This is a genomic window from Nocardia sp. alder85J, from assembly GCF_020176955.2.
GTDB lineage: Bacteria > Actinomycetota > Actinomycetes > Mycobacteriales > Mycobacteriaceae > Nocardia.
Map to the genome: position 1 here is coordinate 747,164 of NZ_JAIUCZ020000003.1, position 230,686 is coordinate 977,849.

At 68.7% G+C, this 230,686-nt stretch carries 197 protein-coding genes, 1 tRNA gene and 3 pseudogenes (2 of these 201 cut by a window edge); 81 read left to right on the top strand and 120 right to left on the bottom strand.

Features of this window, described 5'->3' with window-relative positions:
- Both LBW94_RS14640 and LBW94_RS14645 read left to right on the top strand, forming a co-directional pair.
- Positions 1 to 970: the final stretch of a helicase-related protein gene (locus LBW94_RS14640; protein ID WP_225062444.1), read on the top strand. Its footprint begins 1,892 nt before the window's first position; the window shows 970 of its 2,862 coding nt (coding positions 1,893-2,862); its start codon lies off the left edge, out of view; its stop codon occupies positions 968 to 970.
- Positions 967 to 5,115 carry an Eco57I restriction-modification methylase domain-containing protein gene (locus tag LBW94_RS14645; RefSeq protein ID WP_225062443.1) on the top strand — a complete coding sequence of 1,383 codons (4,149 nt, stop codon included), beginning with the start codon at positions 967 to 969 and terminating at the stop codon, positions 5,113 to 5,115. Before LBW94_RS14640 ends, LBW94_RS14645 begins: the two co-directional genes overlap by 4 nt.
- Before the next feature lie 29 nt (positions 5,116 to 5,144).
- On the opposite strand, the gene LBW94_RS14650 is transcribed toward LBW94_RS14645, so the two are convergent.
- Positions 5,145 to 5,543, bottom strand: a complete 399-nt coding sequence (locus tag LBW94_RS14650; RefSeq protein WP_225062442.1) for a hypothetical protein — start codon at positions 5,541 to 5,543, stop codon at positions 5,145 to 5,147.
- A gap of 455 nt (positions 5,544 to 5,998) precedes the next feature.
- Between LBW94_RS14650 and LBW94_RS14655 the strand changes: the two are divergent.
- Positions 5,999 to 7,364, top strand: a pseudogene (locus tag LBW94_RS14655) (IS701 family transposase).
- A 128-nt stretch (positions 7,365 to 7,492) separates the two neighbouring features.
- Here the strand turns inward: LBW94_RS14655 and LBW94_RS14660 are convergent.
- A complete protein-coding gene (locus LBW94_RS14660) occupies positions 7,493 to 8,563 on the bottom strand; it encodes an IS630 family transposase (RefSeq protein ID WP_266270995.1) in 1,071 nt (356 codons plus the stop codon).
- Between the two features lie 228 nt (positions 8,564 to 8,791).
- Here LBW94_RS14660 and LBW94_RS14665 point away from each other — a divergent pair, with 228 nt between their 5' ends.
- A complete protein-coding gene (locus LBW94_RS14665; RefSeq protein WP_266270997.1) occupies positions 8,792 to 9,790 on the top strand; it encodes an IS481 family transposase in 999 nt (332 codons plus the stop codon).
- 188 nt (positions 9,791 to 9,978) lie between these two features.
- On the opposite strand, the gene LBW94_RS14670 is transcribed toward LBW94_RS14665, so the two are convergent.
- The 5 genes from LBW94_RS14670 to LBW94_RS14690 all read right to left on the bottom strand — a co-directional run bounded on the left by LBW94_RS14670 (position 9,979) and on the right by LBW94_RS14690 (position 17,669).
- A complete protein-coding gene (locus tag LBW94_RS14670; protein WP_225062694.1) occupies positions 9,979 to 12,600 on the bottom strand; it encodes a DEAD/DEAH box helicase family protein in 2,622 nt (873 codons plus the stop codon).
- Between the two features lie 622 nt (positions 12,601 to 13,222).
- Positions 13,223 to 14,368: a cutinase family protein gene (locus LBW94_RS14675; RefSeq protein ID WP_225062693.1), complete on the bottom strand. Its 1,146-nt coding sequence runs from the start codon at positions 14,366 to 14,368 to the stop codon at positions 13,223 to 13,225.
- Positions 14,365 to 15,078, bottom strand: a complete 714-nt coding sequence (locus LBW94_RS14680; protein WP_225062692.1) for a hypothetical protein — start codon at positions 15,076 to 15,078, stop codon at positions 14,365 to 14,367. Before LBW94_RS14680 ends, LBW94_RS14675 begins: the two co-directional genes overlap by 4 nt.
- Positions 15,079 to 15,096: 18 nt before the next feature.
- A complete protein-coding gene (locus LBW94_RS14685; protein WP_225062691.1) occupies positions 15,097 to 16,191 on the bottom strand; it encodes a hypothetical protein in 1,095 nt (364 codons plus the stop codon).
- Positions 16,192 to 16,583: 392 nt separating this feature from the next.
- The gene (locus LBW94_RS14690; RefSeq protein ID WP_225062690.1) at positions 16,584 to 17,669 is read right to left on the bottom strand and encodes a hypothetical protein; all 1,086 of its coding nucleotides are present in this window, start codon (positions 17,667 to 17,669) and stop codon (positions 16,584 to 16,586) included.
- A gap of 541 nt (positions 17,670 to 18,210) precedes the next feature.
- Here LBW94_RS14690 and LBW94_RS14695 point away from each other — a divergent pair.
- The 6 genes from LBW94_RS14695 to LBW94_RS14720 all read left to right on the top strand — a co-directional run bounded on the left by LBW94_RS14695 (position 18,211) and on the right by LBW94_RS14720 (position 27,079).
- Positions 18,211 to 19,382 (top strand): IS3 family transposase gene (locus tag LBW94_RS14695; RefSeq protein WP_416276885.1). Its coding sequence is split into 2 segments (ribosomal slippage): positions 18,211 to 18,463 and positions 18,463 to 19,382, totalling 1,173 coding nucleotides; the frame shifts between segments, so codons are not numbered across the junction.
- Positions 19,355 to 20,758, top strand: coding sequence for a P-loop NTPase fold protein (locus LBW94_RS14700; RefSeq protein WP_225062718.1), 1,404 nt, complete (start codon positions 19,355 to 19,357; stop codon positions 20,756 to 20,758). Before LBW94_RS14695 ends, LBW94_RS14700 begins: the two co-directional genes overlap by 28 nt.
- Before the next feature lie 236 nt (positions 20,759 to 20,994).
- Complete coding sequence (locus tag LBW94_RS14705; RefSeq protein ID WP_225062719.1) at positions 20,995 to 21,321, top strand: hypothetical protein; 327 nt, start codon at positions 20,995 to 20,997, stop codon at positions 21,319 to 21,321.
- Positions 21,322 to 21,639: 318 nt separating this feature from the next.
- A complete protein-coding gene (locus LBW94_RS14710) occupies positions 21,640 to 22,344 on the top strand; it encodes a hypothetical protein (protein ID WP_225062720.1) in 705 nt (234 codons plus the stop codon).
- Positions 22,345 to 22,483: 139 nt separating this feature from the next.
- On the top strand, positions 22,484 to 24,934 hold the full coding sequence (locus LBW94_RS14715) for a hypothetical protein (RefSeq protein WP_225062721.1): 2,451 nt from the start codon (positions 22,484 to 22,486) through the stop codon (positions 24,932 to 24,934).
- A 979-nt stretch (positions 24,935 to 25,913) separates the two neighbouring features.
- Positions 25,914 to 27,079, top strand: a protein-coding gene (locus tag LBW94_RS14720) for an IS3 family transposase (protein WP_266271045.1) whose coding sequence is annotated in 2 segments (ribosomal slippage) — positions 25,914 to 26,198 and positions 26,201 to 27,079 — 1,164 coding nt in all. Because the reading frame shifts where the segments join, the coding sequence is not laid out codon by codon here.
- A 6-nt stretch (positions 27,080 to 27,085) separates the two neighbouring features.
- On the opposite strand, the gene LBW94_RS14725 is transcribed toward LBW94_RS14720, so the two are convergent.
- The 8 genes from LBW94_RS14725 to LBW94_RS14760 all read right to left on the bottom strand — a co-directional run bounded on the left by LBW94_RS14725 (position 27,086) and on the right by LBW94_RS14760 (position 36,065).
- On the bottom strand, positions 27,086 to 27,295 hold the full coding sequence (locus LBW94_RS14725) for a hypothetical protein (RefSeq protein WP_225061628.1): 210 nt from the start codon (positions 27,293 to 27,295) through the stop codon (positions 27,086 to 27,088).
- 39 nt (positions 27,296 to 27,334) lie between these two features.
- Positions 27,335 to 27,499: a hypothetical protein gene (locus LBW94_RS14730; protein ID WP_225061627.1), complete on the bottom strand. Its 165-nt coding sequence runs from the start codon at positions 27,497 to 27,499 to the stop codon at positions 27,335 to 27,337.
- A 146-nt stretch (positions 27,500 to 27,645) separates the two neighbouring features.
- Complete coding sequence (locus tag LBW94_RS14735) at positions 27,646 to 28,062, bottom strand: hypothetical protein (RefSeq protein ID WP_225061626.1); 417 nt, start codon at positions 28,060 to 28,062, stop codon at positions 27,646 to 27,648.
- Between the two features lie 225 nt (positions 28,063 to 28,287).
- Positions 28,288 to 29,925, bottom strand: a complete 1,638-nt coding sequence (locus tag LBW94_RS14740) for a LacI family DNA-binding transcriptional regulator (RefSeq protein ID WP_225061625.1) — start codon at positions 29,923 to 29,925, stop codon at positions 28,288 to 28,290.
- 689 nt (positions 29,926 to 30,614) lie between these two features.
- Complete coding sequence (locus tag LBW94_RS14745; protein WP_225061624.1) at positions 30,615 to 31,823, bottom strand: DNA polymerase III subunit delta'; 1,209 nt, start codon at positions 31,821 to 31,823, stop codon at positions 30,615 to 30,617.
- A gap of 232 nt (positions 31,824 to 32,055) precedes the next feature.
- Positions 32,056 to 32,565 (bottom strand): DinB family protein, encoded by a 510-nt coding sequence (locus LBW94_RS14750; protein WP_225061623.1) that lies wholly within the window; start codon positions 32,563 to 32,565, stop codon positions 32,056 to 32,058.
- A 102-nt stretch (positions 32,566 to 32,667) separates the two neighbouring features.
- A complete protein-coding gene (gene topA, locus LBW94_RS14755) occupies positions 32,668 to 35,523 on the bottom strand; it encodes a type I DNA topoisomerase (protein ID WP_225061638.1) in 2,856 nt (951 codons plus the stop codon).
- 335 nt (positions 35,524 to 35,858) lie between these two features.
- On the bottom strand, positions 35,859 to 36,065 hold the full coding sequence (locus tag LBW94_RS14760) for a cold-shock protein (protein ID WP_019044597.1): 207 nt from the start codon (positions 36,063 to 36,065) through the stop codon (positions 35,859 to 35,861).
- A 436-nt stretch (positions 36,066 to 36,501) separates the two neighbouring features.
- Here LBW94_RS14760 and LBW94_RS14765 point away from each other — a divergent pair, with 436 nt between their 5' ends.
- A complete protein-coding gene (locus LBW94_RS14765; RefSeq protein ID WP_225061622.1) occupies positions 36,502 to 38,913 on the top strand; it encodes a DEAD/DEAH box helicase in 2,412 nt (803 codons plus the stop codon).
- Between the two features lie 309 nt (positions 38,914 to 39,222).
- Here the strand turns inward: LBW94_RS14765 and LBW94_RS14770 are convergent, their stop codons facing one another.
- The 7 genes from LBW94_RS14770 to ssd form a co-directional block, all read right to left on the bottom strand.
- Complete coding sequence (locus tag LBW94_RS14770) at positions 39,223 to 39,594, bottom strand: Rv3654c family TadE-like protein (protein WP_225061621.1); 372 nt, start codon at positions 39,592 to 39,594, stop codon at positions 39,223 to 39,225.
- On the bottom strand, positions 39,591 to 39,899 hold the full coding sequence (locus tag LBW94_RS14775) for a TadE family type IV pilus minor pilin (protein ID WP_323137863.1): 309 nt from the start codon (positions 39,897 to 39,899) through the stop codon (positions 39,591 to 39,593). The genes LBW94_RS14770 and LBW94_RS14775 overlap by 4 nt, the downstream gene beginning before the upstream one ends.
- Before the next feature lie 230 nt (positions 39,900 to 40,129).
- Positions 40,130 to 40,330 (bottom strand): DUF4244 domain-containing protein, encoded by a 201-nt coding sequence (locus LBW94_RS14780; protein ID WP_225061636.1) that lies wholly within the window; start codon positions 40,328 to 40,330, stop codon positions 40,130 to 40,132.
- A 69-nt stretch (positions 40,331 to 40,399) separates the two neighbouring features.
- The gene (locus LBW94_RS14785; RefSeq protein ID WP_225061620.1) at positions 40,400 to 40,996 is read right to left on the bottom strand and encodes a type II secretion system F family protein; all 597 of its coding nucleotides are present in this window, start codon (positions 40,994 to 40,996) and stop codon (positions 40,400 to 40,402) included.
- Complete coding sequence (locus LBW94_RS14790) at positions 40,993 to 41,901, bottom strand: type II secretion system F family protein (protein WP_225061619.1); 909 nt, start codon at positions 41,899 to 41,901, stop codon at positions 40,993 to 40,995. The genes LBW94_RS14785 and LBW94_RS14790 overlap by 4 nt, the downstream gene beginning before the upstream one ends.
- An 812-nt stretch (positions 41,902 to 42,713) precedes the next feature.
- The gene (locus LBW94_RS14795; RefSeq protein WP_225061618.1) at positions 42,714 to 43,907 is read right to left on the bottom strand and encodes a TadA family conjugal transfer-associated ATPase; all 1,194 of its coding nucleotides are present in this window, start codon (positions 43,905 to 43,907) and stop codon (positions 42,714 to 42,716) included.
- Entirely contained in the window at positions 43,904 to 44,989 is a 1,086-nt protein-coding gene (gene ssd / locus LBW94_RS14800) for a septum site-determining protein Ssd (protein ID WP_225061617.1), read from the bottom strand. Before ssd ends, LBW94_RS14795 begins: the two co-directional genes overlap by 4 nt.
- 1,587 nt (positions 44,990 to 46,576) lie before the next feature.
- On the opposite strand from ssd, the gene LBW94_RS14805 reads away from it, so the two are divergent.
- On the top strand, positions 46,577 to 47,338 hold the full coding sequence (locus LBW94_RS14805; RefSeq protein WP_225061635.1) for an HAD-IB family hydrolase: 762 nt from the start codon (positions 46,577 to 46,579) through the stop codon (positions 47,336 to 47,338).
- A gap of 370 nt (positions 47,339 to 47,708) precedes the next feature.
- Here LBW94_RS14805 and LBW94_RS14810 read toward each other — a convergent pair whose 3' ends face one another.
- From LBW94_RS14810 to LBW94_RS14830, 5 genes are read right to left on the bottom strand one after another with little or no spacing between them, the layout of a single operon-like run.
- Entirely contained in the window at positions 47,709 to 48,452 is a 744-nt protein-coding gene (locus LBW94_RS14810) for an oxidoreductase (protein ID WP_225061616.1), read from the bottom strand.
- A gap of 15 nt (positions 48,453 to 48,467) precedes the next feature.
- Positions 48,468 to 50,108, bottom strand: a complete 1,641-nt coding sequence (locus tag LBW94_RS14815; RefSeq protein ID WP_225061615.1) for an ABC transporter ATP-binding protein — start codon at positions 50,106 to 50,108, stop codon at positions 48,468 to 48,470.
- Positions 50,105 to 51,040: an ABC transporter permease gene (locus LBW94_RS14820; protein ID WP_225061614.1), complete on the bottom strand. Its 936-nt coding sequence runs from the start codon at positions 51,038 to 51,040 to the stop codon at positions 50,105 to 50,107. Before LBW94_RS14820 ends, LBW94_RS14815 begins: the two co-directional genes overlap by 4 nt.
- A complete protein-coding gene (locus LBW94_RS14825) occupies positions 51,033 to 51,959 on the bottom strand; it encodes an ABC transporter permease (RefSeq protein ID WP_225061613.1) in 927 nt (308 codons plus the stop codon). The genes LBW94_RS14820 and LBW94_RS14825 overlap by 8 nt, the downstream gene beginning before the upstream one ends.
- 44 nt (positions 51,960 to 52,003) lie before the next feature.
- Positions 52,004 to 53,638 carry a peptide ABC transporter substrate-binding protein gene (locus LBW94_RS14830; RefSeq protein WP_416276886.1) on the bottom strand — a complete coding sequence of 545 codons (1,635 nt, stop codon included), beginning with the start codon at positions 53,636 to 53,638 and terminating at the stop codon, positions 52,004 to 52,006.
- Between the two features lie 147 nt (positions 53,639 to 53,785).
- Between LBW94_RS14830 and acs the strand changes: the two genes are divergently transcribed.
- The 3 genes from acs (at position 53,786) to LBW94_RS14845 (ending at position 57,495) form a co-directional block, all read left to right on the top strand.
- On the top strand, positions 53,786 to 55,750 hold the full coding sequence (gene acs, locus LBW94_RS14835; RefSeq protein ID WP_225061612.1) for an acetate--CoA ligase: 1,965 nt from the start codon (positions 53,786 to 53,788) through the stop codon (positions 55,748 to 55,750).
- A gap of 213 nt (positions 55,751 to 55,963) precedes the next feature.
- Positions 55,964 to 56,488 (top strand): phage holin family protein, encoded by a 525-nt coding sequence (locus tag LBW94_RS14840; protein WP_225061611.1) that lies wholly within the window; start codon positions 55,964 to 55,966, stop codon positions 56,486 to 56,488.
- Between the two features lie 23 nt (positions 56,489 to 56,511).
- Positions 56,512 to 57,495 carry an alpha/beta fold hydrolase gene (locus LBW94_RS14845; RefSeq protein WP_225061610.1) on the top strand — a complete coding sequence of 328 codons (984 nt, stop codon included), beginning with the start codon at positions 56,512 to 56,514 and terminating at the stop codon, positions 57,493 to 57,495.
- A gap of 139 nt (positions 57,496 to 57,634) precedes the next feature.
- Here the strand turns inward: LBW94_RS14845 and LBW94_RS14850 are convergent, their stop codons facing one another.
- The 4 genes from LBW94_RS14850 to nth form a co-directional block, all read right to left on the bottom strand.
- A complete protein-coding gene (locus LBW94_RS14850) occupies positions 57,635 to 58,828 on the bottom strand; it encodes a MarP family serine protease (RefSeq protein WP_225061609.1) in 1,194 nt (397 codons plus the stop codon).
- Entirely contained in the window at positions 58,825 to 59,529 is a 705-nt protein-coding gene (locus tag LBW94_RS14855) for an NUDIX hydrolase (protein WP_225061633.1), read from the bottom strand. Before LBW94_RS14855 ends, LBW94_RS14850 begins: the two co-directional genes overlap by 4 nt.
- Positions 59,530 to 59,789: 260 nt before the next feature.
- The gene (locus tag LBW94_RS14860) at positions 59,790 to 60,431 is read right to left on the bottom strand and encodes a TlpA family protein disulfide reductase (protein WP_225061608.1); all 642 of its coding nucleotides are present in this window, start codon (positions 60,429 to 60,431) and stop codon (positions 59,790 to 59,792) included.
- Complete coding sequence (gene nth, locus LBW94_RS14865) at positions 60,428 to 61,306, bottom strand: endonuclease III (protein WP_416276887.1); 879 nt, start codon at positions 61,304 to 61,306, stop codon at positions 60,428 to 60,430. Before nth ends, LBW94_RS14860 begins: the two co-directional genes overlap by 4 nt.
- A gap of 128 nt (positions 61,307 to 61,434) precedes the next feature.
- Between nth and LBW94_RS14870 the strand changes: the two genes are divergently transcribed.
- Both LBW94_RS14870 and LBW94_RS14875 read left to right on the top strand, forming a co-directional pair.
- Positions 61,435 to 61,662, top strand: coding sequence for a hypothetical protein (locus tag LBW94_RS14870; protein WP_416276901.1), 228 nt, complete (start codon positions 61,435 to 61,437; stop codon positions 61,660 to 61,662).
- Between the two features lie 210 nt (positions 61,663 to 61,872).
- Positions 61,873 to 62,547, top strand: coding sequence for a Crp/Fnr family transcriptional regulator (locus tag LBW94_RS14875; RefSeq protein ID WP_019931704.1), 675 nt, complete (start codon positions 61,873 to 61,875; stop codon positions 62,545 to 62,547).
- A 25-nt stretch (positions 62,548 to 62,572) separates the two neighbouring features.
- On the opposite strand, the gene LBW94_RS14880 is transcribed toward LBW94_RS14875, so the two are convergent.
- The 3 genes from LBW94_RS14880 to LBW94_RS14890 all read right to left on the bottom strand — a co-directional run bounded on the left by LBW94_RS14880 (position 62,573) and on the right by LBW94_RS14890 (position 64,072).
- The gene (locus LBW94_RS14880) at positions 62,573 to 63,364 is read right to left on the bottom strand and encodes an MBL fold metallo-hydrolase (RefSeq protein WP_225061606.1); all 792 of its coding nucleotides are present in this window, start codon (positions 63,362 to 63,364) and stop codon (positions 62,573 to 62,575) included.
- 70 nt (positions 63,365 to 63,434) lie between these two features.
- Positions 63,435 to 63,908 (bottom strand): RidA family protein, encoded by a 474-nt coding sequence (locus LBW94_RS14885; protein ID WP_225061605.1) that lies wholly within the window; start codon positions 63,906 to 63,908, stop codon positions 63,435 to 63,437.
- Positions 63,908 to 64,072, bottom strand: a complete 165-nt coding sequence (locus LBW94_RS14890) for a DUF4177 domain-containing protein (protein ID WP_153349195.1) — start codon at positions 64,070 to 64,072, stop codon at positions 63,908 to 63,910. The genes LBW94_RS14885 and LBW94_RS14890 overlap by 1 nt, the downstream gene beginning before the upstream one ends.
- Positions 64,073 to 64,266: 194 nt before the next feature.
- On the opposite strand from LBW94_RS14890, the gene LBW94_RS14895 reads away from it, so the two are divergent.
- Positions 64,267 to 65,325, top strand: a complete 1,059-nt coding sequence (locus LBW94_RS14895) for an ArsA-related P-loop ATPase (protein WP_416276888.1) — start codon at positions 64,267 to 64,269, stop codon at positions 65,323 to 65,325.
- Complete coding sequence (locus LBW94_RS14900) at positions 65,325 to 66,476, top strand: ArsA family ATPase (RefSeq protein ID WP_225061604.1); 1,152 nt, start codon at positions 65,325 to 65,327, stop codon at positions 66,474 to 66,476. Before LBW94_RS14895 ends, LBW94_RS14900 begins: the two co-directional genes overlap by 1 nt.
- A gap of 88 nt (positions 66,477 to 66,564) precedes the next feature.
- Here the strand turns inward: LBW94_RS14900 and LBW94_RS14905 are convergent, their stop codons facing one another.
- The gene (locus tag LBW94_RS14905) at positions 66,565 to 66,888 is read right to left on the bottom strand and encodes a WhiB family transcriptional regulator (RefSeq protein WP_067569470.1); all 324 of its coding nucleotides are present in this window, start codon (positions 66,886 to 66,888) and stop codon (positions 66,565 to 66,567) included.
- A 330-nt stretch (positions 66,889 to 67,218) separates the two neighbouring features.
- Here LBW94_RS14905 and LBW94_RS14910 point away from each other — a divergent pair, with 330 nt between their 5' ends.
- A complete protein-coding gene (locus tag LBW94_RS14910; protein ID WP_225061602.1) occupies positions 67,219 to 69,570 on the top strand; it encodes a transglycosylase domain-containing protein in 2,352 nt (783 codons plus the stop codon).
- Between the two features lie 82 nt (positions 69,571 to 69,652).
- On the opposite strand, the gene LBW94_RS14915 is transcribed toward LBW94_RS14910, so the two are convergent.
- Positions 69,653 to 70,117, bottom strand: coding sequence for a GatB/YqeY domain-containing protein (locus LBW94_RS14915; protein WP_225061601.1), 465 nt, complete (start codon positions 70,115 to 70,117; stop codon positions 69,653 to 69,655).
- Positions 70,118 to 70,227: 110 nt separating this feature from the next.
- On the opposite strand from LBW94_RS14915, the gene LBW94_RS14920 reads away from it, so the two are divergent.
- The 3 genes from LBW94_RS14920 (at position 70,228) to LBW94_RS14930 (ending at position 72,720) form a co-directional block, all read left to right on the top strand.
- The gene (locus tag LBW94_RS14920) at positions 70,228 to 71,190 is read left to right on the top strand and encodes a metallophosphoesterase (protein WP_225061600.1); all 963 of its coding nucleotides are present in this window, start codon (positions 70,228 to 70,230) and stop codon (positions 71,188 to 71,190) included.
- Between the two features lie 29 nt (positions 71,191 to 71,219).
- Entirely contained in the window at positions 71,220 to 72,572 is a 1,353-nt protein-coding gene (locus LBW94_RS14925; protein ID WP_266271081.1) for a hypothetical protein, read from the top strand.
- 74 nt (positions 72,573 to 72,646) lie between these two features.
- Positions 72,647 to 72,720, top strand: a tRNA-Pro gene (locus LBW94_RS14930).
- 116 nt (positions 72,721 to 72,836) lie between these two features.
- On the opposite strand, the gene LBW94_RS14935 is transcribed toward LBW94_RS14930, so the two are convergent.
- The 13 genes from LBW94_RS14935 to LBW94_RS14995 all read right to left on the bottom strand — a co-directional run bounded on the left by LBW94_RS14935 (position 72,837) and on the right by LBW94_RS14995 (position 80,666).
- Positions 72,837 to 74,048, bottom strand: a complete 1,212-nt coding sequence (locus LBW94_RS14935) for a tyrosine-type recombinase/integrase (protein ID WP_225061599.1) — start codon at positions 74,046 to 74,048, stop codon at positions 72,837 to 72,839.
- Between the two features lie 4 nt (positions 74,049 to 74,052).
- Positions 74,053 to 74,247 (bottom strand): helix-turn-helix domain-containing protein, encoded by a 195-nt coding sequence (locus tag LBW94_RS14940; protein ID WP_225061598.1) that lies wholly within the window; start codon positions 74,245 to 74,247, stop codon positions 74,053 to 74,055.
- A 15-nt stretch (positions 74,248 to 74,262) separates the two neighbouring features.
- The gene (locus LBW94_RS14945; RefSeq protein ID WP_225061630.1) at positions 74,263 to 75,960 is read right to left on the bottom strand and encodes a helitron helicase-like domain-containing protein; all 1,698 of its coding nucleotides are present in this window, start codon (positions 75,958 to 75,960) and stop codon (positions 74,263 to 74,265) included.
- A gap of 154 nt (positions 75,961 to 76,114) precedes the next feature.
- Positions 76,115 to 76,426 (bottom strand): hypothetical protein, encoded by a 312-nt coding sequence (locus LBW94_RS14950; RefSeq protein ID WP_225061597.1) that lies wholly within the window; start codon positions 76,424 to 76,426, stop codon positions 76,115 to 76,117.
- A gap of 46 nt (positions 76,427 to 76,472) precedes the next feature.
- Complete coding sequence (locus LBW94_RS14955) at positions 76,473 to 76,775, bottom strand: hypothetical protein (protein WP_225061596.1); 303 nt, start codon at positions 76,773 to 76,775, stop codon at positions 76,473 to 76,475.
- 31 nt (positions 76,776 to 76,806) lie between these two features.
- Positions 76,807 to 77,232, bottom strand: coding sequence for a DUF4913 domain-containing protein (locus tag LBW94_RS14960; protein WP_225061595.1), 426 nt, complete (start codon positions 77,230 to 77,232; stop codon positions 76,807 to 76,809).
- Complete coding sequence (locus tag LBW94_RS14965) at positions 77,229 to 77,414, bottom strand: hypothetical protein (protein ID WP_225061594.1); 186 nt, start codon at positions 77,412 to 77,414, stop codon at positions 77,229 to 77,231. Before LBW94_RS14965 ends, LBW94_RS14960 begins: the two co-directional genes overlap by 4 nt.
- A gap of 112 nt (positions 77,415 to 77,526) precedes the next feature.
- A complete protein-coding gene (locus tag LBW94_RS14970; RefSeq protein WP_225061593.1) occupies positions 77,527 to 78,840 on the bottom strand; it encodes an FtsK/SpoIIIE domain-containing protein in 1,314 nt (437 codons plus the stop codon).
- 14 nt (positions 78,841 to 78,854) lie between these two features.
- A complete protein-coding gene (locus LBW94_RS14975) occupies positions 78,855 to 79,184 on the bottom strand; it encodes a hypothetical protein (RefSeq protein WP_266271086.1) in 330 nt (109 codons plus the stop codon).
- A 63-nt stretch (positions 79,185 to 79,247) separates the two neighbouring features.
- On the bottom strand, positions 79,248 to 79,865 hold the full coding sequence (locus LBW94_RS14980) for a DUF2637 domain-containing protein (protein ID WP_225061592.1): 618 nt from the start codon (positions 79,863 to 79,865) through the stop codon (positions 79,248 to 79,250).
- A 5-nt stretch (positions 79,866 to 79,870) separates the two neighbouring features.
- Positions 79,871 to 80,035 (bottom strand): hypothetical protein, encoded by a 165-nt coding sequence (locus LBW94_RS14985; RefSeq protein ID WP_225061591.1) that lies wholly within the window; start codon positions 80,033 to 80,035, stop codon positions 79,871 to 79,873.
- Positions 80,035 to 80,286: a hypothetical protein gene (locus tag LBW94_RS14990; protein WP_225061590.1), complete on the bottom strand. Its 252-nt coding sequence runs from the start codon at positions 80,284 to 80,286 to the stop codon at positions 80,035 to 80,037. The genes LBW94_RS14985 and LBW94_RS14990 overlap by 1 nt, the downstream gene beginning before the upstream one ends.
- Positions 80,283 to 80,666: a hypothetical protein gene (locus LBW94_RS14995; protein ID WP_225061589.1), complete on the bottom strand. Its 384-nt coding sequence runs from the start codon at positions 80,664 to 80,666 to the stop codon at positions 80,283 to 80,285. Before LBW94_RS14995 ends, LBW94_RS14990 begins: the two co-directional genes overlap by 4 nt.
- 204 nt (positions 80,667 to 80,870) lie before the next feature.
- On the opposite strand from LBW94_RS14995, the gene LBW94_RS15000 reads away from it, so the two are divergent.
- Entirely contained in the window at positions 80,871 to 81,614 is a 744-nt protein-coding gene (locus LBW94_RS15000) for a helix-turn-helix domain-containing protein (RefSeq protein ID WP_225061588.1), read from the top strand.
- A gap of 13 nt (positions 81,615 to 81,627) precedes the next feature.
- A complete protein-coding gene (locus LBW94_RS15005) occupies positions 81,628 to 82,098 on the top strand; it encodes an NUDIX hydrolase (protein WP_225061587.1) in 471 nt (156 codons plus the stop codon).
- Here the strand turns inward: LBW94_RS15005 and LBW94_RS15010 are convergent.
- Positions 82,086 to 82,625: an HD domain-containing protein gene (locus tag LBW94_RS15010; RefSeq protein ID WP_225061586.1), complete on the bottom strand. Its 540-nt coding sequence runs from the start codon at positions 82,623 to 82,625 to the stop codon at positions 82,086 to 82,088. The genes LBW94_RS15005 and LBW94_RS15010 overlap by 13 nt on opposite strands.
- Positions 82,626 to 83,795: 1,170 nt before the next feature.
- Between LBW94_RS15010 and istA the strand changes: the two genes are divergently transcribed.
- Positions 83,796 to 85,346 (top strand): IS21 family transposase, encoded by a 1,551-nt coding sequence (gene istA, locus LBW94_RS15015; protein WP_225062762.1) that lies wholly within the window; start codon positions 83,796 to 83,798, stop codon positions 85,344 to 85,346.
- Positions 85,343 to 86,167: an ATP-binding protein gene (locus LBW94_RS15020; RefSeq protein WP_225062761.1), complete on the top strand. Its 825-nt coding sequence runs from the start codon at positions 85,343 to 85,345 to the stop codon at positions 86,165 to 86,167. The genes istA and LBW94_RS15020 overlap by 4 nt, the downstream gene beginning before the upstream one ends.
- A 1,185-nt stretch (positions 86,168 to 87,352) precedes the next feature.
- Here LBW94_RS15020 and LBW94_RS15025 read toward each other — a convergent pair.
- Entirely contained in the window at positions 87,353 to 88,249 is an 897-nt protein-coding gene (locus LBW94_RS15025) for an RNA polymerase sigma-70 factor (RefSeq protein WP_225062255.1), read from the bottom strand.
- Between the two features lie 201 nt (positions 88,250 to 88,450).
- Here LBW94_RS15025 and LBW94_RS15030 point away from each other — a divergent pair, with 201 nt between their 5' ends.
- The gene (locus LBW94_RS15030; protein WP_225062254.1) at positions 88,451 to 89,035 is read left to right on the top strand and encodes an NADPH-dependent FMN reductase; all 585 of its coding nucleotides are present in this window, start codon (positions 88,451 to 88,453) and stop codon (positions 89,033 to 89,035) included.
- Positions 89,032 to 89,742: an NAD(P)-dependent oxidoreductase gene (locus tag LBW94_RS15035; RefSeq protein ID WP_225062253.1), complete on the top strand. Its 711-nt coding sequence runs from the start codon at positions 89,032 to 89,034 to the stop codon at positions 89,740 to 89,742. Before LBW94_RS15030 ends, LBW94_RS15035 begins: the two co-directional genes overlap by 4 nt.
- A 124-nt stretch (positions 89,743 to 89,866) precedes the next feature.
- Here LBW94_RS15035 and LBW94_RS15040 read toward each other — a convergent pair whose 3' ends face one another.
- From LBW94_RS15040 to LBW94_RS15055, 4 genes are all read right to left on the bottom strand, one after another.
- Complete coding sequence (locus tag LBW94_RS15040; protein ID WP_225062252.1) at positions 89,867 to 91,048, bottom strand: acyl-CoA dehydrogenase family protein; 1,182 nt, start codon at positions 91,046 to 91,048, stop codon at positions 89,867 to 89,869.
- A 14-nt stretch (positions 91,049 to 91,062) separates the two neighbouring features.
- Complete coding sequence (locus LBW94_RS15045; protein WP_225062251.1) at positions 91,063 to 92,286, bottom strand: amidohydrolase family protein; 1,224 nt, start codon at positions 92,284 to 92,286, stop codon at positions 91,063 to 91,065.
- 123 nt (positions 92,287 to 92,409) lie between these two features.
- Positions 92,410 to 93,060, bottom strand: a complete 651-nt coding sequence (locus LBW94_RS15050) for an arsenate reductase ArsC (RefSeq protein WP_416276902.1) — start codon at positions 93,058 to 93,060, stop codon at positions 92,410 to 92,412.
- A 167-nt stretch (positions 93,061 to 93,227) separates the two neighbouring features.
- Positions 93,228 to 94,841, bottom strand: coding sequence for a succinic semialdehyde dehydrogenase (locus LBW94_RS15055; RefSeq protein WP_225062249.1), 1,614 nt, complete (start codon positions 94,839 to 94,841; stop codon positions 93,228 to 93,230).
- 136 nt (positions 94,842 to 94,977) lie between these two features.
- Between LBW94_RS15055 and LBW94_RS15060 the strand changes: the two genes are divergently transcribed.
- Positions 94,978 to 95,811: a crotonase/enoyl-CoA hydratase family protein gene (locus LBW94_RS15060; RefSeq protein WP_225062248.1), complete on the top strand. Its 834-nt coding sequence runs from the start codon at positions 94,978 to 94,980 to the stop codon at positions 95,809 to 95,811.
- On the opposite strand, the gene LBW94_RS15065 is transcribed toward LBW94_RS15060, so the two are convergent.
- On the bottom strand, positions 95,812 to 96,441 hold the full coding sequence (locus LBW94_RS15065; protein ID WP_225062247.1) for a TetR/AcrR family transcriptional regulator; helix-turn-helix transcriptional regulator: 630 nt from the start codon (positions 96,439 to 96,441) through the stop codon (positions 95,812 to 95,814).
- Between the two features lie 125 nt (positions 96,442 to 96,566).
- Between LBW94_RS15065 and LBW94_RS15070 the strand changes: the two genes are divergently transcribed.
- Together LBW94_RS15070 and LBW94_RS15075 are read left to right on the top strand one after the other, a co-directional pair.
- Positions 96,567 to 96,998, top strand: coding sequence for a hypothetical protein (locus LBW94_RS15070; RefSeq protein WP_225062246.1), 432 nt, complete (start codon positions 96,567 to 96,569; stop codon positions 96,996 to 96,998).
- A gap of 88 nt (positions 96,999 to 97,086) precedes the next feature.
- Positions 97,087 to 97,689 (top strand): hypothetical protein, encoded by a 603-nt coding sequence (locus LBW94_RS15075; protein WP_225062245.1) that lies wholly within the window; start codon positions 97,087 to 97,089, stop codon positions 97,687 to 97,689.
- 583 nt (positions 97,690 to 98,272) lie between these two features.
- Here the strand turns inward: LBW94_RS15075 and LBW94_RS15080 are convergent.
- Entirely contained in the window at positions 98,273 to 99,124 is an 852-nt protein-coding gene (locus tag LBW94_RS15080) for an SDR family NAD(P)-dependent oxidoreductase (RefSeq protein ID WP_225062244.1), read from the bottom strand.
- A 121-nt stretch (positions 99,125 to 99,245) separates the two neighbouring features.
- Here LBW94_RS15080 and LBW94_RS15085 point away from each other — a divergent pair, with 121 nt between their 5' ends.
- Positions 99,246 to 99,779, top strand: a complete 534-nt coding sequence (locus LBW94_RS15085; RefSeq protein ID WP_225062243.1) for a PadR family transcriptional regulator — start codon at positions 99,246 to 99,248, stop codon at positions 99,777 to 99,779.
- A gap of 9 nt (positions 99,780 to 99,788) precedes the next feature.
- On the opposite strand, the gene LBW94_RS15090 is transcribed toward LBW94_RS15085, so the two are convergent.
- The 3 genes from LBW94_RS15090 to LBW94_RS15100 form a co-directional block, all read right to left on the bottom strand.
- On the bottom strand, positions 99,789 to 101,351 hold the full coding sequence (locus tag LBW94_RS15090) for an acyl-CoA synthetase (protein WP_225062242.1): 1,563 nt from the start codon (positions 101,349 to 101,351) through the stop codon (positions 99,789 to 99,791).
- A 115-nt stretch (positions 101,352 to 101,466) separates the two neighbouring features.
- The gene (locus tag LBW94_RS15095) at positions 101,467 to 101,670 is read right to left on the bottom strand and encodes a ferredoxin (RefSeq protein WP_225062241.1); all 204 of its coding nucleotides are present in this window, start codon (positions 101,668 to 101,670) and stop codon (positions 101,467 to 101,469) included.
- Positions 101,670 to 102,476, bottom strand: a complete 807-nt coding sequence (locus LBW94_RS15100; protein WP_225062240.1) for an SDR family oxidoreductase — start codon at positions 102,474 to 102,476, stop codon at positions 101,670 to 101,672. The genes LBW94_RS15095 and LBW94_RS15100 overlap by 1 nt, the downstream gene beginning before the upstream one ends.
- A 353-nt stretch (positions 102,477 to 102,829) precedes the next feature.
- On the opposite strand from LBW94_RS15100, the gene LBW94_RS15105 reads away from it, so the two are divergent.
- Genes LBW94_RS15105 through LBW94_RS15140 form a run of 8 tightly spaced genes read left to right on the top strand, consistent with a single transcriptional unit; the run spans position 102,830 to position 110,437 of the window.
- A complete protein-coding gene (locus tag LBW94_RS15105) occupies positions 102,830 to 103,582 on the top strand; it encodes an SDR family oxidoreductase (protein ID WP_225062239.1) in 753 nt (250 codons plus the stop codon).
- Positions 103,579 to 104,472 (top strand): NAD(P)-dependent oxidoreductase, encoded by an 894-nt coding sequence (locus LBW94_RS15110; protein ID WP_225062238.1) that lies wholly within the window; start codon positions 103,579 to 103,581, stop codon positions 104,470 to 104,472. The genes LBW94_RS15105 and LBW94_RS15110 overlap by 4 nt, the downstream gene beginning before the upstream one ends.
- On the top strand, positions 104,469 to 104,870 hold the full coding sequence (locus LBW94_RS15115) for a carboxymuconolactone decarboxylase family protein (RefSeq protein ID WP_225062237.1): 402 nt from the start codon (positions 104,469 to 104,471) through the stop codon (positions 104,868 to 104,870). The genes LBW94_RS15110 and LBW94_RS15115 overlap by 4 nt, the downstream gene beginning before the upstream one ends.
- A 10-nt stretch (positions 104,871 to 104,880) precedes the next feature.
- Positions 104,881 to 106,365, top strand: a complete 1,485-nt coding sequence (locus tag LBW94_RS15120; protein ID WP_225062236.1) for an FAD-dependent oxidoreductase — start codon at positions 104,881 to 104,883, stop codon at positions 106,363 to 106,365.
- 35 nt (positions 106,366 to 106,400) lie between these two features.
- Positions 106,401 to 107,261 carry a TIGR03619 family F420-dependent LLM class oxidoreductase gene (locus LBW94_RS15125; RefSeq protein WP_225062257.1) on the top strand — a complete coding sequence of 287 codons (861 nt, stop codon included), beginning with the start codon at positions 106,401 to 106,403 and terminating at the stop codon, positions 107,259 to 107,261.
- Between the two features lie 59 nt (positions 107,262 to 107,320).
- Complete coding sequence (locus LBW94_RS15130; protein ID WP_225062235.1) at positions 107,321 to 108,646, top strand: glycosyltransferase family 4 protein; 1,326 nt, start codon at positions 107,321 to 107,323, stop codon at positions 108,644 to 108,646.
- Positions 108,640 to 109,371: a class I SAM-dependent methyltransferase gene (locus LBW94_RS15135; protein ID WP_225062234.1), complete on the top strand. Its 732-nt coding sequence runs from the start codon at positions 108,640 to 108,642 to the stop codon at positions 109,369 to 109,371. Before LBW94_RS15130 ends, LBW94_RS15135 begins: the two co-directional genes overlap by 7 nt.
- A complete protein-coding gene (locus tag LBW94_RS15140; protein WP_225062233.1) occupies positions 109,358 to 110,437 on the top strand; it encodes a prenyltransferase in 1,080 nt (359 codons plus the stop codon). Before LBW94_RS15135 ends, LBW94_RS15140 begins: the two co-directional genes overlap by 14 nt.
- A 25-nt stretch (positions 110,438 to 110,462) precedes the next feature.
- Here LBW94_RS15140 and LBW94_RS15145 read toward each other — a convergent pair whose 3' ends face one another.
- Together LBW94_RS15145 and LBW94_RS15150 are read right to left on the bottom strand one after the other, a co-directional pair.
- Entirely contained in the window at positions 110,463 to 110,822 is a 360-nt protein-coding gene (locus LBW94_RS15145; RefSeq protein WP_225062232.1) for a DUF1304 domain-containing protein, read from the bottom strand.
- Positions 110,823 to 110,885: 63 nt separating this feature from the next.
- Positions 110,886 to 112,523 carry a GMC family oxidoreductase gene (locus LBW94_RS15150; RefSeq protein ID WP_225062231.1) on the bottom strand — a complete coding sequence of 546 codons (1,638 nt, stop codon included), beginning with the start codon at positions 112,521 to 112,523 and terminating at the stop codon, positions 110,886 to 110,888.
- A gap of 249 nt (positions 112,524 to 112,772) precedes the next feature.
- On the opposite strand from LBW94_RS15150, the gene LBW94_RS15155 reads away from it, so the two are divergent.
- Both LBW94_RS15155 and LBW94_RS15160 read left to right on the top strand, forming a co-directional pair.
- Positions 112,773 to 114,017: a cytochrome P450 gene (locus tag LBW94_RS15155; protein WP_225062230.1), complete on the top strand. Its 1,245-nt coding sequence runs from the start codon at positions 112,773 to 112,775 to the stop codon at positions 114,015 to 114,017.
- An 82-nt stretch (positions 114,018 to 114,099) separates the two neighbouring features.
- The gene (locus LBW94_RS15160) at positions 114,100 to 114,582 is read left to right on the top strand and encodes a glutathione peroxidase (protein ID WP_225062229.1); all 483 of its coding nucleotides are present in this window, start codon (positions 114,100 to 114,102) and stop codon (positions 114,580 to 114,582) included.
- A gap of 13 nt (positions 114,583 to 114,595) precedes the next feature.
- Here the strand turns inward: LBW94_RS15160 and LBW94_RS15165 are convergent, their stop codons facing one another.
- Positions 114,596 to 115,159, bottom strand: a complete 564-nt coding sequence (locus tag LBW94_RS15165; RefSeq protein WP_225062256.1) for a TetR/AcrR family transcriptional regulator — start codon at positions 115,157 to 115,159, stop codon at positions 114,596 to 114,598.
- A 139-nt stretch (positions 115,160 to 115,298) separates the two neighbouring features.
- On the opposite strand from LBW94_RS15165, the gene LBW94_RS15170 reads away from it, so the two are divergent.
- From LBW94_RS15170 to LBW94_RS15180, 3 genes are all read left to right on the top strand, one after another.
- Positions 115,299 to 115,973, top strand: coding sequence for a class I SAM-dependent methyltransferase (locus LBW94_RS15170; protein WP_225062228.1), 675 nt, complete (start codon positions 115,299 to 115,301; stop codon positions 115,971 to 115,973).
- 286 nt (positions 115,974 to 116,259) lie between these two features.
- On the top strand, positions 116,260 to 116,751 hold the full coding sequence (locus LBW94_RS15175) for a Fur family transcriptional regulator (RefSeq protein WP_323137864.1): 492 nt from the start codon (positions 116,260 to 116,262) through the stop codon (positions 116,749 to 116,751).
- A gap of 12 nt (positions 116,752 to 116,763) precedes the next feature.
- Positions 116,764 to 118,251, top strand: a complete 1,488-nt coding sequence (locus LBW94_RS15180; RefSeq protein ID WP_225062226.1) for a catalase — start codon at positions 116,764 to 116,766, stop codon at positions 118,249 to 118,251.
- Between the two features lie 481 nt (positions 118,252 to 118,732).
- Here the strand turns inward: LBW94_RS15180 and LBW94_RS15185 are convergent, their stop codons facing one another.
- The 4 genes from LBW94_RS15185 to LBW94_RS15200 all read right to left on the bottom strand — a co-directional run bounded on the left by LBW94_RS15185 (position 118,733) and on the right by LBW94_RS15200 (position 123,059).
- Positions 118,733 to 119,371 (bottom strand): LutC/YkgG family protein, encoded by a 639-nt coding sequence (locus LBW94_RS15185; protein ID WP_225062225.1) that lies wholly within the window; start codon positions 119,369 to 119,371, stop codon positions 118,733 to 118,735.
- 423 nt (positions 119,372 to 119,794) lie between these two features.
- Positions 119,795 to 120,160: a MerR family transcriptional regulator gene (locus tag LBW94_RS15190; protein ID WP_225062853.1), complete on the bottom strand. Its 366-nt coding sequence runs from the start codon at positions 120,158 to 120,160 to the stop codon at positions 119,795 to 119,797.
- A gap of 666 nt (positions 120,161 to 120,826) precedes the next feature.
- Entirely contained in the window at positions 120,827 to 121,951 is a 1,125-nt protein-coding gene (locus LBW94_RS15195; RefSeq protein WP_225060049.1) for an ice-binding family protein, read from the bottom strand.
- Between the two features lie 694 nt (positions 121,952 to 122,645).
- Complete coding sequence (locus tag LBW94_RS15200; protein ID WP_225060048.1) at positions 122,646 to 123,059, bottom strand: nuclear transport factor 2 family protein; 414 nt, start codon at positions 123,057 to 123,059, stop codon at positions 122,646 to 122,648.
- A gap of 104 nt (positions 123,060 to 123,163) precedes the next feature.
- On the opposite strand from LBW94_RS15200, the gene LBW94_RS15205 reads away from it, so the two are divergent.
- Positions 123,164 to 123,742 (top strand): TetR/AcrR family transcriptional regulator, encoded by a 579-nt coding sequence (locus LBW94_RS15205; protein ID WP_225060047.1) that lies wholly within the window; start codon positions 123,164 to 123,166, stop codon positions 123,740 to 123,742.
- 96 nt (positions 123,743 to 123,838) lie between these two features.
- On the opposite strand, the gene LBW94_RS15210 is transcribed toward LBW94_RS15205, so the two are convergent.
- Positions 123,839 to 124,873 carry an aspartate-semialdehyde dehydrogenase gene (locus tag LBW94_RS15210; RefSeq protein ID WP_225060046.1) on the bottom strand — a complete coding sequence of 345 codons (1,035 nt, stop codon included), beginning with the start codon at positions 124,871 to 124,873 and terminating at the stop codon, positions 123,839 to 123,841.
- 3 nt (positions 124,874 to 124,876) lie between these two features.
- A complete protein-coding gene (locus LBW94_RS15215; RefSeq protein ID WP_225060045.1) occupies positions 124,877 to 126,142 on the bottom strand; it encodes an aspartate kinase in 1,266 nt (421 codons plus the stop codon).
- Positions 126,143 to 126,414: 272 nt separating this feature from the next.
- Between LBW94_RS15215 and LBW94_RS15220 the strand changes: the two genes are divergently transcribed.
- The 3 genes from LBW94_RS15220 (at position 126,415) to LBW94_RS15230 (ending at position 128,509) form a co-directional block, all read left to right on the top strand.
- Positions 126,415 to 126,600, top strand: coding sequence for a DUF1918 domain-containing protein (locus tag LBW94_RS15220; RefSeq protein WP_225060044.1), 186 nt, complete (start codon positions 126,415 to 126,417; stop codon positions 126,598 to 126,600).
- Between the two features lie 199 nt (positions 126,601 to 126,799).
- Positions 126,800 to 127,258 carry an SRPBCC family protein gene (locus LBW94_RS15225; protein WP_225060043.1) on the top strand — a complete coding sequence of 153 codons (459 nt, stop codon included), beginning with the start codon at positions 126,800 to 126,802 and terminating at the stop codon, positions 127,256 to 127,258.
- Positions 127,259 to 127,300: 42 nt separating this feature from the next.
- Positions 127,301 to 128,509, top strand: coding sequence for a low temperature requirement protein A (locus LBW94_RS15230; RefSeq protein WP_225060042.1), 1,209 nt, complete (start codon positions 127,301 to 127,303; stop codon positions 128,507 to 128,509).
- Positions 128,510 to 128,522: 13 nt separating this feature from the next.
- Here the strand turns inward: LBW94_RS15230 and LBW94_RS15235 are convergent, their stop codons facing one another.
- The 7 genes from LBW94_RS15235 to LBW94_RS15265 form a co-directional block, all read right to left on the bottom strand.
- Positions 128,523 to 129,311, bottom strand: a complete 789-nt coding sequence (locus tag LBW94_RS15235) for an ion transporter (RefSeq protein ID WP_225060041.1) — start codon at positions 129,309 to 129,311, stop codon at positions 128,523 to 128,525.
- A 106-nt stretch (positions 129,312 to 129,417) separates the two neighbouring features.
- On the bottom strand, positions 129,418 to 131,034 hold the full coding sequence (locus LBW94_RS15240; RefSeq protein ID WP_225060040.1) for a GMC oxidoreductase: 1,617 nt from the start codon (positions 131,032 to 131,034) through the stop codon (positions 129,418 to 129,420).
- A gap of 357 nt (positions 131,035 to 131,391) precedes the next feature.
- A complete protein-coding gene (locus LBW94_RS15245; protein WP_225060039.1) occupies positions 131,392 to 132,099 on the bottom strand; it encodes a type 1 glutamine amidotransferase in 708 nt (235 codons plus the stop codon).
- Complete coding sequence (locus LBW94_RS15250) at positions 132,096 to 133,334, bottom strand: Mur ligase family protein (RefSeq protein WP_225060038.1); 1,239 nt, start codon at positions 133,332 to 133,334, stop codon at positions 132,096 to 132,098. The genes LBW94_RS15245 and LBW94_RS15250 overlap by 4 nt, the downstream gene beginning before the upstream one ends.
- Positions 133,335 to 133,418: 84 nt before the next feature.
- On the bottom strand, positions 133,419 to 134,042 hold the full coding sequence (locus tag LBW94_RS15255) for a pyridoxamine 5'-phosphate oxidase family protein (RefSeq protein ID WP_225060037.1): 624 nt from the start codon (positions 134,040 to 134,042) through the stop codon (positions 133,419 to 133,421).
- 67 nt (positions 134,043 to 134,109) lie between these two features.
- The gene (locus tag LBW94_RS15260) at positions 134,110 to 135,855 is read right to left on the bottom strand and encodes a hydroxysqualene dehydroxylase (protein WP_323137865.1); all 1,746 of its coding nucleotides are present in this window, start codon (positions 135,853 to 135,855) and stop codon (positions 134,110 to 134,112) included.
- 98 nt (positions 135,856 to 135,953) lie between these two features.
- The gene (locus LBW94_RS15265) at positions 135,954 to 136,904 is read right to left on the bottom strand and encodes an EamA family transporter (RefSeq protein ID WP_225060036.1); all 951 of its coding nucleotides are present in this window, start codon (positions 136,902 to 136,904) and stop codon (positions 135,954 to 135,956) included.
- Positions 136,905 to 136,975: 71 nt separating this feature from the next.
- Here LBW94_RS15265 and LBW94_RS15270 point away from each other — a divergent pair, with 71 nt between their 5' ends.
- Positions 136,976 to 137,932, top strand: coding sequence for a LysR family transcriptional regulator (locus LBW94_RS15270; RefSeq protein ID WP_416276889.1), 957 nt, complete (start codon positions 136,976 to 136,978; stop codon positions 137,930 to 137,932).
- Between the two features lie 147 nt (positions 137,933 to 138,079).
- Here LBW94_RS15270 and LBW94_RS15275 read toward each other — a convergent pair whose 3' ends face one another.
- Positions 138,080 to 139,945: a MinD/ParA family ATP-binding protein gene (locus LBW94_RS15275; RefSeq protein ID WP_225060035.1), complete on the bottom strand. Its 1,866-nt coding sequence runs from the start codon at positions 139,943 to 139,945 to the stop codon at positions 138,080 to 138,082.
- A gap of 174 nt (positions 139,946 to 140,119) precedes the next feature.
- Entirely contained in the window at positions 140,120 to 141,922 is a 1,803-nt protein-coding gene (gene leuA / locus LBW94_RS15280) for a 2-isopropylmalate synthase (protein ID WP_225060034.1), read from the bottom strand.
- A gap of 189 nt (positions 141,923 to 142,111) precedes the next feature.
- On the opposite strand from leuA, the gene LBW94_RS15285 reads away from it, so the two are divergent.
- Complete coding sequence (locus tag LBW94_RS15285) at positions 142,112 to 142,873, top strand: sulfite exporter TauE/SafE family protein (protein WP_225060055.1); 762 nt, start codon at positions 142,112 to 142,114, stop codon at positions 142,871 to 142,873.
- Between the two features lie 89 nt (positions 142,874 to 142,962).
- A complete protein-coding gene (locus LBW94_RS15290) occupies positions 142,963 to 144,090 on the top strand; it encodes a DUF5685 family protein (protein WP_225060033.1) in 1,128 nt (375 codons plus the stop codon).
- A gap of 128 nt (positions 144,091 to 144,218) precedes the next feature.
- Here LBW94_RS15290 and LBW94_RS15295 read toward each other — a convergent pair whose 3' ends face one another.
- From LBW94_RS15295 to LBW94_RS15315, 4 genes are read right to left on the bottom strand one after another with little or no spacing between them, the layout of a single operon-like run.
- Positions 144,219 to 145,349, bottom strand: a complete 1,131-nt coding sequence (locus tag LBW94_RS15295; RefSeq protein WP_225060032.1) for a zinc-binding metallopeptidase family protein — start codon at positions 145,347 to 145,349, stop codon at positions 144,219 to 144,221.
- 7 nt (positions 145,350 to 145,356) lie between these two features.
- Positions 145,357 to 146,262, bottom strand: coding sequence for a transglutaminase family protein (locus LBW94_RS15300; RefSeq protein WP_225060031.1), 906 nt, complete (start codon positions 146,260 to 146,262; stop codon positions 145,357 to 145,359).
- A 1-nt stretch (position 146,263) separates the two neighbouring features.
- Entirely contained in the window at positions 146,264 to 149,749 is a 3,486-nt protein-coding gene (locus LBW94_RS44420; protein ID WP_416276890.1) for a circularly permuted type 2 ATP-grasp protein, read from the bottom strand.
- A gap of 27 nt (positions 149,750 to 149,776) precedes the next feature.
- Positions 149,777 to 153,292 carry a DUF2126 domain-containing protein gene (locus tag LBW94_RS15315; RefSeq protein WP_225060030.1) on the bottom strand — a complete coding sequence of 1,172 codons (3,516 nt, stop codon included), beginning with the start codon at positions 153,290 to 153,292 and terminating at the stop codon, positions 149,777 to 149,779.
- 81 nt (positions 153,293 to 153,373) lie between these two features.
- Here LBW94_RS15315 and LBW94_RS15320 point away from each other — a divergent pair, with 81 nt between their 5' ends.
- Positions 153,374 to 154,018 (top strand): hypothetical protein, encoded by a 645-nt coding sequence (locus LBW94_RS15320; RefSeq protein ID WP_225060029.1) that lies wholly within the window; start codon positions 153,374 to 153,376, stop codon positions 154,016 to 154,018.
- Between the two features lie 9 nt (positions 154,019 to 154,027).
- Here LBW94_RS15320 and recR read toward each other — a convergent pair whose 3' ends face one another.
- The 5 genes from recR to LBW94_RS15345 all read right to left on the bottom strand — a co-directional run bounded on the left by recR (position 154,028) and on the right by LBW94_RS15345 (position 157,989).
- Positions 154,028 to 154,636 (bottom strand): recombination mediator RecR, encoded by a 609-nt coding sequence (gene recR, locus LBW94_RS15325; protein ID WP_225060028.1) that lies wholly within the window; start codon positions 154,634 to 154,636, stop codon positions 154,028 to 154,030.
- 10 nt (positions 154,637 to 154,646) lie between these two features.
- Complete coding sequence (locus tag LBW94_RS15330; RefSeq protein ID WP_225060027.1) at positions 154,647 to 154,970, bottom strand: YbaB/EbfC family nucleoid-associated protein; 324 nt, start codon at positions 154,968 to 154,970, stop codon at positions 154,647 to 154,649.
- Between the two features lie 112 nt (positions 154,971 to 155,082).
- Positions 155,083 to 156,222 (bottom strand): acyl-CoA dehydrogenase family protein, encoded by a 1,140-nt coding sequence (locus tag LBW94_RS15335; protein ID WP_225060026.1) that lies wholly within the window; start codon positions 156,220 to 156,222, stop codon positions 155,083 to 155,085.
- Entirely contained in the window at positions 156,219 to 157,409 is a 1,191-nt protein-coding gene (locus LBW94_RS15340; protein ID WP_225060025.1) for an acyl-CoA dehydrogenase family protein, read from the bottom strand. Before LBW94_RS15340 ends, LBW94_RS15335 begins: the two co-directional genes overlap by 4 nt.
- 142 nt (positions 157,410 to 157,551) lie before the next feature.
- Complete coding sequence (locus LBW94_RS15345; protein ID WP_225060024.1) at positions 157,552 to 157,989, bottom strand: SRPBCC family protein; 438 nt, start codon at positions 157,987 to 157,989, stop codon at positions 157,552 to 157,554.
- A gap of 321 nt (positions 157,990 to 158,310) precedes the next feature.
- On the opposite strand from LBW94_RS15345, the gene LBW94_RS15350 reads away from it, so the two are divergent.
- Together LBW94_RS15350 and LBW94_RS15355 are read left to right on the top strand one after the other, a co-directional pair.
- Positions 158,311 to 159,747, top strand: coding sequence for an FAD-binding oxidoreductase (locus LBW94_RS15350; protein ID WP_225060053.1), 1,437 nt, complete (start codon positions 158,311 to 158,313; stop codon positions 159,745 to 159,747).
- Positions 159,744 to 161,060 (top strand): class I SAM-dependent methyltransferase, encoded by a 1,317-nt coding sequence (locus LBW94_RS15355; RefSeq protein ID WP_225060023.1) that lies wholly within the window; start codon positions 159,744 to 159,746, stop codon positions 161,058 to 161,060. Before LBW94_RS15350 ends, LBW94_RS15355 begins: the two co-directional genes overlap by 4 nt.
- 107 nt (positions 161,061 to 161,167) lie before the next feature.
- Here the strand turns inward: LBW94_RS15355 and LBW94_RS15360 are convergent, their stop codons facing one another.
- The 5 genes and pseudogenes from LBW94_RS15360 to LBW94_RS44425 all read right to left on the bottom strand — a co-directional run.
- Positions 161,168 to 161,299, bottom strand: coding sequence for a hypothetical protein (locus tag LBW94_RS15360; RefSeq protein ID WP_255634732.1), 132 nt, complete (start codon positions 161,297 to 161,299; stop codon positions 161,168 to 161,170).
- A gap of 228 nt (positions 161,300 to 161,527) precedes the next feature.
- On the bottom strand, positions 161,528 to 165,400 hold the full coding sequence (locus LBW94_RS15365) for a protein kinase domain-containing protein (RefSeq protein ID WP_323137866.1): 3,873 nt from the start codon (positions 165,398 to 165,400) through the stop codon (positions 161,528 to 161,530).
- Between the two features lie 215 nt (positions 165,401 to 165,615).
- A complete protein-coding gene (locus tag LBW94_RS15370) occupies positions 165,616 to 167,760 on the bottom strand; it encodes a 3-hydroxyacyl-CoA dehydrogenase NAD-binding domain-containing protein (RefSeq protein ID WP_225060021.1) in 2,145 nt (714 codons plus the stop codon).
- Between the two features lie 45 nt (positions 167,761 to 167,805).
- The gene (locus LBW94_RS15375) at positions 167,806 to 169,017 is read right to left on the bottom strand and encodes an acetyl-CoA C-acetyltransferase (RefSeq protein WP_225060020.1); all 1,212 of its coding nucleotides are present in this window, start codon (positions 169,015 to 169,017) and stop codon (positions 167,806 to 167,808) included.
- 1,882 nt (positions 169,018 to 170,899) lie between these two features.
- Positions 170,900 to 172,405, bottom strand: a pseudogene (locus tag LBW94_RS44425) (DNA polymerase III subunit gamma and tau); the annotation flags it as partial.
- A 473-nt stretch (positions 172,406 to 172,878) separates the two neighbouring features.
- On the opposite strand from LBW94_RS44425, the gene LBW94_RS15385 reads away from it, so the two are divergent.
- The 3 genes from LBW94_RS15385 to LBW94_RS15395 all read left to right on the top strand — a co-directional run bounded on the left by LBW94_RS15385 (position 172,879) and on the right by LBW94_RS15395 (position 177,463).
- Positions 172,879 to 173,703, top strand: a complete 825-nt coding sequence (locus LBW94_RS15385) for a hypothetical protein (protein WP_225060019.1) — start codon at positions 172,879 to 172,881, stop codon at positions 173,701 to 173,703.
- A gap of 83 nt (positions 173,704 to 173,786) precedes the next feature.
- Positions 173,787 to 175,097: an ammonium transporter gene (locus LBW94_RS15390; RefSeq protein ID WP_225060018.1), complete on the top strand. Its 1,311-nt coding sequence runs from the start codon at positions 173,787 to 173,789 to the stop codon at positions 175,095 to 175,097.
- A gap of 92 nt (positions 175,098 to 175,189) precedes the next feature.
- On the top strand, positions 175,190 to 177,463 hold the full coding sequence (locus LBW94_RS15395; protein WP_225060017.1) for an MMPL family transporter: 2,274 nt from the start codon (positions 175,190 to 175,192) through the stop codon (positions 177,461 to 177,463).
- An 8-nt stretch (positions 177,464 to 177,471) separates the two neighbouring features.
- Here LBW94_RS15395 and LBW94_RS15400 read toward each other — a convergent pair whose 3' ends face one another.
- Positions 177,472 to 178,629, bottom strand: coding sequence for a neutral zinc metallopeptidase (locus LBW94_RS15400; RefSeq protein WP_225060016.1), 1,158 nt, complete (start codon positions 178,627 to 178,629; stop codon positions 177,472 to 177,474).
- A gap of 7 nt (positions 178,630 to 178,636) precedes the next feature.
- Positions 178,637 to 179,734, bottom strand: a complete 1,098-nt coding sequence (locus LBW94_RS15405; protein ID WP_225060015.1) for a neutral zinc metallopeptidase — start codon at positions 179,732 to 179,734, stop codon at positions 178,637 to 178,639.
- Positions 179,735 to 179,855: 121 nt separating this feature from the next.
- Between LBW94_RS15405 and LBW94_RS15410 the strand changes: the two genes are divergently transcribed.
- Positions 179,856 to 181,460 (top strand): DUF2207 family protein, encoded by a 1,605-nt coding sequence (locus tag LBW94_RS15410; RefSeq protein WP_225060014.1) that lies wholly within the window; start codon positions 179,856 to 179,858, stop codon positions 181,458 to 181,460.
- A gap of 100 nt (positions 181,461 to 181,560) precedes the next feature.
- Here the strand turns inward: LBW94_RS15410 and LBW94_RS15415 are convergent, their stop codons facing one another.
- Entirely contained in the window at positions 181,561 to 182,124 is a 564-nt protein-coding gene (locus LBW94_RS15415; RefSeq protein WP_225060013.1) for a TetR/AcrR family transcriptional regulator, read from the bottom strand.
- 132 nt (positions 182,125 to 182,256) lie between these two features.
- On the opposite strand from LBW94_RS15415, the gene LBW94_RS15420 reads away from it, so the two are divergent.
- Entirely contained in the window at positions 182,257 to 183,369 is a 1,113-nt protein-coding gene (locus tag LBW94_RS15420; protein WP_225060012.1) for an FAD-dependent monooxygenase, read from the top strand.
- Between the two features lie 2 nt (positions 183,370 to 183,371).
- Here the strand turns inward: LBW94_RS15420 and LBW94_RS15425 are convergent, their stop codons facing one another.
- Entirely contained in the window at positions 183,372 to 184,643 is a 1,272-nt protein-coding gene (locus LBW94_RS15425; RefSeq protein ID WP_225060011.1) for an ROK family transcriptional regulator, read from the bottom strand.
- 772 nt (positions 184,644 to 185,415) lie between these two features.
- On the opposite strand from LBW94_RS15425, the gene LBW94_RS15430 reads away from it, so the two are divergent.
- The 6 genes from LBW94_RS15430 to LBW94_RS15455 all read left to right on the top strand — a co-directional run bounded on the left by LBW94_RS15430 (position 185,416) and on the right by LBW94_RS15455 (position 192,645).
- Complete coding sequence (locus tag LBW94_RS15430; RefSeq protein WP_225060051.1) at positions 185,416 to 186,171, top strand: GntR family transcriptional regulator; 756 nt, start codon at positions 185,416 to 185,418, stop codon at positions 186,169 to 186,171.
- The gene (locus LBW94_RS15435; RefSeq protein WP_215915242.1) at positions 186,168 to 186,395 is read left to right on the top strand and encodes a 4Fe-4S dicluster domain-containing protein; all 228 of its coding nucleotides are present in this window, start codon (positions 186,168 to 186,170) and stop codon (positions 186,393 to 186,395) included. The genes LBW94_RS15430 and LBW94_RS15435 overlap by 4 nt, the downstream gene beginning before the upstream one ends.
- 101 nt (positions 186,396 to 186,496) lie before the next feature.
- The gene (locus LBW94_RS15440; protein WP_225060010.1) at positions 186,497 to 187,927 is read left to right on the top strand and encodes an ABC transporter substrate-binding protein; all 1,431 of its coding nucleotides are present in this window, start codon (positions 186,497 to 186,499) and stop codon (positions 187,925 to 187,927) included.
- A 175-nt stretch (positions 187,928 to 188,102) separates the two neighbouring features.
- Complete coding sequence (locus tag LBW94_RS15445) at positions 188,103 to 188,978, top strand: ABC transporter permease (RefSeq protein WP_225060009.1); 876 nt, start codon at positions 188,103 to 188,105, stop codon at positions 188,976 to 188,978.
- A gap of 179 nt (positions 188,979 to 189,157) precedes the next feature.
- A complete protein-coding gene (locus LBW94_RS15450; RefSeq protein WP_225060008.1) occupies positions 189,158 to 189,901 on the top strand; it encodes an ABC transporter ATP-binding protein in 744 nt (247 codons plus the stop codon).
- Positions 189,902 to 189,918: 17 nt separating this feature from the next.
- Complete coding sequence (locus LBW94_RS15455; RefSeq protein WP_225060007.1) at positions 189,919 to 192,645, top strand: fumarate reductase/succinate dehydrogenase flavoprotein subunit; 2,727 nt, start codon at positions 189,919 to 189,921, stop codon at positions 192,643 to 192,645.
- Positions 192,646 to 192,798: 153 nt separating this feature from the next.
- Here LBW94_RS15455 and LBW94_RS15460 read toward each other — a convergent pair whose 3' ends face one another.
- The gene (locus LBW94_RS15460; RefSeq protein ID WP_225060006.1) at positions 192,799 to 194,649 is read right to left on the bottom strand and encodes an ArnT family glycosyltransferase; all 1,851 of its coding nucleotides are present in this window, start codon (positions 194,647 to 194,649) and stop codon (positions 192,799 to 192,801) included.
- A 135-nt stretch (positions 194,650 to 194,784) separates the two neighbouring features.
- On the opposite strand from LBW94_RS15460, the gene LBW94_RS15465 reads away from it, so the two are divergent.
- Together LBW94_RS15465 and LBW94_RS15470 are read left to right on the top strand one after the other, a co-directional pair.
- Positions 194,785 to 195,150 carry a glyoxalase gene (locus LBW94_RS15465; protein WP_225060005.1) on the top strand — a complete coding sequence of 122 codons (366 nt, stop codon included), beginning with the start codon at positions 194,785 to 194,787 and terminating at the stop codon, positions 195,148 to 195,150.
- A gap of 177 nt (positions 195,151 to 195,327) precedes the next feature.
- Positions 195,328 to 197,220: an ABC transporter ATP-binding protein/permease gene (locus tag LBW94_RS15470; protein WP_225060004.1), complete on the top strand. Its 1,893-nt coding sequence runs from the start codon at positions 195,328 to 195,330 to the stop codon at positions 197,218 to 197,220.
- Here LBW94_RS15470 and LBW94_RS15475 read toward each other — a convergent pair.
- From LBW94_RS15475 to LBW94_RS15525, 11 genes are read right to left on the bottom strand one after another with little or no spacing between them, the layout of a single operon-like run.
- On the bottom strand, positions 197,217 to 198,374 hold the full coding sequence (locus tag LBW94_RS15475; protein WP_225060003.1) for an LLM class flavin-dependent oxidoreductase: 1,158 nt from the start codon (positions 198,372 to 198,374) through the stop codon (positions 197,217 to 197,219). The two genes, LBW94_RS15470 and LBW94_RS15475, sit on opposite strands and share 4 nt — an antisense overlap.
- Positions 198,371 to 199,732, bottom strand: a complete 1,362-nt coding sequence (locus LBW94_RS15480) for an NtaA/DmoA family FMN-dependent monooxygenase (RefSeq protein WP_225060002.1) — start codon at positions 199,730 to 199,732, stop codon at positions 198,371 to 198,373. The genes LBW94_RS15475 and LBW94_RS15480 overlap by 4 nt, the downstream gene beginning before the upstream one ends.
- A gap of 8 nt (positions 199,733 to 199,740) precedes the next feature.
- Positions 199,741 to 200,817 (bottom strand): LLM class flavin-dependent oxidoreductase, encoded by a 1,077-nt coding sequence (locus LBW94_RS15485; RefSeq protein WP_225060001.1) that lies wholly within the window; start codon positions 200,815 to 200,817, stop codon positions 199,741 to 199,743.
- A complete protein-coding gene (locus LBW94_RS15490) occupies positions 200,817 to 202,532 on the bottom strand; it encodes a dipeptide ABC transporter ATP-binding protein (protein ID WP_225060000.1) in 1,716 nt (571 codons plus the stop codon). Before LBW94_RS15490 ends, LBW94_RS15485 begins: the two co-directional genes overlap by 1 nt.
- Positions 202,529 to 203,437 (bottom strand): ABC transporter permease, encoded by a 909-nt coding sequence (locus tag LBW94_RS15495; protein WP_225059999.1) that lies wholly within the window; start codon positions 203,435 to 203,437, stop codon positions 202,529 to 202,531. The genes LBW94_RS15490 and LBW94_RS15495 overlap by 4 nt, the downstream gene beginning before the upstream one ends.
- Positions 203,438 to 203,464: 27 nt before the next feature.
- Positions 203,465 to 204,421: an ABC transporter permease gene (locus tag LBW94_RS15500; protein WP_225059998.1), complete on the bottom strand. Its 957-nt coding sequence runs from the start codon at positions 204,419 to 204,421 to the stop codon at positions 203,465 to 203,467.
- Positions 204,422 to 204,428: 7 nt separating this feature from the next.
- Positions 204,429 to 206,033: an ABC transporter substrate-binding protein gene (locus tag LBW94_RS15505; protein ID WP_225059997.1), complete on the bottom strand. Its 1,605-nt coding sequence runs from the start codon at positions 206,031 to 206,033 to the stop codon at positions 204,429 to 204,431.
- The gene (locus tag LBW94_RS15510; protein ID WP_225059996.1) at positions 206,030 to 207,127 is read right to left on the bottom strand and encodes an LLM class flavin-dependent oxidoreductase; all 1,098 of its coding nucleotides are present in this window, start codon (positions 207,125 to 207,127) and stop codon (positions 206,030 to 206,032) included. The genes LBW94_RS15505 and LBW94_RS15510 overlap by 4 nt, the downstream gene beginning before the upstream one ends.
- 16 nt (positions 207,128 to 207,143) lie before the next feature.
- Positions 207,144 to 208,133, bottom strand: a complete 990-nt coding sequence (locus LBW94_RS15515; protein ID WP_225059995.1) for an ABC transporter substrate-binding protein — start codon at positions 208,131 to 208,133, stop codon at positions 207,144 to 207,146.
- Between the two features lie 37 nt (positions 208,134 to 208,170).
- Positions 208,171 to 208,992: an amino acid ABC transporter ATP-binding protein gene (locus LBW94_RS15520; RefSeq protein WP_225059994.1), complete on the bottom strand. Its 822-nt coding sequence runs from the start codon at positions 208,990 to 208,992 to the stop codon at positions 208,171 to 208,173.
- Entirely contained in the window at positions 208,989 to 209,939 is a 951-nt protein-coding gene (locus LBW94_RS15525) for an amino acid ABC transporter permease (RefSeq protein ID WP_225059993.1), read from the bottom strand. Before LBW94_RS15525 ends, LBW94_RS15520 begins: the two co-directional genes overlap by 4 nt.
- Before the next feature lie 265 nt (positions 209,940 to 210,204).
- On the opposite strand from LBW94_RS15525, the gene LBW94_RS15530 reads away from it, so the two are divergent.
- Complete coding sequence (locus tag LBW94_RS15530; RefSeq protein WP_225059992.1) at positions 210,205 to 211,068, top strand: SDR family oxidoreductase; 864 nt, start codon at positions 210,205 to 210,207, stop codon at positions 211,066 to 211,068.
- A 164-nt stretch (positions 211,069 to 211,232) separates the two neighbouring features.
- On the opposite strand, the gene LBW94_RS15535 is transcribed toward LBW94_RS15530, so the two are convergent.
- From LBW94_RS15535 to LBW94_RS15550, 4 genes are all read right to left on the bottom strand, one after another.
- Complete coding sequence (locus LBW94_RS15535; protein WP_225059991.1) at positions 211,233 to 212,471, bottom strand: RNA polymerase sigma factor; 1,239 nt, start codon at positions 212,469 to 212,471, stop codon at positions 211,233 to 211,235.
- A 14-nt stretch (positions 212,472 to 212,485) separates the two neighbouring features.
- Positions 212,486 to 212,611: a hypothetical protein gene (locus tag LBW94_RS15540; protein WP_255634730.1), complete on the bottom strand. Its 126-nt coding sequence runs from the start codon at positions 212,609 to 212,611 to the stop codon at positions 212,486 to 212,488.
- Between the two features lie 14 nt (positions 212,612 to 212,625).
- Positions 212,626 to 212,973, bottom strand: coding sequence for a YciI family protein (locus tag LBW94_RS15545; protein WP_225059990.1), 348 nt, complete (start codon positions 212,971 to 212,973; stop codon positions 212,626 to 212,628).
- 108 nt (positions 212,974 to 213,081) lie between these two features.
- Complete coding sequence (locus tag LBW94_RS15550) at positions 213,082 to 213,789, bottom strand: hypothetical protein (RefSeq protein WP_225059989.1); 708 nt, start codon at positions 213,787 to 213,789, stop codon at positions 213,082 to 213,084.
- A gap of 311 nt (positions 213,790 to 214,100) precedes the next feature.
- On the opposite strand from LBW94_RS15550, the gene LBW94_RS15555 reads away from it, so the two are divergent.
- Positions 214,101 to 214,721 (top strand): hypothetical protein, encoded by a 621-nt coding sequence (locus LBW94_RS15555; protein ID WP_225059988.1) that lies wholly within the window; start codon positions 214,101 to 214,103, stop codon positions 214,719 to 214,721.
- Between the two features lie 19 nt (positions 214,722 to 214,740).
- On the opposite strand, the gene LBW94_RS15560 is transcribed toward LBW94_RS15555, so the two are convergent.
- Positions 214,741 to 215,235, bottom strand: a complete 495-nt coding sequence (locus LBW94_RS15560; protein WP_225059987.1) for a hypothetical protein — start codon at positions 215,233 to 215,235, stop codon at positions 214,741 to 214,743.
- Positions 215,236 to 215,474: 239 nt separating this feature from the next.
- On the opposite strand from LBW94_RS15560, the gene LBW94_RS15565 reads away from it, so the two are divergent.
- Complete coding sequence (locus LBW94_RS15565) at positions 215,475 to 216,113, top strand: hypothetical protein (RefSeq protein ID WP_225059986.1); 639 nt, start codon at positions 215,475 to 215,477, stop codon at positions 216,111 to 216,113.
- Positions 216,114 to 216,271: 158 nt separating this feature from the next.
- Here the strand turns inward: LBW94_RS15565 and LBW94_RS15570 are convergent, their stop codons facing one another.
- Genes LBW94_RS15570 through LBW94_RS15580 form a run of 3 tightly spaced genes read right to left on the bottom strand, consistent with a single transcriptional unit; the run spans position 216,272 to position 218,557 of the window.
- Complete coding sequence (locus LBW94_RS15570) at positions 216,272 to 216,796, bottom strand: flavin reductase family protein (protein WP_225059985.1); 525 nt, start codon at positions 216,794 to 216,796, stop codon at positions 216,272 to 216,274.
- Positions 216,789 to 217,304: an NADPH-dependent FMN reductase gene (locus tag LBW94_RS15575; RefSeq protein ID WP_225059984.1), complete on the bottom strand. Its 516-nt coding sequence runs from the start codon at positions 217,302 to 217,304 to the stop codon at positions 216,789 to 216,791. The genes LBW94_RS15570 and LBW94_RS15575 overlap by 8 nt, the downstream gene beginning before the upstream one ends.
- A 29-nt stretch (positions 217,305 to 217,333) precedes the next feature.
- Positions 217,334 to 218,557 carry an SfnB family sulfur acquisition oxidoreductase gene (locus tag LBW94_RS15580; RefSeq protein WP_225059983.1) on the bottom strand — a complete coding sequence of 408 codons (1,224 nt, stop codon included), beginning with the start codon at positions 218,555 to 218,557 and terminating at the stop codon, positions 217,334 to 217,336.
- Between the two features lie 376 nt (positions 218,558 to 218,933).
- Here LBW94_RS15580 and LBW94_RS15585 point away from each other — a divergent pair, with 376 nt between their 5' ends.
- The 4 genes from LBW94_RS15585 to LBW94_RS15600 are packed head-to-tail and all read left to right on the top strand — an operon-like array spanning position 218,934 to position 222,712.
- Entirely contained in the window at positions 218,934 to 219,743 is an 810-nt protein-coding gene (locus LBW94_RS15585; RefSeq protein ID WP_416276891.1) for an ABC transporter permease, read from the top strand.
- Complete coding sequence (locus LBW94_RS15590) at positions 219,716 to 220,549, top strand: ABC transporter ATP-binding protein (RefSeq protein WP_225059982.1); 834 nt, start codon at positions 219,716 to 219,718, stop codon at positions 220,547 to 220,549. The genes LBW94_RS15585 and LBW94_RS15590 overlap by 28 nt, the downstream gene beginning before the upstream one ends.
- A complete protein-coding gene (locus tag LBW94_RS15595) occupies positions 220,546 to 221,544 on the top strand; it encodes an ABC transporter substrate-binding protein (RefSeq protein WP_225059981.1) in 999 nt (332 codons plus the stop codon). The genes LBW94_RS15590 and LBW94_RS15595 overlap by 4 nt, the downstream gene beginning before the upstream one ends.
- A 13-nt stretch (positions 221,545 to 221,557) precedes the next feature.
- Positions 221,558 to 222,712 carry an LLM class flavin-dependent oxidoreductase gene (locus LBW94_RS15600; protein WP_225059980.1) on the top strand — a complete coding sequence of 385 codons (1,155 nt, stop codon included), beginning with the start codon at positions 221,558 to 221,560 and terminating at the stop codon, positions 222,710 to 222,712.
- A 72-nt stretch (positions 222,713 to 222,784) separates the two neighbouring features.
- Here the strand turns inward: LBW94_RS15600 and LBW94_RS15605 are convergent, their stop codons facing one another.
- Complete coding sequence (locus LBW94_RS15605) at positions 222,785 to 223,378, bottom strand: hypothetical protein (RefSeq protein ID WP_225059979.1); 594 nt, start codon at positions 223,376 to 223,378, stop codon at positions 222,785 to 222,787.
- 124 nt (positions 223,379 to 223,502) lie between these two features.
- On the opposite strand from LBW94_RS15605, the gene LBW94_RS15610 reads away from it, so the two are divergent.
- Positions 223,503 to 224,030 (top strand): PadR family transcriptional regulator, encoded by a 528-nt coding sequence (locus LBW94_RS15610; protein ID WP_225059978.1) that lies wholly within the window; start codon positions 223,503 to 223,505, stop codon positions 224,028 to 224,030.
- 3 nt (positions 224,031 to 224,033) lie between these two features.
- Here the strand turns inward: LBW94_RS15610 and LBW94_RS15615 are convergent, their stop codons facing one another.
- Positions 224,034 to 224,609, bottom strand: coding sequence for an HhH-GPD-type base excision DNA repair protein (locus LBW94_RS15615; protein WP_225059977.1), 576 nt, complete (start codon positions 224,607 to 224,609; stop codon positions 224,034 to 224,036).
- Between the two features lie 172 nt (positions 224,610 to 224,781).
- Here LBW94_RS15615 and LBW94_RS15620 point away from each other — a divergent pair, with 172 nt between their 5' ends.
- Positions 224,782 to 225,402: a hypothetical protein gene (locus LBW94_RS15620; protein ID WP_225059976.1), complete on the top strand. Its 621-nt coding sequence runs from the start codon at positions 224,782 to 224,784 to the stop codon at positions 225,400 to 225,402.
- A 475-nt stretch (positions 225,403 to 225,877) separates the two neighbouring features.
- Here LBW94_RS15620 and LBW94_RS15625 read toward each other — a convergent pair.
- A pseudogene (locus tag LBW94_RS15625) lies at positions 225,878 to 227,011 on the bottom strand (IS701 family transposase); the annotation flags it as partial.
- 160 nt (positions 227,012 to 227,171) lie between these two features.
- Between LBW94_RS15625 and LBW94_RS15630 the strand changes: the two are divergent.
- From LBW94_RS15630 to LBW94_RS15640, 3 genes are read left to right on the top strand one after another with little or no spacing between them, the layout of a single operon-like run.
- Positions 227,172 to 228,482, top strand: coding sequence for an IS701 family transposase (locus tag LBW94_RS15630; protein WP_225062771.1), 1,311 nt, complete (start codon positions 227,172 to 227,174; stop codon positions 228,480 to 228,482).
- A complete protein-coding gene (locus LBW94_RS15635) occupies positions 228,479 to 229,396 on the top strand; it encodes an SEC-C metal-binding domain-containing protein (RefSeq protein ID WP_225062772.1) in 918 nt (305 codons plus the stop codon). The genes LBW94_RS15630 and LBW94_RS15635 overlap by 4 nt, the downstream gene beginning before the upstream one ends.
- 49 nt (positions 229,397 to 229,445) lie before the next feature.
- Entirely contained in the window at positions 229,446 to 230,300 is an 855-nt protein-coding gene (locus LBW94_RS15640; protein ID WP_225058146.1) for a hypothetical protein, read from the top strand.
- 48 nt (positions 230,301 to 230,348) lie between these two features.
- Here the strand turns inward: LBW94_RS15640 and LBW94_RS15645 are convergent, their stop codons facing one another.
- Positions 230,349 to 230,686, bottom strand: the 3' portion of a protein-coding gene (locus LBW94_RS15645; RefSeq protein ID WP_225058145.1) for a transglutaminase-like domain-containing protein. 463 nt of this gene lie beyond the right edge of the window; 338 of the gene's 801 nt are visible here — the last part of the coding sequence; its start codon lies beyond the right edge, outside the window — the gene reads right to left on this strand; its stop codon occupies positions 230,349 to 230,351.

Here is a 230,686-nt window from a genome sequence, read left to right on the forward strand (position 1 = left end):
TTCGACAACCGTGATGAAGGCGATCTGGGAGTCGCTGCTGCTGCGCGGCACCGACACCGAACAGCTCACTCTCGACTTCGCCGGAGCCACCTCCACCTCACTCGCCGACACCGTGGATGTGCAATGGGTCGACGCCGCGGAGCGAGAGAAGGCCTCCCGGTCGAGGTTCCGGCAGGCCGGGCTGCAGCCCGACGTCGTCGCCGCCGCCCTCGCCCAGGTGCAGCGTTCCCTCGGTGGCCCCGCCGACGCCGAAAACTTCACCCGCGATGCCCTGTCGCTGCTGTCCGCCCAGATTGCCGCCACCGGCGACGGGTTCACCGCCCGCATTGATACCCTGCCCGCCGCAGTCCGCGACCAGCTTCCCCCGGCCAAGGACGAGCGGTTGGTCTTCCACCGCTCCTTCCCGATGCCGGCCGGTCACAGCGTGCTGGCCCGCACCGACGCGACCGTGGAGGCCTTGTCGCGGTATGTGCTGGACTCGGCGCTCGACACGGATCTCGATCCGATGCTGCGACCGGCCCGCCGGGCTGCGGTGGTGCGCACCAGCGGAGTGGACAAGGTCACCACACTGATGGTGGTGCGATTCCGCCTCGAGATCGTCCTGCCCGGCTCGCGGGCCGCTATCACCCAGGTCGCCGAGGACGCACAATTCCTTGCCTATACCGCCGCCGGCGACGAACTCACCTGGTTGCCCACTGACGCCGTGGATGCGCTGCTGACCCTCCCACCGACGGGGAACGTCGCCGACGCGCTGGCCTGCAACCAACTCGACCGGGCCCTCGGCCGCCTCGACGGTGTCCGTGAGTATCTGGCCGACCGCGGCCACCAGGTCGCCGAGGACCTCGTCACCGATCACCGCACCGTTCGAGCCGCCTCCAAGACCGGCGGCCGCGCCGTAAGGGCGCGGCTGCTGCCACCGCCGGACGTGCTGGGCGTCTACGTGTTTCTTCCCGAGAGGAGCGCCTCGTGAGCGGGCTGTCGTCGTTCCGGTCCGTCCGCACTGTCGGCACCGTCCTGCCCAGCGAAGCCCTCACACTGGGCGCCGAACTACGCATGCCCGGGCAGAGCACCGCTGAATACCAACTCCCACCCGGCATGGCGATCAACGCCGCGATCGCCCGGGCGTGGGAAGCCATGCTCGCCACCCACCGCGTATGGCAGCATGCCCTCACCCGACTGCCCGAGCACGACGCCGCCACCAAGATCACCCGCGAGAAGTGGCTGCTGCCGCTGCTCTACGAGCTCGGCTGGGGCCGCCCAGAGATAGTGTCCGGCGGCCTGGACGTCGCACCCGGACTCGGGGAAACCACCGCCCCGCACTTCCCGATCTCGCATCGCCTGTCCTGGCCCGACGCCGCCGCCCCGGCGACGTGGGTACCCATCCACCTGGTGGGCGCCGGCATCGATCTGGACACCAAGACCGCCGGGCACACCGCCCGAGCCCCGCAGTCGATGCTGCAGGACTACCTCAACCGTGAAGAGCGGGCCCTGTGGGCAGTGCTGTCCAACGGTCGCACCCTGCGGCTGCTGCGCGACGCCTCCACCCTCTCCCGCCAGTCCTACGTCGAATTCGATCTCGACGACATCTTCACCAACCAGCGCTACGCCGACTTCCGCCTGCTGTTCCTCACCGTGCACGCCAGCCGGTTCACTCCACGACTCGACCAGACGGTGACCAGGTCCACCCCGGCCACCGAGGAGGAGACCGAGGATGCCGAGGTGCCCACGCTGTCGGCGGAGCAATGCTGGCTCGAACAGTGGCGAACCACCGCGATCGACAATGGCGCCCGCGCCCTGCTGACCCTGCAAAACGGCGTCGCGAAGGCACTGCAACATCTCGGCACCGGATTCCTCGCCCACCGCGGCAACACCGCCCTGCGCGACACCCTCGCCGGCACACCCGATGCCGCCAAAGACCTGCACCGGGCGCTGCTGCGCATCGCCTACCGGCTGATCGTGCTGTTCGTCGCCGAGGACCGGGACCTGCTGCACGCCTCCACCGTCGATCCGCAAGCGCGGCAGCTGTATGCGGAGCACTTCTCCACCGCCCGCCTGCGCCGCATGGCCACCGCCCACGCTGGCAGCCGGCATACCGACCTGTGGGAAGCTCACCAGATCGTCACCGACGCCCTCGCCGGCGACGGCCTGCCCACCCTCGGCCTCAGCGGCCTCGGGGCCACCCTGTACTCACGTCAATACCTGAGCATCCTCGACGAAGCACGCCTGCCCAATCATGCGTTCCTCGCGGCGATCCGCGCCCTGGCACAGATCGACGACCCGGTCACCGGCACCCCACGCCCCGTCGACTATCGCAACCTCGACAGTGAAGAACTCGGCGGTATGTACGAAGGTCTACTCGCCTACACACCCCGCTACGACGCCGACGCCCGAACCTTCACCCTCGAAAACGCCGCAGGCCACGACCGCAAGACGTCCGGTTCCTACTACACGCCCTCCGCGTTGATCGACCTCGTCCTCGACGAAGCACTCGACCCCCTCATCGACGAAGCACTGCGCACTCAGGACCCGGAACAGGCCCTGCTCGACCTGACAGTTGTCGACCCGGCTTGCGGGAGTGGTCACTTCCTTGTCGCCGCAGCCCGCCGTCTGGCCTCCGCTCTGGCCACCGTCCGCACCGGCGACACCGAACCGAACCCGGTCGCGCTGCGTACCGCCACCGCCGATATCATCGAACGCTGCATCTACGGCGTCGACCTCAACGACCTGGCCATCGAAATCACCAAGGTCGCCCTGTGGCTCGAGGCCTTCGACACCGACCGGCCCTTCCCCTTTCTCGACGCCCACCTGCGCGTCGGCAACGCCCTGCTCGGCACCACACCAGAACTGCTGCGCCACAACATCCCCGACGCCGCCTTCGTCCCGCTCGGTGACGACGACAGGGAGTGGACCAGCAAACTCAAGGCACGCAACAAAGCCGAACGCACCGCCGACATCGACCAGCTCACTCTCAGTTTCGGCCCGCAGACCCTCGACGTGGAAACCATCGCGTTCAGCAAAGCCGCCCGCGCCGCCGATGCCAGTCACGCTGGAAGTCTCCGCGAGATGCGTATCCGTGCTGACGCCTGGCGGGCCTTGGAAACCGACCCGGGCCTTGTCGCAGCCAAACTCGTCGCCGATGCGTGGTGCGCTGCCTTCGTCCAGCACAAGACCAAGACGGCCGGACCGCAACCGGTCACCACTGGACAGGGCATCACCCACGACACCCTCCGACGCCTGTCCGAAGACGCTGGATCTTTGCCGGACACGGTCATCGCGCAGATCAACCGCTTGGCCCGCCAATACCGGTTCTTCCACTGGCACCTCGAATTTCCCGGAATCTTCACCGTCACCACCAATGGCAACGCCGACTCCACGACCGGCTGGACTGGCGGCTTCTCATGTGTCCTTGGGAACCCTCCCTGGGAGACTTTGCAGCTCGAAGACAAACAGTTCTTCGGCAACCATGACCGCACCGATATCGAGAACGCGAGCACCGCGGCGGTGCGTAAGAAGATGATCGAAGCATTAGCTGACTCCGATCCGGTTCTGTATGCTGCATACCAGCAGGCACAGAGGACATCTGAAGGTACAAATCACCTCGTCCGCTGTGGACGCTACCCCCTCACGGCTAACGGGAAAATCAACACCTACAGTGTCTTCGCCGAAACCATGCGCACCCTTGTTGGGCGGCGCGGCGCCGCCGGGATCATCACCCCGACCGGATTAGCCACCGACAAGACCACTGCGCCGTTCTTCTCAGACACACTGCGCACTGAGCAGCTGATTGCCTTCTACGACTTCGAGAACGAAGCAAGAATATTTACGGACGTGCACCATTCCTTCCGTTTCGCCATCACCGCCATTGCCGGCAGCCGACGGAAGGTCGACCGGACCCGATTCGCGTTCCTCATCCGGCACATCACCGACGTGTCTCCACGCCGGTTCGAACTCGCCGCCGGTGAGGTCCTGGCCATGAACCCCAACACCGGCACGCTGCCCATGTTCCGCACCCGTACCGACGCCGATATCACCCTCGGCATCTACAAGCAGCATCCCGTCCTCATTCGAGACAACGACCCGGCCGGCAACCCATGGAAGCTGTCCTTCAGCCAAGGGCTGTTCAACATGGCTTCGGATTCGAACCTGTTCATCGCGGCGGACGACCTCGCCGACTTTGAGTTCAATGGCTGGTCCTATGAACTTGATGAACGGGAGTTCGTGCCGCTGTATGAGGCGAAAATGCTCGGCCACTTCGATCACCGCTTCTCCACCTACTCCGGCGCCACCCAAGCCCAACTCAACGTCGGATCCCTTCCACGCCCTACTGCTTCAGAACACGACGATCCCGGATTTGAACCTCTGGCACGCTACTGGGTCGATCGAACGGAAGTCTCCAAGAAGCTCGAAGGCAGGTGGGATCGCAACTGGCTGCTCGGCTGGCGAGACATCGTACGGTCCAGCGATTCACGAACCTTCCTTCCGTCGGTCCTGCCTATGACAGCGTTGGGTGATCCGTTCCTACTTGCCTTTCCAGCGAACCCCAGCCATGGACCTGTCTTGCATGCGATTTGGTCGAGCCTAGTATTCGACTACGTCGCGAGGCAGAAGCTCAGTGGCACACACATGAAATACTTCACCGTCAAGCAACTCGCGTGCCCGCTTCCTAGCCGATTTGATGAGCCCGCTGGTTGGGATTGCGAACAGACCCTTGCCGAGTGGGTACATCCGTACGTCCTGGAACTGTCCTACACCTCCTGGCGATTGAGACCGTACGCAGTCGATCTCGGCGACATTGGTGCTCCCTTCCGGTGGGACCCCGAACGGCGGGCACTGCTCCGCGCCGACCTCGATGCCGCGTTTCTACACGTCTACGGCCTCTCACGTACCGAAGCCGAGCATGTCCTCGACTCATTCCCGGTCGTCCGCAAGTACGAGGAACGAGACCTCGGCGAATACCGCACCCGACAGCTTGTTCTCGCCGCCTACGACCGTATGACCGTAGCCATCGCAGCTGGCGGAAGAGGATGGACTTCCCTGGCTACCCGGCCAGCCGGAGCAGGCGATCGGCACCCTTCTAAAAATGCTCAGTCTAGTAACTTCGCCGATTTACTGTGAGGAGCTGGAAAAATTGCAGCTGAGCAAGATCAGGTGGCATCGGTATCGGGCGCAGTCATGGCCGTCTCGCCCGACACTGCAACGGGAGGCGTGAGCGGCACTCTGGCGGCGGCCTCTGAGGCGGTGTCAGCGCGGGCCCGGCGCGGCTGGCCGATCGTCGTCGTTTTCGGTTTGAGCCCGGCGCGGTCGAGGTCACCGACCTTGGCGCCCGTTTCTTTCGCGGCCTCGTAAGCCGCCCACGCCGCTTCCTCGGCCGCGCGCTCCTCAACGAGCAGCCGCGTTGTCTCCTCCTTCCGAGTGTGCACGCACTTCCGGTGCTCGCCGATGCGTACCGCCAACTCCCGCACAGCTTGCTCGATCTGCGCGCCGATCATCACCCGCTGGTATGCCTCGAGACCGGCAGACGCCGGGTCATCCTTCCGTGCCATCGCCGTTTCCCTTCCCTTGAACCGTTTCCTACCGACTCACCTGCCGGTGGCCGCAAAACCGGTGACACCGGACGGGCGAAAACATCGCATCCCCGATACGCCCGGCGCGGCGGAGCTGCCAGCATGTCGCCTAGTTATTCCAATGATGCCAGAGGGTCGGGACCCTGGCGTGCGATCCGCCGCGCGGCCGTGCCACGCCCAGCAGCGAAATCGGGTGACCGAACACCGGCTCGCTGGGCGCGTTCGACGAGTTGGTGTGCGATCTCGCAGTACTGAAAGGTGATCCGTTGCCAGGTTCAGCCCGGGCGAACACGCACGAATCAGGAGAGCAAGATATCCGAAAAGGGGGGCCTTTTCGTTGCGCCTGGCGGCAGGCGCGGACACACTCGAAGTGATTCGAGTGTGCCTAGCACGACAGTTGTATTTCGTTGTTTTGCAGTCGGACCGATGGTGGGATACCTTGTCGTCTCGTGCTGGGTGATGTTGCCGCAGAGGATGTTTCGGCGTGGCGAGTGAGTTTCGATGAGGTGTTCGCGCGGGTGGCGGGGGTGTTCTATCGGGCGGAGCCGCGGCGGTGGGCGCGGTCGTATCTGACGGGGTTGCTGGCGCCGGTGGAGCGGAAGAATACGTGGCAGTTGTCCGAGGCTGCGGGAGAGGAGGATCCGGGCCGGTTACAACATTTCTTGAATCGGTCGCGGTGGGACGCCGACGAGTTGCGCGATTGCCTGCGGGCGTACGTCGCCGAGGCGCTGGCCTGCCCTGATGGAGTCCTGGTTCCGGACGAGACCGGGTTCTTGAAGAAGGGGGTGAAGTCCGCGGGTGTGCAACGCCAGTACTCCGGGACGGCCGGGCGTGTGGAGAATTCTCAGCTCGGGGTGTTCCTCGCCTACGCCGGGCGCTCGGGCCGGGCGCTGATCGACCGAGAGCTCTACCTGCCCGAGTCGTGGATCGGTGACCGCGATCGCTGTATCGAAGCAGGCATACCCGAAACACGTTGCAGTACAGGTCTTCTGACGAAGCCCAGGCTCGCGGAGATGATGATCGCCCGGACCCTGGACGCCGGAGTGCCCGCAGGATGGGTGGCCGCGGACTCTGCCTACGGCCGCGACGGCCGGTTCCGGGCCTTCTGCGAGACCCGCCGCCTGTCCTACGTCCTCGAGGTGCCGGTCCGGCACACCGTGCCCGACCTCGACGGCCGCCGCCGCGTCGACACCCTCGTCGCCCGAGCACCCGCACAAGCCTGGCACCGCGTCTCGGCAGGACTCGGTGAACGCGGCGAACGCGAATACGACTGGGCCTGGGCCACCCTCCCCAATTTCGGTGACCTCCCCGCCGGATACACCAGAACCCTGCTGGCCCGCCGATCCCTCGACAACCCTGCCGATATCGCCTATTACCTGTGCTTCCACCCCGCCACCATCGAGCGGGAACAGGTCGTGGCCGTGGCCGGCGCCCGATGGGCGGTCGAAGAGTGCTTCCAGGCCGCCAAGGACCAGTGCGGCCTCGACCACTACCAAGTCCGCAAATGGCATCCCTGGTACCGGCACATCACCCTCGCCATGCTCGCCCACGCCTTCCTCGCCGTCACCGCCGCCACCGACCCAAAAGCCCACGCGGGCTGGGCCGAATCACAGTCGCCGACATCCGCCGTCTCCTGGCGATAGTGCTCCACCCCGCCCGCACCCTCACCCACGCACTCGCCACCTGCCACTGGCGCCGCCGCCACCAAGCACACGCCCGACAACTCCGCCACCAACAGAAACGATTACAAAACAACGAAATACAACTGTCGTGCTAGTTGTTCTAGTTGTTCTCCCTTGAGGGAGGAACAACCAGAACAATAGGAAGGTCGGTGGGCGCGTGGACGGTAGAATCCGGCGGTCTCATGCCGCGGCAAAGCGCGACATCCACCGCCGGATCCGCTACTCTCCCGACGAGCTAGTGCCTCGTCAAGCAACCTTCGGTAGGTAATCGGGTTGGCGGATTTTGGAGTTGGCGGCGAACTCGCGTTTGGGTTTGGCGTGCTGGTTGTGCCAGCGGATGTAGGCGGCGATGGCGGAGTCCTGCTCATCGTGGCTGTGGTGATCGGTGCCGTTGAGGGCGAAGTAACGCAGTGCCGCGAACTCGGACTCGATCCAGTTCAGCCACGACGAGTAGGTCGGCAGGAACACCAGCTCCACGTCGTGGGCGGCGGCCCAGTCGCGGACCTCGGCACGCTTGTGCGGGGAGAAGTTGTCGGCGACGATGTAGAGCTTTTCGCCGGCCCAGCGAGCACGCAGCGACTTCAGCAACGCCAGGAACTCGGTCCACCGCTTGCGGTCACGGATCCGATAGTGGATCTTTCCGGTGGCCAGGTCCAGTGCGCCGAGCAAGTGCCGGACACCCTGGGTGCGGTGATAAGTCGCCCGCAACCGCTTCGGTCTTCGTTGCGGAAACCAGCCTCTACCAGCACGGGGTTGCAGATTCAATGGGCCGAACTCGTCGACGCAGATCACCCGCCCGTCAGCGGGCGGGTGGTCGTAGAGGTCCAGGATCCGGTTCATCTTCGCGGTGAAATCCGGGTCGCGACCGGCCTTCCAGGTCTTGACCGCCTGCCACGACACACCCTCGGCCTTGAGGATTGCGCGCAGGGTCTCCCGGCTTATGTCGGCAATAGCGTTGTTCTGCAATGCCTCCCGCAGTTTCGACAGGCTCCATGTCGAGAACGGCCAACCCAGGTCACGGGGACAGCACCGGGCGATACAGGCGATACGTTCACGCGTCGCCCGGTCGACCTTCTTCGGCCTGCCCCCGCTCCATTTTGGGTCCAGCGCCTCGAACCCCCGTTCGTTGAACTCGTGAATCACTTGCCGCACATAGGCTTCCGACACCTGCATCAACCGGGCGATCGCCGGGACCGGCTGACGCTGAGCCGAAGCCATCACCACGATCGCGCGCCGCATCCGGACCGGTTGCCTGCTGGTCTTCGTGATCCGCTGCAACCGGCGCCCTTCCTCCGGGGTCACCGCTCGCACAAACACTTCCGGCCTCCGAGCCACCGGGCACCACCTCCACCGGCAGCTTCGCCGCCGGCGAGCACCCGAGCAAACCGACACCCGGTTACCAGCACAACCTTTCTAGACGAGGCACTAGTTGTTGTGGGTCGTGACGTTGGTGACGTGGGTGTGGGGGTGAGCTGAGGGGCGGTTCTTTCGGCGGCAGGATGTGAAGCGCCAACACCACATCAGCCACGACCGGAAAGAACCGCCGTGTCTCACCGTAATGCCCCGCTCACTGTCGAGGGCCGTCACCGGCTCGTGCAACGCTGCCGTACTCGCCCGATCGCCCACGTCGCCGCGGAGATGGGTATCTCGCGGCAATGCGCGTCGAAGTGGGTCAACAGATTCCGTCGTCACGGTGAACTCGGTCTGCTCGATCGGTCCCCGACGCCACACAGGTCACCGCCGGCGGCCCCGGTCGAGATCGTGACCCGCATCGAGTACGTGCGCCGGTCCCGGAAATGGTCCGCGCGCCGGATCGGGCTCGAGCTGGCGGCCGAGGGCACCCGGATCTCGGTGCGCACGATCGGCCGGCACCTGGTCCGGCTCGGGTTGAACCGCCGCCGGTTCCTGGACCCCGGCGGTGAACCGAACCGGGCACCGCGGCGGATCATCGCCCGCCGGCCGGGCCATATGGTGCACGTCGATATCAAGAAGGTCGGCCGGATTCCTGACGGCGGCGGCTGGCGCGTCCACGGACGGGGATCAGCCCAGGACCTGGCCGCCCGGTCGGCGGGCAAACGCAAGCGGCCCGGCTACGCGTTCGGGCACACCGCGGTCGACGGCTACTCCCGGCTGGCCTACACCGAAGCCCTGGGCGACGAGAAAGCAGTCACCGCAATAGGTTTCATGTTCCGGGCGCGAGCGTTCTTCGCCGCGCACGGCATCGACCGGATCGAGCGGATCGTCACCGACAACGGCGCCTGCTACAAAGCCCGAGACTTCGCGAAAATACTACTCGGGGCCCGCCACCAGCGGATCACCCCCTACACGCCACGCCACAACGGGAAAGTCGAACGCTACAACCGGATCCTGGCCGAAGAATTCCTCTACGCCCGCGAATGGACCTCGGACCTGCAACGCCGACAGGCACTACAGATCTGGAACATTCACTACAACTATCATCGACCCCATTCGGCCACCGGAAACCGGCCACCAGCCACCCGACTCCACACCGGCGTCACCAACGTCCAGGCCTCATACAACTAGTGCTCGGACAGACCGAGCGTCTCGAATCTCTTGGTGATGTCCTCGTGCCCTGTGTCCAGCAGACCCCGCAGGACCGTCACATCAACGAGCCATCCCCGCATTCTGGAAGAACGGCCCGACGACCCCACGACCCTCGAAACTCTCACCATGTCCCGCAATAGGCATAACCTAGACAAGGACACTGCATGTCACATCCGTGCGAACTCGAAATTTCTACAGTAGTCGAAAACATGAAATCTTGTCTTAGGCCGGTTTGGCCCGAATAGATCGGGTGCGGTTCGGGCGCCTATACCTAGCATCTGCCAGAACAGACTTCGTGTGCGCACAGGCCTAAAGAACACAACGTTGACAATAGATGGTATGTCGATACCGGCCTCAAGGATTCCCGCCGATATCGCGATACGCGGATCTTCATCGCGGGAAGCGAACCTAGATATGATACGACGAAAGTCAAGATTTCTAGATGTAATTGGCTGCGCAAATCCATTGTCGAACTGAGTATATTTTATCTTGAACCGTTCGGCTATCAGTTCAGCATGATTTCTATCCTTTGCGAATATTACCGACTTGCCAAGCAGGCTGCCGTCTGCGGTTCGTAGACCATCGTGCATCAGGTTATCAAGCATTGCGTCAATCACATCGGTGTTGAACAGGGTCTGCTTTAAGTCATGCGCACTAGCACGCCGAGTATTGCAGTCTAGAGAATCTTCGGGATCAGGGTCTTCGGGAAATCCTGTATCTTCGATACCACTGTGCGGGGATACAGTTGTCATAGCAAAGAAGGTCGGCGGGATCGCAAATCCCGCTTCAACAGCCTCCCGGAAATCGTATACGTCTGTTGGTGAACCATAAAACTGGTAGACACTGTCGTCCAAGGCATCCACGGGTGCAGACGTAAACGCAACGACCAAAGAATCGAAGTAGTCAACGATCGTCCGATACTGTCGGTATCCTGAACTAGCTTCACCGATAATTATAAGATCGAAGTATCCCGGTCCAAATTTGCGCAGCCCGAACTCGTCGGTTCTGTTCATAATGGCCAGCATCGTTTGATAGGTAGACACATAGATTCGTGCGTCGACGTGCCCTTCTGGAAAACCGCAGATTACTGGGATACCTGGGATATGCTCTTTAAACACGCTGGCAGTTTGTTCCATCGTCAGCACCCGGTCGGTCAGGAAAAGCGTACGATGAATTCTGTTGGCGCGAACGAGAGCATCAACAAGTGCGACCGCTGTGAGAGTTTTTCCTGATCCTTGGGCCATGGCTAGCAGTGCCCTACGGTCTCCGTTGGCAACGAAGGAATCGAGGACACTCCGAATGGCTCGACCCTGGTAGTGGCGCAGCGAGAATGAGTCACTGATTTGGATATCAGTTAGCTTGATATGACTTGAACGGCGCTTAATTAGCCGACGCAGTTGATCGTTAGTGTAGAAACCCTCTACACGCCGAGGCTCACTTTCGATCCCATCCAAGATATATGTTTGGTTACCATCGGTGTAGAAAGCTACGGGGCGCTGATCGAATTCGGCTTCAAGCTGGTCCGCATATATACGCGCCTGATGTTCTGCCGAACTGAGATCATGGCCGGCGATTTTCGTTTCCACGAGCGCTAGCGGCTTACCGTTATCGTCATCCCAGAGTACGTAGTCAACGGTTTGACCAGACTGCGCAGCAGAAGAACTCGGTCGGGCAAGGCGATAGTTGCGTGTTGCTGAACTATTCGCAATCCATCCAGCCTCTTCTAAAAGAACATCTACAATCGTCTCGAGCGTATCTATCTGATAACCATGTCCGAGTTCGATGTTCTCCCGAGCTCGACCAGGCGGATTGCGAAGAACTGCACTATCAGTGGAGGCGCCGGAATTATTACGATATTCCCTGTCAGAGATTTCAGATGCGCCGCCGATCTTGGTTGGCGCGTGCTCGCCAGGACTCTCAAGATAGGTGCGCAGCTCTGACACACGAATCAACGATTTGGACTGAACAGGAATAAGTTTGTGGTTGAATGAAACATTTGAATGAGTTAGATTCGACGAATCGGGAGAATATATCCGCACGATGCCAAGAACGACATCGAACAGGTCGCTCACGGTGCAAACCGCATCGTCTTCGTTCATCTGGCCACGAGTATGCACTGCCGAATTGACTTGCCTACGAATCGAATGCATTTTTTGTGTGATTTCCGGACCTAGTATGCTGGTTAATGCTGGTTCAGCAGTCATCGTTCCCAGACTCGGCCGATCGGGTGGCGTCAGCGAGCCGTCGACTTGATACACCCAGGCGACAGCTATCTCCAAGGCTCGGCGCGCATGCATGCAAGATGCCGATGGATCGGTACGCGCCAGCCGCTCCGCATGAATTGCCTCGGCATATAAATCGGGCCAATCATGGCGGAGAAATTCGAAGTTAGACCCGCCGGAGTCTGATCGCTCTACAACATCTAGATCCTGGCCCATAGTTCCGAGTTCGGCCGGGCGGTCCCTGATGGCCCAGGACCAAACCTCCGACCCATCGGTCTGATATGCAGGAGTCAGCGCCACAAGCGTATCCCGCGGCAGGGAGCGTGGCAGAAGCAGCCAGTTCGGGGAAGCGTCTAACGCCAGGGCCAGGGCGATCAGGTCATCGACGTCAATTCGCCGCTGCCCCTTCTCGACTTTCGCCAATGCGGACATATCGACCGGCCTACCGAGCTCGGCGAGTCGGGTCGCGAGCGCTTGAAGCGTGAGGCCGCGTTCGGCGCGGAGTTCCCGCAAACGCTCCGCAACGCGGGTGCCTGTGGGTCCTAACGCCCCGACTTGCTTTGCCATGCCCCGAAGCTTACCGAATTCTGGCGAAAATCTCCAAGAGTGTCTAACTTGACCAGACTGCCCCTTGAGGAGGAGGCTATCAGCCGATGAGGACGGCCAGCTGACGCCGAAATGGCAACGGCCCCCGAGGACACGGGGGCCGTTCTCGTCACGACCAAGGGCTAGCCGACAGGAAGGACGAGAATGTCAAGGGTAAGTGGTTACGGTAGCCAGCCGCAGGGCGGGCCACCGGAGAGCCGTGATCAAGACGGCTCGATGATCTCCCTTCGGCAGGTAGTAATCATCGGATTGTCAATACTGGTCGGACTGTGTGGAGGTGCAACCGCCGGGATCGCAGCCGGACTGCCTGTCGCCAGCGCCTACAGTGTAGGCGCTGGTGCGACAGTCGGTTTCGTAGCTGCCGTACCGGCGGGACTGCTAGCGGGAATGGCGACTGCTCATTATCTGCATGCGCTGATAGGTCGCGATTCGCGATAGATGCCTGGTGAGGTGCTCGGAAGGCGCGGAACAAAAGCCCGAAGTAGCAAACCCCGGGCCGCGTCGGTCCTGCGATTAATGCATGGCTACACCGCGTCGGAGTCAGCAGCCAGGCCTAGCCGGGGGCGACAACGCCTGTGGTAGTTTAGCCCCCGCTGCGCGGTCGAGGCCGCAGGCTCGGCGAGTCGGTGTGCTGGTTTGCGGCGCAGGCGTGGAAGGGGCCGAGGGGATCGGTGAGTGTGCTGAGGGCCGGGTAGAAGTAGTGCAGGAAGTAACTGAGGTCCGCCAGACCGGTCAGCGCGTCGCGCGCAGATCCCGCCGCCGCTTCGAGTGCAGCCTGATCGGCATGCCCGGTACGGATTGCGTCGATGACAGTGGAGATCGCAGTCGGCAGCCCGGTGAGGTCCGTCGCGGAAAAACCGGAGTCCAGCGAACGGGTCAGCGATCGACTGGCGGTATCCATTGCGCTGGAATGTTTTTCGGTGTCCGTATTCGCCTTGGCTGGAGCGGAAGTGGTGGTCGGCTGGGACAACAGCCGACCGAGCGCGGCCAGGATCGGGTTGCCGGTCGCGGAGGTGGCGCAGAATCGGTCGTCGGTGGCACAGAACTCCGCCGTGACCGCGCCCAGTGCGCAGAACCCCGACGCGCGAACGCCGCGAATTCCATTGCCTTGCAGGGCAGGACCGACGAGATTGCCGCCACTTGTTCCCTGTTTCGGGTCAGCGACCAGCCCGACAGCCAGGACCCTCTCAGGCGTGATCGGCGTCCGATGGCAGCCGATCTCGGCCGCGAGGTCACCTGCGGCATCGGCGCCTTGGGAATATCCGGCGAGCACGAACTTGGTGGCCTTGCAGCGATCGGCGATGCCGGATACCGCCTGTGCCGCGGCGGAAACGGCCAGATTCTCGCTGTCCCCATAGGTCACTCCGTCCATCGCTTTGGCTGGATACGCCGGGAAGACGGCGGTGAATTCGGCACCGAGCTGCTGCTCGAGCGCAGTGGCGACCGGGGCCAGCAGCCCCACTGGCTGGGTCGAGTCCGAGGTAGAGGTGGTTTCCCATGTCCCCGCGAGGAAGATCCCGGCGACCGCCGGGCAGTCGCTGGTGGCACCGCCGACGACCGTTGCGTTCGGATCTTGTTGCGCCGCAACGACAGGACGACCGGCGACCAGTACCACCAGGGCAATCAGCATCGCCGAAGCGAGCCTGCCCCAGGACGGGGCCACCTCCGCGTGCGGCGGTTTTCGGCGGCCGACGCCGGTGACGACACGGGGTTTCACGGCCGGCGTCATCGGGCAGTGATCCCGGTGATCAGGACGTGCCCGTCACGGGCGGTGGTGGTGATCGTCTGCGGGTACTGCACCGGCGCGGTGCCGGGCCGGTGCTCGGTGAGGTCGACCGTCCACCGATCGGCACCGTCCGCGGCGATCACGACGCAATGAGTGGTGCCGACCGGCACCGAGTCGATGCCCCGCTGAATCGCATCGGCCGCCGGCATGGCCGCATCAGCGGTGGTCACCGCACGGGCACCCACGCCGCTGCGGTCAACGTAGTAGGCGGATTCGAACGCGAGGATCGCATCCGGACCGGTACCACTACCGCCCAGGCCGGCACCGGTGACCACCCCATCATGCGTTCCCGCTGTACAGTCATCGCCCGACGACATGGCCGTCGCGGCAGCGGACGCAGCCGGGGTGGTCGCGATCAGACCACGATCACGGGACGCACGGATGGCGCCGGCGGCTACAAGCACGACCCCAGAGATGATGGCGACCACAGCAGCCACCATGCAGAGCCGACGGCGAGACCAGCTGTACCTGGTTGTCTCGGTGGCGATCGCGCCAGCCAGACGCTTGCCAAGGTCATCGGCCCAATCCGACGCGACATCGGGGTGCGAAGGGTGGTGCGCGGCGCTGTGGTCGGAGATCGAGATCAGGCCATAGTCCAGGTCGTCCGGGTCTGACCATGGCTCGACCAGCAGCGGCGTTTCCGAGGTGATCATGTCGTCGCCTCCCGACCATTAGTCCGTCGCGACAGCGTCGGGATCGGCCGGTGCCGCCGGGGGCGGTGGCACCGGCAGGATCTGCTGCACGGACGATACGATCGCGGTCGCCAGATCCGCCGCAACTTGCAGGACACCCTCGACGAGCGCCGTGCAATCCCCGACGATCATGGCGACAGGATCCACAGCAGGGGACGGGCCGGGGACGCTCATGTCTATGGCGTCCGGCGGGTCCTCTGGTGGACCCGCGGGGACAGCGACAGGCGAATCACTCAGGGGCGGGGGCGGCGTGGCCGGTCCAGGGTGGGTTTCGGCGCCGACCACCGCACCAGCAGCAGCACCAACGACCACACCAACAGGCACCGCCGAAACTCCCACCACCGCGGCGCCGACCGGACAACCCACACTCGCTCCGACCAACGCACCAGGAATCGCCCCCGCACCAACGCCGGCCGCACCGATCCCCGCGCCGATGACGGCACCGGCCGCCATACCGCCGACGCACCCCAGAATCCCCGCCGGAATCCCGGTCACCTCAGCCCCGAGCCACCCTCCTGACACCGTCGACAACGTCCGCCGATCGGACTCATCACGCGGAATGCCCGCCGCGTCATATTCGATCGCGATCTCGGTGGAGACCCAGTCCACCCACTCCTGAGCCTTGCCCTGCAACGCAGGATCGACCCAGTCCGGCACCACCACCGACGTATCGCCGACCTGAAGAATCCGCGGAGCAGGCGGTGCTGCATCTCCCGGCATCAAATCGCCTGCGCCGCTATTGGAATCACTGGAAGCACTATCGTCTCCGGACGCAGTGTCCCCAGACGTCGCAGTATCCTGCGGTGCGCTGGGGGCTGCCGGATGCGGTCGAGGCACTGGCCGATCGGGTACTGATGGCGGCGGCGGATCCGGAACAAACCCCGCCAGCCCCACACCTCCCGACGGAACCGGCGCAGGCTGGCTCGGCACCGTCACCCCCGCTTGGCCGGAATCGGTCACCCCGGCCTGCCCCGGATCGGCGGTGCTAATCGACACCATCCCCACCGCCATCGCCACCGGCACAGCACCGGCGACCACCGCCCGGCACAGGCGGCGATACCTCAAGTCGATCATCGGGTTCCCCTCGATACGGTCACATGTCGGATGCCACGACACGAACTCCCCAGCACGACACCGGAATCCGAACAGCGGCCAGAACCGGGGAAAGGGGAATCGTGAACCGCCACCACTTCGCCGAATCGACACGAAGATCCGCAAAGTTGGGAAACGGCGCTACATCCGGCACCGCACAACAGGAACCGGGAAGCCCCGACACGAAGTCGGAGTGCCCCCGTACTCTAGGCCATATTCGTAGCGAAATGCAATGCAACGCACTGCCAGTCCACACACCGACTGCCACATGGCCCTCGGAACCGGTGCAGTGGAATCGAATCCGTCAGCTCCGCAACCCGCGAAGTAGCCGCCAGGTCGCAGGCTCCGTGTTTATCGCACCGTCAAGGGCATCCTCACCAACCAGCACCGGCACCAAGACCCCGATCGGTGCGCCGGCCACAGTCGCAGCGGTGCCGACGTTCCTGCGCGGCCCTGACCAGTCGGCGACCATTCAGGGCCCGACAACGGAGGCGCTGACGAGTGCTCCGGTGAGGTCGGTGAGGTCGTGCAGCACGATGGTGTCGTACTGCCGGGCCAGGCCAAGTTCGTTGATATGGCGAGCCCATTGCCGTTCGGTGACAACGATGTCGCAGTAGGGAACGGCTATCGACAATGCGAGTATGTCGTTGAGGTCGTTCTTCGTCCATGGCTGTTCCGGGGTTGCGCAAACGTACGCGCCGCAATTCGCTGCTCACCCAGCGACTCGGGAGGCTTCGGAGGAGTGCGCGGATGCTCTCCCGGTCGCTGAGAAGTTCGTCGAGATCGACCCCGTGACGCTGACAGCCCTCGATCAGTGGCGGCAGGAAATCGGCGATCTCGCTGGAAGCGGAGACGTCCGTCAGACGGGAGCGCAGCTTGTGCGTCACGATGTCGTCGGCGATCGCGGTTTGCCCATCCACGAACTTTTGGGCACCATCATGCAGCATGCTCACAGTTTCGAGCATGCGTTCGTGGGCGCTGTTCGGCATCGGCGGCGCCGCGAGGAGGACGAACTCCATATTCTTCGCGTAGGCCGCCTTCACTTCGGCGTGCCGCTCAGGCGGGAACATAGCCAGAGTCGCAGCCGGGGCGGTGGTCAGGTCGATGGTTGTGTTGAAGGCGTGCTTCATCCCTACACCGAACAGAGCCACCTGCGCAGTGAGGTTTTGGCCGGTCAGGTATTGCCGGATCTCGGCCGGAACGATCAGATGCGGGGGCGCGATGGAGTGGAACCGCGAAAACCGCGCCATCGTCGCGCCGAGATCCAGACGGCTCTTTGTTTTCGTCCGACGCTGTGTCTCGTAGTAGTGCGCGCAGGACAGCACGAATGACACATGCCCGCGAGACACCGCTTCGGAGGCGATGTCGTATACGTCCTGAAATCGCTTACCTTGGCGGTGTCCCACTCGGCATTTGGTCAGATCGATCCATTTTGCCTGGTCGAGGTAGACACGCAGCACCTTTAAATTATCCCTGCGCCGTCGAGAGGTTTTCGTCCCGCCAGCACACTTGGGGCCGCTGCCGGAGGGGAGGGTGGACATGTACCCGGTTGTGGGTGCCAATCGCACCAATCACCGTGCCAGCCGCGTCCATCTCGAAGTCATCGTCCGGATGTTCGCCCCGGCACCACGACCTGGGATGCGGTCGACTGCTGGACCGCGGGCTTGTTCGGCCGCCGAGATGCTGTGATCCTGCCGCTGGCCACCGTGGGCGAGCAGACCGCGACGGTGACCGGTGGCGGCAACACCACCATCCAGCCGGTCGCGACCTGCACACACCGGGCAACTGGTCGATCACGATCGACACCGGTGGCGGAGCCTTCGGTGGGACCGCGGTCGCCGGTGACCGGTCCCGGGTCATGCACGCCGAAGGCGCGACCATTGGCGCGATCGGCGACCACAACACTTAAATCAACTACTTCCCCGCCCCAGTCAGCTGAGGTGCCCGGAGTTTTTCGGACAGTGGCTCAAAGTAGGATTTGGGTAACTGAACGGAGTTGTTGTGGCACAGAAGAAGTCGCGTCAGTTCAGCCCGGAGTTCCGGGAGACGGCCGCGCGGGAAGTGGTGGAGAAGTCGCGTGCGATCGAGGATGTCGCGCGTGACTGCGGGGTGACCGGGCAGACGATCCGGAATTGGGTGAAAGACTTCCGGAGCGCGCATACCGGCGATTCCGGTTTGTCGGTTTCCGAGCGGGCGCGGTTGAAGGAGTTGGAGCGGCGGGTCCGGGAACTGGAAGAGGAGAACCGCTTCTTGGGAAAATCGGTGGCCTTCTTCGCGAAGAAGCACCGGTGAGCTCGAAGTACGCGTTCATCGCCTCCGAAGAAGGCAATCATTCAGTCGTGGCTATGTGCCGGTGGGCGAAGGTTTCGCGGTCCGGGTATTACGCGTGGCATGGCCGTGGACCGTCGGCCACCGCCCGGAATCGTGAGATCCTCGCCGCGGAGGTCCAGTTCTGTTTCGAGCATTCCGACGGCACCTACGGCTACCGGCGTATCCATGCCCAGCTGGCCCGCTGGGGCACGATCGCGGATTGTGGCACCGTGCGTGTGATCATGCGCGAGCTGGGCCTGATGCCGTGTCAGCCGCGACCGTTCAGGCCGATCACCACCCTTGCCGGCGATGCCGCGCAGCTGCCGGACCTGGTGCACCGCGACTTCACCGCCGAGGCGCCGGCACGCAAACTGGTCGGCGATATCACCTATATCCGCACGTGGGAGGGATGGCTCTATCTGGCAACCGTGCTGGACTGCTATTCGAAGAAGGTGGTCGGATATGCGATGGCCGAGCACATGCGCACCGAACTGGTTGCCGACGCCCTGCGCATGGCGGCCCGGAATCTGCCGTTCATTCCCGGCGAAACCATCTTCCACAGCGACCGGGGAGCGCAATACGTTTCTGCCGAATTCGCTTCGGTAGCCGATGAACTCGGTGCCCGCCGGTCCGTAGGCCGGACAGGATCATGCTACGACAATGCCTGGGCGGAATCGTTCAACGGAACCCTGAAGAACGAGCGCGTGAACCGCACCCAGTATCCCACACGCGAACACGCGAGGAAGGACATCATCAGCTATATCGAATTGCGGTACAATCAGATTCGGATCCATTCCGGGATTGACTACCGAACACCCAACGAAGTAGAGTCCGGATGGTTCGAGCGGAATCGAGCAGCCTGAGAAGTCAAAATCTCACTGTCCGAGAACTTTCCCGCCCCTCAACGTTGCCGTTGGCGATCGGCTTGTTCGGCCAATGGGGCGAAGGGAAAAGCCAATTCCTGGAGTTGGTGCGAGCCCAGGTCCCGGTGGCGGCGCGCAGCCCGCTGGGGTTCCGGTATGTACGGCAGGTCTCCTTCAACGCCTGGCACTACGCCGAGACCGACCTGTGGGCCAGTCTCGTGGCGGTGCTGTTTCATCAGCTGGCCGACCCGATCGACGACAGCGACCCCATCCCGCGGCAGATGGCGCAACTGGACGCGGAGCTGATCGCGCGCCGCAAACTCGACCCCCAGATCACCGCGATCCGCGAGCGCATCACCGACCTCGAACACCGGGCCGACCGGTTGCGCGGGTGGCGCGCCGAACTCGCCACCTGGCGACGGGTCTTGTTCGGCTACACCAAACAGGTCGCCGGCGAGGTCACCGAGCCATTGGCCGAGAAAATCGACGCCGCGGCGCCTCGCACCTGGCGTAACCAGATCCGCGCCATCACCGGACTGCGTGTCCAGGCCGGCTGGCTGCGCGGCACCATCCAACTGCTGGTCGTGGTCGCCGCGGTCGTGGGCGCGCTCCGCGCCCAGGACTGGCTGCACGCCAGCGGCGCACTCGGCGGCGGCGCCGGGGTGATCCTGGTGGTGCAGTGGATATATCTCCACACCCGCGACTACACCGCAGCGATACGGGATCTGCTGGAAGCGGTGAACACCGACCGCGAACGCCGCGCCGACGAACTCGACGACCGGCTCGACCAAAGCCGTGCCCGGTTACAAGAACTGCTGCGGGAGAAACGCGACCTCACCGCCGCGGGCCGGCTCGCGGGGCTGGTCACCGACCGGTCGGCAGACGGCAGCTACCGCCAGAATCTGGGCTTGATGACCCGCATCCGCGAGGACTTCGAAGCCATGTCCGCCCTCCTGCTCGACGCCGCCGCCCGCCGCCCGGATCCTGACCCCGGCGACGAATCCGGCACGACACCTATGGAGGTGGACGAGTTGCCGGCGATCGATTGGATCATCGTCTACATCGACGATCTCGACCGCTGCCCACCCGCCAGGGTGGTCCAGCTGCTAGAAGCTGTCCATCTCATGCTCGCGCTCCCACTGTTCGTGGTCGTCGTCGCCGTCGACCCACGCTGGATGCTGCGCGCGATCGCCGTCCACTACCACGACATGCTCACCACCGGCCCGACACCGCGACCGTCGACGGCGCGGGGGCACCGCTGGTGGACCCCGACGGCGACGGTCACTGGGCTTCCACCCCAGCTCAGTACCTGGACAAGATCTTCCAGATCACCCTCACCCTGCCACCCCTGGACGACACCGGCTACCGCGCCATGATCAACGCCCAGGTCGGCATTCCCGACGATCGGCCCGGCCCACCGCCCGCACCCCCTGGCGCCGCCGTACCAGCCGGTGCCACGTCCCGTGAACCACAACTGCGGCCCATCACGGCACAGGATCCCCCTCCCGTGGCGTCCACCGAGGCATCGGAACCTGTGCGGCCGGGGCAAGCATTGTTCAACCCCGCCCCGGTGCCACTGCCGTCACCACCGGTTGTCCATCACCTTGCGCCGATGACGCTCAGCGACACCGAAATCGCGGTGATGAGCTGGCTCGGCCCGCCGTTGATCCCCACACCGCGCTCGGTCAAACGCCTCACCAACAGCTACGGCCTGTTTTCGGCCATCCAACGCATTCACACCGGCGTCAACACCGACGACACCCGCCTGCCCGCGATGGTCCTGCTTGCCGCACTCACCGGCTTCCCCCACCTCGGCCCCGCCCTGCTGACCGGACTACACGCGCCTCCTGCCGGCTGCACCGCTGGAGCGCCTTCCGCGCGAGCCTGCTTCCCCAGCACACCAACGGATCCTGGTCCAACGCCGCAGACGCCCACCTGACGCACCGCGAAGCGCTGTCCTGGACGACCCTGCTCACCGGACTCGACACCCTCCACGCCCGCGCCACCACCGCCGGTATCGACCTACCGGACCAGCTCGAGGCGTGGCAGTGCTGGATCATCTCGGTCGGACGGCTGTGCTTCCCCGTCGGCCGCATCTCAACCAGTCTGCAGAAAACCCACCACCTCGCCTCGCATCCCGACCTGCCCTCGACAGAAGGCCGATAACGGATTCGGGTCAGGCGATGCCGACCGAACGAGTGACGACCTCATTGAGGTGCCGAGATGAATCGCCGTGAGAATTCAGGAGATTGACGGCATGACCCAGTTCCCGGCCATCTTGAGTGCTGTTGCCGCGTCGATGGCTGCCGTGCTCTCAAGCGCGACCCTTTATCTGTCCGGACGCAGGGATCATCGCCGGTGGCTGCGGGAGGCGCTCATCGAGGCCTACGTCGATTTCCTCGGTGCCAGTTTCGCCACCGGTGGACCGAAAGCACGGTCGCTCAGCACCGACGACACTGATCCGGAAGCGTTGGCGCGCACCAAGAATGACTCCGATGAGGCACATCGCCTGCAGACCGAGCGACTGACCCGCCTTCGACTGATCGCCCGGCCGGGGTCGTCAGCGCGGCAGAAAAGCTACACGCCGCCGACCACGGCGTGGCCCAAGCAGCGTTCGACTCCGCCACCACAGGCCCGGAATCGGATTGGGAGGCACTGCGGTTGCGCCAGAAAGAGAGCCGCCGACACTTCATCGACGAGACACGAAAATCGCTCGGGCTCCCCGCTGGAGCTGCCATCAACCTCTACGGAAATTGAATATCCCTCCGGTGAACCCCTTGTCGGCGGCACGCGGTGTGATGTCCGGGCGAGATCGGGCGCATACGTCAACGGCGGCAGGTTCCGAAAACCTCAACTCACATCGACCACTGGTTCGACCGGCCCCAGCAACCCGCCGCGGCTCAGCAGCGCAACCTCGGGTCGTCGATGCGGCCAGCGCGACGCCAGCCAGATATGTGAATAGATGAGAATATCCAAGTGTAGGAATAGCTTCGAGTGGGTCGACCCGGATGTCGTTCGTCGGTCCGCGGCGTGATGTTCCGGCGTACAGGGTTGTTCGGCTCGCTCGCCGCTCGATGATGGCGGTGTGGTTAGGTAGCTGGATGGGTTCTGAGACAGCCGTCACCTATTCCACCGTGCGGCGGGGGCTTCGCAGTGCGCGCGTCGTGATCGTGTTCGACGGCGGGCAGAACTGGTCGTACTGGGCTCGACGGGCTCTGTACCTGGCGAGCAGGACGTGGGGAGGGAGGGGGTTCGTCCTGGTACCGCACCAGGACGGGCACGTTGCACCGGCATTGCTGCGTGCCTGCCGGACCTACGATCCGGACCATGTCGTGACGTTCCGTCAGGAACTGGTGGACTTCGAATACTTTCTGCCGGACCATTTTCAGATGACAGGGGAGGACGGGCTGCCGCTGGCCGGCCGCGACCGTTGGGAGGCGTTGGCGGGGGACAACATCTGGTGGGATACGCACACCGACAGCGATCGGCAGGCCAGGGATCAGATCGCTGCGGTGTGCTCGCCCTACAAGGGTGCCGGTGACGGTGGCGATATCGTCCGGCACTTCGGTCAGCAGCCTGAAGACTTCCCCGATGTGAACCTCATGCCAGGTCTGGCTGTGGTGAATTGCGCGCAGTGCCCGCCGAATTGGGGTGGCTTGCTGGGTGTCGCGGTGGCGTCTCACGCGGGTCTTGTCGACGCACCGAATCCCGCGGCGGTGGAACCCGAGGTCGACGACGCTACGCGACGCCGGCTGACCCGCTGGATGATGGGTACCGGTTCGCTGCCTCCTGAATCCCTGGCCCGGCTTCCACTCGACGGCGCGAATCTGTCCGATATCGGTCGCGCCTGGGATTACACGACCTCCGGTTTGATCGGTGTCTCGAGGTTCGGTGATTCGTCGCCGGAGATACTGGTGGTGGTGGGTGATTCGGCCGAGGACTTCGCCCTGGCGCGTCTGTGGCAGCACACCTACGGGCAGGGTATCTGGTTGCCGAGCGTACTGGGCGCCGACGAAGACGGTCTTCCCGCGGCCTCGGTGATGCAGAGTGTGGTCACCACCTACAGCACCATCCGCTCCACCGGAGCAACGGTCACCGTCACCTCCACATCCCTGCCGGGCGATGACCTCGCCCGGGTCCTGGAACGCCTCCGGGCAGAGGCCGGTACATGGTTCGGTGACGAGGCCGACGGCGTCGGCAAGGTGCTGCCGGCCGGGGAACTGGTCTGGCCGCGCCGCGCTACCGTGCACCTCGGGATCGGTGAGCAATTCGACGAACCGCTCAGCGTCCCGACGGAAGTCGACCCCACCGGGACCAGGACGATGCTGACACCGCTGCCGTCGCCACTGCTGCACGATCGAGTGCTCGCCAGGCACCTTCACATCACGTGGCATGTCGATATCACCTGGCCCGATGACCGATCGGTGCTCGGTGGCGGGATGACCGGCCGCGAGTTGCTGGCACCCTCGAACGGGCTGGCGGTGACACTGGCCCGCAGCGGCCGATACGGCACGTCGTACCCGTCGAGGCGGCACGACCTCGTCCTCCCAGGTATCCCGGCGGCCGATACCCTGGCGCAGCCCAGACTCCGCGATCTCAGCCTCGCTGCGTGGGTCGACGCGAAGCTGGCGCAGCACGACCTCACCAGCCGACTGAGTTCGGCGGGGCACAAGACAGCGCAGCTGGCACGAATGTTCGGGGATCGGCACGCGGTCATGGATCTGCTCGCTGGCCCGTTGCTGCCTGCGCTGCGCAAAATGGACGCGAGAGGCAAACGTTCGAAGGACTGCTACCCGCAGGACGAAGGAGTGCGGATCAGAGCCGGCTACGGTGTCCTCAACTTCGCCGGTTTCGCGACCTGGTCCACGGCGAGCAGCAAAGAACAGGTCCGGCGCGACCTTGATACAGCGCTGCGTGCGGGGGTCATCCGCCGTGGGCTGGTGCTGGAGTGCCAGGTGTGTACCGAGCTCCAGTTCCAGCCGATCGACCGGCTCGGGCAGCGGTGGACGTGTGAACGGTGTGACGCCGGCAACGATCTCGATCAACCGGCCTGGAACCTGCCTCTACAGGAGCCATGTTGGTTCTACGACCTGCACCCTGTCGGCAGGCAACTGCTCGCCGACCACGGCGAGGTTCCCATCGCCCTCGCTGCCCATCTGGCCCGGACAAGCAACTCGCACTCGGCCTACCAAGACCTCGCCGAAATCGAATTCGTAGGCAACGGCAGAGCCCAGGTTGAGCTGGATCTGATCGCCTACCGCGACGGCATCCTCTCCATCGGTGAAGCCAAGAGTGCCGCTCAACTGAACGGGAAGAACACCAACGAACGAGCCAAAGAGATCCGGAAGAAGTGCCAGGCCGCAGTGTGGTTGGAAGCGGACGAACTCATTTTCGCAACATCGGCGGCGAATTGGACGCCAGGTACTGAAACCAGCATCCGCGAAGTAGCCGCAGCGTTCGGCTGGCCCCCTATCGGGCCGCCGGTAATCCGCATGCTGGCCGGACTGGACATCCCGGGCATGGTCACCGCGAAAGTTCTTTCCTTGCAATAAGGTTCGAGGCGGACGGCAGCTCGGACGGACGTCGCTGATGCACGTGCGTAGGGCCGACATTCATCGACCACCTGTGCTGTCCGGACAGCGTGGTCGGCGAGCAGGTCGGCGGCCTCGGTGACACATTCGGTAGTGACCTGGGTCAACCGCTCAGTGTCGGTGAACGGTGGGGTGAGGATACTGCGCTGCCGGCGCCAATCGGCGCCTTCGGCGACCAGCAGCCCGTTCGCGACCTGGTCCCGGAACCATGCCTTCGGCCCGGTGAGAACACTGACATCCGGTGAGGTCAGCACCTTCCGACGAGGCCGGGGTCGAGCACGAGGACGTTGCGGGGCCGGCGATCCTCGTCACGAACTACCAGCACCTGCTCGCGTGTGGTGAGCGCCGCCGTGATCAACGCCTGGATCGATGGAACCGCTGGGGCCGAATGTGTTGCAGCAACGCCAAAGTCGGTCATGGCCAGCGCTTCCCGAAAGTCCGGACAAAGTGGAGGATGCGCGCGAGCGGGCTGATGGGGTAGCGCCCGACCCGCAGCGGAAAAGGATGGGAGCTGCGGACGATCCAGCCATCCGGGGTGCGAATAATGCGTAGCCGCAACATCATCGGTTGTTCTTTGCCTCGATGGAACGCTGCGAGGCGGTGGGAGCGGGTGCAGCGACCTGCAGGTCGAGCATCGCCTGGGGTGCGTCGCCTGCGGTGAGCCTGGTCCATACCGCGTGAACGACGACCCACGCAGTGCTGGGGAACCGCACTCGGAATTCCGCCTGCGCCTGATTGGCCCCTGCGCGTAGGTGCAGATGGCGGCGGCGAGACCGGGCGCATCGTCAGGATGTATGTCAGGTAGATGGGTTAACCACTGCTGCAACGGTTGTGGACTGGTAGTGACCCACTGGTGGACCAGTCCGGTCCTGAGGGGCTGCTGCACGGATAGGTGACATCGACATGGCTTGCCGGGAGGCTGGCCTGAGAGGATGTCACAGTGCCGAAGCCGTATCCGAAGGAGTTCCGCGACGATGTGGTGCGGGTTGCTCGCAACCGCGACGACGGAGTCACGCTGGAACAGGTAGCCGCGGATTTCGGGGTTCATCCGATGACGCTGTCGAAGTGGATGCGCCAGGCCGGGATCGACGACGGGAACCGGCCCGGGGCCACGTGTAGCGAGTCCGCGGAGTTGCGGGACGCGCGGCGGCGGATCCGGTTGCTGGAGCAGGAGAACGAGGTCCTGCGGCGTGCGGCGGCGTATCTGTCGCAGGCCCAAATACCGGGAAAAGGCTCTACCCGCTCGTGAAAGAGCTTGCCGCCGAAGGGATTCCCGTGGCGGTGACGTGCCGGGTTCTTCAGCTCGCTCGCCGGCCTTACTATCGGTGGCTGGCCGCACCGGTGACCGTAGCCGAGGGGATTGCGGCGTATCGGGCGAACGTGTTGTTCGATGCGCATCGTGACGATCCGGAGTTCGGGTACCGGTTCCTCGCCGGCGAAGCCAGAGCCGCGGGTGTGGCGATGGCCGGCCGGACCGCGTGGCGGATCTGCTCGGGCAACCGGTGGTGGAGTGTGTTCGGGAAACGCCGGCGCGGCAAGAACGGGAAGCCCGGCCCGCCGGTCCACGACGACCCGGTGCGGCGGAACTTCACCGCCGATGCCCCGAATCGCTTGTGGCTCAGCGATATTACCGAACATCACACCAGTGAAGGGAAGCTGTATCTCTGTGCGGTCAAGGACGTGTTCTCCAACCGGATCGTCGGCTATTCCATCGATTCCCGGATGAAGTCGCAGTTGGCGGTGGCCGCGTTGGCCAACGCGGTAGCCCGCCGTGGTGATGTGGCCGGCTGTGTGCTGTACACCGGCCGCGGCAGCCAGTTTCGTTCGAGACGATTTGTGCACGCGCTCAACAGATTTCACATGACCGGATCCATGGGCAGAGTCGGCGCCGCCGGTGACAACGCGGCCATGGAGAGCTTCTTCAGCCTCCTGCAACACAATGTCCTGGACCGGCAGCGCTGGGACACCCGCGAGCAGTTGCGGATCGCGATAGTGACCTGGATCGAACGCACCTACCACCGGCGCCGCCGGCAGGCCCGCCTGGGCCGGTTGACCCCGATCGAATACGAAACCATCATGTCCCCAGCAGCCCGACAGGCTGCCTAACCACTGTCACCCGATCATGCAGCAGCCCCGTTCACCGCCGCTGTCCTGGCCGCGACCGTTGTCGCACTTACCGCCGGACTGCTCACCCACACCGACGGCGCTTCCCTCGCCAGAACCATCTGCGCCGGTGGCATCGGATTCGGCAGCACTCTCACGCTGATCCTGCTCGCCATCACCACCTACAAAGCTTTGTAACCAGCACTGGTCGTTGAGCACGAACGGGGGTCTGGCGATGTACGAGGCTCCGGCCGCGAGTCAGCGGGTCCGCGCGGCCGTCCGGACCCACACAGCGCGGTCCTGCTCCATCATTTTCAGCGCCGCATACGGATCCGTGCTCCGCGCGGTCCCGGTCACCACCAGCAGACCGCCGCGGTCACGCAAATCGCGCTCGACCGCGCAGCGCCACTGCGGACCGGACACCAGCTCGCCTTCGCCAACCTCTCCCAGCCCGGCCGGGCCCGCGATCCGGATCGACGACAGGCCCGCGTCGACGGTGATCCGCCAGCCCGCCGTCGGCGCAGCCTCGAACTCCGCCTACCGCGCGGGTAGTTGCCCGATAACCTTCGTTATCGGGCAATAGCCTTGGCGACGGCCTCGATTGGGGTAGCCCTCGTCTTCCGCCGACGGCGGTAGTAGTGGGCCTTCTGGCGGCAGCTCTTGCTGCAGTACCTCAGGGGACGGCCGCGCCGGTTCTGTTCCAGCTCTTTGAGGCACACCGGGCATCGACCGGGCTGTTCCCCGACTTCATTGCCCAGGTACGGTGCCAGCCGGGCGCGGTGGCGCTCGTCTAACCGCACCCCGCGCAGGATGCTGCCCAGCACTTCGATGTCGCGGCGGCTGGGTTCGAACCGGAGGATGGTTTCGACGAGTTCCCGGTCGCCCCGGGTCAGATCGAGCAGCACGAGCTGGAGATCGGCGGTGAGGAAGTCATCGGCGACCTGATCGGCCAGGTGGTCGTGGACGTAGCGTCGGCGGCGGGTCATTCTGCCTCCTCGGCAGCCGGTAGGCGCGGCCGGCGGCCGAAGGCGGCAGCGAAGGACTCGAAAACTCGTGGTACGTCTGCTTTTGTGGGCGCGTCGCAATGCGACGATGACTGCCGCGATGAGCATCAGCGCGGGCAACTGTGCCCAGAACACCGTCCATGTGGTTGAGTCGGCCCGCAGCGCGGTGCTGGTGTTGCCACCAGCCCGTTTCTGCGGGCCGCTCGCCTACGCGGCCGTCGCTAGATCGTCCTGCCGTAGTCTTTCGGCGCGCTCGAGTAACAGCCCGTTCAGCACCGCCACCGGGGATCTGTGCGACATCGCCAGCCGCCGATCGAGGGCATCAGTCCACACCCTGGTCAGGTCGTCCATCAGCTTGTCGACCATCGTCTTCGTGACGTGCGTGTACCGCGATTGGACCGACGAGTCCTCGTGGCCGATCCGGGCGTTGATCAGCTTTTGCGGCGTCCCCAGCTCCTCCATCAGAGTCCGGTGCGAATGCCGGTTCCCGTGTGGCGTCATACCATTCGCGATCGGCATCCAACACGCGTCGGCCCGGCCGGACGCATTACGCCCACGCACCGGCACGCCGGGAAAATCTTTGGCGCTCACCGGAACTGGGCGTGCCGGCGAATTCTTCCCGCGGGGCGGATACCAGCCCGACACTGCCGGGGTGTACAGCCAGGCGTAGAAGCCCGAACGCCGCCAATGCCCGGCCCCGGCACCCGCACTCGGCTTGGTGTAACCCAACTCCGCCACGGCCCGCAAGACCCGCTGCCGGGTCAAGTCGGATACGTTCGCACAACCACGCAGCACCAGCGATACAGTGCTGAGGGTCACCTCTGCACGGTCGGCTAGCATCCGCTGGGTGACGCCGCTGGCACTGCGTCGGCTACGCCGTTTGGCCTGACCACGGAAGACGTAACTGAGTTGATGGCAGTCACAGGGCGGTCTCGGTGTGCGTTCCATGAATCCGACCAGCAGACGCCACAACGGATCCGGCAGGTGGATATCCCGCCGAGAACCGTTCTTGGGCTCGCACTTGACGAGTTTCCCGGCGATCTCGGTGAGCTGCCACTCGACACGAACGCGATGATCGGTGACGTACCGGGCTTCCAGGCCGACAAGTTCTCCGAGCCGCATGCCGGTGTAGAACTTCAGGATCACCGCTACGAACTCGTCATCCCGGCCTGACAGCAACGCCGCTCTCTCGGCAATCAACAAAGCCCCCAGGGCATCGGTGATCACCTTCTCGGTCGCGCGATTCGATCTTCTTCCCGCACGGCGGCCGCGGTTTCGCCTCCGACGCGCCGTGTTCACCGGAATCTTCCCGGCCTCGACCGCATCCTCCAAGATCACATGCAGCACAGCCCGATAGGAGGTGATGCTGTCCCTCGCGTACCCTGCCGCACGCAACGCCTTCTCCCACTCGGCGACAGCCTTCCGCGTGATGTCCTTCAACGGCATCGGACCGAAGGTCGGCAACAGATGACACTGGATGTAGCTTTCGTAGTTGCAGACCGTGGAATCTGCCAGATCCTGATCGTCCAGCCACCCCTCGGCATACTCCTCGAACCTCTGATCGCCGGGGTCGGGAATCGACGGCATGGTGTACGGCACTACGGACATCGACGGCGCCGCGGAGACGGCAGGCGCCGCGGGAGGCGAGACGGACCGGGCCACGGCCACCGACCCGACCGTGCCGAGGAGCCGATACTCGATCTCAGCCTCCAGGCAGGCGGCCTGAGCCAGTTTCTTGGTCGCGTATCGGACCGGCTTACCATTCTCGTCGTAGATGGTCCGGTAGTCGCCGGGCGCAATCTTGAACCGGGCCTCGTGGTAGTGCCCTCGGCTGATAGCAGGCATTCAGGTGGACTCCTGGCATCGCGCGCCGAAACGGCACGGAAAGGACTGAGACCGACCAGCCGACACCCCTGTTCGGGGCCGGCAAGGTCTGATTCGCGCCGATCAAGCCCTCCGACGCCTGCGGTGAGATACACCAGCAGTACTGCGATAGCCGGGCCAGACTATCTACAGGATCTCCCACTGCGCAACACGCTCCGCATCGAGGCAGGACCCCCTCTCCTCGCGACACGCGGCGCGACACGCCGTTGAATGGCGACGAATTTCACGGTTCTCCGCATCCTGTCGCTGCTCGGTAACCACCAGGACAGCCGATCCGGTTCCGATCCATCGAAATCCGGCACGATTTCGGCAAAAAGTTGCCTACCGAAACCCGCCGAATCCGGCCGAACCCCACCGAACCAGCCTGTAGGGCACGCGAGGATTCGAACAACGAGACCACTTCCGACTACTCGGGAAGACAGCGGGTCCCCGCAGGTAGATGATGGAATACGCTGATAGACAGGACCGCAGTCACTCCGCACAGACCACTGCCGGGACGAAAATGAATCAGATTACCGGGCAACGGTATTCGTAGTTACGAGTGAAGCGCTCTACCGACTGAGCTAAGGCGGCGTGCCTTCCGGCGCTGCGAGTCTATCGTCTCCCGGCCGGTTTGGGAAAACGGGTGGTCGGGTGCGCAGCGGGGATGGTCAGGCGGCACGGGCGGCGATCATGGTGGCGACCATGGCGGCGACGGCGAAGCGAGGCTTGACGTTCTGGTCGAGAGCCTCGCGGCAGGCGAGGACCGCCTCGATCGAGCGCAGCAGGCCCTCGGGGCGGACCTCGGCGGCGAGGTCGCGGATCTGGTCGGGGAGGTCGGGGTGGGTCAGGGCGACACCCGCGGCGGCGGGGGTGGTGGCGCGGAGACGGACCGCCAGAGCGTCGCGGTAGAGACCGGCGACATCGATGAGGGCGCGGTCGAGGGCGTCGCGGCCGGTGCGGGTGGCCCGGGATTTCTGGCGGCGCTCCAGATCCTTCAGGGCGCCCGCCGAACCCCGGGTGGCGGCGGCGGTGCCCTTGCCGGTGCCGCCGGCGCCGAGGGCGGTGGCCAGTTCCTCGCGCTCGCGCTCGTCGCGGACGGCGCTGACCTGTTTGGCCTCCTCCTCGGCGGATTTGACCAGTTCGTCGGCCGCGGCGTAGGCGGCGCCGGGGCGGGCGGTGGCCGTGACCAAGGCCAGGGCGCGTGTGCGCCGGGTGCGGGCCTCCTCGTCGGTGGCGAGCCGGCGGGCCCGGCCGACATGGCCGCCGCTGACCGAGGCCGCCCACGCGGCCGTCTTGCCGTCGAGTCCGTCGCGGTCTCGCAATACCTGCGCTATCGAGGGAACGGACGGGGTCACCAGGTGCACGTGCCGGCACCGAGAGCGCAGCGTCACCGAGATGTCCTCCGGGTCGACCGAGGGCGCGCAGAGCAGGAACACCGTGCGTTCCGGCGGCTCCTCGACCACCTTGAGCAGGACGTTGCCGGCCGCTTCGGTCAGGCGGTCGGCATCTTCGACCAGCACCACCTGCCAGCGGCCGGTGGTGGGCCGCCGGGCGGCGACCTGCACGATCTCGCGCATCTCCTTGGTGCCGATGGACAACCCTTCGGGAACGACCCGCCGCACGTCGCCGTGGGTACCCGCCATGGTGGTGGTGCAGGCATGGCAGTGCCCGCAGCCGGGGATGCCCGGATCGGTGCACTGGAGGGCGGCCGCGAAGCACAGGGCGGCGACGGACCGGCCGGAGCCGGGCGGCCCGGTGAACAGCCAGGAATGCGTCATGGCCGACGACGACTCCCCGCTGCGCGCGGCAACCGCGGCAGCGGCCAGTTCGGACTCGACCGCATCCTGGCCGACCAGCCGATCGAAGACTCCCGCCACGACGTACACCCTAACGTCCGCCACCGACAGCGAACGTTCGCCGTCGGTGTCCGGGCTCGCCCCGCCGGTCGGCGGTGCGGCCGGAATCACACCGGATAGACTCGCAAACTTCGCAAAGCGTCCTGGCGGTGGTGGAAACCGTTGCCGCCGAACGGATTCGAGGCGGCCATCGGTGGCACGCCCGAATCGGCTCGACAACAGCGGGTTCCGCCGCCCTCGGCCGCAATTGCCTTCATTGCGAGGCGCGTTGGTACGTGGTGTTGGCGCCGTCGAGCGACTCGCGGATGATGTCCGCGTGGCCGGAGTGGTGGGCGATCTCGCGGAGGATGTGGAGCAGCGTGAATCGCACGGTCCACCATTGCCTTTCGGGTGCCCAGGGCGCGGTGGGCAGCGGGATGGCGGTGTCGAGGCTGTCCAGATCGCGGATCAGCTTCGTCGTCTCCAGGGCCACCTCCTCCCAACCGGCCAGCAGTTCCGCCACGGTCTGCTCGGGACCGAGGCGATACTCCGAATCCATCCGGGACACATCGAATTTCGCCGTCTCGTCCTGTTCGACGATGACGGTGCACCAGTGCCGTTCGACGTTGACGACGTGATTGAGCAGACCGCCGAGGGTCAACTCACTCACGGTGGTCCGCTGCCGGGCCTGATCATCCTCGATCCCGCGCAACGTGATGCGGAACAGTTCACGCTGACTCGCCAGCATGGTGATCAATTCTTCGCGTTCGGTGTCGACGGCCATCGCGGTCCTTCCGCTCGAGCGGGCTCCGATGGCAGGCACGGTACGGCAGGACACCGACAGAAATCGGACTGCGTCCGATTTCCGCCGATCGAGGCGACGGACCTACTTCTTGGCGGCCGCGGCCTTCTTCGCGACCGCCTTCTTGGCGGCGGTCTTGCGGACGGTGGTGGTCGCCGCCGCCTTGGCCGTCGCGGCAGTCTTCTTCACCGCCGTCTTCGCGGCGGCCTTCTTGGCCACGGTCTTGGTCGCCTTCTTGACGGCCTTCTTCGCCGGCCGCTTCACCGGCGCCTTGGCCCGGCGCTCGGCCAGCAGCTCCGACGCGCGCTCGTCGGTGATGGACTCGACCTCGTCGCCCTTGCGCAGGCTGGCATTGGTCTCACCGTCGGTCACATACGGTCCGAAGCGGCCGTCCTTGATCACCATCGGCTTCCCGGTGGCAGAATCGGCGCCCAGCTCACGCAGCGGGGCCGCACTGGAGGCCTGCCGGCCGCGGCGCTTCGGCTCGGAGTAGATCTGCAACGCCTCGTCCAGCGTGACGGTGAAGATCTGATCCTCGGCGGCCAGCGAGCGGGAGTCGGTGCCCTTCTTCAGATACGGGCCGTACCGGCCGTTCTGCGCGGTGATCTCCTCACCGGAGGCCGGATCCGCGCCGACGACGCGCGGCAAGGACAGCAGTTTCAGGGCGTCGTCGAGGGTGATGGTGGACAGGTCCATGGACTTGAACAGCGATCCGGTACGCGGCTTCGGCGCCTTGGCGGCGGACTTCTTCGCGGTGCTCTTGGCATCCGGATCGGCCACCGGCTCCGGCAGGATCTCGGTGACGTAGGGCCCGAATCGGCCCTCCTTGGCGACGATCTCGTGCCCGGACGCCGGATCCACACCGAGCGAGCGGCCCTCCTGCGGGGTGGCGAACAGCTTCTCCGCGACCTCGGGGGTCAGCTCGTCCGGCGGCAGATCGTCGGGCAGGTTGGCCCGCTGCGACACCGGAGTGCCGTCCGGATCGTCCGGGGAGGTGACCATCCGCTCCAGGTACGGGCCGTAGCGGCCGACCCGCACGACCACATCGCGGTCCTGGTCGTCGGCGAACAGCTTGATGGAGTTGACCTCGCGCGCGTCGATGTCGTCGAGTTGCTGGCCCACCATCTTCTTCAGGCCGCCCGAGCGCGCCACCGAACCCTCGACGCCGTTGTCACCGCCGAAGTAGAAGCCGGACAACCAGTTTCCGCGCTGCTCCCGGCCGCCGGCGATGGCGTCCAGATCGTCTTCCATGGCCGCGGTGAAGTCGAAGTCGACCAGCCGGCCGAAATACTCCTCCAGCAGTCCGACCACGGCGAAGGCGACCCACGACGGCACCAGCGCGTTGCCGCGCTTGTACACGTAACCGCGGTCGAGGATGGTCTTGATGATCGACGCGTAGGTCGACGGACGGCCGATGCCCAGTTCTTCCAGCGACTTGACCAGTGAGGCCTCGTTGTAGCGCGGCGGCGGATTGGTGGTGTGCCCGTCCGGGGTGAGTTCCGAGGCGGTGACGCCCTGCCCCTCCGCGAGGGTGGGCAGCCGCGATTCGGCGTCGTCGGACTGGCCACCGGAATCCTCGTCGACGCTCTCCACGTACGCCTTGAGGAATCCGGCGAACGTGATGGTGCGGCCGGAGACCGAGAACACGCATTCCTCACCGGTACCGGCGTGGCCGGTGATCCGCACGGTGAGGGTGGTGCCACGGGCGTCGGCCATCTGCGAGGCGACCGTACGCTGCCAGATCAGCTCGTAGAGCCGGAACTCGTCCTGATCCAGCCGGGCGTGCAACTGCCCTGGCGTGGCGAAGGTGTCGCCCGCGGGCCGGATGGCCTCGTGCGCCTCCTGCGCGTTCTTGACCTTGCGGTTGTACTGCCGCGGTGTCGGATGCACATGGTCGGCCCCGTACAACTGGGTGGCCTGGGCGCGGGCGGCGGCGATGGCCGACTCCGACAAGGTGGTCGAGTCGGTACGCATGTAGGTGATGTAGCCGTTCTCGTACAACCGCTGCGCGACCCGCATGGTCCGCTCCGAGGTGAAGCGCAGCTTGCGCGCGGCCTCCTGTTGCAGCGTGGATGTCATGAACGGCGCGTAGGGCTTACGGGTGTACGGCTTGGACTCGACCGAGGAGACCCGGAAGTCCGCGCCCGCCAGCGCCTCCGCCAACCGGCGGGCATGCGCCTCATCCAGCACGGTCACACCGGTGGTCTTCAATTTTCCGTCGGCGCCGAAATCACGGCCGCCCGCGACCCGGGCGCCGTCGACGGTGACCAGCCGGGCGCCGAAGCTGCGCGGATTGGCGGCATCGGCCGCACCGCCCTCGGTCTCGAATTTGGCTGCGATGTCCCAGTATTCGGCCGAACGGAACGCCATGCGCTCCCGCTCGCGCTGCACGATGATGCGCGTCGCCACCGACTGCACCCGGCCCGCCGACAACCGCGGCATGACCTTCTTCCACAGCACGGGGCTGACCTCGTAGCCGTACAGCCGGTCCAGGATGCGCCGGGTCTCCTGCGCGTCGACCAGATCGTTGTCCAGCTCACGGGTGTCGGCGGCGGCGGCCCGGATGGCCGGCTCGGTGATCTCGTGAAACACCATGCGCCGTACCGGGACCTTGGGCTTCAGGGTCTCCAGCAGGTGCCACGCGATGGCCTCGCCCTCGCGGTCGGGGTCGGTGGCGAGGTAGAGCTCGTCGGCGTCCTCGAGCAGCCGCTTGAGCTCGGTGACCTTGCTCCTCTTCTCCGGGCTGACGACGTAGATCGGCTCGAAGTCGTTGTCGACGTCGACGCCGAGGCGCGCCCAGGACTGCCCCTTGTATTTGGCGGGCACGTCCGCCGCGCCGCGCGGCAGATCGCGGATGTGCCCGACGGATGCCTCGACGGTGTAGCCGCGGCCGAGATACGGAGCGATCTTCTTGGCCTTGGTAGGCGACTCGACAATCACGAGACGACGCACGTGACGACCCTGATCGGGCCCTGCTGAGGCGTTGCGGTCTCGTGTTGCCACCGGCGAACACACCTTTCCTGTCGACCCGCGCGGCACAGGGGCGTAGCGCGCGGCTGGGGCAAGCGGCGGAGGAAGTTATCCCCGCCAGAGACGTTTATACCGTGTTTCACAGCCGCGCCCCCGACGCAGTGGGTTCGCGGATCGCCGCGCCGGTCGATGGGCGCGAGGCGATGCCCCGTTCGCGATCGAGTGTACTGGGCCCGAAAACGGCTCGTCCCCCACCGCGGTGGGGCGGTGAGGGACGTAACCTTCCGGACCTGTTGGGTTACCGCTCAGCTGAGCGCACGAACTCCGGTGGCCTGCGGGCCCTTGGTGCCCTGGCCGACCTCGAACTCGACCTTCTGGTTCTCCTCGAGGGTGCGGAAGCCCGTCCCCTGGATCTCGGAGTAGTGAACGAAGACGTCAGCGGAGCCGTCCTCGGGCGCGATGAAGCCGAAACCCTTCTCCGCATTGAACCACTTCACAGTTCCCTGTGCCATTCTGTTCCTTCTCTTTCCATACCGGAACGGCAGACTAGTTAGGTTCGTCCACCGGGCCCGTTCCGACCGCTGTACTCTGTTCCCCCTGCAGGAAGCATCAAGCACACCGTTCGCAACATCGATCCTGCTGATGGTGTTGGACTTTGGATCCGTTCCCTCGAACACAGAAGCTTGCGACCAGGAACCAGTGAACCATGTCTCCGAGCAATTCAACAGTCGAGTTACCGACAATTTGCAAAAAAGATGATCTTGCGAATGCGCAGGTGAGGGCTCGAATGCTCAAATCCGTACTCAAGGTAGGTTTGCTTTGCGATAACCGGGTTGGCGTCAGGCAATGGGCGTGTGATACAGATCGCTACTCGGTAGTGAAATAGCAGGTAGGGCACACACCACACACATGGTTCACAGTTCTTCAGCGTGTCGCGATCACGGTCGGATGAACCCGACCGGCCCGGCACCCGCCACGACACCGGACCCGGCCGCCGGTTACGGCCGTTCGTTGCTGGACCGCGTCCTGACCGCGGTGCCCGACGGAGCCGCCCGGTTGACCCATCTCGCCGAGCTTCCGGCACGATCCGCGCAGGTCGTGGACTGGCCGGACTGGGCGCCGCCGGAGGTGATCGCGGCATTCCAGGCGAACGGCGTGGTCACGCCCTGGTCACACCAGGCGCGCACGGCCGAGCTCGCCGTTACCGGCCGGCACGTGGTGGTGTGTTCCGGCACGGCATCCGGCAAATCGCTGGGATACCAGCTGCCGGTACTCACCGATCTGCACCGGGACCCGCAGGCCACGGCGTTGTATCTGGCCCCGACCAAGGCGCTCGGCGCCGATCAGCTGCGCGCCACCGCGGCGCTCACCCACGACGGCGCGCTGCGCGACATCCACCCCGCGACCTACGATGGCGACACGCCCGCCGAGATCCGGCAGTGGGTGCGCGCGAACGCCCGGTGGATCTTCACCAACCCCGACATGCTGCACGCGGGCATCCTGCGATCACATCAGCGCTGGGCCCGGGTGCTGCGCCGGCTGCGCTATGTCGTCGTCGACGAATGCCACGCCTACCGGGGAGTTTTCGGCTCGAACGTGGCGCTGATCCTGCGCCGGTTGCGGCGGCTGGCCGCCCATTACGGCGCCGATCCGGTCTTCGTGCTGTGCTCGGCCACCACCGCCGAACCGGCCGCCGCCGCGACCGAACTGATCGGCGCCCGGTGCGTCGCCGTCACCGAGGACGGCTCCCCGGCCGGGGCGCGCACGGTCGCGCTGTGGGAGCCCCCGCTGCTGCCCGCCCTCAGCGGCGAGAACGGCGCTCCGGTGCGCCGGCCTGCGGCGTCGGAGGCCGCACGGATCATGACCGACCTGGTCGCGGAGGGCGCCCGCACACTGACCTTCGTCCGGTCCCGCCGGGCCGCCGAGACCGTCGCGATCGACGCCCGCCGCCTGCTCGCCGAGATCGACCCGGCACTGGCCGGCCGGGTGGCCGCGTACCGCGCCGGATATCTCGCCGACGACCGGCGTGAGCTCGAGTCGGCGCTCAACGACGGCACGCTGCTGGGGGCCGCCACGACCACCGCGCTGGAGCTGGGCGTGGACATCGCCGGGCTGGACGCGGTGGTGATCGCCGGTTTCCCAGGGACCGTGGCCTCGTTCTGGCAGCAGGCCGGGCGGGCGGGCCGGCGGACCCAGGGCTCGCTGGTGGTGCTGGTGGCCCGGGACGACCCGCTGGACACCTACCTGATCCACCACCCTCAGGCCCTGCTCGGCCGGCCCGTGGAGGCCACGATCACCGACCCGCGCAACCCGTACGTGCTGGGCCCGCACCTGGTCTGCGCTGCGCTGGAGCATCCGCTGACCGACCTCGAGGTGGCCGAACTGGGCGCCGGTGAGCTGGCCGCGGAACTCGCCGCCGACGGCCTGATCCGGCGCCGGGTCACCGGCCGCGGCCCGGGTCGCTGGTATGCCACCACCACCGAGCAGCCGCACGACGCGGTCGACGTGCGCGGCGGCATCGGCACGCCGGTGGCCATCGTCGACGAGGAGACCGGGCGCCTGCTCGGCACCGCCGACGCGGGCCGGGCGCCGGCCACCCTGCACCCCGGTGCGGTGCATCTGCACCAGGGCGAGACCTACGTGGTCGACGAACTCGACCTGGCGGCCGGGGTGGCCTTCGTGCACGCCGACCAGCCCGGCTGGTCGACCAGCCCCCGGACGGTGACCTCGATCGGGATCGTCGACGTGACCACCGAGCGACGATTCGGCGAGGTCACCGCCGCGCTGGCACGCGTCCGGGTCTCCCGGCAGGTGGTCGCCTACCTGCGCACGCTGCCCACCGGCGAGGTACTGGACCTGGTGGATCTCGAACTGCCGGAGCAGACGCTGCCCACCCGTGCGGTGCTGTACACGGTCACCCCGCGCCTGCTGACCCGGGCGGGCCTCGACGCGCGCCGGCTGCCCGGCGCCCTGCACGCCGCCGAACATGCCGCCATCGGCATGTTGCCGCTGGTCGCGAGCTGCGACCGCTGGGACATCGGCGGCGTGTCGACGGCCGAACATCCGGACACCGGCCTGCCCACCGTGTTCGTCTACGACGGCCACGCCGGTGGGGCCGGGTTCGCCGAACGCGGGTTCGCCGCGCTGCGCACCTGGCTGACGGCCACGCTCGAGGCCATCGAATCGTGTGGCTGCCCGAGCGGGTGTCCGTCCTGTGTGCAGTCGCCGAAGTGCGGCAACGGCAACCACCCGCTGGACAAGGCGGGCGCCGCCGCGCTGCTGTCCGCCGTGCTCGCCGAGCTCGGGACCAGCGAAAACCTGGCCACGACGGTGGATAACGCGCCGGTTGTCGAACCGTGACACCCCGGTCGTCGTAGCGTCCGCCGTGTCGTGATCGGGGCACGGCGAGTCGCGCGGACCGGTTTCGGCCGCGTCGTCGTGCCGTACGGATGTCATAAGGGCAGAATAAAAAGGAAATCCATCATGTTAACTACTTCATTGCTCGGGTGAAATTGCAGCGAACCTGAGAGCCTTGGGAATGGCGCCGGAGTCGAGCTGCGCAATTGAGCGGCACACCAATAATGGGGACTTAATTTCGGCAATTTCCACGATACCGCGAAGGTCCGTGTCACCACTCACTTAAAGCCGCCACCACCAACCGTTCGGTATTCATTCAGGTCCGTAAGGACCTGCCGGTCCGGCACGGGCACTGGCTCGAACCCGGCGTGACCCGAATGTCGCAAGTGAGACCTCCGACTCGACGGTCACCGTTACATCCCAATCCACAACCGCACACTCGAGAAGGCGAAATCCCGCGTGCCCGGCGATCGTCCCGGCGCGCGCACAACCCGCCGCGACACCACCGTCCAATGCCCCGGCCGCCGCCAGCGCGCTCAGGTCGGCGGCCGACTGCGCCCGGTGCCGCACCACGATCACCACCCCGATCTGACCGATCGACACGGTGACCGCCAGCAGCGCCACCACCGCGAGGCACCCGGCGACGCTGGCGACGCCGTCCTCACCGCCCGCCCCGCCGCTCATCGCGACACCTCCGGCTCCCGCACCGCGAAGGCCCCGGCACGCAACGACAGTCGCGGCAGCAGCGGCGTACGCGCCGTCACCGTCGCGGTCACCCGATCACCGTCGACCCGCACCGCCACCTCCGCCCCCGGCGGCGCGACCCGCCGCGCCGCCGCCACGGCCTCCCCCTCCGCGCCACGGGCAGCCAGCCGTGCCGCCTCCCGGGCGGCATCCACACACCGCACCTGCGTCACAGCGGCCAGCAGCCCACCCAGGCACATCACCACCACAGCCACCAACGCGGCCAACGCGATCGCCGCCTCCACCGTGACCGCACCCCTTTCCCCGCCACCCGGCGACCGCCGACGGGCCACCGACTGCGCACGGCGGGAACCCGACAGACCCGGAGCAGGGCCGCCGGACCGCCACCTCGAGGATCGGACGACCGACCACACCTCGTCGCGACACCGAACCAGCAGGGCGATACCCCGCCCGATACGACCGAAACGCCGCCGCACAGCCGTATCGGCGGCAGTGCCGAGATCGCGCGAGCGCCTCAGGGCACGGCGTTCAAGGCCCGGTCGATGATCTTGGTCAAGGCGCTGACGATGTTGTCGCCGGTGACCACCGTGTAGAGCACCGCGCCGAAGGCGGCAGCGGCGACGGTGCCGATCGCGTACTCGACCGTGCTCATCCCCGCGTCGTCCACCAGCGCCGTCGCCGACCGAATCCGCAACTCGCGCAGCAGCGCTCCCATCGTCGATCGCATGGATCTCCCCTTCCTCTCCGGTGGGCACGGCCGGTCCGTGCCACGTTCCCGCACCGATCACGGGAGTCCACCACCGAGCACCCGATCGGCCAGTCCGATCACCACCGGCACGATGCCGAGGCAGACGAAGGCGGGCAGGAAGCACAGCCCGAGCGGGCCGGCGACCAGCGTGCCCGCGCGGGCGGCTCGGGCCGTGGCCGCATCGGTCGCCGCCGCACGGCATCCCTGCGCCACCTCCGCCACGGCCTCGGCCAGCGCCGCGCCCGAGCGCGCCGAGCGCCGTATCAACCGTGCCAGCGTTCGCAATTCGTCGGAGCGGGCGTCGGCGGCGGCCCGCTCCCATGCGGCGACCGGGTCGGCGCCGAGTGCCAGTAGATCCGCCGCCCGGCGCAGCGGCGAGGCCAACGGACCGCCCGCCGCTCCCGCGACGGCCCGGGCGGCCGCCGCGACCGGCAGTCCCGATCGCAGACACGCGGCCAGCAGATCGAGTACGGCCGCGGTGGCGAGCGGGTCGGCACGGTCCGGTACGGCCGGATTCCCACTCACGGGAAGGGTTCTCATGAGCAGGAGCCGCAACCGGCCGGCGGCGACACCGCCGCCCGGGAGCAGCAGCACCGTGATGGCCAGCAGGCCCACCGAGACCGCAGCCGTCATCGCGACACCCCGTCGGTGATCGTGTCCGTCCACCACAGCCCCGCACAAGCGAGCGCGGTGCCCAGGGGAAGCAGCACGGCTCCCACACCCGGACCGAACAGCACCCCGAGGGGATCGGCGCCCATCAACTCCCCGAGCGCGAGTCCCAGCAGGGGCAGCGCGGAGAGTACGGCGGCGGTGGCACGGACGCCGGCCAGTTCGGCCGTCGCTCCCTCCCGGAAACGCATCCGGCCGGACAGGTCGGATCGGGCCGCCGACAGCAACTCGACGAGCGCCAGTCCGTGCTGCTCGGCCAGCCGCCACGCCATCGCGATCCGGCCCAGCTCGTCCGCGAGAACCGTTCCGGGAGAGATCAATCCGTCCGCCACGGAGCCGCCGAGCCGCCCGCGCGCGGCCCCGACCGTCAGTGCCCGTCCGGTCACTCCGGAGAGCTCGGCCGCGGCTGTCGCGGCTGCCGCAGCCGGGTGCGTGCCCACCCGAAGCTCGCCGATCACGGCCTCCAGCCCCTCGGACAACACCCGGCACTCGCGATCGTGCAGTCGTACCCGCCGGGCGCGCCGCACTCGTACCCCAGCCATTGCGCCGATCAGGCAGACCGCCATCAAGAGGCCGACACCTCCGGCTCCCGCAGCCACCAACACGACACCGGCGGCGATGCGAAACAGCCACTGATAAGGGACTTTTCGCACCAACTGCCGCTCCCCCAGCAACCGGAACAGCCGTCGCCGCGACCGCGTCCCCGGCCAGGCCAGCAGCGCGGCCGCACACAGGACCATCGCCCACACCTTCGGCCCGGAACCGATCGGCCCGGCAGCCCAGAGCGGAAGGACACCCACCTGCTCCACGAGCACCCGCCGCTCCGAGCTGTACCCGGCGAAACCGGCGGGCCGAGCCGAGCTCGCCATCACCGAACGGACGAACATCCCAGGCTTCGAACCGAATCCGGCCGCATCAGCGCACCGGGCAAACCGCAACAACGGGCCCGAACCCGCAACGGTCCTGCGTTTCGCACCACCACCTTCGGCAGGCCGAGCGGCGACGACGACCGCCGAGCGCACGAACAAGGCCCGGAGCTTCGGGTGCCGGGCGATACCGGCGGCCCGAGTCCGCGACACCGGAGCCATGAGTGCGAACACGGCTGGTACAGAACCACTCTCGGTCGATCGAGCCCATCGAGTGGAAGGCGCCGCCGATACGTGCGCAAACATCCGCCGTTTCGAACCGAATCCACCGGAATCGAGGGCGCGCCGCGAGAGCGCGTCCAGGGAATCCATCGACTTCGGGCGTGTGTCCGTGCCGGGTTCGGAAGATCGACCCGGAGGTGTGAGTGCCGGATATGCGGATGCATACAGCTTCGCTTGGGGTGCAACAACATCGGTGCACGAACTCGAGTCAGCGACCATCGAGGAGGTGAGCCTCCACGACGACGGGCCGCAGCCGGTGGGTCGGCCCGGGACCGTCGGCGTCGCCGATACGAGTGGCCGTGGATTCGGGACCCGATCCAACGGTCCGGCGGCCCTGGGCCGGAGCGTGACCGTGGGAGGCACGAGGGCCTGTTGTGTGCGTTGGCGCACAGCAGGATCGGTAGGCGCGGGCCGGACCGCCGGTGGTGAGGAGGCCGGCGCTGCGACTGCCGGTGGCAGGGTTGCCGACGGTGGGGTGGCCGTCAATCGGCGGAGACCGATGGGCCGGTCCTGTGACGGGGTGGTGAAAGGGGTCATGCCGATGTCCCCAGGCGTTCGTCGAGGAGGTGGTGGAGGGCGGGGGCGGCGGGGGCGGGGGATCGGTCGGCGCGCCAGGCGGCTTCGATGTCTACGCTGCCGTCGGGGGTGCGGGTGACCAGGCCGATCTCGCGGAGGGCGCGGGTGCCGTCGGGGCGGCGGTGCATGTGCAGGATCACGCGGACCGCGGCGGCGAGTTGACTGTGCAGGGCGGCGCGGCCCATACCACCCAGTGCGGCAAGGGCTTCCAGGCGGGCGGGCACCTCGTGAGGGGAATTGGCGTGAACCGTGCCGGCGCCGCCGTCGTGGCCGGTGTTGAGGGCGGTCAGGAGATCGATCACCTCCGGGCCGCGGACCTCGCCGATCACGATGCGATCCGGGCGCATCCGCAGTGCCTGGCGAACCAGGTCGCGGACGGTGACGGCGCCGGCGCCCTCCACGTTCGGAGTGCGGGCGACCAGTCGCACCACGTGTGGATGGGGTGGGGCGAGTTCGGCGGCGTCCTCGACGCAGACGATGCGTTCGGCGGGGTCGACCTCGGCGAGCAGGCCGGCGAGCAGGGTGGTCTTGCCCGCGCCGGTTCCGCCCACCACCAGGAAGGCGAGGCGGGCTCGAATGATGCGCTCCAGCAACGTCTTCGCGGCGGCCGGCAGTGAGCCGCCGGCGGTCAGTGCGCCGAGGTCGTGACCGGCCGGACGCAGGACTCGCAGGGAGATGCAGGTGCCGCCGTGCGCGATCGGCGCGAGGATCGCGTGCAATCGGATGCCGAGCGAATCACCGGGTATGCCTTCGAGTTCGGGCAGGCGGCCGTCGACCCAGGGCTGCGCGTCGTCGAGGCGACGGCCGACGGCCAGCGCCAGTCGTTGGGCCAGGCGCCGCACGGCGGCCTCGTCGGGGAAGGTGACCGAGGTGCGGTGGAGGCCGTGACCGCGATCGACCCACACCGCGTCGGGGGCGGTGACCAGGACGTCGGATACGTGTGGATCGTGGAGCAGCGGTTCGAGGACGCCGGCTCCGGTCATCTCGGTTTGCAGCAGGCGCAGGGCGCGCAGGAGATCGGTGTCGCCGAGTACGCCGCCGGATTCGGCGCGGATCGCGGCGGCCAGCCGGGCCGGGTCCGGCGGCGCGTGCTCACCGGCCAGGCGTTCGCGAACCCGTTCCAGCAGTTCGGGTGTCACCAGGGCGGTCATCGGCCACCGCCGCCGAGCTCGGCGAGCACCGCCTCGGCGGCGGATCGCAGTGGCCCGCGGGCCAGGGTGAGACCACCGCGCTCCAGGCGGGTGTCCAGGCCGGATTCGGCCCGCACCGCGGCCAGTAACGGGAGGCCGAGCGCCTCGGCGACCTCGGCGGCGCGCAGCCCGCCCGGGGCTGGTCCGCGAACGACCAAGCCCTGATTGGTGTTTCGCTGCCCGATGTAGGCGGAGACGGCCTGGGCCGCGGCGACCGCACGCAGTCGCGCGGGCACCACCAGCACGACCAGATCGGCGGCTTCGAGCATCGAATCGGCATGCGGGCCCCGCTCGCCGGAGACGTCGCAGACGACGAGATCGCCGGCGCCGCGGGCCGCCGACAGCACGGCGTGCACCGCGGCGGGACCGAGTTTCTCGGGGACCCGGCCGTCGAGGGCGCGGCCGCAGGCCAGCACGCCCAGACCGGGTGCGGCCGCGGGCAGCGCGGCATGCAGGGCGGCCGCGGCGACCCGGCCGTCCCGGACGACGAGATCCGGCCAGCGCAGCCCGTCTACCGCCTCGACTCCCAGCAGCAGGTCGATGCCGCCGCCCAGGCGGGCACCGTCGACCACCACGGTTTCGGGCCGGAAGCGACAGGCCGCGCCGACCAGGCCGACCGCCGCGGTCAGTACGGAGGCGCCGGCGCCTCCGGTGGCGCCCGCGACGGCGACCACGGTTCCGTCCGTGCTGGTCGACTCGGCCTCGGCGAACACTTCGATGAGCCGATCGGCATCGGCCGGTAGTGCGATCACCCGATCGGCGCCGACGGTGGCTGCGGCCTGCCATTCCGGCAGGCCGGGTTCGCCTTCGGTGACCAGGATGGTGTCGGGGCGGCGGGGATATCGGGCGAGCTCCGCGGCGCAGACCGTCGCGCTGTCGAGTACCACGAGCGCAGCGCCCGACCAGACGTGCCGCCCCGGCGGGACGGACGGTTCGTCGAGCCGTCGGTCGGCGGCCGCCGCGATCCGGCGGACTTCGTCACGCAGCCGATGCTCGGCGATCAGCATCAGCGCGGAAGGTGTTGTCGGCGATACGGAACCCATGCGGTCAGCGTCGCTTCCCGACGTCCGGCCCGACAGTGCCGATCGGCCGAATGTGGACAACTCCGGGGCTGTGAGCAAATTCGCTACTCCCAGTGACAGGCAACGACGCTGCCTCGTCTGCCGGAACCGACCACCGCCGTCCGCACCCGGCCCCGCACGAATGCTGATGCGTCAAGTGACGGTTGCTGCACCATGAATTGCCCACGGCGACCGGCAAGGTGCCACCGACGAGGCGCAGGCGCCGCCAACGCTCCGGAATCGATCCGAAACGGTCCGACCGGACGGCTCACCCGCGCCCGGCCTCGAGGGAGCTCCGCTGGGGTGCGGCCATGTTCGCCGAGGCGCGGCTGAGCATGCCCCGCAACGCGTCGGCCCTCCGACGGGGCGACGCCACTCGTCACCGCGCGACCGCGCAGGAACAGCGAAAACCTGTGTGCGAGCGGCCGCACGAGCCGAGCAGAGGCGAAAAGCGCTGGCGGCGAGGCTGCTCCGAACTCGGCGGGAACACAGCCGACCGCGGGCATATCTCGGCCCACCACGGCGACCCGGATACGAGCGCCGCCCCCGCCCGGTTCTACTCGGACAACTCCGGGATGTCGGCGCGATCGAAATATCTTGCACACCAACGAGTACGGCCCGCACACAGCCGACGTATCGGCGAAGTACCGAGCGCGGAGAGCCACGGGGTAACCTCCGGCAGCCCCGGTCGATACCGAAGCGCCTGCGGGCGTGGTGATATCGAAGCGCCGTCACCCGTGTCCCGACTCGGCCACATTCCGACTTGCGCCTCCCACCCTCCGGTCTCCGGTGGCCCGCATTGCGACACCGGTCCGGAGCACATCGAATTGCTCTCTACCACAACAGTATTCGGCCCAATGAGCACCCCTACAGGGAGGAGAAGGGCACAGTCGCCGACAGAAGCCCCGAAACGGGTGCGGGCACGCAGGACGAGGCGGCCGGACGCGATGGCACGGACGAAATCTCTCGATATGGAGGGGACGGAACTCGGATCCCGGAGTCGGCACCGCGCCGCGAATCACGCGAACGGCCCGGACAACGACCAGGTCGGAAATAGAGGACGGCCCCAGCCGGGGGGGAGGAGGCTGGGGCCGTCGGGTTCAGCCCCGGGGGGTCGGGCTGAACGCACCTGGACTATGTCCAGGTGCCGCCAATAGTACACCCAGGCACCGTGCGAAACGCAAGTCCGCCGGTCGCCGGTATACCGTCCCGCGCATCCCCGCGAACCTGGTCACTCGCTCGGCTATCGGCTTCCCTATCCTTGACCGCGTGACGGAGACCACCGGCGCAGGCGCCGAATCCCACACCGCGGCAGGCGCGAGAGCGCCCGCCGATTCCACCGGTGCCGACACCGGCTCCCGGACGACGGCCGTCCACGAATCCGCCGTCGGCGCACACGCCGAGCACGGCGCGCCGAGCGCCGGGAGCAACGGCTCGGGCGCACCCGCCGAGGTCGCGATCCGCACCGAATCCGGCAACGGTTCGGGCCCCGCGCCCGCCGCGGTCGCACCCGCGGGATCCGGCACCCACCCCGGTAGCCAGAGCGGCCGCGTCGCGGCCTTCTTCGACCTGGACAAGACGGTGATCGCGAAGTCGAGCGCCTTCGCGTTCAGCAAGCCGTTCTTCGCCCAGGGCCTGCTCAACCGGGGCACGGTTCTGAAGGGCAGCTACGCGCACTTCCTGTTCCTGCTCTCCGGTGCGGATCACGACCAGATGGAGCGGATGCGGGAGTACCTGACCAAGATGTGCGCGGGCTGGGACGTCGAGCAGGTGAAGTCCATCGTGGCGGAGACCCTGCACGACATCGTCGATCCGCTGATCTACGCCGAGGCGGCGGATCTGATCGCCGACCACAAGATCCGCGGCCACGACGTGGTGATCGTCTCGGCCTCCGGCGAGGAGATCGTGGGGCCGATCGCGGCCGCGCTGGGCGCCACCCACACCGCCGCGACCCGCATGGTGGTGGAGGACGGCAGGTACACGGGGGTTGTCGAGTTCTACTGCTACGGCGAGGGGAAGGTGCGAGCGCTCCAGCAGCTGGCCGAGGAGCACGGTTACGACCTGACCCGCAGCTACGCGTACTCGGATTCGATCACCGACGTGCCGATGCTGTCGGCCGTCGGCCACCCGACCGCGGTGAATCCGGACCGCGCGCTGCGCCGGGAGGCGACCACCCGAGGCTGGCCGATCCTCACCTTCTCCGATCCGGTGTCGCTGTGGTCACGGATCCAGACCCCGTCCTCCACGACCGTCGCGGCCACCGTGGCGGTCGGACTCAGCGCCCTGGTGGCCGGCGCCATCAGCTACCGATTGCTGCGCCGCAGACAGTGATCTTGTAGATCTCGATTCCCCTTCACCCCTTGCTGTGAGCTGCCTCACAGAGTAACAATGGTGCCACGGAAGGACGGAAGGCCAGGATCGCGCCGGAAGAGAAGGCCCGATCTCCCGACCCACCCTTCCCGGCACGGACGCCGGGCACCCACGCGGAGCGCGCCGCGACAAGGGCATCAGCGTTGTGGGCCTGCGAAATCCGGAGCGGCGGTGGCGAGAGCCTTGCACAGGTTGCGGGGATGAACCACCGGGTACCGGAGAGTCGCCGAGGCCGCAGAACACAACCCGACCAGCACGCCTGGTAACCGGGCTGCCCGTGCCAGCGGGCGGTGAGGTCACGATGACCACACCGCCCGCTTGTGTGTCCGGGTCAGGCGGCGCTGTCGGCGATGGATCGCGCCTCACGGGCGCCGTCCACCAAGGCCTCGCAGCACAGGATGGTCCAGGCGCCCACCCCGGCGGGCCCGCCCACGGCGAACCCGGCGGCCGCCTCCAGATATGCCGGTCGGCGCCGCAGCCAGAACACCTCCGGCACCCCCAGCGCGTGCGGATCCAGGCCACGGGACACCGTGACCAGACGGGCGGCCGCCCGCGCGACCAGGCCGTCGGCGGTGCCGAACGGACGCAACGCCAGCAGTTCCCCGTGCACCACGGCGGCCAGCACCGGCGCCGGCGCGTTCGAGGTCAGCACGGTCTGCGCCAGCAGGTCCAGCCGCTCGGCGACACCGGATTCGGCGCGCGGGCGGCCCAGCGATTCCGGATCTTCCACCAGGTCGGTGGCGGCCAGCAGGTGCAGCCGAGCCAGCGCTTGCAACGGCGCGCGCTGCCACACCCCCACCAGATTCCGCAGTGCGTCGCCGTCGAGGGCCTGACCGACCCGCAAAGAGCCCGCCAGCACCGGATCGGCAACCTGTCCGTCCGGGGGCAGTTCGGTGGCCGCGCCGTCGATCGCCGCCGAGGATCGGGCCGCCCGCACCGCCGCCTCGGCTGCCGTCACGGGCCAGCCGCGCCGGTTCGCTCGATGCATGTGCACCTCGGCGAGCGCGTCCCGCGCCCGGTCGGCGGCCTCGCGCACACCCGGTAGATCGGCCAGGGGCCGCAGCACATCGGTCACGCCCCCACGCTACTGTCAGGCCGGTCGCGGCAGATTCCGGCCCGGGATGGCGTCCAGCAGGCGCCGGGTGTACTCGGTGCGCGGCCGGTCGAACAGCTCGCCGGTGGGCGCGGCCTCGACGATCCGGCCCTGCTGCATCACCAGCACCTCGTCGGCGATCTGCCGGACCACGGCCAGATCGTGGCTGATGAACAGGTACGTCAACCCCAGTTCCGCTTGCAGTTCGGCGAGCAGGGTCAGGATCTGCGCCTGCACCAGCACGTCCAGCGCCGACACCGCCTCGTCGCAGACCACCAGTTCCGGCCCGGATGCCAGGGCCCGCGCGATCGCCACCCGCTGCCGCTGACCGCCGGACAGCTCGTTCGGATACCGCCGCAGGATCGAGGCGGGGAGTGCGACCTTGTCGAGCAGGTCCCGGACGGTCCGCTCGCGCTGTGCCCGGGTCCCGATGCGATGGGTGCGCAATGGTTCCTCGAGGGTGCGGTGGATCGAGTACATCGGGTCGAGCGAACCGTACGGATCCTGGAACACCGGCTGCACCCGCCGCCGGAAATCCAGGAGCGCCTTGCGATCCAGCGTGGCCAGCGGCCGGCCGTCGAAGGTGACGGCGCCCGAGGTGGGCGTCTCCAGTCCGAGAACCAGTTGTGCGACAGTCGATTTCCCGGAGCCGGATTCGCCCACCAGCGCGGTGGTGGCGCCGCGGCGCAGCCGGAACGAGACGTCGTCCACCGCGACGAGTTCGGTGCCGCGCCACGGCGCGTTGCCGCGGATGCGGAATTTCCTGGTCAGACCGTCGGCGACCAGGACATCGTCCCGAGGTTCCGACGGTACGGCGGCCCGTGGCCGTACCGTCGCGGTCAGCGAGGGGGCGGAGGCCACCAGCCGCTGCGTGTAGGGGTGTCCGGGCTCGCGCAGAATCTGTTGTGCCGGACCGGATTCCACCACGCGACCGCGATACATCACGACCAGGTGACCGGCCCGTTCCGCGGCCAGGCCCAGGTCGTGGGTGATCAGCAGCACCGCGGTGCCCAGTTCACCGGTGAGCCGGTCCAGGTGGTCGAGGATCTGCCGCTGCACCGTCACGTCCAGGGCCGAGGTCGGCTCGTCGGCGATGAGCAGTTTCGGCCGGCAGGCCAGACCCATCGCGATCAGCGCGCGTTGCCGCATGCCGCCGGAGAATTCGTGCGGATACTGCCCGATCCGCCGCTCGGCGTCGGGCAGTCCGGCCTCGGCCAGGAGTTCCACCGCCCGCCGCTGGGCCGCCCGGCCCGTCGCGATGCCGTGGGACCGCAACGTTTCCCGCACCTGGAAGCCGACCGTCCACACCGGATTCAGATTCGACATCGGATCCTGCGGGACGAAGCCGATCGCACGCCCCCGGACCGCCGCGAGTTCCCGGCGCGGCGCGGTGACCAGGTCCTGTCCGTCGAATCGGATGGAACCACCGGTGATCCGGCCGGTACCCGGCAGCAGGCCGATGATCGCGTGCGCGGTGGTCGACTTGCCGGAGCCGGACTCACCGACGATCGCCACCGTCTGGCCCGGATACACCGTGAGCCCCGCGCCGCGCACCGCCGGGACCGCGCGACCGCCGGAGGTGAATTCGACTGCCAGGTCCCGGATTTCGAGCAGCGGCGCGGCCGCGTCGGCGCTCACCGCGGCCGCGCCCGGGGATCGAGCGCGTCGCGGACCGCGTCACCCAGCATCAGGAAACCGAGGATGGTGAACGCCAGCGCCGAGGCCGGATAGAACAGGATCGCCGAGGTACGGATCTGACGCTGATCGGCGGCGATGTCCGAACCCCAGGAGACGATCGTGCGGGACAGCCCGACACCGAGATACGACAGCGTCGCCTCGGTGACGACGAACGCCCCGAGCGACAACGTGCTCACCACGATCAGCGGCCCGATCGAGTTCGGCAGCACGTGCCGCAGTAGTACCCGGGGCCGGGACACGCCGAGAGCCTGTGCCGCCGTGACATATTCGCTGTTCTTCGCCTGGATCACCGCCGCGCGGGCGATACGCGCGGCCTGCGGCCAGCTGAACGACGCCAGGGTGAGCATCACCGTCCACACCGTGCGAGCCGCGAGCAACTGCATGATGACGATCGCGGCCAGCATCAGTGGCAGCGCGTAGAAGATCTCCGCGATCCGCGACACGATCCCGTCCAGCAGGCCGCCGTAATACCCGGCCACGGCACCGAGCGCACCACCGATCACCAGGAACAGCACCGTCGCCCCGACCCCGGTGCTGACCGAGGCCCGGGCCCCGTACACGGTGCGGGCGAAGATGTCACAGCCTTGCTGATCGAAGCCGAACGGATGTCCGGACCCGGGTCGCCGCATGCTGACATCGCCGTTGCAGTAGCGCGGATCCAGGTCGGTGAACACTCCGGGCCAGGCCACGGCCAGCAGCACGACGGCGATCACCACCACGGCGATCAGGAAGATCGGATTGCGGCGCAACCGCCGCCACGCGTCACCCCAGACCCCGCTCGGCGCGCCGCTCTCGTCCAGGGCGTCGACGGCGAGCAACTCCACCTCCTCCGGCGGCGCCACCACATGCTCCTGACCGGGTAGTTCAGGCATAGCGAATCCTCGGATCCAGAGCCGCGTACAGCAGATCGACCAGCAGGTTGGCCAGCAGGAAGATCACCACCAGCACCGTCACGAAGGCCACCACCGTGGGTGGTTCGCCGCGGGTGACCGCCTGGAACAGGGTGCCGCCCACCCCGGGAATGTTGAAGATGCCCTCGGTGACCACCGCACCGCCCATCAGCACACCCAGATCGGCGCCGAGAAAGGTCACCACCGGAATCATCGAATTGCGCAGGATGTGCACCACGACCACCCGCCGACGGCTCAGGCCCTTCGCGGTGGCGGTCCGGACATGGTCGGCGATCATGTTCTCCGCCACCGCATTCCGGGTCAGCCGCAACACGTAGGCGAACGACAGCGACCCCAGCACCAGCGCGGGCGCCAGCAGTGCGCCGAGATCCGACCGGCCGCCGACGGTCACCGGCACGATCCCCCAGCGCACCCCGAACAGGAACTGCACCAGGAAACCCACCACGAAGATCGGCACCGCGATCACGACCAGACTCAATGCCAGCATCACCGTGTCGAACGGACCACCCCGGCGCAGCCCGGAGATCAGCCCGAAACCCACCCCGAACACGGCCTCGAAGCAGACCGCCAGCACCGCCAGCCGGAACGTGATCGGAAACGCCCGGGCCAGTTCGTCGCGCACCGGCCGCCCGGAGAACGACGTCTCGAAATCGAAGGTGGCGATGCCCTTCAGATACTCCAGGTACTGGATCACGAACGGCCGGTCCAGGTGATAGCGCGCCCGCAACGCCGCGTCCACACCCGGGGTCATCTGGTGATCCCCGGCCAGCGCCCGGATCGGGTCACCGGGAATCAGGAACACCATCGCGTAGATCAGCAGTGTCGCCCCGAAGAACACCGGAATCATCTGCAGCAGTCGCCGCACCACATACCAGCCCATAACCCCTCACCCGCCGAGTCGCCACCGCCCGAGGCGGTTTCGGCTCACTTCTCGATGTTCTCGAAGTCGAACAGGCCACACCAGGTGACGTCGGCCCGCTTCACCTTGTCCGATCGGCCGGCCGCGACGTCGTAATCGAAGATCGGGATGTCGGCCATGTCCTGGAACAGGACCGTCTGGGCGCGGGCCAGCGTGTCGTAGGCCTGCTCGGGGGTGGCCGCGGCCTGGGCCTCGAACAGCAGCTTGTCGAATTCCGGGTTGCTGTACTGGATGTCGTCGGTCTGCGATCCGCTGAGATACATCGAGGTCAGGAATTCGAACATGGACAGGTAGTCGCCCTGCCAGCCGTACCGGAACGCCTTGCCGATGGTCTTGGCGGTGATCTCGTCGCGAATGTTCTTGAAGGTGGGATAGGGCGCGCCGACCGCCTCGATGCCGAGAGTGTTCTTCACGCTGTTGGCGACGGCCTCGATCCACGCCTGATGACCGCCGTCGGAGTTGTAGGCGATCTGATAGCTGCCCGACCAGGGCGAGAGGGCGTTCGCCTGCGCCCACAACCGGCGCGCCTCGTCCGGGTTGTATTTCAGCACGTCGGCGCCGGGCAGATCGCCGCGGAAGCCGGGCAGGGTGAAGGCCGTGAAATCCCGCGACGGCACCCGGGTGCCGTGGAAGATGTTGGCGGCGATCTGATCCCGGTTGATCGCCAGCGAGATCGCCTTGCGCCGCAGCACCCCCTCCGGCCCGGCGAAGTGCGGCACCGTCGGCTGCACCCCGATGTGCTGGCTGTAGGCGATCGGCTTGCTGATCGCGCGATCACCGAGATCCTGTTTGTACGTGGCCAGCGCACTGTCCGGAATCACGTCCAGCGCATCCAGATTGCCCGCTTGCAGATCGGCGTAGGCGGTGTCGTAGGACTGGTACATCACGAACCGCAGGCCCTTGTTCCGCGCCGGGCGGCCGCCGTGATAGCCCGGGTTGGGGGTGAGGTCGATCCGGACGTTGTGCTGCCAGTCGCCGAACGTGTAGGGCCCGTTGCCGATCGGGGCGGCGCCGAACGCCTTCATATCCTTGAAGGCGACGTCGGGCAGTGGATAGAACGGCGCGAAACCCAGTTGCAGCCGGAAGTCGATCGACGGCTGTTTCAGGTCCACCGTGAAGGTCCGGTCGTCGACCACCTTCAATCCCGACATGGTCTGTGCCCGAGGCGGATTCGCGGACACGTCGTCGTAGCCCGCGATCGTGGCGAAGGCCCAGTTCTGCAACTGCCCGTTGCTGCCGAGGGCGCCGTAGTTCCAGGCGTCGACGAACGACTTCGCGGTCACCGCGGTGCCGTCGGTGAAGGTCCAGCCCGGCTTCAGCACGATCGTGTAGTGCTGCCGATCCGGTGAATCGATCGACTGGGCGACCTCGTCGTGCGGGGTACCGCTCGCGTCGTAGTACTCCAGCCCCGCGAACAGGCGGTCCACCACCCGGCCGCCCATGTTCTCGTTGGTATCCGTCGGGATCAGTGGGTTCTGTGGTTCGCCGCCGTTGACGGTGACGATCGTGGCATCGCCGCTGCCGCCGGTGGAACAACTGGTCAGGGCCGGGCTGATCGCCAGCAACGCCGCCGCGGCCAGCGCGGTGAGAGTCCGGATTCGCAACGCAATTCCCCCGTTCGGGTGAAGCCTTGGATGCATGGACAGTAACCACGTACCACCGGATTGTCAGCGCAAGTGGAGCGGCCGGTCCCACCGGGAGCCGGCCCGCGGGCGGGTAACCGTCCGTTAGGGTCGGAACGTGGCCGCGGTCACCCCGGCCGAAGCGCATGCGAAAGAAGAGACGACATGACCGATTCCACTGCCGATCCTCGGGACTCGTATCCGCCGACCGCGGAGTTCGCCGCCGCGGCCAATGCCGACACCGCGCTGTACGACCGCGCCGCCGCCGATCGCGAGGAGTTCTGGGCCGAGCAGGCCGGTCGCCTGCACTGGCACCAGCCCTGGACGCGGGTGCTGGACTGGGACGACGCACCAGTGGCGCGCTGGTTCACCGGCGGCAAGCTCAACGTCGCCTACAACTGCGTCGATCGGCATGTGCTCGACGGTCACGGCGACCAGGTGGCGATCCGCTGGGAGGGCGAGCCCGGCGACTCCCGCGACCTCACCTATGCCCAGTTGCTGGCCGAGGTGTCGCAGGCCGCCAACTACTTCACCGAACTCGGTCTGGTCCCCGGCGACCGGGTGGCCATCTACATGCCGATGGTTCCCGAGGCGATCGTGGCGATGCTGGCCTGCGCCCGGCTGGGGCTCACCCATTCGGTGGTGTTCGCCGGCTTCTCTCCCACCGCGCTGCGCCAGCGCGTCGACGACGCGCAGGCCCGGCTCGTCGTCACCACCGACGGCCAGTGGCGCCGCGGCAAACCCGCGCCGCTGAAGGAGGCCGTCGACGAGGCCCTGGCCGGCGACGAACCGTCCAGCGTCGAACACGTGCTGGTGGTGCGGCGCACCGGGATCGAGGTGCCGTGGACCGCGGGCCGGGACCTGTGGTGGGACGAGACGGTCGCGCACGCCTCCGCGGAACACGAGGCCCAGCCCTTCGACGCCGAACATCCGCTGTTCATCCTCTACACCTCCGGCACCACCGGGAAGCCCAAGGGCATCCTGCACACCTCCGGCGGTTATCTGACCCAGGCGTCCTACACCCACCACTATGTCTTCGATCACCAGCCGGAACGGGACGTGTACTGGTGCACCGCCGATATCGGCTGGGTCACCGGGCACAGCTACATCGTCTACGGGCCGCTGTCCAACCGCGTCACCGAGGTCGTCTACGAGGGCACCCCGAATTTCCCGGACGAACACCGGCACTGGCAGATCGTCGAGAAGTACGGCGTCACCATCTACTACACCGCACCCACGCTGGTGCGGACGTTCATGAAGTGGGGCCGGGAGATTCCGGACGCGCACGATCTGTCCAGCCTGCGGGTACTCGGCTCGGTCGGCGAGCCGATCAACCCGGAGGCGTGGCGCTGGTATCGCGAGGTCATCGGCGCGAACCGGACCCCGATCGTGGACACCTGGTGGCAGACCGAGACCGGCGCCATCATGATCTCCCCGCTGCCAGGCGTGACCGCCGCCAAACCCGGCGCCGCCATGACCCCGCTGCCCGGTATCTCGGCCAAGGTCGTCGACGAGGAGGGCAAGGATCTCGCGGCAGTGGTGCCCGCGGACACGGATTCCGGCGTCGTCGGCTACCTGGTGCTGGACCAGCCGTGGCCGTCGATGCTGCGCGGTATCTGGGGCGACCCGGACCGCTACCGCTCCACCTACTGGGAACGGTTCGCCGATCAGGGCTGGTATTTCGCCGGTGACGGCGCCCGGCTCGACGCCGACAGCGACCTGTGGGTACTCGGCCGCGTCGACGACGTCATGAACGTCTCCGGCCACCGGATCTCCACCGCCGAGGTCGAATCCGCACTCGTCGGGCATTCCGGGGTCGCCGAGGCCGCGGTGGTCGGCGCCGCCGACGCCACCACCGGCCAGGGCATCGTCGCGTTCGTCATCCTGACCGGCGGCACCGCGAACACCGGTAAAGCCCTGGTCGACGAACTCAAGGCCGAGGTCGCCCGCGAGATCAGCCCCATCGCCCGGCCCCGGGAGATCCACGTCGTCCCCGAACTGCCGAAGACCCGCTCCGGCAAGATCATGCGGCGGCTGCTGCGCGATGTGGCCGAGGGACGTGAACTCGGCGACACCAGCACCCTGGTCGATCCGACGGTATTCGAGGCCATCCGCGCCGAGAAGAATTGAGCCGGGAACGAATAATCCCAGAACGAATTAGGGCGAGAGGGAAATTACGGCGACCGCCGCGACAATTCGAAGCGGCGGTCGCTGAACCATCCGCGGTCGGACGCTACTGTTGCGACCGGGCCGTGTGTGGGTAGGCGCGCGGCGACACCGACGACCGTCGCGGCACGACGCGGCAGGGCGGGCAGCACCGGAACAGCGAGAAGGGTCGAGCAATTGAGCTTCACACAGGGCGGTAACGGGCGCGACGGGGGCCGCAATCGGACCATCACCTCGATTCCGCTGTCCGACGTCGACACCACGGCGGCCGCCACCATCGGTGATCTCGTGCGCGATGCGTCGGAGCAGGTGTCGACCCTGGTCCGGGCCGAGGTGGAGCTGGCCAAGACCGAGGTCGGCCGCGAGATCCGCAAGGCCCTGCAGGGCAGCGTGTATTTCATCGCGGCACTGACCATCCTGTTGTTCAGTACGTTCTTCTTTTTCTTCTTCCTGGCGGAACTGCTGAACGTGTGGCTGCCGCGCTGGGCGGCGTTCCTGATCGTGTTCGGCCTGATGGTGGCCGCCACCGCGGCGCTGGGCGTGCTGGGTTATCTGAAGGTCCGCCGGCTGCGGGCGCCGGCCAAGACCCTGGAGACGCTCAAGGAGACCCGCTCGGTGCTGCCGCACGGGCTCGGCCCGCACGCCGAGCCGGTTTCCGCCGGGGTCGATGAACACGTGGTTACCGACAGGTCCGGGCGATAAACCGGCCACTACGCTCCAGCAGCGTGTCGTCTACTCCGAGCCCGGATCCGTCCAGCGTCCGCTACGACGGGGCATGGACCCATCGGGACGTGCATGCCAACGGCATTCGTTTCCATCTCGCCGAGGCTCCGGAATCCCACGCTCGTGCCGCGTCGGGTCAGCGGGCCGGGGTCGACGCGGACGCCACCCTGGTGGTGCTGCTGCACGGCTTCGGTGATTTCTGGTGGTCGTGGCGGCACCAGCTGACCGGGCTGGCCGACCGGGGTCACCGGGTAGTCGCGGTCGACCTGCGCGGCTACGGCGATTCCGACAAGCCACCGCGTGGCTACGACGGCTGGACCCTGGCCGGTGACGTGGCCGGTCTGATCCGCGCGCTCGGCCACACCGAGGCCACCCTGGTCGGGCACGCCGAGGGCGGACTGGTGTGCTGGGCGACGGCGGTACTGCATCCGCGGCTGGTCCGATCGATCGCCCTGGTGAGCTCGCCGCATCCGATCACGCTGAAACAGGCGGTGTTGCGCGACCGGCGGCAGCGGGCGGCGTGGCTGCCGAACTTCCTCCGCTACCAGCTACCCCGGTATCCGGAGCAGTTGCTCACCAGCGCCGACGGTTTCGAGATCGAACGACTGCTGCGTTCCCGGGTCGACCCGCGGTGGGCGGCCTCGGCCGAATTCGTGGACACCGCCCGGCGGATGCGGTCGGCGATCCGGATCCCCGGCGCCGCGCACTGTGCGCTGGAGTACCAGCGCTGGGCGTTCCGCAGCCAGTGGCGGCCCGACGGCCGCCGCTTCATGTCGATGATGCGGGAGCCGGTGCGGGTTCCGGTGCTGTCGCTGTACGGCGAAACCGACCCCTACATTCTCGACACCACCATCCGCCGCGGCCACCACCTCGCCCCGAACCGCCGGGTCGCCCAGATCCCCGGCGCGGGTCACTTCGCCCACCAGGAGAATCCGGACGTGGTGACCGCGGAACTGGCCAAACTGCTGGGCCGACCTGGCAGCTGACGCCGAACCGGTGCGGCCGGTTCGGCCCGCCGCACCGGAATCGGCACGGCACACCGGAAATCAGCCCGCTACACAGCTGATCGGCCGCCGCATCGCCGACCGGTCCGGCCACGCGGGCGGTCGGCGGCGGCCGTACCGATCAGCTCAGCACGCAATCCCCGGTGCCGACCGGCTGGGTGGAACCGGTCGCGGCGTCCAGATCGGTCCGGACCTCACCGAGGGTGAGCACGTAACCGGTGTCGTCGTCGGTCACGGCGGCGCCGAAGACCACGCCGAGCACCTCGCCGTCGGTATCCACCAGCGGGCCACCGGAATTACCGGCCCGCACCCGGCCGCGCACGGTGTAGACCTCGCGCTCGACGGTGCCGCTCTTGTAGATGTTCGGACCCGTCAGATCCAGCGTCTCGCGAACGCGGGCAGCGCTCGCGGTGTACGGGCCGCCGCCGGGATAGCCCAGCACGATGGCACTCTGCCCGGACTTCGCCGCGACCGCGGCCAGCGGCACGACCGGCGCGTTCAGCCCCGGCACCGCCAGCACTGCCACATCGCGGGACGGATCGAACAGCACCACACTGGCATCCAGCGGACCGCGCGCGGTGTCCACCTGCACGGTGGTGGTGCCCGCGACCACGTGCGCATTGGTCATGATCCGCTCGGGCGCCACCACGAACCCCGAACCCTCCAGGGCCCGTTGGCAACTCGGCGCGACGCCACGAATCCGCAGCACACTGTGCTGGAGGTTCAGCGCCACCGGGGTGTCCAGCACGCTGGGATCCGGCGGTTCGACGGCGGCGATCGGCGCCCGGCCGAACGGGCCGATCACATCCGGCAGCCCGGATGTGTTGAGCAGCCGCGAGAATTCGTTCGGCACCCGCCGCAACCAGTTCGGCGCGACCTCGTTGACATCCGAGAGCACCCGGGAACCGTTGACGGCCGCGGCAATTCCCGGCTGCGAGGAGGAAGCCAGCGGCAACGCCAGCAGCCAGGCCGTCACCAGCACCGCGACGCATTGCAGCGCGGCGCCCACCACACTGTCCACACTGCGGGTGAACGGATGTCGCATGCCCGAGCGGGCCGCCCGGCCCAGCACCATCCCGGCCACCTCGCCGATGATGACCAGGGCGACGATCAGCACCACGCCGACCAGCACCCGTTTCCGGCCCTCACTGATGTGGATGAGGATGTGCGGCGCGATCAGGATGCCCGCCACCGCGCCCAGCACCACGCCGAGAAAGGCCAGTGCCGACGCGACCGCGCCCTGACGCCACCCGGAGGAGGCCGCCAGCAGCGCGATGATCACGACTGCCAGGTCGAGCCACGCCGAGGAACTCATAACGTCATCCCCACTGCCGCCAGCGATGCCTGTAGATCACGCACGTCGTGGTGATCCCATTCCCTTTCCCATCCCGACACCGCCAGCAGGCCGGCCAGGACACCGGCGGTGAAACCCCAGACCAGCATGCCGTCGACGGCGAACGCGGGCCCCATGTAACCCCGCGGATGCCGGACGACGAACCGATTGGCCGGATCGAGCAGATGCGCCAGCGGCACCCGCACCACCCGGGTCGCCTCCGCGACGCTGACCACGCCGACCCGGCCGGGGGTGCGCCAATAGGCGACCACCGGTGTCACGTCGAATCCGGACACCGGGACGAAGATCTTCGGCAGCACCGCCAACGGCTGCACGCCGGCCGGCTCCAGCCCGGTCTCCTCCTGCGCCTCCCGCAGTGCCGTGGCGATCGGCCCGTCGTCGCCGGCCTCCACGCCGCCGCCGGGGAACGCGACCTGCCCACTGTGCTGACGCAGCGTGGCCGCGCGCTGGGTGAGCAGGACGTCCGCATCGGCCGGCAGCCCGCCCGGCGCGGCCGCATCATCCGCCGGCCCACCGCCGAACAGCACCAGCACCGCCGCCTGCCGGACCCGCGACGCCATCGCCGCGTACTCGTGCAGCGTGGACCGCCGCGTCAGCACCTGATTCACACCGGTCGGATCGGCCGGCGGATGCTGCGCCACCGCACGCAACCACACGGGAATGTCACCGGGGCCGTGATGCCCGGCGACCACCACCGTTCCCGCCCGACCGTTCGCACCGTCACCCACCGAACCGCCGCGGTCTCCTCGCGGCTCCGGGTCGCCGAGCCCGAGCGAGGTGGATCCGGGGCTGCCTGGCTCCTGCGTCAGGCTCTCGTGCCACTGATCCGCCTCGGGCACTTGATCATTCATGCCATGTTGCCCGGGCACGAGTGGAGGGCCTTCGTGGTCACGCTCCGCTGCCGCCTCCGGCCCTTGACCACTCATGCCGCGATCCCCAGTTCGCGGTCGACCGTGGCGGCGATGTCGTCGGCGTTGTCGAACGGCCGGACCACGACCTTGGCCAGCGAACCGTCGGCGCGGAGCAGGACGGAGACGGGCAGTACCGCGGGGGCCCGGACGGCGGTGCGGAGCCGGGCGTCGGCATCCTGCACGCCGGGGAGATGGACGCCCAGGTCCGAGAGCCGGGCCAGGGCCCGGGATTCGGCCGGATCACTGTGCACGGTCAGCACATTCACGCGGTTGCTCGCGCGGGTGGCGTACTGCTGCACGGCCGGCAGTTCCCGGGCGCACGGCTGACACCAGTACGCCCAGAGGTTCAACAGGGTGGGACGACCGGCGAGGGCGGCGGCGAGGTCGACGGGAGCGCCGGTGGCGAGGCAGTCCAGCGTGAGGCCCGCCAGCGGCCCGGTGGTCACCGGCGCGACGCCGGCCGCCGGATGCGGGCAGTCGGTCAGGCCCGCCGCAGCCCGCAGTTCCCCGGGGACGGCCACGGTTTCGCTCGATGCGACCGGGCCGGCCGCCGCGGAACGATGGTGGTCACGCGGCCATACGGCGACCGCGAGCGCGACCACGGCGATGACTGCGACCAACGTCCAGCGCCATGCCGGGGGAAAGGTTCTCACCGGCCCACCAGTTCGAGCAGATGTGGCGCCTCGGGTCCCTTCACCAGTGCGGCCGCGACGACCGGATCGGTCGGCCCGGCGCCGAAGGACGGGCAGTCCTTGGCCAGCACACACGCGCCGCACGCGGGCTTGCGGGCGTGACACACCCGGCGACCGTGGAAGATCACCCGATGCGACAGCATGGTCCAGTCCTTGCGCTCGATCAGCGCGCCGATGGCGTGCTCGATCTTCACCGGATCGTCCTCGGTGGTCCACTGCCAGCGCTGCACCAGCCGGCTGAAATGAGTGTCGACCGTGATTCCCGGCACATCGAAGGCGTTGCCCAGGATCACGTTCGCGGTCTTGCGGCCGATGCCCGGCAGCCGGACCAGTTCGTCGAGCGTGCCCGGCACCTCGCCGTCGTAACGCTCCAGCAGTCCCTGCCCGAGTCCGATCAGCGAATTGGCCTTGTTCCGATAGAAACCGGTCGGGCGGATGTACTCCTCCAACTCGGTACGGTCGGCCTCGGCATAGGCGCGGGCGTCCGGGTAGCGGGCGAACAGGGCGGGCGTGGTCAGGTTCACCCGCACATCGGTGCACTGCGCGGAAAGTATGGTGGCGACCGCCAATTCGAGCGGCGTGCGGAAATCGAGCTCGCAGTGCGCATCCGGAAAGGCCAGCGTCAGATTCCGATACATCCGCCGCGCACGCCGCACCAGGCCGAGCCGGGTTTCGCCCGCGAACCGCCCGGCCGGGGTCGCGCCGGTCCTGCCGCGCCGGACGGGGGTCGCGGAGGCTGGGGTCGCGGAAGCGGGGGCGGCGAGCGCGGAATCGTCGGACGCCGCGGCTGCAACCGGTTCGTGCCCGTTCACGGCGGCGGATCTGGGTACACGCACCCGTCCACCATACGGAACCGCACCGACGGCTGCGCCGATAGCGGGTGAGAGTGCGCAGCCCCGTTCGACCCACCGTGTTCCATCCGAGACCTTCTCAGTGTTTACTCCTCCGTATGCAAGGACTCGCTGTGGTGCTCTTCCCGGTGGTGCTGATGCTGTTCGCGCTGTTCATGGAACGGGTCGAGAACCGGCTACGCAAGTTGCTCGAGCCCGAGGAAGAGGTACAGCAGTACCTGGACCGCGCAAGCAACGCCGAGGTCAACGAGCTGGCGAAGCTCGGTGTCCCACCTGCCGCCGCCCGGATGCGCCGCGCTCGCACCAGGAACGACGAACTGGACGTCGCACAGGCCAGCTGACACCTGCCCGGGGCGGCGCCGACCTGCGGATTGCCATGACGGCGACCGCGGGCGCCGGTCGCGGGAACCTCCGAGGCACCGCGTGCGTTGCACGAACCGCACGTTACGTGGTGTCTGTCACTACGCTGCGCGCGCGCAAAGTAGACTGCACTGTCGGCCGAATCGCTACGGTCCGGAGGACAGAGCCAATCGTCGGATAGGAGCACATTCGTGGACGAGGCCCTCGCCAGAGCAGGCATCTTCCAAGGCGTCGAGCCCACCGCGGTCGCGGCTCTCGCCAAACAACTGGAGCCGGTGGACTTCCCCCGCGGACACGTCATCTTCAACGAGGGTGAGCCCGGCGATCGGCTGTACATCATCACTTCGGGCAAGGTGAAGATCGGCCGCCGTTCTCCGGACGGCCGCGAGAATCTGCTGACCATCATGGGCCCGTCGGACATGTTCGGCGAGCTGTCCATCTTCGACCCGGGCCCGCGCACGTCGACGGCGACGACGGTCACCGAGGTCCGCGCGGTCACCATGGACCGCGATGCGCTCAAGGCGTGGATCGATCAGCGTCCGGAGATCGCCGAGCAGCTGCTGCGGGTGCTCGCCCGCCGGCTGCGCCGCACCAACAACAACCTGGCCGACCTGATCTTCACCGACGTGCCGGGCCGGGTCGCCAAGGCGCTCTTGCAGCTGGCCCAGCGTTTCGGCACGCAGGAGGCCGGCGCGCTGCGGGTGACCCACGACCTCACCCAGGAGGAGATCGCCCAGCTGGTCGGCGCCTCCCGGGAGACCGTGAACAAAGCGCTCGCCGACTTCGCACACCGCGGCTGGCTGCGGCTGGAGGGTAAGAGCGTCCTGATCACCGATTCCGAGCGGCTGGCGCGCCGGGCCCGATAGGGTCCGCGCCCGGCCCGCCCGGCACTCAGTTCCGGCTGCGCAAGTACGACAGCTGTGCCTGTACCGAGCTCTGCGCGACCGGCCAGAGGCTCTTGTCGACGTCGGCGTAGACCCGTTCCACGACCTGCTCGGGCGAGGCGTCGGCGCCGAGCACCAGCAACGCCTCCCGGACCTGGTCGAGGCGTTCTCGCCGGTGCCGGATGTAGTAGCGGACGACCTGTTCGGCGGCCGCGTGGTCGGGGCCGTGGGCGGGCAACAGGGCCCGCCCCGCCGCCACGTCCACCAGCTGGTCCATCGAGTCCAGATAGTCGCCGAGGGCGCCGTCGCGGGCTTCCAGCACGGTGGTACCGCTGCCGAGGACGGTATCGCCGGTCAGTACCGCGTCGTCGAGCAGGAAGCTGAGCGAATCCTCGGTGTGACCGGGAGTGGCCAGCACGGTGATGTGCAGGCCCGCCGCCTCCACGACCTCACCGTCGGCCAGCGGCTGCACCGCACCCCGCAGGAAGCGGGTGTCGGCCGCGCGCACCGGCGTACCGGTCAGCTCGACCAGCCGATCGATGCCGTCGGTGTGGTCGGGGTGCTGGTGGGTGATCAGGGTGAGCGCGATCGCGCCGCCGGTCTCCCGCACGATCGCGTCGGTATGGGCGTGGTCCTCGGGCCCAGGATCGACCACGACGTAGTCGGATCGGCCGGGGGCCCGCAGAATCCAGGTGTTCGTGCCGTCCAGCGTCATCTGGCCCGGGTTGTTCGCGAGCAGTACCGAGGCGGTCGCGGTGACCGGGCGCAATTGCCCGTACGCGGGGTGAGAGAGGGTCATACCGTGTCCTAACGCCCTGGGCTCCAACGACTTCCAGTATCCCCACCCGGGCCGTCCGGCCGATCGCGAGTTACCGCACCTCGACGATGATCTCCACCTCGACCGGGGTGTCCCGCGGCAGTTCCGCGACCCCGACCGCGGACCGGGCGTGCCGACCGGCCTCGCCGAACACCTCGCCCAGGAATTCGGAGGCGCCGTTGATCACCACCGGCTGATCGCCGAATCCGGGGGCAGAGGCGACGAAGCCGACGACCTTGACCACCCGCACCACCTCGTCGAGCCCGACCAGGTCGTGCACGGCGGCGAGCGCGTTGAGCGCGCACAGCCGGGCCGCCTCGGTGGCCTGTTCGACGCTCACCTCGGCGCCGACCTTGCCGGTCACCGGCAGCACGCCGTTCACGAACGGCAACTGCCCGGAGGTGTAGACCAGCGAACCGGTCCGGACGGCGGGAATGTAGGTGGCCACGGGGGCCACCACCGGCGGCAGCTCCACGCCGAGCCGGTCCAGGTTCGCGCGCCAGCCGGTGACGGACACCGTGGCCATCAGTTCTTCGCTCGCTTCAGGTAGGCGACATGCTGCTCGCCGGTCGGGCCGGGGAGCACCGTGACCAATTCCCAGCCGTCGGCTCCCCACTGGTCCAGGATCTGCTTCGTCGCATGCGTCAGCAGCGGCACGGTCGCATATTCCCACACGGTCGCATCACTCATGCCGCAGAGCGTATCGGTGCCCGAGCGCGCCGAGAACCCCTGGGCTCACCCGGATCACGATCGAACCGGCGGCCGGTCACCGCCGAGCCGATCACCCCGGGATCACACCGGCCGGCACGGCCGCGGTTGTGGTCTACCAGACACTGGCGCTATCCCGTGTCCGGGCGATTTGAACCAGTTATAGGCTCGCGAACGTGGGAGTACCGACGACGGTGCCCGTTTCGGTGGAGGCGGGGCAGGAACGAGGGTGGCCGGAACGAGCCGACAAGGCGCGGCTGCACTACGTCTCCGGCAAGGGCGGAACCGGGAAGTCGACGGTCTCCGCGGCGCTGGCGCTGGCGCTGGCCGCCGGTGGACGGCGGGTGCTGCTGGTGGAGGTGGAGGGCCGGCAGTCGATCGCGCAGCTGTTCGACCTGCCACCGCTGCCGCCGACCGAGACCAAGATCGCGACCGCCGACGGCGGCGGGGAGGTGATGGCGCTCGCCCTCGACATCGAACATGCGTTCCTGGAGTACCTGGACATGTTCTACAACCTCGGCTTCGCGGGGCGCGCGATGCGGCGGATGGGCGCCATCGAATTCGTCACCACGATCGCGCCGGGCCTGCGGGACGTCATCCTCACCGGCAAGATCAAGGAGTGCGTCGTGCGCACGACCAAGACCGGCAGCGGTAAGGACGCCGCCACCCGGCCGGTCTACGACGAGATCGTGGTGGACGCCCCGCCGACCGGGCGGATCGCCGGATTCCTGGACGTCACCAAGGTGATGGCCGAGGTGGCCAAGGGCGGGCCGATCGCGGCGCAGGCCGAAGGCGTGTCCACCCTGCTGCATTCGGATCAGACCGTCGTCCACCTCGTCACCCTGCTGGAGGCGCTGCCGGTGCAGGAGACCGCCGATGCGGTGGCCGAACTGACCGAGGCGGACTTCCGGATCGGCACGGTGATCGTGAACCGTGCCACCACCAGCTATCTGCCGATCGAACTGCGCGCCCGCGCCGCCGCCGGCGACATCGACGCCGACGCGGTTCGCACCGAACTCGCAGCCCAGGGCATCACCCTGTCCGACAACGACTTGCAGGGCCTGCTGCGGGAGACCGTGGAGCATTCCGCGAGCCTGCGGGCCCAGGACGACAGCGCGACCGAACTGGCTCCGGTGGCGGGCAGCCGGATGTACCTGACCTCGCTGCCGGGCGGCATGGACCTGGGCGGGCTGTACGAGCTGGCCGAGCAGCTGACGGCACAGGGGGTGCGCTGATGACCGCGCCGAGTACCGCGCCCGCCCTGGACATCGCGGGCATCATCGCCGACCCGGACGCCCGCGTGGTGGTGTGCTGCGGCTCCGGCGGTGTCGGCAAGACCACCACAGCCGCCGCGATCGCGTTGCGGGCCGCGGAATCCGGCCGCAAGGTGGTGGTGCTGACCATCGACCCGGCCCGCCGGCTGGCGCAGTCGCTGGGGGTCGACGATCTGGACAACAGCCCGCAGCGGGTGCCGCTGGGCCCGGAGGTGCCGGGCGAACTGCACGCGATGATGCTGAACATGCGCCGCACCTTCGACGAGATGGTGCTGGAGCACGCCAGCCCCGAGAAGGCCGAGCAGATCTTCGCCAATCCGTTCTATCAAGCGGTCGCCTCGTCCTTCGGCGGGACGCAGGAGTACATGGCGATGGAGAAACTGGGCCACCTGGTCGGGCGGCGGGAGTGGGACCTGGTCGTGGTCGACACCCCGCCCTCGCGCAACGCCCTGGACTTCCTGGACGCGCCGAAACGGCTGGGCACCTTCCTCAACGGCCGGATGATCCGGGTGATCATGGCGCCGGGCCGCGGTGTCGGTAAGATCGTCACCGGCGCGATGAGCCTGGCGGTGCGCGGTGTCTCGACGATCGTCGGCGGCCAGATGCTCAAGGACGCCTCAGTGTTCCTGCAATCGCTGGAGACGCTGTTCGGCGGCTTCCAGGACCGCGCCGAGCGCACCTACGCGATGCTGTCGCAGCCGGGCACCCACTTCCTGGTGGTCGCCGCCGCGGAACCGGATGCGCTGCGCGAGGCGTCGTTCTTCGTCGACCGGCTCTCCACGGATCGCCTGCCGCCGGCGGGCCTGGTGCTCAACCGCACCCATCCGGTGTTGTGCTCGCTGTCGCCGGCCCAGGCGCTGGCGGCCGCCGATCGACTCGCCCCCGAGGACAGCACCGGGACCGATGCCGCCGCGCTCACCGCCGACGTGCTGCGCATCCACGCCCACCGGGCCCTGACCGCGAAGCGGGAACAGCATCTGCTGCTGCGCTTCACCGGCGCCCACCCCCGGGTGCCGATCGTCGCGGTGACCGCGCTGCCCTTCGAGGTCTCGGACCTGGAGGCGCTGCGGGCCGTCGGCGATCAGCTGACCGGCTCGCGATCGGCCGACTGAGCGCCGGGCCGCGACACGCCCGGGGCGAAGCGCGCAAAAAGACACGGTCCGAGCCCGATTCGGGCCCGGACCGTCGGATGCGAAACAGTTACATGGCTACCTTCTGCGTACGCTGGACCCGGAAGAAGTCGGCCCAGGACGTGACCTCCGGATGCTGTTTGAGCAGTGCGCGACGCTGCCGTTCGGTCATGCCACCCCACACCCCGAACTCCACGCGGTTGTCGAGGGCATCGGCACCGCACTCCATCAGCACCGGGCAGTGCCGGCAGATGGTGGCTGCCTTGCGCTGCGCCGCACCGCGCACGAACAGCTGGTCGGGGTCCACTTCTTTGCATCGCGCCTGGGACACCCAGGCGATCCTTGCTTCGGCCTGCTCCACGTCCAATCGAGCGATGGGGGTAGTCATGTGCATTTGGTGTGCCCCTTTGCAGTCCGAACACCGGTCAACGGCGCTCCGGAATCGCGTGCAGCACACAGCAACCCAACCCCGCTGCGAACTGCACCACATTCCACTTTGAGTGTTAGCTCTATCACACTGGGTTCTCAATCTAGGTAAAGGTATGAGCTTGCGCAAGACCGTCTCCCGCTTTTCTGGTACGAACGTCCCTGCAATTGCGATAAAGAACCGATCGGTCGGATTTGTATGACCGACACGCCCGGACCGACGCGCCGTGACCAGGCACGAGGCCGGACGTATGGACGCATACCACGGACAATCCGCCGGGGAATTAGGCTTGCACCCGTGCCGACCTCACGATCGCTCGCGAGACTGGCCGGAGCGTGTGTGCTCGCGGCCGTAATCGTCGCCGGGCTGCTCTTCCCACTCGCCGGTGGCTTCGGCTATGTGTCCAACCGAGCCGCCGACACCGTCGACAACGTTTCCGCGGAACTGGTGGAGGGCACGGTGCCCGCGGTGTCGACCATGGTCGACGCCAGCGGCGCCCCCATCGCCTGGCTCTACGAGCAACGCCGCTTCGAGGTGCCCAGTGACAAGATCGCCAACGACATGAAGCTGGCGATCGTGTCCATCGAGGACCGTCGCTTCGCCGAACACGGCGGCGTCGACTGGCAGGGCACCTTCCGCGCCTTCCTGACCAACACCTCCTCCGGCGGTGTGCAGCAGGGTGGTTCGACCATCGACCAGCAGTACGTGAAGAACTTCCAGCTGCTGGTGGTGGCCAAGACCGACGCCGAGCGCCGCGCGGCGGTGGAGACCACCCCCGCCCGCAAGCTGCGCGAGATCCGGATGGCGCTGAACCTGGAGAAGCAGCTCAGCAAGGACGAGATCCTCACCCGGTATCTGAATCTGGTGCCGTTCGGCAACGGTTCCTACGGGATCCAGGACGCCGCGCAGACCTACTTCGGCGTCGACGCCAAGGATCTGACCATGCCGCAGGCCGCGATGCTCGCGGGCATGGTGCAGAGCTCCTCCAAGCTCAACCCGTACACCAACACCGCGGGCGTGCTGGAGCGCCGGAACACCGTGCTGGACACGCTGATCCAGAACATCCCCAGCCGCGCCGACGAATTCCGCAAGGACAAGGCCGAGCCGCTGAGCGTGCTGCCGGAGCCGAAGGCGCTGCCGCGCGGCTGTATCGCCGCCGGCGACCGCGGCTTCTTCTGCGACTACGCGATGCAGTACCTGGCCAACGCCGGGATCAGCGCGGACCAGCTCGACAAGGGCGGTTACCTGATCCGCACCACCCTGGACCCGGCGGTGCAGAACTCGATCAAGGCGTCGGTCGACTCGGTGACCAAACCCGATCTCGACGACATCGCCGAGGTGATGAGCATCATCGCGCCCGGCCAGGATTCGCACGCGCTGCTGGCGATGGTGTCCAGCCGCGAGTACGGCCTCGACGGCGGGGCCCATCAAACCGTGCAGCCACAGCCGTATTCGATGGTCGGCGACGGCGCCGGGTCGATCTTCAAGATCTTCACCACCGCCGCGGCGATGGAGAAGGGCCTCGGCATCGCCTCCGAACTCGACGTGCCGCCGTTCTTCGCGGCCAAGGGCATGGGTAACGGCGGCGCCGCCGGCTGCCCGCCCGAGACCTACTGCGTCAAGAACGCCGGCAACTACCGGTCGCCGATGACGGTGACCGAGGCGCTGGCCCAGTCGCCGAACACCGCGTTCGTCAAGCTGATCCAGGACGTGGGCGTCACCCCGGCCGTGGATATGGCGTTGCGGCTGGGCATGCGCTCGTACGCCGATCCGGGCACCTCCGGCCACGGCAACCAGAGCCTCGCCGACATGATCAAGCAGCAGAACCTGGGCTCGTTCACGCTGGGCCCGGTGGCGATCAACCCGCTGGAGTTGTCCAATGTGGCCGCCACGATCGCGTCGTCGGGCAAGTGGTGCCCGCCCACCCCGATCCGGGAGGTGCTGGACCGCAACGGCAAACAGGTGCCGTTGACCCAGCAGCCCTGTGAGCAGGTGATCGAGCCGGGCCTGGCGGAGACGCTGGCCAACGCGCTGGGTCAGGACGCCGTCGGCGGTACCGCGGCCGGGTCGGCGCGGTCCGTCGGCTGGAGCGTGCCGGTGTCCGCGAAGACGGGTACCACCGAAACGCACCGCTCCTCGGCCTTCCTGGGCTTCACCAGCTCGATGGCCGGCGCCGCCTACATCTACGGCGACTCACCCACCCCCGGCGAGATCTGCTCGTACCCGCTGCGCAGCTGTGGCGACGGCAACCTGTACGGCGGTAACGAACCGGCGCGCAGCTGGTTCGGCGGGATCAAGCCGGTGCTCGACCACTTCCCGCCGACCGCGTTCCCGCCGACCGACGAGAAGTACGTGCGCGGCGCCAACAACGCGCAGATCCCCGAGGTCGCCGGCATGTCCCAGGCGGAGGCGAACGCGGCGCTGGTCGCCGCGGGCTTCCGGGTGTCGGTGGTGCCGCAGCCGGGCTCGCAGCCCAAGGGCGTGGCAATCGGCACCTCGCCCAACGGATCCGCGATCCCGGGCTCGATGGTCACGCTCAACGTCAGCGACGGCACCCAGCTCGCCCCACCGCCGCCGCCGGCGCCCGCACCGCTACCGGCGCCGCCGCGGCTGCCACCGATCCCCATCCCGATCCCGCTGCCCCGCTAGCGACCGAGGGCCTCGCACCGTCCGGTGCGAGGCCCTCGTCGTGAGATCCGGTGTCCCGGTGGGCGGGGGCCCACCGGAGGGGTCACAGTCGCGATTTCACCGCCGCGGACACCCGGGAGCCGTCGGCGCGACCCGCGGCCAGCCGGGTGGCGACCTTCATGACCTGGCCCATCTGCTTCATCGTGGGCCGGGCGCCGAGTTCCTCGGCGACGTCCGCGATCGCGGTGTCGGCGATGTCGGCGACCTCGGCGTCGGTGAGCGGAGTGGGCAGGTACTCGTCGATGATCGCCTCTTCGGCGCGCTCGTTGGCGGCCAGCTCACCACGACCGGCCTGTTCGTAGACCACGGCCGCCTCGTTGCGCTTCTTCGCCTCCTTGGCGAGCACGGCGATCACGTCGGAGTCCGTGAGTTCCCGGGCCTGCGGACCGGCGACCTCGGCGTTCTGCACCGCGGCCAGCAACATGCGCACGGTGCCGAGGCGCAGCGCGTCCTTGCTCTTCATCGCCGCGGTGAGATCGGCACGCAGCTTCGACTTCAGTTCCGACATGCGCCACACGCTATCGGGGCACGACCGGGATCTCACCTGATTTGCCCGGTCCGTGTCCCTGTGCCGAATCACACCGGGCGTCCGTCACACCGGTCGCCTATCCTGATCGAATGCCGGTATTCTCGTCCCCCGCACTCCAACGGGTCGCTCTGGGCGCCGTCGGCGCGGCAGCAGCCGGAGTCGGCTACGCCTCGCTGATCGAGCGCAACGCCTTCACGCTGCGCGAGGCCACGCTACCGGTGTTGAAACCGGGGTCGTCGAGCCTGCGCGTGCTACACGTGAGTGATCTGCACATGACGCCCGGCCAGCGGCTCAAGCAGGCGTGGGTGCGCGAGTTGGGCCGGCTGGAGCCCGACCTGGTGGTCAACACCGGCGACAATCTGGCCCACCCGCGAGCGGTGCCGGCGGTGGTGCAGTCACTGTCGGGCCTGCTCTCGCGGCCGGGCCTGTTCTGCTTCGGCAGCAACGACTATTTCGCGCCCGTGCCGAAGAACCCCTTCAAGTACTTCGACAAGGATCACAAGCGGGTCTACGGCGCTCCGCTGCCCTGGCAGGACCTGCGCGCGGCCTTCGCCGAGCGCGGCTGGCTGGATCTCACCCACGTCCGGCGCGACCTGGAGGTCGCCGGAATCAAGATCGCGACCGCCGGCGTCGACGATCCGCACCTCCAGCGCGACCGCTACGACACCGTCGCGGGCACCCCGAATCCGCTGGCGGACCTCAGCATCGGCCTGACCCATTCGCCCGAGCCGCGGGTGCTGGACCGCTTCGCCGGCGACGGCTACGACCTGGTGCTGGCCGGGCACACGCACGGCGGCCAGCTGTGCGTGCCCGGTTTCGGCGCGCTGGTCACCAATTGCGGCATCGACCGCTCCCGGGTGAAGGGACCGTCCCGATGGGGCTCGCACACCCGGCTGCACGTGTCCGCGGGCCTGGGCACCTCGCCCTGGGCGCCGTACCGGTTCTGCTGCCGCCCGGAGGCGACGCTGCTCACCCTGGTCGCGGCCGCGCCCGACCGACCGGCCTCGGACAGCGGCCGTGGTGTTTCGGAATCGGAGGCGGTCGCGCGCTAGGGGCGTGCCGACATGAGGCAGGGGTTCAGTTGAGCAGTGGGATCCAACCGCAACCCGGCGACGGGAGCGGCCCGAGACCGGACCCGGCGGAGGAAGCACCGACCAAGCGGATCGTTCGCGAGCGGCCGGACACCGCCGGTCCCGCAGCGTCATCCGCCGACGCGTCGGCGACCGAGATGTTCCCCCGCTCGGAACCACCCGGCGCACCGGCCACCGAAATGCCGCACCGGACACCGGATCTCCCTCCGGCGGCCCCCGCCGCCCCGGAGACCCGGCAACCGGCCGTCCCCACTCACCATCTCCCCCAACCGGATTCGACTCCGGGCGGGCAACCCGGCGCACCGTACCCACTTCCCGGCGGCCCGCACACCGGCTCCTATCCACCCGTATGGCCCGCCCAGCCCGCGGACGCCACCCGGCAACTGGACTTCCGCACCCCCGGTCTCCCGCAACACCCCACGCCGCCACCGGATTTCGGCTACCGCCCGAACACCGGCGCCTACCCGCCGGTCACCGGCACACCCCACCCGGAACAACCCTGGCACCTCGGTGCCTACCCGAATCCCGCTGCGCCGCAACCGTATTCGACCGGACAGCATCCGGCCTGGCCCGGCCACCAGCCGCCCGCCGGCGGCCGCACCCGGCTGTACGTCGGCATCGCGGCCGTGATCGCGGTGGTCGCCGCGGGCATCACCGTCGCGGTGATCGCCACCGGCCAGCACTCCGGCACCGCCGCGGGATCCAGTTCCCCGACGATGATCAGCGCACTGACCAGTGACACCCCCGCTCCCGGCGGCAGCGCCCAGCCCGGCCCGGCCACCGGATCGGCCCCCGGCCCGGCTGCGGCGGCGGTCATCCCCGGCTACCAGGTCGTCTCGGTCCCCGCCCGCGGCGCCGCCTACGACGTCCCCAAGGATTGGGTGGTCGACGCCGTCGGCACCGCGATCTGGGGCGACCCCCCGGACAGCATGGAGATCGCCGGTCTCACCCAGGAGGGCAAGGACTACTGCCCGAACTACGTGCGCACCAACGCATTCCTGACCGTGTCGTCACAATCCGACCCGGCCCGGGCCGCCGCCGACGTCGGCACCCGCATGGCCAAGATCGGCTGGTCCACCGCCACCGGCTCCACCGCCGGCGCCGCCGAATCGCTCACCTCCCTGGACGGGCAACTCCACGGCTCGTTCGTGGAGATCACCGGCTCGGCCCCCGCCCCCGCCCCCGGCTGCGCCTCCACCTTCGCCGTCTACACCTTCGCCTTCCCCAACGAGAACGGCAGCTTCGTGATGACCGTCGCCGCCGACACCGGCGTCCCGAAATCCATCGACAAGGACACCGCCAAAAAGATCTTGGCCAGCATCCGCCCTCTCCAGGGCCACTGACCCCTCCAGGGCAGATGACCAGGCGATTTAGCAGATAGCACGACCTTGTTATAAGCTAGCGCAGGTTCACTTCACGGGGTGTGGCGCAGCTTGGTAGCGCGCTTCGTTCGGGACGAAGAGGTCGCAGGTTCAAATCCTGTCACCCCGACTCGTGTGTGGAGACACGACAGGACCCCCCTGACCAGCTTGTCTGGTGAGGGGGTCCTACTCGTTGAAGGCCGGGCCGACGCCGAGACGAGACATGCAGGCAGCGAGAAGGCAGCATCAGCCCGCCGGCCGATCCGCGCCGTCGCCGAGCAGTCCCCGGATTCCGTCGTGATCATCGGTGCGGCGAACGTAGAGCTGCATCGTGGTCGTCACCTCCTCGTGCCCGAGGATTTTCGCCAGCCGATGCGGCGGAATTCCGTCGTCGGCCAGCCAAGTGCCGTAGGAGTGCCGCAGGTCGTGGAAGCGGAGCCCGCCGTGCTCGGAGCGGGCCACGTGCACCACCGCCTGTTCGTAGCGAGCGAAGACCTGCGAGTGCACGTCCCCGTCCACATCCATCCACACCGCCTCGAACTTGCCGGAAACTTCCTCCACCTCACCAAGCAGCCCCGCCCGCACCAGCGCCGGGCGCCACACCCGCGATCGGAACGAGGTCCGACTCAGTGGCCGACCCACCTCGTTGCCGAAGATCGGATCACGCTCCCCTACCGGATGGGCCGCCAGGTACTCCCCCAGCTCATCGGCCAGCCAGCCCGGAAGCGGGATCGATCGCCGCCCGGCACCGGACTTCGGGTACGGCTTGAACTCGGTGTGACCGGCCACCTCGGTGATAGTGCGCACAACCCACACCATGCCGTTGTCCAAGTCCACCGCGTCACGCCGTAGGCCGACCGCCTCACCCCAGCGCATCCCCGTGAACGCCGCCGTCGCCACGAGCACCCGATACCGCTCCGGCCGCACCGCCGGCACAAGCAACTCCCGCACCTCTTGCCGAGAGATCACCTGGTCGTCGGTGTCACGCACCCGCCGCTTCGGAATCCGAACGCCCACGGTCGGATCGACACCGATGAGCCGGTTCTTCACTGCCGAGCGCATCACGCCGGACATCAACCGCTTGCACTCGGCGACCGTCGCCCGGGACCGCCTTGCCGAGAGATCCGTGATCCACTTCTGCACCGACAGATTGTCGATCTTGCCCAGCTGCCAGTCCTTCCACTGCGGCAGCACGTGAGTCCTCATGATCGACTCATCACGAGCCCTCGTGGTGCGCTCGATGTTCCACACGGCCATCCACTCCCCCGCATGATCACCGAAGCGGGTCCGGCCCGCGTGCGGGGACACGTAGGTGCCGTTCGACCGCGACACCTCCACCTGCGCGAGGAACGCCTTCGCCTCCCGCTCCGTACCGAAGGTCTTCGACCGCTGCGACCCGGACGGTTCACGCCAATACGCCTTGAACTTCCCGCCCGCCGTTTTGTCCACGAAACCCATTGCGCTACACCGCTTCCGGGAGATCGCAGTTATCCAGCCAGGCATGGAAGACTTTCCGCGGCACCAGCCACCGCCGACCGACCCGCTTCGCCGGAATCTCGCCAGCACGCACCGCGCGGTAGGCATTCCCGCGGGACAGGCCGAGCAGCTCGGCCACCTCCTCCACGCTGTACGCCGCCATTTCCCGTGTCCCGATCATCCCCACTTCTCCTTCCTATGCCGCAACCGGCATATCCGAAACCTGTTGCACTACAGGTGGTCCCACCAGCCCGAGCGCGGTGTTGTACTCGTTCTGCCACACCGTCCGCTGCGCGATGGCCGAGAAGATGAGTTGCTCGCGCCGCGGCACGTCCGGGTCCGACGCTTCGGTCAACCGCACGATCCAGCCCTGTGACTGGGCCTGTTTCGCGGCGCCGACCGCGCCGAGGACTTGCCGAACGAATTCGATCCGGTCCGCCTTGTGATCCGGCAGGGTCTTGTTGCTCCACCGCCGCGACACCAGCACCCGACGCCCCCGCAACCCGAGGGTGTCCCGCCGGTGCGCCTTGCCCTTGCAGCGGCCCGGTTGGGTCTTCGCGGTCGCGTTCCGTGGGGAGATGCCGTACCGCAGCCAGACCGCGCAGGTCGGGGAGCACGGGGTGCGCTGCAGCTCGGCGTGCAACCGGTCGTAGTGCCGGCGGGTCCGTTCGTTCGGCGCGTCCAGGACCTCACCGATCGACTTCGTGAGGTACTTGGTCAGGTAGCCGATCAACCGATTCGCGTCCTTGCTTCCGCCGAGGACGCCTCGGGCTTTGTTCGGCCGGACCGGACCGTGTTCACCGTCCGCGTCCAGATCCAGGCCGCCGGCGGCGATGTCGACAGTCTTGGCCTGGACACCCCACCGGATCACGTGCGCTGGCTCCACGTCGTCGACCTGGTCCATGATCGCGCGCGCGTCATCGAAGGATGTGAGGACGTATCCGGAGTCCGGGTCGACAAATGCGTGCGCCTGGTAGTCCCAGACCGGCATGCGGTCGTCGGTGTAGACCTCGAGGTCGAAGTGCGGCCACCACACCGACTGATAGGTCCCCGCCAGAATCTGCGCGATCAGCTCGTGCGGGTCGGTACCGCGGATCGCGATATGCGCGTGCGGGGCACCGCGGCGTTGCGGTTCCACGGTCGCGAAGTACTGCACATCCCTGCCCGCGGCACGCCGCCAATTCTGCATGGTCCGGTCGAACAACTGGGGGAAGAAGATCGCATCGCGGGCCGCGCGGCGGTAGTCGTAGGTATCCGGGTCGACCGGGGAGCCGTCGCCGCACACCTCTCCTTGCTTGTTGGTCGCGCCGTCACGGTGGCACGGCCCGTACGAGTCCAGGGTGACCGTGAGGAACATCGACGGCTGATGCTTGCCCGCGAACGTCCGGCCCACCGTGGTTTTCGCGATCTTCTTGCGTGGCAGGTTCGGGACATCCTGCCGGCGCCGCGTCGACTTCACTCGGCGCGGCTTCGAGACCGCGTCGATACCGGGGATCCGGCCCTGCAAGCCCGATTCCCGGAGTTCCCGGTCCAGATCCGCGATCACCTCCCGGAAGCCCTGGGCCGTCTGCTCGTCGTCCGCATCGCGAGCGGCCCGGTATTCGGCGAGCAGGTCCGCACGGGCGGTCAACAGGTCTTTCTGGTGGCCGGTGGGTGCCCGGCGGGTGGAGACGGGTTCGGTGGTCATGTGCCAGCCCTCGTGGCATTGGGTCACCCGCAGCGCTTTGGCTTTCTTCGCGCAGCACGGACAATCCGACGCCCGGGTCGTCTTGCACGCCGCCGCAACATATTTCGATTCACCGGTGTCGGGTTTGAACGCGCGCATCGGGACCGGTCGCCGGCACACCCCGTACTGTTCGGCCGCCGCCTGCGCGATGTCGACGAGGTTCGGCATCGCCCGCCGGTCCGCCGCGGTCTGCCGGGCCGGGGTGTCTGCGGAGTCGGCCGAAACGGCCCCACCGGTGTTGCTGGTGGAGCCGTTCGGGTCGACGGCAGTGTCGCCGTTCACGCCACATCCTCTCTGCCGCTCGGTCATTCGGGGAGTCCGGTCATCGGTCGCGTTCCATCCCGCGGTCCCGTTCCCGGTCGCGTTCGGCCCGGCGCTGCTGGCGGTAGTTGCGTTCCTCGTCGCGTTTGGCGTACTCGGTGGCGACGCCGAGGATCGCGGTCATGTGCTGCGCTTCGCCCGCGGTCAAGGTGATGACGGTTTCGCCGTCGCGGTCGCGGACGCCAAGTTTCACCTGCTCGCCCTGCACCAGCACCAGCGCGTGACGCTCGTTGTCGTCATCGCTGACACCGTCCCAGTCGTCGCCCCACTCCTCCGGGTCGTTGCCGTACTCGTCGTAGTCCGGTTCCTGCATCACGAATCTCCTTGTCTGCGTTCGGTTTCAGTCGATGCCAGGCGGGTCACCAGATACCGCGTTCGAGGGCGCGTTCACGGTCACGCTCCAGCTGCATCCGGCGGCGATGCCACCGTTCCTGGTCGCGTTGAGCGCGATCGGCCGCAAGACTGAGGAGACGGCTCAGCTCACGGGCTTCCGCAGCCGACATCGTGACCACGGTTTCGATAGCCGCGTCACGCACAGCGATCTTCACCTTGTCGCCCTCGAACCGCACCACCGCGTGCCGCTCTTCGGCCTCACTGCCGATCCCCTCCCAATCGCTGCCCCGGTCCTCTTCGTCGTCCCGGTCGTCCCAATCCGGTGCCATCACGAATCTCCTTGTCTCTGTCGGGTTTTTCTCACGCCACTACGGGCGGGTGAGCGGGGGTGAACAGGCCGGCGTCGTGGGCGGCATCCAGGTCGGTGGGCAACGGCCGCAACAGGGTCTTGTGGCCGGTGGCGCAGTACTTGAACGGGCCGGACACGCTCAGCAGGGCCGACATGTGCGGTTCGCAATCACCGAGCCACCAGCTACTCACCCGCGCCGCGGTGGTGGCCTGTTCGCGGGTCCGCCACAGCAGGGTCAGCCGCTCCAGCGCTTCCGGGTGCTGCCACCACTGCCGGCACCACACCGTGTCGATCGTGTCGGTAGCCTGCCTGGCGTACACCACCGACAGGTAACCGGTCACGAACTCGCCCAGCGACGGCCACGACCGCTGTGGCAACTCCCCGTCCTCACGAATCGAATTGATACGCAACGACTTCCGGGTCGGAATGGTGGTCATTCGGTTGCCTCCGAGGGATCGAACAGCGATAGCTGATCGCGGCACGACCACCGCGGCAGCTCCCGCGGCTTCGGTTTCGCCGGCCGATTCTTCGACCGCTGCACCTGCTCGGCCGCAGCCTTCACGATCGGATTCACCTGCCGGGCAGCCGGGTTCGGCGACTGATTGCTCTTCGCGGTCACGCGAGCACCTCCCCGTCGTCGGGGGACTGCACACCGCACAGGCCCCGGCGGTCGGCGAACTCCCGCAGCCAGATCCGGTCATCCAGCACCGAATCGAAGTCGTCGTAGTGCCTCACGCCGCCACCGCCGCACCATCACCGGGGATCTCGTCGTCGCCGAGGTCGTCCGGATCGAACCCGGAGTAGTCCTCGGACGGGCCGGTGATCACCGGAGCCGGGGAATACGTGGCGACGATCGCGTCCGCGGTGGCGTCGTCGACCCAGAACGCCCGGACCCGCACGAACTCCGCGGTACCGTCCTCTCCGACGAACGCGACACCCGGGGTGTTCTCCGAGATCCGGTCGCACCGTGCACCGCGATCCCGGGCGCCCTGCCCGTGCACCATGGCCGTCTGAGTCGGTTCGTCCAGCCGCAGGCCGACACGGATCGGGAACAACTGCCGGTTGGGCATCGTCTCCTTGGACGGGTCCTGCAACGCCGCCACCACCGATACCGCCGCCGCACGGCCCTGCGACAACAGCAGGCCGGTCAGGCGCCGGAACTCCTGCTGCTCCTCACGGGTGGCGTACGACGACAGCGACGCTGCCTCATCGATGATGATCAGGATCAACGGCTCATCGGCGGTCGGGACGTGCTTGCGGGTGCCGGCGGCACGCATACTCGCCAGCCGGTTCCGCATCGTGTCCACCGCTTCGGCGAGCATCGCGAGGATGGTGGTGGAGTCGGTGGTGAACCGAACGAACAGCTTGTCCTCACCGCGGCCGAACTCCGCACCGCCTTTCGGGTCCGCCATCCACACGTCCACCAACCCCGTCTTGATCGCGGGACCGATCCCGGCGAGGATCGACCAGATCACCGAGCCCTTCCCCGAGCCCATCGCACCCGCGACGAGGGTGTGCCCGTACAGCAGCCGCAACCGCCACAGGCCACCGTCCTCGCGGATACCGATCGGGACCGCCTCCAGGTCCACCACGTCGGGGGCCGCCGCCGGCAACGGTGCCGGGGCAGCGAGGACATCGAACGTCCTCACCTGGAGACGGACGAATCCCGGAAACGCTTGCACCGCAGTCACTTCCGGAACCCCGATGTACTGGGCCAACGCATCCAGGGTGCCTGCGTCGGTCCAGGTCTTGAGGTTCTGCCCACCGCGCAACTGCACCTCCGCGTCGAGACCGTGGGTGGTGTAGACGACGTCGGTGACGTGCGGGAACCCGTGCTCGGCCGACCCGAGTCCCAGTGCCAGCCACATGTGCTGTTCCTGCGCCCGGTTGCAGAAACACAGCACCGCCGGCCGGAGCTCCACCGGAGCAGCCGCCACGTAATCACCCGTGGCAGGCGCCGCGGCTTTCGCCGGGGTGCGGGACCAGCGCAGCATTTTCGCGCCGGCCAGCAACACCGTCCCACCGGTGATCAACGCGCGCGCCATTTCCACCTCGGGGATCACTGGACACCCCCGGTGGTGGGGCGGGACAGGTCGCAGAACAGTGGGCAGCCGTGGGCATCCGCGGGCGGTAACGGCGGCTCATTACAGAACATCCAGCACGCCGGACCGGCGATCGAATCCGGGACCGGGGACACCGGCACCGCCGAAGGCGTGGACGAGGCGGTCGGTGCCTCGAGGGAAGCAGAGACCGGCGACGAGTGAGCGGGGGCCGAGTGGTGGGACACCAGAGCCAGGCCGACGCCGGCGGAGATCACCACCACCCCGACACCGGTGACGATGCCCGGCAGGACACCGGGACCCGAACGTGGACGCGCAGAAACAGACATCACCCCTCCTCAGGGCGGAAACGAGTTGGAAGACTTGAAGATTCAGAGCCGGATGACCCCAGGTCACGCACCGGTAACCGGGACCGCCAACGGCAACATCGGCTGCACCACCGCCGCCGGACGACGACGCACCGGAGCAGCAGCAACAGGGGCAGCGATCACCTCAGGCACCGCAGCCGGAACCGGCTCGGGAACCGTGATCGGTTCAGCAGCCGGAATAGGTTCCGGCACAATCTCATTCACAGGCTCAGATGCCGGTTCGGTGACTGGTTCCCGGGCCCGGACCGGAGTACGGAGCAGCAGCGCCAACCCATGCGTGTCGACCAGCAGACCGACCGGAGCGATAGCCGCGACCACCGCACACGCCCACCCCGGCAACTCGTGACCGTTGGCGATCGCATGGAGGCTGTTACCGGCCACCGACACAATCGCCCCGACCACCAAGACACCGGTGAACCAGCGGCGTTCCGTCGACTTCGCCAGCACCAGCACCGCCGCAGTCGCTTGCACGATCGTGCCGTCGATGATCAACGGCAGCAACCAGGCATCCGAGGACGGGACGTGAGCGAGTTTCGCCAGGTCACGCAAGGTCGAGAAGGACAGGCGGAATGCGGCAGCACCGACACCCACAATCACCAGGACCGCGAACACCCGCGCCCACCGCATCGCCTTCTCGTTCATGACAATCACTCCCCCGAGTGCCGGGAGCCCGAAGGCCACAGCGCCGCGGACAGCTCCGGCTGGAACCATGCATACGACGCGTACAGGCCCACGCTGGTGTTCTCACCGGCCCGGATCTCCACGATCGCCGCCGACACCCTGCGGTTCAGATCCTCATCCACCGGCGACATCACGCCACCGCCTTCTCCGCGGCCAGGCGCTCCGCGGCATCGTGCAGCATGACCACGCACTGCACCGCCTCGGCCAGCGCCCGCGCCTCATCGACGCGCATCGCGAGATACGAGTCCGTACCGGCCAGGTTGATGTGCAGGAAAGCCGGCTGACGACCGCCGTCCTCCGTCACATAACCCGGGTGGTACTCGACCTCGACGCCCTCACCGCTGTCGCTGGCGAACGTGCTGATGAAAGCCATGACGATCACGCAGCCTTCTCGGCCGCAGCCCGCTTCGCACCCGAGGTATCGCCCATGATCCCGCTCGCCCGCACATTCCAGGCGATCGACTTGAACTCACCCTGCCCGGACATCTTCGGCTTCACATGCAGACCCTCCAGCACGATCGGCCGCATACCCGGCGCGATCTCATCCGCCGACGGAACCGGCTGCACATTCGCAACGAACTGAACCTCGAAACTCGCCTGTTTCGAGGACGTCGCCGACGGATCGGTCACCGTGCCCTTCCACAGACGCAGGCCCGAACCGTTTCCGTCGCTATCCAAATCCACCCGCTGCCGCTTCGGCGCGTTCCGGTCCGAATTGAACTCCGTCACCGGCTGGATCTCCCCCAGCAGGAACAGACCCATCGGGTACGCCACCTGAAACGGGACCTCGAACCACACATCCTTCAAAGCCATCTCTGATCTCCCTATATCACGGTTCGGAATTCGTGAATTCCCTTGCTGTCCTCTACTTTCCGCAGAACAGCGGGACGCCTAAACCTCATAGGTGGACTTCTAGAGACGTCTCGGATACTATTAAGACGTCCCTATTCGTCCCGAGGGGTTGAGATGGCGAACGAACGACTGCGCGAAGCACTGCTGCGGACCGGACTCGATATCGAGCACGTCGCGGCAGAGACTGGCGTCGATCAAAAGACCGTGGAACGGTGGATCACCAAGGGCCGCATGCCATACCCGCGGCATCGACACCGGATCGCTTCACTCGTCCACGAAACCGAGTCGTACCTGTGGCCGGCCGCCGTCAGCACCGAACGCCGGGCCGAAATCGCCGGGTCCGAGGTCGTGAAGGTCTACCCACATCGAAGCCTCGTCCCGACCGACCTGTGGAATCGACTGCTCAACGACACCAGCGATCGAATCGACGTGCTCGTGCTGGCCGGCCTCTTCTTCGCCGAGGAACCGTCGTTCGCGAAGACCATCAAACAGAAAGTCGCCAAAGGGGTTTCGGTCCGCATGCTCTTCGGTGATCCCAACGCGACCGAAGCCAAGAAGCGCAGCGCCGAGGAACGCCTCGCCGAAGGCACCGTCTCCGCCCGCATCCAAAATGCGCTCGCCCTGATCACGCCACTTGCCCGGATCGACGGCGTCGAACTGCGCTACCACAGCACCACGCTCTACAACTCGGTGTTCCGCTTCGACGACGAGATGATCGTGAACATGCACGTCTACGGCCTGCCCGGAGCCTACGCGCCGGTCATGCACCTCCGGAAACTCCCGGGCGGAGATCTATTCGACACCTACACAACAAGTTTCGAGCACGTTTGGGCGACCTCAGAACCCGCACCGATCTGAAAGGCGTTGTGACATGGCACGAGTCGACTACTACGAAGATCCGAACGCCCCAGTGGCCAACAGCCTCAAAGTAGCGGTCAGCGCGTTCGTCCGCGACCGCGATGGGCGGGTGCTGATGATCCGCCGGACCGACAACGACCTGTACTCCATCCCCGGCGGTGGCATGGAAGTCGGCGAGACCGTCAGCGAAGCAGTCGCCAGAGAAGTCCGCGAAGAGACCGGAATTACGGTGCAGCCCAAGGAGATCCTCGGAATATTCTCTAACCCGGGGCACGTGGTCGCCTACGACGACGGCGAAGTCCGCCAGGAATTTTCCATCTGCTTCGCCGCCGACCCTGTCGCAGGCCAGCCGCAGACCAGCTCGGAGTCCAAAGAAGTGCTGTGGGTCGAGCCAGCCGACCTCCCGACGCTGAACATCCACCCGTCGATCATGGCTCGCATACGGTCCGGCCTGGAGAAGAACCCCGAACCCTACTTCACCTGATCGTGAAGGCGAACCTCGGTCCGGCCCACCGCAGCCTGTAGTTCGTCTTTGGCCTCACGAAGCGACTGCGACACCACGTCACCGTCCCCATAGCGCGCGAACACCTCGGCGAGCCGAGCACCCAGTGTCGTTTCCATGCCGTCCGGCGTCGTCGTCATGTCCGCCCACCACAACGCATCCCGCAATGCCGTCCGCTCATCCGGCCAGTCGACCACCAAACCGCGGCGCCTAGCCTCCACGCACGCACAAGAGTGATGAGCCACCAGCGCACTTACCCGCTCCGGCATCCCCAGCTTCGCGCAATAGTCGGCGCCGTCAACCGGGTGGAATCCAGTTCTGACCAGATCCGGCGAGTAACCGACGTCGTGCAACCAGGCCGCCGCGACCAGGACCGCGCCGTCGTCCACCACCCCGACCGCGGACATCGCTCGAGCTGCCACGCCTTGCACATGCCGCCACCGGCGCGGCAGCCCGATCAGCTGTTCACGTGCGACGCTCGACGCCCAATCGACCAGTTCCGTCCCCATGTCTCCACCGTATCGGGCGACCAGCCGTACCGACGTCGTCCGATCGCGTGACCAGCTCGCAGCAGACATTGCCGAATTTCGCTCTATGGGTTCAAGGGCGGCAGCGGCCCTACGGGCCGCCACCGCCACGCACGACGCGCGCGCAGCTCCCAAAAAGCGGTCGCCGCGGCGCGTCGGCGCGTCGGTGGCCGCCCTTCACGCCGCTACCGCCAGTTCCCGCCGACTCACCTTGCAATAACCGAGGCAGTGCCGGGCACGCGGCGAGCCGTACCCGACTCGGCCTCCCGCAGTCGATCCCGCGGTGCCTATCCCCGTCCCGGTCGACCGGCCGTGGTCGCCAGCAACACCGACTCCCACCCCGGCAGAACCGGACAGCCGCTATTCAGTACGGCCCCAACGCCTCTCAAGCCGGAAGTGCTCTTTACCGAAAAATGGCTGTACGGGCCGATGCCTAGCGCCATAGCCTTGTCCCGTGCCCAAGATGCAGATTGCCGAACGGTGCCAAGCGTGTGGTGAACAGCTGTGGCAGAACTACCGGATCCGCAAGAACCCGAGTTTCGGACCGCGCAGTCAAGAACGCTTTTACGACGGTTCACCTCGATGCGAATCGCCCGAGTGCCGTCCTGCGAAATGATCCCCGCTGGTCGGCGGTGCCCCGAACACCGACGACCAGCCTCACAATTCGTTCTCGGCTACCCCTCGGGGCCGGGCCGGCGGGTAAACAGCGCCAAGACTGCCACCAGCACGGTCACCGAGTCGGGCCAGCCAACAAGCAGGCCGGCAGTACCTCCAAGGCTGACCGCCAAGGCAAGTGCCACCAAGGGGTGGACACCCGGCCTCGGCCGCTTCGGGCCTGAATCAGAATCTCCAGTACCGAGCTTTCGCGATAGGCTCACGTGGCCCGTTCTCCTCTCATCCGTTGGATCAATGGGCTCAGCGGCCTCCGCCTGCTCGAATCAGGCGGTGGGCCGCGCTTGTCCTCCGACAAAGAATCTGTCGGGTATGTCGGCTGCCAGGTGGAAGGGACCACCTGGGAGCTGGTTTAGCCAGGAGCATGGGACCACCTGTTAGCCAGTGATGGGACCGCCTGACCGGCAGGTTTTGCCAAGTTATGGGACCACTCCGGTGTGGTAGCTGGGGGTTCCGGTCGCTCGGCCGCTGTATTGGCGGATGAGCTACCGGGAGGTGTCGGTGATCGAGATCAGGGAGATGCTGCGGCTGTGGCTGCAGGGCCGCGGGCTACGGGAGGTAGCGCGGCTGTCGGCGGTCGATCGGAAGACCGCGCGGCGATACATCGAGATGGCCCAGTCGTGCGGGATGGACCGTGACGGCGGCGTCGAGCAACTGACCGACGACCTGCTGGCCACGGTGGTCACCGGGGTCCGCCGGGCCCGCCCGAACGGCAGAAGCGATGCCTGGGAGGCCGTTGCCGGCCAGTCCGAGCAGATCAAGGCGTGGATGGAGCAGGGCCTGACCCTGACCAAGATCCACGTCCTGCTGGGCCGGCACGGGGTGGTGGTGTCGTATCGGACGTTACATCGCTACGCCACAACCGAATTGGGGTTCGGGAAGAAACGCGCGACGGTCCGGGTGGCGGACTGCGAGCCCGGGGCCGAGGTTCAGGTCGACTTCGGCCGCCTCGGGCTGCTCACCGACGCCGAAGGCAAGGGCAGGGTGGTGAAGGGCCTGATCTTCACCGCGGTGTATTCGCGGCACGTGTTCGTCTATCCGACGTTCCGGGAGACGTTGAACGATGTGATCGCCGGGTTCGAAGCGGCGTGGGTGTTCTTCGACGGCGTGTTCGCGGTGGTGATCCCGGACAACATGAAAGCGATTGTCGATCAGGCGGATTCGACTGATCCGAAGTTGAACGACTCGTTCCGCGAATATGCCGAGTCCCGCGGTTTCGTCGTGGATCCGGCGCGGGTCCGTTCCCCGCAGGACAAGCCCCGGATCGAACGCTGCGTTCCTTACGTTCGCTCGAATTTCTTTGCCGGAGAACAGTTCCGGGATCTCGCGGACTGCCGGGATCGGGCGCAGCGGTGGTGCCGGGACACGGCGGGAATGCGGATCCACGGCACGACCCGCCTGCGGCCGGGTGAGGTGTTCGCAGCCGACGAGCATCCGTTGCTGAAACCGTTGCCCGACACCGTGTTCGACATCCCGTCTTGGGTGAACCCGAAGGTCGCACCCGACCGGCACGTCCAGGTCGCCAAGGCCCTCTACAGCGTCCCCGGTGATCTGATCGGGCAGCGCTTGACCGCGCGGGTCGATGCGGCGACGGTGAAGCTCTACTTCCGCGGCGCCCTGATCAAGGTCCACGCCCGCGTCGAGGCCGGGCGGCGGCAGACCGATCCGGCGGACCTGCCCAGCGAGTTGACCGCCTACGCGATGCGGGACCTGAACGCGTTGGGCCGCACAGCGTTCGATCACGGCCCGCATGTCGGCGCCTACGCCGCGGCCGTGCTCGAGCATCCGCTGCCCTGGACGAAGATGCGGCAGGTCTACCGGCTGCTCGGCCTGGTCAACCGGCACGGCGAGCACGCGGTCAACGACGCCTGCCGACGCGCGCTGGACGCCGAAGTCGTCGATGTCGGCCTGATCGACCGCATGCTGACCCGTGGCAGCGCCGCGGGCGGGCAGCTGACGTTGCTGCCGCCGCCGGCACCGTCACGGTTCGTTCGCTCGACCACTGATTTCTCGGTCCGGAGGCCCTCATGACCAGCAGCAGCACACGCCGTCCCGCCGCGGCACCGGCGGCCAAGCCGGTCGAGATCACACCCGAGCTGAAGTCGTTGATGCGCCGGCTCAAGCTTGGTCAGCTGCTGGATACGCTGCCGGAGCGGCTGGCGCTGGCGCGGTCGAATCGGTTGCCGCACCACGATTTCCTGGAGATGCTGTTCGCCGACGAGGTCGCCCGCCGGGACCGGGAGTCGCAGCAGCGCCGCGCGAAGACCGCGCACCTGGACCCGCAGATGCAACTGCAGGCTTGGGACGACACGACCGCGGTCAGCTTCGACCGGGAACTCTGGGCGGAGCTGTGTTCGCTGCGGTTCCTCGCCGACGCCTACAACGTCCTGATCATGGGACCGGTCGGAGTCGGAAAGACGTTCCTGGCCAACGCATTAGGCCACGTCGCCGTCCGCCGCAACCACACGGTTCACACCGAGCGCGCCGACAAACTGTTCAAACGGCTGCGCGGTTCACGCTTGGACGGCTCCTACGAGGACGAGATGCGCAAACTCCACCGCGTCGACCTGCTCATCATCGATGACCTGGCCCTGCACCGCCTGGAGGCGCCCGAGACCAACGACTTCTACGAGCTGATCGTCGAACGGCACCGCAAAGCATCGACGGTGATCACCAGCAACCGGGAACCACCGGAAATCCTCACCATGATGGCCGACCCGCTGCTCGCGCAGTCTGCAATGGACCGCTTGCAGTCCGCAGCCTACGAGCTCGTCGTCGAAGGCGAGTCCTACCGGCAGCGGCAGAAGCCCCACCGGGGCCGCGCGGCCGGCCCAGCCGACGGCTCGGATTGACCGGCAGCCCGGTCATCGGTCACCATCACCACACGGCCCGCGACCGGGCACACCCCGGTCCCATGCTCATGGCTAACCAGTGGTCCCTTCACCCTGGCAGGCGACAAGGTAGCCGGAGCTTATCGACTACGACCGACGCCAACCCGGGCCACGAAAAGACCGCCGTGACCTTGGGAAACTGGCTCGATGTGGACGAGCACCATGAGTCCAACAGAAATCACCAGGAACGACAAACTGGGTTGTGCGTCAACCTGTGGATAAAGAACTGCACAGGATCGCATGAGCTGTTAGGTGATTGTGGATGATTCTGTGGATAAGTTTGGGGTAGCGCCGCTTCGGGCAGCTCACGGCGGATTCTCGTAAGGAAACCCATGTGGGTAATTTTCCGTACGGCGTGTCGCCGCTCGTGACATCCGGGCGTGTCGGGGGCAGTCTCATGAGCACCCCCACCCTTCCTCATGGCCGAATGGTCTCGCTCCGGCCGAACGAGTCAAGGACCACCTCCGGTGTCCGCTGCGCGGTGCTGCGCATCCTTGACACGCCCGACCTCCACTGAGGGCGGCACGTATAAGGAAGGCCGGGGAAGAGCAGTCGGGCGGATAGACAACCTATCCGCGAATTTCGTTGTACCACAACAATTTCAGTGAAACAGGCAGATCAGGCGCTTGATTCCTCGCCCCATAGCCACGACCGAGCGTAGGCAGCAGGAAAGCAGCGACAGGCTTGCTACACGCGATCCCGCGATGACATTGAACGACCCGGAAGTGCAGCTCAACGGCACTGTCGAACTACCGCAAGCACACCGGAGCAGCGTTCGGGACGAAGAGGTCGCAGGTTCAAATCCTGTCACCCCGACTCGTGTGTGGAGACACGAAGACGGCCCTGACCTTTTACGAGGTCAGGGCCGTCGATCGTTTCCGGGCCGGTTCATGACGGCCGATCGGTCGGTGTCGTTCCTTCGGCCGATACCGGTCCGGTCGACGGCCGCATACCGTTGCGGCAAGTCGGCGTCGAGGTGCGCTCGACGAGGTATTCCCGGCAACCCGATCAAGGAGATTCCCGATGGCGTGCACGTGTCAATGTGCGTGGTGCAAGGAAGCCCGCACGAACCAGTACTCGAACCACCGGTGCCAGCAGATTCCCAAGTGTCCCCAGACGAAGGCCAGGTAGTCGGTCCGGGAGCGCTCAGCGGCTCATGGTGGTTTCGTGGGCTATACGGGAGAGTTTTTCCGGGTTGCGGACGAAGTAGACGCCGGTGATGCGGCCCTCGTCCAGGCGGGTGGCGACGATGCCGTCGATCTCGCCGTCGAGGCGGAGCAGGAGGGCGGGGTGGCCGTTGACCTGGGCCGGTTCGGTGGTGACCACGGCGCCCATCCAGCTGGTGCCGCCGGAGAGGAGGGCGGCGACGGCGGTGCGGCCCAGGACGGGGTGCAGGAAGGCTTGTTTGATGCCGCCGCCGTCGCTGAGGAAGACCACGTCGGGGGCCAAGAGGTCCAGGAGGCGTTGCAGGTCGCCGGTTTCCACCGCGCGCTGGAAGGCGGCCAGGGTGGCGCGGGTTTCGGCGGGTGAGACGGGGCCGCGGGGGCGGCGGGCGGCCACGTGGGTGCGGGCGCGGTGGGCGATCTGGCGGACGGCGGCGGGGGTTTTGGCGACCGCGGTGGCGATCTCGTCGTAGCTCATGTCGAAGACCTCGCGGAGGACGAAGACCGCGCGTTCGGTGGGGGTCAGGGTCTCCAGGATCAGCAGCATCGCCATCGAGACGTGCTCGGCCAGTTCGATGTCGTCCGCGACGTCGGGGGCGGTGAGCAGGGGTTCCGGTAGCCAGGGGCCGACGTAGGATTCGCGGCGGCGGCCCAGGGTGCGCAGGCGGCCGATCGCCTGGCGGGTGGCGATGCGGACCAGGTAGGCGCGGGGGTCGCGAACCTCACCGAGGTCGACGCCCGCCCATTGCAGCCAGGTCTCCTGGAGGATGTCCTCGGCGTCGGCGGCGGAGCCGAGCATTTCGTAGGCGACGGTGAACAGCAGGTTGCGGTGGGTGACGAAGGCCGCCGTGGCGGGGTCGAGGTGTTCGGGGTCCGTCATGGGTCGCTCCTGCTGCCGGGTGTACCTGTCCTGCATACGTGGTCCGGGCGGGGGCGGATGTGACATACGGCGGTGGTGGCGCTCGTCACACCGGCGGAGTGTCACAGGGCGGACGCGGTGCGCCACTTGTGTGTGTCCGGTCGGCGGGCGGATGCACATCCGGCCGCCGGCGCATCTTCCGTGCATCTCGAGGGATCGACCATGACCACGATCGGCATCATCATCGGCAGTACCCGGCCCGGGCGGCAGGGCGAGGGGGTGGCCCGCTGGGTGCGGGAGCTCGCGACCGCGCATGCGGGCAACGCCGCGCACTTCGAACTGGTGGACCTGCTGGACCATCGGCTGCCGCTGCTCGACGAACCGGTTCCGGCGGCCCGTGCGGCCGGGACGCATCCGCACACCCGGCGCTGGGCCGAGCGGATCGGCGCCTGCGACGCGTTCGTGTTCGTCACGCCGGAGTACAACACCAGCGCGCCTGCCGCGCTGACCAACGCGATCGACTATCTGCTCCCGGAATGGGCCGGGAAACCGGTCGGCTACGTCGGATACGGCGTCTACGGTGCGGTGATGGCGATCCACACGCTGCGGGCGCAGGCGGGGGCGCTGCGGATGGCCGATATCGGGCCGCAGGTGGCGCTCACCCTGGCGGAGGATTTCGTGAACTTCGCCGAATTCCGGCCGCGGGAATTGCAGACCGCCCGGCTGCGTGAGCTGCTCGACGAACTGCTGGCCTGGGAGCAGGCGCTCGGCACCCTGCGGGTGGCGACCCAGCGGACCGCATCGTGAGCGCGCGCACGGCCGACCTCACGATATTCGGCGCGAACGGCCGGACCGGCCGACTGCTCACCGAGCTCGCGCTGGCCGCCGGGCATCGGGTCACCGCGGTCACCCGGCGGCCGGATTCCTTTCCACTGCACCATGATCGGCTCGAGGTGTACCGCGCGGACGTGCTCGATCCGGCGGCGGTCGACGCCGCCGTCGCGGGCCGGGACGCGGTGTTGTCGGCGCTCGGAGTGCCACCGGGCCGACAACCGATCACCACCTATTCGGCGGGCGTAGCCACCATCGCCGCGGCGATGACCCGGCACGAGGTGCGGCGGCTGGTGGTGATCAGCTCGGCCGGGGTGGATCCGCAGCCCTACTCCGACGGCGGGGTGCTGTTCAACCGGGTGCTGTTGCCGCTGGTGACCCGGGTGCTGGGCCGGTCCCTGTACGACGACATGCGGCGGATGGAGGCGCTGCTGGACGACGGCGAGCTGGACTGGACGATCGTGCGCCCGAGCGGGCTGTTCCAGCTGCCCTCGGTCACCGAGTACACCCTGGTCGAGGGCCATGCCGACTGCCGTTTCACCGCGCGGGTGGATCTGGCCGCGAGCATGCTGGCGCTGCTGGACGACGAGCGGTATGTGCGGCGGGTGGTCAGTGTGGTCACTACGGTCGGCAATCCTGCCCTGCTGCAATGGATTCGACAGGAGGCACTGACAGGGAGCTGAGGCCGTCGCCACCTGGGCCTGCCCAGTCGCGGCGGCAGCAGTGGCGGCAGCGGCAGCGGCAGCGGCAGCGGATCAGGTTGATGCCCAGACACTTTCGGGATGCGCCCGCTGCACCGCGCAGTCCTCAGCGAGGCGGGGTGTAGTCGGGCCGGCCCAGGCCCAGGATCTGCTGGGCGATGATGTTGCGGAAGACCTCCAGGGTGCCGCCGTAGATGCCGCACAGCGGCGCCCAGCGGAACAGGTATTCGGGCCCGCCACCGTCGTCTGCCGCCGCGGCCGCGGTGGGCAGGGCGGCGGCCGGGCCGAGGATATCCATCAACTCGGGGGCGATGTCGCGCATGGTCTGCGCGATCGCGACCCGGCCGAACACGCCGGGGGCGGACAACGCGGCCTCCATCCGGGCGACGCTGCGGCCCAGCCGACAGGCCACCGCGTCGTCGTCCAGGCGACGGCGGCCGTCGGGTCCGGGCCGGGCCACGGTGGCGGCCACGTCGTCGACGACCGTCGCCATGTACGCGCCGTGGTGGGCCATGATGGAGATGTCCTGGAGGCCGTCCGGCGCGGTCCTGCGGACGCCGTGTTCCTCGTTCAACGGTCCCTGGAGGACGGCCCAGCCGCCGTTCACCTCGCCGAGGCGGTAGCGGTCCGGCACCCGGACGTCGGTGTAGTGGACGATGTTGGTGCGGTCGCCGTCGACGGTGTGGATGCCGTGGATCTCGATGCCCGGTGAGCTCAGCGGCACCAGGAACATGGTGAGGTTGCGGTGCCGCGGCCCGTCGGGGTCGGTGTTCGTGATCAGGAAGACGTATCGGCAGTTGTGCGCACCGGTGGTGAACATCTTGGCGCCGTTGATCACCCAGTCGTCACCGTCGCGGACGGCGCGGGTCCGGCAGGTGGCCACGTCCGATCCGCCGTCGGGTTCGGTGTACCCCAGGCACAGGCGGATGCGGCCGTCGTACACGCCGGGCAGCACCTCCTCGCGCAGTTCGGGGCTGCCGTGGCGGCGCACCGCGGGCACCACGATGGCGGTGGTGCTCCAGGTCACCCACGGCACGCGGTAGCGCCGTTTCTCCAACTCCCACAACCGGGTTCGCACTCGGTCGAAGCCGCCGCCGGCCTCCGGCCGCAGTTCCCCGGCCAGCCAGCCGCCGGCGCCCATCGCCAGATGCACTGCCTCGTCGAAGTTGTCGCCGGTCGCACGATCGCGGCGGCGCACCTCGTCGGTGACATGGGTGTCGAGGAAGGCCCGCGCCCGGTCCCGGAAGTCCGCGTCCGCGCCGGACAGCTCGACTCGCGCGAAATCCATGGTGGCTCCTGCCTCTATCGCATCGCGGCGGATTCGGTGGACACCCCGAGGAGTTCGGTGGCGTTGTCGCGCATGATCTTCCGGATGTCGGCCGGCCCGAACGCCGACAGCTCGTCGACGAAGGACAGCGGATCCGCCAGGCCCTCGCCGTGCGGCCAGTCGGAGCCGAACAGGATCCGGTCCACGCCGATCACCTCGGCCAGCCGGACCAGGTCGTCCTCGTAGTACGGTGCGACCCAGACGTGTTCGCGCAGCGCCGCCACCGGATCGCGGCGGAAGGACCGTGGGGCCTGATTGGCCAGTTTGCGCAACCGCTTGGCGAGCCGGTGCACCCATTCCGAACCGTTCTCGATGCTGGCCACCCGTAGCGTCGGATGCCGGTCGAAGACGCCGTGGACGATCAGCGATGCCATCGTGTCGTGGATTGCCCGATCGTCCACCAGCAGGGTGTCCAGTGGATCGCCGCGGCCGAACGGCTCGAAGGTCTCCTTCCCACCCCACATGGCCGCGATCCGCAGATATCCGCTGTCGCCCAGATGGAATGCCACCGGCACCCCCGCCTCGGCCAGCCGGGCCCAGACCGGATCGTGGGCCCGGTCGCCCAGTGAGCGCGGCCCGGTCGCGCCGGGTACGGGAGCCGGGCGCATGTGCACCAGGCGGGCGCCGCCGGCCAGCACCTCGTCGACCTCGGCCGCCGCGGCCCCGGGATCGGCGAGCGAGATCATCGGCGCGGTGAGTACCCGATGGTCCGGGCGATCGAAACCCCAGTCCTCGTCCAGCCAGCGGTTGAACGCGTGCAGTGAGGCCATCGTCGCCGGAACGTCTTCGCGCAGTGCCTGTTCCACCCCGCAACCGAAGGTCGGGAACAGCACCGCGGTGGCCAGGCCCTGCCGTTCGATCACCTCGACCCGGGCCGCGCGCTGCCGGTATTCCGGTCGCAACTCCTGCCGCTCCACCTGCATCAGCCCCGACCGGTCGACCCCGTCCGGCACCTGACCGCGGAACAACAGGTCGAGGCAGCCGGGCACGATGATCGGGTCGAAGGCCGGATTGGGGATGAACCGGTTGACCCGGTCACCGATGACGGCGGTGTAGTGCCCGCCGTCGCTGACCATCCGGACGCCGCGCCGCCGGAAGGCCCGGTCCAGATGCCGGGTGAACGCGTCCAGCGGTTCGTAGTAGTGGTTGTCCAGATCGATCGGCCGGTCGTCGGGCTGCTCGCCGGCGAGGTCGGTCATTCGCGTCCCTTCCGTCGATGCCGGCCGAAGATCCACCGCTGCTGACTTTTTCACCGAGCGGGGCGAGCCGCGACCGCTGTGATGTCACGTACTGTACGCCTATCTATAATGCGATACAGAAAATCAGCCCGCCACCGGGATGTGCAGATCGGACAGCAGTTGCAGCACCCGGCGGCGCAGATCATCGCGAATGGGCCGCACCTGCGTCAGCGACAGCCCCGCGGGATCGTCGACGATCCAGTCCTCGTAGTAGGTGTCCGGCAGCAACGGGCAGGTGTCGCCGCAGCCCAGAGTGATGATGATGTCGGCGGCCCGGACGATCTCGTCGGTCCACGGCTTCGGATATTCGTCGGTGATGTCGATGCCGGTCTCCGACATCGCCGCGATCACGGCCGGATTCAACCGGCGGCTCGGCTCGGTGCCGGCCGACCAGCCGATGGCGCGGCCACGGGCGAGCTGGAGGAAGAAACCCAGCGCCATCTGCGAGCGACCGGCGTTGTGGGTGCACAGGAACAGCACGATCGGCCGCGACTGCGCCACGCGCCCTTCGGCTTTCGCCTGGGCCAGCAGCCGCTGCCGGGCGAAGCGTTCCGCCAGCACCGGAAGGTAGAAGGTGACGCTGGCCTGGGTCACCAGCCGGTCGTAGGAATCGTGCAGTATCCGGCGCACCGCGGCGCGATCGAAGACGGTCGCGAATTCCGCGCGTAGTCGGATCTCGGCGCGGGACAGCGCCGTCGGGTGATCGAGCTCCAGAAGTCGGTAGGCCGGAGTCAGCGTTGCGTATCCGACCCGCTTCCGGTGATCGGGCTGAGACACCGTCCCAGGGTCGCAGCCGCGGATTGCGGGCAGGTGAACCGTGTTCTGCGCCCAGTCGACCGAATTCGTGCCGCCCGGAACGGATATCCCGGCACGGGACGAATAGTTCTGCCGCCCCGCCGATTTCAGCGCAGTCGCCACCGCCGCAGCAACCGCAGGGTGAGCAGCGTACTGCCGAGCTGCTTCTCGTACGCCATTCCGGCCCGCGCCGACAGGATCTGCCGTTTCTGCACGCCGATGTTCACCGTATCGGTGTATTTCAGCAGGCCCGCATCGCCGTGCCGGGTACCGACGCCGGACTGTTTCACGCCGCCGGACGGCGTGGCCTTGGCCGAATAGCTCGCCACGAATCCGTCGTTGACGTTCACGTTGCCGGCCTCCAGCCGATCCGCGATCCGGGTGGCGCGGGCCGTATCCCCGCTCCACACGCTGGCATTGAGACCGTAGGTGGTGGCGTTGGCCAGCCGGATCACCTCGTCCTCGTCGTGGTACCGGTACAGCGTGACCACCGGGCCGAAGGTCTCCGCGGTGGCGTGCACCATCTCCGCGGTGACCCCGGTCAGCACGGTCGGCTCGTAGAAGGCCGGGCCGATATCGGGGCGCGCGGCACCACCGGTCAGGACGGTGGCGCCCTTGGCGCGGGCATCGGCCACGTGCGCGGCCACCCGCTCCAGGTGCTCGACCGAGACCAGCGAGCCGAAATCCGCGGTGTAGTCGTAGGTCGCGGCCGCCGTCGACCCCAATTCCGCTGCGGCGGTCACGAATCGGCGCTCGAACTCGTCGTAGACGCGATCGTGCACGTAGATCCGCTCGATGTGCATGCACGCCTGGCCGCTGTTGGCGAACACCGCGAACAGCGCGCCCGGAATCGCCTCGTCGAGTTTCGCGTCGTCCAGGACGATCATCGGATTCTTGCCGCCGAGTTCCAGGCTGCATCCGATGAGGTTGCGGCCCGCACGTTCGCCGACGGTGCGCCCGGTGGCGGTGGAACCGGTGAACATGACGAAATCGCTGTGGTCGATCAGGGCCGGGCCGACATCCGGACCGGCGCCGCACACCACCTGCATCAGGCCCGCCGGCAGCCCGGCCCGATACAGCAGCTCCACCCCGAACAGCGCGCACAGCGCGGTCTTGTTGTCCGGCTTCAGCACCACGCCGTTGCCCGCGATCAGGGCGGGCACCGCGTCGGACAGCGCGATGGCGAACGGGAAGTTCCACGGCGCGATGACCGCGACCACGCCCTTGGGCCGGTGCTGTTCGATGCTGGCGCTGATGATCGGCATCGCGCCACCGCGCCGGGCGGGCTTCAGCACCCGCTTCGCCGTCTTCAGATAGTGGCTGATCACCATCGGCACATCGCAGGATTCCTCGAAGGCCATCCGCCGGGTCTTGCCGCACCCGATCTGGATCAGATCGGCGATGGTGTCGTGCTCGGTCAGAATCAGCTCGTGCGCCCGCTCGAACACCGCCAGCCGCCGCGCCACCGGCCACGAGGCCCATTCCTGTTGCGCTGCACGGGATCTCGCAGCGGCCTCGGCCACATCCTCGGGCGAGGACTGTGGCAGCGCACCGACCACCGCGCCGGTGTACACCTCGGCCATCCGGTACGGCTCGCGCTCCGCACCGGCGACGCCCGCGACCACCCGGCCGGTCAGCCGATCGATGAGCGCCGGCGTGATCCGTCCCGGCACCGTGGCCGTGCCGCCGGACCCGGCCGTCTCCGTCGCCGTCGTCTCCATCGCCGCTCCCTCCGTCGTCGCACCGCCGCTCTCGTGGCAGAACCGGACCGTCTCAAACTAGAACACGTTATTGTTTTGGACAACAGTGCGGGGTAACTTCGTCCACGGCCCCGCCCGCACACGAGAAGGAGCAGCGATGGCTGAGTCGACCGGGTCCGCCGGGTCCATTGCGGAGACCGAGGCACAACCGCACGCCCTCATCGAGCGCCGCGGCCACACCCTGATCGTCACGATGAACCGCCCGACCGTGCGCAACGCGCTCTCCGGCGAAATGCTGGAACTGATGGTGCAGGCCTGGGACACCGTCGACAACGACCCCGAGATCCGCAGCTGCATCCTCACCGGCGCCGGCAACGCGTTCTGCGCGGGCGCCGATCTGAAGGCGATGACCCGCAACGATCCCGGCAAGAACATGAGCGAGGGCGGCGCGTTCGACCCGGCCCGCATCCCCGGCCTGCTGAAGGGCCGCCGCCTCACCAAACCGCTGATCGCCGCCGTCGAGGGCGCCGCGATCGCGGGCGGCACCGAGATCCTGCAGGGCACCGATATCCGAATCGCCGGGGAGAGCGCGAAATTCGGCATCTCCGAGGCCCGCTGGTCGCTGTATCCGATGGGCGGCTCGGCGGTGCGGCTGCCCCGCCAGATCCCCTACACCGTCGCCTGCGACCTGCTGCTGACCGGCCGGCACATCACCGCTCGTGAGGCCCTGGCGTACGGCTTGATCGGCCATGTCGTCCCCGACGGCACCGCGCTGACGAAGGCGCTGGAGATCGCGGAGCTGATCGACAACAACGGCCCGCTCGCGGTTCGCGCGATCCTGAAGACCATCCGCGACAGCGAGGGCATGCACGAGGAGGAGGCGTTCGCGGCGGATGCGAAGGTCGGGCTCGGCGTCTTCCTCAGCGACGATGCCAAGGAGGGCCCGCGGGCCTTCGCGGAGAAGCGGAAGCCGCAGTTCAAGGGACGCTGATCAGCGTTTGGCCGCCGTCAGCCCGAGACTGACGGGTACGGCGGCGAAGGACTCGCGCAGGCGGTCGACCAGAGCCGGTCGGCCGCCTGCGCCGTCGTCGCGCACCCAGTCGCGCCCGGCGATGCTCCAGCCGGTGGTGGCGAGTTCGGCGAGGATCCGCAACCGCAGATCGTCGGCCTCGAGCACGAGTTCCCTTGCCAGCGTGGCGATCACCTCGCGCTCGACCTCGGTGCGGTGGTACTCCACATATCCGAGCAGGGCGGGTGTGGTCAGGATCAGGCGCCGGGTCGCGACATAGCGGGTGTCCCAGTCCACCGGCAGCGCACCGAGCGCGGCGATCAGACTGTCCCGCAACACATCCAGCACCGGCCCGGAGCCGGCCCGGCCCGGCAGCGCGGCGAGATATCCGGCCCACAACTCGGTTTCGGCCTCGACCGCCGCCGCCTCCTTCGTGGCGAAGGTACGGAAGAACGTGCTGCGCGAAACCTCCGCGGCATCGACCAGTTCCTCCACCGTGGTGGCGTCGAATCCACGCTCGGCGAACAGCCGCAACGCCGCGTCGCCGAGCGCGCGCCGAGTGCGCAGGCGTTTGCGTTCCCGGAGCGGCAGCGTGCGATCGTCCGGGTCCATGTCCGGCATCGTAACCCAGCCGATCCTCAATTCCATAAGACATCGAGTACCTATTGAGACTTGAAATCTTCTGATACTCAGTGTCAGAATGGGTCGTACGGTATCCACCCGGTAAGGAGCCCACCATGACCACCACCCTCAACCCGTCGATCGTCGGCCAAGCGGAGAAGCACCACTCGGCGGTCCTCACCCGCGCACTGTCCGGCACCACCCTCGACGAACAGCAGTGGGTCACCCTCCATCTGGCCCTGGCCGCCGACGCCCCGATCGAGCGCACCGCGCACGTCACCCGCACCGCCGGCCTCACCCGCTGGGAGCCCGCCGCGGTCGAGGCCGCACTCGCCCGGCTGCTCGACACCGGCCTGCTCACCGCCCTCACTGAGAACCGCATCGAGGTCACCGCACCCGGACGCGCCCTGGCCGCCCGGATACTGGCGGAGACCGGCGACATCGTCTCCCGCGCTTACGATTCGGTGTCCCCGGAGGACCTGGCGATCACCGCGCGGGTGCTCACCACCATCACCGCCCGCCTCTCGGCGGAACTGTCGTCACGGTGATCGGGTGACCCACGACGCCCGATTTCCGGATGCCCGACCCCGGTGCCGCGCTGAGGATCAGTGGGTTGTCGTCGCGAGGGGGGTCGAGGTGGGTTCGCCGGGATCGGGGCCGTCCGGCTACAGCGAGTCGCCGGCCACCGTCGCCGACCAGGTGACCGCCGCCTTCGACCAACTCCCGGAGGCCGCCCGGGGCGCCCACCCCGGCTCCCCGACCAACCCGGACCTCGCGAAACAGCAAGGCGTGGCGGACGGCCGACTGATCGCGAGCGGCAACGCCACCGACGCCGACCTGCAACGAATCGCCGCCCGACTGGCCGCGGCCGGGATCACCGCCGAGGACGTCGCGGCCATCAACGCCGGCCGGCAGGTCGAACTATCTGCGGAACAATGGAATTACCTGCACGAGTTCTACAACACCGCCGGCCTGAACGGGACGGCGTCGATGAGCGAACGACTGACCGCCCTCCACGACACCACGGCCACGGTCGCCGACCGGCTGAACACCCTCGCCAACCCGAATGTGCACTCCGCAGGCCAGGATCCGCTGCGACCCCCGGCGTCCGCCCGACCGGCGGGCTGTACCAACTACCCCCCGACCTGCGCGACGTTCCGACCGCGGACTACAAGGTCATGCCCGGCCGCCCCAACGCCAACCTGGGCGCCTACGGACTTTCGCGAGTCGCATACATGACGGACCTGGCGGAGGCGGGTTTCCGCCTCCGGCCGGAGCACGAAAAAGAGATCTGGATCCAGGATTCGCGCGTGAAGAAGGGTCCGATCCAGACCAAGGGCACCGCCGATCTCGTGACCCGCGTCGACCCTTGGATCGGGGCCGTGGAGATCAAGAACGAGCACGACACCCTGGCCATCACCGATGATCGGATAGCGAAAGCCGCGGACCTCCTCATCGCGACCACGGAATCCCTCGACCGACTCACCTGCCGTTTCGAATGGACCACGAATCCGAGCATAGATGCCGGCGTCGGCCTCGATTCGACTCGCAAGGCCACACCCGAGGCGCGGTGGCGCGCCAATATCGAAAAGGTGAAGTTCACTCCGCTGCCGGGACATCGGCAGGACATCTGGATCCGGGACATGTGCGTCAAGCAAGGCCCCGATCCAGACCAAAGGCACAGTCGAACTCACCACCTGGATCGGGACCTCGAGATCGTCAACGAGCACCACACCCTGGCGATCGCCGATGATCAGATAGCGAATCCGCGGACCTTCTCATCGCGACCATGGAACCCATGGGCTACCAGGCAATTACGCGCTCAGCGCGCCCCGGCCTTCCGCGCCGCCGCGTTCAACCCGAACGCACCCGCCACCGCCCGGTCCCGCACCGGATCGGGCAGCGCCGCCAAGGTGGCGAACAACCGCACCCCGGTACCGGCCGCATAGTGCCGCTTGGGCTTTCGCGCACCCACAGCCCGCACCACCGCCGCCGCCACCGAATCGACCGGTCCGGGCGACTGCCGCGCCTCGACCTTCGCCACGGCCGCGAGCTGCGCGCTGTACAGCGCGCCCGAGTCCGCCGCGAGCGTCGCGGCCGCCACCTGATCCGCCTTGGCGAAGATCTGGGTATCGGTGCCGCCGGGTTCGATGACCACCACCGGGATGCGCCAGGCCGCCAGTTCGCCGCGCAACGCGTCCGACAGGGACACCAGCGCCGCCTTGCTGGCGCCGATCGGGCCGAGGAACGGGATCGGTACCCGGGCGGTGGGTGCGCTGATGTTGACGATCCGGCCCTGACCGGCCCGGATCAGCGGCAGGAAACTGCGGCACACGTAAGCGGGGCCGAGGGTGTTGACCTCGAACTGCCGCCGCAGCTCTGCGGGCGCCACCAGTTCCAGCGGGCCCCGGACGATGATGCCCGCGTTGTTGACCACCGCCCGCAGGCCCGCGTCGCCGACCTCTCCCGCCACCAGTTCCGCGGCGGCCGAGACGCTTTCGGGATCTGTGACGTCGATCGGGATCGGCCGCAGGCCGGGCCGCGGGGTGGCCGGGGTGGTGTGCACGCCCGCGTAGACGGTGTATCCGCGGCGGACCAGCAGGTCGGCGGTCGCCGCACCGATCCCCGCACTCGCTCCCGTGATGAACACATTCCCCTGCCCGGACTCGGACATGGTTCCTCCAGGTGTCGAATTTGACATGTTACTTTGAACAGGTGACCCGCAACGAACCCTCTCATGTGTGCAGGGACATGTCAATAGGAACATGTCCGCACGAACAGCACGGTGGTGTGTCATGTCGCTGAGGCATGCCCTGCTGGGACTACTGGCCGAACAACCCGCCAGCGGCTGGGATCTGACCCGGCGCTTCGACGAACTGCTCGGCTCGGTCTGGCCCGCCGGGCATCCGCAGATCTACGGTGAGCTGCGCAAACTCCAGCAGGACGGGCATATCGTCGTGGACGGGGAGGGGCCGCGCGGCCGCAAGGACTACCGCATCACCGATACCGGGCTGGCCGAGGTGCGGCGCTGGCTGATCGAGGTCGACGTGGATCACACGTTCCGCCTGGAGCCGCTGCTGCGCTCGGTGTTCTTCTGGCTGCTGACGCCCGACGAACTCGCCGACTACCTCGAGCGCGAGGCCGCCTTCTATCATGGCCTCGCGCAATCGTTCCGGAAACTGGCCGCCGCCAAGGACAACGGTGATTTCGGCTTCACCCCGCAGACGACCTCGCTGCGCACCACCGCCGAGGCGGGGATCCGGATCACCGAGGCGCTGGGTTCCTGGGCGGAGTGGGCCAACCCCCGCAGCCCCGATGACGCGGTGTGAGAAGGAGATTCAGCCCTCGTGGTCCGGGGCGCGCCCGGCCGCGTGGTCCTTGGCCCAGCGATAGTCCGGCTTCCCGCTCGGGGTGCGGCCGACCACGTCGACCACCCAGACCCGGCGGGGCAGCTTGTATCCGGCCAGGTGGCCCCGGACGTGCCGGGCCAGATCCGCGTAGTCGAGCGACTCCGCGCCCGCGAGCGCGACCACGGCGGCCACCTGCTCACCCCAGCGGTCGTGCGGCACTCCGATGACCACCGCGTCGTAGACGGCCGGGTGCGCCTTCACCACGGCCTCCACCTCCTCGGTGAACACCTTCTCGCCGCCGGTGTTGATCACCATGTTGCCGCGGCCCAGCAGCGTGATCGCACCGTCGGGCTCCACCCGGGCGCGGTCGTCGGTGACGACCATGCGGGCGCCGTCGACAGTGCGGAACAGTGTGGCCGAGCGCGCCGGATCCTTGTAGTACCCGATCGGGACGTTGCCGGTCTTGGCGACCCAGCCCTCCTCGCCCGGTTCGACGGGGCGGCCCTCGTCGTCCACCACCAGCGCGCCGCGACCGATGTTCACCCGCGGCCCGCGGCCGGGATCGTCGTCCTTCTGCGCGAAACCGATTCCACCGAAACCGGTTTCGGAGGATCCGATGGAGTCGGTCAGCATCGCCTGCGGCAGCAGCTCCAGCATGGCGTTCTTCACCGGCTGCGAGAGCAGGGCCGCGCCGGACCCGACCGAGAGCAGCGAGGAGGTGTCGACGGGTTCGGCGCGCAAAGCGTCGATCAGCGGGCGCGCCATCGCGTCACCGGTGATGACCATGACCTGCGGCCGCACCTCGGACACCACCTGCCACACCCGCCGCGGCGCGAACCGCGGCTCGAAGACCACCCCGCTGCCGGCCCACAGCGCCGCGAAGGTGGGCATCATGGCGGCGGCGTGGATCAGCGGCGGCAGCACGAACCACAACCACGGATCGTTGCCGGAACCGTTGCGGGACTGCTGGTACTCGTCCTCGACCGGGACGCCGGTGTAGAAGTCGATACCACCGCCGAGCACCCGCCACATGTCCTCCTGCCGCCAGATCACGCCCTTGGGCAGACCGGTGGTGCCGCCGGTGTACATCATGAACCGGTCGTCACCGCTGCGCGGCTCGAAATCCCTTTCCGGCGAAGCGTTCTCGAAGGCCGACTCGTACGGCTGCGACCCGCTGGGCAGCCCGGCGCCGCCCTGGTCGTCCTCGACCACCAGCGTGTGCCGCAGTCCCGGGACCAGCGGCCGCACCGCGTCCACCGCCGCCGCGTAGCAGCGGTGGTGCACCAGCGCCGTCAGATCGGCGTTGTCGTAGACGTAGCGCAGTTCCTCCGGCCCGTAGCGATAGTTGATGTTGATCGGCACCGCGCGCAGTTTGAAGCAGGCCAGGAGGGTTTCCATGGTCTCCACGCCGTTGTGCATCTGGAAACCGACGTGCGCATCCCGGCCGATGCCCGCCGCGGCGAGGTGGTGGGCCAGCTGGTTGGCGCGGCGATCCAGCTCACGGAAGGTCACCCGCCGATCGTCCGCGATGACGGCGATCCGGTCCGGCATCGCATCCGCGGCATGTTCGAAGAGTCGGCGAAGTTGTTCGGCATGTGCGGTTCTCTCGGTCGAGCAGCGGGCGACGGCGGCGAGGGGAGACTGACGGCGACTCACCCTGCGGTACTTACGATTTCGGATCATCCTCGATGAGGGTCAGCGCCTGGGTCGGGCAGTAGCGCACCGCGGCGCGGACCGCCTCGATATCGGTCCCCGGATCGTCGCGCAGCAATTCCACTTTGCCGTGCTTCGGCACCGCGAACACCGCGCTCGCCTCGTCCTGGCAGACCGCGTGCCCCTGGCACAAATCCAGATCGATCTCGATGCGCATCAGCGCTCACCTCCGGACTCGTTCGTATTCCGTACGCGCAGTGGCGCTTCCGGTTGCACCTCGACCAGCACCAGATGGGCGCCGCGCGGGGTGGAGACCACCGCGCCCACCGCGCGGGCGATATCGGAGGCGCGCAGGAAGTAGGAGTGCCGGGCGAAGCCCCAGCGCACCCACTCCTCCAGCACCGGTCCGATCGATTCGGGCGCGGCGTTGAGACCCATACCGGTCTGGGTCGGCCCCGGCCGCACCACCGAGGCGCGGACGCCGGTGCCCTCCAGTTCCATCCGCAGCTGGTGGCCCATCGCCTCCAGGCCGGATTTGGCGGCGTTGTAGGCGCCCATCGCGGGCCGCGGAATGTCCGCGCAGTCGGAGCCGATCAGCACGAAATCGCCGCGCTGCCGCTCGACCATGCCCGGGATCAGCCGGTTCGCCAGCCATTGCGCACCCACCAGATGCACGTGCACCTGGCGCAGGAACAGCTCCGGATCCATCGTGTAGGAGTGCCCGAACTCCAGGTCGCCGGCCCCTGAGACCGCGATCTCGATCGGACCCAGCGCGGCCTCGGCGGCGGTGACGAATTCGTCCACGGAGTTCAGATCGGTGACGTCGAGCCGATGGGTGAACGCCTCGCCGCCGTCGGCGCGGATCTTCTCGGCCAGGGATTCACAGATCTCCACCCGGCGCGCGCCCAGCGCGACCGGGTGGCCCTGTTCGGCCAGCGCCAGCGCGGTGGCGGCGCCGATCCCGGAGGAGGCGCCGGCCACCAGGGCCGGACGACGCTGGGGATGCGGTGCGAAACGGGGCATCAGCGAACCTCCACGCTGATCGGAACCAGCGGTCCGTGCCCATCTTCGGGCAACGTGGAAGACACATAGCTGGACATGTGTCTGGACGCTACCACCGGCAACCCGCCTCGACAATGCCTTCCGCGCACCGTACCCGAACGCTGGAATTGAAACGGGTTCTTGCGCCTGGAGAGTGCACGAACCTATAGTCCGTACACGTGTCCGGACACCAGAGGAGTTACCGATGAGCAGGTGCGACGACGCCTCCTCCGGTAACTGCCGACACTCCGGCATCGGCCGCGCAACCCGCGTCGCCGGAACAAGGACCATCCCGCACCGACATTGACCGCGCCCGCCGAACAGGAGCTCTCCCCATGACTCGTTTCACCGGACGATCCGCGATCGTCACCGGCGCTGCCCGCGGCATCGGCGCCGCCTACGCCCGCGCACTGGCCGCCGAGGGCGCCAAGGTGGTCATCGCCGACCTGAACGCCGAAGCGGGCGAACAGGTCGCCAAGGAGATCAACGCCGGCGGCGGCACCGCCGTCTTCCGCACCGTGGACGTCTCCGATCCCGAATCCGCCACCGCCCTGGCCGAATTCACCGTCGCCGAATTCGGCGCCATCGACCATCTGGTCAACAACGCCGCCATCTACGGCGATATGAAGCTCGACCTGCTGCTGACCGTGCCGTGGGATTACTACAAGAAGTTCATGGGCGTGAACCTCGACGGCGCGCTCAACGTGACCCGCGCGGTCTGGCAGCCGATGTCCGCCAACGGCGGCGGCTCCATCGTCAACCAGTCCTCCACCGCCGCCTGGGTGTACTCCGGCTTCTACGGCCTGGCGAAGGTCGGCATCAACGGCCTCACCCAGCAATTGGCCTACGAGCTGGGCGGTTCCAACATCCGGATCAACGCGATCGCACCCGGCCCCACCGACACCGAGGCCACCCGCACCGTCACCCCGGGCAGCATCGTCAAGGACATGGTGAACCGGATCCCGTTGAAGCGCATGGGAACTCCGGAGGACATGGTCGGCGCCTGCCTGTACCTGCTGTCCGACGACGCGGCCTGGGTCACCGGCCACATCCTCAACGTCGACGGCGGTCAGGTGTTCCGGGCATGAGCGCCGGCAGCGAAACCCCAACCGGGCAGGTCGGTTTCATCGGCCTCGGCGATATGGGCAAGCCGATGGCCGAGCGGTTGCTCGCCTGGCCCGGCGGGCTGGTGGTGTGCGATCTGCGGCCCGAGGTGGTCGAACCGTTCACCGCCGCCGGCGCCAAGGCGGCGGCCTCCGCGGCCGAGGTGGCCGCGCAGGCCGAGGTGATCTCGGTGGTCGTTGTGAACGACGCGCAGGTCCGCGCGGTGGTGGCCGGGCCCGACGGCATCCTGAGCGCCGCCCGGCCCGGCACCGTGATCGCGGTGCACTCCACCATCGCCGATTCCACCGCGATCGAGCTGGCCGCCGAATGTGCCGGTCACGGTGTGGATCTCGTCGACGCCCCGATCAGCGGCGGCGCGGTGGGCGCGCAGCAGGGCCGGCTCGCCGTCATGGTCGGCGGCGAACGCGCGGCCTACGAGCGGCTGCGGGAACCGTTGCGCTGCTTCGCCGATCTCATCGTGCACGCGGGCGGGGTCGGCGCGGGCACCCGGATGAAGCTGGCCCGCAACCTGTTGCACTTCATCTCGTTCACCGCCGCCACCGAGGCGCAGCGGCTGGCCGAGGCAGCGGGCCTGGATCTGGCGAAACTGGGCCGGGTGGTACGGCATTCCGACGCCGTCACCGGTGGCGCGGGCTCGATCATCCTGCGCGACAACACCGCCCCGATCCCGGCGGACGACTTCTGGTTCCCGATCCTGTCGCACGTCCGCAATCTCGGCGAGAAGGATCTGTCCCTCGCGCTGGCCCTCGCCGACCGCCTGGATCTCGAATTGCCGCTGGCCCGGCAGGCTTTCACCGAACTCGGTACCGGCCTCGGCGTCGGCGCCGGCGAACTCGCGAAGGAGCAGTCATGAGCGGCAACGGCTCCGCACCCGATCCGGAGCGCCGGGCCCGCGGCGTGGCCCGGATGAGCGAGGTGTACGGCATGGAGTTCACCGACGGTCCCGGTGAGCATTTCGCCGTGACCGCGGACCATCTGTTCGCCGACATCTGGAACCGGCCCGGCCTGACCGTCCGCGACCGGCGGCTGCTGCTGATCGGCGCGCTGTCCGCGCAGGGCTTCTTCGACGTCGCCGAGATCCAGATCGGCGCGGCCCTGAACAACGAGGAGCTCACCGGCGAGCAGTTGCACGAGATCGCGGTGTTCCTCAGCCATTACGTGGGCTGGCCCGCCGGCACCAAACTCGAGAACATCGCGGGCAAGGTGACGGCGCAACGCAAGAAGCGCGAATCCGCCCGAGAGAGCAAGTGAGGTATCGCTGATGTCCGAGACCGCGACCGTCCGCCCGCTGCGCGCCGCCGAGGTGACCGAGTGGGACCTGACCGCCGACGTGGTCGTCGCCGGCTACGGCATCGCCGGGGCCTGCGCGGCGATCGAGGCCGCCCGCGCCGGGGCCGACGTCCTGATCCTGGAACGCACCAGCGGCTGGGGCGGCGCGGCCTCGCAGTCCGGCGGTTTCGTCTACCTCGGCGGCGGCACCCCGCTGCAACGCGCCCTCGGCTTCGAGGACACGCCGGAGAACATGGAGAAGTTCCTGGTCGCGGCGCTCGGACCGGGAGTGGACACCGCCAAGATCCACGACTACTGCCAGGGCAGCCTGGAGCACTTCGACTGGCTGGTCGAGCAGGGCGTGCCGTTCAAGCAGGAGTTCTGGGGCGAGCCCGGCTGGGAGCCGCCGCACGACGAGGGCCTGATGTATTCCGGCGGCGAGAACGCCGCCCCGTTCAACACCATCGCCACGCCCGCGCCGCGCGGTCATCTGCCGCAGATGCAGAACAAGCGCACCGGCCAGAAGGGCGGCGGCTACATGCTGATGAAGCCGCTGTCCGACACCGTCGAATCCCTGGGTGTCCGAGCCGAATACGACGTCCGGCTGCAACAGCTGGTGGTCGGCGACGACGGCCGAGTGGTCGGCGTCGTCGCCCGGCGCTACGGCAAACCCGTGCTGGTCCGCGCACTGCGCGGGGTGGTGCTGGCCACCGGCAGCTTCGCCTACAACCAGCAGATGATCGAGAACTACGCGCCGCGGCTGATCGGCCGCCCCGGCGCCGCCATCGAGGAACACGACGGCATCGGTATCCGGGTCGCCCAGTCGCTCGGCGCGGACCTGGCCCACATGGACGCCACCGAGGTGGCGTTCTTCGGCGATCCGCAACTGCTGGCCCGCGGCATCCTGGTCAACGGGCGCGGCCAGCGCTACATCGCGGAGGACACCTACGGCGGCCGGGTCGGCCAGGCCACGCTGATCCAGCAGGAGAACCAGGCCTATCTGATCATCGACGAACAGTCGCTGGAACAAGCCCTCACCACCGAGACCGCCACCCCCTTCTTCCGGCAGCCGCCGAAGTGGGCCGCGGAGACCGTGGCGGAGCTGGAGTCCGACATGGGCCTGCCCACCGGCGCACTACAGACCACCGTCGAGGTCTACAACCGGCACGCCGCCGACGGCGAGGATCCGCTGCTGGGCAAGAAGCCGGAGTGGGCGAAGCCGATCGGCACCCCCCTGGCCGGTTTCGACCTACGCGGTTTCACCGCGGGCTTCACCCTCGGCGGGCTGCGCACCGACCTGGACTCCCGGGTGCTGCACGTGTCCGGCGAGCCGATCCCCGGCCTGTTCGCGGCGGGTCGCTGCACCTCGGGAATCTGCGCGGGCGGCTACGTCTCCGGTGCCTCGCTCGGCGACGGCAGTTTCTACGGCCGCCGAGCGGGTATCGCCGCCGCGGCGGATATTCCTACAAAGGAATAGTATTCGCCATGCCCGGAGGAAAGGACCACAGGCTCATGCGCTTCGGCATCGTCCTGTTCACCAGCGACCGCGGCATCACCCCCGCCGCGGCCGCGAAGGCGGCCGAGGAGCGGGGGTTCGCCTCGTTCTTCGTCCCCGAACACACCCACATCCCGGTGAAACGCGCGGCCGCGCACCCGGTGACCGGCGATGCCAGCCTGCCCGACGACCGGTACACCCGGACCCTCGACCCGTGGGTGGCGCTGGCCACCGCGGCCGCGGTCACCGAGCGCATCGAATTGTCCACGGCGGTGGCCCTGCCCACCGAGCACGACCCGATCACCCTGGCCAAGACCATCGCGACCCTCGATCACCTGTCCGGCGGCCGGGTCACGCTCGGCGCCGGCTTCGGCTGGAACACCGACGAGCTCACCGATCACGGCGTGCCCGCCGGCAAGCGGCGCACCGTGCTGCGCGAATATCTGGAGGCCATGCGGGCGCTGTGGACGCAGGAGGAGGCCGCCTACGACGGTGAGTTCGTGCAGTTCGGGCCCAGTTGGGCCTGGCCCAAGCCGGTGCGCCCGGATCTGCCGGTGCTGATCGGCACCGCCGGAACCGAACAGGGTTTCCGGTGGATCGCCCGCTCCGCCGACGGCTGGATCACCACCCCCTACGAACACGACCTGCTGCTCGAGCGCCTGCGGCTGCTGACGAAAGTCTGGCAGGACGCCGGGCGGACGGGCGCGCCCCGGGTGGTCGCGCTGGCCGGGCGGCCCGATCCGGCGCAACTGGCCGAATGGGCCGCGGCCGGTGTCACCGACGCGCTGTTCGGGCTGCCCGACAAGCCGCCGGACGAGGTGCTGGGCTATCTGGACCGGCTGGCGGCGAAACTGGCCGCCACGGGCGGGCCGGGATAACGGCCGATCGGCCACCCCGTCCCACCTTTTTGTTCCTCTCGAAGAATGCGAGACCCCCTGTGCGTATTGCCCTGCTGTCGTATCGCAGCAAGACCCACTGTGGCGGACAGGGGGTCTATGTCCGGCATCTCAGTCGCGGCCTGGCCGAACTCGGCCACGAGGTCGAGGTGTTCTCCGGCCAGCCGTATCCGGAGCACCTCGATCCCCGGGTGCGGCTGACCGAGGTGCCCAGCCTGGACCTGTACCGCGAACCCGATCCGTTCCGCACGCCACGGCCGAGCGAACTGCGCGACCGCATCGATGTGCTGGAACTGGCCACCATGTGGACGGCCGGATTCCCGGAGCCGCGCACCTTCAGCCTGCGCGCGGCGCGGCTGTTGCGCGCGCGGGCGGGCGATTTCGACGTGGTCCACGACAATCAGTGCCTCGGCTCCGGACTGCTCGACATCGGCCGGCGGTTGCCGCTGGTGGCCACCGTGCACCATCCGATCACCCGGGACCGGACCCTCGATCTGGCCGCCGCGCGCTGGTGGCGCACACCGTTCGTGCACCGCTGGTACGGCTTCCTCGGCATGCAGCAGCGGGTGGCTCGGCAGATTCCGGAGCTGATCACCGTCTCGTCCTCCTCCGCGGCCGACATCCGCGACGACTTCGGCGTCGCGGCCGGGCAGTTGCGCGTGGTGCCGCTCGGGGTGGACACCGCGCTGTTCCGCCCGCGTCCCCGGCTGCGCGCGCCCGGCCGGATCGTGGCGGTGGCCAGCGCGGACAAGCCGCTCAAGGGCATCGCCCATCTGCTGCGGGCGGTGGCCCGGCTGCGCGGCACCCACGAGATCGATCTGCGGCTGGTGGCCAAGCTGGAACCGGACGGCCCGACCGAGAAGCTGATCGCCGAACTCGGTCTGTCCGACGTGGTCACCGTCGTCGCCGGATTGTCCGACACCGAACTGGCCTTCCTGCTCAGCTCGGCCGAGATCGCCTGCATCCCGTCGATGTACGAGGGCTTCTCACTGCCCGCGGTGGAGGCGATGGCCAGCGGCGCCGCGCTGGTGGCCAGCCGCGCGGGCGCGCTGCCGGAGGTGGTCGGCGACTGTGGGGTCCTGGTGGAACCGGGCAATGTCGGGGAACTGGCCGCCGCGATCGGCGCGCTGCTCGACGATCCGCAGCGCACCGCCCGCCTCGGCGTCGCCGGGCGGCGCCGGGCGCTGTCGGTGTTCAGCTGGGAATCGGTTGCCGCACAGACCGTCTCGGTGTACGAGGAGGCGATCGAGCGGCACACCGGACAGCCGTTCGCACCACCACACGAGACCGCCGGATCCGGCGACGCGGACCACACCCCGGCCGGAGGCACCGGCCGGACGAGCGCGGAGGAGGCGCAGGCATGCTGACCGTCGACTTCGATCGGCTCCGGATCGGCCCGGGAGTCCGGGTCATCGATGTGGGCTGCGGCCAGGGCCGGCACTCCTTCGAGGCGTACCGGCGCGGCGCGGATGTGGTGGCCTTCGATCAGAGCGCCGACGACCTCGCCGACGTGAAACTCGTGTTCGGCGCCCTGGCCGAGGCGGGCGAGGCCCCCGAGTACGCGAAAGCCGAAGCGGTACAGGGTGATGCGCTGGCATTGCCGTATGCCGACGGCGAATTCGACGTGGTGATCGCCTCCGAGATCCTGGAGCACATCCCCGACGACGACCGCGCCGTCGCGGAACTGGTCCGGATACTGAAACCCGGTGGCGGACTGGCGGTCACGGTACCGCGCTGGCTGCCGGAACGGATCTGCTGGCTGCTGTCCGACGAATACCACGCCAACGAGGGCGGCCACGTCCGGATCTACCGGGCCGACGAACTGCGCCGCAAGATCACCGGCCACGGCTTGCGATTCGTGCACCGCGCACACGCGCACGCCCTGCACGCCCCCTACTGGTGGCTGAAATGCGCGGTGGGCGTGCGCAACGACGACCATCCGGCGGTCACCGCCTATCACCGGCTGCTGGTCTGGGACATGATGCAGCGCCCACCGGCCACCCGGCTGGCCGAAGCCGCACTCGATCCGCTGCTGGGTAAGAGTGTGGCCCTGTACTTCTCGAAGCCGGGGGTACCCGGTGCCCGCCGCTGAGCCGCCTGCCCTACCCGGCATCCTGACCGCGGCCCAATGCCGGCAAACGGCCGAATCCATCGCCGCGGCACAGGAATCCGACGGGGCCATCCCCTGGTTCACCGGTGGCCACACCGATCCGTGGGATCACGTGGAGAACGCGATGGCGCTGACCGCCGCGGGTCTGCCGGACGCCGCCCGCGCGGCATACACCTGGTCCGCCCGCAACCAGCGGCCGGACGGCTCCTGGCCGTCGCAGTTCCGGGCCGGGATCATCGAGAGCGAGGACGTCGACACCAACTTCTGCGCCTACCTCGCGACCGGGATCTGGCACTACTACCTCTGCACCGGCGACCGGACCTTCACCGCGCGGATGTGGCCGCATGTGCGCGCCGCGATCGACTACGTGATCTCGTTGCAGCGCGGCGGTAACGGCGAGATCCCGTGGGTACGCGGCGCCGGCGGCGGCATCATCGACGAGGCGCTGCTGACCGGCTGTGCGAGCATGTTCCACAGCATCCGGTGCGCACTGGCGCTGGCCGATCTGCTCGGTATCGCGCAGCCGGAGTGGGAGGTGGCGGCACTGCGGCTCGGCCACGCCGTCCGCTACCACCCGGACGCCTTCGCCACCAAGGACCGCTACTCGATGGACTGGTACTACCCGGTGCTGTGCGGCGCCTTCCACGGTCCCGCCGCGCTGGCCCGGATCGACTCGCGCTGGGACGATTTCGTGGTCGGCGAGCTCGGCATCCGGTGCGTCGACGACCGGCCGTGGGTGACCGGCGCCGAGACCTGCGAGCTGGTGCTGGCGCTGGACACCGTCGGCGACCGGACCCGGGCCCGGCGGCTGCTGACCGCCATGCAGCACCTGCGGGAGACCGACGGATCCTATTGGACCGGACTGGTTTTCGCCGACGGCAAGCGCTGGCCCGAGGAGCGGACCACCTGGACCGGGGCCGCGATGATCCTCGCCGCCGACGCCCTCTCGCGCACCACCGGCGGCAACGGGATCTTCCGGGAGTTCGCCGCGACCGCCGACGTCACCGCCGCCGGTCTCGCCTGTGATTGCCTGGCGTCGCGGCCCTGAGTCCCGGCCCGCGATCACCCGAGTCTCAGCCCGCGATCACGACGGCGAGCAGCGCCACCGCGGCGGGCAGCGACTGGGCGAACCAGGCCCGGCTCGCCCCGTTGACGGTGCCGTACACCCCGGCGACGATCACGCACAGCAGGAAGAACACCTTGAACTGATAGCCGGCGTGCCCGGCGGCCAGGCCCCACAGCAGCCCGGCCGCCAGGAATCCGTTGTAGAGCCCCTGATTCGCCGCCAGCGTGGCGGTCTCGGCGGCGAATTCGGCGGTGGTGCCGAACACCTCGCGCGCTCGCCGGCCGCGCCACAGGAACATCTCCAGCACCAGGATGTAGCAGTGGATCAGCGCGACGACCACCACCAGCACGTTCGCAACCACGGTCATGGCGCCACATGCTAAAACCAGGCCATCGCGCGGCGAATTGCGACACACCGCACGTACCCGGGATCACCCCCGGCCGAGGATGAACTCCGCGGCCTTCTCCCCGATCATGTAGCACGGCGCGTTGGTGTTGCCGCCGGTGATGCTGGGCATGATCGAGGCATCGGCCACCCGCAGGCCCTCGATGCCGCGCACCCGCAGCTGCGGGTCGACCACCGCGCGCTCGTCGACACCCATCCGGCAGGTGCCGACCGGGTGGTAGACCGAGTGCACCCGGTTGGGCAGTTCCCGCCGCAGCGCCGTCTCGTCCGCGAAATCCGGTCCGGGCGAGAGCTCCTCGGTGACCGAACCGGCGATGGTCCGGTGCGCCATCACCTCCCGGATCAGCCGGATGCCCTCGATCAGGAAGTCCGCGTCGGCCGGATCGGACAGGTAACCCGGATCGATCAGCGGCGCCTGCAACGGATCCGCCGAGGCCAGCCGGAGTTCGCCGCGGCTCTGGGGATAGATCAGGGTCGGGAAGATGGTCATCGCCGCGCGGCGATCCACCATGTGCAGCTTGTCCTCGTCCTGATTCGGGAAGGGGTAGGCCCACGGCAGGGTGTGGATCTGCATGTCCGGCACCTCCTTCGCGAACTTGGTCCGCACGAATCCGGCCACCTCGAACACGGTGCGGCCGAACCAGGAACTGCCGCGGCGGAAGGTCTCCTGCAACACACCGGAGGCGAAATGCGACGGAATGCCGCGGTGCAGCGCCTTCTTCGAGACGAAGGTCATCGGCACGAACAGGTGGTCGTGCAGGTTCTGGCCCACCGGCAGATCCGCGTGCACCTCGATGCCGAGATCGCGCAGCTGCCCGGCCGGGCCGATCCCGGACAGCAGCAGGATCTGCGCCGACCCCATCACACCGCCGGACACCACGACCTCCTTGCCGGCCCGGATGATCCGCCGCGAATTCCCCTCGAGCACCTCGACGCCGGTGGCCCGGCCGTGCTCCACCACCACCCGTGCCACGTGCGCGCCGGTCAGCACGGTCAGGGTCGGATTCGACCGGTTGGTCAGGTACCCGCGAGAGGAACTGTAGCGCAAGCCATCCCGCACGCTCTGCTGGAAGATGCTGATGCCCTCCTGGGATTCGCCGTTGTAGTCGGCGATCCGGGGCGCGCCGAGGGTCTCGGTGGCGGCGGCGATGAACTCCTGCGCGATCGGGGTGAGCTCCTGCTGCCGGGTCACCTCGATCGGGCCGCCGGCGCCACGGAATTCGTCGGCGCCGCCCTCCCAGTTCTCCAGCCGCTTGTAGGCGGGCAGCACGTCGTCGTAACTCCAGCCCGTGCAACCCGCCGCGGCCCAGGAGTCGAAGTTGGCCCGGTTGCCGCGGACGAACAGCATGCCGTTGACCGAGCTGGAACCGCCGAGCACCTTGCCGCGGGTCATCGGGACCTCGCGCTCGTTGGCGTGCTTCTGCGGAATCGAGTACTGCGACCAGGTCACCTTGTGCTTCAGCTGCGGCACGGTGTGCACCATCGTGATCATGCCGGGCGTGGTGACCAGCCGGGTGTCGTCCTTGCGACCGGCCTCGAGCAGGATCACGGACGCACCGGTCTCGGCGAGCCGGCTCGCCACGGTGGCACCGGAGCTGCCCGCGCCGATGACGACGTAATCGGCCTCGGTGGCGGACGACGGGGTGCGCGCTGAGTCGGTCATGGTCGATGGTCCTCGCTGATCGGTCGGAGTTGTCGCGGGCGGACCGCGTACAACCCGGCGCGGCACCGCCTCGGATCACTGTAGAACAAGTTCTAATCTTGGTGAAGATACCGCTACTCGATGCCAGGCGGAACCACCGCTCGGATACCGGTCATTTCGCCGAGATGACCAGCAAACTCATGCTTCAATCAAGGTAGAACTTGTTTCATTTCTAATGTCGGCGCAACGCTGCGCCCACAGGAGGAAGCCATGTCGGCTCCAGCCTCGTCCGATCCCCTGCTGCCACCCGGATTCAACTTCACCGATCCCGATCTCTGGCACGTACGCTCCCCGGCCGCGGAGTTCGCCGCGCTGCGCCGCACCAGCGGCGTGTGGTGGAATGCGCTCGCCGACGCGGATTCGGCGCCGTTCCACGACGGTGGCTACTGGGTGGTGAGCCGGCACGAGGACGTCAAGGAGATCTCCCGGCATCCGGAGCTGTACTCCTCCAACCGCAACGGCGCGATCATCCGGATGCCCGCCTACACCACCGCCGAGCAGCTGGAACTCACCGCCGACGCACTGCTGGTGAACATGGATCCGCCGCGGCACACCAAGATTCGGCGCATCGTCTCGCAGGGCTTCACCCCGCGCGCGGTGGAGAGCCTGCGCGCCGCGCTGACCGAGCGGGCCGCGCGGATCGTGCACGCCGCCAAGGATTCCGGCGGCGGCGATTTCGTGGAACAGGTCGCCGCCGAACTGCCGTTGCAGGCCATCGCCGATCTGCTCGGCGTGCCGCAGTCGGACCGCCGCCGCCTGTTCGAGTGGTCGAACAAGCTGATGAACACCGAGGATCCGGAGTTCGCGGGCGAATCCATGACGGCCAATGCCGAATTGCTCGGCTACGCCTGGAACATGGCCGAACAGCGCCGCGCCGCACCGGCCGACGACATCGTCACCCGGCTGGTGTCCGCCGACATCGACGGGGAGGCACTGGGTTCCGACGAATTCGGCTTCTTCGTACTGCTGCTGACCGTGGCCGGCAACGAGACCACCCGCAATGCGATCACCGCGGGCATGAAGGCGTTCGTGGACCATCCCGGGCAGTGGGAGCTGTTCCGGGACCGGCGGCCGGCCACGGCGGCCGACGAGATCGTGCGCTGGGCGACGCCGGTGACCGCGTTCCAGCGCACCGCGACCGCGGACCACGACTTCGGCGGGCAGCGCATCGCTGCCGGACAGCGGCTCGGATTGTTCTACGGCTCGGCCAATTTCGACGAGACGGTCTTCGCGGATCCGTTCGCCTTCGACGTGCTGCGCGATCCCAACCCGCACGTCGGGTTCGGTGGCACCGGCGCCCACTACTGCGTGGGCGCGAACCTGGCCCGGCTGGAGATCGACCTGATGTGCAACGCGATCGCCGACACTATGCCGGAACTGCGGCAACTCGAGGAGCCGCAACGGCTGCGGCACGGCTGGATCAACGGCATCAAACACTGGCGGGTCGCCTACTGAGACACCGGCGGGTCGCCTGCCGGCCGCCGCGCGCACCGAAGCGGAGCTACCGCCTCAGCTTCCGGGAAACTAGGATCGGGTCGTGACGATTCGTGACATCCCGGTACGCACGCTCTCCGACGAACCCACCACCCTGGCCGACCTGCTCGGCGACAAGGCGCTGCTGGTGGTGAACGTGGCCTCGCGCTGTGGCCTCACTCCGCAGTACACCGGCCTGGTGGAACTACAGAAGGCCTACGGCCCGCGCGGTTTCAGCGTCGTCGGCGTGCCCTGCAACCAGTTCATGGGCCAGGAGCCCGGCACCGCCGCGGAAATCCAAGAATTCTGCTCGACCACCTACGGCGTGGATTTCCCGCTGCTGGAGAAGGTGGAGGTCAACGGCGAGGGCCGGCATCCGCTGTACGAGGAATTGACGCAGACTCCGGATGCCGAGGGCGCCGCCGGCGATATCCAGTGGAATTTCGAGAAATTCCTGGTCGACCGCGACGGCAAGGTGGTCCGATTCCGGCCGCGCACCGAGCCGCAGGACCCGGCTGTGGTCGCCGCCATCGAAGCGGCGCTCTGACCGAATACCGGAATCAGTCCGGCATGACCTGCCGCGCCGATTTCTCCAGCCGATTCGCAATTTCCGAATAGGACGCATATCCCACGCCGGCGCGTACCAGCGCGCCGGCGTAGAGCAATTCCAGCGTTTCCACGATGTCGAGATCGGGATCGGGGCCGAGCGCCAGCAGCAGGCGGCGGCGGATCTCGGCGCCGATCCGCAGCCGCAGATGGGTGGCATCCGGGTCGGTGCCCAGCAATGCGCTGGTGACCGCTCCGGCCAGGGCCGGTTCGTCGGCGACCAGCATCGCGATCTGCCGTAATACGGCGACCACCCGGGCGGTGCGGCCGGATTCGCTCCGCGGCGATTCCGGCAGGGCCGCCAGCCGCCGCCAGAACACCTCGGCGACGAGATGTTCCTTGGACGAGAAATAGGTATAGGCGGTGGCCGTGCCGACCCCCGCGGCCGATGCCACCATACGCACGGTCAGGCCCGCGAAACCCGCACGCGAAAGCACCTCCAGCGCGGCGCGCGTCAACCGGTCGACGGTATCGGCCTGCTTTTCGGTGAGGCGTCGCCGGGTGGCCTCCAGATTCACCGGGACAGGTGCCTGGCCGGGCCCGGTGGAAACGGGATCGGACACGTGTCCAGATGCTACTATGGTGCCGCTTCGGAGGCAACTCACCTGCCTCCCGGCAATCAACGCCCGACCGGGCGGAGGAAAGGTTTCACAGCTGATGACTCGCGCGCACTCCGCGATTTCCGACGACACCCGGGAGCTGTTCCGGCTCGCCGAGCAAACCACCGGTTTCATGCCGCCGGACGAGGGCGAGGCGCTCTACGACGCCGCCCGCCGGTACGCCGGTGACGGGGCGATCGTGGAAATCGGCACCTATTGCGGAAAGTCGTCGATCTACCTCGGCGCGGCCGCCCGCGAGAGCGGCGCGACGGTGTACACGATCGACCACCACCACGGTTCCGAGGAACATCAGCCCGGCTGGGAATATCACGACAGCGCGCTGGTCGATCCCGAGACCGGCCGCTTCGACACCGTGCCCACCTTCCGCCGTGCCATCGTGCGCGCGGGACTCGGCGACACCGTGGTCGGCATCGTGGGCGCCTCGGTCACCGTCGCGAAGATCTGGCGGGCCCCGATCCGCCTGCTGTTCATCGACGGCGGCCATTCCGAGGAGGCCGCGCAGCGCGACTACGACAGCTGGGCGCACTGGGTCGCCGCCGGTGGCGCACTGGCCATCCACGACGTCTTCCCGAATCCGGCCGACGGCGGCCGACCGCCCTACAACATCTATCGCAAGGCCCTCGACAGCGGACGCTTCCGCGAGGTCGCAGCGACGGGTTCGCTGCGCGTGCTGGAACACGACGCCGGCTGCGGCGGCCGGCCCGGCGACTAGCCGGCGGCCGCGACCGCACCGGATCACCCGGCGCCGGCGCGCACCCCGGCCGCACGTCGGCCGGGGTGCGCGTTCGCATGCGGCCGGACCTGTGACCGCACGCGCCCCGTTTGCCACTCGCGGCGCCCGACGGCGCACACTGAAGGTGAGCACATGCCCGTTCGCCATCGTTGCCGGGCGGTCGCTCACCGGCCGGTCCGGCGGACGCGGGTCATCGCCAGCGTGACCTCACCCTTCGGTAACCGTTCGGTATTTTCTTGACTTATTCCAGAATAGGGGCATACTGATGGTCATGCACGTCAGCGGATTCGATCCGCGCGAACGCTTACGCGCGGTCGGCCTGCGGGTCACCGCCCCGCGGGTGGCGGTGCTGGATGCTGTTGTGAACCAACCGCATTCGGATGCCGATCAGTTGGCTGCCCGGGTTCGCGAGGCCCTGGGCACGGTGTCGACACAGGCGATCTACGACGTCCTGCACGCCTGCGTCAACGCCGGGCTGCTGCGCCGGATCGAACCGGCCGGTTCCGCCGCGCTGTACGAGGCGCGGACCGGCGACAACCATCACCACCTGGTGTGCAAGAAGTGCGGCACGGTCGTGGACGTCGATTGTGCTGTGGGCCATGCCCCGTGCCTCCACCCGTCGAACGCACACGGCTTCGCGGTCGACGAGGCCGAGGTCGTGTACTGGGGCCTGTGCCCGAACTGCCGGACGGACGAGACGCCCGCTCCGGAAAACCTCAGCAGCTCTCCGATCGAGGAGGTTGCGCGCCGGCCCTAGGAGGGTTCCCGAATGACCGACCAACCCACGACAGGCAAGCCGACCACTACGAACACCGGGATCCGCGTCGCCAGCGACGATCAGTCACTGACCGCGGGCACCCAGGGACCTGTTCTGCTGCACGACTTCTACCTGATCGAGAAGCTGGCCCAGTTCAACCGCGAACGCGTACCGGAACGGGTGGTGCACGCCAAGGGCGCGGGCGCCTACGGCGAACTGGTCGTCACCGGCGACGTCAGCCGCTACACCAAGGCGAAACTCTTCCAGCCCGGCGCCCGCACCGAATCGCTGGTGCGGTTCTCCACCGTGGCCGGCGAGCAGGGCAGTCCCGACACCTGGCGCGACCCACGGGGTTTCGCGGTCAAGTTCTACACCACCGACGGCAACTACGACCTCGTCGGCAACAACACCCCGATCTTCTTCATCCGGGACGCGAGCAAGTTCCCGGATTTCATCCGTTCCCAGAAGCGGTTGCCGGGCAACGGACTTCGCGATCACAACATGCAGTGGGACTTCTGGACCCTGAGCCCGGAGTCCGCGCACCAGGTGACCTGGCTGATGGGCGACCGCGGCATCCCCAAGAGCTACCGGCACATGAACGGCTACGGATCGCACACCTACCAGTGGATCAACGCCGACGGTGAGCGCTTCTGGGTGAAGTACCACTTCAAGACCGACCAGGGCATCGACTTCCTCACCCAGGCCGAGGCGGACGAGACCGCGGGCCGCAACCCCGACGCGCACCGCCGGGACCTGTGGGACGCCATCGAGCGCGGCGATTTCCCCAGCTGGACCCTGCACGTCCAGATCATGCCGCTCACCGACGCGGAGGGGTACCGGTTCAACCCCTTCGACCTGACCAAGGTGTGGTCGCACCACGACTACCCGCTGATCGAGGTCGGTACGTGGACGCTGAACCGCAACCCGCAGAACTACTTCGCCGAGATCGAGCAGGCCGCCTTCGAACCTTCGAATCTCGTTCCGGGCATCGGCTATTCACCCGACAAGATGCTGCTGGGCCGGGTGTTCGCCTACGCCGACACCCATCGCTACCGGATCGGCACCAACTACGCCGAACTGCCGCCGAACCGGCCGCGCGCGGCCGAGGTGAACTCCTATGCCAAGGAGGGCGCGATGCGGCACTACTTCGCCGGACCCGAAGTGCCCGTGTACGCGCCGAATTCGTTCGGCGGCCCGCAGGCCGACCCGGCGACCGCCGGTGACGAGGGCCAGTGGAACTTCGATCCGGAGATGGTGCGCGCGGGCTACATCCAGCACGCCGAGGACGACGACTTCGTCCAGGCGGGCACCATGGTCCGCGAGGTGCTCGACGACGCGCAGCGTGATCGCTTGGTGAGCAACGTGATCGGTCACGTCCTCGACGGTGTGCGCGAGCCCGTGCTGTCGCGCGTGTTCGAATACTGGACCAACGTCGACCCCGAGATCGGCAAGCGCATCGAGGCGGGCGTGCGTGGCGCCCGGACCACCGGGCGCGACTGACCACCGATCCGATTCCCGTTGCAGTGCAGGATATTCCGTCCTGCCGTCGGCCTAAACCATTCCCCACCAGTAGAACAGGCAGGCCAGTATGAAGACTGCAACGGTGTCCATCGCGTTCCCTCCCGATCCTCGTGCCGTTCGTCCCTGCCATCATCCCTCGAGAATGCCGGGGCGGAACGAACTCTCAGGTGGGACGGCCGGCCTGTCACCCCTCGTGGACAGGCCGGCCGGGTCTGCGCCGCACGGCCGCGGTCCCGGGTGCGGCCCACCACCCCTCGCCGGCGGGCCGCACCCGAACCCCACCGTGCGGTGGTCTCGGATACCGGGTGCCGGGCGACCGTGAGTGTGGTCGTCACTGCCTGCCTCGAAACCCGGAACCGGTCTCGACACAGACAATGCGGCCGCGCCCTTGGCGCGGCCTTAAGAAGATCTTGCGATCGGAATTGCTGCCGGTCGCGGGCATATTCCGGCCCGCGACGGGTCATTCGACGATCAGGACCACCAGCTGACGCATGCTGTGCCTGCCGTGCGCCCGCTCCTTTTCCGGATCGACGGGCGCGGAGGGACCGCCGACCCAGGTGATCGGCCGGCGCGGATCGATCTTGTCCAGTACGTCGGGCAGCGACGGATCGATCTGCCCGACCTGCACGACACATACGTGGCAATTGGGTAGCAACCCACCGCGGGTACCCTGCCCCGGACCGCCGTCGAGCACGATGGCGCCGGAATCGGCCACGGCGCCGGCACAGGCGGTCAGGACGGCGTCGGGCACCTCGGCCGGGTCGATCGGGCCGCTGACCACCCGGTGTTCCGCGCCGGTGGCCCATTCGGCCAGCCAGTCCTCGGCCAGTCCGTCCGGCGCCAGCACCGAGGCCACGTTGTGGCTGCGCAGGGCGCCGGCCACGCTGTCCCCGACACCCTGTTCGGTGATGCGATGCACCTGGGCGCCGTTGTGCTTCATGCGCTCGGCGAACAGGTCGACGATCTCCGCGCGGTCCTCGGCGGTCAGCTCGGGCGCGTTGCGGCCGTAATTGCGCGGCACCGGAATCGTGCGGCCATCGTCCGGCAGCGCTTTCAACCCGTCGCGCACGCGGCGCAGGATCTCCTCCCGCGACGTCACGGTAGCCTCCCGTTCGAGCTCGCCTCCGGCCTCGTGGCCGCCGGATCGCCGGTGTTCGTTGCGTGGTGGCCGCTGCCGAGTGCCCGGCGACAGCGCGCGCGGAACGACTCCCGCCGCAGCAGCAGACAAGACAGAGTATCCGGTTTCGGCGGACAGACCGGATCGTCGGGATGTGAATACGTGTGATCTTGTTTGTCAGAGTACCCGCGGCACCACCCGTTCATGCCCTGCTCGACCGATCAACAGTGTTTTCGAAGTCCTCTTCAGCCTGTGCGGCCGACGTGATGGCAATCGGCTGAGCGAGCTCGCGGATTGCGACTGTCCGCCGGAACCGGTCACCATGCTGCATGTCGGACGTTCTCGCCGTCATCGTCTGCGTGGCCGCACCCGGCGGTCTGCGGCTGATGGTGGCCCGTGTGGGTTTCAGTGGGGGTCGGTGTGCTGGTCGAGGGTGTGTTGCAGGTCGGTGTTGAGGCGGTGTGCTTCGGCGAGTTGGTCTTCGAGGATGACGATGCGGCAGGCGGCGTCGAGGGGATTGCCGGCGTCGACGAGTTCACGCACGCGTGCGGCGAGGCGGAGCTGGTAGCGGGAGTAGCGGCGGTGCCCGCCGGCGGAGCGTTGCGGGGTGAGCAGTTCGGCGGCATCGAGGCCGCGCAGGAACGCGGGAGTGACACCGAGGATCTCCGCGGCGCGTCCCATGCTGTAGGCGGGGTAGGTGTCGTCGTCGAGTTTGTCGCCGGCGCTACGCTCACCGGCGGGGTCGGTGGGGTCGGTGTTCGGTTGCTGCACAGCACCTCTCGGTGTTCAACGCCCGCAGGCCCCGGCGCGTGTGCGCCGGGGCCCGGGATTTACGGAAGAGGGGGGGATCAACTGTCAATTCTGTTCACCGGCCGTGCGGGCCGGTCTCCTACACCGCACCCGGCACTTCCCGGGAATGCGGAACCGTTGCCTGACTACTCAGTGAGCACCACCTCCTGGATTGCCGGTGTTCTGCCTGTTGTTCTCTCGGCCGTGCTGTTCCCGCCCCGCCTCCAGCGGGCCGACCGATTGCGACCGGGTTCCCGTCTCCGCCGGAGGGGGCGGTCGAACTGTGCTTCCGGGCAGTTCACCTGCCCGGCCTCTGGACTCTTCTCTTCGAACGACAGTGACTGTATCCCAGCGACCACGGAATGTCTACACCCGACATGACAGATTTTCGACCGCCAGGGCAGAGGCCTATACACCGTTGCCAAGGCGTTGTTTCGGGTCGGTGCGGGCGGGTGGACATCGGGGACATCCGGGTGGCCGTGCGAACTTGCGGCAGGCTGCCCTCTACAGCTCAACGACCGTCGACCCGACCGGCGCTGATCTGGGATCGAAGCCGATCTCTCATCCGACGGTTCAGTCAGCTTCGACGCCTGTCCCTCACGATGCTGTTTGCATCGTGAGGGACAGGCGTCGATGAAATGTCGAACGTCAGGAACCGTGCTCCGGCTTGCACCCCTCGCTCGAACCACTCGAGCCACCCGAGCCACTCGAACCACTCCACATGCCGCCCTCGACGTCGACAGTCACAGGCGCCGAGGTGGACCCGTCGAACGCCAGGGTGCCGGAGTAGATCGCGGTGATCGAGTGGGCACCGGTCGTCGTGAACGTGTACGACAATGTGGCGACTCCCGTAGCCGACACCGGCACCGGGCTCCCGATATCGACGCCGTCGTCTTGGAACTGCACCGTGCCGCCGTTGGGGACAGGGGCGACGGTCGCTCGCAGAGTGACCGCGCAATCCTTGGTCGCCTTGGCCGGTGCACTCACGGTCGTCGTTGTCGGGGTGGGCGGCGGCGGCGTACTCGGCAGTGTTATCGCGTCGGTATCCAGCGTGACTGCGCCGTTGAGGGCCAGGAACCTCCCGTTCATGGTGACCCCGGTCGTCACGGTGATCGAAGTCAGCGCAAGGATGCTTCCGGCGAAGTTGGTGTTGGTTCCCAGGGTTGCCGAGCTACCGACCTGCCAGAACACGTTGTTGGCGGCGGCGCCGTTGACGAGTGCGACCACACTGTTCGCTCCGGTGATCAAGGTCGAACCCGCCTGCAGGATGAACACCGCATTGGGGTCGCCCTGCCCGTCCAGGGTGACAGTGCCGTTCAGGCTCATCCCTGCTGCCGCCTTGTACACACCGGGGGTCAGGGTCTGTCCGCCGAGATCAGTGGTCACGGGGGTGGCCGGCGTCCGGCCCGCCGCATCGGTATATGCAGTCTGCAGATCGGTATGTGCTTGCGCCGCGACCGCATCCCCGGGGTGGAGCGCTCCGTTGACCACCGTTCCCGGCGGGAATCCGGTGATTGCGGTCCCGGGGCTGACACCCACGTTGCCGGAGACGGTGGTTGCGCCGGTATTGGTGACCGTGGTGCCACCCAAAACCGCAAAAGATGCGGCCGATCCCAATCCCACCGGCGCCACAGCCGCCGACGCAATACCGCTGGAGATCGATTGGGTTACGGCCGTCGTGGCCACGATCGCCGCGATAAGCCAGCCGATGTAAACACGCGCCTTGCGTGGCCTCACTAAAGGGCCGGCGAAGCGCGCCTCAACTTCTGACACAGGTCCTCCTCAGCATCTCGGTTTTCCGGTTGACTGCCAATTATTCTGCGGGTACTAGTGGAATCAGGTCATCCATTCCGCGACCGACACCAGACGCCCTGCCGAATGATCGACCGCAGCCGAAAGACTGTAGGCCGAATCGGTTCTGGCACAGCGGAAACGCGTGCACGGCCGCGAGACACGATGAAATTTGGGGGATTCAGAGTATGTGGATCGACACAAGCTTGCGCACTGCGGTCGACAAGTCATTGAGCAGGCCGCGGGCGCTGCTCGACATTACTGCTCCTGTTTACTGATCCTGGACAGTTGATTCATAAAGTCGAGGACGAGAGTAACCTGAACCACAATGGAAGACGGTAGCTCACCAACCCTGAGAACTGCGGATATCCCGCCCGAACAGCGTGTCGCCTTGATCATCGAGATGATTACAGATTAATCTCGATCCCCCGCAGGGCGAGATATTGTCAAATCCCGTGGATCGGCGAGTTACAGGCGACGCGCTGACCGATTTATTTGCCGCTCATCATGTTTCGCTTTCCGGATCGGCATCGGTTGTGCGTGGGTGCCGCCGTGCGGGCCGAGGCCCGGTGCGAGTGTTGTTGTCCAGCAACGGCACCCCGCGTTCGGCGGCCGTCCCGCCCGGCTGTCTCATCGTGGCGTGCCTGGGCGCGGACCCGAGGACGCCGGGAATCCGTTAGTCGCCCGCGGCGATCCGCGCGAAGCGGCCGGTGTCCATGTAGTCGCGGAACAGCAGTACGCGGCCGTCGCGCACCCGCACCACGTTCACGGCGGTGCGCGAGCGCGTGCGACCCGCCCCCGGCCGGGTCATGTCGACCTCGTTCTCGACGACGATCACCTCAGGGTCCGCGGTCTCGTGGATCTGCGGGTGGATTCCGTGCACCTCGACGGTCGCCAGGCCACCGGACCACCGCTGCCGGAGATGATCCCGGATGGCGTCGGGCCCCACCAGCCGGGTGGGCATGCCGGGGATCGGGAACGGGATCTCGAAGACCCCGTCGGGCGCGAACAGTGCGGCGAAGGCGTCGGCGTCGCGGGCGGGCAGTTCGTGGAACATCTGCTCGACCAGTTCGCGTGGGGTACGGGTCATGGCGAAACCTCTTCTCGGACGGAGGAATTACAAACGGAACGCGCGCCCCGCCAAGTATTCGGAACGATCGCCCCGTTTGTCAACGCGCCGGTACACTCGCCGTTGTGACCGACAGCAAGCCCGAGGCGACCGCCGGGCGCCGCACCCAGCGCGCCGACGCCCGCCGCAATCGCGAACGCGTACTCGCCGCCGCGCGCGAAGCCTTTGCCGCCGAAGGCATTTCGGTCCCTTTGGACGAGATAGCGCGGCGCGCCGGAGTAGGCCCCGGCACGGTCTATCGCCACTTCCCCACCAAGGAAGCACTTTTCCACGCCGCAATCCTCGACAACATCGAGCGGATGACCGAAGCGGCCCGATCCCTCACCGGCGCCGACGACGCGGGCGCGGCCTTCTTCGGCTTCCTGGACCTGGTCGTCACCGAGGGCGGCGTGAAACGTGATCTGGCCGAGGCGATCGGCGATCGTGCCCTCGAATTGTCCTCCCCGAGAAAGCAATTCCGCGAAGAATTGAACGTGCTGCTGTGCCGGGCGCAGCGTCACGGTGCGGTCCGCGACGACATCGACATCGACGATTTCCTGCGAATCCTGCAGGGCGCCTTCACCGCCGCCCACTCCGCCGGCCTCGACGCCGAACGCCGCCAGCGCACCTTCGCCGTCGTCTTCGACGGATTGCGCACGCGCTGAACAACTTCCGCTCGCCACCGCCGGGATCGACACGCCCACACGGCCGGAATCGGCACGCCCGCAGCGCCCTTCGACGCGCTGCGGGCCGGGATCGGGTCAGCGCTGCGCGAGCAACACCTCGGCGATCTGAATAGTGTTGAGGGCGGCGCCCTTCCGGAGGTTGTCGCCCGAGACGAACAGGGCCAGGCCGCGGCCCTCGGGTGCACCCGGGTCCTGCCGGATGCGGCCGACGAGGGATTCGTCGACACCGGCGGCGGCCAGCGGGGTCGGCACGTCGGTGAGCCGGACGCCGGGGGCGGCGGCCAGGATCTCCCGCGCCCGCTCGACCGAGAGCGGTTCGGCGAATTCGGCATTGATCGACAGCGAGTGGCCGGTGAAGACCGGTACCCGCACGCAGGTGCCGCTCACCAGCAGGTCGGGCAGACCGAGGATCTTGCGGCTCTCGTGGCGCAGCTTCTGGTCCTCGTCGGTCTCGCCGGAGCCGTCGTCCACCAGCGAGCCGGCCAGCGGCAGCACGTTGAAGGCGATCGGGGCGACGTACTTCTTCGGCGCCGGGAAGGCGGCGGCCGAACCGTCGTGGGTCAGCTTCTCCATATCGGGGGCGACGGCGCGGATCTGGTCGGCCAGCTCCTCCACCCCGGCCAGGCCGCTACCCGACACCGCCTGATAACTGGAGACGATCAACCGGCGCAGGCCCGCCGCGTCGTGCAGCGGCTTCAGCACCGGCATCGCGGCCATGGTGGTGCAGTTGGGGTTGGCGATGATGCCCTTGGGCAGGTTGCGGGCCTGCTCCGGATTCACCTCGGAGACGATCAGCGGGACCTCGGGGTCCTTGCGCCAGGCCGAGGAGTTGTCGATGACGGTCACCCCGGCGGCGGCGAAGCGCGGCGCCTGCACCCGCGACATCGTGGCCCCGGCGGAGAACAGCGCGATGTCCAGGCCGCTCGGATCGGCGGTCGCGGCGTCCTCCACCACGATCTCGCCGTCGTACCACGGCAGCGTCGTGCCGGCCGACCGCGCCGAGGCGAAGAACCGCACCTCGTCGGCGGGAAAGGCGCGCTCCTGCAACAGCTTCCGCATGACGGCGCCGACCTGCCCGGTCGCGCCGACCACACCCACACGTACGCCCATGATTTACCGCCCCGTCCCGGCGTGTACCACCGCCACCTCGTCGCCACCCAGGTCGAAGGCCCGGTGCAGCACCTGTACCGCCTCGTCCAGATCGGTGTCCCGGACCAGCACCGAGATCCGGATCTCCGAGGTGGAGATGAGATCGATGTTGACGCCGGCGGTGGCCAGCGCCTCACAGAAGGTCGCGGTCACGCCGGGATGGCTCTTCATCCCCGCGCCGACCAGCGACACCTTGCCGATGTGGTCGTCGTAGAGCACCTGGGTGAAGCCGATCTCGCCCTGCTGCTTGGTGAGCAGTTCCACCGCGCGCGGGCCGTCAGTCTTCGGGAGGGTGAAGGTGATGTCGGTCTTACCCGTCTCCACCTTCGAGATGTTCTGCAGCACCATGTCGATGTTGATCTCCGCGTCGGCGATCGCCCGGAACACCTTGGCGGCGTAGCCCGGCTCGTCCGGCAGCGCCACCACGGTCACCTTGGCCTCGCTGCGGTCGTGCGCGACGCCGGTGAGGATTGCTTTCTCCAACGGGATGTCCTCCATCGATCCGTAAACGTAGGTGCCGTTCTTGTCGGTGTACGACGAGCGCACATGTACGGGCACGTTGTAGCGGCGCGCGTATTCCACACAGCGCAGCATGAGCACCTTCGAACCGCAGGCGGCCATCTCCAGCATCTCCTCGAAGGAGATCTGGTCCAGCTTCTGCGCGTCGGGAACGATGCGCGGGTCGGCGGTGAACACGCCGTCGACGTCGGTGTAGATCTCGCAGACGTCCGCCTCCAGGGCCGCCGCCAGCGCCACCGCGGTGGTGTCGGAACCGCCGCGGCCGAGCGTGGTGACGTCCTTGCTGTCCTGCGAGACGCCCTGGAAACCGGCGACCAGCACGACCTGGCCCTCGTCCAGCGCCTGCCGCAGCCGCGACGGGGTGACATCGATGATCCGGGCGTTGCCGTGCGCGCCGGTGGTGATGACCCCGGCCTGCGATCCGGTGAAGGACCGGGCCTCCGCGCCGAGCGAGTGGATCGCCATGGCGACCAGGGCGTTGGAGATGCGTTCCCCGGAGGTCAGCAGCATGTCCAGCTCCCGGGCCGGGGGCGCGGGCGCCACCTGCTGGGCGAGATCGAGTAGCTCGTCGGTGGTGTCGCCCATCGCCGAGCACACCACGACGACCTCGTGGCCCTGCTTCTTGGTCTCCACGATCCGCTCAGCGACACGACGGATGCGCTCGGCGGACTCGAGCGAGGATCCTCCGTACTTCTGAACGACGAGAGCCACGTCGGTCCTCCAAGATCGAAATTATGCTGCTGCCGGCAACCAAGAGTACCGGCCGTCGTCCAGCGTTTATCCGGCAACCTCTGTGGCCTGGCGCACCCCGGATGCGGCCCGGTCGCCCGCGGCCGTGCCCGGCAGCGGCGACGGCCACCGGCCGGCGCGCCCGTCGCCACCGAGCCGCGACCCGCGCGCGGTCCGAATGGCACTCTCCGGTCCCGGTTGCCAGCACTCGGACCCCCTTGTGACACACATCACTCCAGGTCGATAATTCGAGCATGCAGGCAAATGTCGGTGACAGGTTGCTCGTCCACGGCCGGGCCGTGGGGATGCCGGACCACGCCGGGCAGATCGTCGAGGTACGTGGTACCGACGGTGCACCTCCGTACATCGTGCGGTTCGACGACGGCCATGAGAGCTTGGTGTTCCCGGGACCGGACTCGGTGGTCCGGCACTCCGGCTGAGGTCCCCCGTCGCCTCCGGCGACAATTTCCGCGGTGCCGCCATACATTTGCCGACACCGTCGTTAATGCCCTGTGATAACGGCCGATTCACGCGAATCGACCCGTTCGCAGTTGTGCCATAACAGACCACGTGGTTGACGCGACCTGTGACGGTGGAGACAATCGGGCCCTGGGACATCCCGGGGGCTGGAGGCTACGCATGCGCACGAAGACCAACCACCGATTCGTCGTCGACGTCGATCCCGCGGTGGTGACGGAGGCATTGCTCGCGGTCGAACGCATCCCCGAATGGTCACCGATGCACCGGGACGTCCGCGTGGCAACCCGCGACGAATACGACCGGCCGCAGCGCGTATACGCCACGGTCAGTCCGACCGGTACGTCCGATCGGCAGGTGCTGGAATACTCCTACGACGGCGATCGGATCTCCTGGCAGGTCGTCGAAAGCGGCGCCGGCGGCGGCGGACGCGGCTGGTTCGAGCTCACGGAAACCGAGGAGGGCACCGAGATCTGGTATCACTCCGAGGTGTACCTGCCAATTCCGGTGCCGGGAATTCTGATGAAACGCAGCTTATCTCGGCTCAATGAAGAAGCCGTGCACAACCTCGCCGAGTTCATCGAGAAATTCCGGTTCGACGCGAACTACGAACTGCACTGAGTCCCTGGGGGATCGGGCCGCCGGGCGTGCCACGATGTCCCCATGACCGACGCCCTGCCGACGCGCTTGCGGCCCACCGCCGAGGACGCCTCGGTGACCCAGCTCGAACTGTTCTTCGATCTGGTGATGGTGTTCGCGTTCACCCAGGTGACCGATCTGGCCGCGCACGAGACCACCGTGCTGAACCTGTTGCGCGCCTTCCTGGTGCTGGCGGTGATGTGGTGGGTATGGATCGGCTACGCCTGGCTCGGCAACGTGGTCAAGGCCGACGAGGGGCTGGCCCGGGTGGCCCTGTTCGGGGCCATGGCCACGGCGCTGATCATCGCGCTGACCATCCCGGAAGCGTTCCACAGCAAGCCCGGCGGCTGGCACGGGCCACTGGTGTTCGCGCTCGGGTACCTGATCGTGCGGCTGATCCATCTGGGCATGTTCTGGCTGGCCAGCATGCACGATCGGCAGTTGCGCGGGCAGGTGGTGCGCTGGGCGGCCGGATCCATCACCATCGGCACCGCCCTGCTGATCGTCGCCGGCGCCACCTCGGGAGCGGCCCAGATCTGGCTGTGGATCGCCGCCATCACGGGCGACATGCTGTGGACGCTGTTGTCCGGCAACGGCTGGCGGCTGACCTCCGCCGGGCATTTCGCCGAGCGGCACGGGCTGGTGATCATCATCGCGCTCGGCGAGTCGATCGTCTCCATCGGCGTGGGCGTCGCCGGACTGCCGATCTCCGGGCCGATCGTGCTGGGCGCGCTGCTCGGCCTCGCCGTCTCGGGGCTGCTGTGGTGGGCCTACTTCGACGTGGCCGCGCTGGTGGTGGAGCGGGAGCTGAAGGCCGCGCAGGGCGAGCGACGGGTGCAGATCGCCCGGAACTGCTACACCTACTGGCATTTCCCGATGGTGGTCGGCATCGCCGGGCTGGCCCTGGCACTGAAGAAACTCCTGCACCAGCTCGGCGGCACCGACGGGCACACCCTCGCCGAGGCGCTGCCCGCGGTCCCCGTGTACACGCTGTACGGCGGGGTGGCGCTGTATCTGCTCGGGCTGGTCGGGTTCCGGCACTACGCCACCCGGCTGGTGCTGTGGCCGCGGGTGCTGACGGCGGCGGTGCTGATCGCGCTGCTCCCGGCGGCCGTCGGCATGCCCGCGATCGCCACCCTCGGACTGTTGTGCGCGGTGCTGGTGGCCCTGATCGCCTGGGAGACCGTGCGCTACGCGGAACCCCGCGACGCCGTCCGGCATGCCGAACCCTGAGCCGCCGGACCGGTCACGGCAGCCGGTTGTCCGGGGTCTCCCCGATCCGCACCCCGTCCAGCACGGCCCGGCGCATCTGGTGCACGTTCTCCCGCAGCACGTCCCCGATCAGCTCGTCGACCCGGGGATCGGCGAGCGCCTGCATCAGGATCCGGAAACTGGTGTCGGTGATCGCGCGGATGATGTCCTCGTGGAACGGCACGTACCGCACCCGGCCGACCTGTGGATCGTTGCGGATCAATTCCAGCACCAGCGCGTCGAGTTCGACCCGGTTCTCCTCCAGCGCGGAGGCCAGGTTGCGGGTGTACTGGCCGGTGCGCATCACCTCGGCGACCTCCTCCAGCACCGCGATGGTCACCGGGCGCTTGACCGTGTCGACGATCGCGCCGAAGAACCGGTTCATCACCACCAGCGCGACCCGGTCGCCGAACACCTGCTCCGCGACCCGGGCCAGGCGCAGGCCGATCGCGAACAGGCGCAGCAACCGGAACGCCCGGACGTACACGTTCGTCACCGGCACCAGGCCGACGATGTCGTACCAGTGGATCAGCAGGTAGGACAGGGTCCAGCCCGCGAATCGCCACCGCCACAGGAATTCCAGGGCGAACACCGCGCACAGCGCATAGTCGGCGTCGGTCACCAGGCGGGCGGTGTGCGGTGCGACCGAACCGAAGTGGATCCAGCCCAGCCCCGCGACCGCCACCGCGGCGAGCAGCACCATCACCAGATCTATCCACAGCTCGGGTCCCAGCCGTACCCGCCGGCCCGCGACCGCCCCCGGCGGCTGTATGGGCGCGCTCACCTGCGACACGACGATCCCTTCCTCCGAACCTGTTCGCGCTGACGTTAGTGCGCGGCAGCGCGCCTGGACAGGGGCCGCCCGCGGCTGCCCACCGGCCTGCGGCTGCTCAGTGGCCCGCACCGATGATGGCCGCGATATTGCGCTCGGCCAGCGCCGTGATCGTCAGCGACGGATTGACGGTGCCGGTACTGCCCGGGATGGCGGCGCCGTCCATCACGTACAGGCCGGGGTGACCGTTGACCCGGCCGTTGCCGTCGGTGACCCGGCCCAGCACCGCGCCGCCGAGTGGGTGCGCGGTGAACACCGCGTTCGCGTCGTAGCCCAGCGGGCTGTAGTCCAGCACCGCGCCCGCGCGTTCGGCGATCCGGTGGTCGACCGTGCGGCAGGCGTCGGCCACCGCATCCTGGGCGCTCTTCGGCCAGGTCAGCGTCGCCGCGTTGCGGCCGCGGTCGTAGGTGATCCGCGCCCGGGTCGGGTCCAGCACCATGCCGAGCGAGGCCAGCGCCCCGGTCTCCACCGGGATACCGGGGATGTACCAGCTCTCCAGGGTCAGCGGCGGGCCGGACGCGTCGGTGATGCGGCTGGCGCTGGGCACCCCCTGCCCGAGCCCGGACAGTGTGCTCTCGCCGCGCGCCAGCACCACGTCGCCGTTGGTGCCCCAGCCGTCGCCCACGTGCTCGTCGAGGTGCGGGAGCAGCCCGGTGGCCTGCGCCCGCACCAGCAGTTCCGAGGTACCCAGCGAGCCCGCGCCGAGGAACAACCGATCACAGGTGAGGGTGCGCGTGCCGAGCACGGCCCCGGTCGGATCGAGTTTGGTGGCGGTGACGACGAATCGGCCGCCGGGCTCCTGCGCGATGGTGTCGACCCGATGGCCCGGATACACCGCCGACCGCCCGGTGTCCTGCGCGTACCGCAGATAGTTCCGATTCAGATCGAATTTGGCGCCGTTGGAATTTCCGAGATTACTGCGCGCGGCTGTCGCGGAAGCCCTTGTGGTACCTGCCAATTCGGCGCGGACAATATCCCAGTCGAAGATCGAATCGTTGGGCAGCGGCTGATATCCGGCCTTGCGCACCTGATCGTCCCAGACCCGGGAGTGGGTGAACGGCACCGAACCGTAGATATCCGGCGGCAGCGGACTCAATCGCAACATCTGCCGCACCCGCGGGTACCAGATCTTGTCCATTTCATCGTAATCGACTGTGCCACGGAATATCTCGTCGAAATAACGACGTTCCGGCGCGACCATCGCACCGGTGAAGACCACCGAACCGCCACCGACCGCCGCGCCGTGCCAGACATCGATACCCGGGAATTCGGTGATGTCCAGCACGCCGCCGAAATCGGCGAATTGCATGGGCACCTTGGTGACTCCGGTGAACGAGGTGCGATGCCAGAAGCCCCGGCCGTCGGGCAGGTCGTCACCGGTGAAGATCTCCCGCCAGGGATCGTTCGGCCACCGCGAACCCCGCTCCAGCACGGTGTTGGTCACCCCCGCCGCGGCCAGCCGCAACGCGGTGACCGCCGCCCCGAAGCCGGAGCCCACCACGATCGCCTCCGAATGCTCGGGCGGATCCGGCAGTGGCGCAAAGATTTCCGGCACCCAGCCGCGAAACAGGTTGTCCCACGTCGCATCCGCGCTCGCACCGCCGGCGCGGTACATCCCGGCGGCACCGGACAGCGCCGCCGCGGCGGCGGCACGTAAGAAGACACGTCTGCGCACTCGGCCCCTCCCTCATCACGCTGGCCGCGCGCGAGACTACCGGGTCGAGCGGTGTGGCTCAATAGTGTGTTTGCATGAGTGGGAAGCCGAAAGCCCTGGTGAAAGCTCCGATCGGGGCAGCGTTCCGGATCCTGATCGCCGATTATGTCTCAACTCACAATGCACCTGTGAACATCGGCGGCGCCGGTCGCCCGGCAGGAGCGCGCACGGGCGCCCGGCGCAGCCCGGCCCGACCGGGGATTCGGCGGTGCGGGATCGGCGCGCGCACCGCGGTGCCGATCGACCGCCGACAGCGCCCGGCACCGGGCTCGCGATCGGCCTCGGCGGGTAGTGCGCAGGGCTTCCGGCAGCGCGAACTCAGGCGCGCAGGCGCTCGCGGCGGAGCTGCTCGACCTCGGGCAGCTCCAGCGGCGGCAGCGCGTCGACCCCCAGCGCGCGGGCGAGCAGATGGTCGGCCAACTCCGGATTGCGGGCCAGGGCGGGGCCGTGCATGTAGGTGCCGTACACCGAACCCTGGACGACCCCCTCGAGGCCGTCGCCCACGCCGTTGCCGACGCCACGGGTGACCCGGGCCAGGCCGCGGGCATCGCCGCCGAGTTTCGTTCCGCCCCGGTGGTTCTCGAAGCCGGTGAGCGGTTGCGAGAGACCGGGCAGCAGCGGCGCGGTGGCCACCTCGCCGATGGCCCGGTGCTGCTGCGGTGCGGTGGTGACGTCGATCAGGCCGACACCGTCGACCCGCTCCCCGCCGGAGGTCTCGTACCAGTGGCCCAGCACCTGGATGGCGGCGCAGATCGCCAGTACCGGAACGCCTTTCGCGGCGGCCTGTTGCAGGCCCGGATAACGTTGCAGATGCCGGGTCGCCAGTCGCTGCGCCGAATCCTCGGCCCCGCCGAGGGTATACAGGTCCAGCGACTCGGGAACCGGGTCGTTCAAGGTGATCTCGACGATCTCGGCGTCGTGGCCGCGCATCCGCAGCCGCTGCCGCAGCACCACCGCGTTGCCGCCGTCACCGTAGGTGCCCATCACATCGGGCAGCACCAGCCCGATCCGGACCGTGGAACTCACGCCGTGACCCCTTCCAGATCGCGGTTCAGATCCCGGAACGCGGTGTAGTTGGCCAGCACCTCCACCTGACCCGGCGGACAGGATGCGATGGCGTGCAACGGATCCGGCACCGTGGTGTGCTCCACACCGGCGTAGGTGAGGCGCACCGCCAGATCGGTGGCGCGCTCGCCCGCGGCCACCACCTGGGTGCCCTCGAAATGTTCGAACCGCACATCCCACAGCCAGGACAGGTCCTCGCCGTCGGGCACTTGGCCGTTCACCGCGATCACCAGGCCGGTGGCGGCCGGATCGATCATCGACAGCGCCTCCTGCCAGCCGGCCGGATTCTTGGCCAGCAGCAACCGGGCATTGTGCCCGCCGACCTGCACGCTGCGGTAGCGGCCCGCGATCTCGCGCACGGTGGCCGTGGCCTCCGCGGCGACGGACGCCGGCACACCCAGCGCCACCGCCGCGGCCACCGCCTGGGCGGCGTTGCCGCGGTTGGCGCGGCCCGGAAGGGCAAGGTGCAGCGGCAGTTTCACGCCGTCGGGCCCGTACAGATGCTCCTCGTCGACCCACCAGTCCGGCTCCGGCCGATGGAAGTCGGCACCGGTGCTGCGCCAGTGCTCACCCTCCCAGACGATCGGCTCGCCCGAGCGCGGGCAGCTGGTGGCGTCCACCGACCAGCCACTGCCGGCCGACACCCAGACCACGTTCGGGTGGTCGTAGGCGATCGAGGTGACCAGCACGTCGTCGCAGTTGGCGATCAACACCGTGTCCGGATGCCGGGCCATGCCGGCACGCAGCTTGCGCTCGATCATGTTGATCTCGCCGACCCGGTCCAACTGGTCGCGGCTGAGGTTCAGCAGCACCACCGCCGCGGGCTGCAACGCATCGCTGACGTGCGGCAGATGCAGTTCGTCGACCTCGATGGCGGCCAGTCCGGCGGTCCGGTGGGCATTGAGCGCGGCGACGATACCGGCGTCCATGTTGGCGCCGTCGGCCTGCGAGGCGACCGGGCCGAGGGTGCCGAGCGCGGCGGCGGTCATCCGGGTGGTGGTGGACTTGCCGTTGGTGCCGGTGATCAGCACCGTGCGCCGGCCGCGACCGAGCTGCGTCATGATCGACGGATCGATCAGCAGCGCGATCAGGCCGCCGATCATCGAACCCTTGCCCCGCCCGGCCCGTTGCGAGGCCCAGGACGCGCTCGCCGCCGCCGCCAGCGCCAACCGCCCGCGTACCGAGATGTCTGCCACCACGCGAGTGTAGGGGGAGACGACACCACATGTCGTACTCGGACCGCCGGTGTTGCGGTCGGCAGGACAGCCCCGGCCGATCGATCAGCTGCGGTAGAGCAGCTTCTCGTAATGCTCCGGCGCGTAGTGCCGTTCCAGCTCCGCCAGCGATTCGGTGATCCCGGCCTGCACCTCCTTGGCCAGGCAGGCCGCGCTCGGCAGCGGGTCCTCGGGCCACTGCGGCGGCTGCCACAGGCCACTGCGCAGAAATGCCTTGGCACAGTGGAAGAAGATGGTCTCGATGGCCACCTCGACGGCCAGGATCGGCCGATGCCCCTGGACGATCATGTCGTCGAAATACGGGGCATCCCGCACCAGCCGGGCGCGGCCGTTGACGCGCAGCGTCTCGTTCCGCCCCGGGATGAGGAAGATCACACCGACGTGGGGGTTGGCCAGGATGTTCAGGTAGCCGTCGGCACGGCGGTTGCCGGGCCGCTCCGGGATGGCGATCGTGGTGTCGTCGAGCACCTGCACGAACCCCGCCGGATCGCCCTTCGGCGAGGCGTCGCAGTTGCCCTCGGCGTCGCTGGTGGCCAGCACGATGAACGGCGAGGTCGCGATCCACTGCCGGTCGCGCGGGTGCAACGCCGCCCGTTCCTTGGTGGCTGCTCGCGGCATCACCGCACCGAGCAGTTCGCGTAGTTCCGCCGGGCTGGTGATTTCGTCCATACCTCGATTGAACTGCGGATCCCGCGGCGAGACCAGCGTTTTGTGGGGAATTGCATCCGGCGTGGCGCTACACCGGCACGTCGAACATGTTCGGCTGACCCGCCGCGTAGCGCGCGATGTCCACCTGCCGCATCGGCTCCAGTTCCGTTGCCCGGTACAGCGGGAACATCCGGCACCGTTCGGCATTCGAGCCGGCCACGTCCAGCAGCGCGTTCACCGCGGCGCGGGCCGACTCGCAGGCCCCCTCCATGGTCGCCAGGTCGATCCCGGTGCGCACGTAATCGCCTGCCAGGAAAAGGTTTTCCAGCGCGCCGTGCGAAATCGGCCGGGCCGCCCAGGAACCCACGGTGTTGATCAGCAGCGGATCGGCATTACTGCTGTGCCCGGCGGCGTCCCAGGAGATGCCGGAATCCAGGAACCACGACTGGAGATCCTCGTCGCGCAGTTCGGTGCCGCCCTTCAGGTGGGCCTGCAACTGGGCCCAGACCTCGCGCGAAATCTCTTGCGCCGAGCACTGTTTGGCCGTCTTCCCGTACACGATACCCGGGGTGTTCCAGTTCGAGATGTCCACCGACAGGCAGTCCTGCACCGAACCGTCGCCGCGGCCGGCCAGCGGCGTGCGCCCCCAGAACTGGTTCTGCGCAATCGACGTGAGCGACCACGGCGAGTCGATGTAGGCGGTGTGCCCCCGGGCGATGGTGGTGGGGCGCCGCAGATAGAACTGGATGCCGGTCATCCAGTCCACGTTCAGCGCGGCCATGGCGGCCAGCTCCGGCCGCACGGCCAGGATCTCCGGCGTCCACAGCTCGCGCGCGACCTCGGCCGGCACGGCCAGCACGTAGTGGTCGGCGTCGACGGATCGGCCGTCGGCCAGCCGGGCCCCGCCGATGCGACGGCCGTCGACGTCCAGCCCGCGCAGTTCCGCGGTCTCGAACCGCACACCGAGGTCACGCAGCCGGGCCACCCACGGATCGATCCACGCCTCGGAGGTGGGTCCGTTCAGCACCCGATCCAGCGGGCCGTCGTTGCCGACCTCCAGCGGATTGCCGAGGAACTGCTCCCCCATCGCCCCGATGGTGCGGGTGCTGGCCGACTCGTCCTTGGCCGCCACCAGCAGCGTGGTCAGCGTGCGCGACAACAACACCCGGAACTCGGTGGACCGGCCGCGGGCGCCGACGAAATCCCGCCAGGCCAGGTTCTCCCACTGGCCGAACCGGCGGGCGTCGCAGCTGGTGTCGAACACCAGCAGGCGGTTGGCGAAATAGGCGGCGTCGGACATCGGTATCCGCATCGAGGTGGAGATGACCGATCCGACGGTCTGCCGGAAGTCGTCGACGGTGGCCCAGGGCTTCCCGTACTTGCCCATCGGCAGGATGGTGTCCTCACTGGTGGTGCGGGCGAAGCGCACCTCGGGGGCCGCGACCAGGTTGTCCCACACCCCGTTGGCGTTGCCGGGGAACGGAATCCGCCGCATGGTGTCCGGAACGTGCTTGTAGAAGCCGGGAAAGAACCGGAATCCGTGCTCACCGGGCAGATCCGGGCGGCCGTCGCGGCCGCTGCCGGGCACCGGGATGCTGCGGGCCTTGCCGCCGAGCGCGCGCCGCTCGTAGAGCGTGACCTCGAATCCGCGCTCCGCCAGTTCGTGCGCGGCGGTGAGTCCGGCGACACCGCCACCGAAGACCGCTACTCGCTGCACCGGATCCGCCGCCGCCCGCATCGGACGAGCCGCGAACGCACCCGTGGTCGAAATTCCTGCCGCTACCGCCCCGCGCAATAACGCCCGCCGCGAGACGGTCCCCAGCCGTTGTGCCATTTCGGGACCTCCCACAATCGCGCTAACTGTATGCGCACGATCCGAACTCGGAGTAGTTCGGGGGTGAGATTTTCTGATCCCCGCACCCAAATTGCCTGCTATTTGCTGAGAATGAGGTCCGGATTCGCGGGTGATTCCGGGGCGACCGGTTGGTCACCGACGGCGACCGGACGACGGCCCACGGCTGTCGCCGTGAACGCACCACCGATCACGACCACCGCCCCGGCCAGCGACAACACCGTCGGCCGCTCACCCAGCAGGGCCCAGGAGGCGCCGATACCGACCACCGGCACCAGCAGCGACAGCGGCGCCACCGCACTGGCCGGATAGCGGCTCATCAGATCGGTCCACAGCCCCGACCCGACCGCCGTCGCGAGCACGGCCGTGAAGGCCAGCGCCGCCAGCCCCGGCCACCCCGAACCGCTGAACGACTGTGCGAGCGCCCGCCACCCGGCACCCGGCCCCTCGACCGCCGCCGACAGCGCGAACATCGGCAGCGGCGGCACCACGGACATCCACAGGGTCAGGTGCAGCGGATCCACCCGCTGTGGCCCCGAGGCCGCCAGGCGGGAGCCGATGTTGCCGAAGGCCCAGCCGAGCCCGCCGGCCAGGGTGAGCAGTACGGGGACGACCGTCGCGTGCTGGGCGCGGTCCCAGCCGATCACCACCATCCCGAGCACCGCCGTGAGCAGTCCCAGGAACTGACCGGCACGCAGCCGCTCCCCCAGCAACAGCGCCCCGAGCACCACCGTGAACGGGGCCGAGGACTGCAACACCAGCGAGGCGAGCCCGGTCGGCATGCCCGCCCGCATCGCGGTGAACAGGAAGCCGAACTGCGCGATGCCGAATCCCGTGCCGTACAACAGCAGCCACCGCAGCGGCACCCGCGGCCGGGGCACCAGCAGCACGACCGGAACCGCCAGCACCGCGAAGCGCAGCGCGGCGAAGAAATACGGCGGGAAGTGTTCGAGCCCGACGTGCAGCGAGATGAAGTTCAGTCCCCAGAGCAGGACGACGGCCAGGCCGAGCAGACGATCGCGGTTGGTCACCCGTCGAGCATCGCCGCCGGGAATGCTGAGAACAATCGAATATATATGCACTATCGATGTAGTAGAACTGAATGGTGTCCACCGCCGATGCCGCCTTCCTGTCGATCGAACGGCTGCGCGTGCTGCGCGAACTGGCCGACCGCGGCACGGTGGCGGCAGTCGCGGCCGCCCTGTCGATGACCCCGTCGGCGGTCTCCCAGCAGCTGAAGGTGCTGGCCCGGGAGGCCGGGGTCGCCCTGCTGGAACCCGACGGCCGCCGGGTCCGGCTCACCGACGCGGGACGGGCGCTGGTGCTGCGCGCCGACGAGGTGCTGGCCGCGATGGACCGCGCCGCCGCGGAGATGGCGGCCTACCGCGGCTCGGCCCGCGGACAGGTGCGTGTCGCCCTGTTCCCGTCGGGCGCCTCGCTGCTGCTGCCGCGCGTCCTGGCCGAACTCGCCGGCAGCGGCGTCGACATGATCGCCAGCGACGAGGATCTGCCGCCGACCGCGGTGCCCGGCCTGCTCGCCGACTACGACGTGGTGCTCACCCATCGCGACGAACGCGCCGCCGCGCAGAGCGGTCCCCGGGTCAGCTCCCGGGTCCTGATGCGCGAACCGATCGATGTGGTGATGTCCCGGGAACACCGGCTGGCCCGCCAGGGTGCGGTGGTGCCCGCCGAGCTGGCGGACGAGACGTGGCTCAGTGTCCGCGGCGGCTTCCCGGTCGACGACGTGCTCCGCTCGATCGCCACCGTGACCGGGGTACAACCACGAATCGTGCAGCGACTCAACGACTTCGGTGTGATCGAAGCCCTTGTCGCCACCGGCTACGGCGTCGCGCTGATGCCGCGCTTCGCGGTCCGGCATCCCGACCTGGCGGTCCTGCGCCTGGCCGGCGTCCGCGCCGCCCGCCTGTACGACCTGGCCATCCGGCCACACGCCGAACGCCGCCCCGCCGTCGCCACCGTCCTGGCCGCCTTCCAGCGGGCGGCGGCCACGGCGACGGCCCCCGATCACCCCACCCCATCGGCCCGGCCCGGCCGCTGATCCACCCGGCACGAATCGCCTTCGGCCACCATCACATTCACGCCACCACAATGCCCGCACCCGGGCCTGGATCTCGGTACACCACTCGGTGTACCGCCGATCCCGCCGCCCGGCGGCGGACCTTCGCCCGGGTCGCCGGACGCGGAACTACTGCCCGTACTGCTGCCCCGGATAGCCCCCGCCCGGACCGGAATACGAACCCGGCGAGCCGGGATAGCCGCTGCCGTACTGCGGGCCCGGACCGCCGGAGTACGGCGGCGGGGGCAGCTGGAAGCCGAATTCGTCGGCGACCATGGCGGCCAGTTCCAGCAGGGCGCGGCGGGTGGGCTTGCCGACCAGCTCCAGATCGATCTCCGACCCCTCGGCCAGATGGTCGTCGAAGGGCACCACCTGGACCGCGCGGGTGCGGTCCAGGAACAGTTTGCGCAGCTGATCCAGGTCGACGGTGGAGGCGCCGCGCCGGGAAGCGTTGACCACCACCACGGTTCGCTCGACCAGCTTGCCGTAGCCGTGGTGCTCCAGCCAGTCCAGCGTCGCCGAGGCGCTGCGCGCGCCGTCGATGGCCGGCGAGGTGACCAGCACCAGTGAACTGGCCAGGTCCAGCACACCCTTCATCGCCGAATGCATCAGGCCGGTGCCGCAATCGGTGAGGATGATGTTGTAGAACTGCTGCAGGATCGCGATGGCGCGGCGGTAGTCGTCCTCGCTGAACGCCTCCGAGACCGCCGGATCCTGTTCGCTGGCAAGCACTTCCAGTCGGCTGGGGGACTGCGAAGTGTGCGCCCGCACATCGGAGTAACGACTGATGTGGCTGTCTTCCAACAGGTTTCGCACCGTGGATCGGGTCTGCCGGGGCACCCGGTGGGCCAGCGTGCCCAGGTCCGGATTGGCGTCGATGGCGATCACCCGGTCGCCGCGCAGCGACGCGAAGGTGGAGCCCAGGCCCACCGTGGTGGTGGTCTTGCCGACGCCGCCCTTCAGCGACAGGATCGCGATCCGGTAGTCGCCGCGGACCGGCTGGTTCACGCGGTCGACGAGTTCGCGCTGCGCCAGATCGGAGGTGGAGTCGCCGGGATTGATGGCGCCACCGGACATCCGGTGCACGGCCCGCCGCCAGCCGCTGCGCGGCGCGCGCCGGCTGCGCTTCAGCAGGTTGAGATCGTTGACCGACTGCGCGGCGCCGGAATGCGGGAACTGCTGCTGAAAGCCCTGCGGCGCCGGGGGAACCGGCGGTTGGCCCGGTGCACCCGGCCAGCCCGGCGGCGGCTGCGGCGGCTGATACATCGGCTGCGGCGGCAACGGCGGCGGCGCCCAGCTGGTGATCGGCTCGTCGGGCTGCTGCTCGTGCGCACCGGTGCCGTGTTCGGGTGCCCGCGGCGGCTCCTCCGGAAAGACCCGGCGCACCAGACCGTCCGGGCCGATCTCCTGACGTACCTCGCCGTACGGGGTGTCCTGGCGCACCTCGCCGTACCCCGGCGCGGGCGGCTCGCCGTAGCCCGGCATCGGCAGCTCGCCGTTGGGCGGCGGCCCGGCGGGACCCGGATACATTCCCGGCGGTGGGAAGTTCGGATCGTACGGAATCGGTTGCGGCGCCTGCGGCCAGCCATCGGCGCCGGGCGGCGGCCAGGCGCTCTCGGGGGCGGGCGCGTAACCGCCGGGCGGATATCCGGCGAAACCCGGCGGCGGGCCCATCGGAGGCTGGAAACCGGGCGGGCCGGGCGGCGGGAAGCCGGGCTGACCCGGCGGCACGAACGGCGGGATCTGCTCGTATCCGGGTGGCGGGCCGGGCTGGAAGGCGTTCTGCTCGAACGGATCCGGGACCGGCGGGAACAGGCCGGGCACCGGTTCGGAGTGGCCGATCTCCTCGGCGCCCTCGTGCCCGGAGCCACCGGCGGATTCGTCGGCGGGGTCGCGATGGGACGGCTTGGCGGGCGAATCGTCGTGATCCGCTGCGCCTTCCACAGGATGGCCCTGCAACCAGGGCGGTGCGGTCGAGTTGTCGTCAGTCGTCACGTTTCCCCCATCTGCCCGGGTCATCTTCGAGCAGAGAGCTCGGCGCTGTTGCTGTCCCACGCTAGCACGGTGTCAGGAGGGTGGCGGCGTGGCCGATCGGGCCGACAGGGCGCGAGCCCGGAGTTGTCCACATGTGGACAACTCCGGGCTCGCAGGCCGGAATTCGGCGGGTGATCAGCGGCCGCGGTGGGCCCGGTTGACGGCCGAGACCACCGCGCGCAGTGAGGCCGTCGTGATCGAGGTGGCGATGCCCACGCCCCAGGTCACCTTGTCCCCGATGGCACATTCGACATAGGCGGCGGCCTGTGCGTCGTCGCCGGAGGACATCGCGTGCTCGGAGTAGTCCAGCACCCGGACCTCGTAGCCGATGCCGCCCAGCGCATCCACGAAGGCCGCGAGCGGGCCGTTGCCCTCACCCGCGATCTCCTGCTCGACCCCGTCGACCTTGACCACGGCGTCGATATGGTCGGTGCCGCCGTCGGTTTCGGAAGCGGTCACCTTCTGGCGCATGCGCTCCAGCGGCAGCAGCGGATTCAGGTACTCGTCGGCGAAGACGTCCCACATCTCCTTCGGGGTGACCTCGCCGCCCTCGCCGTCGGTGATCTGCTGGATCGCCTGCGAGAACTCGATCTGCAACCGGCGCGGCAGGGCCAGGCCGTGATCGGTCTTCATGATGTAGGCCACGCCGCCCTTGCCGGACTGCGAGTTGACCCGGATCACCGCCTCGTAGGTGCGGCCCACATCCTTCGGATCGATCGGCAGGTACGGCACCTCCCACACGATGTCGTCGACATCGGCGCCGGCGTCGTCGGCCGCCGCCTTCATCGCGTCCAGGCCCTTGTTGATGGCGTCCTGGTGGCTGCCGGAGAACGCGGTGTACACCAGATCGCCGCCGTACGGGTGGCGCTCGTGCACCGGCAGTTGGTTGCAGTACTCCACCGTACGGCGGATCTCGTCGATGTTGGAGAAGTCGATCTGCGGATCCACGCCCCGGGAGAACAGATTCATCCCCAGGGTGACCAGGCACACGTTGCCGGTGCGCTCACCGTTGCCGAACAGGCAGCCCTCGATGCGGTCGGCGCCGGCCAGATAGCCCAGTTCGGCGGCCGCGACGGCGGTGCCGCGGTCGTTGTGCGGATGCAGCGACAGCACGATCGACTCGCGGCGGGCCAGGTTGCGGTGCATCCACTCGATCGAATCGGCGTACACGTTGGGGGTCGCCATCTCGACCGTGGCCGGCAGGTTGATGATCATCGGCCGGTCCGGGGTCGGCGCGATGATCGCCGTCACCGCGTCGCAGACGTCCTTCGCGTACTCCAACTCGGTGCCGGTGTAGGACTCCGGGCTGTACTCGTAGCGCCAGTTGGTGTCCGGATAGTTCTGCTCCACCCGCAGGCACAGCGCCGCCGCGTCGGTGGCGATCTTCTTCACGGCCTCGCGATCCGCGCGGAACACCACCCGCCGTTGCAGGATGGAGGTCGAGTTGTAGAAGTGCACGATGACGTTGGCGGCGCCGGCGCAGGCCTCGAAGGTGCGCTCGATCAGCTCCGCGCGGCACTGGGTCAGCACCTGGATGGTGACATCGGCGGGGATCGCGCCGTCCTCGATGATCTCGCGGACGAAGTCGAAATCGGTCTGGCTGGCCGACGGGAAGCCGACCTCGATCTCCTTGTAGCCCATCCGCACCAGTAGATCGAACATGCGGCGCTTGCGGGCCGGGCTCATCGGATCGATCAGGGCCTGGTTGCCGTCGCGCAGATCGACCGCGCACCAGCCCGGCGCGCGATCGATGATCCGGTCCGGCCAGGTACGGTCGGGCAACGTGACCGGCTCGACCTCCTCGGCGAACGGCCGGTACCGGAACACCGGCATCGAGGAGTTCTTCTGCTGGTTCCAGGCGGGCTGGTCGCCCGGGGCGGGCTTGGCCGGAGTGGTGATCGACCGCGTTCCGGAAACGAAGGCATCAGCGGGTGACATGCGATTTTCTCCGTGAGTGTGGGTGGTGTGTCCCAAAAGGATGTTGGGTTGACCGGCACAGCTGAACCCCGCGACGGGAGCCGGTCCGTATCAGAACCCGTCGCGGCGGCCGAGGAGAAGTGCCCGCTGCATGATGAGGGGTAGTTTACAGCCCCGCAATCTCGCAGCGGAAGGGAGTCCAGGTCTCCGCTGGATCAGCTCGCCGTCCTCGTCGCCGGTGTCGCCGCCGGCGGCATCAACGCCGTCGTGGGGTCGGGCACCCTCCTCACCTTCCCCGTTCTGCTGGCCCTGGGATATCCCCCGGTCACGGCGAACGTCTCGAACACCGTCGGACTGGTGCCGGGCAATCTGTCCGGCGTCCTCGGCTATCGCCGGGAACTGGCCGGGCAGCGCGGCCGGGTGCTGCTGCTCGGCACCGGGACCGTACTCGGCGCTCTGCTCGGCGCTGTGTTGTTGCTGACACTGCCGCCGGGCGCCTTCAAGGCGATCGTGCCCGCGCTGATCATCGTGGCGCTGGTCCTGGTCGTGGTGCAACCGCGGCTGTCGCGCTGGGTACGCGAACGGCGGGCGGCGGACGGCCTGGCCACCGACCCCACCGGTCACGGCGTGCTGCTGTGGCTCGCGGTGGCGGCCACCGGCGTGTACGGCGGCTATTTCGGTGCCGCGCAGGGTGTGCTGCTGATGGGCCTGCTCGGCGTGGTCGTGCACGAGGACCTGCAACGGCTCAACGCCGTGAAGAACGTGCTGGCGCTGCTGGCCAACACCGTGTCGGCGGCGGTCTTCATCGCGGTGGCCCACGTGTCCTGGCAGGCGGCGGGGCTGATCGCGGTGGGCTCGATCATCGGCGGGCAACTGGGCGCGCGACTGGGCCGCCGGCTGTCGCCGACCGTGCTGCGCACGCTGATCGTGGTGGTCGGCGTGGTGGCGGTGGCGCGGTTGCTGCTCACCTGATCCGGCCCGACCCGCCCGGCCACTGCCACACAGCTGTTTCCCAGTGGGATTCCCACGACAGGAGGACGTTTCACGGTTACCGTCGAATCATGTTCGGCATCATCCGGCCCTGCCGTCATCGGCTGGGCGAGGAGTTGAGTGCGGCCTGGATGGCTCAGTTGTGCGGGCTGTGCCTGTCACTGCGAGACGACCACGGCCAGGCCGCGCGAATCGCGACCAACTACGACGGGTTGCTGATCTCCGCCCTGGTGGAGGCACAATCGGCGACGACCACCCGCCGGGCGGCGGGCCCCTGCCCGTTACGCGGGATGCGACGGGCCGACGTGGCCGTCGGTGACTGCGTGCGACTGGCGGCCACCGTCTCGCTGGTGCTGGCCGCGGCCAAGGTCCGCGATCACGCCGACGACGGTGACGGGCTTGCCGGCACCGCCGGAATCCGGCCCGCGGCCCGCCGGATCGCGCAGCGCTGGGCCCGGCAGGGCGCCGACAGCGGCGCCGAGCTGGGGTTCGACACCGGTGTGCTGCTCACCGCGGTCGAACGGCAGACCGAGGTGGAGGCCGCCGCCGGTCCCGGCACCACGCTGCTGACCGTCGTCGAGCCGACCGAGACGGCCACCGCCGCCGCCTTCGGCCACACCGCCGTCCTGGCCGGGCGGCCGGGCAACGTGGACGCGCTCACCGAGGTCGGCCGATTGTTCGGCCGGATCGCCCATCTGGTGGACGCGGTCGAGGACCTCGGCGACGACCTGGCACAGCGCAAGTGGAATCCGTTGTCCGCCACTGCCTCCAGCGTCGAAGAGGCGCAGCGGCTGTGCGACGACGCCCTGCTCGGCATCGAATTGGCGCTGGCCGACGTCGAATTCACCGACGACCGGCTGGTCACGGTGATGCTGACCCGAGAGCTGCGGCGCTCGGTGCGCCGCACCTTCGGGCACGAGCACCACGGCGGCAGCTGCGCCACCCACCCGACGACCGAAAGCCGTTGGCGCCGAAGGGGTTACCCGCCTCCTGGCTACGGCTATCCGCCGCAGGGCTACTACCCGCCGCAGGGTGGCTACTACGGCCGCCCGCCCCGCCGCCGCAGCTCCTGCGTGCCGTTCTGCGAGGGCGTGGCGTGCTGCGAATGCTGCCGCTGCGGCGAGGACTGCTGCTGCGCCTGCGAGGGCTGCAACTGCTGCGACGAAGCATGCTGCGGCGAAAGCTGTTGCGACTGCTGAACTTCCGCGCGGCGCACTGAATCACCGGCTGCCCGACAGCGGCTCCCGGCACCGCGACCGCGGCATCGGTGCCCCGGCACCCGTTCGGGCCGGGACACCACCGCACGATCCGGCTCTCGGTGCTCCGCTCACACGGCCGAGCGGCGGCGCCACCGCGAACGGCGCGGCCGCACACCGGGATCGGCCGGTTGGGGTGGAGCCACCGGCTCGGCGACCGCTTCCGGTTCGGCGGGCCGCCGGGCGCACAGGTCGTGGATGAACCGCATCTTGTCCAGCACGGCATCGGCGAGCACGAACGGGTAGAGGTCGTGGTGACCCATCGAGCGGTTGATCATGTTCAGCGACCAGGACAGCGGCAGCCAGAGCTCGATGATCCGATCGAATCCGGCCCGGCCCAGTTGCGGGCGGTCCAGCGCCGCACCGGCGGGGGCGAAGCCGTAGGCCGCCGCGGTGTCGAGCGTGTCGCGGATGTGCAGGTAGTGCGCGAAGGTTTCGGCCCAGTCCTCTGCGGCGTGCATGGTGGCGTAGGACGAGACGTAATGGTCGGTCCAACCGGCCGGTGCGCCCTCGGAGTAATGGCGGTCCAGGGCCTGCTGATAGTCGGCGAACGGATCGCCGAACAACTCCCGGAACCGATCCAGCGCGCCGTCGTCGACCAGCACCGAGAAGTAGTAGTGGCCGATCTCGTGCCGGAAGTGCCCGAGCAGGGTCCGGTACGGCTCGGCCATCTCGACGCGCAGCCGCTCCCGGTGCACATCGTGCGCCTCCGCCAGATCCACCGTGATGACCCCGTTCAGGTGCCCGGTCACCACCTGATCCGCCGCGCTGGACAGCAGATCGAAGGCCAGTCCGCGCTCCGGATCGGCCCACCGGCCGACGATCGGCAGACCCAGTTCGGTCAGCTCCAGGATCAGCCGGCGCTTGGCCGCCTCGGCGTCGGCGAACGAGCTCAGGTCGTCCGCCTCGTTCGGCCGGGTGCGGGTGAGCCGGCACGATTCGCACAGCGCCGGGCTGCCGTCGCCGGACTCGGCCGCCACCAGCCAGTTGCAGTTGGCGATGTGCAGGTTGTCGCACAGCCGGTACTTGTCCGCGGGTACCACGCCCCCGCTCTCGGCCTCCGCGGCCATCACCTCCGGCCCGCCGATCACCACCAGCGTCCGCTCCGCGAGGCTGAATCCCAGGGGGCTGTGGCAGCCCAGGCACACCGAGTTCTCGAAGGTCAGATTCCAGCCGCAATGGGGGCAGGTGAAGGCACGCATGCCATGGCTATACCCCCAGCGGAGCGACATCCACACCGACGGCGATGGTGCTCTCCCGCGCGTCGGTGTAGATGATCCCGCGCAGCGGCGGGACGTCGGCGTAGTCGCGGCCCCAGGACAGCGTCACGTAGCGTTCGTCGGCGAACTTGTCGTTGGTCGGATCGAAGCCGATCCAGTGCCCCGCACCGCTCGGCGCCGCCGGATCGGGCACCCACACCGCGGTCCAGGCGTGGGTGGCGTCCGCGCCGACCAGCCGCGGCTCACCCGGCGGCGGGTCGGTGGCCAGATAACCCGAGACGTAGCGCGCGGCCAGGCCGTGCGAGCGCAGACAGGCAGCGGCGATCCGGGCGAAGTCCTGGCAGACGCCGCGGCGCGCGGCGAACACGTCGGACACCCGGGTGCTCACGGTGGTGGAGCCGGACTTGTAGGCGAAATCCGCGTGGATGCGCGAGTTCAGGTCCGCGACCGCCGCGAGCAACGGGCGGCCCGGGGTGAGCGATGCGGCGGCGTACGCGGTCACCTCGCCGGTGATCTCCGGCGGTTGCAGATCGAGCGCGAATTCGACCGCCAGCGGCGCGGTGCGCCGGGTGGGCCGGGCCTGCTCCCAGGGCAGTTCCGCGGCCGGCAGCTCCGGCGCCCGCACCTCGACCACCGACTCCCCGACCACCTCCAGCCGCCGATGTGCCGCGGTGACATGGAAATACAACGTGACGTTGCCGTACACGTCCGCGCCCACCGAACGATCCGAGGGCACCGGATCGATGTCGATGTCGTGCGACAGCACCCGCTGCCCGGCGAACTCACGTGGTTGCAGGTAGGCCCGGCCGTAGGAGCTGGTGACGTCGTCGGAATAGGTGTAGGTGGTGCGATGCCACACTCGGTAACATCGGCTGCCGCTGTCGTTGCCGCTCATCTCATTCCACCACCCGGGTATTGCCCCACAACGGCTGGATATCGCCGGGACCGGCCAGCCGGCTGGTCTCGAAGGCCTCCGACAGCGTACGCAACCGCAGGTGCACGCCCTCGATCAATTCCGCGAACACCGGGCGCCGCCCGTTCGCGTCGGTGGCCTCCAGATCGGCGGGGTCCAACCGGCTGAGCATCCGCTGCGCCTCCGCGAGCAGCCGCTGCGGCCGCGACGAGCCCGACGCCCCCGGCAGCGCTTGCAGATCGGCCTCCAGCCGATCCAGCTGATGCGCCAGCGACCGCGGATTGGCGGCATCGAACAGCAGCAGGCTCGCCACCGCCGACACCCGGATCGAATCCCGGTGCCGCCGACGGTAACTCACCATCGACTCGGTGGCGCGCAACACCGCCTCGGTCACCGTCCGCTGCACCGCCTCCGGATAGGTCTGGGTGAACGCCGCCGACAACAGCGAGGTCAAGGCCAGGCCCCGCTCGATGCGCTTACCGATGTCGGCGACGTACCAGCCGGTGTCACGCATGATGGATTCCGCATCGATCCCCGACAGCGACAGCAGCGCCGCCAGCACCTGCGCGTGCACCTCGGCCAGCGCCGACTCCTGATCGCGCGCATCGCCGCGATACCGCAGCAGCGCACGATCCATGGCGCTCAGCACCATCCAGGTGTCGCCGGACAGCTGGTCCCGCACGGCCCGCGCGTCGGCGCCGACGTGTTCGATGGCGTAGGCCAGCGATCCGGGCAGCTCGCGGTCCAGGGTCACCCGCACCAGATAGTCGTAACCGGCCGCGGAGGCGCCGACCACCGGCGGCCGCCAGTCCGGAACCTCTTGTCCCGCAGTAGGATCCATGCCCGTGCTGCCGACTCCCGGACCGATCGCGGACACCGGCTGCGCCGCATCGGCAGCCGCCGCTTCGCTGTCGCCCGGCGTTGCTCGCACCGCGTCGCGCCCGGCATCCGGCCCGTCCTCCGGTCGTCCGGCGGTGACGGCCGCAGTCCCGAACCCCGGCGCGACAACGTTGCCGGGCAACGGCGATCCAGCCGGATCGGCAGCTGTTTCCGGCGATACATCGTCGCCGGCCGACTCGGCGCCCGTCCGCGCGGACAACCCCGAGACTCCCTCGGATGCAGCGAATTCCGTTGCCGCCACACCGGATTCCGGCATCGCAGCGACCGGACCCTCCGCACCGGCCGACGATGGCTGTGGCGAATCATCCCATCCGGCCGGGGATGTCGCGCTGTCCGGCTCGTCGGCCATCCACGCGGGCGGCGGACCGTCCGCGCCCTGCTGCCCGGCCTGCACACGGGTGGGGTCGGCCTGGGTCACCCGATCGGTCAGGGCGACCGGCTCGACCGTCAGCGGATCGGCCTCGGGCTCACCCGAACCCTCCGATTCGGGTTTCGAATGACGTTGCGCAGCAGTGATTTCCGGTGACCTTCGAGCGGCACGGCCGGGCGGTTGCCGGTCGACCGGCGCGGTGCGCCACTGCTCCGACACCCGGGACTGCTGTTGCGGCGGTAGCAGTTCCAGGTCACTGGTCGCGGGCAGCAGCGGTTCGTCCGCTGCGGGGCGGCCTTTCGGGCCGGAGGCGGTCGTGGGCGCCGAGGCGCCCGGGTCCGGTGGCGGCGGTGCGGTGATCGCCAGCGGGATCGGGGTGCCGGTCATCCGGGCCAGCGCCGCCATCAGCACGGGCACCGCGTCGCCGCCCTCCAGCCAGGGCCGGTAGCGGAAGTCCTGGTACTGCCGGTGGATCGCGATCAGCAACCGGGCGGTCGCCTCGGCGCGTTCGCGGTAGCGGCCCATCCAGAACAGATCGTCCAGCACGCGGGGCGAGCTGATCGCCTCCATGATCGGGACGGCCGAGCGCACCCGCTCCTCGTGGACCGGTTCGGCGGCGACGGCGGCGGTGGCCGCCGCGGGGGCCGCGCGCACCCAGATGTCCTTGGCGGCCACCTCCTGCACCGACCGATCCGGTTGCATGCGCTGATGCACTTGCCCGAGGCCACCGGGCATCACCCGGTAGCCGCTGCGACCGGCCATCGAGAACAGCCGCACGCCGACCGGCGCCGCGGTGAGACCGCCGGTACCGGCGACCGCGGGCGCCACCGAGAACTCCGGCGGCTCCTGGCCGACCCACTGCCAGCCCTGCGCCTCGATCCGGGCGGCCAGTTCGGTGCGCTGCGCCGCCGAGAGCGCGGAGCCGACGAAGGTGGCGCCGTCGACCGCGGAGCGGATGATCAACCGGTCCAGCCGGGCGAGCAGATGTGCGCGCTCGGAATCGTTGCCACCCCAGTACGACGGCGCCCCGGGCAGCAGCAGCTCCTCGCCGTACAGTTCCCGGCACAGCAGCGGCAGCAGCGCCGCCAGCGCGGGACTCTCCAGCAGGCCACTGCCCAGGGTGTTGACCATGGTCACCGCGCCGCGGCGCAGCACCTCCACCAGCCCGACGACGCCCAGTCGCGAATCCGGGCGCAGGTCCAGCGGATCGGAGAATTCGGCGTCGACCCGGCGCAGCACCACGTCGACCCGGTGCAGGGTGCCCAGCGACCGCATCCACAACATGCCGTCGCGCACCACCAGATCCTCGCTCTCCACCAGTGGAAAGCCGAGCACCGAGGCCAGATAGGCTTGGTCGAAAGCGGTTTCGGAATGCGCGCCGGGACTGAGCACCACGACCGTCGGATCGTCGGCGGCTACCGGCGCGGCCTCGATGAGGATCAGCCGCATCGCCCGCGCGAAGGGCGTGAGCGGGCGCGGGCTGGAATGTTCGAACGCCTCGGGCACCGCCGCGGACACCACCCGCCGGTCGGCCAGTGCGTACCCGGCCCCCGACGGCGCCTGCGCCCAATCGGTCAGCACCCGGAACTGCCCGTCGCCCCAGCGGCTGATGTCGGCGGCGTGCAGGAACAACTGGTGCCGTCCCGGCAGCGAGATCCCGTGTGCCGCACGGATGTACCCGGCGGAGCCGAAGACGATCTCCGGCGGCAGCACCCCGGCGGCCAGCAACCGGCGCGGCCCGTACACGTCCGTCAGGACCGCGTCCAGCACGCGGGAGCGTTGTGCCAGACCGGCTTCCAGTCGCGACCAGTCGTCGGCGGACACCAGCAACGGGATCGGATCCAGCCGCCACGGCACCGGCGCACTCGGCGCGGGCCCGGATCCCGGCGCCGGATCCCCCTCGTCGGCCGGCCCGACCTCGGTATAGGTGATCCCGTCGTCCTCGACCAGCCGGCGTACCCGCTGGTCCAGCTGGGCCAGCCCGTCCGGGCCCTGCTCGACGAAGTCGCCGGACAGCTCCGACCAGACCGGGCGCACCCGGCCGTCCGCACCCACGAGCTCGTCGAAATAGCCGTCCACCGGGCTGCCGTAGGCGTCGTACGGCGCGGTCCGGGCACCATCGTCGCGATAGCGGGCGAACTCGGACACCACTCGGCGCGCCAGGTCACGTTCGGGGGTGCCCTGACCCCACACTGCCATCACGGCCCTCACTTCATGCAGGCATGCCTATCGGTCGCCGGTCACACCCCACACCGTCCGGGCTCGGCGCAAGTCGAGAATGCCCGGCGCCCCGACGTCGACCGACTGTACCGCCATTTTCGCACGCAAATCCGCCGGATCGCGACGACCGGCCGTATGTCCGATCGATTCGAACCGCCGATTGCGCCGCGATTGCGCCGCGACCGCGTTCACCGGCGGGATGTCGTAGGACATTCCGCCGGGATGCGCGACGTGGTAGGTACAACCACCCAGCGACAATCCCGTCTCCGGATCGACCAGATCGAAGACCAGCGGCACGTCGACGGTGATCGACGGATGCAGCGAGTTCGGCGGCTGCCAGGCCCGGTACCGGACCCCGGCCACCTGTACGTCGGCCTTGTCGGTGGACAGTAGCGGCACCGGAAAACCGTTGCAGGTCAGCAGATATCGACCACGATCGGCCCCGGTGAGGCGAACCTGCAACCGCTCCACCGAGGAATCGACGTAGCGGGCCGTACCCGTCGCGGCGGTCTGCTCGCCGAGGGTGTTCCACGGCTCGATCGCCGAACGCAGTTCCAGTTCCGCGTTGCCTATCACCACGGTGCCGATCCGCGGAAAACGGAACTCCGCGAAGGGATTCAGCCAGCTGAGATCGAAATCGATACCGTGCGAACGCAGATCGGACACCACCTCGCCGATGTCGTCGAGGACGAAGTGCGGCAGCAGGTATCGGCCGTGCAGGTTCGGCCCGTGCCGCAGCAGCGGCGCGGTGTAGGGCTCGGTCCAGCAGCGCAGCACCAGGGCCCGCACCAGCAGCGACTGCACCATCGCCATCCGATCGTGCGGCGGCATCTCGAAACCGCGCAGTTCCAGCAGCCCGAGGCGACCGCGCACGGAATCCGGGCTGTACAGCTTGTCGATGCAGAATTCCGCGCGGTGGGTGTTGCCGGTCAGGTCGGTGAGAATGTGCCGCAGCGCGCGATCCACCTCCCAGGGCGCGGAAAACCCTGCCCCCGAATCGGATTCGCCATCGGACTGCTTACGCGCGGCGAGCCGGGCGATCTCGGCGAAGGCGATCTCCAGTTCGTACAGCGACTCCTCGCGGCCCTCGTCCACCCGCGGGGCCTGCGAGGTGGGACCGATGAACCGCCCGGAGAACAGGTACGACAGCGACGGATGCCGTTGCCAGAAGCGCAGCATCGAGGCCAGCAGATCCGGGCGGCGCAGCAGCGGCGACCGGGCCGCGGTGGCGCCGCCGAGGGTGAGGTGGTTACCGCCACCGGTGCCCGAGTGGGTGCCGTCGATATCGAAGGTCTCGGTGCTCAGCCGGGCCAGCCGGGCCTGCTCGTACAGCGTCTCCAGCAGTTGCGCCTGTTCGGCGAAGGACGAGGTGGGCTGCACGTTCACCTCGATCACGCCCGGATCGGGGGTGACCGAGAAACTGCGCAACCGCGGATCCGGCGGCGGCGCATACCCTTCCAGCACCACCGGCTGATTCAGCGCGACGGCCGCGGCCTCCACCCGCCCGATCAGATCCAGGAAATCCTCGAAACTGCCCATCGGCGGCAGGAATACGAACAGCCGCCCATTGCGTACCTCGGCCACCAGGGCGGTGGTCGGGACGAAATCGGCGGGCTCGACCACGGCGGCGGGTTCGGCCCGGGGCAGCCGGATCGGACCCGGCACGATCGGATCCCGCTCCCACTGCGGCGGCGGGGTGAACCAGGAGACGGCGTTCAGCGGCAGCCGCAGGCCCGCCGGCGAATCACCGTCGGCGAGCACGATGCGACCCCGCCGCAGCTGCCAGTCGGCACTGGCCCACCCGCCGTCGTCGGCGCGCCGGTACAACGGCAGCACATACGAACTGGCCGAGGTGACCGCGCTGTCCAAGCGCTCCACCAGCGCCTGCCGGGCCTGCGCCGAATCCTGTTCCGGCGGCAGGTCCTCCGCGTCGACCGGCTGCCCGAGCGGTGAGCCCAGCACCGCGGCCAGCCGGGTCAGCGGATCCTCGTAGGCGGGCCGGACCTGGGTCGCGGGCAGTCCGAGCGCCGCCGCCACCTGTCCGATCAACGCCTGCGCGGCATCCGGATCGGCATGCCAGGGATGCCCGTTCCCGTTCGGCAGCACCGTCGTGTCCGGCGACACCGTCGTATCCACCGACTGCGTGTCCGCCTGCCCGGAGTCCGCCGACGGTTCCACCGCGGAATTGGTCTGCGGCTGCACCGCGGCGCCCGTCGCGTGACCGATGCGCCGCAGATCGGGCGTGGTCCACGGATCGGCGAGCAGATCCTGGCGGGTCCACACCGGCTCGCCGTCGGACCGCCAGCTGATCGCGATCTCCCAGCGCGGCAACGGCTCTCCCGGATACCACTTGCCCTGCCGGTACTGCACCAGCCCGGTGGGCGCGTAGATGCGGCGCATCCGGCCGGCCAGATCGACCGCGCGGAGGCGTTTCTCCGGACCGTCGGCGTCGGTGGTCCACTGCGCGCTGGTCTGATCGTCGATGGAGACGAAGGTCGGCTCACCGCCGATGGTCAGGCCGATGTCGGCGGCGACGGAACGTTCGTCCACCGACGCGCCCAGCGCCGTGATCCGCTGCCACTCGGTATCGGTGTACGGCAGCGTGACTCGCGGATCCTCGTGGATGCGGCGGACCGTGTTCGAGAATTCGAGCGTGGCCTCGCACGGATCGGTGGCGCCGGTGATCGGCGCGGCCGAGGTGGGATGCGGGGTGGCCGCCAGCGGGATGTGCCCCTCCCCGGCGAACAGCCCGGAGGTCGGATCCATCCCGACCCAGCCCGCTCCCGGCAGGAACACCTCGGTCCAGGCGTGCAGATCGGTGAAATCCGACACCGGCCCCGAGGGGCCGTCCAGCGACGGCATGTCCTGGCTCAGCTGCACCAGATAGCCGGAGACGAACCGCGCCGCCAGCCCCAGCTCGCGCAGGATCGACACCAGCAGCCACGCCGAATCACGGCAGGATCCCAGCGCCGCCCGCAGCGTGAAATCCGGTGTCTGGACGCCCGGTTCCAGCCGCACGGTGTAATCGACATCACCCCGCAGGGCCTGATTCAGCGTGACCAGGAAGTCGATCGTGCGGGGCTGATCGGCGAGCAGCGGCAACGCGTGCCGGCGCACCCATTCCCGCACCAGCGGGCCGGGTCCCTCGCCGTCCTCGTCGACCGGCCGTAGATAGGCCTCCAGGTCGGTGACCAGTTCCGGTTCGTAGGTGAAGGGGAAGTGCTCGGCGTACTCCTCCACGAAGAAGTCGAACGGGTTGATCACATCCAGGTCGGCGACCAGGCCGACGGTGATCTCCAGTTCCTGCGCAGCCTCCGGAAACACCAGGCGCGCAAGGAAATTGCCGAACGCGTCCTGCTGCCAGTTGACGAAGTGATCCTCGGGACCGACCCGCAGCGAATAGGCCTCGATGGTGGTACGGGTGTGCGGTGCGGGGCGCAGCCGTACGACGTGCGGATGGATCTGCACGAGGCGGTCGAAGGAGTAGCGGGTTCTGTGCTCGAGGGAAACTTTGATCCCCATACCCAAGTTCACCACACCTGGCACGAACGTGCTGGACTCGTGATCGCGGGGACCGGCCGGCACTCGCGTAGCCTCACCCGGGTGAGCTACGACCACGTCCTGCTGCCCTCCGGCGCCGCCGTGACACCCGCCGAGGTCGACGCGTACCTGTCCGCCCAACAGGGCCGGCCCGAGGCCGAACCGGTGGCGGCGATCGCCGCGGAGCTGAACCGGCGCGACGCGGAACTGCCGACGGCCGACCATTTCCTCGCCGAGGCCCCGGTGGGCGGCGCGGACACCGGCGCCACCCTGTTCGTGTCCAGTCCGTACGACGCCATCGGCCACCTGCGCGGACTGCTGTTCGAACTGGCCACCCCGCGTGACTACGCGATCTACGATCCACAGCTGACCTGGCTGATCGACCCGGCGGGCCGGGTCCCGGTGACCGTGACCCACGGCGGCGCGGGCGAATTCCCGTATCTGACCCGGGCCCTGGTCGACCTGTGGGTGCCCGCCCTGCCCGATCCGAACCCGTACCTCATCGTGGAACGGGCGCCGCAGGTCTACATCCAGACCCTGCGCGAGGAGTCCGGCCGCTACACCCTCGAATATCGCGACGGCGCACCCGAACGCCATTTCGGCACCCAGCTCGACGACGCCCAGCAGGTCGCCGACCTCATCTGGGAGTGGACGACCGGCGACCGGTCCGGGCTCGACGCCCTGGACTGGCAGCCGGTCGATCTCTGAGCCCGGACCTCAGAGCGTCCGGCGGCCGGACAGCGCCCGGCCGAGGGTGAGTTCGTCGGCGAACTCCAGGTCGCCGCCCATCGGCAGCCCGGAGGCCAGCCGGGTGACCGCGAGTCCGGGAAAGTCGCGCAGCATCCGGACCAGATAGGTGGCCGTGGCCTCGCCCTCGGTGTTCGGATCGGTGGCGATGATCACCTCGGTGACGTCGACGCCGTCCACCTGATTCCCGATGCGGCCCAGCAACTCCCGGATCCGCAGCTGATCCGGCCCGATGCCGGACAACGGATCCAGGGCGCCACCGAGCACGTGGTAGCGGCCCCGGAACTCCCGGGTCCGCTCGATGGCCTGCACATCCTTCGGCTCCTCGACCACACAGATCATGGTGCGGTCGCGGCGCGGATCGGCGCAGATCCGGCACAGCTCGCCGTCGGACACCGTGCCGCACACCGTGCAGAACCGCACGCCGTCGCGCACCTTCTGCAGGGCCGCCTGCAACCGGTCGATCTCCGGCGGCTCGACCGACAGCAGATGGAAGGCGATGCGCTGCGCGCTCTTCGGACCGACGCCGGGCAGCTTGCCCAGTTCGTCGATCAGATCCTGAACCGGCCCCTCGTACACGCGCCCCGACTCAGGCCGGGAAGCCGGGGAGTTGACCGCCCGCGTTGCCGGCCAGCGGGCCGAGCTTCGCCACGGCCATCTCGTGTGCGTTGGCCATCGCGTTGTTGATGGCGCCGGCGACGAGATCCTGCAGGGTCTCCACATCCTCCGGGTCGACGACCTTCGGATCGATGAGCAACTGCTGCACCTCCCCGGTCGCCTTCACACGTACCTTGACCAGGCCGTTGCCGGCCTCCCCCTCCACCTCGGTGGCCGCGATCTCGGCCTGTGCGGTCATCACCGCCTGCGCCTGCGCGAGCAAAGCCTGCATGTCGATCTGTCCACCGGGCTGCACCGAACCATGTCCTCTCTGGCGGGAATCGGGTGCCCCCAGCCTAGTCACGGCCGCGCGCGGGTGTGCGGCCAGCCGGTACCCGGGAAATGCCCGGCCGGAAAACGATGTCCGCTCAGCCGGGCAGTGCCTCCGGCACCGCCGTCAGGGTGGCCGAGCGCAGTGCCCGGCGCCGGGCGGCCGCGACGCCGCCGTAACTCTCCCGGATCGCGGTCAGCCGGGCGGCGTGATGTGCGACATCGGTCTCGAAGGTCATGCCGATACCGCCGTGCAGTTGGATGATCTCCTCGGCGGCGGTGCGGGCCATCGCGCCGACATAGGCGAAGGTGTCGTCGGCGGCCGCCGGATCGACGGTCCCGGCGGCGGCCACCGTGGTGGCCCACAGCGCGTACGAACGGGCCAGCTCCACCTCGGAGTACAGATCGGCGCAGCGGAAATCCAGCGCCTGGAAGGTGTCCAGGCTGACGCCGAACTGCCGGCGATTGGGGAGATACGCGACCACCCGGGCCAGCCCCGCCTCGGCGAGGCCGATCGCCTCGGCCGACACCGCCAGCCGGGCGCGGGAGTAGGCCCCGCGCAGCGCGAGGACCGACTCGTCACCGGCGTTGCCCAGCTGCCGGGCCGGGGCGCCGGTGAAATGCACCTCGCTGGCGTGGGTCCAGTCCGGGCCGCGGCCGTCGATGCGGACGATGCCGGGGGCGTCGCCGTCGACGACGTACACACCCGTTCTGCCGTCGGCGTCGACCGCCGTCACCAGCAGCACCGCCGCCTGGTCCGCCCGCGGCACCGGCGATTTCACCCCCTCCAGGGTGACCGATCCGCCGGCGTCGGCGGTGGCGACGACCGCGGGCACCGCATGCCAGATCCGGCCCGGTTCGGCGTGCGCGACGGCGAAGATCTCCCGGCCGCCGGCCAGCCGCCGCAGCAGGGCGGCACCCGCCTCGCCGTGGTCCAGCCCGGCGATCAGCCAGGACGGGAGGTACACCCCGTCCAGCAGCGGCTCGACGGCGGCGTTTTTGCCCAGCGCCTCCATCGTCACGTAGACCTCGGCGATCCCGGCGCCCATCCCGTCGAACTCCTCGGCGATGGTCAGGCCGGTGAGGCCCATCTCGGTCAGCGCCGACCACACCTCCTCGCTGTACCCGCGGTCCGACGACACCGCGCGGCCCCGGAAGCCGGGCGCGTACGAGCGCGCCAGCAGGCCGTCGACGGCCTCGAACAACATCCGCTGGTCGTCGTCGGGCTCGATGTTCATCGGGTCCCCTTCAGTCCGAGGATGTTCAGGGCGATCACGCGGCGCTGAATCTCGTTGGTACCGCCGAAGATCGAGACCTTGCGCAGGTTCAGGTACTGCAAGGCGGCCAGATTGGCGAAATCGGTGGTGCTCAGGTCGGGGCCGTCGTGCTGCCCGACCAGGCCCGCGTCCGAACCCGCCACCTCCATGCGCAGCGAGCTGAGTTCCTGGAGCACCTTGGTGCCCTCGAGTTTCAGCAGCGACGACACCAGCGACGGCTTGCCGTCGGCGGAGGCGCCGGTCACCCGCATCTGGGTGGCCTCCAGCGCCAGCAACCGTAATTTGATGTCGTACAGGCGGGCCCGGAATTCCGGATCCTGCGACAGCGGCGCACCGCCGATATCCACCCGGTCGGCCATTGCGGCGACCGCCTCGAAATAACTCTGGCTGGTGCCGATACGCGCAATGGTGTTGCGCTCGTTACCCAACAGGAACTTCGCGTAGGTCCAGCCCTGATTCTCCTGGCCGACCAGATTCTCCGCGGGAATCCGGACCCCGTCGAAGAAGAATTCGTTGACCTCCGGCTCGCCGTCGATCAGCACGATCGGCCGCCGTTGCAGGCCCGGGGTGTCCATGTCCAGCAGGAAGAACGAGATGCCCATCTGCCGCTTCGGCGCCTGCGGATCGGTGCGGGCCAGCAGGAACATCCAGTCGCCGTACTGGCCCAGCGTGGTCCAGGTCTTGCTGCCGTCGATGACCCATTCGTCGCCGTCGCGGCGGGCGGTGGTCTTCAACGAGGCCAGGTCCGAACCGGCCTCCGGTTCGGAGAAGCCCTGTGACCACCAGATATCCAGATTGGCGGTGGCCGACAGGAACCGCTGCTGCTGGGCGGGACTGCCGAATTCGCAGAGCACCGGCCCGACCATGCTGGCGTTGAAGGCCAGCGGCTGCGGCACGGAGGCCCGTTGCAGTTCCGAGGCGTACAGGAACCGCTGGACCTCCGACCAGTCCTGGCCACCGAACTTCACCGGCCATTCCGGGACCGCCAAGCCGTGACCGTTGAGGATTCGCATCGACGTGACCAGGTCGTCCCGGGTGGTCCGCCCGTCCAGGCAGCGTCTCCGGATATCGGCGGGCACGTCGTTGTGGAAGACATCGCGCAGTTCGTCGCGGAACTTCTTCTCGTCGGCAGTGAGTTCGAGGTCCATCGGTCCTCCGTACCGAATTACGCACAGACGAAGACGGGATGCCGGAGTATTCGACTCCGACATCCCGACTGTACGCTGTAGCTCCCCGCGCGAGGTTTCCGGTTATTGGATGGCAACCCGCGGTCGCGGAAAAGAAATACGGCTACCCGGCCAGCTCCCGCTTCAGATTCTCCAGCACCTCCGCCTGAATCTTCTTCAGTCCCAGCGGTGCGAAGACGCCCTCGAAGAAGCCCGGTACCCCGTCGGCGCCCTTCCAGCTGGTGCGCACGGTCACCAGCGAACCGGCGCCGGACGGCGTGACCGTCCAGGTGGTGACCATCGTCGAATTCGAATCACGTTCGGTCACCATGGAATCCGAGACCGACACCACCGCGTGCACGTTGCGGGACCGCTTCTGCGTGGCCTGCAGGGTCCATTCCGCCACGGTGCCGGCGCCGGCGCCGCCCTCGAGCACCTTGTAGTCACGGTAGTGCGCGGTGAGAATGCGGGGACGCACCGTCCCGTAGTCCGCGATCACCTCCAGCGTGCGCTTGGGATCCGCCGGAACGACGATCGAACTGGAGGCGCTGACCTGTCCCACGAAGTGCTCCTTGATCGAGTTGGCGGTGCGGGGGGTGCACCATGCCTGCCGCCGGGCTATGCTACGCCGCCGGGCCGGTGGATCACGGTATCGGCGTTACCGGAATCACCACCCGGGCAACCTCCGCGCACCGTTGCGCGCACGGCTGCCGCAGTGCAGTCGTATTGTGTGTCGAATTAAGCTCCGACCAGCCGATTCCCCGGATCGGGCCAATCGTGGCGAAACCTCAACGCAATGCAACATGTGCGTGAAGAATTCCACTTCGAGGGACCCTCGCGGTGGCCGGTTACATGGGTGCGAGATAGCGTCAGGAGCGTGGCAGTGAGTCTGTTGGGCAAGGCCGGACCCGCGTCGGCCGCACTGGAGAGTGGTTTCGCCGCGCATCGAGACGGAGTCGATCGTCTGCTGGCGAGCTATGCCGCGATCCCGCGCGACGCGAATGTGCGGCTGGCCAAGAAGACCTCCAATCTCTTTCGCGCCCGAGCTCGCAACAATGCGCCCGGGCTGGACGTCTCCGGCCTGAACCGGGTGATCGCGGTCGATCCCGCGGCCCGGACCGCCGATGTGGCCGGTATGACCACCTACGAGGATCTGGTCGCCGCCACCCTGCCGTACGGGCTCAGCCCGCTGGTGGTGCCACAGTTGAAGACCATCACCCTCGGCGGCGCGGTGACCGGGCTGGGCATCGAGTCCACCTCGTTCCGCAACGGCCTGCCGCACGAATCGGTGCTGGAGATGGACCTGCTGACCGGGGCCGGCGAGATCGTCACCACCAGCCCGACCGGCGAGAACTCGGACCTGTTCCGCGGCTTCCCGAATTCGTACGGCACGCTGGGCTACTCGACCCGGTTGAAGATCGAGCTGGAGCCGGTGCTGCCCTACGTGGCGCTGCGGCACGTGCGGTTCCACGATCTGCGCGAGCTGGAGGCGGCGATGGCGCAGATCGTCGCCGAGCGCGGCCACGACGGCGAACAGGTGGACTACCTCGACGGCGTGGTCTTCACCGCCGACGAGAGCTATCTGATCCTCGGCCGGCAGACCGACGAGCCCGGCCCGGTCAGCGACTACACCGGCATGGACGTCTACTACAAGTCCATCCGGCACGACGGCGCGCAGCCGAAGCGGGACCGGCTCACCATCCACGACTATCTGTGGCGGTGGGACACCGACTGGTTCTGGTGCTCTCGCGCGTTCGGCACCCAGAATCCGGCCGTCCGCCGGTTCTGGCCGAAGCAGTACCGGCGCTCCAGCTTCTACTGGAAGCTGATCGCGCTGGACCAGAAGTACGACATCGGCGATCGGCTCGAGGCGCGCAGGGGCAATCCGCCCCGGGAACGCGTGGTCCAGGACATCGAGGTGCCCATCGAGCGCACCGCCGACTTCCTGGACTGGTTCCTGGCCGAGATCCCGATCGAGCCGATCTGGCTGTGTCCCTTGCGGTTGCGCGACGACAGTGCGAGTCCGGACGAGCGTCTGTGGCCGCTGTACCCCCTGGAGCCCGGCCGTACCTACGTCAACGTCGGCTTCTGGTCAGCAGTCCCGACCACGCCGGGGCAGGTCGAGGGTGCGGCCAATCGCGCGATCGAGCGCAAAGTCACCGAGCTGGACGGGCACAAGTCCCTGTACTCGGATTCCTATTACGACCGGGACGAGTTCGCCCAGCTGTACGGCGGTGACGTCTACACCCGGCTGAAGAAGAACTACGACCCCGATCATCGATTGCTGGATTTGTATTCGAAGGCGGTGCAACGCAAGTGACAACGTTCAGGGAACGGTCGGACGTATTCGCGGAGCTGGGGACCAAACTCAGCATTGCCGAGATCTTCGAGACCCTGCTCGAGGGCGAGGTTCCGATCCGGTTCTCCGCATACGACGGTTCGAGCACGGGCGACCCGGACTCGGAATACGCCCTGGAGATCAAGAACGCGCGCGGCATGAACTACATCGCCACCGCGCCAGGGGATCTCGGCATGGCCCGGGCCTACATCGCGGGTGATCTGGCCGCCGAGGGTGTGCACCCCGGCGACCCCTACGCGATCCTGAAGGCCATGGGCGACATGAAGTTCCGTCGCCCCTCGCCGCTGGCGCTGGTCACCATCGCGCGCTCGCTGGGCTGGGACGCGCTCAAGCCGATCGCCCCGCCGCCGCAGGAGACCCTGCCGCGCTGGCGCCGGATCGCGCTGGAGGGCCTGCGGCACTCCAAGACTCGCGACGCCGAGGCGATCCACCACCACTACGACGTCTCCAACACCTTCTACGAGTATGTGCTCGGCCCCTCGATGACCTACACCTGCGCGGTCTACGAGGACGAGAGCCAGACCCTGGAGCAGGCCCAGGAGAACAAGTACCGGCTGGTGTTCGAGAAGCTGAACCTGAAGCCCGGTGACCGGCTGCTCGACATCGGCTGCGGCTGGGGCGGCATGGTGCGCTACGCGGCCCGCCAGGGCGTCGAGGTGATCGGCGCGACGCTGTCCAAGGAACAGGCCGAGTGGGCGCAGCACCGGATCGCCGCGGAGGGCCTGGCGGATCTGGCCGAGGTGCGGCACTCGGACTATCGCGACATCCGGGAGTCCGGCTTCGACGCCGTGTCCTCGATCGGCCTCACCGAGCACATCGGTGTGCAGAACTACCCGTCCTACTTCGGCTTCATCCAGTCGAAGCTGCGCGACGGCGGACTGTTCCTGAACCACTGCATCACCCGGCCCGACAACACCCGCACCACCAAGGCGGGCGACTTCATCGACCGGTACGTGTTCCCGGACGGCGAGCTGATCGGCTCCGGCCGGATCATCTCCGAGATCCAGAACCTCGGACTCGAGGTGGTGCACGAGGAGAACCTGCGGCCGCACTACGCGCTGACCCTGCACGAATGGTGCAAGAATCTCGTCGCGAATTGGGATGCCTGCGTCGAAGAGGTCGGCGAGGGCACCGCGAAGGTGTGGGGTCTGTACATGGCCGGCTGCCGGCTGGGATTCCAGCGGAATGTGGTGCAGTTGCATCAGGTGCTCGGTATGAAGCTGGGCCCGGACGAGGAATGGACCGTGCCGCTGCGACCCTGGTGGAAAGCGTGAGTGCCGAATACTGGATTACACGCCGCGAGTGTGTGTAGAATTCCTCTCGTCACTCTGTGATGCCGGGGGGTGGAGCGTCCGCACAGACGCTCCACCCGGTGAGTCGCTCAGTCCACAACTCGGCGGACCTTGCGGAAGACGACCCTGGCCAGCACGGCCATGCCGAGCGCGTACGTTGTCACGTGGAGCGCTGCGACCAACCGGCCGGTCGGGGTCACCTTCTTATGGTGTTTACCCATAAAACTCACCACCTCCTTCCTGGGGCGATGTACCGGACCTGGGTCCATCGCCCCTCGGAATTAGGTATTGCGATCATATAGAAAATTCCCGGCTCGTCAAAGTCGCCTATCGTTTTTCGCCTGCCCGGGAAATTCGCATTTCATGTTTCCGAATATTCGATTCCAGGCGATTCGGAAACCATCGGAAAAGCTATCGGAAAAAACGCCGCGACTACACCTCCGGACTGGTCAGAGCAGGCCGTCGAGAAATTGGAGCGCCGTTTCCGATAATTCGATTTCCGCGGCCCCCAGCAGCAATTGACTACGCAGGGTGTGCAGCAGGGAGCGCACACCCGGACCGGCGTCCAGCAGCGGCCGGGGCCAGCCCAACTCCACACATCGCAGCACCGCGGGCGTGAGGACGGCCAGCGCCTCACCGGTCCAGCCCGCGGTGGCCAGACATTCCGCCAGCAGCAGCGAGGCGTCCAGTTCCGCACGGGGCCGGTGCTGATCGCGGACCCGGCCGTGCAGGGCGCGAGCGCGCTTCACCGCCGAATCGTCGGTACCCAGCGGCGCGGCGTCGCCGGGCGCCTCCACACCGCGATAATGGCGGGCGAGCAGCGCCCGGATGGCGGCGACCTCCTCGGCCTCGGCGGCCAGTGTCGCCACCCCGCCGACGTGCCGCAGCGGGCGCGGCGACGGAACTGCCGTGCTGACGGCCCACATCGCCTGCGGGATCGTGGCGTCGCCGGCCGCGTCACCACCGGCGGCCAGGCGCAGCCACTCCGCCCGCAGCACGGCCGCCAGCCGGGGCAGGCGACGATCGGCGGCGATGCGCAGCCCCTCCCCCAGCCGCTCGACGGCCCCGGCCACATTGCCGTGCACGGCCCGCACCCGCGCACCGGTCACGAAGGCCGCGATACCGAAGTCGACCGTTCCCACGCCGGCCACCGGTTCGTGGCCGCCCTCGAGCAGGCGCTCGGCGGTACTCGGATCGCCACCCCGATAGACGATGCCGCCGAGCAGGGCCGCCGCCACCCGCATCGCATGCGAGCGCGGCCCGCACCGTTCCCGGGCGACCACCCACGCGCGCTCGAAACAGTCGGTGGCGGTGGCGAGATCGAGTTGCTCATAGGCGGCGATGCCGGTGCTCAGCAGGCCGAACACCGGCCCGAGCGGATCCTCAGACCGGTCGTGATACGGCGCTGCCCACTGCTGTATCTCGCGCGCGCCGTCGAAATCGAACTCGCACCAGCGCACGAACGACACCAGGCCCGCCGCCATCGACACCGTCCAGGCGGGCAGTTCGTCGGCACGCGCCAGACAGTCCGAAATTCGTTCCAGCACACCGGAAGTACGGTCGCGGGCCACCTCGTCGGCGGCGGCCAGCACGGTGACCTGACAGCGCTGCCGCATTGCCTCCGGATCGTCGGCGGGCCGCCGCGCCAGCAGGGTCGACACCCGGCCGAGCGCGGTCCGAGTCGCCCCGGACTGCTGCAATCCGAGATTGGCCCGCGCCAGTGTCAGTAGCAGCTCCGTCCGCGAACCGATCTGCTGCACAGGCAGTTTCGCGACACAACCCTGCAAGGTCGCGAGTTGCGCCGCATCGACCAGATCCATGCCGTTGCGTTCCAGCAGATCCAGCGCCAGCGTCGAATCCGCCACCGCCAGCGCATGTTCCACCGATCGGCGGGGCTGCCGATGATCGGCGAACCAGCGGGCTGCCTCGCGGTGCAACATCTTCGAGTGCTCCGGCCGCTCACGCTCCAGCCGCTCCCGGATCCGCTCCGCGCACAGCGGCCGCATCCGATACCAGCCGGGCTCGTCCGCGATCCGGCCGACGAACAACTCACGCCGCTCCGCCTGCTCCAGCAGCCGCTCGGCCTCCGGCTCCCCGCTCATGGCCGTCACCAACGCCCCGCACACCCGTTCCGTCACCGCGACAACCGACAGCACGTCCAGCAGCCGCGGCTCCAGCGCACCGAACAGGTGCTCGGCCAGGTATTCCCGGACCGCCGGATCGTCGCCGGGCAGCCCGGCGAGCAAGTTGTCCACAACATCCGCGCGGTTGCCCACAGCCTGGCCACGGTTGTCCACAGCACCATCGGGGCCGTGCCCGTCCCACGCACCGGCATCCACGACACCGCCACGGATGCGCGCGCCACGGTCACCGGCAGCATCGGCGCCGCCGGTCCGCGCGACATGGCCGCCGTCGTGCGCTGTACCGCGGTGGAGGTACGCGTCACCGTCGCCGGTATCCACGGCATCTGCTCGACTGTCCACAGCATCGCAACTGTCCACAGCATCGGAGATATCCACAGAATTGTCGCCGGGATGCGCTGCATCGGAGCGGTCGTCCACCGAAGGTCCGCCGGTATCCACAGCGCCGGACTCGTCGTGCCCGGCGCCGTCACGACTGTGGATGGTGGCGCGCAGGGTCAGGCCCAGCAGCTGGGTGGTGGACGGTGAGCCGCCGGTGACGGTGTGGATTCGCCGCACCTGGGCGTCGGTCAGCGGGAAGCCGAAGTGCTGCCGCAACATCCAGGCGGTCTCGGCGGCGGTGAAACGCAGCCGGTCGGGGCCGATCTCGGCCGGTTCGTCCCGGGTGCGCAATCGGCTCGACGGCAGCCCGGACCGGTCGCGGGTGACCACCACGAAGCGCAGGTGCGGGGCGTCGCTGTCGAGCAGGGTCGCCAGCACCCGATGGGTGGCCGCATCGGTGATCCGGTGCCAGTCGTCGATCACCACGACCACCGGGCGGGCGGCAGCGGCGATCTCGTCGATGAGCGCGGCGACCGCGTACGGGACCGCCTCACCCGCGCGTTCCTCCAGCATCCGGTCCAGGCCCGCGCCGACGTCCGGGCAGGTGCGGTGGATCGCCGCCACCAGGTGGGACAGGAACCACACCTCCTGGTCGTCGTCGCGGTCGACGTTCAGCCAGGACACGGCGGCGCCACGCTCGGCCAGCTCCGCGGCCCACTGCGCGGCCACGGTGGTCTTGCCGGATCCGGCCGGGCCGTGGATCAGGGTGACTTTGCGGTCGCCGGCGGCGCGCAGGGTGGCGAGCGTTTGCGGGCGGGGCAGCGGGCCGCCGTCCGGTGAGCCGGTGTTCGAAGATGTTGCGGGCCGGGGTGTTACGTGCGGCGATCGATCGGGGGTGGCGGGGTTCAGCGGAGCCGAGCGGCGGGGGCCGGAGGCGATCGTGGCGGAGAAGTGCTGGGTAGCTTCGTCTTTCGACAGCCCATCGGCGGCCGGCGCGGGTTCCGGTGCCAGCAGCGCCATTTCGTCGGGCATCTGGCCGTGACGGCGCTGCACCGCGCGCAGCAGTTCACCGAACTCGAATGCCGACGCCGGGCGCTGTGCCGGATCGTGGGCCATCGCCTGTTCGACGGCATCGGCCACGTCGGCGGGGATGTCGAGGCGGCGCAGATCCGGCAACGGCTCCGAGGCGATGCGCAGGAACTGGGCGACGATCTTCTCCCCGGATTGCCGCTCGTAGGCGGCGTGGCCGGTGATCAGGGCGAACAGTGTGGAGCCCAGGCCGTAGACGTCCGAGAGCACGGTCGGTTCGTCACCGGCGAGGATCTCGGGGGCGGTGAATGCCGGTGAACCGCTGATCAATTCGGCCGAGGTCCGGAAGCCGCCGGGGATACGGGCGATGCCGAAATCGGTCAGCTGCGGCTCCCCGTAGCGGGACAGCAGCACGTTCGCCGGCTTCACGTCGCGATGCAGTACCTGCACGCGATGGGCGCTCTCGATCGCACCCGCCAGCCGCACCCCCACCCGCAGGGCGTCCGCCCAGCTCAGCGGGCCGCTGTCGTGGACCAGCCGTTCCAGGGAACCGTGCACCGCGTACGGCATGACGATGAAGGGCAGCCCGGTCGGGGTGACGCCCACCTCCAGGATGTCGACGATGTTCGGATGGCCGGACAGCCGGCCCATCGCCTGTTCCTCGCGCAGGAATCGCTCGCGGGCGTCGTCGTCGATCTCGGCCGACAGCACCTTGACCGCCACGACCCGCTCCAGCGTCCGCTGCACGCAGCGGTACACCACACCGAATCCGCCGCGGCCGATCTCCTCCGGATCGTGCAGGCCCATCGCGGCCAGGTCGTCGGCCGCCACGAACGGCCGATAACGCCGCGTACGCGACTCACGCGGCGGACGTGCATCGGGCACACCGCCGCCGAAGCTGCTCGCGTGTGGGTCCATGTGTCACCACCACCTCGAACCGCCACTCATTCCAACGTAGCGCGGCAAACAGGGCAACGGCCCGGATCGCGAGGAATTGCCCGCGATCCGGGCCGGGTGTCGCCTCCCGCGGGGGAGATCGGCGAGTGTTACTTGCGCAGCGAGTCCGGCACCTGGAAACGGTCACCGTACTTGGCCGCCAGCTCGTCGGCACGGGCCACGAAGGCCGCCTGACCACCCGGGTAGCCGACGATGTACTGGTGCACACCGCCGGTCCAGGCCGGGTAGCCGATGCCGAAGATCGAGCCGATGTTGGCGTCGGCGGACGTGGTGAGCACGCCCTCGTCGAAGCACTTCTGCGTCTCGATGGCCTCGATGAACAGCATCCGGTCGATCAGGTCCTGGAACGGCGCCACCTCTTCGGTGGTGGTCTTGAAGTGCTCGCGCAGCCCCTGCCACAGGCCCTGACGCTTGCCGCTCTCGTCGTACTCGTAGAAGCCGGCCTTCTCCAGGCGGCCCGGACGACCCTCGGCGACCAGGTAGTCGATGACATCCTGGGCCGGGTGCCGCCTCGGCAGGGTGACCTCGCCGCGCTCGGCCGCCTCGGCGGTCTCCTTGGCGATCTTCTGCATGAGCTTCAGGTTCAGCTCGTCCGACAGCTGCAACGGCGCGGCCGGGTAGCCCGCCTGCAGGCCGGCCTGCTCGATGGTCTGCGGCTCGATGCCCTCGGCCAGCATGGCGATGGCCTCGTTGACGAAGGTGCCGATCACGCGCGAGGTGAAGAAGCCACGGCTGTCGTTGACGACGATCGGGGTCTTCTTGATGGCGAGGGTGTAGTCGTACACCCGGGCCAGCGCCTCGTCGGAGGTCTTCTCGCCGCGGATGATCTCCACCAGCGGCATCTTGTCGACCGGCGAGAAGAAGTGGATGCCGATGAAGTCCTCGGAGCGCTTCACACCGGTGGCGAGCTCGGTGATCGGCAGGGTCGAGGTGTTGGAACCCAGCAGCGCGTCCGGGGTCACGATGTCCTCGATCTCCTGGAACACCTTGTGCTTGAGCTCGGTGTTCTCGAAGACCGCCTCGATCACGAAGTCGACGCCCGCCAGATCCGCCGGGTCGGCGGTCGGGTGGATGCGGTCCAGCACGACCTTGGACTTCTCCTCGGTGCTGCGGCCCTTGGCGATCGCCTTCTCCTCGATTTTCACCGAGTAGTTCTTGCCGCGGTCGGCGGCCTCCTGGCTGACGTCCTTCAGCACGACCTCGAAGCCGGCCTTGGCGCTGACGTACGCGATACCCGCGCCCATCATGCCCGCGCCCAGCACACCGACCTTGGTGATCGTGCGCGACGGCACGTCCTTCGGGCGGGAGCCGCCGTTCTTGATGTGCTGCAGGTCGAAGAAGAACGCCTGGATCATGTTCTTCGCGACCGGGCCGGTGAGCAGGTGCACGAAGTAACGCGACTCGATGGTCGAGGCGTTGTCGAAGTCGACCTGTGCGCCCTCGATCGCGGCGGCCATGATCGCCTTCGGCGCCGGCATGTTGGTGCCCTTGAGCTGCTTGCGCAGGTTGGCCGGGAAGGCCGGCAGGTTGGCCGCGAGGGCCGGCGAGGACGGGGAGCCGCCCGGGATCTTGAAGCCCTTCTTGTCCCACGGCTGCACGGACGCGTCGGGGTTGGCCTTGATCCACGCCTTCGCGGCGGGGACGAGTTCCTCGACGCTGCCGACCAATTCGTCGACCAGGCCCAGCTCCTTGGCCTTGGCGGGCTTGCTCTGCGGACCCTGCAGCAGGACCTGCAGCAGCGCGGGCTGGATGCCGAGCAGGCGCACGGTGCGGGTCACGCCGCCACCGGCGGGCAGCAGGCCCAGCGTCGCCTCGGGCAGGCCGATGACCGAACCCGGCACGTCGGCCGCGATCCGGTGATGGGTGGCCAGCGCGATCTCCAGGCCACCGCCGAGCGCGGCGCCGTTGATCGCGGCGACGACCGGCTTGCCCAGGGTCTCCAGCTTGCGCAGATCGGCCTTGATGCCCTCGACCTCGGCGAAGATGGCCGCGGCGTCGGCCGGGGTGGTCTGCATCATGTTCTTCAGGTCACCGCCGGCGAAGAAGGTCTTCTTCGCCGAGGTGATGACGACGCCGGTGATGTCGTCCTTCTCCGCCACGAGGCGGGCCACGGTGGCCGCCATCGAGCTCTTGTAGAGATCGTTCATGGTGTTGGCGCCCTGGTTCGGGTCGTCGAGCGTGAGCAGGACGATACCGTCGGCGTCCTTCTCCCAGGCGATCATGTTCTCGGTCATAAAGTCTTGTCTCCCAAAAGGATTGAAGTCAGCAGCAGGAGGTCGTCAGACGCGCTCGATGATGGTGGCGACGCCCATGCCGCCGCCGATGCACAGGGTCACGAGGGCGTAGCGGCCGTTGCGGCGCTCCAACTCGTCGACCATGGTGCCGGTGATCATCGCGCCGGTGGCGCCCAGCGGGTGGCCCATCGCGATGGCGCCACCGTTGACGTTCAGCTTCTCGTTCGGGATGTTCAGGTCGCGCTGGAACTTCAGGACGACGGAGGCGAACGCCTCGTTGATCTCGAACAGATCGATGTCGTCCACGGTCAGACCGGCCTTGGCCAGCACCTTGTGGCTGGCCGGGGTCGGGCCGGTGAGCATGATCGTCGGATCCGCGCCGCTGGTGGCGGTCGCGACGACGCGGGCGCGCGGGGTCAGGCCCGAAGCCGCGCCGGCCTCCTCCGAGCCGACGAGCACCAGCGCGGCGCCGTCGACGATGCCGGAGCTGTTGCCGCCGGTGTGCACGTGGTCGATCTTCTCGACGTAGTGGTACCGCTGCAACGCGACCGCGTCGAAGCCGCCGAAATCGCCGACGACGCTGAACGCCGGGTTCAGCTTGCCCAGGTCGGCCGCGGTGGTGCCCGGCCGCATGTGCTCGTCGTTGTCCAGCACGGTCAGGCCGTTGAGGTCGGTGACCGGGACGACCGACTTGGCGAAGTAGCCGCCGCTCCACGCCGCCGCCGCGCGATCCTGGGACTGCACCGCGTAGGCGTCCACGTCGTCGCGGGTGAAGCCCTCGATGGTCGCGATCAGGTCGGCCGAGATGCCCTGCGGCACAATATAGTTCTGGTAGCTCGTCCACGGGTCGGCGAACATGGCGCCACCGTCGGAGCCCATCGGCACCCGGGACATCGACTCGACGCCACCGGCCAGCACCAGGTCGTCGAAGCCGGAGCGCACCTTCTGCGCGGCCATGTTGACGGCCTCCAGGCCCGAGGCGCAGAAGCGGTTGATCTGCACGCCGCCGACGGTGTCGGGCAGGCCCGCGGTCAGCACCGTGGTGCGCGCGATGTCGGCGCCCTGATCACCGATCGGCGAGACGACGCCGAGGATGATGTCGGAGATGCGCTCCTCGTCCAGGTTCGGGAACCGGCGGCGCAGTTCCTGCACCAGGCCGGTCGTCAGATCGATCGGCTTGATCGAGTGCAGCGAACCCTTCTTGTTACGGCCACGCGGGGTTCGAATGGCCTCGTAGATGTAGGCCTCTGTGGTCATATCGGAGACTTTCCTTCCTCGAGGATGCGCAGGCGCTGCGCAGTTTGACCTCGCCGACCGGCCATGCGACCGACCGTCTTGACACTGTAAGAACATCGGCACACGGCGGTTGACGTGGCTCGGAGCGCCCGATCATCCGGACTTCCCGCGCCGCGCTGCACCACTGCTGACGACCACCCGTCCATAGTACCGCCAGTTGCGAACTCCGGTTAACTTAACGGTGTAGTGCCGGTTGCTGTCAGCCCTCCAGTCGGGTCGCTCCCAGCTCCGCGCGCAACAGCTCCAATGCCACCTCATCGGGGTCACGACGGTCTCCCGGGGGTACCGGCCGGGCCGACTCGGCGAGCATTTCGCGCTCCTCCTCGGCCGTCGACGCAGGCGGGACACCGTCATAACCTACCGACGGGTAGTCAGAATAACCTACCGACGAGTAGTCGCCCGGCCCGGGATCATCGGGGAGGTCGGGGGCATCCGGCGGCGGAATGTCGTCGTCCGGCGGGGTATTGCGGGGGGCGCCGCCGCTGCGGGAACCACTGCCGTTGCCACTGCTGCTGCCGTTGCCCGGCCGGGCCGCGGGCGCACTCGCCCCGGATTCGTTCGACTTGGCCTGACTGGGCCGGGAGAACTTCGGCGGTTCCGCCGAGCGCGCCGGACTCGTCGCGGCCGGACCTTGCTGCGGCCGCGCATCCGACCCGCCCGCGGCGCCGTGCTGCGGCCGCGCACCGGCCTCGCCCGCACCACCGGCCGCCGGTCGCGCGGCGCCGCCCGCGGCCGCCTGGCCCGGACCGCCGACCTCCCAGCGCACGTTGTAGTCCCGCCCGAGCACTGCGCGGACCGCCGACTGCACCGCCTCGACGTTCTTCGGATTGGACAACCGCTGTGCCAGCGGCGCGTGCTGATGGGTGAACACGATGGTGTCGCCGTCGACACGAGCGGGCGCCGCACCCGACAACAACGCGTGCACCGCCGCCCCGAACTCCCGCACCTTCGCCCGGATGTCCCCCCAGGCTGCCTCGACCTCCCGCAGCCCGCCCGCTCTCCCTCCGGATTGCGGTCCGGCGACCACCGACGGCCCGCCGGACGACCGGTCGTCACCGGCCGTCGACGCGGCCGAATTCGACCGAGCAGTACCCTCGGCGGCACCGGGCCCATGGCCGGCATCGGGGACACGATCGGACATCCCCGCATCCGAATCCGGTGTGGTCCGGCCGTCGTCGGCCGCCCCGGCGGATGCGGTGGCACCCGCCGTGTGCGACGACAACTCGCCGTCTCCGGGCCGGACGTGCCCGGCGCGAACGTCGGGGCCGGCCGGTTCCGTCGAACGAATCGCGGCGCCGGGCATACCGGTGTCATCCGCCCGGTCAGAGCTCGAGGGGGTGGATTGCGACGCCGTCTCGGCACCGCCGCCGCGCTCGTCGCCGGAACCGGACCGCGCACCGGCACGACCGACTGTGTCCGCAACCCCCGAAACCCCAAGGCCGGCAGGCGCATCGGCGGGACCGGCGGTGGCCGGCGCGGCATCACCCTCGTGCCCTCGCGCACTATCGCCGTGGTGCTGTCGCCCTACTGCGACGCCACGCCCTGCCTCCGCGTCGGCAGCGCTCCCCCGCGCAATATCACCCTCGTGCCCTTGCACACCTGGTGCCACATCGCCACGGTGTCCTGGCTCGGCATGACCACCACGTCCCGCCTCGCCATGACCACCACGTCCCGCCTCGGCATGACCACTACGCCCTGGCTCGGCATGACCACCATGCATCGCCCCGGCAGGGTCACCATCGCCATGCCCCGGCTCGGCATAGCCACCAAGCCCCGGCTCGGCACGGCCACCGTGCATCGCTCCGGCAGGGGCGGCCTCCGGCCGGGAGGTGTCGGGTCCATGGGCAGCAGCCGGGCCGGTCGCCGGCGCGGCAGCGGACTCATCGGACAGCTCGACGGACATCCGGTCGTCGCTAGACGCAATCGTTTCTGCCGGGGCAGGGTCGGCCGGGCCGTTCGGCGACTGCGCGCGGTGAGCCGGGTGCGGCCGTGGTTCGGACTGCGCGGAACGTGGTGTGGTGGGCTCGGGGGCCTCCGTGGCCGGATCCTTACCCGCCCGGATCGCGGCCAGCGCCTCCGCACCACGGCGACGCGGCGGGCCGGATGCGGGTGCGACGGGAGCAGCGGCGGCCGGGGCCACGGGGACACCGGTCGAGCCGACGGGAGCGCCTGCCGGGGCGACGGCGATCGCGCCGGTCGCGATGCCGCGCTCCAACCGTTCCAGGCGTTGCAGGGCGGCGGATTCCGCCTCCGAGACCGAGGGCAGCAGCATGCGGGCGCACACCACCTCGAGCAGCAGGCGCGGGGCGGTGGCGCCGCGCATCTCGCCGAGGCCGGCGTGCAGCAGTTCGGCGTAGCGGGTCAGGGTGGCGGAGCCGATGCGCTGGGCCTGGTCGCGCATCCGGTCCAGCACGTCGCCGGGGCCGGAGACCAGGGCGCGCTCCACCGCATCGGGAACCGCGCGCAGCAGGATCAGGTCGCGGATGCGTTCCAGCAGGTCGCCGGCGAACCGGCGCGGGTCGTGACCGGCCTCGACCACCCGGTCGACGGCGCCGAACAGGGCGGCCCCGTCGTCGGCGGCCAGCGCCTCGACGGCCTCGTCGATCAGGGCGATGTCGGTGACGCCGAGCAGAGCCAGCGCGCGGGCGTAGGCGACGCCCTCGGGCCCGGCGCCGGCCAGCAGTTGGTCCAGCACGCTCAGGCTGTCGCGCGGCGAACCGCCACCGGCCCGGATCACCAGCGGATAGACGGCATCCTCGACCCGCACACCCTCCTGCTCGCAGATGCGGCCGAGCAGCCCGCGCATGGTGGCGGGCGGCAGCAGCCGGAACGGGTAGTGGTGGGTGCGCGAGCGGATGGTGGGCAGCACCTTCTCCGGCTCGGTGGTGGCGAAGATGAAGATCAGGTGGGCCGGTGGCTCCTCGACGATCTTCAGCAGCGCGTTGAAACCGGCCGTGGTGACCATGTGCGCCTCGTCGACGATGAACACCCGGTACCGCGATTCGGCCGGCGCGTAGAAGGCGCGGTCGCGCAGTTCACGGGTGTCGTCGACACCGCCGTGACTGGCCGCGTCGAGCTCGATGACGTCGAGGTTGCCCGGCCCGCCGGGGGCCAGCGCCACACAGGACGAGCAGACGCCGCACGGCCGGGAGGTCGGGCCCTCCACACAGTTCAGCGAGCGCGCGAGGATGCGCGCCGACGACGTCTTGCCACAGCCGCGCGGGCCGGAGAACAGGTAGGCGTGACTGATCCGCCCGGTGTCGAGTGCGGTGCTGAGCGGTTCGGTGACGTGCTCCTGCCCCACCACCTCTGCGAATGTTGCCGGTCGATACTTCCGGTACAGAGCCACGGGGGTGAGGGTACCGGCGTCCACCGACACCGTCTCGGTCATGGCGGTACGCGCGCCCCGCGAGCCGGGCCGGTGAGCGAGACGTGATCCATGTCACAACAATTCCGGAAACCTGTTCCGGCGGTGAGAACAGACCGCACGCCCCACAATGGCGGGGCGTGCGCAACCCATCCCGGCGAATTCCCCCGGGCCACACAATTCCGATTATCGACCGACCGTGCCTGGCAAACTATTTCCCCGTTTGAACTCGATGCCGCCGACATAACGATCATGTCAAGCAATTAGCCTTCTCGCAATCGTCTGGCTAACGTGACTGTCGGCAACTTCGGTAGCCAAACCTTCATCAGGTTGGTGGTCCCGGTCGGTCCCTCATCCCGACCGGGGCACAACCTGGCAACTCGCCGCAGTCAGCGCGGGAGTTCTTCGATCCGACTTCACCGAACTCCTGCCGGATCCCGGAGGAAAACCCGACCGTGCCGCCGTGTGACGACATCGCCGCCGCTTGGCTCTCGCACACCGACTTCGCCGATGACCGGGCCGCTGTCGGTCTGCTCAGCAGGGCGATCAGCCCGCGCGAATATGCCCTCAAGCGCGATTCCCTACCGGTGACCGCCGCCGCCGACCCGCGCACGGCCGCCGCCATTCTGGAACTGCTGGAACGTGGCCAGGTCCCGACCATGGCCGCCATCCGCACGCTCATGGTGCAGAACGAGATGCGCGGCGAGGCCGAGCGCATCGAGCGACTCGGGCGGCGCGCCCAGCGCAGCATCGACGATTTCGGGCGGCTGCTGGCACAGCTCACCCACGAGTACTGGGTCATGAACGACGTCGGCCCGACCCGCCGCGACATCCTGCACACCGATCCGATGCTGGAGCTGATCCGGGAGCGCGTCGGCGACATCAGCCCGAGCGCGGTCAAACATCTCTGGCTGATCGAGCGCGCCCAGCGGGCCGGCTGGATCGCCTACAACGCCGAACCTCGGTCACTGTGTGCCGGAAGGCGTTTCCATGCCGCCAAATTCGGTAACCGGGTGTCCCTGCGACCGGTGAACGCCCTCGGCACCCTCGTCGCGACCTTCCTCGACCGGCACCAGACCGAGCAGGGCCGGCCGCCACGCTGGTCGGTGCTCGCGCACGATCTGCGCGACGATCGGGGCCGCCGGGTGTTCAACGACACCGCGGACGTCCGGGCCCAGCAACAGTGGCTGATCACCGCGGAATGGCTGGCGCTGGAGGACGATCTGCCGGTGCCGGGACCGCGCGGCCGCCGGGCACTGACCCGCCGGCCTCGGCGCTGAGGGGCACGCGACCCGCGCGATCCGGGCCGCGGTGAGCATTCGGTAACTTCCTTGCAACGCACGCCGCGTCCGAAGGAGTCACCGTGCCCCCGTCGATCGACCCCGCCGCAACGGCCTGGTTACTGGTCAGCACCGCGCTGGTACTGCTCATGACGCCCGGACTGGCCATTTTCTACGGCGGCATGGTCCGCTCCACCGGCGTCCTGAACATGCTCATGATGAGCTTCGTGTCGATCCCGCTGGTGACCGTGGTGTGGTTACTGTTCGGCTATTCACTGGCCTTCGGCTCCGACGCGGGCGGCGGAGTGATCGGCGGCATCGGGCATTTCGCGCTGTCCGGTATCCATCCGAGCACCGTGCGCAGCGGTGTCCCGGAATTGCTCTATGTCACTTTCGAACTCGCCTTCGCCGTGCTGACCGTGGCATTGATCAGCGGCGCCATCGCGGACCGGGCCAAGTTCTCCGCCTGGGTCGTGTTCGTGCCGCTGTGGACACTGCTGGTGTACGTCCCGATCGCGCACTGGGTGTGGGGTCCGGACGGCTGGCTGTCCTCGTTCGGCGCGCTGGACTTCGCGGGCGGCCTGGTCGTCGAGATCGCCTCCGGGGCCTCGGCGCTGGCGCTGGCGCTGGTCCTCGGCCCGCGGATCGGCTTCAAGGTGGACGCGATGCGTCCGCACAATCTGCCCTTCGTGCTGCTCGGCGCGGGTCTGCTGTGGTTCGGCTGGTTCGGTTTCAACGCCGGTTCGGCGCTGAAGGCGGACGGGATCGCCGCGGCGGTGTTCCTGAACACGCTGGTCGCGGGCTGTCTCGGCATGCTCGGCTGGCTGGTGGTGGAGCGGATGCGCGATGGTCATCCGACCACCTTCGGCGCGGCCTCCGGCGCGGTGGCCGGGCTGGTCGCCATCACCCCCTCGTGCGGTTCGGTCGATACGCTCGGCGCGGTCGTGGTCGGCCTGGTCGCGGGTGTGGTGTGCTCGTACGCGGTGGGCTGGAAGTTCAAGGGCGGCTACGACGATTCACTGGACGTGGTGGGTGTGCACTTCGCCGGTGGGATCGTCGGCACGCTGCTGATCGGGCTGCTGGCCAGCCGGGTGATGACCGGCGGCGCTCGCGGCCTGTTCTACGGCGGCGGGCTCACCCAGCTGGGCAAACAGCTGGTGGCCGTGCTGGTGGTGGCGGTGTGGGCGTTCGGGATCTCGTTCCTGCTCGGCAAGCTGCTCGATCGGCTGCTCGGCTTCCGGATCAGCACGGAGGACGAGGTCGCGGGCATCGACTTCGCGCTGCACGCGGAGACCGCCTACGCCGAGGGCGTGCACGGCCACGCGCCGCGCGGCCTGTTCGGACCGCGGCCCGGCGGTGACCGCGATCGGTCGCACGGTGACCGAGATCACTGACCGGACGCCCTCGAGGTGCCGGCCCGGTTCGGTGGTCTCCCCGATAGGCTGACGGCCGTCACCGTACGGCTGTTTCAGGGGGCATCCGAGCCATGTTGACCCGCATCGCCCGCCTCACCACCGGGTATCCCCGCACCACCCTGCTGGTCGCCCTCGCGCTGGCGCTGGTGTGCGGGATCTTCGGGGCGTCCGTGGCCGGCGGGCTGAAGGGCGGCGGATTCGTGCCGTCCGACGCCGAATCCGCCCGTACGGCACAGTTGCTCGCCGACAACTTCGACGGCGCCGACCCCAATCTGGTGCTGCTGGTCACCGCGGATCAGGGCGTGGACAGCCCGGCCGCGGCGCAGGCCGCGCACGCGGTGCTCGATCTGCTCCAGGCCCGTCCCGACGTCGTCGGCCTGCGCTCGTACTGGACCAGCCCACCCGCGGTGCGGTCCACACTGCGCAGCGCCGACGGTAAGCGGGGCCTGGTCCTGGCCTATCTGACCGGTGGCGAGGATCTGTCCCGGCGGGCGGCCGGGCAGATCGACGGCGATCTGGCCGCGCTGCCCGGCGCGCACGCTGCGGGGGTCAGCGTGCGCAGCGGCGGGTCGACCACCATCTTCTACGAGGCCAACACCCAGGTCACCAAGGATCTCGCGGTCGCGGAGGCGATCGCGGTGCCGCTGACGCTGCTGGTGCTGGTGCTGGTGTTCGGCAGTCTGATCGCCGCCCTGCTGCCGGTGGCGATCGGCCTGTTCGCGATCCTGGTGACGCTGGCGATCCTGCGGGTGTGCACGCTGATCTCCGACGTGTCGGTGTTCGCGCTGAACATGACCACCGCGATGGGCCTGGCCCTGGCCATCGACTACAGCCTGTTCGTCGTCAGCCGCCACCGGGAGGAACTCGCCGCCGGTCACGCACCGCGGGACGCCGCGATCCGCGCCACCGCGACGGCCGGCCGGACCGTGTTGTTCTCGGCGCTGACCGTGGCGCTGGGGCTGGCCGTCCTCGCGGTGTTCAATCTGTACTTCCTGCAATCGTTCGCCTACGCCGGGGTGGCCGTGGTCGCGGCGGCCGCCGCCGCGTCGATCATGATCCTGCCCGCGGCGCTGGTCCTGCTCGGCGACCGGGTCAACGCCTGGGACCTGCGGGTGCCGGTGCGGCGGCTGTTCCGCCGGGCCGCCCCGGCGCCGCGGCCGCTCCAGCAGACCTTCTGGTACCGCACGGTGGTCCGGGTCATGCGGCACGCCGTCCCCGTCGCGGTGGTGCTGGTGGCGCTGCTGCTGACGCTGGGCGCGCCGTTCCTCGGGGTGAAGTTCGGCTATCCGGACGATCGGGTGCTGCCCGCCGAGGCGAGCAGTCGCGTCGTCGGCGACGTACTGCGCCACGAGTTCCCGTCGGTGAACACCGGCGGGGGCGTCACCGTCGTGCTCGACGGCTACACCGGGGACGCGAGCGGCTACGCGGCGGCGCTGTCCGGTGTGCGCGACGTGTCGGCGGTGTTGTCCGACACCGGCGTCTACATCCGTGGTCACCGCATCGCCGACTCGACGACCCGGATGGGCAACCGCACCGGTCAGTATCTGGTGGCCGCCACGGATCTGGACCCCTACGCCCCCGCCGCGAAACAGCAGTTGCGCGACCTGCGCGCGGTGCCCGCACCCGCACCCGCGCTGTTCGGTGGCGGCGCGGCGATCAACGCGGACTCGCTGCACTCGCTGGGCGCGCGGCTGCCACTGGCGCTGGCGCTGATCGTGCTGGCCACGGTGATCGTGTTGTTCCTGTTCACCGGCAGTGTCGTGTTGCCGCTGAAGGCGGTGGTGCTCAACACCCTGTCACTGTCGGCGATGTTCGGGACGATGGTGTGGATCTTCCAGGAGGGGCACCTGTCCGGATTGATCGGCTTCACCTCCACCGGCACCATCGTGCCGACCATGCCGATCCTGATGTTCTGCGTGGCCTTCGGCATGTCCATGGACTACGAGGTGTTCCTGCTGTCCCGGATCCGCGAGGCCTGGCTGGCCTCGGAGCGCACGCCGGCCGACAATGTCGAATCGGTGGCGATCGGGGTGGCCCGGACCGGGCGGATCGTCACCGCCGCGGCGGCGCTGATGGCGATCGTGCTGGGCGCGATGGTGTCGTCGAAGGTGTCGTTCATGCAGATGTTCGGCGTCGGCTTGACGCTGACCGTGCTGGCCGACGCCACCCTGATCCGCGGGCTGCTGGTGCCCGCGCTGATGCGGCTGCTGGGCACCGCCAACTGGTGGGCGCCGCGGCCGCTGGCCCGGCTGCACGAACGGCTCGGGCTGCACGAGGTGGAACCCGAGGATCTCGAACCCGGCACCGCCACAACCGATTCGAAGCTACTGCGCGATCCGCGCTGACCGGGTGGCTACGAGACGTCGCCGGAGGCCGCGAGCCAGGTGTTGCAGGGCTGGGTGCGATTCTTCTGATAACCCTGTGCCCACCAGCCGCCGTAGTGGTCCGTGGTGCCGTGGTCGCGGACGTCGCCGGGCCGGTCACCACGGGTGTAGCTGTCGTTGATGGTGTGCTGGCCCTGCTGCGCGGTGATGGTCCCCGCGGCCTGTGAGGAGCCGACGAACATGCCGCCGAAACACTGCGCCTCCAGCTCCAGCCGCCGCGACAGCTCGGCGCCGACCGGGGAACTCTGCCCGGCGTTGTAGCGGTCCCGGCTCTCCTTGGCCATGATCCCGGACAGCGCCTGCACGTGGTGGCCGTACTCGTGCGCGAAGACCGCCAGGTAGATCACCGCGTCGTTCCCGTAGAGATCGATCTGGATCTTGTCCAGGGGCATGTAGATGGTGCTGTTCGCCGAGCAGTAGAAGGCGGCGTAGTTCGATGTCGAACCCGTGCACGGCGACGGCTGATCGGCGGCGTGCACCGGCACCGCGATGTTCGGGGTGGAGAACGGTAAACCGACCGCGTGCAGCAGCGGCTGCCACATCTGGTCCAGGCAGCTGCGCGCCGCCTCGAAGAACGCCTGGGCCGACGCCTGATCCGAACCCCACTGAGGATAGCCGCACTGGATGTTCTGCAGGCCGTAATCGGCGTCGGCGAACAGCGGGTTGTCCGTGGTGGCGGCCACCTGCTGCGGGCCCGCGGGCGCGGCGCTCGTGGTCGCCGTCGTGGTCCGCGAGACGCGGCTGGTCCGCGCGGCCGCGGTGGGCGGCGCTGCGACGGAGGTCGCGACCGGCCCGGCGGTCGTCGGCGGATAGCTGAAACTCGGCGTCGAGAACGTCGGGCTCGCACTGGTTCCGGTACTGCTGCGACCGGCGGCGAACACCACCAGCCCGGCCACCACCACAACGGCCAGCAGCGCACCGAACACCGCGAGCAGCACCGGACCGGCGCCGCCGGAGCGCCGGGGCGGATACGGGTACCCGGGCGGCGGCAGCGGCGGCGGCGGGAAACCCGGTGGCGGCGAATACCCGCCCGCCGGTGGATAAGGTTGCGGTGCACCGTAATTCCCGCCGTGACCCGGAGGTGGCGGAAAGCCCTGCGGTGGTGGATATCCCGGTGGGTAGCTCATCGTCAGCTCAGCTCACGTCGGTCGCCGCGGCGGTGAAGGTGTTGCACTGCGCGGTCCTGTCGTCGTCGAATCCGGCACTCCACCAGTCACCCATGTGCTGCGAGGTGCCGTGGTCACGCATGTCGCCGGGAGCATCGCCGCGGCCGTAGGCGTCCTTGCGGGTGATCGTGGTCTGCGCGGCGGTCAGCGAACCGCCGCCGGAGGTCGCGGCCAGGAACATGCCGTCGAAGCAGTTGGCCCCCAGCTCGATCCGGCGCGAGACCTCCAGCCCGCCGGGGCTGTTCACCCCCGCGTCGCGGCGCTGCTTGTTGGCCGCCGCCATGATCCCGGACTGCGCCTGCACATGATGGCCGTACTCGTGCGCGAACACCGAGAGGTAGACCTCCCAGTGATTCTGGAACATGTCGGTTTGCAGCTGGCTGATCGGCATGTAGATGGTCTGATCGGCGCTGCAGTAGAAGGCGGCGAAGTTGCTGCTGCTGCCGGTGCAGGGCGTGGTGATGCCCGCGGTGGTCGCGGTGACGTTCAGCTTCGGCGGGGTGAACGGCAGTTTCGCGGCGGCGAGCACCGGACGCCAGGCCTGCTCCAGACAGGCTGCGGCACTGGTGAAGAACTTGCGGGCCACGTCGACCTGGGTGCCCCAGGGGGCATAGTCGCAGTGCGCCGGACTCAGCGGCGAACCCGGGTCGGCCAGCAGCGGATTGGTGCCGGTCGCGGCGACACCCGCCGTACCGGAATCCTTTCCGTTGCCGGGCGCGGGCGGCGCTTCGGAGGTATAGGTGTAGCGAGCGCCGGAGTCGATGTGGCCGCCGGGTTTGCTCGCGCTGAGCGCACCACGCACCACCAGACCGGCGACGACGAGCACCAGAACCACCAGGACCGTGGCGATTCCGCCACCGCCACGTTTGCGCTGCGGCGGCCGGCCGGGCGGGCCGTAGGGTTGCGGCGCGGCGTACTGCTGGGCGGCCGGATAGGGCGACCGGCCCGGATACGGTTGCTGCCCCTGCGGATACGGCTGCTGGCCCGGCGGGTACCGATATCCCGGCGGCGGCCCGTAACCCGACGGCGGCGCACCGTACGGCGCCGGTCGACCGGCAGGTGGCATCGAGCCGTATCCGTAGGGTGGTTGACTCACTCCCCCGCGCCCCCGTTCAAACTGGTACTTCCCCGGCTGGTGCTTCGACAGCCGATGACGAACCATACCAAGCTGTCTAAGATCTGGCCTCATGCTTATCTCTCGGGGGGGCGCCCTGGGCGCTCTATGGCTGGTCGCCGCGGGCATGTTCGCCGCCGGCCCGGCTGCGCAGGCGCAGGATCCGGCCGACGGCGTGACGATCGCGGCGGACATCAAACTCACCGACGACGGATTGCTGCAGGTCGCGGAGAAGGTGCAGGTGCCACCCGGCGGACAGTTCCACATGGTGCTGCCGCTGCGAGTGGCCTTCGGGGACAGCGGGGAACGCCGTTTCAGCGTCACCGATATCGGGTCCACCGGCGCGGGCAAGGCCACGCTGGCCGGTGACCTGTTCACCGTCGACGCGCAGCCCGGCGACTCGTCGTTCACCTACACCGTGCACAACACCGTCAACGACGCACAGGGCAGCCAGGTCTTCCGATGGACCGGCGTGCTCAACACCGACGTGGCCTCGATCACCGCCTCGGTGATCAGCCCCAGTTTCCGAATGGGCATCGCGGACTGCAAGATCGGCCCCGCCGGGCAGCAGCAGCCGTGCGCCGACGTCCGGGTCGAACCCGACGGCGTGCTGACGCTGAACAAGGAGGGGCTGCGCAAGGGCGACATCATCGACCTGAGCATGCAGCTGCCGCCGGGCACGGTGGCCCCCAACGCGGATATCCACGACGGCAACGACTCCAGCGCGTTCTCCTTCGGCACTCCCGTCCTCGTCGCCTTCGGCGCCCTGGTGCTGGCGCTGCTGGCCGCGGCGGGTTTCGTGCTGTGGTCGCGGCGCCAGGACGCCGCCGCGCTGGGCGCGCACGAAGCGCTGGATCCGGTGCAGCACAAGGACGATCGCGCCGAGTTCGTCTCGCCGGACGGGGTGCTGCCGGGCGCAGCCGGACTACTGCTGGACGCCTCGCCGGATGCCACCGACCTGGCCGCCACCGTGGTCGACCTGGCGGTGCGGCGCTACCTGTGGATCACCCCGATCAGCGATTCCGACTGGCGGATCAACCGGGTGAACGCCGCCGACGATCAGCTGCGCGACTACGAGCGCGAGGTGTACCGGGCGCTGCTGCCCGACGGCACGGACTCGGTGCAGGTCTCGGAGCTGCGCGGGCGGGTCGCCGCCACTTCGGCGCGCTCCGCGCTGCTGGCCGACGCCGCGGCGAACGGCACTCTCACCGCCCCCCACCGCCGCGGGCCGTCCTTCTGGCTCGGCGTCGTTCTGCTGGTGGTGGGCGTCGCCGCAACCATCGGCCTGGCAATCGCGGGCCGCTACGCCCTGGTCGGGGTCGCGGTGGCGCTGGGCGGGGTCGCGGCCCTGTTCCTCCCGCGCTATCTGCCGCGCCGCACCGCGACCGGCCGCGCCCTGGCGGGCCGGATCCGCGCCCTGCAACGCGGCTTGGACAACGTGCAGCCCGACCGCATCCCCCCGGCCGACCGCGAACTGGTCTTCTCCCGCGCCCTCCCGTTCACGATCATCGGCGGCCGTGTCGACAACTGGATCCGCACCTTCCGCGACCTGGACCCGACCGCCGACCGCGACCCCGGCCTGTACTGGTTCGGCGGCTTCGACCGCGACCGCAACCTGCACCGCTTCGCCGGCCACTTCCCGTACTTCATCACCGCCCTGGAGGGCTTGTTCGCCTAGCGCGCGCTGTGGGCCCGTCAGCGGTTCGTGGGCCGGTCACGTCCGTCGCCCGACACTCGGCCGCAACCCGACTCCGCTCCGCACCCGAAGGCACAACCGCCTACCCGGCCCTCATCCCGTTCAAGGCAATGGTCATCACCCGCTGGACAGTCTCGGCGTACGACTGCTCCGGAAGTACATAAACCTGAATCGTCATCAGACTCGCCACGTCATCGGCGGTGACCTCCGGCCGGAGGTCGCCGTCCGCGTGCGCCTGCTCGGTGAGGGCGACGATCAGATTCGCGATCCGTGCACGCGGCGCAGCGAGCGTCGCGTCATTGCGGATGTCGCCGTGCAGACCGGGTTCCAGCGCCGACGCCATGGCCCCCAGCCGTAGTTCGGCACATTCGCGCAGAATCCGGCACAGGGTGGGCCATGCCCCCGCCTCCTCCCGCTGTGCGGTGGCGGCCAGATCCGCCAGTCCCGTCAGGTAGGCGTGCGCCGCCGCGCTGATCAGGGCCGCACGATCCGGGAACCGGCGGTACAGCGTGCCGACGCCCACCCCGGCCTGATCGGCGATGGTCTTCATCGGAACGTCGACCCCGTGTTCGCGGAAGATGAGCTGGGCCGCGGCCAGGATCTGGTCGCGATTGCTGCGCGCGTCGGCCCGCAGTCGGTCGGCCATCGGCACACCTCTCGAACTCGTCGGCTTCCGCTCCGGGAAATGGTACGAGAACTATGTGGACGAAATTCTTCCGCTTACGTATCGTAGAGCAGTAGCGGACGAATTTCGTCCACTTGAGTAGAGGAGGCTGAGATGGGCGCGAACGTGCTGATCTCCGGGGCCGGGGTGGCCGGTTCGACGCTGGCCTACTGGCTGGCCCGGCACGGCTATCGGGTCACCGTCACCGAGCGGGCCGCCGGGCTTCGTTCCAGCGGTAATCCGGTCGATGTGAAGGGGGCCGCCGTGGAGGTGGCCGAGCGGATGGGCGTGATGCCGCAACTGCGCGCGGCAGCCTCGCACCCGGCGCGGCTGGTGTTCGCCGACGACACCGGGCGCATCCGGTCGTCGGTGGGTATGCGGTCGTTCCAGAGCGGGGGCGGTGATCGGGAGGTGGAGGTTTCCCGATCCGTGCTGGCCGCCACGTTGCTGGCCGCCGGCGCCGACACCGCCGAGATCCGCTGGGGCGACAGCATCACCGCGCTCACCCCGGCCGGGGCCGGGGTGGACGTCACCTTCGAACAGGGGGCGCCCGAGCATTTCGACCTGGTGGTCGGGGCCGACGGCGTGCATTCGACCGTTCGGCGGCTGGCCTTCGGCCCGGAGACGGAGTTCACCCGCAATCTCGGCATGTACGTGGCGACGCTGCCGGTGGATCGGCCGTTCGGCGCGCCCGACGAGATCGTCGTGTACAACCGGCCGGGCGCGGCGCTGTCCGTCCACCCGGGCGCGGGACAACCGGTGGCCGCCTTCATGTTCCGGCACACACCGGTGCCGGATCTCGACTACCGCGACGTCGAGCGGCAGCGCGCGATGATCACGGCGGCCTACGACGGCCGGCTGGGCGTCTTCGCGCCGTACCTCGACGCGGTCCGCTCGGCCCCGGACGTGTACTTCGACGCGGTGACGCGAGTAGTGTTGCCGCACTGGAGTTCCGGCCGCATCACCCTGGTCGGCGACGCGGCCTCGAGCCTGTCCCTGTTCGGCGACGGTTCCACGCTCGCGATCTGCGGCGCGTACACGCTCGCCGAGGAACTCGCCGCCACCCCCGCCGACATCGCCGGGGCACTGACCCGCTACGAGCGGCGGCACCGGAAGCTGGTGCGGCCCCGGCAACGTGGCTTCCACACCGCGGGCATGTTGCTCGTACCCAAGACGCGAACCGGTATCGCGGTGCGCGACAACGCGGTTCGCGTCCTGAGCCGATGAGTTCAGCGGGGAGTGCGGGTGGCGCGGCGCATCGCCGACAGCGGGTCGGCGTAGAACACGCTCAGCGACGTCACCGCCGCGGCGTGCTCCTGCACCCGGCCGCCGAACCGGCTGATCCGCAGGTCGGCCGGCGGCAGCGTGGTGCTCTGCGCGAAAGCCCTTGCCACCCGGTCGATTCCGGGACGGTAACCGGTGAAGGCCTGACCGCCCAGCACGACCCGATCCGGGTTGAACATGTCCCGGATCAGCGCGGCCGCGCGGCCGAGGATCTCGGCACGCTCCAGCAGCAGCTCACGGGCCGGCTCGGACCCGGAGTCGGCCGCCCGGTACAGGTCGGCGATCACCGGGCGGCGCGGCGCCTCGCGCTTGGGCACGATGCCCGCCCGCACGGCCCGGCCCAGCACCGCGGCCTCGCCGACGGTGGCCTCCAAGCAGCCGCGCCGGCCGCACCGGCATTCGATGTCCGAACCGGTGGGCAGATGCGCGATCGACCCGGGACCGCTGCTCGGCGTGTGCACGCGGTCGTGCAGCGTGACCGCGACACCCGCCGTCTCACGGGCGTAGATGTAGAGGCTGCTGTCCGGATGGGTGCGCGGCTCCTCGCCGGCGGCCAGCAGCAATTCGGCGGCGGCCATGGCCTCCACGTGCGCGGCCACCGACACCGGCAGATCCAGCACGCTGCCGAAGACGGCGCCGACCGGGGCGGCATGCCAGTCCAGGCGGGGATGATCGACCACTCCGGCGGCCGCGTCGACCCGGCCGGCCAGCGCCACACCGCTCCACAGCGGGCGGCGGCGGGGTAAGCGGTCCAGGAATGCCTTGGCACTGCGGGCGATGATGGTGAGCGCGGCCTCCTGACCGGCCTGCGGGGTGGCGATCTCCAGCCCGCCGAGGATCCGGCCGGACAGGTCGGCGGCGATCATCCGAGTGACGTTGGCGCCGATGTGCACACCGAGGGTGGCGTACGAATCGGTGTCGACCTCGAACGGCACCCGCGGTCGGCCGACCGCGCCGGAGGCGGTGAGATCGGCGCGTTCTCGCAGTAGCCCGGCCGAAAGCAGAGCCGCCACTTGACGATTGACGGTGGCGATACTCAAACCGGTTGCCTGCGCGGCGGTATCGCGGAAGATCGGGCCACGGGTGGCGGCCCGGAGCACTGCGGCGGCCGGGTTGTCGGCGATGCGCAGCTCGGGGGGTACGGCGGGTCGGGCAGGCGCGGTCCGGGTGGCGGACAGGGCGGAAGAAGACGATCGCTCGAGGGTGGGGCTCGTCATGAGGCGGCATCCTTGTTGAGGTCCCCGCGGCGAGGGGACGGGTCGAACACAGCAACAAGGCAGCGAGAAGGGCCCGAGAAGGTCTTACCGGGGACGAAGAGCGGTTCTCAGCTGCGCGGCCGGGAACAACACAGTTCCCGCTGCCGCGGCAGCCGTACACCGAGCGCAACGGTCACGTAGGTGACTCGCGCGGCGTTCGGGTGGCTGGGAGACATGTTTCAAAATGTAACATCCCATGTCTCGAAGACGCCAGACCGGCTGGTCTGCATCCATTCCGATCACCGTGAACATAACTTTTCCGCGCCTCGCGCCGGTGGCGCAATAGCCCGGATTCCGCGCATCGAGCCAGGCCCGCGCCACCGGGCCGGCGGCGGAATCCGCCACGCCCGCACCGGCGTCCGCCGCGGCCGGCGCGGACCGGGCCCACCTCTCGGTACAGTGACGAAACAGCAGGTCACGGGCATGAGGGAGGTACGAGATGACATCGCGATCGGTGCCGTCGCAGGACCCCGGCCCGGGTGCCGGGGCGAGCGGCGAGACCCCGGCACCGTCGCCGCCGAGCACCCGCGGCGACGGCTCCGACAGCGATCGTGCGCAGGATCACCGGCTGCGGTCCGTCGGCAACACCGGGTCCGGCGGCGCCGATCGCACGAGCGGTAGCTCGGGCCGCACGAGCGGTAGCTCCAGCGGCACAGACGGTAGCTCCGGCAGCACGAGCGGTAGTGCCGACAGCACGATTCGCACCGGCAGTGGTTCCGAACGAGCGGTCCGAATCTCCGGGGGCGACCGCATCCGGCGCGCGGATCGGGCCCGGCAGGTCGCCGACATCCTGCGCCAGCAGATCCACACCGGAACCTTCGAGCACGCGCTGCCGACCGAGGCCGATCTCGCCGCGGAATTCGCGGTCTCGCGCAACACCGTGCGGGACGCACTGGCCCTGCTCAAGGACGAACGGCTCATCGAGCGCGCTCCCAAGGTCGGTACCCATGTGGCGCAACGCAAATACGATCACGGCCTGGACACCCTGCGCGGTCTGAAGGAGACGCTGCGCGGGCACGGCGAGGTCCGCAACGAGGTGCGGGTGGCCCGGCGGGTCGACCCGCCGCCCGCGGTGGCCCGCCGGCTGCGGTTGGAGCCGGGCGAACAGGCGGTCTACCTGGAGCGGCTGCGCTACCTCGGCGATCTGCCGCTGAGCCTGGACCTCACCTACCTCGCGCCGGACATCGGCGCGGCGGTGCTGACCCACGACCTCGAGACCAACGACATCTTCGCCCTCATCGAGGAGATCAGCGGCGGACCGCTCGGATCCGCCGATCTGGCCCTGGAGGCGATCACCGCCGACGCCCACTCGGCGGCGACCTTGCAGATGCCCGAGGGCGGCGCACTACTGCTGCTCGAACGGCTCACCCGGCTCGACGACGGCCGGCCGGTGGATCTGGAGTACATCCGGATGCGCGGCGACCGTATCACCATGCGCGGCAGCCTGTTCCGGCCCGCCGACGCCAGCGATTGGAGGCTGATCCGATGACCCTGGTCAACCAGCGCGCCGACGTCCCGGTGACCATCGACGAATCCCTGTGTATCCAGGGCTGCACCCTGTGCGTGGAGATCTGCCCGCTGGACTCGCTGGCGATCAACCCCGACAACGGCAAGGCCTACATGCACGTCGACGAGTGCTGGTACTGCGGCCCGTGCGCGGCCCGCTGTCCCACCGGCGCGGTCACCGTGAACATGCCGTATCTGCTGCGCTGAACCGTTCCGCGCGCCGAATCCACCGGCCCACTGCGGCCCGGATCCACCTCGCACGATCCCCTTTCGCGCCGCCCGTCACCGCGACTCCCGCAAGGAACCCCATGAAGTACCGTCATGCCCGCGTCACCGCGGCGGCCGCGACCCTGGCCCTGGCCGTCGCCGGTTGCTCGCTCGACAGCACGTCCGGTTCCGGCGACACCGTGAATGTCGTCGTCGGTTACCAGTCCAAGACCATCAACACCGTCACCGCCGGAACCCTGTTGAAGGCGAAGGGTTTTCTGGAACAGCGGCTGAACCGGCTCAGCGCCGGCGGCGGCCCGAAGTACAAGGTGCAGTGGCAGGACTACGACACCGGTGCCCCGATCACCGCTCAGATGGTCGCGGAGAAGATCGATATCGGCTCGATGGGCGATTATCCGCTGCTCATCAACGGTTCCCGTACCCAGGCGGCCGAGCGGTCCCGCACCGAATTCGTCTCGGTCACCGGGTATCAGCCGCGCGGCTCGCTGAACATGATCGTGGTGAACCAGGATTCGACGGCGCAATCGGTGCACGATCTGAGCGGCAAGAAGGTCTCGTCGAGCGTCGGCTCGGCCGGCGACGGACTGTTGCGGCAGGCGTTGAGCCGCACCGGAATCGACCCCAAATCCGGTGTCGAGGTGCTGAATCAGCAGCCACAGGTCGGGGCCACCGCGCTGGAATCCGGTCAGGTGCAGGCTCTGTCGCAGTTCGTGGCGTGGCCCGGGCTGCTGGTCTATCAGAACAAGGCGAAGCTGCTGTACGACGGCGCGGAACTGAACGTGCCCACCTTCCACGGCGTGGTGGCCCGCCGCGACTACGCGACACAGCATCCGGAGGTGCTCGACGCCTTCCTGCAAGCGCAGCTCGACGCCACCGACTTCCTGCACCAGCGCCCGCTGGAGGCCGCGCAGCTGGTCGCGGACGGCTCGGGCCTGCCGCCGGAGGTGGTGTACCTCTACAACGGCCCGGGCGGCACCTCGTTCGACGCCCCGCTCAAGCCGCAACTTATCCAGGCGTTCAAAGGCGATGTGCCGTACCTGAAGTCGATCGGCGACTTCGCCGATCTGGATATCGACGGCTTCGTGAACGACGCACCGCTGCGCAAGGCGTTCGCCGAACGCGGCGCGAATTACGATGCCGCGGTGGCGAATTTCGCCAATCCGGCGCCGATCACCGGCACCGATCCGGTGGCGAACCGCCCGGTGGCCGATCCCGCCCTCGCCGGTGAGATCTGGCTCGACGGCCAGGACACGGCGACACCCGCCGCCGATCCGACCAGCCTGCTGCGTGCGATGAAACTGGCTCGCGCCCAAGGCAAGAAGGTGCGCGCCGCCTACGTGCCGGATGCCGAACTCGGCACCCGCTGGTTCGCCGACAAGGCGCTGTGGGTGCGCGCGGGCGACACCTACCTGCCGTTCACCACGCCCGCGGCGGTACAGCGCTATCTCACCACCCACCCCGGCGGCGTGCCGGTCTCCTACGAACAGGCCGTCGGCGAGGTGCGGTCGTGAGCGCGGCAGCAACCGGACCGCGAAGTTCCGCGTTGCCGCCGGTGGTCCGGCAGGTGGGGCGCCCGGGCCGTCCGCGCCTCGTGCCGGTCTGGGCCGAGGTGCGGCGCACCCGGCCGAGCCGGTCGTCCGCGAGCAGGTGGCGGCCGACGAGGTCCGCGGCGCAGGAGGTTCGGTGATGAGCGTCGACACGCTTCCGAATGTCCCGGCCGCCACGACCACAGCCGATCCCGAGACGCGGCCGGCCGGGGCCACGGGGCCGGCTCGCGGCGGCCGGGTGTGGCGATCGCGGGTGATCCGCGTGGTATCGGTCCTGCTGGCCGTGCTCGGCTGGCAGTTGCTGACCGCCGGCCATGTTCGGGTCTGGGTGCGGTTCGACACGCTGCCGACGGTGACGCAGATCCTGCGGGCGCTGTCGCGGCAGCTGGGGACCGACACCTACTGGCTGGATCTGGCGCAGTCGCTGATCCGCATCCTGAGCGGGTTCGGGCTGGCCGGAATACTCGGTGTGGCAACGGGAATCGCGCTCGCGCGGTCACCGCTGCTCTCGGATGTGCTGGGGCCGTTGACCGAACTGCTGCGCCCGGTGCCGGCGATCGCGATCGTGCCGGTGGCGATCCTGCTGTTTCCCACCGACGAGGCCGGGATCGTCTTCATCACCTTCCTGGCGGCCTTCTTCCCGATCATGGTCAGCACCCGGCACGCGGTGCGCGCCCTGCCGACGATCTGGGAGGACTCGATCCGCACCCAGGGCGGCGGCCGCTGGGACGTGCTGCTGCGGGTGGTGCTGCCGGGCAGTCTGCCCGGGGTGTTCGGCGGCCTCTCGGTGGGGATGGGGGTGTCCTGGATCTGCGTGATCTCGGCGGAGATGATCTCCGGGCGGCTCGGCGTGGGCTACCGCACCTGGACCGCCTACACGGTCGTGGACTATCCGGGGGTATTCGTCGGCATCATCACCATCGGCGTGCTGGGCCTGGGGACTTCGGCCGTCGTCGAGCTGGTCGGCCGCCGCGTCACACGCTGGCTGCCGCGGGCCGAGGAGGCGGCGGCATGAGCGGTTCGGTACCGGAGAAGGCAACGTCGTGCCCTGACGACGGCCCGGGGCTCAGGCCCGATGGATACGGCACGCGCGGGCGAGAATCGGAGACGGTGGTGGAGCACGACGGCTCGGACACATCGGCCGTCTCCCGGCAGCACGGCACGAGCGGGCGGCCTGAAACCGGAAGCGCCGGAATGGGTTTACGGCTCGACCGCGTCGAGCTGGCCTACGCCGATGCGGCCGTGGTCGCCGACTTCACCCTGGACATCCGGCTCGGCGAGATCCTGGTGCTGGCAGGCCCTTCCGGATGCGGTAAATCGACGGTGCTGCGCGGGCTGGCCGGGCTGCTGCGGCCGCGGTCCGGGCGCATCCTCGCCGACGGCGAGCTGGTCACCGGGCCGGATCGGGATCGGGCGATGGTGTTCCAGGACGACGCGCTGCTGCCGTGGCGCACCGTGCGGGCCAATATCGAACTGGCGCTGCGGTTGCGGGGCACACCGCGGGCCGGTCGCCGCGAGCGCGCCGACCGGTGGATCGAGGAGGTCGGGCTCACCGGCTTCGGCGATCATCTGCCCAAGCGGTTGTCCGGTGGAATGCGGCAGCGGGTGCAGCTGGCCCGTGGCCTGGCCGGGACGCCGCGCGCGGTGCTGATGGACGAGCCCTTCGGCGCCCTGGATTCGCGCACCCGCGCGACCATGCAACGGCTGCTGATCGACACCTGGCACACCCACCCGACCACCGTCGTGTTCGTGACCCACGACGTCGACGAGGCCCTGCTGCTCGGCGACCGGATCGTGGTACTCGGCCGGGCCGGGCAGCCGCCGCGTGCGCTGCTGGAGGTGCCGCGCCCGCGTGCAGCCGGCGCCGACCGCACCGCGCTGCGCGCCGAAATTCTTGCCGCACTGGATCATTCCGACGACATCGCTGCGATGTCCTGACCTCCGTGGAGCGCCCCATGCAGATTCCGGACCCGGCCGACACCACCCGCCTCGACTGCGACGTGCTGGTGATCGGCGGCGGCACCGCCGGCACCATGGCCGCCCTGACCGCCGCCGAACAGGGCGCGAACGTGCTGCTGCTGGAAAAGGCGCACGTGCGGCACTCCGGCGCCCTGGCGATGGGGATGGACGGGGTGAACAACGCCGTGGTGCCCGGCAAGGCCGAGCCCGAGGAGTACGTCGCCGAGATCACCCGCGCCAACGACGGTATCGTCAACCAGCGCACCGTCTATCAGACGGCGACCCGCGGCTTCGCGATGGTGCAGCGGCTGGAGCGCTACGGGGTGAAGTTCGAGAAGGACGCCTACGGTGAGTACGCGGTGCGCCGGGTGCACCGCTCCGGGTCGTACGTGCTGCCGATGCCGGAGGGCAAGGACGTCAAGAAGGCGCTGTATCGCGTACTGCGGCAACGGAAGATGCGCGAGCGGATCCGCATCGAGAACCGGCTGATGCCGGTGCGGGTGCTGACCTCGGCCGGCCGGGCCGTCGGCGCGGCCGCATTGCACACGCGCACCGGCGAATTCGTCGCCGTCGGCGCCAAGGCGGTGATCCTGGCGACCGGCGCCTGCGGCCGGCTCGGGCTGCCCGCCTCCGGATATCTGTACGGCACCTACGAGAATCCGACCAACGCGGGTGACGGGTACGCCATGGCCTATCACGCCGGGGCGGAGCTGTCCGGCATCGAATGCTTCCAGATCAATCCGCTGATCAAGGATTACAACGGCCCGGCCTGCGCCTATGTCGCCAATCCGTTCGGCGGCTATCAGGTGAACGCGCTCGGGGAGCGGTTCGTCGACTCCGACTACTGGTCCGGGCAGATGATGGCGGAGGTGAAGCGGGAGATCGAATCCGCGCGCGGGCCCATCTATCTGAAGGTGTCGCACCTGCCGCACGAAACCCTCGAATCCCTCGAGGGCATCCTGCACACCACCGAGCGGCCCACCCGCGGCACCTTCCACGCCAATCGCGGGCACGACTACCGCACCCACGACATCGAGATGCACATCTCCGAGATCGGTTTGTGCAGTGGGCATTCCGCCTCGGGGGTGTGGGTGGACGAGCATGCCCGCACCACCGTCCCCGGCCTGTACGCGGCGGGTGATCTGGCGTGCGTACCGCACAACTACATGATCGGCGCCTTCGTCTACGGCGATCTGGCCGGGGCGCACGCCGCCGGCACATTGGCGGAAGTGGCCGTCCCCGAGGAACTTCCGGCGGATCAGCTGGCCGCCGCCCACGAACTCGTCTACCGGCCGCTACTACATCCCGACGGCCCGCCGCAGCCGCAGGTGGAGTTCAAGCTCCGCCGCTTCGTGAACGACTATGTGGCGCCGCCGAAGACGTCGACGAAGCTGTCGCTGGCGGTCGAGACCTTCGAGCGGATGCGGACCGAGATCGCCGATATGGGCGCCACCACCCCGCACGAGCTGATGCGCTGCGCCGAGGTCACCTTCATCCGCGACTGCGCCGAAATGGCGGCCCGCTCGTCGCTGACCCGCACCGAATCCCGCTGGGGCCTCTACCACGAACGTTCCGACCTGCCCGAACGCGACGACACGGAATGGCGCTACCACCTGAACCTCCGCAAGGCCGCCGGCGGCCGGATGGAGTTCCTGAAGCGCCCGGTCGCACCGTATCTGGTGCCGGTCCCCGAATTCGCCGACGTCCCGACGGCGGCCACCGACCCGATCCCGGTCCGCCAGCCGGACCCGGTCACCGGCCCGCCCCGCACCGGCGCCACCACCCCCGCACCCACCCGAAACACGTACCGCCCCAGTGCCGAGCCGGATGACGAGGCCGCACCCCGCATCGCCGAACTGCTGCGACTGGACGCTCCCACGGTCGCCGACCTCGCCGCCTACCTCGACGACCCGCAGCCGCGGGTGCGCGCGACCGCCCTGTCGGTCCTCACCGAGAACACCCCGGACGGATTCGCCGACCCCCTGGTGACCGCGCTCGGCGACCCCGACTCGCGGGTGCGCGCGGCCGCCGTCGCGGGCCTGCGCGAACTGGTGGAGATCCTGCCCGGCACCGTCACCGCCGCGCACCCCGCCGACCGGGCCGCTCTCCCCGCCCACACCACCTCCCCCGACCCGCTGGTCCGCGCCGCCGTCGTCGACCTGCTGCGCGTCCTGCACGCCGGCACCGCCGAGCAATTCGCGAAGGCGGTCCACGACGACGATCACCGGGTCCGCGTCGAAGGCGTCCACGCCTTGGTATCGCTGGACGACTGGGCCGCACTGGAATTCGCGGCCCACGACGAGAACCGCGAGGTCCGCATCGCCGCCGCCCGCGGCCTGGCCACGATCGGCCGCGGCGGCGCGGACACCCTCCGCACCCTGACCACCGACCCCGACCCGCTGGTCCGAGCCGCCGCCCTGTCGGCCCTGGCCGCACTCGGCAACAGCACCGACACTCCCATTCTGGCTGCTGCCCTGCATGATTCGGCCTGGCAGATTCGCGAAGGCGCGGCCCGCGGCCACGCCGCCCTCGACCCCGACACGGCCACCGCACCCCTGCACACCGCCCTGACCGACCCGCACCCCGACGTCCGCAAGGCCGCCGTCCTCACCCTCGCCACCTGGCCCACCCACCCCGCCGCCCGCACGGCCCTGGAATCGGCCCACGACGACACCGACGCCGATGTCCGCGCCTACGCCCGCCGCGCCCTGACCCACCCCTGAACCACCGCCCCCAAGAGCAACCATCCGATCACAACCGGCCCAGCCGCCACTGAAAGTGCCACGCGGGCAGACGCATCGGCGCGAGCACGACCCGGCGGCAGCACGACTCGGCGGCCAGTGTCCTGGGCAACCGGCCGCCGCCCCGTCATCGGCTCACGGGTGGGCGCACATGTACGCGCTGACCGAGTTCTCGTCACCGGGGAGGCGTCCGCAGTGCTGCTGGATCCAGTGGATCCGGGGGTCGTCGGAGGGGGTGATCAGGGCGAAGCCGATGTCGCCGTGGGCGACCAGGCGGGCCAGGTCGGCGGTGGTGAGGGCCTGGGCCATGCCGGTGAAGCCGCCGACGGGCGGGACCTCCGCGCCGGTGCTGTAGATGAACGGGGCGGCGATGATCGAGGTGTAGGCGACGGCCGGGATGTGGGCGGCGGGGAAGGTCTTGTGGGCCGAGGCGACCAGTTTCGGGCCGCTGTCGATCGCGTCCCGGACGACGTCGTGGGTGACGTGGGCCTGCGCCGCCGGTTCGAAGGGGGTATCCAGTGCGCTGTACCCGTCCGCGACCACCGAAGCGGCGGCCACGGCGGGACCGGCGAGGACGGCCGCCGCCAGCAGTACCGCCGCTGCCACGCCGCGCAGGCCCACGGCGAGCAGGCAGGCCAGCAGGGCGGCGGCGGTGGCCGTCCAGCGCACCGCGGCGGGGGCGGGTTGCAGCAGCCACCAGCCGTACGCGACGGTGGCGAGCGCGGCGAGCACCGCGCCGACGCGCCACGCGGATTCCGAGCGGCGGGCGAATTCTACTGTGCCCCAGCCGATCAGCGCGGCAACCGGCGGAGTGAGCACCGCCAGGTAGTACGGGTTGACCGTGCCGACGACCAGGAACACCGCCAGATACACCAGCAGCCAGCCGCCCCACAGGATCAGGGCGGCCCGCTGCGGCACGGCGGTGACCGGATCGGGCGCGGTGGCGGACCGGGCGCGCCGCCGGAGCAGTACGGCGAGCACGACCAGGATCAGCAGCGCCAGCGGGATCAGCCAGCCGGTCTCGCGGCCCCCCGCGCCGGTGAGGACGTGGCCGAGCCGGTCGTCGGGGCCGAGTACCAGTGCGGTCCGGTAGCTCGCGCCGCCGGGGCTCATCGGCAGGTTGGCCGCGCCGACGCTGAAACCGCTGTCGGTGCGGGCCGCCCCGTTGTAGACGAAGACCTGATCGAACAGCGAATCATGGGTGCTGCCGTCCACATACGGGCGATGCCGGGCCGGAATCAGGCTCACCACGGTCATCCAGCTCAGTGAGACCACCAGCGTGCCGGCCCCGAATCCGGCGATCGCGGCCACCCGCCGCAGCGGTCGCACCCCGATCCGGGACACCAGGTAGGCCAGTGCGAGCACCGGCACGATCAGCCAGGCCTGGATCATCTTCGCCTGGAAGGCCAGGCCCACGAAAAGTCCGGCGTACCAGAGATTCCGGGGGTCGTTGCGCTCGATCGCGGCCAGGGTGCGGTCGACCGCGAGCACCAGCAGCAGGATCAGCAGGGTGTCGGAGATGTTGCCGCGGTCCAGCGCCACCGTGACCGGCGCGGCGGCCGTCACCACCGCGGCGAGCAGCCCGGCCGCCGGTCCGGCCGTGCGCCGCACCACGCGGTACAGCACGAGAACGGTGAGCACGCCCTCGATCACCTGCGGCAGCGCCAGCGCCCACACGTGCACGCCGAACAGCCGCACCGACAACGCCTGCAACCAGAACGCGCCGGGCAGCTTGTCCAGGCTGATCAGGCCGTCGGGATCGAAGGCGGCGAAGAAGAAGTCGTGCCAGGACGAGGCCATCGAGCGGACGGCCGCCGCGTAGTAGACGTGCGGGACCAGCCGGGTGATGCCCCACGCATAGCTCACCGCCGCGACCGTGGCCACGAGCAGCAGCGCCGGACGCGCCCACCGGGGCTGATCGTCGGGAGAGCGCCAGAACTGCCACCTGATGCCGCCGGTGGCCCGCGGTGTTGCGAGTGCGGTCACCCGATCCACTATCGAAACCATCTCCGGGCCGGTCAATCGAAATACCGTCGAATCAACCTGCTGGACAGCCGATTTCCACCCCTCGGCCCAGCGCGTCTCCACCCCCGGGTGGAGACGGCGACTACCCTGGCGGACATGCTGCATCACGTGCAGGTCGGCTGCCCGCCGGGCGGGGAGGACGACGAGCGCGCCTTCTACACCGGCGTGCTCGGCTGGGCGGAACTGCCGAAGCCACCACTGCTCGCCGCGCGTGGCGGATGCTGGTTCCGCATTCCCGGACGCGGTGGACCGGACAGTGAACTGCACGTCGGGATCGAGGCCGATTTCCGGCCCGCCCGCAAGGCTCATCCGGCGTTCGTGGTGGACGCCGATGCCACCGCCGCCGCGCTGAGCGCCGCGGGCAGTCCTGTCACCTGGGCCGATCCGGCGGAGATCCCCGGGCGACGGCGCTTCCACTCCGAGGACGGCGTGGGCAACCGGCTGGAATTCATCGACGGCTGACCCGACGCGGCTCCCCGGGTCGGCGACGGCAACCGGCGGACGTTCGCCGGCGACCGCCCCGTCCACCCCGAACGGACATCCCCGCGTGCCACATCCGACGAGAGTGAGCGCGCAGCAACTACTGTGACTCCTCGCGGCGCCGCATGCCGGTGGCGTGGCCCACCTGTCCCACCTGCTGTGACCGACCGTGCCCGCGAAGGACCGGAGACCACGCTGACCGAGTCGCTGGATTGGGGTGCCGAACCGATCGAGTCGGTGCGGTGGCTGGCGATCGTCTTCGTCATCTCGATGACGGCCAGCTGCGTGGTGGGCCTGCTGACCCTGCGGCTGACGGAGTGGGGCAGGCATTTCGAGCACGTCACCGGCGCCTTCTTCCGCGGCCGGACCGGGCTGCGGACCCTCGCGTACGCGGCCGTGCTGGTGCTGGTCGCGGTGGCCGAGGTGAAGGTACAGGTGCTGACGTCCTATCAGGGCAACGACATGTTCTCCGCCTTGCAGTACGCCGCCTCGGCGATCGGTCGCAACGACACGGTGGCGTTGCACGACGCGGAGCGGCGGTTCCGCCATTCGCTGGTGATCTTCGCGGTGCTGGCCGTGCTGGACGTGGGGCGGGCCCAGCTGAACTACTACCTCGGCCAGCTGTTCGAGATCCGTTGGCGCCGTTGGCTGACCGATCGGATGGCCGCCGACTGGATCGACGACCGGGTGTACTACCGCGGCCGCTTCCTCGACAATCCGACCGACAACCCCGATCAGCGCATCCAGCAGGACGTCGGCGACATGATCGCGATGGCCCGCTCGCTGGCGCTCGGCGCGTTGACGGCGGTGGTGTCGGTGGCGTCCTTCGCCTGGATCCTGTGGCGGTTGTCCGGCTCGCTGAACATCGGCGGGATGGAAGTGCCACGGGCCATGGTGTTCCTGGTCCTCTGCTATGTGCTGCTGGCGAGCCTGGTGGCGTTCCGGATCGGCCGGCCGCTGATCCGCCTCGGCTTCCGCTATCAGGCGGTGACCGCGCATTTCCGCTATTCGCTGGTCCGGCTGCGGGAGAACGCCGAGTCGATCGCGTTCTACCGGGGCGAGGCCGCCGAGGAGCAGGGCCTGCACGCGCGTTTCGACGAGGTGCTGCGGGTGTACCGGAGTCTGGTGAACCGCACCACCCAGCTGATCGGCTGGAATCAGACCGCCACCGAGGGCGCGGTGGTGGTGCCGTGGTTGTTGCAGGCGCCGCGATTCTTCGACGGCCGGCTGACCCTCGGCGACGTGCAGCAGACCGGTTCGGCGTTCGGGCAGATCCAGGACGCGCTGTCCTACTTCCGCAACAACTACACCACTTTCGCGGCCTTCCGGGCCACGCTGGCCCGGTTGAACGGCCTGCTCGACGACGATGCGCGGACCCGGCTGCTGCCACGGATCACCACCGGCGGCCAGCCACGGGCGGCGGTGGATCTGGTCGACGTCAACCTGTCCCGGCCCGACGGCACCCGGCTGGTGGCGGGACTGAATCTGCGGCTGACCGCCGGTGACGCGGTGGTGGTCACCGGGCCCTCCGGCTGCGGGAAGACGACGCTGCTGCGCGCGCTCGCCGACATGTGGCCCTATGTCGACGGAACCATCCGGCGGCCCGCGGACGGCCGGGTGGTGTTCTCCCCGCAGCTGCCGTATCTGCCGCTGGGGCCCCTGCACGCCGCGGTCACCTATCCCGGCCTGCCCGGTTGCCTGTCGGAGGCGACGCTGGCCGACGCGCTCACCCGGGTACAACTCCAGGATCTGGTGCCTCGGATGAACGAGGACGCCAACTGGGCGATGGTGCTGTCACCGGGCGAACAGCAGCGCCTCGCCTTCGCCCGGCTGCTGCTGATCGCCCCGGAGGTGGTGTTCCTGGACGAGGCGACCTCCGCGGTGGACCCCGAGACGGAGACCGTCCTCTACTCCCGGCTGCGCGCCGACCTGCCGGATCTGGTGCTGGTCAGCGTGGCGCACCGGGAGTCGGTGGTGCGGATGCACACCGCCCGGCTGGAGCTCACCGGAGCCGGCGAATGGCGATACTCCCCGGTCGCCGCGACCGGCTAGGCAGCGCCGGTGGTGACCACGCTGCCGGTGTCCGCACCGGTCAGCCCCCATTCCCGGGCCAGCAGCCGATGCGAGTTCAGCCGATCCTCGTGGCCGAAGGTGACGCTGGTGATCACGATCTCGTCGGCGCCGGTCAGTTCCTGTAGTGCGGTCAGCCGCGCCGCGACCTGCGCCGGGGCGCCGACGAACTGGGTGACGAGACGATCGTCCACCAGTTGCCGCTGCGCCTCGGTGAGCGGACCGGCGGTGGCCGGATCCTGATAGGCGGCGGCGCCGGCGCCGCTGCGGATGCTGTACACCCAGTGCCCGTAGCTGGCGGCCAGCCGCCGCGCGGTCTGTTCGTCCTCGGCCACCACCACATCCGCGGAGACCACCAGATACGGTTTCGGCAGCCGCGCCGAGGGCCGGAACGAATCGCGATATGCGGCAACGGTTTCCAGGATGGTCCCGGGCGAGACGTGATAGTTCGCGGCGAACGGCAGGCCCAGTTCGCCGGCCAGCTTCGCGCTCTCGCCGCCGCTGGAACCGAACAGCCACAACTCGATATCGGCGTGCTCACCCGGAACCGCGTGCAGCGCAACGCCGTCCGGAGTCACATAGCTGCCGTTCAGCAGCGCCCGGATCTCGCCCACCTGCCGGGTGTACTCGATCGGCGCGGCGCCGGGCAGTTGCAGCGCCTGCTGACCGGCCAGCAGCCGGGTCGGATCGCCGAGCTGACCGGGGGTGAACGGCGGCGGGATCACCACGCCGTCGCGCACCTCGGTCGGCCGCTGCGGCGCGGGCGGCGGGGCGCCCTCCGAACGCAGTTGTGCCCCACGGTGTCCGGAGCGGCCCAGGCCGAGATCCAGCCGACCCGGATGCAGCGCGTCGATGGTGCCGAACGCCTCCACCACCGCGGCGGAGGTGTGGTGTCCCAGCTGCACCGCCGCCGACCCCACCCGGATGGTCTCGGTGGCGGCGGCGACCAGGCCGATCAGGGTGATGGTGGCCGAGCTGGCGACCTGCACGAAATGGTGCTCGGCCAGCCAGAATCGGCGATACCCCCAGGTCTCGGCGTGCCGGGCCAGGTCGAGGGTGTTGCGGATGGCCTGTTGCGGGGTGGATCCGGCGCTCACCGGCGACAGATCCAGGATCGACAGGGGGATACCGGTCATGATGCGCGTACTCCTTCGCGGGTCCGGTGGGGATGGGGCAGGCCCAGGTGGTCGCGCAGGGTCGTGCCGGTGTATTCGGTGCGGAAACTGCCGCGATCCTGGAGCTCGGGGACCACCTTCGCGACGAATTCGTCGAGACCACCGGGCGTCAGGTGCGGGACCAGGATGAAACCGTCGCAGGCGTCGGCCTGCACGTATCGATCGATCTCCGCGGCGACCTCGGCGGGGGTGCCCACGAACTGCTGCCGCGAGGTGACCGCGATGATCAGCTCGCGGATGCTCAGCCCCTCGGCCGCCGCCCGCTCCCGCCAGCTCTCGGCGACCGCGCGCGGATCCTTGGCGTGCCGGACCCGGCCGCGGGTGATGTTCACGTTGTCGGCCGGTTCCACCTCGGGCAGCGGGCCGTCCGGGTCGTAACCGGAAAGGTCACGGCCCCAGACCTGTTCGAGGAAGGCGAGCGCCGTCTGCGGGCCGACCTGTTGCCGCCGGATGTACCGGGCGCGCTCCCGCGCGTCGGCGTGGGTGTCGCCGAGCACGTAGGTGGCGGCGGGCAGGATCAGCAGTTCGTCCCGGGTGCGGCCGTACTTCGCCAGTCGCCCTTTGACATCGGTGTAGAACCGCTGCCCGTCCTCCAGTTCGCCGTGCATGCTGAAGATCGCATCGGCCTTGGCGGCGGCGAATTCCCGGCCCTCGGCCGAATCACCGGCCTGGAGCAGCACCGGATAACCCTGCGGACTGCGCGGCAGGACGAACCGGCCCTCGATGTCGAACTGGTCGCCGTGAATGTGCACCTCGGCCGGTGGCACGGTGAAGATGCCGCGTTCCCGGTCGACGATCGGCGGTCCGGGCCAGCTGTCCCACAGGGTCCGGGTGGCGTCGACCACCTCCGCGGCGCGGGTGTAGCGCTTCGCGTGCTCCAGATAGCCACCGCGGCGGAAGTTCTCGCCGGTGAAGGCGTCCGAGGAGGTGACCGCGTTCCAGGCGGCCCGGCCGCCGGAGAGATGGTCGAGCGTGCCGAACTGCTTGGCCAGTTCGAAGGGTTCGTTGAAGGTGGTGTTGATGGTCCCGGCCAGTCCGAGCCGGGTGGTCACGCCCGCCAGCGCGTTCAGCACCGTCAGGGTGTCCGGCCGGCCCACCACGTCCAGATCGTGGATCTGCCCGCGGTGTTCGCGTAATCGCAGCCCCTCGGCGAGGAAGAAGAAGTCGAACAGACCGCGCTCGGCGGTGCGGGCCAGGTGCACGAACGATTCGAAGTCGATCTGGCTGCCCGAGTCCGGATCCCGCCAGACGGTGGTGTTGTTGACGCCCGGGAAGTGTGCGGCGAGATGAACCTGTTTGCGTACCTGTGTATCCGGCATCTCTGTCCTCAGGCGGTCGGGGCGTAGCGGTTGGCCGGACGCGGCAGTCCGAGCCGATCCCGCAGGCGGGGAGCCAGTTTCGGCAGCACGGCCGCGAAGGGGGCCACCGCGAGCGGGCGCAATACCACGCCGTCGCCCGCGCCGGTGCCGTGGACGCGCGCCAGCAGCGCGCGCAGCGTCTCCGGACTTCCGATGTGCCGCAGCGTCACCGGGTCCGGAGTGGGAGTCCACACCTCCAGTTGCGCCACGTCGACCGCCGCGTTCTCCTCGGTGCTCGCGATGTGCACATCCACGTCGAGCAGCACCGAGACCAGATCCGGATCGCGACCGGCGGCGGCGACCGCGGCCCGCACCTCGGCCCTGGCCTGCGCGGCGGCCGCGAGATCGGCGGCGGCGACCCGGATCACGTCGGCGCGCCGCGCGGCCACCGCCGTGCTGTGCGGGTCGGCGGCGCGGATCACCACGATCGGCCGGCCCTGCGGCGGTCGCGGCGTGATCGAGGGGCCCTTCACCGAGAAGTGCTCGCCCACATGGTCGATGTAGTGCAGTTTCGCCCGGTCGACGAAGCGGCCGGTGGCGGCGTCGCGGATCTCGGCGTCGTCCTCCCAGCTGTCCCACAACCGGGTCACCACCTCGACGGCCTCGTCGGCCTCCGCCCACAGCGACGCCTCGTCCTGTTCGGCCTTGCGCCCGAACAGCGCCGACTGGCCCCGCGACACCGTCACCTCCCAGCCGGCCCGGCCGAGCGTCGCGAAATCGAGGCTGGCGATCGCCTTCGACACATGGAACGGTTCGGTGTGGGTGACCGGAGCCTGTGGCACCAACCCGATCCGGTGCGTCGCGGGCGCGGTGCGCGCGGCGACGCCCACCGCCTCCAGCCGCCCGAGCGCCCCGGCCGGCTGCAAGGCGAACGAGTCCGGCAGGAAGACGAGATCGAGCCCGTGGCGGTCGGCGGCGGCGATCGCGTCCAGCCAGTAGCCACCGGTGAACAACTCCTCGGCCCGGGAATCCGGGCGCCGCCAGGAAGCCGGATGCGTTCCGGTGCCGGACAGTTCCACGCCCAGTAGCAAACTCCTGCGTGTCATCAAGCGGTCCTTTCGACGGGAGCGCGCCGCCCGCCCGAGGTCCCCGCCGCACCCGGGACCGCGGCCAGCAGCTCCCGGGTGTACTCGTGCGTGGGCGCGCTGAAGATGTCTGCGGTGCTGGCGGTTTCGACGATGCGGCCGTCACGCATCACCGCCACCCGATCGGCGATGCGCCGCACCACGGCGAGGTCGTGGGTGATGAACAGGTAGCTGGAACGCAATTCGGCTTGCAGATTCTCCAGCAGGGTGAGGATCTGCGCCTGCACCGAGACGTCCAGCGCGGACACCGGCTCGTCGAGCACCACCAGGTCCGGACGCAGCGACAGGGCTCGCGCGATCGCGACCCGCTGCCGCTGGCCGCCGGACAGTTCGGCCGGTCGCCGGGCGGCGTAGGCGGCCGGCAGTTCGACCTGGTCGAGCAGTTCGGCGGCGCGGTGGCGGCGTCCGGCGCGGCCGTGCGGGGTGAGGCCGCGCCACCCGCGCGACTCGGGATCGAAGGCCCGCAGCGGCTCGGTCACGATGGCCTCGACGGTCAGCTTCGGATTCAGTGCGGCATAAGGGTTCTGGTAGACCACCTGGATCCGCTGCCGCAGCGCGCGCAGCCGGCTGCCGGACAGCGCGCCCAGATCGAGGCCGTCGAAGATGATACCGCCCGCGTCCGGTTGTTCCAGCCGGGCCAGGATGCGCGCGGTGGTGGTCTTGCCGGAGCCCGATTCGCCCACCACGGCCAGGGTTTCGCCGCGATCGAGATGCAGGGAGACGTCGTCGACGGCGGTGAGGGTCTCGCCGTGGCCGAGGTGGAAGGTCTTGCGCAGGCCGGTGGCGGCCAGCAGCGGGACCGGCGCCGCCGGGCGGGCGGACCGGGTGGCGGTGTCCAGGCTGGGCGCCGCGGCCAGCAGGCGCCGCGTGTACTCGTGCTGCGGATTATCGAGAATGCTTGCGGTGGAGCCGGTTTCGACGATCTCACCGTTGCGCATCACCGCGATCCGGTCGGCCCGATCCGCCGCCACTCCCAGATCGTGGGTGATCAGCAGCAGGGCCGCACCGGATTCGGCGGCGCGCACCGCGAGATGGTCCAGGATGCGTTTCTGCACGGTGACGTCCAGCGCGCTGGTCGGCTCGTCCGCGATCACCAGTTGCGGCCCGCAGGCCAGCGCGATGCCGATCAGCACCCGCTGCCGCTGGCCGCCGGACAGATCCTGCGGATACTGCCGGGCCCGCAACTCCGGACGGTCCAGGCCCGCGGTCCCGAGGATCTCCACCGCCTGCACCCAGGCGTCGCGGCGGGTGGCGCGGCCGTGGATGCGCAGCGCCTCGGCGACCTGATCGCCGATGCGCAGCACCGGATTCAGCGAGGTGCCCGGATCCTGCGGTACCAGACCGATACGGGCGCCGCGGATCTGCCGCAGCAGCCGTGGCCCGGCGTCGTCGATGCGCTCACCGTCGAAGAGGATCCGGCCGCCGGTGACGGCGCCGTCGCCCAGCCGGATCACGGCATTGGCGAGAGTGGACTTCCCGGAACCGGATTCGCCGACGAGTGCGACGGTCTCGCCGCGCGCGACCGTCAGCGAGACGCCGGTGACGGCCGGGCCGGAACCGGGGTATTCGACCCGGAGGTCCTCGATGCGCAGGAGCGGATGCGCCCAGGCACCCGATCCACTCTGCGCGGTGGACCCGTCCGCAGCCCGTTGCCCGGCATCGTGATTCGCGCTCATCGGGTGCCGTCCCGCCCCAGGGCACGGCCGATCCGCTGCGCCGCGAGCACCACCGCGATGATCACCAGGCCCGGCAGCGTGGTCATCCACCAGGCGGTGGCGAGGAAGTTGCGGCCGTCGGCGATCAGCGAACCCCACTCCGGGGTAGGCGGTTTCGCGCCGTAGCCCAGGAAGCTCAGCGACGACACCGCCAGCACGGCGACGCCGAAGTCGACCGCGGCCAGCGCCACCACCGGCGCGTACGCATTGCGCAGCACGTGCCGCACCAGCACCACCGGGCGGCGCACCCCGGCGGCGATCGCCGCCTCCACATAGGGCGCGCGGCGCACCCGCAGCACCTCCGACCGCATCACGCGGGCGAACTGCGCCATCATCACCAGACCCACCGCCAGCGCCACGTTCCGGCTGCCGACACCCAGCACGGTCACCAGGACCAGCGCGCTCAGCAACTCCGGAACCGCCAGCAGCACATCGACGCCGCGCATGATCACCGTGTCCACCACACCGCCGAATCCGCCCGCGACCAGCCCGATCAGGCTGCCCCCGGCCAGCCCGATACCGACCGCGATCAGGGTGGCGGTCACCGAGATACCGGCGGCGTGCACCACCCGGGTGTAGAGGTCGCGGCCGAGGTTGTCGGTGCCGAGCCAGTGCTGCGGGCCGGGCCCACGCAGCTTCTCGGCCGGTACGCCGGTGAGCGGGTCGCGGCCGGCGAACCAGCCGGGCACGACCGCCCACCCGACGACGACGGCCAGCACCAGCACTGACACCGCGACCGCGAGGTGCTCCCGCAGCACCCCCACGATCCGGCGCGGACCGGGCACCGCGAGCCCCCGCGGCGCCACCGGTTCGGCGCGCGGCGCCGGCGGCGACTGGGCGCGGTCCGCGGTCAGGGAGTCGGTCATGACCGCCCCTCCCTGCGCGACAGCTGATTACGCATGAACGGTGCCCTTCCGCCGGAAATGCTGTGCCACTCGGGGATCCAGCACCGGATAGATCACGTCGACGACCAGGTTCACCACCACGAAGACCGTCGCGGTGAACACGACGATGCCCTGCACCACCGGGATGTCCTCGTTCATCACCGCGGTCTGGGTGAGCCGGCCCAGGCCCGCCCGGGAGAACACGGTCTCGACGACGACCGATCCGGCCAGCACGGTGCCGACCCACACCCCGGCGACGGTCAGCGCCGGCGCGAGCGCCGGTCGCAGTACGTGCCGCACCTGCACCCACCAGCGCGAGGCGCCCTTGGCGAAGGCCACGTCGACGAACGGCTGCCGCCAAGTCTGCGCCAGGCTGGTGTACAGCACCTGGGCGATGACCGCGCCGACCGGGACGGCCAGGGTGATCGCGGGCAGGATCGTGCCCTGCACCCCGCTGCCGCCGAAGGCCGGCACCAGCCGCAACCGGAACGAGAACAGTTGCAGCAGCAGCAATCCCACCCAGAAGGTGGGGGCGGAGGCGCCGATCGGCGGCAGTGCGATCAGCAGGCCGCGCAGCCGGGGCCGTTCGGTGTACGCGGCGGTCAGCGCCAGCGTCGTGCCGAAGATCAGCGCCAGCACCAGCGCGGTCACCGCCAGCACCAGCGTGGTCGGCACCGCGTCGGTGATGGCGTCGAGCACGTGCTGCCCGTTGGTCAGCGAGCGGCCGAGATCACCGTGCAGCGCGTGGTCGAGTGCGGTGAGGTACTGCCGCCAGACCGGCTTGTCCAGTCCGTAGCGGGCGCGCAGTTCGGCGACCGCCGCGGGGTCCAGCGGCACGCCGGGATTACTGGCCGCCAGCGTGATCGGATCCCCGGGCAGCAGGTACAGCACGATGAACGAACCGGTGAACGCCGCCCACAGCACCGCGACGGACTGCGCCACCCGCCATGTCACGTACCGGATCATCAGCGCATCACTTCCCGCGTAGCCAGGTGTCGTGGAACTGCAACCGGCCCGACGCCTCGAACTTCAGATCCGCCACCGTCTTCGCGGTACCGATGGCCTGGGACAGTTCGATGGTGGGAATCCACAGCCCCTCGTCCAGGATCGACTTCTGCGCGGTCCCGATCAACTGCGCCCGCGCGCCGCTGTCGGTGCTCGACAGCTCCCCGGTCAGGGCCTGGTCCAGCGCCGGAATCGGGCCGCGCGCGTTGTAGTTCTGCCCGTCGAGACCGAAGGTGGTGCGCAGGATGTCACCGTCGGCGCGGGTCAGGTTGAAGTAGACGGCGTCGAAATCCTTGCTGAGCTGCCGCGCGGCCACCACGTTGGAGGCCTGCTTGTCCAGCTTCAGATCGATGCCGACCTTGCGGACCTGCTGCTGCACCAGTTCCAGGATCGCCTGATTGCCGTCGAAGACCGGCGCGAACAACACCCCGAACGACAGCCGCTGCCCGTCCTTGACTCGAATGCCGTCCGGCCCGGGGACCCAGCCGGCGGCATCGAGCGCCCGTCGCGACGCGTCGGGGTCGTACCCGAGTCGGCCCGACAGATCGACATAGGCCGGCGTCCTGCTCGCGAGGGTGCCGGAGGCGACCTTGAACTGCGGGCCCAGCACGGTATCGATCAGCTCCTTGCGATCGATCGCGGTCCGCAACGCCGTCCGCACCGCCGGATCCCGCAGCGCGCCCCGAGTGATATTCGGCCCGATGCCGAACGGGATGCCCGGATTCGCGACGGTCAGCACCGTGCCGCCGGCGCTCTGGATCTGCGGCGCGTCCTGCGGCAGCGCGTCGCTGACCGCGTCGAGCTGGCCCGAAGTGACGCTGCCGGTGCGCACGCCGGATTCCGGGATGACCGTGAAGACGATCTTGTCCAGATAGGCGTCACCGTGGTCGGTGAAGACCGCCGATCCCCAGTGGTAGCCGGTGCGCTTGGCCAGGGTGACCGAGGCGCCCTGCTTGTATTCGGCGTAGGTGAACGAGCCGGAGCCGATCACGCCCTGGCACCGGTCCTCCGGCGATTCCGCCGTGCCGGCGTCGGAGACCAGGCCCAGCTGCGGAGTCGAGACCGCTTGCAGGAACTGCGCATTCGGCGCGGTGAAGTCGACCCGCGCGGTCAGCGGATCCACCACCGTGGTGCCGGTGTATCCGGCCAGATAACTGGCCGCCAGCGGGGCCTTCGCGGCACCGACGGTGTGCACCAGCGCGTCGAAGTTCTTCCGCACCGAATCGGCGGTCAGCGGGGTGCCGTCGGAGAAGGTGATGCCGTCCTTCAGATGGAAGGTGAACGATTTCGCGTCCGGGCTCACCTGCCAGGTGTCGGCCAGCCAGGGCACGATCGCGCCGTCGGCCGGATTCTGGTCCACCAGCGAGTCCACCACCTGCCGGGTGACGTAGACCGTCTGATTGGTCTGTGCCTGAGCCGGATCGGCGCAGGTCGGCGCCTGGGACAGGCCGTAGCGCAGGGTGCCGCCGGGCTGCGGCGGCCCGGCCTGATCGACGCCGCCGGAGCCGGAGCCGCAGGCGGCGAGCGTGGTGGCCACCGCGACCGCGCCGAACAGGGCCAGGGGACGTTTCATCGAGTGGATCCTTCGGTGGCGAGCGGCCGGTCACCGGCCGCGAGAGGACGCTGCGCGCCGAGCGCGCGACCGGGAATGCGTTGCCGCAGTGCGGGAGCCACCTCGGACTGGAACAGTTCGAGGCTCGCGCGGTGCTGTCCGGGGGTGAGACCGTCGCTGTCGGCGGACAGATGGATCACCTCGTGCCCGAAACGGGCGTGATAGCGCTCGATCTTCTCCAGCACCTGCTGCGGACTGCCGATCAGCGCGGAACTGCGCTCCACGTAGTCCTCGAGTGTCGGAAACACAATGGGCAGACCGTGTTTGCGAGCGGCCTCCAGGCGGGCCGCGAAGATCGGCCGATACGCCTCGAGCGCCCGCTGTGAGTCGGCGGTGACCAGGAATCCGGCAGTGCCGGCGCCGATGAGCACGTCGGCGGGATCGTGACCGTAGGCGGCCCAGCGCTCCCGGTAGTGGTCGATCAGCTCCCCGTACGGCTCGATCGGATGGGTGACGTTGGCGGAGAACAGCGGATCACCGTAGCGCGCCGCCAGATCCACCGATTCGCGGCTGGTGGCGCTGCCATGCCAGATGCGCAACCGCGGTTGCAGCGGCCGCGGCAGCGCCTTCGCCGCGGTCAGCGACGGCCGGAAGCGGCCGCTCCAAGTGACGCTGTCACTGTCCCACAGCTGCCGGAACAGCTCGTAGCCTTCACGATTGCGGTCCCACTGATCGTCGGTGGTCACGTGGAACAGCTGCGCCTGCGCGGCGCCGTTGCCCTTGCCGATGATCAGCTCCAGCCGGCCGCCGGAGAGGTTGTCCAGCGTCGAGTAGTCCTCGAAGGCCCGCACCGGATCCAGCAGGCTCAGCGTGGTGACTCCGGTGAACAGCGCGATCCGCGAGGTCACCGCGGCGATGTGGCCGAGCACCACCGGCGGCGCCGACGAGATGAACGGATCCTCGTGCCGCTCACCGACGGCGAAGCCGTCGTAGCCGAGTTCCTCGGCCAGCCGGGCGGATTCGACCACCCGCCGCAATCGCTGCGCGGGGGATTCCAGCACACCGGTGACCGGGTCCGGGGTGTGCGTGATCAGGGTCAGCAGCAGGAATTTCATGCGTACGCCTCCATACCTACGGCGCCTGCTTGGGCAGCCCCGGCGGGTCGATCTCGGAGGCGGGCACCGCCTCGCTCTCCAGACCCCAGTGCGCGAGCCACTTCTGGTAAACGCCGTGGTCGATCAGGTACTGGACGGCGTCGTGCACGGGTGTGATCAACCCGTTGTCCTTCTTGACCAGGACCGCGATCTTGCCCTGCAAGCCCTGTCCCGCACCGGAGAAGGTGGCGACCACCTTGGTCTTACCGGTGCTGGAGGCGTGGTACTGCACCGAGGGATTGGGGCCGAGGTAGCCGTCCAGCCGGCCCGAGGTCAGCGCCAGGAAATAGTCGCTGGTGTTCTGGTAGTAGGCGATATCGATCTTCGGCAGCCCCTCCGCCTGGTTCTGCTTGTCCCAGTCGACCAGGATCTTCTCCTGGTTGGTGCCGCTGCCGACGCCGATGCGCTTGCCCGCCAGCGATTTCCGATCCGAGTACGTCCAGTTGGCGTCCTTCGGGATCTCCAGGCCGAGATTGTCCAGCCGGTAGGTGGCGAAGTCGTACTTCTCCTTGCGCTCCTCGGTGACGGTGACGTTGGAGATGAACGCGTCCACCGCGCCGGAGTCGATCGCCACGAAGTTCTGCGCCCAATCGGCGTTGCGGTGCTCGGTTTTCAGCCCGAGCACATCGGCCACCAGCTCGGCGAGGTCGATCTCGCTGCCGATGATGGTCTTGTTGTCGGTGGCGTAGAAGCCCAGCGGCGGCACCGCGCCGACCTGGCCGGTGACGGTCAGCACCCCGCGGTCGCGGATCGCCTGCGGCAGTTCGGCGGCGATGGTGTCCACCTTCTGGGTGTGGATCCGGCTCGCCTGCGCCGGGGACAGGTCGTAGGTCTGCCCGTTCACCGAATTCGTCTCGTTACCCTGCGGTTCGGCGCTGCTGCACGCGGCCGACACCAGCAGTGCGGCGGCGAGCACGGTCAGCGCCGAGGCATGTCTGCGGGAGACATGTCTGCGAGTCAGCGGCATAGCGGGTTCTTCCTTTACCGACGGTGAGCGCGGGCGCTCAGAGGACGTGCGCGAGAAAGGCTTTGGTGCGCTCGTGACGCGGGTCGTCGAAAACCCGGCCGGGCGGCCCCTGTTCGACGATGCGGCCCTGATCCAGCAGCACCACCGTGTCGGCCACCTCGCGGGCGAAGCCGACCTCGTGGGTGACGACGACCAGCGTCGCACCGTCGCGGGCCAGCCCGCGGATCACGTCGAGCACCTCGCCGACCAGCTCCGGATCCAGGGCGGAGGTCGGCTCGTCGAACAGCACCACACTCGGCCGCAGCGCCAGCGCGCGGGCGATCGCGACCCGCTGCTGCTGGCCGCCGGACAGGCGGCGCGGATACTGATCGGCCTTGTCCGCCAGACCGACTCGCGCCAGCAGCGCCCGCGCCTCGGTCCGCACCGCGGCCCGGGACCGGCGCTGCGCCGAGGTCGGCGCCAGCGCCACGTTCTCCAGCACGGTCAGATGCGGGAACAGGTTGAAGTTCTGGAACACGAACCCGATCCGTGACCGCTGCCGCAGGATCTCGCGCTCGGGCAGTTCGTGCAGCCGGTCGCCCTTGCGCCGGTACCCGATCAGCTCACCGCCGACCCGCACGGTGCCCGCGTCCACCTGCTCCAGATGGTTGATCGTCCGCAGCAGGGTGGACTTGCCGGAGCCGGACGGGCCGAGGATCACCGTCACCTCGCCGGGGCGCACCGCCAGATCGACGCCGCGCAACACCTCGTGATGCCCGAATCTCTTGTGCACGCCGCGCAATTCGACGGCGTATCGCTGCTCGGCGTCCGCGCCGAGGGCATCGCCCGCGACGGGTTCGGACACGGCCGTATCCGTCATCTCCGCTCCCCCGTGATCTCGGTCAGCGTGGCGCGCACCCGCTGCCACGGCGTGGGCGGCAACTCCCGCAGCGCACCCTTCGCGAAATGCCGCTCGATGTAGTACTGGAAGACGCTCAGCACGGTGGTGAGCACGATGTACCAGACCGTGGCCACCATCAGCAGCGGCACCACCCGGCCGCTGCGCCCGTAGATCACCTGCACCTGGTAGAACAGCTCCGCGATCGCCATCACCGAGACGATCGAGGTGCCCTTGAACAGGCTGATCACCTCGTTGGCGGCATTGGGCAGGATGCCGCGCATGGCCTGCGGCGCGATGATCGTGAAGAACTGCCGATGCCGGGGCAGGCCGAGTGATTTCGCGGCCTCCAGTTGCCCGGTGTCGACCGAGATCACGCCCGCGCGAATGATTTCCGCCGAATACGCCGCCTGGTGCAGTGCCAGGCCGATCACCGCGGCGCTGAACCCGCTGAGCACCTGATTCACGTCGAAGGTGACCAGCGCGGGCCCGAACGGCACGCCCAGCGACAACCGTTTGTAGAGATAGGCGATGTTGAACCAGAACAGCAGCTGCACGATCAGCGGGATCGAGCGGAAGGCCCACACATAGGTCCACGCGATCACCTGGAGTACCGGAATCCGCGACAGCCGGCCGATCGCGACCACGACGCCGATCAGGAAGCCCAGCAGGGTGCCCCAGAAGGTCAGTTCCAGGGTGACCGTGAGCGCGGTCAGCACCGAGTGCGCGGTGAAGTACAGCCGGAACGTCGGCCAGTCCCAGCCCGGATTGGTGATCAGCCCGTGCGCGAACTGTGCGACCAGGATCAGCGCGACGACGGCCACCACCCAGCGCCCGGGATGGCGGGTACGGGCAACGGTCAGGTTCTCGTCGCCGGAGGGCCGGGCGGTCACCGATTCGGCCGCGCCGGCGGTCGCCGCGCTACTCATCAGGGTGTCCTCCATCGGTTCTGGCGGGCAACACCCGCACCCGGCCGATCTCGCCGAACCCGGTCCGGCAACCGCTGTGGACGGTGATCCCCAAGGTAGGCAGACCCGGTCCGCATGTCTGCACTCCCGATCATCGTGAATTCAACTGTTTGCCAATGCCGGTCGGCATTCGGCGATTTTGCGTACACTGATGTTCACAAATAGGGTGTTCGGGACGTCCCGGCGGTGCCGGGACACCCGGCGATTTCGACGAGGAGATCCGACCGTGCGCGAGCTGACCGACCGTGCCTGCTTGATCACCGGCGCCGCCGGCGGAATCGGCCGGGCCACCGCGCTCGCGGCGACCCGCGCGGGAGCCCGCCTGGTGCTCACCGATGTCGCCGCCGCCGGACTGGCCGAGACTGTCACCACCGTCACCGACGCCGGCGGCGATGTGCTGGACGCCCGCGTCCTGGATGTCGCCGACCACGAGGCCGTCACCGCCTGGGCCGGCGAGATACACGCCGAACACGGCCGCATGGATGTGGTGATGAACATCGCCGGCATCGCGACCTGGGGCACCGTCGAGAATCTGGAACATCGGCACTGGCGCTCGATGATCGAGGTCAACCTGATGGGGCCGATCCACGTGATCGAATCCTTCGTGCCGCCGATGGTGCGCGACGGCCGGGGCGGGCACCTGGTCAACGTCTCCTCGGCGGCGGGCCTGCTGGCGCTGCCGTGGCACGCGGCCTACAGCGGCGCCAAGTTCGGCCTGCGCGGGGTCTCGGAGGTCCTGCGCTTCGACCTGGAGCGGCACCATATCGGCGTGAGCCTGGTGGTGCCGGGCGCGGTGCGCACCCCGCTGGTGCAGAGCGTGCAGATCGTCGGCGTCGATCGCGACGATCCCCGGATGCGGCGGTTGACCACGCTGTTCGAGGGCCACGCGGTGTCCCCCGAACGGGTGGCGGATCGGATCATCGCCGCGATCCGGCACAACCGCTACCTGGTACACACCTCCGCCGACATCCGGTTCGCCTACTGGCTGACCCGGAAGTTCGCTCTCCCCTACGAATTGGCGATGCGGGTGGCCAACCGGCAGTTCGACCGGATGCTGCCGCCGGTGCCGGATCGCACCCGGCTGGGCTGACGCGCGGAGTCTTTCGCGCTGACCGGCCCTTCGGCCGGCCGCGCGCTGCCGACCCCGGCCGAGGAGTCGGCGCCGAGTCCGCACGCCGGGCGCCGGCTCGGGTCCACGAGGTGCTGGAGCCAGGCCGAAGTCGCACAGCGGCAACATCTTTCGGTCGTGCCGATTCAGGCGGGCGGCTCGATCCGCCGGCGGCGGGCGCGGAGGTGCTCGCGTTCGGCCGGATTCTCCGTGTGGTCCGCCGCGAGCTCGAATGCCGTTGCCGCGTCGGCGTTCCGGCCCAGCCGGGCCAGTAGTTCGCCGCGGACGGCGTGGTAGAGGTGGTAATGCGGTAGGTCCAGATCGTCGATCAGCGCCAGAGCCGCTGCCGGGCCGTCGATCTCGGCGATCGCGACGGCGCGGTTGAGAGTCACCACGGGACTCGGCGCCACCGCCGCCAGTTGGTCGTAGAGCGCGACGATCTGCGCCCAATCGGTCTCCGCGGCGGTGGCCGCGTCGCTGTGCACGGCATTGATCGCGGCCTGGATCTGGTACGGGCCGGGGCGGTCGCGCCGCAGGCATTCACGCACCAGCGCTCGCCCCTCGGCCAGCAGGGCCGGATCCCAGCGGCCGCGGTCCTGCCGGGCCAGCGGGATCAGCGTGCCGTCGGCGGTCAGTCGCGCACCGCGGCGTGATTCGGTCAGCAGCATCAGCGCCAGCAGGCCGGTCACCTCGGGTTCGTCCGGAAGCCGGTCTGCGAGCGTGCGGGTCAGCCGGATCGCCTCCGCGCACAGGTCGGCCCGGGTTGCCCCGGGACCCGAGGTCGCGGTGTGGCCCTCGGTGAAGATCAGGTACAGCACCGCGAGCACTCCCGGCAGGCGCTGTGGCAGTTCGTCGGCGCCGGGTACCCGGTACGGGATGCCGGCCGCGCGGATCTTGCCCTTCGCGCGGGAAAGACGTTGCGCCATAGTGGTTTCCGAGACCAGGAAGGCGCGGGCCAGGGCTGCGGTGTCCAGTCCGCCGAGCAGCCGCAGGGTCAGCGCCACTCGGGCAGGCATGGCGAGGGCCGGGTGGCAGCAGGTGAAGATCAGGCGTAGCCGGTCGTCGCTCAGGCCGTCGGCCGCACCCGGTTCGGCGGATTCCGCGTGCAGCAGCGCGGCCTGCGCGTACTTCCCGGCGCGCGCGGCCTCCCGCCGCAGCCGGTCGACGGCCCGCCGCCGGGCGGTGGTGATGATCCAGCCCGCCGGACTGGGCGGCAGCCCGGCGGCCGGCCAGTGCCGCACCGCGGCGGCGAAGGCGTCCTGTACCGCGTCTTCGGCGATGTCGATATCGCCGAAGACGCGGATCAGGACGGCGACGGCCCGGCCGTACTGTTCGGCGAATACTGCCTCGATCGCTGAGACATCAACGACGGCAACATCATTCATCTCCGCAGCATCATTCATCGCCGCAGCATCATCAGCTCGCGCAGCGTCTTCAGTCCGCGCAGCGTCTTCAGTCCGCGCGGTGTCACCTGTCCGCGCGGTGTCACCCACCCACGCAGCGTCACCCGTCCGCCCGGTGTCACCCGTCACCGTGGTCTCATTCGTCGCCGACGAGCGGGCGCACCTCGATCGGCAGTCCGATCACGGTGGCCAGCCGGCGCACCCAGATCAAGGCAGCGTCCAGATCCTCCGCGGCGATGATGCTGAATCCGGCCAGATACTCCTTGCTCTCGACGTAGGGCCCGTCGGTGATCAGCACCTCACCGCCGGGCCGGGCCTGCACCACCGTCGCCGTACTCGGCGCGTGCAGTCCGGCCGAGAAGACCCAGGCGCCCGCGGCCCGCATCTCCTCGTTCAGCGCGTCGAGATCGGCCATGATCTCGTCGAGATTGTCCGGCGGGGTGCCGCCCTCCGGCTGCTGGATGCCCAGGAAGTACTGCTTCATCGTGCGCTCCTTTCCGCGAACCGGCGCGGTGCCGGTCTTCGGGATCTACACGAACGGTGGCTCACGATCTCGACGGTAATCCATTGTGGCGACGGTCACAGTTCGGCGTCAGAGACGGGCGGCACAGACGACGAAGCGGCGCTGGGCGTAGACGAAGCCGCGATCACCGGCGCCCGCGCAGACGTTCACGTCCGAGGTGCCCTGCTTGATGTCCACCACCCTGACCCGACCGGCCGGTGTGGTGGCGCAGGCGGCGGGCCGGGGGCTCACGCCGTTCACATCCACGCAGCCGCCGACGGCCCAGGGTACGTCCAGGCACAGGGTGTCCTGGTCACCGCCGCCGGGCAGGGTGCGGGTGAAGGTGCGATCGGAATCGGCGGGACACGATGTATTCTGTTCCGCCACACTGGTGACCCGGAAATCGGCTCCCGATGTGCCACAGGCGCTTTTCTGAATTGCACCGTTTTCACCACCGAATCCCACACAATCGCCCGCTGCGATATCGGCGCTCGGCCTGCCCTCCTCGGCATTCTTGTGCAGTTCGACCGCATCCGCGGGTGGATTCACCGCGGCGCCCGCGGACGAGGTGGGCGGCGGTGCCGTATCCGGTCCGGGCGCGCTCGCCGGGGCCGCGGACGTCGCGGTCGCCGATTCGGATACCGCCACGGAACTTGCTGCGGCACTGTGACTCTCGTTGTTCTTCTGACGGCCGTCGGCGGCCCACAACGCGCCACCGACCAGCACTCCGGTCACCACCGAGGTGGCGACGACGAAGCCCAGCAGTACAACCAGGGCCTGGCCACGTCGACGCGACATGCACCCCTCCTCCAGAGCTGTAACGCATTTTAATAAAGTAGCGATTTCCGTTTTATAAGTCGCTCTTACCGATTCGAACCCTCAGATGTCTACACCAGGCCATATGCCCGAGTCGAGCGCTACCCGAACCGCGTCTCATTTGCGCCAACTGCCGGTAAACAATAACGATTCGATAACCGACCGTATTTCCGGGCATTCGGAGGTTTGCGAATTTCGCTCGGGGGGCAACAACAGTGCGATCGCTCCACAGCCACGTTCCCGGCCGGGCTCGGCCCGCCAGGGGCTCCGTACGCATGCCATGAGGAATCTGAATGAAGTTCGGCTCGTTCGCCGCGCTCGCGGTCCTGACAGTCACCACGGTCGGAATCGGCGCGGGAACCGTGTGTGCCACTCCCACCCCCGCCCCACTCGATCGACCGGATGCGGCGGTCGCCGCCGACGGCGCCGACGGCGGCGGCGTGGGCTATCACGTGGTCCGCTCCGACCTCTCCCGGGAGTTCGGCGCCACCGTCACCGGGGGCCGGTTCGCGCTCACCGGCGATCAGGTGACGCTCACCGCAGACACCGGCGAACAGCTCACCGCGGTACCCCTGACCTATCGGGTGCGCGGCGCCACCGTCCATGTCGCACAACAGATCTCCGACGACGGCCACACCCTGGTGCTGGAACCGAAGCCGACCGCCGGTGAGATCGGCGAGATGCAGCCGATCAGCTCCACGGCGCAACTGGCCACCGAGATCAACGAGAACGTGGTCGGCGTCGTCGCCGGCGGCGTTCTGGGCGGCCTGCTCGGCACCCTGCTGGGCATGGGCTTCTTCAGCCTGCTCACCGGCCCGGTCGGGCTGCTGGTCGGCGCGATCGCCGGCGGTTACGTGATGGGCGGGCAGCCGTTCCTGGACGCGGTGACCGCAGTTCTCACGGGGCAACCGTGACCGGCTGACGCGCCGGGATTCAATTGGCCGGCGCGGGAGCCGAAGTGGCCGGGCCCGGCTGCCCCGAGGGTAGTGGGCGTTCCGCCCGCGGGCCGTCGTCGCGCGGCGAATCGTGCTCGAAGCGGTACATCCACGGCAGACCACCGAGGTGGAAACGGTGCTCGGACTCCTGCCGGCCCTCGCTGGAGTGGTGCCTGCCGGTGTGCCGGCCACCGTGATCGGCGACCGCCAGGCCGGTGCCGAAACCGAGTCCGGCGATCACCATGGCGGCCAGCACCGCGGCGCCGATCCGCAGCGGGCGTGACCCGCGCCACCGGTCCGTGACCCGCCGGGCCCGCGACCCGGCGGGCGCGGCCTGCGCGGCGGTGCGGGATGCGTCCGGGCCGGGAGCCGCCGGGGCCGGGATCGGCTCGGTCGGCCGCTCCGCCGATTGCGCCGGATCCGCCGCTGCCACCGGTTCGGCGGCCGGGCCCTCCGGCCGGGCCGAGCCTCCTTGCTCGTCGTCTGTCGTCATACCTGTGCCTTCTCGCGTTCCCGACGCTCCCGCGCTCCGATCCATTCGCGACCATAAGCGGACACCTCGAGAGATAGCCCAGGCTCAGCATGAGAACGTGCTGTGTGTCGCCGACCTGGCCGGATCCCGCCGAATTCGCCGGGAAAGTGCAGATCACACCGTTTTTGGTTGCATGAGTGTCCGTTTCGTGGCTGAATCCGTAGTGGTAATGCTGTAGCTCGGACCGGGGGCTGTCACGGATGATCGGGGAAGCGCACCGCTGGGTGCCGACCGCGGAGGACGACATGGTCGAGCTACAGGACCTCGTTTCGGAGCGCGGGGTGCAGATCGTGCGGCCCGACGAGGAGGAACTTCCCGGCGACGTCATCACCGAGGTCGAGGATCTGGTGTTCCGCTGGGCGAACCTCAACACCCAGGACGAGGCCGAGGCGGAACTCGACGAGTGGGAACCGGTCGACGTATTGCTGGCGATGAGCTGGATGTGCGCGCTGTGGGCGGTGGTGTGCGAGACCCGGCTCGGCAAGCCCGCCGACGCGATCGTGCACGACCTGGACTATCGCGGCGGCTGGCGGCGACTGCACAACATCGAGGAGGAGCGGCTGTGGGAGGGGCTGACCGAGCGGATGCGGCTCGGCGCGATGGCCGCGCTCACCGAGGATCCGCGCGCAGTGGCCGCCTATCGCGAGGCCTACAGCGATCCGCCGGACATCGCCGAGATCCTGGTGCGGCACACCCTGATCCACCTCGACGCGCTCAGCCAGGACATGCAACTGCACGACCTGCCCGCCCGCGGCCTGGCCGCCGGAGTGATCGCCAACACCCGGCCCGGCTCCGGACCGCGGCGGCGGCTGTGCTTCCGGCCGTCCCATCCGCTGTGAGCCGCAACATGATCCGGCCCGCCACGACATGATCCGGCCCGCCGCGGGCAGTGCGTTCAGCCCCGGCGGGCCCTCGGCGCTGCGAGTCCTAGCCCGCCGCGGGCAGTTGCCTCGAGCCCGCGACGGGCACGGGCATTCCGGCCCGCGGGCAGCGAATTCTAGCCCGCCGCGGGCAGGGCCGACCGGTCCTCGGCGTGCAGGCGGCGGAACCGGCTGCCGTGGAAGACCAGCGGTTCCACATCCGCGAGGGTCGCCAGGCGATGGATGCGCAGCAGCACCACATGGTGGTCACCGGCGGGCACCTGGGTCTCGATGGTGCCCTCGATCCAGGCCGGGGCGCCGTGCACGAACACCGAATCGCCGGTGCCGCGGTGCAATTCCAGGCCCGCGAAGCGGTCGCCGTTCTTGGCGCTCAGCGAGCGCGCGGCGGCGGCCTGTTCGGTGCCGAGCAGACTCAGCCCGAGGTGACCGGCCTGCGACAGCCGCGGCCAGGTGCTGGAACTGTTCTGCACGCAGAACGACACCAGCGGCGGATCCAGCGACACCGGGACGAAGGTGCTCACCGCCAATCCGACCGGCGTACCGTCGATGTCGGCGCAGACCGCCACCACACCGCTCGGGAATGCGGCGAAGGCGTGCCGTAGGCCGACGCCGTCGGCGGGAATCTCGTTCAGCTCAGACATGATTCACGGTCTCCGTGCTCGAGGTCAGCGCCCGCACCACCGGTCCCCAGCGCAGTGCGTACGCGTCGATGACGCCGTCGTCGGCGAATGTCTTGTCCGACAGATAGAGGCCGGGCGCGGGCGTGGTGGCGCCGATCTCCACCAGCACCGGCTTCAACAACAGATCGGGCGCCAGCGCGTGCGCCGGTCCGGCGCCGAGCATCACCGGCACCGCCACCACCGAGGCCAGCCCGGTGCCGCCGTCGAACTGTTCCAGGAACAGCTTCAGCAACCCGGTGTAGGTGGCCTTGAAGGTCGGGCTGGCGAACACCACCAGCTCCGAATCCGCCACCGTGCGTACCGCTTCCGCCACATTCGGATCACCCCAGCCGAGCAGCGCGGGGCCGAGTTCGACCAGGTCGAGCACCGTCGGCTCCACGTCCGGGCGCAATGCGCGCGCCACCAGGCGGGCCGCGGTGAGCGTGCGGGAGGCGGGCTTCGGATTGCCCACCACCACCGTCACTGTCATCGTCGTGTCCTCTCACTCGGGCGAATTCGTCAGATGACCCCGTGCAACGGTGGCGGGGTACCGAGCAGCACGGCGCGGCCGAGATGCTGGTACTTCCACCGCACCGGATCGTGCAGGGTATGGGTCCGGGCATTGCGCCAGAAATGATCGAGATTGAGATCGGCTGCGGCGCTGCGGGTTCCGCTGACCTCGAACAGCGCCGAGGACACCTCCGTGGCGGCCCGGTCGGCGACGATCTTCGCGGTCGCGACGGCCAGCGACGCCCGCGCCACCGCGTCCGGGCCGGGTTCGGCACCGAAGCCGGTGGCGGCGTCCACCGCCAGACCGGCGGCGGTCAGCGTCGCCTCCGCGGTCGCGACGGCGACCTCCAGCTCGCCGAAGCGCTGGATCACCAGCGGATCGTCGGCGGCGTGCGCCACCTGCGCCTCGAACCAGGGGCGGCTGCGGGTGCGGACGAATTCCGCCGCGGCGGCGAGCGCCCCGCGCGCGATGCCGGCGTCGATCGCGGCGTGCAGCAGTTGCGCGAACGAGCCGTAGCCGGTGGGCGCGCGCACGGCGGCCGAACGGGCCACCAATTGATCGGAATTCACGATCACCGCGTCGAGGGCCACGGTGCCGCTGCCGGTGGTGCGCTGCCCGAGTCCGTTCCAGTCGTCGACGATCCGGACGCCGGGCTCGGTCGCGGGCAGATAGGCGATGTACTCGCCCGGCTCCAGCCCGCCGCGCCCGTCCGGATCGTCGAGCCGGACCAGCACGGCCAGCAGATCCGCGAACAACGAACCGGTGCAGTAGTACTTGACGCCGTCGATGCGGAAGCGGCCGTCGGGTTCCGGGCGCAGGGTGGTGGCCACCTCGGCCACGGTGGCGCCGCCGCGCTCCGACTGGGCGTTGGCGATCCGCGCACCCGCCAGCAGCCGGGCGAAATACCGCTCCCGCTGTGCCGGAGATCCGGCCAGCCGCAACAGGTTCACGTAGACGAAGTGACTGTGCGGAATCTGCGCGATGTTCGGGTCGGCGACCGCGAGAATCCTTGTCAGTTCAGCCAATTCGCTCGGTGGAAGATCGGCGCCGCCGTACGCGGCGGGCACGGTGACCGCCAGCAGGCCGCTGGCCGCGAGCCGGTCGATCTCCGCGGCGGGCAAGCGGCGCTGCCGATCCCGTTCGGCGGCCTCCGATGCGAAGTCCGCGGCCAGCGCCGCGGCGACCGAACGCGCCTGGGCGGCGGTGGAGATCCGCTCGGCGACCACCGTCATCGGTTCCACATCCCACGGCGACAATGGCCGGATCGGCCGCGCGGGGGCAGGTTCCGGCGCCGTTTCCCGGCGAAGATCATCGAACCCATCACGCGCTCCCGTGCTGCCGGTGGTCGCACTCGGTCACCGGGTGTGGCAGCGAGCGCCCGGCACGCCCTCCACTACACCATGCCGCGCGGCCACCGACGAGAGTTCGAATCCGCGGGATCGCATCGGCGGTCGTCACCGTCGCCGTCGCCGGGACGCCACGGCGGGAGGGTTCCAACCACGCAGATTTCAATCGGTGACCGGCTGGACATCCGCTGCCAGCATCGACTAGGGATGCCGACCGCTCGGCACCGTCCGCCCATCTTCGCGACAGTACGAGGTTCTCACAGTGTCCACTCTTGCGCTGCGGTCGGCGCCGTCGAGGCTGCGACCACGCACGGCTCCGAGCCCCTGGCTCCGATTGATCAGTCCGGTGGTCGTCATCGTGGTCTGGCAGTTGCTCAGTTCCACCGGCATACTGCCCGCCAAACTGCTGGCCTCCCCGTCCACGGTGGTGACCACCGCGATCGATCTGATCCGCGACGGCACGCTACCGCACGCGATCACGGTCTCGTTGCAGCGGGCCCTGATCGGCTTCGTCGTCGGCGCGGTGATCGGCGTCGCGCTGGCGGTGGTGGCGGGACTGAGCCTGTTCGGCGAATATCTGGTCGACCCGCCGATGCAGATGCTGCGCACGCTGCCGTTCTACGGGCTGATCCCGTTGCTGATCCTGTGGTTCGGCATCGGCGAACTGCCGAAGATCGTACTGGTGGCCTTCGGCACGGTGATTCCGTTGTACCTCAACACCTTTGCCGGAATCCGCAGTGTGGACGGCAAACTCGCCGAAGTCGCCCGGGTGCAACGGTTGTCGCGGTTCGGGCTGATCCGGCACATCGTGCTGCCCGGCGCGCTGCCACAGGCGCTGGTGGGGCTGCGGCAATCCCTCGGCGTCGCCTGGCTGGCGCTGATCGTGGCCGAACAGGTGAACGCCGACGCGGGTATCGGCTTCATGATCAACGACGCCCGCGAATTCCTGCGCACCGACATCATCGTCGTCGGTCTGCTCGTCTACAGCCTGCTCGGACTGCTCACCGACGCGATCGTCCGGCTGATCGAAAGGAAGGCCCTGGTATGGCGACGCGGTTTGCTGGGGAATTGAAGGCGGACAGCGAGATTCGGCGCGAGCCTGCCGCGGTGGCCGACGGCGATCGAGCGGTCGCGCGAATCGACAAGCTGAGCAAGGCATTCGGCGAGCGCACCGTGCTCGACGGGATCGATCTGCGAATCGAGCGGGGCGAATTCGTCGCACTGCTCGGGCGCAGCGGCAGCGGCAAGTCCACCCTGCTGCGGGCGCTGGCCGGGCTGGACGACGAGCACGACGGCGAGCTGACCGTCGGCGGTGATGTGGCGGTGGCCTTCCAGGAACCGCGGCTGGTGCCGTGGAAGCGGGTGCGCGCCAATCTGACCCTGGGCCTGCGCCGCCGCGATGCCCGCGCGGCGGCCGATGCGGCGCTGGCCGAGGTCGGCCTGACCGAGCGCGCGGACGCCTGGCCGCTGACGCTGTCCGGCGGGGAGGCGCAGCGCGCGTCACTGGCCCGCGCCCTGGTACGCGATCCGGATCTGCTGCTGCTCGACGAGCCGTTCAGCGCACTGGACGCGCTGACCCGCATCACGATCCACAATCTGGTGCTCGAGCTCTGGGCCCGGCACCGGCCCGGCGTCCTGCTCGTCACCCACGACGTCGACGAGGCACTGCTGCTGGCGGACCGGGCGCTGGTCCTGGCCGACGGGCACCTCGCCCGTGAGATCCGCATCGACCTGCCGCGCCCGCGCCGCCGCGACCATCCGCGCTTCACCGCACTGCGCGAGGAACTGCTCGGCGAACTCGGCGTCGCCACCGAGGAATTCGGCGTCACCACCGAGGCAACCGCTGTCCGAGAAGAGAACACAGAAGGAAACGCATGATCACCCGACGCTTGTTCGCCGCCCTGGCACTGACCGCCATCGTGGCGACCGGCTGCTCTTCGAACGATTCGAAGGACGCCGCGGTCGGCTCGGACGGCGCCGTGGACCTCACCAAGGTCACCCTGAACCTGGGTGACCAGAAGGGCACCGGGCTCCAAGCCCTGCTCGAGGCCGCCGGCGAGCTGAAGAACACGCCGTACCACATCTCCTGGTCGCAGTACACGTCCGGACCGCCGATGCTGGAGGCGATCAACTCCGGCGCCGTCGATTTCGGCGGCGTGGGCAATGCCCCGCCGGTGTTCGCGGCGGCCGCGAATTCCGATATCAAGATCGTCACCGCCTACCAGGCCGGTAAGCACGGCCAGGCCGTCCTGGTGCCGAAGGATTCGGCCATCCACAGCCCGGCCGATCTGAAGGGCAAGAAGATCGCCGTCGCCAAGGGCAGTTCGGCGCATCACCACCTGCTGGCGGTGCTGACCAAGAACGGCCTGTCGTTCAACGACATCCAGCCGCAGTACCTGCAACCCGCGGACGCGCTCGCGGCGTTCTCCACCGGCAAGGTGGACGCGTGGGCCATCTGGGACCCGTACACCGCGCAGGCCGAACAGCAGACCGGCGCGCGCATCCTGGTGGACGGCGACGGCTACATCTCCGGCGACTCCTTCTACGTCGCGGGCACCAAGGCACTGAGCGACAAGGGCAAGACAGCCGCGCTGCGGGATCTGATCCAGCGCATCTCGCACGCACACACCTGGGCGAACTCGAATACCGCCGCCTGGGCCCAGGTGTTCTCGCAGACCTCCGGTCTGCCGCTGGACGTCTCGACCGTCGCGGTGAAACGCCTCACGTACCAGGATCATCCGATCGACGACCCCACCATCGCCGCGGAACAGCAAGTGGCCGATGCCTTCTCCGATGCCGGGCTGATCCCGCACAAGGTGAAGATCACCGACTACATCGACACCCGCTTCAACGACCTGTTCCCGAAGTCCTGAAAGGAGTATCCGGATGAGCCTGTCCTTCCACTGGTTCCTGCCCACCTACGGTGACTCCCGCAATCTGATGGCCGGCGGTCACGGCACCTCGATGGCGGGCGACCGCCCCGCCTCGCTGCGCTACCTGAACCAGATCGCCGGTGCCGCCGAGGAGAACGGCTTCGAGGGCGTGCTGACCCCGACCGGCGCCTGGTGCGAGGACGCCTGGTTGTCCACCGCGATGCTGGTGGAGACCACGGAGACGCTGAAGTTCCTGGTGGCGTTCCGGCCCGGCCTGATCAGCCCGGTGCTGGCCGCCCAGATGGCGGGCACGTTCCAGCGGCATTCCCGGGGGCGGTTGCTGCTGAACGTGGTGACCGGCGGCGAGCCGCACGAGCAGCGCGCCTACGGCGACTTCCTGTCCAAGGAGGAGCGCTACGAGCGTACCGGCGAGTTCCTGCACGTGGTGCGCGAGCTGTGGCGCTCGCACGACCCGATCTCGTTCCAGGGCAAGCACATCCAGATCGAGAACAGCCTGCTGAACAACCGCCCCGACCCGCTGCCGCCGATCTTCTTCGGCGGTTCCTCCGGGCCCGCGGGCCCGGTCGCGGCCCGGTATGCCGACACCTATCTGACCTGGGGTGAACCGCTGTTCGCGGTGAGCAAGAAGCTGGAGTGGATCCGGGGGCTGGCCGTCGACCACGGCCGGGTGCTCGACTACGGCCTGCGCATCCACGTCATCTCCCGCGACACCTCGGAACAGGCATGGGCGGAAGCGGATCGGCTGTTGCAGGCGATCGACCCCGCCGATATCGAACGGGTGCAGGCGAATCTGGCGCGCAGCGAGTCGGAGGGACAGCGGCGGATGCTGGAGCTACACGGGGGCGCCACCGATCGGCTGGAGATCGCGCCGAATCTGTGGGCGGGTGTGGGCCTGGTTCGCGGCGGCGCGGGCACCGCGCTGGTCGGCTCGCACGAGGAGGTCGCCGAGCGGCTGATCGAGTACTCGCGCCTGGGCATCAAGCACTTCATCCTCTCCGGCTATCCGCATGTGGAGGAGGCGTACTGGTTCGGGGAGGGCGTGCTGCCGATCCTGCGACGCAAGGGGCTGTGGAAGCATCCGGTGCAGCGGCCGAGCGCACCGGTGTCCACGCCGTTCGCCACCGCGCTGACGGCCTCCAGCAGTTAGGTTCCCGCCACACGGCAATCGGCCGCCGGTCCGCATCTCGCGGGTCGCGGCCGATTCCGTTGCCGGGCAGGTTCACTCCGCGGCTTCGGCCGCCCGCAGCCGCTCCGGGGTGATGCCCAGCCGCCGCTGCACCACTTTCGGGTAACGGGCCGTGAAAACCGTTGCGGCGGCGAAGAACACGACCTTGCACACTACCAGCGCGGCGAGGTTGTGCGGCGTCCGGTGCTGGAGCACCGCCAGCACCACCGCGTCGGCGGTGAAGCACAGCGCCCAGACCGTGGTGATCACGATGTTCACCCGGCGGAATGTCGGTGTGCTCGAGACGAATTCGCTCACCGACCGGCGCGCGATGCCCATCGTGAACGGCCGCCCGATCGCCAGCCCGGTCCAGGCGGTGATCGCCAGCCACCCGATCGCCAGCGAAGTGCCGTAGCGCAGCACGGCCAGATGCGGCGCCACCAGGGTGAGCACGCTCAGCACCGCCATGTAGAGGGTGCTGGAGGCATCGAGAATCATGGCGTCCCACGGGGTTCCCTTGCGCCGGTCGTCGATCAGCAGCAGCACCGCCGCCGCCAGACCGGACAACGCCCCGGCCCGCACGTCGAAACCGCTGACCACGGCCAGCAGGATCCAGGGCAGGAAGGTCCGGGCGTAGTACTTCACCATGTCGATGCCTCTCCCCGTGCGAACCTCGCGGCCCGACGTTCCAGTTGTGACATGTCGACGGTAGAAGACGATGTTCAGACATGTCAATACTGATATGTCATCTCTGATCTGTTAAGTTTGGGGCATGAGCCTGCGACACGGTGTCCTCGGCCTGCTCGCCGAACTCGAGCATGCCAGCGGCTACGACCTGATGAAGATCTTCGACGTCTCACTGGCCGGCGTCTGGCCGGCCACCCAGAGCCAGCTCTACACCGAGCTGGGCAAACTCACCACCGAGGGCCTGATCGAGGTGGCCGCCGAGGGTGCGCGAAACCGCAAGGAATACCGGATCACCGCCGCCGGCCGCGCGGAACTGCGGCACTGGCTGGTCGAGGTGCCCGCCCGCCGCCCGCTGCGCGACGAGACCCTGCTGCGGGTGTTCTTCCTCGGCCAGCTGGAACCGGAGGAGGCCCGCGACTATCTCCGCAGAGGGGCCACCTACCTGGACCAACGGCTGGAGAAGCTGGCGGAGGACGAGAAGAACAACATCAACTGGGGCGACGACAATCTGTCCCGCTACGGCCGCCTGGTGATGGAGTACGGCAAACGCTATCTGACGCTGCGCCGCGACTGGCAGGCCGAGGCCGCCGACCGCATCGCCCCCGCCGACTGAGCTCTACCCCTTCGCGGCGGCCTTGGCCTGCTTCTTGAACGCCCGCACCCGCGCCAGCGACTCGCCGTCGACCACATCGGCCACCGACCGATGCGAGCCGTCGTCGCCGTAGGCCCCGGCCACCTCGCGCCACCCGGTCGGCCGCACTCCGCGCTGCTTGCCCAGCAGCGCGAGGAAGATCCGCGCCTTCTGATCCCCGAACCCGGGCAGCGCCTTCAGCCGCCGCAGCACCTCTTTGCCGTCCGGATCCCCCTCCGTCCACAACCTCGACACCACCCCGTCGTAGTTGTCGACCACGTACCGGGCCAATTCCTGCACCCGCCGCGCCATCGACCGCCCGTACCGGTGAATGGCCGGCGGCGTCGCCCCCAACTCCTCGAACTCCTCCGGATCGGCCTCCGCGATCCGCCGCAACTCGAATCCACCCATCCGATCGGCGATCTTCTGCGGCCCCCGGAAGGCATGTTCCATCGGGAACTGCTGATCCAGCAGCATCCCCGTCAACAAGGCGAAATCGTTCGTCGACAAGAGTTTGTCGGCCTCCGGCTCCTGCGCGAGGCACAGCATGCGGCTCACCATGCCCCGATCATCTCATCCCACCCCGCCGCCGGACCATCCGCGCCTTTCCCGCGACGCGCAGATCCACCCACCACGTCGAAACCGGCCGCGGATCGTACAGTACTGAAAACACGATCGGATCAGCACGACGTCCATCCAGACCTATCGGCACCCACACCGATCGGAGAGCACCATGGCCGTCGAATTCCCCGTTCCGGAAACCCCACCTCCGGCCGAATCCCGGGACGCCACCAGAAGCGCCCGTTATGCCTTGATCACCGCGGTCGTCGCCGCCGTCATCTCGAGCGTCGTCGCCGCCGGTTCGGCCGTCTACGTCAGCATCGACCAGGCGAATCACGCCGAGCGCCAGGCCCTGTCACAGGCGGTCCGCTCCGACCGGGAAAAGGTCTACAGCGACTACCTGACCTCGTATTTCGAATTGATCCAGGAATTGAGCACTTCGGAGGGCAACCTCCGGATCACCCTCCCCCGCGAGGCGATCGCCACCGAATTCCAGACCTACGCGACCCGCTCCGTCGAATTCTATGCGGCCTCCAGCCTGCTGCTGATGGTCGGCAGCGACGAAATAGTCGAGGTGGTCGACGCGATCTCCACCTCCTTCCTCGAATTCGCCCGCAAATACGCCGACTTCGAACTCCACTACCTCGCCCCCGGCGCCCCCGGCGCGAACGACCCCACCGGCTGGACCCACGACTCCACCACCCTCGCCACCGTCATCGACACCGTGATGCGCAAACAACAGAACCTGATCGGCGCCCTCCTCACCCAGGGCCACGCCGACCTGGGCCGCTGAATCCACTGTCACGCGCCGGCTCATGCAGTGGTTGAGCGCGCACGATCGCCCCGGCCCCCACAGATTTCGCGATTCCGCACCGCCGTTCACGCTATAGTGTTTACCATCATGTTCGCTGGCCTCGATCCGCTCCCTTTCCGGATCGAGGCCTTTCCATTCCGGTCCCCGACCGCCCGGCAGGGTTGTCGATGTCACAGCCCGCCGCGAGCCCGTCTGCCGGACGGACACACGTCCGCCCCTGCGGTAGCGGACCGTTCGATCGTCGCCTAGCACGACAGTTGTATTTCGTTGTTTTGTAATCGTTTCTGTTGGTGGCGGAGTTGTCGGGCGTGTGCTTGGTGGCGGCGGCGCCAGTGGCAGGTGGCGAGTGCGTGGGTGAGGGTGCGGGCGGGGTGGAGCACTATCGCCAGGAGACGGCGGATGTCGGCGACTGTGATTCGGCCCAGCCCGCGTGGGCTTTTGGGTCGGTGGCGGCGGTGACGGCGAGGAAGGCGTGGGCGAGCATGGCGAGGGTGATGTGCCGGTACCAGGGATGCCATTTGCGGACTTGGTAGTGGTCGAGGCCGCACTGGTCCTTGGCGGCCTGGAAGCACTCTTCGACCGCCCATCGGGCGCCGGCCACGGCCACGACCTGTTCCCGCTCGATGGTGGCGGGGTGGAAGCACAGGTAATAGGCGATATCGGCAGGGTTGTCGAGGGATCGGCGGGCCAGCAGGGTTCTGGTGTATCCGGCGGGGAGGTCACCGAAATTGGGGAGGGTGGCCCAGGCCCAGTCGTATTCGCGTTCGCCGCGTTCACCGAGTCCTGCCGAGACGCGGTGCCAGGCTTGTGCGGGTGCTCGGGCGACGAGGGTGTCGACGCGGCGGCGGCCGTCGAGGTCGGGCACGGTGTGCCGGACCGGCACCTCGAGGACGTAGGACAGGCGGCGGGTCTCGCAGAAGGCCCGGAACCGGCCGTCGCGGCCGTAGGCAGAGTCCGCGGCCACCCATCCTGCGGGCACTCCGGCGTCCAGGGTCCGGGCGATCATCATCTCCGCGAGCCTGGGCTTCGTCAGAAGACCTGTACTGCAACGTGTTTCGGGTATGCCTGCTTCGATACAGCGATCGCGGTCACCGATCCACGACTCGGGCAGGTAGAGCTCTCGGTCGATCAGCGCCCGGCCCGAGCGCCCGGCGTAGGCGAGGAACACCCCGAGCTGAGAATTCTCCACACGCCCGGCCGTCCCGGAGTACTGGCGTTGCACACCCGCGGACTTCACCCCCTTCTTCAAGAACCCGGTCTCGTCCGGAACCAGGACTCCATCAGGGCAGGCCAGCGCCTCGGCGACGTACGCCCGCAGGCAATCGCGCAACTCGTCGGCGTCCCACCGCGACCGATTCAAGAAATGTTGTAACCGGCCCGGATCCTCCTCTCCCGCAGCCTCGGACAACTGCCACGTATTCTTCCGCTCCACCGGCGCCAGCAACCCCGTCAGATACGACCGCGCCCACCGCCGCGGCTCCGCCCGATAGAACACCCCCGCCACCCGCGCGAACACCTCATCGAAACTCACTCGCCACGCCGAAACATCCTCTGCGGCAACATCACCCAGCACGAGACGACAAGGTATCCCACCATCGGTCCGACTGCAAAACAACGAAATACAACTGTCGTGCTAGTACTCCAGCACGACTTCGTGATCGACGGCGGAAGGCTTGGTCGTTCGGTTGGCGGCCGGACGGTTCTGGCGTGATCATGTCGTGTTTGTGGGTGGCGCAACGGGTTTGGTGGTGTCGGCTGGTGTTGATGGGGGCCGGTGGCGGCGGGAGTTCGAGGATCTGACCGCGAGTATCGGGTCGCGGTTCGCGCGGGTGGAGACTCGCCGCACGGCGGTGAAGATGCTGGTCGGGATGGTGTCGGAGCTGCCGAGCAAGAACTGCTGGACGTTGGCGGAGCAGGCGGGGGATATCGGCCCGGGGCGGATGCAGCATCTGCTGTCGGCGGCTGTAGTGGATGAGGATGGTCTACGAGATGACCTGCGCAACTATGTGATCGAGCATCTGGGCGACGCCGATGCGACGCTCGTGGTGGACGAAACGGGCGATCTCAAGAAGGGTGTGCACACCGTCGGGGTGCAACGCCAGTACACCGGCACGGCCGGCCGGATCGAAAACAGCCAAGTTGCTGTCTATCTCACCTACGCCACTCGTGCCGGGCACGCGTTCATCGACCGTGCCCTGTATCTGCCGAAGTCGTGGACGAGCGACCCGGACCGCTGCACGCAGGCCGGGGTGCCGGCCGACGTGCGGTTCGCCACCAAGCCCGCCCTGGCGAAACAGCTGATCATAGACGCTCTCGATGCCGGTATCCGCGCACCGTGGGTGACCGGCGATGAGGTCTATGGCGGTGATCCGAAACTGCGTGGTGAGCTCGAATTCCGCAGCACTGGTTACGTTTTCGCTGTCGCCTGTGACCATCACGTCACAACCGCGACCAGCCGTGTCCGCGCTGACGTCCTCGCTCGCACACTGCCGCCGCGGGCCTGGCAGTCGCTGTCGGCCGGTGACGGCGCCAAAGGGCCCCGCGTCTACGACTGGGCCTGGATCGAGATCGGAACCGATGATGACAACGCCGTTCCCGGGTGCCGGTGGCTGATGATCCGCCGCAACCAACGCACCGGGGAACTGGCCTATTACCGCTGCTGGAACCCGCGACCGGTCACCTTGGCCCGATTGGTGAAAGTGGCCGGACGCCGGTGGTCGACGGAGGAGAATTTCCAGACCGCCAAGACGCTGACCGGGCTCGACCAGCACCAAGTGCGGGGGTGGCGGTCCTGGCACCGCTGGACGCTGCTGGCCATGCTCGCCCACGCCTTCCTCACCGTCCTCGCCGTTACCGAGCATGCCCTCGGCCCCGTGCCGTCGGATCGGATCCCGTTCACCCGCAACGAGATCCGTCATTTGTTCGCGGTGCTGGTGATGACGCCCGCTCGCGTGATGATCGACCGGCTGCACTGGTCGAACTGGCGGCGCCGGCATCAGCATCAGGCCCGGCTCTACCACTACCGCCGCCGCGGCGCGGCAACTACAGTGCCCGGGTGACCACTCGACCGGCGACGCTAGCTGCTGAACTGGAAGCCGATCTCGACCGCTACCCCGACCAGCGCGGTGAAATCCTGCTCGAAGCCGCCGTGCAATGGTGGCACGCCGCAGACCACGACCGCGCCATCGAACTGCTGCGCCAGGGGATCGATCTGGGTGGTGAGGACGCCGGCAATGCCCGGGTCACGCTGGCGGAAATCCTGTTCGACCTCGACCGTGATGCCGACGCGAACGCCCAGTTGGACGCGCTGCGACAAGACCGGATCAACTCCGCTGCCCCCTATCACATGGCCGCCGAACTGCTGGAAGAACGCGGTGACCTGCAGCAGGCGCTGACATGGTTCAACATAGCCACCTCGCGGCTGTCAGACGACGAGATGGCCGAACGCGACACCGAACTGGGCTTTCTCAGCTACGCCAGCCACGTCCTCGCCGGCCGCCGCCGCGTCCGCCGAGCACTGGAACTCCCCCCCGACGACCTCGACGACTCGGTCGCCTCCCTGGCCGACCGCGCCGACGAATTCACCCGCACGGCAATCCCACCCAAGCCACCGCGTGAAATGCGGGTGCTGTTCTGGCCCCGCCCGGAAATTCCCAGCGCGCACCAAACCTGGCCGCAGCTGGTCGAAACCGTTGACGCCGACGCCACCATCGCCGAACGGGAGAAAGCCAACCGCGATCTCGCCGAGTCCGGCGTCCCCCGTATCACCATGGTTCCCCTCACCGTCGCCAAACTCCTCGACTACACCACCCGCACCGGCAGCGACCCCACTGACTCCGACACCCGTCTGGCCTGCATCAACGAGATCATCGCCGAAGGCCATGCCATCGGCTGGCCACCACCACGAAACACGCCATGCTGGTGCGGATCCACCACCAAATACAAGAAATGCTGCGGCCGCCCCACCACATGACCTCATCAACCATTGTCGATCACGAAGTCGCGCTGGAGTACTAGCGGCCATGGACGAATCGGTGCGGCGGCTGCTCGACCGCTTGGCCGCCGGACTGGCGAGGATCATCCCACGGGCGAGTGGCTCGATCGCCGAACGATACGACGAATTCGGCGATCTGGGCGACCGAGCCGCCGGCACCACCACGGAAACCGAGATCCGGGCCGCGGACGAGATCGGCGAAACAATGCGGCCCGGCGCCCCCGTAAGTGACGAAAGTTCCGGAGCCCGCCCCCATCCACTGCGCGGACTCTGGCTGGAGCGAAAGGTACCCGCGGACTCGGCCGACCCTTTCACCTCGATCATGGACCTGCCCCACGACGAGGCGGCCGCGGTCGCCGAGCGGATGGGAAAGCGAATCGAGAACGCCGATTACGTGGACACCCGCACGCAAGCCGAAGCCTGGCTACGATCACATGCCGCGATGAAGGGAAGCCCCTCAGCCCACAGCCCGCTGTACTTCAAACTCGTGAGCGAACAGGGTACCTATCCGGCCCAGGAAGGATCGGTCGTCATTCGGATACCGGCCGACTCGATACCCGCCGAACATCTGACCCTCACCGTCGAGGACAGCTTCTTCAATTACCAGATGGTGGCCGGAACTCCCGCCTCGAACCTCCCGGAGGGACTGGTACCCCGCGTCGTCCACGGTGTGGACGCGGATACCGCGCTCGCCTTGGACACAACCCACCGGGACTATCTCGACGCCGCGCGGCCGGGGCGATACATCGAAGCGCAGGTATGGTCCCGAGACGCCCCGATCCTCGCCGTGGCGCGTGCCGAATTCCGGGCAGGAATACCGGCGGATCGCGTGATCACGGTGCGACCGGGGAGCGCGGACGGGCACGGGCCCACCGGCTCGTGAGCCGTCGCGCTTCCCACCTGGAAGGAAGCTCCGGCCTCGGGTCCGAGCTCACCAGATCGAGATCCAGTCGGCACTGCTCTCGAGCGCCGGTGGACCGTCGGCCGACGCCATCACGGACATGCTGGTGAGAATGATGTCGCCGCCATGGTTGTCGAGAAAGGCAACATCGGAAGCATCACGTCCGGTGGCGATCCGGACCATGGTCAGTCGCGGCGCCAGCCCCGTGGCGTCGACCACCCGCCAGACGCCCTCGTGATACACCTCGGCCACCGCATGAAAATCCATCGGAACGCACTGCGGAGCGTAGACGGCGACCAGCCGAGCGGGCACATTCAACGCCCGCAACAACGCGACGACGAGATGCGCGAAATCCCGGCACACCCCCG

What these genes read in the sequence shown, in the direction of transcription:
- LBW94_RS15030 (WP_225062254.1), top strand. Translation starts at nt 88,451, where the DNA reads ATGACCACGATCGGCATCATCATCGGCAGTACCCGGCCCGGGCGGCAG.
- istA (WP_225062762.1), top strand. Translation starts at nt 83,796, where the DNA reads ATGAGCTACCGGGAGGTGTCGGTGATCGAGATCAGGGAGATGCTGCGG.
- LBW94_RS15600 (WP_225059980.1), top strand. Translation starts at nt 221,558, where the DNA reads ATGAGCCTGTCCTTCCACTGGTTCCTGCCCACCTACGGTGACTCCCGC.
- LBW94_RS15060 (WP_225062248.1), top strand. Translation starts at nt 94,978, where the DNA reads ATGGCTGAGTCGACCGGGTCCGCCGGGTCCATTGCGGAGACCGAGGCA.
- LBW94_RS14940 (WP_225061598.1), bottom strand. Translation starts at nt 74,247, where the DNA reads ATGATCGGGACACGGGAAATGGCGGCGTACAGCGTGGAGGAGGTGGCC.
- LBW94_RS14705 (WP_225062719.1), top strand. Translation starts at nt 20,995, where the DNA reads ATGACGCTCAGCGACACCGAAATCGCGGTGATGAGCTGGCTCGGCCCG.
- LBW94_RS14715 (WP_225062721.1), top strand. Translation starts at nt 22,484, where the DNA reads ATGGGTTCTGAGACAGCCGTCACCTATTCCACCGTGCGGCGGGGGCTT.
- LBW94_RS14920 (WP_225061600.1), top strand. Translation starts at nt 70,228, where the DNA reads ATGCCGGTATTCTCGTCCCCCGCACTCCAACGGGTCGCTCTGGGCGCC.
- LBW94_RS15510 (WP_225059996.1), bottom strand. Translation starts at nt 207,127, where the DNA reads ATGAAATTCCTGCTGCTGACCCTGATCACGCACACCCCGGACCCGGTC.
- LBW94_RS15465 (WP_225060005.1), top strand. Translation starts at nt 194,785, where the DNA reads ATGCTGCATCACGTGCAGGTCGGCTGCCCGCCGGGCGGGGAGGACGAC.
- LBW94_RS15535 (WP_225059991.1), bottom strand. Translation starts at nt 212,471, where the DNA reads ATGAATGATGTTGCCGTCGTTGATGTCTCAGCGATCGAGGCAGTATTC.
- LBW94_RS14915 (WP_225061601.1), bottom strand. Translation starts at nt 70,117, where the DNA reads ATGTCGGAACTGAAGTCGAAGCTGCGTGCCGATCTCACCGCGGCGATG.
- LBW94_RS15260 (WP_323137865.1), bottom strand. Translation starts at nt 135,855, where the DNA reads ATGGCACAACGGCTGGGGACCGTCTCGCGGCGGGCGTTATTGCGCGGG.
- LBW94_RS15370 (WP_225060021.1), bottom strand. Translation starts at nt 167,760, where the DNA reads ATGACCGAGAACATGATCGCCTGGGAGAAGGACGCCGACGGTATCGTC.
- LBW94_RS15575 (WP_225059984.1), bottom strand. Translation starts at nt 217,304, where the DNA reads ATGACAGTGACGGTGGTGGTGGGCAATCCGAAGCCCGCCTCCCGCACG.
- LBW94_RS15570 (WP_225059985.1), bottom strand. Translation starts at nt 216,796, where the DNA reads ATGTCTGAGCTGAACGAGATTCCCGCCGACGGCGTCGGCCTACGGCAC.
- LBW94_RS15555 (WP_225059988.1), top strand. Translation starts at nt 214,101, where the DNA reads ATGAAGTTCGGCTCGTTCGCCGCGCTCGCGGTCCTGACAGTCACCACG.
- LBW94_RS15415 (WP_225060013.1), bottom strand. Translation starts at nt 182,124, where the DNA reads ATGGCCGACCGACTGCGGGCCGACGCGCGCAGCAATCGCGACCAGATC.
- LBW94_RS15420 (WP_225060012.1), top strand. Translation starts at nt 182,257, where the DNA reads ATGGGCGCGAACGTGCTGATCTCCGGGGCCGGGGTGGCCGGTTCGACG.
- LBW94_RS15580 (WP_225059983.1), bottom strand. Translation starts at nt 218,557, where the DNA reads ATGACGGTGGTCGCCGAGCGGATCTCCACCGCCGCCCAGGCGCGTTCG.
- LBW94_RS15605 (WP_225059979.1), bottom strand. Translation starts at nt 223,378, where the DNA reads ATGGTGAAGTACTACGCCCGGACCTTCCTGCCCTGGATCCTGCTGGCC.
- LBW94_RS15150 (WP_225062231.1), bottom strand. Translation starts at nt 112,523, where the DNA reads ATGACCGACTCAGCGCGCACCCCGTCGTCCGCCACCGAGGCCGATTAC.
- LBW94_RS14935 (WP_225061599.1), bottom strand. Translation starts at nt 74,048, where the DNA reads ATGGGTTTCGTGGACAAAACGGCGGGCGGGAAGTTCAAGGCGTATTGG.
- LBW94_RS15220 (WP_225060044.1), top strand. Translation starts at nt 126,415, where the DNA reads ATGCAGGCAAATGTCGGTGACAGGTTGCTCGTCCACGGCCGGGCCGTG.
- LBW94_RS14830 (WP_416276886.1), bottom strand. Translation starts at nt 53,638, where the DNA reads ATGCATCCAAGGCTTCACCCGAACGGGGGAATTGCGTTGCGAATCCGG.
- LBW94_RS15435 (WP_215915242.1), top strand. Translation starts at nt 186,168, where the DNA reads ATGACCCTGGTCAACCAGCGCGCCGACGTCCCGGTGACCATCGACGAA.
- LBW94_RS15335 (WP_225060026.1), bottom strand. Translation starts at nt 156,222, where the DNA reads ATGAACATCGAGCCCGACGACGACCAGCGGATGTTGTTCGAGGCCGTC.
- LBW94_RS15210 (WP_225060046.1), bottom strand. Translation starts at nt 124,873, where the DNA reads ATGGGCGTACGTGTGGGTGTGGTCGGCGCGACCGGGCAGGTCGGCGCC.
- LBW94_RS15155 (WP_225062230.1), top strand. Translation starts at nt 112,773, where the DNA reads ATGTCGGCTCCAGCCTCGTCCGATCCCCTGCTGCCACCCGGATTCAAC.
- LBW94_RS15440 (WP_225060010.1), top strand. Translation starts at nt 186,497, where the DNA reads ATGAAGTACCGTCATGCCCGCGTCACCGCGGCGGCCGCGACCCTGGCC.
- LBW94_RS15490 (WP_225060000.1), bottom strand. Translation starts at nt 202,532, where the DNA reads ATGAGCGCGAATCACGATGCCGGGCAACGGGCTGCGGACGGGTCCACC.
- acs (WP_225061612.1), top strand. Translation starts at nt 53,786, where the DNA reads ATGACCGATTCCACTGCCGATCCTCGGGACTCGTATCCGCCGACCGCG.
- LBW94_RS15560 (WP_225059987.1), bottom strand. Translation starts at nt 215,235, where the DNA reads ATGACGACAGACGACGAGCAAGGAGGCTCGGCCCGGCCGGAGGGCCCG.
- LBW94_RS15040 (WP_225062252.1), bottom strand. Translation starts at nt 91,048, where the DNA reads ATGGATTTCGCGCGAGTCGAGCTGTCCGGCGCGGACGCGGACTTCCGG.
- LBW94_RS14900 (WP_225061604.1), top strand. Translation starts at nt 65,325, where the DNA reads ATGACCGCGCCGAGTACCGCGCCCGCCCTGGACATCGCGGGCATCATC.
- LBW94_RS15125 (WP_225062257.1), top strand. Translation starts at nt 106,401, where the DNA reads ATGCGCTTCGGCATCGTCCTGTTCACCAGCGACCGCGGCATCACCCCC.
- LBW94_RS15615 (WP_225059977.1), bottom strand. Translation starts at nt 224,609, where the DNA reads ATGGTGAGCCGCATGCTGTGCCTCGCGCAGGAGCCGGAGGCCGACAAA.
- LBW94_RS15005 (WP_225061587.1), top strand. Translation starts at nt 81,628, where the DNA reads ATGGCACGAGTCGACTACTACGAAGATCCGAACGCCCCAGTGGCCAAC.
- LBW94_RS14950 (WP_225061597.1), bottom strand. Translation starts at nt 76,426, where the DNA reads ATGCAGGAACCGGACTACGACGAGTACGGCAACGACCCGGAGGAGTGG.
- LBW94_RS15080 (WP_225062244.1), bottom strand. Translation starts at nt 99,124, where the DNA reads ATGTCCGAGTCCGGGCAGGGGAATGTGTTCATCACGGGAGCGAGTGCG.
- LBW94_RS14675 (WP_225062693.1), bottom strand. Translation starts at nt 14,368, where the DNA reads ATGACGCCGGCCGTGAAACCCCGTGTCGTCACCGGCGTCGGCCGCCGA.
- LBW94_RS14740 (WP_225061625.1), bottom strand. Translation starts at nt 29,925, where the DNA reads ATGCCTGCTATCAGCCGAGGGCACTACCACGAGGCCCGGTTCAAGATT.
- LBW94_RS15505 (WP_225059997.1), bottom strand. Translation starts at nt 206,033, where the DNA reads ATGAAACGTCCCCTGGCCCTGTTCGGCGCGGTCGCGGTGGCCACCACG.
- LBW94_RS15455 (WP_225060007.1), top strand. Translation starts at nt 189,919, where the DNA reads ATGCAGATTCCGGACCCGGCCGACACCACCCGCCTCGACTGCGACGTG.
- LBW94_RS15495 (WP_225059999.1), bottom strand. Translation starts at nt 203,437, where the DNA reads ATGACCGACTCCCTGACCGCGGACCGCGCCCAGTCGCCGCCGGCGCCG.
- LBW94_RS14700 (WP_225062718.1), top strand. Translation starts at nt 19,355, where the DNA reads ATGGTTCGAGCGGAATCGAGCAGCCTGAGAAGTCAAAATCTCACTGTC.
- LBW94_RS15590 (WP_225059982.1), top strand. Translation starts at nt 219,716, where the DNA reads ATGGCGACGCGGTTTGCTGGGGAATTGAAGGCGGACAGCGAGATTCGG.
- leuA (WP_225060034.1), bottom strand. Translation starts at nt 141,922, where the DNA reads ATGTCACCCGCTGATGCCTTCGTTTCCGGAACGCGGTCGATCACCACT.
- LBW94_RS15480 (WP_225060002.1), bottom strand. Translation starts at nt 199,732, where the DNA reads ATGCCGGATACACAGGTACGCAAACAGGTTCATCTCGCCGCACACTTC.
- LBW94_RS15395 (WP_225060017.1), top strand. Translation starts at nt 175,190, where the DNA reads ATGTTGACCCGCATCGCCCGCCTCACCACCGGGTATCCCCGCACCACC.
- LBW94_RS14980 (WP_225061592.1), bottom strand. Translation starts at nt 79,865, where the DNA reads ATGAACGAGAAGGCGATGCGGTGGGCGCGGGTGTTCGCGGTCCTGGTG.
- LBW94_RS15620 (WP_225059976.1), top strand. Translation starts at nt 224,782, where the DNA reads ATGGCCGTCGAATTCCCCGTTCCGGAAACCCCACCTCCGGCCGAATCC.
- ssd (WP_225061617.1), bottom strand. Translation starts at nt 44,989, where the DNA reads ATGGGTTCCGTATCGCCGACAACACCTTCCGCGCTGATGCTGATCGCC.
- LBW94_RS15020 (WP_225062761.1), top strand. Translation starts at nt 85,343, where the DNA reads ATGACCAGCAGCAGCACACGCCGTCCCGCCGCGGCACCGGCGGCCAAG.
- LBW94_RS14955 (WP_225061596.1), bottom strand. Translation starts at nt 76,775, where the DNA reads ATGGCACCGGATTGGGACGACCGGGACGACGAAGAGGACCGGGGCAGC.
- LBW94_RS15270 (WP_416276889.1), top strand. Translation starts at nt 136,976, where the DNA reads ATGGTGTCCACCGCCGATGCCGCCTTCCTGTCGATCGAACGGCTGCGC.
- LBW94_RS14885 (WP_225061605.1), bottom strand. Translation starts at nt 63,908, where the DNA reads ATGGCCACGGTGTCCGTCACCGGCTGGCGCGCGAACCTGGACCGGCTC.
- LBW94_RS15115 (WP_225062237.1), top strand. Translation starts at nt 104,469, where the DNA reads ATGAGCGGCAACGGCTCCGCACCCGATCCGGAGCGCCGGGCCCGCGGC.
- LBW94_RS14850 (WP_225061609.1), bottom strand. Translation starts at nt 58,828, where the DNA reads ATGAGTTCCTCGGCGTGGCTCGACCTGGCAGTCGTGATCATCGCGCTG.
- LBW94_RS15010 (WP_225061586.1), bottom strand. Translation starts at nt 82,625, where the DNA reads ATGGGGACGGAACTGGTCGATTGGGCGTCGAGCGTCGCACGTGAACAG.
- LBW94_RS14780 (WP_225061636.1), bottom strand. Translation starts at nt 40,330, where the DNA reads ATGGGAGCGCTGCTGCGCGAGTTGCGGATTCGGTCGGCGACGGCGCTG.
- LBW94_RS14735 (WP_225061626.1), bottom strand. Translation starts at nt 28,062, where the DNA reads ATGACCCGCCGCCGACGCTACGTCCACGACCACCTGGCCGATCAGGTC.
- LBW94_RS15105 (WP_225062239.1), top strand. Translation starts at nt 102,830, where the DNA reads ATGACTCGTTTCACCGGACGATCCGCGATCGTCACCGGCGCTGCCCGC.
- LBW94_RS14905 (WP_067569470.1), bottom strand. Translation starts at nt 66,888, where the DNA reads ATGCACATGACTACCCCCATCGCTCGATTGGACGTGGAGCAGGCCGAA.
- LBW94_RS14785 (WP_225061620.1), bottom strand. Translation starts at nt 40,996, where the DNA reads ATGACGGCTGCGGTCTCGGTGGGCCTGCTGGCCATCACGGTGCTGCTG.
- LBW94_RS15520 (WP_225059994.1), bottom strand. Translation starts at nt 208,992, where the DNA reads ATGACGGATACGGCCGTGTCCGAACCCGTCGCGGGCGATGCCCTCGGC.
- LBW94_RS15255 (WP_225060037.1), bottom strand. Translation starts at nt 134,042, where the DNA reads ATGGACGAAATCACCAGCCCGGCGGAACTACGCGAACTGCTCGGTGCG.
- LBW94_RS14750 (WP_225061623.1), bottom strand. Translation starts at nt 32,565, where the DNA reads ATGGCCGTCGACACCGAACGCGAAGAATTGATCACCATGCTGGCGAGT.
- LBW94_RS14770 (WP_225061621.1), bottom strand. Translation starts at nt 39,594, where the DNA reads ATGAGCGGCGGGGCGGGCGGTGAGGACGGCGTCGCCAGCGTCGCCGGG.
- LBW94_RS14890 (WP_153349195.1), bottom strand. Translation starts at nt 64,072, where the DNA reads ATGAGTGATGCGACCGTGTGGGAATATGCGACCGTGCCGCTGCTGACG.
- LBW94_RS14680 (WP_225062692.1), bottom strand. Translation starts at nt 15,078, where the DNA reads ATGATCACCTCGGAAACGCCGCTGCTGGTCGAGCCATGGTCAGACCCG.
- LBW94_RS14670 (WP_225062694.1), bottom strand. Translation starts at nt 12,600, where the DNA reads ATGGCAAAGCAAGTCGGGGCGTTAGGACCCACAGGCACCCGCGTTGCG.
- LBW94_RS15135 (WP_225062234.1), top strand. Translation starts at nt 108,640, where the DNA reads ATGCTGACCGTCGACTTCGATCGGCTCCGGATCGGCCCGGGAGTCCGG.
- LBW94_RS15315 (WP_225060030.1), bottom strand. Translation starts at nt 153,292, where the DNA reads ATGGGGATCAAAGTTTCCCTCGAGCACAGAACCCGCTACTCCTTCGAC.
- LBW94_RS15290 (WP_225060033.1), top strand. Translation starts at nt 142,963, where the DNA reads ATGTTCGGCATCATCCGGCCCTGCCGTCATCGGCTGGGCGAGGAGTTG.
- LBW94_RS14985 (WP_225061591.1), bottom strand. Translation starts at nt 80,035, where the DNA reads ATGTCGCCGGTGGATGAGGATCTGAACCGCAGGGTGTCGGCGGCGATC.
- LBW94_RS15110 (WP_225062238.1), top strand. Translation starts at nt 103,579, where the DNA reads ATGAGCGCCGGCAGCGAAACCCCAACCGGGCAGGTCGGTTTCATCGGC.
- LBW94_RS15055 (WP_225062249.1), bottom strand. Translation starts at nt 94,841, where the DNA reads ATGGAGACGACGGCGACGGAGACGGCCGGGTCCGGCGGCACGGCCACG.
- LBW94_RS15085 (WP_225062243.1), top strand. Translation starts at nt 99,246, where the DNA reads ATGTCGCTGAGGCATGCCCTGCTGGGACTACTGGCCGAACAACCCGCC.
- LBW94_RS15485 (WP_225060001.1), bottom strand. Translation starts at nt 200,817, where the DNA reads ATGACACGCAGGAGTTTGCTACTGGGCGTGGAACTGTCCGGCACCGGA.
- LBW94_RS15175 (WP_323137864.1), top strand. Translation starts at nt 116,260, where the DNA reads ATGGTCATGCACGTCAGCGGATTCGATCCGCGCGAACGCTTACGCGCG.
- LBW94_RS15090 (WP_225062242.1), bottom strand. Translation starts at nt 101,351, where the DNA reads ATGCCGGACCGGATCGCCGTCATCGCGGACGATCGGCGGGTGACCTTC.
- LBW94_RS15120 (WP_225062236.1), top strand. Translation starts at nt 104,881, where the DNA reads ATGTCCGAGACCGCGACCGTCCGCCCGCTGCGCGCCGCCGAGGTGACC.
- LBW94_RS14970 (WP_225061593.1), bottom strand. Translation starts at nt 78,840, where the DNA reads ATGGCGCGCGCGTTGATCACCGGTGGGACGGTGTTGCTGGCCGGCGCG.
- LBW94_RS15340 (WP_225060025.1), bottom strand. Translation starts at nt 157,409, where the DNA reads ATGGACCTCGAACTCACTGCCGACGAGAAGAAGTTCCGCGACGAACTG.
- LBW94_RS14710 (WP_225062720.1), top strand. Translation starts at nt 21,640, where the DNA reads ATGACCCAGTTCCCGGCCATCTTGAGTGCTGTTGCCGCGTCGATGGCT.
- LBW94_RS15375 (WP_225060020.1), bottom strand. Translation starts at nt 169,017, where the DNA reads ATGACCACAGAGGCCTACATCTACGAGGCCATTCGAACCCCGCGTGGC.
- LBW94_RS15400 (WP_225060016.1), bottom strand. Translation starts at nt 178,629, where the DNA reads ATGAGCTACCCACCGGGATATCCACCACCGCAGGGCTTTCCGCCACCT.
- LBW94_RS15410 (WP_225060014.1), top strand. Translation starts at nt 179,856, where the DNA reads ATGCTTATCTCTCGGGGGGGCGCCCTGGGCGCTCTATGGCTGGTCGCC.
- LBW94_RS15070 (WP_225062246.1), top strand. Translation starts at nt 96,567, where the DNA reads ATGACCACCACCCTCAACCCGTCGATCGTCGGCCAAGCGGAGAAGCAC.
- LBW94_RS15225 (WP_225060043.1), top strand. Translation starts at nt 126,800, where the DNA reads ATGCGCACGAAGACCAACCACCGATTCGTCGTCGACGTCGATCCCGCG.
- LBW94_RS15045 (WP_225062251.1), bottom strand. Translation starts at nt 92,286, where the DNA reads ATGACCGACCTCGCCGGCGAGCAGCCCGACGACCGGCCGATCGATCTG.
- LBW94_RS15445 (WP_225060009.1), top strand. Translation starts at nt 188,103, where the DNA reads ATGAGCGTCGACACGCTTCCGAATGTCCCGGCCGCCACGACCACAGCC.
- LBW94_RS15200 (WP_225060048.1), bottom strand. Translation starts at nt 123,059, where the DNA reads ATGACCCGTACCCCACGCGAACTGGTCGAGCAGATGTTCCACGAACTG.
- LBW94_RS14685 (WP_225062691.1), bottom strand. Translation starts at nt 16,191, where the DNA reads ATGATCGACTTGAGGTATCGCCGCCTGTGCCGGGCGGTGGTCGCCGGT.
- LBW94_RS15640 (WP_225058146.1), top strand. Translation starts at nt 229,446, where the DNA reads ATGGACGAATCGGTGCGGCGGCTGCTCGACCGCTTGGCCGCCGGACTG.
- LBW94_RS15565 (WP_225059986.1), top strand. Translation starts at nt 215,475, where the DNA reads ATGATCGGGGAAGCGCACCGCTGGGTGCCGACCGCGGAGGACGACATG.
- LBW94_RS15300 (WP_225060031.1), bottom strand. Translation starts at nt 146,262, where the DNA reads ATGAGCGGCAACGACAGCGGCAGCCGATGTTACCGAGTGTGGCATCGC.
- LBW94_RS15025 (WP_225062255.1), bottom strand. Translation starts at nt 88,249, where the DNA reads ATGACGGACCCCGAACACCTCGACCCCGCCACGGCGGCCTTCGTCACC.
- LBW94_RS15425 (WP_225060011.1), bottom strand. Translation starts at nt 184,643, where the DNA reads ATGACGAGCCCCACCCTCGAGCGATCGTCTTCTTCCGCCCTGTCCGCC.
- LBW94_RS15065 (WP_225062247.1), bottom strand. Translation starts at nt 96,441, where the DNA reads ATGGACCCGGACGATCGCACGCTGCCGCTCCGGGAACGCAAACGCCTG.
- LBW94_RS15595 (WP_225059981.1), top strand. Translation starts at nt 220,546, where the DNA reads ATGATCACCCGACGCTTGTTCGCCGCCCTGGCACTGACCGCCATCGTG.
- LBW94_RS15610 (WP_225059978.1), top strand. Translation starts at nt 223,503, where the DNA reads ATGAGCCTGCGACACGGTGTCCTCGGCCTGCTCGCCGAACTCGAGCAT.
- LBW94_RS14820 (WP_225061614.1), bottom strand. Translation starts at nt 51,040, where the DNA reads ATGCCTGAACTACCCGGTCAGGAGCATGTGGTGGCGCCGCCGGAGGAG.
- LBW94_RS14760 (WP_019044597.1), bottom strand. Translation starts at nt 36,065, where the DNA reads ATGGCACAGGGAACTGTGAAGTGGTTCAATGCGGAGAAGGGTTTCGGC.
- LBW94_RS14960 (WP_225061595.1), bottom strand. Translation starts at nt 77,232, where the DNA reads ATGACCACCATTCCGACCCGGAAGTCGTTGCGTATCAATTCGATTCGT.
- LBW94_RS44420 (WP_416276890.1), bottom strand. Translation starts at nt 149,749, where the DNA reads ATGGCAGTGTGGGGTCAGGGCACCCCCGAACGTGACCTGGCGCGCCGA.
- LBW94_RS15145 (WP_225062232.1), bottom strand. Translation starts at nt 110,822, where the DNA reads ATGACCGTGGTTGCGAACGTGCTGGTGGTGGTCGTCGCGCTGATCCAC.
- LBW94_RS15360 (WP_255634732.1), bottom strand. Translation starts at nt 161,299, where the DNA reads ATGGGTAAACACCATAAGAAGGTGACCCCGACCGGCCGGTTGGTCGCA.
- LBW94_RS14880 (WP_225061606.1), bottom strand. Translation starts at nt 63,364, where the DNA reads ATGACCCTCTCTCACCCCGCGTACGGGCAATTGCGCCCGGTCACCGCG.
- LBW94_RS15000 (WP_225061588.1), top strand. Translation starts at nt 80,871, where the DNA reads ATGGCGAACGAACGACTGCGCGAAGCACTGCTGCGGACCGGACTCGAT.
- LBW94_RS14790 (WP_225061619.1), bottom strand. Translation starts at nt 41,901, where the DNA reads ATGGCGAGCTCGGCTCGGCCCGCCGGTTTCGCCGGGTACAGCTCGGAG.
- LBW94_RS14945 (WP_225061630.1), bottom strand. Translation starts at nt 75,960, where the DNA reads ATGCCGAACCTCGTCGACATCGCGCAGGCGGCGGCCGAACAGTACGGG.
- LBW94_RS15295 (WP_225060032.1), bottom strand. Translation starts at nt 145,349, where the DNA reads ATGCGTGCCTTCACCTGCCCCCATTGCGGCTGGAATCTGACCTTCGAG.
- LBW94_RS15500 (WP_225059998.1), bottom strand. Translation starts at nt 204,421, where the DNA reads ATGATCCGGTACGTGACATGGCGGGTGGCGCAGTCCGTCGCGGTGCTG.
- LBW94_RS15550 (WP_225059989.1), bottom strand. Translation starts at nt 213,789, where the DNA reads ATGTCGCGTCGACGTGGCCAGGCCCTGGTTGTACTGCTGGGCTTCGTC.
- LBW94_RS15545 (WP_225059990.1), bottom strand. Translation starts at nt 212,973, where the DNA reads ATGAAGCAGTACTTCCTGGGCATCCAGCAGCCGGAGGGCGGCACCCCG.
- LBW94_RS15450 (WP_225060008.1), top strand. Translation starts at nt 189,158, where the DNA reads ATGGGTTTACGGCTCGACCGCGTCGAGCTGGCCTACGCCGATGCGGCC.
- LBW94_RS15405 (WP_225060015.1), bottom strand. Translation starts at nt 179,734, where the DNA reads ATGCCACCTGCCGGTCGACCGGCGCCGTACGGTGCGCCGCCGTCGGGT.
- LBW94_RS14975 (WP_266271086.1), bottom strand. Translation starts at nt 79,184, where the DNA reads ATGTCTGTTTCTGCGCGTCCACGTTCGGGTCCCGGTGTCCTGCCGGGC.
- LBW94_RS14825 (WP_225061613.1), bottom strand. Translation starts at nt 51,959, where the DNA reads ATGGGCTGGTATGTGGTGCGGCGACTGCTGCAGATGATTCCGGTGTTC.
- LBW94_RS14795 (WP_225061618.1), bottom strand. Translation starts at nt 43,907, where the DNA reads ATGACCGCCCTGGTGACACCCGAACTGCTGGAACGGGTTCGCGAACGC.
- LBW94_RS15515 (WP_225059995.1), bottom strand. Translation starts at nt 208,133, where the DNA reads ATGCCGCTGACTCGCAGACATGTCTCCCGCAGACATGCCTCGGCGCTG.
- LBW94_RS15095 (WP_225062241.1), bottom strand. Translation starts at nt 101,670, where the DNA reads ATGCGCATCGAGATCGATCTGGATTTGTGCCAGGGGCACGCGGTCTGC.
- LBW94_RS15525 (WP_225059993.1), bottom strand. Translation starts at nt 209,939, where the DNA reads ATGAGTAGCGCGGCGACCGCCGGCGCGGCCGAATCGGTGACCGCCCGG.
- LBW94_RS15230 (WP_225060042.1), top strand. Translation starts at nt 127,301, where the DNA reads ATGACCGACGCCCTGCCGACGCGCTTGCGGCCCACCGCCGAGGACGCC.
- LBW94_RS15475 (WP_225060003.1), bottom strand. Translation starts at nt 198,374, where the DNA reads ATGACCGGTATCCCCCTGTCGATCCTGGATCTGTCGCCGGTGAGCGCC.
- LBW94_RS14650 (WP_225062442.1), bottom strand. Translation starts at nt 5,543, where the DNA reads ATGGCACGGAAGGATGACCCGGCGTCTGCCGGTCTCGAGGCATACCAG.
- LBW94_RS14995 (WP_225061589.1), bottom strand. Translation starts at nt 80,666, where the DNA reads ATGGGTCTGTTCCTGCTGGGGGAGATCCAGCCGGTGACGGAGTTCAAT.
- LBW94_RS15100 (WP_225062240.1), bottom strand. Translation starts at nt 102,476, where the DNA reads ATGCCCCGTTTCGCACCGCATCCCCAGCGTCGTCCGGCCCTGGTGGCC.
- LBW94_RS15170 (WP_225062228.1), top strand. Translation starts at nt 115,299, where the DNA reads ATGACTCGCGCGCACTCCGCGATTTCCGACGACACCCGGGAGCTGTTC.
- LBW94_RS14765 (WP_225061622.1), top strand. Translation starts at nt 36,502, where the DNA reads ATGAACCCGACCGGCCCGGCACCCGCCACGACACCGGACCCGGCCGCC.
- LBW94_RS15180 (WP_225062226.1), top strand. Translation starts at nt 116,764, where the DNA reads ATGACCGACCAACCCACGACAGGCAAGCCGACCACTACGAACACCGGG.